This is a genomic window from Arthrobacter sp. LT660 (assembly GCF_056172845.1).
This window is the reverse complement of the sequence record NZ_CM149651.1, coordinates 1,314,218-1,543,570: the sequence shown is the minus strand read 5'-3', so window position 1 is coordinate 1,543,570 and position 229,353 is coordinate 1,314,218. Positions and strand designations below refer to the sequence as shown.

The window sequence follows — 229,353 nt, the reverse complement described above, 5'->3', positions numbered from 1 at the left end:
GGTCCCGGCCGCGATGAACCGCCCGTCGGGGTTCGGAAAGTGAGCGCCGATTCGGACAGCGGCTGGTGCATCCGGGAGATGACCGCCGAGGACGTCCCCGCGGTCTACGCCCTGGAGGCGGCGCTGTTCCCGCGGGACGCCTGGCCCGAACGGATGTTCCGCGAGGAGCTGGCGCAGGCCGACACCCGGCGCTACTGGGTGGTCGAGGACGGCGGGAGCATCGTCGCCTACTGCGGCATGATGTGTGTGCTGCCGCTGGCCGACGTGCAGACCATCGCCGTCGTTCCCGGGCACGAGGGCCGGGGCATCGGCTCCGCCCTGCTGACCGGCCTGATCGGGGAGGCGCGCGGGCGTGGGGCCCGGGACGTCATGTTGGAGGTCCGGGCCGACAACCCGCGCGCGCAGGCGCTGTACGTGCGGTTCGGGTTCGAGCCGATCCACGTGCGCAGGGGCTACTACCCCGGCGGAACCGACGCCGTGATCATGCGCCTGATGCTGCAGCCGGGCCCGCGCTAGGGGTTATCCGCACAACAGCCGACGACAGAAACGACGTGCACATGTTGCGCAACCAACGACCGGCGGCGGTCCTCGCGGCACTCTCACTCGCGTTCGCCGCGGCACTGGGTGCGGCGCCCGCGGCAGTGGCCGCGCCCGCCGTCGTGCCCTATTCCGCCGCTACGGCCCCGCTGGCCGTGCCCGCCGCGAAGAAGGCGGCGCCGCGCAATCCCGCCCGGGCCGACGTGCTGGTCAACAAGTCCCACCCGCTGGTGCCCCGGACCTATGTCCCGCGCCTGGTCACGGTCAAGGGCGTGGCCGGCGTCCCCGTGAAACTGCAGCCCGGCGCGGCCGCCGCCTACGCGAAGATGGCCGCCGGAGCCCGGAAGGGCGGCGTGGTGCTGCGGGCGACCTCGAGCTACCGCTCGTACAAGACCCAGGCCACGCTGATGGCCAACTACACGCGCTGGTACGGCGCGGCGTACGCCAAACGCGTGGTCGCCCCGGCGGGCACCTCCGAACACCAGACCGGGCTCGCCGTCGACGTCTCCACCGCGGCGGGCGCGGGCGGCTGGATGGCCCGGAACGCCTACCGCTACGGGTACATCCTGCGCTACCCGCCGGGCCGGGGCGCGGTCACCGGGTACGGGTACGAGCCCTGGCACTACCGCTACGTCGGCACCGCGATCGCTTCCTCCATGCGCGGGAGCGGGACGCCGACGCTCGAGCACCACCTTGGCGCCGTGGCCCAGGCGTCCGCCGCGAGGGCGGGTACGAAGACCACCACCGCGAACCTCAACCTGCGCGCTGGCGCCGGGACCGGCCACCGCATCCTGGCGACGGTGCCGAAGGGCAAGACGGTCGCCACCACGGGCAAGCGCAGCGGGTCCTGGCACCAGGTGAAGTACGGCGCCCGAACGGGATGGATGTCCGGGACGTACCTCAGGTAGCGGGGGCGCCGGGGGCGGCGAACGCGCGTGCGGCGCGCAGGACCAGTTCCAGCTCGAACCGCGCCCGCGGGTCCTCCAGGTCGTCGCCGAAGAGCTCGCGCAGCTGCGCCACCCGGTAGCCGACCGTCTGCGCGTGGATACCCAGCTCCGCGGCGACCGGCGCGCGCTGCCCCCAGTGCCGCAGCCAGCTCAGGAGGGTCTCCTCCAGCCGCTCGCGCTGGGCCGGGCGCAGCGACTCCAGCGGCGCCAGCCGGTGGGCGGCCAACTCGTCGACGGCGAGCGGCTCGGCGCCGAGGACGATCCGCGAGAGGTGCTCGTCCGCCCACAGCGGGAGGTCGTCCGCGCGTTCGTCGGCGGGCAGCGCGGCGGCGGCCAGCACCGCCAATCGCAGCGACCCGCCCGCCCGCTCCCAACCCCCGGCCGGCCCGACAACGGCCTCCCGGCCGCTCAGCGTTCCGGCCAGCGCGTTCCGCTCGGTGGCGCCGGACGGCGCGGGCAGCACGACGACGGAGTCGGTCTCGCGTTCGACGACCAGGGCGCGCGACCCCAGCCGCAGCCGCAGCCCCGCCGTGTTGCCGAGCGGCAGCGTCACCACGCACAGGCGTTGGGGGAGCACCCAGTCGGCCATCGCCGCGGCCTGCCGCAGCGAGCCCTCGTCCGTCCGGCCGAGCAGCAGGAGCTGGACCAGGTCCGTGCGGCGCCGCTCCAGTTCCCCCGCGCGCTCGGACTGCTCGAACGCGTAGGCCTCCACGCTGACCGCCGAGAGCTCGTCGATGTACGCGAGGACCGATTCGCCCAGGTTCACCACCACCTCGGACCCCAGCCCCATGTCCATGGAGACCTTCGACAGCTCGCGGAACGTCACGCGCGCCCCGGAACGGTAGGCGCCCAGCAGTGCGTCCATGCTGCGGCCCTGGCGGAACTCGCCGCTGCCCAGGCCCGCCACCAGCTCGCGTGTCTCCGCCGACAGCGCCGGTCCCGAGGTGCCGGGGAGGTCGAGGAACCGGTCCAGCGCGCCGGCGACGCCGCGGCGCAGGCCCCGGCCGAATCGACCCTCGATGGGGCGCGCGTAGGCGGGGACCAGCTGCGGCACGGCGTTGATGATCGCCTCGACGACATGCGGGAGGTGCGGCCGCAGGGCCTCGCCGACCTCGCGGGGGACCGCGAGCCACGGCGGATCGGTGTGCTGCCCCGAAGGGTCGGTGGGAGCGACCTCTGACATGCGAAGACTCGCGTTCTTTAGTGCGTGGAGACAGTTTCCTGCCGCCAATCGTATGCCTTGCATGGAGAAATGTTGCCCTGGTCGCCATAGACTGGTGTCATGATTCGGCTCCGTTCGCTGGCACAGGCCGCATCCGTACTGACCCACCCGCTGACCGCGGAGGATGTCCTCTCGCTGTTCGATCCGGTGTTCTCCCACCGGCAACTCCGGGGCGTGGTCACGTCCGTGGTGCGCGAGAACGCCAACTCCACCACCATCCATTTCCGCCCGGGACGCGGCTGGAAGGCGCACGCCGCCGGCCAGTGGGCGCGCATCGGCGTCGAACTGGACGGGGTGCGCCACTGGCGCTCCTACTCCCTCAGCGCGGCCGCCGGCCAGGACCCCGCGATCACCGTGACCGACGTCGGCTCCGTCTCCGGCACGCTGGTCCGCGAAACCAAGCCCGGGGACGTCCTGTTCCTCGCGCCTCCGCAGGGCGACTTCACGCTCCCCGAGCACCCGCGCCCGCTGCTGATGCTCACGGCCGGCAGCGGCATCACCCCGGTGATGTCCATGATCCGCACGCTGGTCCCGCGAAGGCCCGACGCCGACGTCGTGCTGGTGCACTCGGCCCGCAGCTCCGCGGACAGCCTGTTCCTCGAGGAGCTGCGCGAGCTCGCCGACCAGTTCCCCAACCTGCGCGTCGTGGAGCACTTCACGTCCGAGTCCGGGCGGCTGAACCTCGCCGACGCCGCCGCGGTCGACGCCGTGTGCCCCGACTGGCGCGAGCGCGCCGCCTACGCCTGCGGCCCGACGGGGTTCCTGGACGACGCCGAGAAGCTCTGGTCCGAGTCCATGGGCGTCGAGGGCGGCGCCGAGGACCTGATCATCGAGCGCTTCACCACCGACCTCGCCGGCGGCGAGGGCGAGGAGGGCGGCCTCGTGACGTTCGAGACGTCCGACCGCGAGATCGAGGCGCCCGGCGACGAACCCCTGCTCGACGTCGGCGAGGACGCCGGGGTCCTCATGCCCAGCGGGTGCCGCATGGGCATCTGCCACAGCTGCCTCACCCCCCTGCGCGCCGGCAAGGTCCGCGACCTGCGCACCGGCGAAGTCCACGGCGAACCCGGCCAACTGATCCAAACGTGTGTCTCGGCTGCCGCCGGACCCGTCAACCTCGACCTCTAGTCAACCTCGACCTCTAAGGAGAGAACCGATGACGACAACGACCACCAGGCCCACCGAGGCGGACGACACCAAGTCGTACGCCCCGGAAACCACCGTCCGCAAGCGCAAGCCCGGAATCCTCCCCGAAACCGGCTCCCCGGCGGTCCGACCGCCGTCGGCCGCGCACCTCTCCGACGAGCAGGTGGCGGAGCTGTGCCGGGAGCTGGACGCGATCAAGGACGACGTGCTGGCCAAGCGCGGGTCCGCGGACGCCGCCTACATCCGACGCGTCATCAAGGTGCAGCGCACCCTGGAGATCGCCGGCCGCGCGGCCCTGATCGGCGCCGGGCGCAACAAGTACGCCTGGGTCGCCGGGACCGCGATGCTCTCCGCGTCGAAGATCATCGAGAACATGGAGATCGGGCACAACATCCTGCACGGCCAGTGGGACTGGATGCGCGACCCGGACATCCACTCCACCACCTGGCAGTGGGACTTCATGACGCCGGCCCGCTCGTGGCAGCACACCCACAACGACCAGCACCACCGGTGGACCAACGTCCTGGGCAAGGACAAGGACGTGGGCTACAACCTGCTGCGCATGGACCCGGACCAGCAGTGGAAGCCGGTCAACGTCCTGAACCCGGTGTTCAACGCGATCCTGGCGCCGGTGTTCGACTGGGGCATCGCCCTGTACGACCTGGAGATCACCGAGCTCAAGGCGGGGGAGAAGTCCAAGGAGGACTTCATCCGCGACCTGAAGGCGTTCGGCAAGTCCGCCATGAACCAGGTGACCAAGGACTTCCTGGCCACCCCGGCGCTGGGCATGCTCAGCGGATCGGGCAAGCAGGCGCTGATGGGCACGCTGGTGGCCACCGCCACCCGCAACATCTGGGCGCACGCCGTCATCTTCTGCGGGCACTTCCCCGAGGGGGCCGAGACGTTCTCCGAGGAGATGGTCGACGGCGAGACGCGCGGCGACTGGTACGTGCGGCAGATGATCGGGTCCTCCAACATCTCCGGGTCCAAGCTGATGCACTTCATGACCGGCAACCTGTCCCACCAGGTGGAGCACCACCTGTTCCCGGACCTGCCGTCCAACCGCTACGCCGAGGTGGCCCCGAAGGTCAGGGAAATCTGCCGCCGCTACGGCCTCCCGTACAACACGGGCCCGCTCTACAAGCAGGTCGGCTCGGCCTGGGCCAAGGTCTTCCGCCTGGCCCTGCCGTAGCCCCGTAGCGCCGTAGCCCCGTAATCTCGACGAACGCAGATGCCCACCCCCCGCGTTTCGACGAAGGTAGATGTCCGTTTTCCTCGGAATCCGGGCATCTACCTTTGTCGAAACGGGAGGGGCGGGCATCTGGCGTCGTCGAAACGAAGGCACCGCAAACCCGGCGCCTCGCCCAGACCCTAAACTGGACAGCATGACTCCCTCCGCCGCGCCGCTGGTCCTCGGCATCGAATCCTCCTGCGACGAGACCGGCGTCGGAATCGTCCGCGGCACGGAGCTGCTGGCCAACGCCGTCAGCTCCTCGATGGACGAACACGTCCGCTTCGGCGGGGTCATCCCCGAAATCGCCTCGCGGGCGCACCTGGACGCCATGGTCCCCACGCTCCGCGCCGCGCTGGACACCGCGGGGGTCACCCTGGACGAGGTCGACGCGCTCGCCGTCACCTCCGGCCCGGGGCTCTCCGGCGCCCTCATGGTCGGCGTCGCCGCCGCGAAGGCGCTCTCCCTCGCCACCGGCAAGCCTCTCTACGCGATCAACCACCTCGTGGCCCACGTCGGCGTCGGGGTGCTCGACGGCGGCGCGCTGCCTTCCAGCCTCGGCGCGCTGCTGGTCTCCGGCGGCCACACGGAGATCCTCAAGGTTGATTCGCTGGCCACCGACGTCGTCCTGCTCGGGGCGACGATCGACGACGCCGCCGGCGAGGCGTACGACAAGGTGGCCCGGCTGCTCGGCCTCGGCTACCCGGGCGGGCCGGCCATCGACGCGATCGCCAGGCAGGGCGACCCGAAGGCGATCCGTTTCCCGCGCGGGCTGACGCTGCCCAAGTTCACCGGCACCGCGGAGATCCCCGGCAGGCACCGCTACGACTTCTCCTTCTCCGGGCTCAAGACCGCGGTCGCCCGCTGCGTGGAGCAGTACGAGGCGCGCGGCGAGCAGCCCCCGGTGGCGGACATCGCGGCGTCGTTCCAGGAGGCCGTCGTCGACGTCGTCACGTCCAAGGCCGTGCTGGCCTGCCGCGAACACGGGCTGGAGAACCTGCTGCTCGGCGGGGGGGTGGCGGCCAATACGCGGCTGCGCGAGCTGCTCGCGGCCCGGTGCGCGTCCGCCGGCATCTCCCTGCGCATCCCGAAGCCGAGCCTCTGCACGGACAACGGTGCCATGGTCGCGGCGCTGGCCGCGCAGCTGGTGATGGCCGGCGTCGCCCCGTCAGGGATCGCGTTCGGCACCGACTCCGGTCAGCCCGTCGGCGCGATTTCGCTGTAGGCCGCCATGGAATCCACCCTGTTGATGAGCGCGCTGCTGGGCCTCGGCATGGCCGGGCTGTACTTCGGCATCTGGGCGTACGACGGCATCTGGCGCTCGTGGGCCGGATCCGCCTGGGGGCGCCACTGCCCGCACCTCGGCATCGGGATCCTCTGGGCCGGGGCGGGCCTGACGATGGCGTCCTTCGCGTTCGCGATGGACGAGCTGTTCGAGTCGCCCGGAACCGCGCGCGCGGCCTTCGCCGTCTGCGCGGTCGGGGGTTCCGGCGTCGTGCTGGTTTCCGTGGTCCTCGGGCTGACCAGGTTCCCGCGCTTCATGGTCCCGGCGTGGCTGCGGGCGTACCTGGACGGGAAGTGACATCCGGCGCCGTTTCGCCGAAGCCAACCCCCGCTCCCTCCCGTTTCGACGAAGGCAGATGTCCCTTTTCGGGCCGAAACGAGCATCTGCCTTCGTCGAAACGAGGGGGGAGGGCATCTGGCTTGGGCGAAAGCGGGGCGGGTCAGGCGATGTGCATCCGCGCGACGTTGTCCGCGACGACGGCGCGCAGGTCGCCGTCGTGCGCCTTCGCCACCCGCCGCTGCCACTGGTAGCCGGCACCGCCGCGGATGATCCGCTCGACGTCCACCAGCTCGTCGGAGCAGCCCAGCTTCTTCGCGACCGGCTCCAGCCGGTTGAGCTCCCGCTCCAGGTGCTCGGTGACCAGCATCTCGTCCCCCGCGGCGTTGAGGATGATGATGGCGTCCAGCCCGTAGCGGGCCGCGCGCCACTTGTTCTCCACGCGGTACCACGGCGGCATGACCGGGATGGTCCCGCCGTTGTCCAAGGTGGTGGACATGTCATCCACTAGACATTGCGTCAGGGCGGCGATCGCGCCGATGTCCTGCAGCGAGGACAAGCCGTCGGCGATGCGCATCTCCACGGTCCCGAACCGCGGCACCGGGCGGATGTCCCAGCGGATCTCGGTGATGTCGTCGATGACGCCGGTGTGGACCATGTCCCGCACGTACCCCTCGAAGCCCTCCCACGTCTCGAAGTGGTAGGGGAGCCCGGCGGTCGGCAGCTGCTGGAACATGAGGGCGCGCTGCGAGGCGTACCCGGTGTCCTCGCCGCCCCAGAACGGGCTCGACGCCGACAACGCCTGGAAGTGCGGCTGGTAGTTGACCAGGCCGTCGACGATCGGCAGCGCCTTGTCCCGGCGGTCCAGCCCCACGTGGACGTGCACCCCGTAGATGACCATCTGCTGGCCCCACCACTGCGTGCGGTCGATCAGCTTCGCGTAGCGCTCCTTGTTGGTCACCGGCTGCAGCTTCGGCGGCGCGAACGGGTGCGACCCGGCGCAGTACAGGTCCACGCCCATGGGGTCGGTGACGTCGCGGATGGCCTTGATGTTCGTGTGGAGCTGCCTCTTCGCCTCGTCGACCGTGTCGCAGACCCCGGTGACGATCTCCACCGTGTTCAGCAGGAGCTCCTGCTTGATGTGCGGATGCTCCTCGTCCTCGTCGAGTTCGCCGTGGAGGGTGTGGACCCCGAGCAGCACCTCCTGCGCGACCGAACGCAGGTCGCCGGTCTCGCTGTCCACGAGCGCGATCTCCCATTCGACGCCGAGGGTGGACTGCCGGGACTCGGCGAAATCGATCTGCATCCAGGCTCCTGAAAATCGTGCGGGTGGGACGGCTGACAGTCTATCGGCACCGGTACCCTTGGACCCGTGGCCCTGCGCATGAGAACCCTGACCGTGACGGTACTCACCGCCACCCTCGCCCTGGCGGCGTGCACCCCGACGCCGGCGCCGCCCTCGGGCACGACGCCGGGTGCGCCGGGCGCGGGCGGCGACGTACCGGCGTCGTCCTCCAGTGCGCCGGAGCCCGAACGCACGTCCTGGGGGCCGCTGGCGTCCGACGTCGAGGCGGCCGCCGACGCCGTCGCAGCCATGGGCACCGCGGAGAAGGCGGGGCAGGTGCTCGTTGACCACTACACCGGGACCGATCCCGCCGCCGAGCTGGCCAAGGTCGACGAGCTGCACCTGGGCGGCGTGATCGTGATGGGCGACAACGTGCCGCTGGCCGCGGGCGGAAACGCGGGCGGCGCCGCGGCCGGCGAGGGCGCCGCCGGCGGAGCGAGCGGAGTCGACACCGAGGCCCTGGCGGCGACGACCGCGAGGTTCCAAGAGACGCTCGGCTCCGGCCGCGACTGGCCCGGCATCGTCGCCGTCGACCAGGAGGGCGGGGCCGTGGCGCGCGTCAAGGCGCCGCTGACCGAATGGCCCGCGCCGATGGCGTACGGCGCGGCGGACGACGCCGGACTGACCGCCCGGGCGCACGAGGCCATGGCCACCGAACTCGCCGCGCTGGGATTCACGATCGACTTCGCGCCCGACGCCGACGTGACGCTCGGCCCCGCCGACCCGGTGATCGGGGCGCGATCGTTCTCCTCGGATCCGGAGTTCGTCGGCGAGCACGCCGCGGCGGGGATCGAGGGCATGCTCGACGCCGGGGTGCTGCCGTCCGCGAAACACTTCCCCGGGCACGGCTCGGTGACCACGGATTCCCACGTGGGGCTGCCCGTGCAGGACGCCTCCCTGGAGGAGCTGCGGACGCGGGACTGGGCGCCGTTCTCCCGGACGATCGAGGCGGGGGCGCCGATGGTGATGGTGGGGCACATCGCCGTCGAGGCGCTGGAGCCCGGCGTCCCGTCGTCGCTCTCCTCCGCGACGTACGACGCGCTGCGGGACCTCGGATTCGAGGGCGTGGCCGTGACCGACGCGCTGAACATGGGCGCGGTGGAGCAGTCCGCGCCGGGCGGCGGGGCGGCGGTGGACGCGCTGGCGGCCGGTGCCGACCTGCTGCTGATGCCGACGTCGGTCGAAGAGGCCCACGCGGCGGTGGTCGCGGCGGTGGACTCCGGAGAGGTGCCCGCGGAGCGGCTGGACGAGGCGGCGACGCGGGTCGTGGCGATGATGATGTGGCAGGGGCGGCTGGCGTCCGAGCTGGACGACGGCGGACGGTCGCTGTCCGCGGCGGACCCGGCGTCCTCCGGGGAGGGCGCGGGGGTCGAGCTGGGTGCGGAGCTGGCCCGGGCGTCCGTGACCGTGGTGGACGGGGAGTGTTCCGGGGCGCTGGTCGGGGCCGGAATCCGGATCGCCGGCGGGACCGCGGAGGACCGCGCGCGGCTTGCGGAGGCCGCGGGGAAGGCCGGGTTGGCCGTGGGATCGGGGGAACTCGTGACGCTGCTGGGCGGATCCCACGGGGCCGGCGCGGGCGACGTGGTGGTGTCCCTGGATGCGCCGTGGGGGCTGGCGGGGTCCGCCGCGGGGACGAAGATCGCGCTCTACGGGCGGACGGCGGAATCCTTTGGGGCCCTGGTGGCGGTGCTGAAGGGCGAATCCGGGGCTCCGGGGCGGCTCCCGGTCGCGGTAGGGGAGTACCCGGCCGGAACGGGCTGCTAAGGCCCCCTCTCCCTCCCTCTCGTTTCGACGAAGGTAGATGTCCATTTCGGGGCCGAAACCGACATCTACCTCCGTCGAAACGGAGGGGTGCGACATCTGGTTTCGTCGAAAATGGGGAGGGCGGCGGCGGTGTCCGAGGGCGCCCCCCCGTGGGTGCGACGGCGGGTGGCGCGGCCCCGGCGTCGTGCCTGTGGATATCGCCTGCGGCGATTCGCCCTTTTAGGCACCATGGGGTCATGGAGAATCCGGACCCCGCGAAACCCCCGCCCGAGCCGCCGGGCATATTCGTGTTCGCGGACGGCCTCGCGCGGGGGATGACGCCGGGGAAGCTGCGCTCGTCCCGGTTCGAGGCGCCGACGCGAGGGCTGCGGCAGGTGCCCGACAACGGGGAGCCGCGGCTCGACGTCCTACGCGCATACATGCGGCTGGACCGCGGGACGTACCTCAGCCACCGGAGCGCCGCGCAGGCCTGGGGCATGTGGGCGCCGGACCGGGACGGCGTGTTTCCGATCCACGTCACGCGCGTCAGGGGCAGGGGTGGGCACGCGCGGCGGCCGAACGTCGTCGGACACGTGGCGCCGCTGCTGGAACGCGACCGGCGCGTGGTGGAGCGGATCGCGCTGACGTCGCCCGCCTGGACGTGGGCGGATCTGGCCGGGACGGGGCTGAGCCTGGGTGACCTGGTGGCCGCGGGCGACTCGCTGCTCCAACCCGAGGACGGGCCGCCGCGGCCGGACGATGTCCTCGGAACGCACCCGCTCGCCACGCTGGCCGAGATCGACGACGTCCTCGACCGCCGTTGCTCCGTCCCCGGCGTGCGGCTGGCGCGCGAGGCCCGCGAGCTGCTGCGGCCCGGTTTCTATTCGCCGATGGAGTCGCGGCTGCGGGGGATGCTGGTCGCGGAGGGCATCGGGGACCTGGAGGTCAACGTCCGGCTCGAGTTCCCGGACGGGTGGTCCGTGGTGCCGGATCTGGTGATCCGGTGGGCGCGCATCGCGATCGAGTACGACGGCGAGCACCACCGCCTGGACCGGAAGCAGTACGAGCACGACATCGACCGCGACGCCGGGCTGCGCGATCGCGGATGGAAGGTGCTGAAGGTGACGAAGACCGTGTTCACGCCCGCGGGCAGGGACAAGTTCCTCGGCCGGCTGCGACGCGAACTGCTGCTGGCCGAGGACGCCTGACGCGGGCCAGCACGGATTTCGACGGAGGTAGATGCCCCGTTCATCCGTTTCGACGAGGGCAGATGTCGGATTCGCGCCCGAAACCGACATCTGCCTTCGTCGAAACGGGGAGGGAGGGCGCGCCGGTCCGGACTACGCTGGAGCCATGCCCATCTTGAACAAGGACATGACCCTCTGCATCTCGCTGTCCGCGCGCCCGAGCAACAACGGCACCCGGTTCCACAACCACCTCTACGGGCAGCTCGACCTCAACTGGATCTACAAGTCCTTCGCCCCGACCGACCTCGCCCAGGCCATCGCCGGCGTGCGCGGCCTCGGCATCCGCGGCTGCGCCGTCTCCATGCCCTACAAGGAGGAGGTCATCGCGCTCGTCGACAAGGTGGCCCCGTCTGCCGCCGCGATCGACTCGGTCAACACCATCGTGAACGACGACGGCGTCCTCACCGCCCACAACACCGACTACTCCGCCGTCGCGGCGCTCCTGGCGAGCCACGCCGTCGACCCGTCCTCGACCGTCGCGCTGCGCGGCGCGGGCGGCATGGCCAAGGCAACCGCCGCCGCCCTGCGCGACGCCGGATTCACACGCGTCACGATCGTCGCCCGCAACGAGGAAGCGGGCCGCGCGCTCGCCGGCCTGTACGGATTCGAGTGGGCCGCCAAGCACGACGGCGCCACGGACGTCCTCGTCAACGTCACCCCGATCGGCATGGCCGGAGGGGACGAGGAGACGCAGCTTTCGTTCACCGAGGAGCAGGTGGAGGCGGCCCACACGGTGTTCGACGTCGTCGCGGTCCCCGCCGAGACGCCCCTAATCCAGGCGGCGCGCCTCCTGGGCAAGAACGTCATCACCGGCGCCGAGGTCATGACGCTGCAGGCGCTGGAGCAGTTTGTCCTCTACACGGGCATCACCCCGACGCGCGAGCAGGTCGCCGCCGCCGAGGGGTTCATGCGCGCCGGGTAGTCCGGCCGCCGAGGAAGGGAAACGCGCCATGAGGCTGACGCTGATGCAATTCGTGACGTTGGACGGCGTCTCGCAGGGGCCCGGCGCCCCCGACGAGGACACCAGCGGCGGCTTCGGGCGGGGCGGATGGTTCGTGCCGTTCCTCGACGAGCGCTTCATCCAGCTGGCCGCGGCGTGGCTCGGGGAGGCCGACGGGCTCCTCCTCGGGCGCCGCACCTACGAGAACTTCGCGCGCGACTGGCCGCAGATGGACGATCCGGACGACCCCTTCGGACCGAGGATGAACAGCCTGCCGAAGTACGTCGCGTCGCACACCCTGAAATCCGCCGACTGGAGTCCTTCGACCCTTCTGGACGGCGACGTCGTCGCGCAGGTCGCCGCGCTCAAGAGGCAGCACGGGCGGGAACTGCAGATCCACGGCAGCGCGACGCTGGCCCAGTCGCTGCTCGCCGCCGGTCTGATCGACTTGGTCCGGCTGGTGGTCGCCCCGGTGGTCGTCGGCACGGGCCGGAGGCTGTTCCCGGAGGGCGGCGCGCCCGCGGGGTTCCAACTGGTCGGGTCCGAGTCCACACCGGCCGGACTCTCCATCCACACCCTCGAGGCCGCCGGCACGCCCACGTTCGGCACCTACGAGGGGCAGCACCCCCCGGCGAACGACGCCGCAGCCTAACCCCGCCGGCCGGAGCCTGCCCCCGCCTGCCCCGCCCATTTTCGGCGTTCCGCCCAATTTCGCCGCCCCGCCCAATTTCGACGAAGCCAGATGCTCCCGCCTCCCGTTTCGACGAAGGTAGATGCTCGGATTCGGCCCAAAAGCAGCATCTACCTTCGTCGAAACGCAAGGGGGGGCGAAACGGGGGAGGCGAGGGGGTTAGGCCGGGGCTACCTCTATGGCCACTCGGGTGTCGCCGATCCGGGTCAGGACCAGCGTCGCCTTCTTCTTCGCCGACTTGCCCGCGCCCGCCAGCAGCACCTTGCGGAGCTCCTCCGGGGTCATGTCCAGCCCGCGCTTCTTGATGTCCAGCACGCCGATCCCCTCCGCCTTCGCCCACGTCCGCAGGGCCTTGACGTTGTAGGGCCGCACGTTCAGCACCCGGTAGGGCCGCGCGAACGGCGTCCGAACCAGCGTCGGCGCGCAGAAGTACGCGATGTGCGGGTCCACCAGATGCCCGCCCACGGTCGCCAGTGCCTCCGCCACCAACCCGGCGCGGATGACCGCCCCGTCCGGCTCGTACAGGAACCCCGCCACGTCCCCGACCGGGACCTCGCCGCGGAGGGAGGCGCCGGCGTCGTACTCCACGGCGCTGGTCAGTTCGTCGGAGGTGCCGTCCGGGCCGACCACCAGGGCCGCGCGCCGCACGCCGGGCCGGGCCAGCGGGCCGAACCACAGCGCGGCCTCGGTGACGTCGCCGTCGACGGACACCCACTGCGCCTCGCACCCGGCGGGCAGCGACTCGTGCGGGATGCCCGGCCCGAGCTTCACGCCGACGGCCAGCCCGCGACCCGCCAGCGTTTCGACGAAGGACAACGGCGGGCTGAACGCCTCCGGGTCGAAGATCCGCGAGGTCCCGGAGCTCGACGTCGTGCGGCGCGCCGGGTCGAGCCAGACGCCGTCGAACCCGTCGAGGGCGAACCCGGTCGCGTCCGCGTTGACCACGCGCGCGTTCCGCCACGGCATGAGGTTCACCATCGCCGCGGCCGCGGTGGTCTCGTCCAGCTCGACGGCTGTGACCTCCAGGTCCAGCGCGGCCATCGCCATCGCGTCCGACCCCAGCCCGCACCCCAAATCCGCCACCCGGGCGACGCCGGCGCGCACGTAGCGGCGGGCGTGCATCGCGGCGACGTTCAGGCGCGTCGCCTGCTCCAGTCCGGCGCGGGTGAAGATCATGTGCGCGGCGAACGGCCCGAGCTTGGCCGCGGCGCGGGCGCGCATCCGGGCCTGGTGCACGACGGCGGCGACCAACTCCGCGGGGTGCCCGTCCTTGCGCAGGCGCAGGTTGAGCTCCAGCGCCGCGCGGTCCGTGGCCGCGGCGTCCGGGCTAAGCGAATTGAGCAGGCCGAAGCCCTCCGGGGACAGCACGGGCGCGAGGTTTTCCACGGCGGGGGAGGGGGAAGCCATGGGACAACCCTAGTTGCCCGCGCCCAGTGGACCGGGCCGCGCGGTACCGTGGAACCGTGCCGAAGAACGAGGAACCCAACCCCGCACCCCCCGCGCCCGCCGCACCCGAAGCCGGCTTCCTGTCCCGCTTTCCCGAGGCGGTCGACGCGGCCCGCGCCACGGACGACGCCGGTGCGCCGCCGCTTGGCCGCGCGGGGCTGGCCTACCGGATCCTGCTGTACGCGGGAATGGCGGTCGGCGTGGTCGCCGCGCTCGCCCTGATCGCGTCCGTGGTGCTGCAGGCCCTGCTCGCCGGCAGCTACATCCAGGCGGGCGGGGACTACTTCGGGTCCGGGATCGACGGCCGCGCCGCCCGCGAGCTGCTCGGTGTTCCGCTGGGTGGCTTCATCGCCGCCGTCGTGCTGTCCCTGGCCGCCATCTGCATCGGCGCGCTCGGCGTCTTCCGCGCCAAGGCCCAGCCCGTCCAGCGCAGCGAGCGCGACCAGGCCGCGTAGGGCGGCCTCCTGCGTCGTACGTTTTGGCACTCGCCTTGACCGAGTGCCAGCCACCTCATAGAGTCTTCATTAGCACTCGAAACCGTCGGGTGCTAAAGCCCGAGGTACTTGCCAGCTGGCACCGCGACGACGGTTGGCGCATGTCCAACGGCCCTTCAACCATTGGCACTTACGCAAAGGAGAGATCCGCATGTCGGTCTCCATCAAGCCTCTCGAGGATCGCATCGTTGTTCAGCCGCTCGAGGCCGAACAGACCACGGCTTCCGGCCTGGTCATCCCTGACACCGCGAAGGAAAAGCCCCAGGAGGGCAAGGTTGTCGCAGTGGGCCCCGGCCGCGTCGACGACAACGGCAACCGCGTTCCCGTCGACGTCGCCGAGGGCGACATCGTCATCTACTCGAAGTACGGCGGCACCGAGGTCAAGTTCGGCGGCCAGGAGTACCTGGTGCTCTCGGCACGCGACGTGCTGGCCATCGTCGTCAAGTAGTTTTCCCGTGTGAAGCCCCGGCCCAGGCCGGGGCTTTACGCAATCCCAAGGAGCAGCAGCATGGCTAAACAACTTATTTTCAACGACGACGCACGCAAGGCGCTCGAGGCCGGCATCGACAAGCTCGCCAACACCGTCCGCGTCACGCTCGGCCCGCGCGGCCGCAACGTGGTCCTGGCCAAGGCCTGGGGCGCGCCGACCATCACGAACGACGGCGTCACGATCGCCCGCGAGGTCGAACTCGAGGACGCGTACGAGAACCTCGGCGCACAGCTCGCCAAGGAGGTCGCGACCAAGACCAACGACGTCGCCGGCGACGGAACCACCACCGCCACCGTGCTCGCGCAGGCCCTCGTCAAGGAAGGCCTGCGCAACGTCGCGGCCGGCGCCGCGCCGGGCGAGATCAAGCGCGGCATCGAGACCGCCGTCGAGGCCGTGGCCACGCGCCTGGCCGAGATCGCCCGCCCGGTCGAGGGCCAGGACGTCGCCAACGTCGCCGCCATCTCCGCGCAGAGCGACGAGATCGGCGACCTGCTCGCCGAGGCGTTCGGCAAGGTCGGCGCCGAGGGCGTCATCACCATCGAGGAATCCAACACGACGACGACCGAGCTGGTCCTCACCGAGGGCATGCAGTTCGACAAGGGATACCTGTCCCCGCACTTCGTCACCGACCCGGAGCGCCAGGAGGCCGTCCTCGAGGACGCGCTGATCCTGGTCAACTCCGGCAAGATCTCCACCGTGGCCGAGTTCCTGCCGCTGCTGGAGAAGGCGCTGCAGGCCGGCAAGCCGCTGTTCGTCATCGCCGAGGACATCGAGGGCGAGGCCCTGTCCACGCTGGTCGTCAACAAGCTGCGCGGCACGCTCAGCGTCGTCGCCGTCAAGGCGCCGGGCTTCGGCGACCGCCGCAAGGCCATGCTGCAGGACATCGCGATCCTCACCGGCGCGCAGGTCGTGTCCCCCGACCTGGGCCTGAAGCTGGACCAGGTCGGCCTGGAGGTCCTGGGTTCCGCCCGCCGGATCACCATCACCAAGGACCTGACCACCATCGTGGACGGCTCCGGCTCCCACGAGGACGTCGCGGACCGCGTCTCCCAGCTGAAGGCCGAGCTCACCCGCACGGACTCCGACTGGGACAAGGAGAAGCTGCAGGAGCGCCTCGCGAAGCTCTCCGGCGGCATCGGCGTCATCAAGGTCGGCGCGGCCACCGAGGTCGAGCTCAAGGAGCGCAAGCACCGCATCGAGGACGCCGTCTCCGCGACGCGCGCCGCGATGGAGGAGGGCATTGTCGCCGGCGGCGGCTCCGCCCTCGTCGACGCGCTCTCCGTGCTGGACACCGACCCCGCGGTGGTGGCGCTCGAGGGCGACGCCGCGGCGGCCGTCGGCATCGTCCGCCGCGCCCTGGTCCAGCCGCTGCGCTGGATCGCCCAGAACGCCGGGCACGACGGCTACGTGGTGGCCTCCAAGGTCGCCACCTCGCCGGTCAACCACGGCTTCAACGCCAAGACCGGCGTCTACGAGGACCTGCTCGCCGCGGGCATCATCGACCCGGTCAAGGTCACGCGCTCCGCGCTGCGCAACGCGGCGTCGATCGCCGCCCTGGTCCTGACGACGGAGACCCTGGTCGCCGAGAAGCAGGCCGACGAGGACGAGCACGCGGGCCACGGACACTAGTCCAAAGCACCAACCGCCCCCTGCCAGGGGGCCGGGCCGCCCACGGCGGCCGCACGACGGCGCCGGATCCCTTCGGGGGTCCGGCGCCGTCGTCGTTTGCCCGCCCGAACGCCATCCGCCGTCCCCGCCGGAACGCCGTCCCCGCTCCCGCCAGATCACCGTTCGGTAACGCTGCTGGTAGGATGGAGGGTTGAGGGTGGCTGACCGCGCCACCCCGCACGACGCCAGAGGCGTCCGCGCGACCTCACCGCGACCGTCCACACAGTCCACCGAAGGGACGCCGCCAGCGATGGCCCTAGACCTGAACACCCGCCAGGGGAGGCCCGGCGCCGCCAGCAAGCCCGCCTACCGCCCCGAGGTGCAGGGACTGCGCGCCTTCGCCGTCCTCATGGTGGTCGTCTACCACGTGTGGCTGGGCCGCGTCTCCGGCGGCGTGGACGTTTTCCTGCTGATCTCTGCTTTCCTGCTCACAGCCTCGTTCACCCACAAGGTGGAATCCGGGAAGCCGCTGAAACTGGTGTCCTACTGGCTCCAGCGGTTCCGCGGGCTGCTGCCGGCCGCCGTCGTGGTGTTGCTGGCGATCCTCGCCGCGACCGCCTCGCTGCTGCCGCGCACCCGCTGGCACGACGTCTTCACGCAGACCTGGTCCAGCCTGTTCTACACGCAGAACTGGACGCTCGCCCGCGAGTCGGTGGACTACTATGCCGCGAACCACGCGACGGCCAGCCCGCTGCAGCACTTCTGGTCGCTGTCCATCCAGGGCCAGGTGTTCATCCTCTGGCCGCTGATCCTCGCCGCCTGCGCGCTGGCCTGGCGCGCCCTGCGCGGACGCTTCCCGCGCCTGGGGTACCGCGCTCTGGTGGGCGCCGCGTTCGGCGTTGTGTTCGCCGTGTCCCTGGCGTACTCCGTCCACGCGACCGCCACCAACCAGGCGTACGCCTACTTCGACACCCGCGCCCGCCTGTGGGAGTTCGCGCTCGGCTCGCTGCTGGTGCTGGCCGTCCCGTACGCCGCGAAGCTCTCCGTCCGGATCCGCGTGGTGCTGGGCTGGGTGGGCCTGGCCGCCATGCTCTCCTGCGGCCTGATCCTGCAGGTGCAGGCGCAGTTCCCCGGCTACATCGCCCTCTGGCCCACGCTGGCCGCGGCCGCGATCATCGCCGCCGGCGACACCCGGACCCCGGCGTCCGACGGCGGGGCGCCGGCCGATGCCGACCGTCGCCGCGGCGTCGACCGACTCCTGGCCGCCAAGCCGCTGGTGGCCCTCGGCGGCATCTCCTACGCGCTGTACCTGTGGCACTGGCCGATCCTGGTGATCTTCCTGACCGTGCGGGAACTGCACAACCCGGGGATCCTCGGCGGCCTGGCCGTGATCGGGCTCTCCCTCGCCCTGGCGTGGGCCACCACCCGCGTCGTCGAGACCCCGTTCCACGCCTGGCACTGGCCCACCCAACGCCGCCGCCGCCTGAGCCTGGTGCTGGCCGTGATGGTCGGCATCGTCGCCATGCCGCTGAGCGGCTGGGAGTCGCGGGTCGCCGCGTTCGAGACGGCCGCGAAGCAGCAGGCCCCCGCGGACAACCCGGGCGCCCAGGCGCTGGCGCCGGACTTCGAGTACGACGGCGACCCGGCCGCCGTCGTGCGCCCCCTCGCCAGCGACGCCGGCGCCGAATGGGCCAACTACGGCGGCGACTGCACGGGCGACTACCGGCTCACGGACCCGCGCACGGAGTTCTGCCAGATCGGCGGGGACCCGGCCACCGCGCAGAAGACCGTGATGGTGGTCGGCGATTCGCACGCGCAGCACTGGACGTCCGCGCTGTCCGTCGCCGCGGAGAAGAACGACTGGGCCTGGGTGCTGGTCACCCAGCCCGGCTGCCGCTTCGGCGGCCCGACCGACGAGCGCTCGGCCGAGTGCAACGGGTTCAGCGAGGCGGCCACGCAGTACGCCGTGGACCACCGGCCCGACGCCGTCGTGACCCTCGGGACGCTGACCGCCTTCACCGAGGGCGAGGACACCGAGACCCGCGGCGACGAGGAGCGGATCGTCCCCGCCTACGAGGAGGGGATCCGCCCGTTCCTGGAGGCCGGAATCGACGTCGTGGCCCTGCGCGACACCCCGCGCTACCCCTTCAACGTGCCCGAATGCGTGGACCGCAAGGGGGCCGACTCCACGGAGTGCTCCGCGCCGACCGAGGAGATCGTTGCACCGGTCTCGCCGCTGGAGGAGCTGGAGCGCCGGATGGCCCCGGAGACCGCGCGGCCGGGCTCGGGGAAGCTGGGGTTCATGGACATGACCGACCAGCTCTGCGTCGACGGGACGTGCCGCCCGGTGATCGGCAACGTCCTGGCGTACATGGACGGCTCCCACCTCACCCGGACGTACGTGGAGACGACCGCGCCGGTGTTCGAGCGGCGCCTGAAGGATTCGCTCGGCTGGTAGGGCGGTTGCCGGCCCTGTTCCCTTGGACACATCCGGCGTGAGGAATGGGGAACGGCACGCTCGCGTTCTAGGATGTAGGAAATCCCCCGTCGGCTCGCGAAAGGCTCCCCATGTCCGAGTTCAATCCCTTCGCCCTCGAAGGCCTCACGTACGACGACGTCCTGCTGCTCCCCGGCCCGACGGACGTCATCCCCTCCGAGGCGGACACCGCGACCCGCTTCACGAAGCGCATCACGCTGAACATCCCCCTGGCCTCCGCCGCCATGGACACCGTCACCGAGGCCTCGATGGCGATCGCGTTGGCCCGGCAGGGTGGAATCGGGATCATCCACCGCAACCTCTCGATCGACGACCAGGCCAAGCAGGTGGACCAGGTCAAGCGCAGCGAGTCCGGCATGATCACCGACCCGGTGACCGTGGGCCCCGACGCCACGCTGCAGGAACTCGACGACCTCTGCTTCCACTACCGCGTCTCGGGCCTGCCCGTGGTCGACGGCGGGAAGAAGCTGCTGGGCATCATCACCAACCGCGACACCCGCTTCATCCCGCGCGAGCGGTTCATGACCACCAAGGTCTACGAGGCGATGACGGCGATGCCGTTGGTCACCGCGCGCGTCGGCGTGCCGCGCGAGGAGGTCATCGCGCTGCTGAGCAAGCACCGCATCGAAAAGCTCCCGCTGGTCGACGACCACGACATCCTGCAGGGCCTGATCACGGTCAAGGACTTCGACAAGGCCGAGCAGTACCCGATCGCCACCAAGGACGACGAGGGCCGCCTGCGCGTCGGCGCCGCCGTCGGCTTCTTCGGCGAGGGCTACGACCGCGCGATGGCGCTCATCGACGCGGGCGTGGACGTGCTGGTCGTCGACACGGCCAACGGCCACAGCCAGGGCGTGTTGGACATGATCGCGCGCCTGAAGAAGGACCCCGCGGCCGCGCACGTCGACGTCGTCGGCGGCCAGGCCGCGACCCGCGAGGGCGCGCAGGCGCTGATCGACGCCGGTGCCGACGCCATCAAGGTCGGCGTGGGACCGGGTTCCATCTGCACCACCCGCATCGTCGCCGGCGTGGGCGTGCCGCAGGTCACCGCCATCTACGAATCCGCCAAGGCCGCCATCCCGGCCGGCGTGCCGCTGATCGCCGACGGCGGCCTGCAGCACTCGGGCGACATCGGCAAGGCGCTGGTCGCCGGCGCCGACTCCGTGATGCTGGGCTCGCTGCTGGCGGGCACGGCGGAGTCCCCGGGCGACCTGGTGTTCATGAACGGCAAGCAGTTCAAGGCATACCGCGGCATGGGCTCCCTCGGCGCCATGCAGACGCGCGGCAAGAACACGTCCTACTCCAAGGACCGCTACTTCCAGGCCGACGTCCCCACCGACGAGAAGCTGATCCCCGAGGGCATCGAGGGCCAGGTCCCGTACCGCGGACCCCTCTCCGCGGTGGCCCACCAGCTGGTCGGCGGGCTGCGCCAGACCATGTTCTACGTCGGCGGGCACACCATCGGCGAGCTCAAGGCGAAGGGCAAGTTCGTGCGCATCACGGCGGCCGGGCTCAAGGAGTCCCACCCGCACGACATCATGATGACGGTCGAGGCCCCCAACTACCGCTCCCGCTAGCCCCCTCCCCGCCCCGCGAAGTGGACATTACCCCGGTTAACAAACCCGGGTAATGTCCACTTCGCGGGGTTTTTGGGGCGGGGCTACTGGTCCTTATCCGGGTGGTGCGGAGCGGCGGCGTGCTGCTCGGCGAGGAGGTACTCCTCGACGGCGCGCTCCGGCACCCGGTATGACCTCCCGAAGCGCACCGCGGGCAGCTCGCCCGCGTGCACCAGGCGGTACACGGTCATCTTCGACACGCGCATCGCGTCCGCGACTTCCGCCACGGTCAGGTAATGGGCATTCTCGAACTTCTGCAACTCGACCATTTGGTCCCCAATCAAAGATTCCAATCGTCCCCACGATGGAGCGAGAACCACGCCAGCAACCTCTGGCTACTGCAGCACCGCTAATCGCAAGGTAACCACAAACGGTAGCCGGGGGCCATAGTTGTTTCCGCGCGGCCCCGCACGTGTCGCGGTCACGGATCGGCCACAAGTCCATCGAATGGATATGCTCAACGGATGCTTCACGACGGCGGCGCCCGCCGGCCCGTTTACGGGCCGCGACGTAGACTGTTTCCCGTGCCCGGCGACGCCCGCCGCCCGCCCCGCGGCAGCCGCTCCGGCCCGCCCACCCCGCGACAGAAAAGACCCCGATGTCCCAGCCAAAACAGCTGAAGAAACTCGCCCGCGACCGCATGGAACGCACGGGGGAGACCTACACGCTGGCACGCAAGAACATCCTGGCGGGCAAGCCGGAGCGCGGGGGCGGACCGGACGCCGCGCCCGGCGCCGGAAGTGCCGCAGACGCCGCCAACCGCACCGCAGACCCTTCGGACGAGGCGGAACTGCCCGAATACCCGGCCCCCGCCGGAGTCGTGCAGTACGACGCCGGCCTCTGGCACCGCGTGCTGACCCAGGCCGGCGTGACGCATCCGCTGACCGGCATGCCGCTGAGCGAGGCGCTGCTGGCCGGGCTCGCCGGCGGCATCGGCTTCATGGTCTTCGCGTTCGAGTACGAGGAGACGACGACGGCGACCGTCGTCACCCGCTCCCACCCCGAGCCCTACGTGGCCAGCCTGCTGGCGCGCTGCGGCGCGCGCGTCCGCGAACAGACCACCAGCAGCGCCAAGGTGGCCCAGGCGAACCTGGACGCCGCGCTGGACGAGGGCCGCGCCGCCGTCGTGCGCGTGTCCGAGTCCCTGCTGCCGTTCGCCCTCGTCGCCGGCGCCGAGGAGGACGAGTCGGTCGACGTCGTGGTGGTCGGCGAGCACGACGACGGCAGCTACCTGATCGACGACGGCGACGGCGAGCTCCAGCTCATCTCGCCCTCCGACCTGGCCGCCGCGCGCGGCCGCCGGAAGAAGGACCGCCGCTGGCTGGCGTGGGTGCCCGAGCCCGCCGTTCCGGACGCGTCGGTGCTGGGCGCGAATGCCGCCGAGGCCATCGCGGCGACCGCCGCGCGGCTCCTCGGGGAGTCCGAACTGGTCGGGATCCCCGTCCACTTCGCCAAGAACTTCGGCGTCGCCGGCATGCGCACGTGGGTCGAGAAGCTGCGGGACACCCGGACGCGGAAGGGCTGGCCGGCCCTGTTCGCGGATCCGGACCGCCTCTACTCCGGCCTCGCGCAGGTGAAGGACTTCCTGGAATCCCCGCGCTACGGGGGTGCCGGGGGACTGCGGGCGCAGTACGCCGACTTCCTGGACGAGGCCGCCCGGCTGCCCGTGGCGTCCGAGGTCGCCGGACTCGCCGCGGCAGCCGAGGCCTACCGCGCGCTCGCCCCGCGATGGACGGAACTGGCGGACGCCGTGGACCCGGAGGTGGACCCCGAGGGGCGCGCCGCGCACTTCGCCGGGCTCGCGGACCTGCTGGAGGCCATCGCCGACGCCGAGGAGGCGGCCGCCCGGCTGCTCCGCCCGGCGGAGTAGCCGGGCGGAGTAGCCCGGCGGAGTAGCCGGGCGGCCGGCGGCCCCACAGCCCGTCCCCGGGCAGGGCCGCAGCCCGTCCCGGCGCCAAGCCGTCGGGGGTGCGCTGATAGGCTTGCCCGGTGACTTACGAGATTGAAATCGGCCGCGGCAAGCGCGGGGCGCGTGCCTATTCGCTGGACGACGTGGCCATTGCCCCCAACCGCCGCACCCGGGACCCGCAGGACGTTTCCGTGGGCTGGCAGATCGACGCCTACCAGTTCGCGACCCCGATCCTCGGGGCGCCGATGGACTCGGTGATGAGTCCGGAGACGGCCATCGCCCTGGGGCGGCTCGGCGGCCTCGGGGTGCTGAACCTCGAGGGCCTCTGGACCCGCTACGAGGACCCGGCCCCGGTGCTCGCGGAGATCATCGACATCAAGGACGACACCCCGCTGGGCAAGAACGTCAGCCCGGCCGTCACGAAACGCCTGCAGGAGCTCTACGAGGCGCCCATCCAGCCCGAGCTCATCACGTCCCGGCTCGCGGAGATCCGCGACGCCGGCGTCACCGTGGCCGGCGCCCTGACGCCGCAGCGTACGCAGGAGCACTACAAGACGGTGGTCGCCGCCGGCGTCGACATCTTCGTCATCCGCGGCACCACGGTCTCCGCCGAGCACGTCTCGCAGAACCAGGAGCCGCTGAACCTCAAGCAGTTCATCTACGAGCTCGACGTCCCCGTGATCGTCGGCGGAGCCGCCGGCTACACCCCGGCGCTGCACCTGATGCGCACCGGAGCGGCCGGCGTCCTCGTGGGCTTCGGCGGGGGAGCCAGCGGCACCACCCGCCGCGCGCTGGGCATCCACGCGCCGATGGCCACCGCCATCTCCGACGTCGCCGCGGCCCGCCGCGACTACCTCGACGAGTCCGGCGGACGCTACGTCCACGTCATCGCCGACGGCGGCCTGGGCAGCAGCGGCGATATCGTCAAGGCGATCGCCATGGGCGCGGACGCCGTCATGCTCGGCAGTGCGCTGGCCCGCGCGGCCGAGTCGCCGGGCAACGGCTGGCACTGGGGCGGGGAGGCGCACCACCCCACGGACCCGCGCGGGGACCGCGTCCACGTGGGCACCGTCGGGCCGATGGAACAGGTCCTCTTCGGTCCGTCGCACCACACCAACGGCACCTCGAACCTGATCGGCGCCCTGCGCCGCTCGATGGCGACCACGGGGTACTCCGACCTCAAGGAATTCCAGCGCGTCGACGTCGTCATCTCGCCCTACCAGGTGGGTTGAGGATGCGGGCGGACGCTTCGGAGGACCGTGGACACGTCCTCGCCACGACCGGCGGGGCGCTGAGCCCCGGGTTCCGCGAGGAGTCGCTCGACGCGATGCGAGCCACCGCGTCCCCGGGCGAGCCGGAGTTGGACCTGCTGATCGTCGGCGGCGGAATCGTCGGCACCGGCGCGGCGCTCGACGCCGCCACGCGCGGGCTGCGCGTCGGGATCGTCGAGGCGCGCGACTGGGCGGCCGGCACGTCCTCGCGCTCGTCCAAGCTGATCCACGGCGGCCTGCGCTACCTGGAGATGCTGGACTTCGCCCTGGTCCGCGAGGCGCTGCAGGAGCGCGGGCTGCTGATCGACAGGATCGCCCCGCACCTGGTCCGGCCCGTGCCGTTCCTCTACCCGCTGACCAAGCGTTTCGTCGAGCGCCCGTACGTCGGCGCCGGCATCGCGATGTACGACGCCATGTCCCTCGCCTCCGGGCACAGCCGCGGTGTCCCCTTCCACAAGCACCTCTCGCGCCGGGGCACGCTCCGCAGCGCGCCCAGCCTTCGGGACGACGCGTTCGTCGGTTCCATCCGCTACTACGACGCGCAGGTCGACGACGCGAGGCTGGTGGTCGACGTCGTCCGCACCGCCGCGAAGTACGGGGCGCTGGCCGCCAACCGGGTGAAGGTCGTGGACTTCGTCCGCGCCGGCGAGCGGGTGGTCGGGGCCCGCATGGAGGACCAGGAGACCGGCGAGGTGTTCGAGGTCCGCGCCAAGCAGGTGGTCAACGCCACCGGCGTCTGGACCGACGAGACACAGGCCATGGTCACGGACCGTGGGCAGCTGAAGGTGCGCGCGTCCAAGGGCATCCACTTGGTGGTCCCGCGGGACCGGTTCCAGTCGACGGTCGGGATGATCCTGCGCACGGAGAAGTCCGTGCTGTTCGTGATTCCGTGGGGCCGGCACTGGATCATCGGGACCACGGACACGGAGTGGACCCTGGACAAGGCCCACCCGGCGGCGTCCAGCAAGGACATCGACTACATCCTCGAGCACGTGAACAAGGTGCTCAAGCGCCCTCTGACGCGCGAGGACGTCGAGGGCGTTTACGCCGGCCTGCGTCCGCTGCTCGCGGGGGAAAACGACTCGACGGCGAAGCTCAGCCGCGAACACGTCGTGGCGCACCCGGTCCCGGGGCTCGTCGTGGTGGCCGGCGGAAAGTACACCACCTACCGCGTGATGGCACGCGATGCGGTCGACGAGGCCGTGCGCGCCATGGACGAGGGTGTTCCGGCGTCGTGCACCGAGACCATCCCGCTGCTCGGCGCCGAGGGCTACCAGGCCTCGTGGAACGCGCGGCACCGGATGGCGCGGGCCGCCGGCGTGCACGTGGCCCGCGTGGAGCACCTGCTGGGCCGCTACGGATCGCTCACCCGGGACATCCTGGCGCTGATCAGCGAGCGTCCCGAGCTGGCCGAGCCGCTGCCCGACGCCGACGACTACGTGGCCGCCGAGGTGGTCTACGCGACCACGCACGAGGGCGCCCGGCACATCCACGACGTCCTGACCCGGCGCACCCGCATCTCCATAGAGGCGTGGGACCGCGGCGTTTCGGCGGCCCCGGAGGTGGCGCGGCTGATGGCGCCGCTGCTGGGATGGAGCGACGCGCAGGTCGAGCGCGAGGTGCGGCACTACGTCGCGCGTGTCGAGGCCGAGCGCGCAAGCCAGGAGGAGCCGGACGACGTTTCGGCAGACAAGACACGAATGAATGTGGAAGACATTGTCCCAGTCAGAGATTAGCCACCTCGGGGAGCTGACGACGCCGGAACTGGTCGTTCTGGACCTCGACGTCCCGGACCGCCGGGCCGCCGTCGACGTGCTCGCCCGCAAGATGTACGACGCCGGCCGGATCGGCGACCTCGACGGTTTCCTGAGTCAGGTCGGGAGCCGCGAGCACCAGTTGGCCACGGGCCTGCCCGGCGGGATCGGGATGCCGCATGCCCGCACGGAGCACACGGACCGCGTGAGCATCGCCGTGGGCGTGACGGCCTTCGGGCACTCGCTGGACTTCGGAGCGTCCGACGGCCCGGCGACCGTGGTGCTGTTGCTCGCGACCCCGGCGACGAGCTATTCGCTGCACCTCGGCGTCCTCGCGACGCTGGCGCGCAGCCTGTCCCGGCAGACGTTCCGCGAGTCGCTCCGCCGGGCCTACGACCCGGAGGTCATCGCGGAGCTCATCAACTCGACGGTCGACTTCTCCGATCTCTGAGCCGGCGGGCCGCGGGGGCGTTGCCGGGATCGGGATCGGCGGAACGAACCGAAGGCCGAAATGGTTCCATTCGTTGTTCTACAAGCAATCGAAGTAGTGTTAAACGGTGCTGAAAACCGCCCTTAAACCACAGTGGATCCTCGCGTTGGCGGGGGCGATCCTTGTGGCGTCGGGGTTCGTCTGGCTGAGCCAGTGGCAATTCGACCGCTCCCGGGAGGCCGCCCCGCCGCCGGCGAGCCAGACCGAAACGGCCGTGCCGCTGACCGAACACTTCCGCCCCGGCGTCGACATGCTCGCGGCCGACGCGGACCAGATCGTCACCGCCTCCGGGGAGTTCCTGCCCGGGAAACAGGTGCTGGTCGCGGACCGTATCCACGCGGGGGAAACGGGCTACTGGGTGGTCGCCGCGTTCGCAGTCGACGGCGCCGAAGACGATGCCACCATCCCCGTCGTGCGGGGGTGGCAGCCCGACGCCACCGAAGCCCCGGCCGTGCCCGAGGGCGAGGTCGAACTCGCCGGACGCCTGCTGCCCACCGAATCGCCCATCGACGGGCCGACGCAGGGGCCCGGCCTGGGCTCGCTCTCGGTGGCCCAGCTGATCAACCTTTGGGACGTTCCGTCCTACAGCGGTTTCGTCGTGGCCTTCGAGGCGCTCGACGACGCCGGGGACGACGTCGGCGCCGCGGCCTCCGGTCTCGCGGAGGTGGAGATTGGGCCGCAGCCGCAGGAGCGGGAAATCAACTGGCTCAACATCTTCTACGGCATCGAATGGGTGGTCTTCGCCGGTTTCGCCGTGTTCCTCTGGTGGAGGCTGGTCGCCGACGATTACCGCCGCGAACAGGAGGACCTGGCCGACGCGGCGGAAGCCGAAGCGGAGGCAGAGGCACAAGCCGCCGCCGCGCAAGCCCCCGCCGATCACGAGAGCAGCCCGCAAGCCCCCGGTGCGAACTCCACCGGCACCCAACCCACCGGCACCCAACCCGCCGACACCGAGAGCAAGGACCAGAAGTGAGCAACGAGCCCGCATCCGCCCGAGCGTCGAAGCGCCGATTCGCCGGCACGCCGTCGCAAATCCGCAGCGCGGCCTCCTTCTACAAGGTCCTGGCGTACGCAACCGGCGTGATGCTGCTCTTCGTCGTCGTGGAGATGGTGGCCAAGTACGGCTTCGGCGCGGAGATCGTCGCCGGCGGCACGCTCGCCGACGGGACGGACAACACCCTGGGGCTGTTGCCCGACGGTTCCTTCGAGGGCGGCGTCAACCTGTCCAAGGTGGTGCTGATCGTCCACGGCTGGATGTATGTGGTGTATCTCATTGCGGACTTCCGCCTCTGGTCCCTGATGCGCTGGCCGTTCACCCGCTTCATCACCATCGCGCTGGGCGGAGTGGTGCCGCTGCTGTCCTTCTTCATGGAAAAGCGCGTGCACGGCGAGGTGGAGCGCGAACTCGCGAACCACCCGGAGGCCGCCAGGCGCTACTGAGGCGCACGGCCCGGCGCCCGCCGTCGACTAAGCTGGACTCCGTGACCAACGCAGCCCCCACCCCAGAGCACAAGCCGGTTCTGGTCGTCGACTACGGTGCCCAGTACGCGCAGCTGATTGCCCGCCGCGTACGCGAGGCCAACGTGTATTCGGAGATCGTCCCGCACACCTTCACCACCGAGCAGATCATGGCCAAGAACCCGGCGGCCATCATCCTCTCCGGCGGCCCGGCCAGCGTCTACGCGGAGAACGCGCCGTTCGTCGGACCCGACCTGTTCGAGGCCGGCGTCCCCGTCCTGGGGATCTGCTACGGATTCCAGGCGATGGCGAACGCCCTCGGCGGCAAGGTCGCGCAGACCGGCCTGCGAGAATACGGCGCGACCGACGCCACCGCCGTGCTGGAGAAGCCCGAATCGATCCTCAAGGGCCTGCCCGGCATCCAGAACGTGTGGATGAGCCACGGGGACTCCGTGCAGGAGGCCCCGGAGGGCTTCGAGGTCCTCGCGACCACGGCCGGAGCGCCCGTCGCGGCGTTCGCCAACGAGGACAAGCGCCTCTACGGCGTCCAGTGGCACCCCGAGGTCAAGCACTCCGTGTACGGCCAGCGCGTGCTGGAGAACTTCCTGTTCAACGGCGCCGGCCTGGAGCCGGACTGGACCACGGGCAACATCCTCGAAGAGCAGGTCGACCGGATCCGCGAGCAGGTCGGCACCGGCCGCGCCATCTGCGGCCTGTCCGGTGGGGTCGACTCCGCCGTCGCGGCCGCGCTGGTCCAGCGCGCCATCGGCGACCAGCTCACCTGCGTTTTCGTCAACCACGGGTTGCTGCGCGAGGGCGAGGCCGAGCAGGTGGAACGAGACTTCGTCGCCGCGACCGGCGCCAAGCTCTACATCGCCGACGAGCGCGAGCGCTTCCTGACCGCCCTGGCGGACGTCACCGACCCGGAGACGAAGCGCAAGATCATCGGGCGCGAGTTCATCCGCGCTTTCGAGGCCGCCGAGGCCGCGATCATGGCCGAGGCCGCCGACTCCGGAGAGCCCGTGCGCTTCCTGGTGCAGGGAACGCTGTACCCGGACGTCGTGGAGTCCGGCGGCGGAGAGGGTGCCGCGAACATCAAGAGCCACCACAACGTGGGCGGACTGCCGGAGGACCTGCAGTTCGAGCTCGTTGAGCCGTTGCGCGCGCTGTTCAAGGACGAGGTCCGGTCGGTGGGGGCGCAGCTCGGCCTGCCGGCGGAGATCGTCCAGCGACAGCCGTTCCCCGGACCCGGCCTGGGCATCCGCATCATCGGCGCGGTCAACGAGGAGCGCCTCGAGCTGCTCCGCAAGGCCGACGCCATCGCCCGCGCGGAGCTGACCGCGGCCGGACTGGACCAGGAGGTCTGGCAGATGCCGGTCGTGCTTCTGGCCGACGTCCGCTCCGTGGGCGTCCAGGGCGACGGCCGGACCTACGGCCACCCGATCGTGCTGCGGCCCGTCTCCTCCGAGGACGCGATGACGGCGGACTGGTCGCGGCTGCCGTACGACCTGCTGGCGCGGATCTCCAACCGCATCACCAACGAGGTCGACGGCGTGAACCGCGTGGTCCTGGACGTGACCAGCAAGCCGCCAGGCACCATCGAATGGGAGTAGGCGCCGCGCGCGGACTGCCGCGGCGACGCTGAACGGGGAGGAGGGGCCTTGGCGCCCCTCCTTTCCGCATTCAGCGCCGTTGGACAGTGTTTCGGTCAACGAACGGCGCGGGCGAGTCCAGTAGTTTAGAGGGAGCCCCGCGTGCCCGACCGCGCGCGGGAGTGTCACGGCCCTGCGCCGACGGACAGCGGCACGGCGCGACGGCGCCGAACGGACCGCACGACGGCGGCGCAACAGCAAGGAAGGCGGGTGTTCCGGTGGTAGGGACTCAGGAGAGCGGGGCGGCGTTGGCCGGCTGGCTGGAGAAGCTGGGCCCCGGTGCCGGGACGGATACCCTGCTGCGGTTCGCCGGGTCGGGGTCCAACAGCATCGACCTCACCCACGCGCACCCCTCCGGTCTCGCGCAGTTCCTGGCCGGCCGCCGCACGCGCCTGTCCATGCTGCTGCGGGACGCGGACACCTACACTTCGGGGCGCCGCACCGCCCGTGCCCTGCGCGCCAAGATCCAGGAACTCTCCGAGGACCGCGGCATCGACGTCGGCTACCTCGCCTCGGGAATCGCCACCTGGCGGGCCACGCAGGACGGCCGCAGCGAACAGTTCAGCGCGCCGATCATGCTGGGGCGCGTGGCTCTGACCCTCCGCGAGGGCCAAGACGACCACGAGGTCCAGCTCTTGGGGCGCGCACAGGTCAACCCGGCGCTGGTCCGCTACTTCTCCGAGACCCACGGGCTGGAGATCGACGCCGCGGCGCTGAGCGGCGCCGCGTACATGACCGCCCGGTTCGACCCGCGCCAGGCCATGGACACGCTGCGCGAGCAGGTGGCGGACATTCCCGGAACCGTGATCGAACACCGGTTGCTCGTCTCCACGTTCGCCGACCTGGCGGACCCCGCGGATCCCGCGCGGCTCGACCCGGAACACCCCGTGATCGCCCGTCTGCTGGCCGCCGACGCGGGGGAGGACGTCGTCGTTCCCGAGCCCCAGGTCACGGTGCTCAGCAGCGACGAGCGCGACCCGGCCGACGAGATCCTGGTGCTGGATGCCGACGCCAGCCAGCAGGAGGCCCTCGACCTCGTGGAGGCAGGGGAGTCCGTCGTGGTGTCCAGCCCTCCCGGAACCGGACAGACGCAGACCGCCATCAACGCGGCCGCCATCCTCGCCGGGCAGGGCAAGCGCATCCTCGTCGTGGCCGAGCGCCAGGCCACGGCGCTGGGATTCGCCGAGCGCCTCGAGGAGCTGGAGCTGGGCAGCCTGGCCCTGCGCATGTCGCCGGAGACCGGCCCCGAGGAGCTGCGCGTGCAGATCACCCGCGCCATCCTGCGCAACGAGCGGGCCACCCAGCCGCAGCTCGAAAAGCTGCACAAGACGCTGACCAGCCACCGCCACGCGCTGCTGGACCACGTCCGTTCGCTGCACAACGTGCGCAGCCGGTGGGGATGCTCGCCCTACCAGGCCATGCAGGAGCTCGCGCGGCTCACCTCGCTCGAGCCGGCCCCGGCCACAACGGTCCGGCTCAAGCGCAGCGTCTTGGACAGCATCACCAGCCGGCACGAGACGGCGGCCAAGCTGCGCCGCGCGGCCGAGGTCGGCAGCTTCAGCCGGGCCGTCACCGATAGCCCCTGGTACGGGGCGCGGCTGCGCAACCGCAAGGAGACGGCCCAGGCCCTCGAACTCGCGACCAGCCTCGCGTCCGACCTTCCCCGGCTGCGCGAGAACATGCTCAAGGTCGCGGCCCACTCGGAAATCAAGCTCGGCACCACGTTCGTCGAATGGGGAGAGCAGCTCGAGCTCCTGGTCGCCGTCCGCGGTAGCCTCGACAAGTTCGAGGCCGACATCTTCGACCGGTCGGTCGAGGACCTCATCAGCGCCACCGCGCCGTCGTCGTGGCGCCGCGAGCGGGGCATCGAGATGAGTTCGATGACGCGTTCCAGGCTCCGTCGCGTCGCCAAGGAGTACGTCCGGCCCGGCGTCCACATCGCGGACCTCCACGAATCGCTCGTGGACGTCCAGCGCCAGCGCGGCATGTGGACCCGCTACGCCACCAGCCAGCGCCATCCGCTGGTTCCCACGGGCCTGCTCGAGCTGAACGCCGCCTACCGCGACGCGGACGCCAGGCTTGGCAAGCTCGTGGACGCGCTCGCCCGCACGGACCACAAGGACGCGCTGCAGCGTCTGCCCGTCGACACGCTCGTGGGACGGCTGGCCCGGCTCGTCGAGGACCGCGGCGCGCTCGAGGTCCTTCCCGAGCGCACGCTTCTCCAGGAGCAGCTGCGGGAGCAGGGACTCGCGGACCTGCTGGCCGACCTGGCCGAGCGCGAGGTCGCGGCCGAGGACGTCGCGGCCGAATTGGACCTGGCGTGGTGGCAGTCCGCACTGGAGGCGATGATCAGCGGTGACGAATACCTCGCGATGGCCGACGGCGCCAAGCTGCGCCGGCTCGAGGCGGAGTACCGGCTGGCCGACAACACCCACATCGGCTCCGGCGCCGGCCGTTTGCGGTGGCTGATGACCCAGCGCTGGAAGGCGGCTCTCGCGGACCACCGCGCGGCGTCCCGCGAGCTGCGGACCATCCTCAAGGACGGGGAACCGACCATGGAGGCGCTCTCCCGCCTCGGCGTCCCGCTCGTCAATTCGCTGGTGCCCATCTGGATCGGCTCGCCGCTGCTGATCCCCGCGGCGGTGCCGTCCGACGTCGAATTCGACGCCGTCATCCTGCTCGACTCCGATTCGCTGTCGCTGCGCGGGGCGATCGGATCCATCAGCCGCTCCAGGCAGGTGGTCGCGTTCGGCGACGCCATGCTCGGTTCGCCGCGGAGCTTCCACGTCTCCGTCGATCCGACCGCGTCCAACCGCGAGCCCGCCGAGCCCGTGAGCACCTTCGGCGCCCTGTCCACGGTGTTGCCCGTGCGCCGGCTCGACACCGTCTACCGCGGGGTCGACGAGGGCCTCACCGAGGCGCTCGGGCAGGCGTACTACGACGGGAACCTGCGTCGGCTTCCCGCGGCACGCGCCATGGCCGGCGGCACTCCGTCGCTGTCCGTCGACTACGTCGAGGACGGCATGGGCATGCCCGGCCCGTCGGGCGAAGCGGTGGAGACGACCGTCGCCGAGGTCAACCGCGTCGTGGACCTCGTCTTCGGGCACATCCGCCGCCGGCCGAACCGTTCGCTGGCCGTGATCGCCGCCAACCAGCGGCACGCCGCGCGGATCGCCGAGGCGATCGCGCTGCAGCTGCCCAACTACCCTTGGGCGGCCGACTTCTTCAAGCGGTCCACCGAGCGCTTCCAGGTCTCGTCCGTGGAGCGCGCCCACGGACTGGTCCGCGATGCGGTCATCTTCGCCCTCGGGTTCGGACGCACCCCGCACGGCAAGGCGGTACACGACTTCGGCGCGCTGTCCGGGGAGCGGGGAGACGAGTTCTTCGTCACCGGCGTCACCCGGTCCCGCGACCTGCTCCACCTGGTCACTTCCGTGCGGCCGGAGGACCTGGACGAAACCCGCCTCAACGGCGGCGCGAAGCGCTTCGTGGAACTCGTGGGCAGGGTCCTGTCCGGGCATTCGGGCGTTCGGAACGAGGGGGGAGAGCTCGAGGATCCGCTGGTGGCGGACCTCATGTCCCGCCTGGCCGAGCGCGGGGGCATCGTCAAGCCGCGCTACCGGGGCGTGTTGGACCTCGCCGTTCAGTCGCCGGATGCCGACGGCAAGGGGGAGCCGCCGCTCGCGGTGATTTCCGACGGAACCGAGGACTACCGCCGGATGACGGTGCGGGCCCGCAGCCGTTTGCGGCCGCAGCTGCTCGAATCCATGGGATGGCGTTACGTGCCGTTGTGGACGATAGACGTCTTCAGCGACCCGGCGTCGATCGCCGACACGCTGGCGGATCAAGTCGGCTTGGAGCCGGCGGACCACCACACCGAGGCGGGGGAGAACCACGTGTCCGACGACGAAAGCCGGCCTTCCCAGGCGGCCGACCAGGATCCGACCGACGACGCCCCGACGAGGGGACGCCGTTCCGGCGACAGCGTGATACCGCGGTTGGCAGCTGAGGACGACCCCCGTTCCTGGGGCGACAGCGTGGAGGACCGGGACAGCTGGCTGCGCGAACAGCGGCCGCCGCACTGGAACTAGCTCCCGGCACCGGTTCACGGCGACCCCACCATCAGGAGGAAGATCCGGCCGCGGCTGGCCGCGCCGGCGAGCTCGGCGGAGTCCTCCTGGGGTGCGGCGACGACGACCATGCCCCGCGACGCGCCGGATCCGGGCCAGGCTCCGGAGTCGTCCCCGGTGGGGACCCACAGCACGGGGACGGAGCGGGCGATCACCCGCGACTCGACGGGTTGTTCGTACCCGTTTCCCTCACTGAGGACCACATCGACGAGCTGGCCCGGACGCAGTAGCCCCACGGTGTCCGGATCCGCCGGGCGGATCGGGACCGCCACGGTCCCTGGCGCGGTCCCCGTCAGCAGCCCCGGTCCCACCAACGACGCCGCCGGGACCGGCGATCCGGCGGCCAGCGGCACGGCCAATTGGCTCCCGGACACCTCCGCGATGCTGGTGCCGGCGTCCGGCGGCACGGCTCCGGACGCCAGCTCACGCAGCTCCAGGGCGTCCGATCCCAGCACGGAACCGGCGGGCAGGTCGCGGCTCGCGACCACCACGTCGACGACGGGCGAATGCGCGGGAGCCAGCGCGGAAAGCGCCGCCGCGACCGACAGCGCGGCGAGGCAGGCAGCCATCGGACGCCGGTAGAGAGCCAGCAGTTCGCGCCAGGAGCGACGGTAGCCGGTTCCGTTCCGGCCCGGGGCGGAACGTGCTGCCGGGCTCTGTAACGCGAAGGGGATCCTCATGGATCCAGTAGGCCACGGACCAACGCAAAGGGCCGCCCGCGATCCGAAGACTGTGGACGGCCCGGCCCCCACGGGGCGAAGACTGGTGCTGTGCGGGGCGGGTGCCCGCGCGGGGGAAGCGCTAGACCGAGGCGCCGGAAGTGGCGGCGGCGGGCACGGCGGGTGCCGGCTTGGAGGCCTCGGACGCGCCCTTGGTGTCGCCGGTTCCGGATGCCGCGGGTGCCGTCGCGGTGGATCCGCTGCGTGAATCCGTGCGGTAGAAACCCGATCCCTTGAACACGACGCCCACGCTGTTGAACTTCTTGCGCAGGGTCCCGGCGCACTCGGGGCAGGACGAGAGGGAATCGTCGGTGAAGGACTGGACGATCTCGAACGCGTGGGTGCAGTCCTTGCAGGCGTAGGCGTAGGTCGGCATGGGTTTCCTTCCGGTGTGGCGGGGTCGGGGATGGTCCGTGGCCGGAACCGCCGCCGCCCGCGGGCTGGCAGTCGAATCCCCAGACTGCCAATTCTACATCACCGAGCGGCGTCGTCCCCGAACCACGTGATGCCGGAGGGGGTCAGCACGGCGTCCACCCTGCGGTCCAGGGCGTTGTAGACGAAGGAGTCCGCGGGCAGGAACTCGTGTTCGTAGACCATCGAGAGCAGCAGCGGACGCGGGGTGAATTCGTCCAATGACGCAATGAAACGGTCGTAGTAGCCGCCGCCCTGGCCGAGCCGCGCGCCCGTGGTGTCGATTGCCTGGGCGGGCACCAGCACGACGTCGACGCCGGCCATCACGTCGCTCCCGTGCCGGTCCCCCATGGGTTCGGCGATAGGCGCCACGGCGCTGCGGCTGGTGGCTATGCCCGGGTGCCAGTCGGTCCAGCTCAGCCGCCTGCCGGGTTCGCAGATGGGCACGAGGATGCGGTATCCCTGAGCGTGGAGGGCGTCCATGAGCCTTCCCGTGGGTGGCTCCGCCCCGTAGGACAGCACACACGTGAGCGTGCGGCGGGGCGCCTTGGCATCCAGCCACGGGAGCAGGTGTGCCTGCATCGCATCCGCTTGGGCCTGGCGCGCCTCGGGCGTCAACGCGCGGCGAAGTGCCCGGTACCGTTCGCGGGCCGTCTCCTTGTTCAGTGTGTCCACCAAGCCATCCTAGGGAGATGGACACGGATAAGCTTCCCCCATGGACTACGGCGCGCGGTTTTGGCCGGTCACCCTGCAAAGCGGTGACCTGTTGTTGCGTCCGCTGCGCCACCGCGACCGACGCGCATGGACCGATCTGCGCCGGGACAACGCCGAGTGGCTCCGCGCGTGGGAAGCGACCCAGCCCAACCCCGGCGGCCGGATGCCGACGTTCCGCGAGATGGTCTCCTCGCTGAACCGCCAGGCGCGCTCGGCGCAGTCGTTGCCCTGGGTGATCGCCGTCAGGGAACCGCCCGTCCGCGAACCTGTCATGGCCGGGCAGTTGACGGTTGCCGGCATCATGTGGGGCTCGGCGATGACGGCGTCGCTGGGATACTGGGTGGACCAGGCCCGCGCCGGGCAGGGGCTCGTTCCCACGGCCGTGGCCCTCGCCGGCGACCACTGCTTCGGCACCCTCGGGTTGCACCGCCTGGAGATCAACATCCGTCCGGAGAACTCCGCCAGTCTTCGGGTGGTGGAGAAGCTCGGGTTCCGCGACGAGGGCATCCGGCGGAACTACCTGCATATTGACGGCCGCTGGGCCGACCACAGGACGTTCGCGCTCACGTCCGAGGAGGTCCCCGGGGGACTGATGAAGCGCTGGCTCGAGACGCGCTGAAACGATCCGCCGCGGCGCGCCGGGGAACGAATCGCCGCAGATCAGCGGACACACCGCGCCCAATGCCGGTCCTGCGTGTCGCGTGCCAGTAGCGTCGAACCTGTGGACGTCCAAGTCGAGAGCTCTGCGGTCCTGGTGGCCATGGTTGGAGTGATGCTCGCGTTCGTCGTCCCGGGTCTTTTGCGTCGGGGCAAGGACGCGCCCCGCAGTGCCCGCCCAGTCCGCAACGACAGTCCACGGAGGAAAACGATGGCAACACGAGCACCCCAGGCCGCCGCGCCGCGCACTCCGCTGCGGATCCGCACTGGCCCCGCCGCCGTCGCCGCCGCGGGTGCGCTTGCCGCCGTCGTACTGGTCGTCGGGGGAGCGCTGGCGCCCTTCGGCGTCGTCTCCGCGATGGTGCCCCTCCTTGCTGCCTTGGTGCTCGTCGCGAGTTTCGCGGGCCTGCGCGTGCTCGCGGTGGCCGGCCGTCGTCGCCGGGCCCTGGCCCGCATGGAGGCCGCCTTCGCGGAAGCCATGCAGGCCCCACGCACCGAATCCAACGCGCCCCGCCGCGAAACGAAGCTCTTCGACGCGCAGCCCGCGCAGCAGGTCGAGCCCGCTTCGCTGACGGTCCACGAACTGCGGGCGGCGGCGCGCCGCGTGGCGGCGGACGCAGGCCCCCGGTCCGTGAAACCGCCGACCTGGGATCCCGTGGAGGTCCCGAAGCCCACCTACGTCGACGCGGCCAAGGCCGAGCGCCCGGCGCCGGCAGCGTTGCCGCAGCCCGAGGAGAAGAAGGCCACGGGCGTCACGAGCATCCTTCAGGACACGCGGGTGCTCGCCGCCGCGGAGGCCCGGGACGCCGCGCCGGACGGCGTCGTCACCGGACCGGGGGAGCGCACCGGCGCGGCCCGCGGAAGCGTCGCGGAAAGCGTCCCGTTGGACACTGGCCGCATCAACCTCGACGCCGTCCTGCAGCGCCGCCGCGCCTAGTTCCGCGACGTGTCCGCGACGTCCGGATGGCCCGAGGAGCTCCACGTGGGCTTTCTCGAAGCCCACGCCGCCGAACTGATCGAGGCGGCCACCGGCACCGAAGTGGCCCGGCCGCCCCGGCAACTCCAGCTCCAGCACCGTCCGGGCGCCGGGGTCAGCGCCCTCTACGAACTACCCGCCGCCGCGGGCTTCATCGGCATGACCACCGAAACCATGCCCGCGACGGAGGGCACGGTCCGCGTCGAGATCCCGGCGGACGCCGCGCCCAGTTCGAGCGGCAAGCCGGTGACCGGACCCTTGGTGGTCTCCATGTGGCGGCATCCCCACGACCCGAAACTGCCCGGACTGAGGTCCGCCACCGTGGAGCAGGAGGTGTGGCGGATCTGGGGCCGGGACGATACGCTGCGCCGGCTCGAGACCGTCACCTACCGCCCGCTGCGCCGGGCGGTGGTCCGCGCCGAATTCGCCACGGCCGCACCCGTCGTCCACACCCGCCGCCTGTACCTGAAGGTCATGCGCGCCGGGCTGGCCGAGGGCCTGCACCGGCGCCACCGCGTGCTGCACGACGCCGGACTGCCGGTGCCGCGCCCCGTTGGCGAGCCAGTGGACGACGTCGTTGCCCTCGCCGAGGTCACGGGGGACCCAATGTCGAAACTGATTCTGCAGGACGGCGCCACCTCCCTGGCCCCGGGCGACCTGTTGGAGCTCCTGGACCGGCTCCCGGAAGAGGCATTGGGCTTCCCCCGCAGACCCGCGTGGTCGGACCGGCTGGGTCGCTACGCATCGGCGGCGGCCGTGGCGCTACCCGAGCACGGGGAGCGCATCGGACGTCTGGAACGGCACCTCGCTCGGTTGCTGGGCTCAACGGACCGCGGGCCCGTTGTGCCCACGCACGGCGATTTCTACGAGGCCAACCTCCTCATGGAAGGCAACCGGATTTCGGCGCTCCTGGATGTGGACGGGGTGGGCCCCGGACACCGCGTCGACGACCTGGCATGTCTGCTGGGACACCTCGGTGTCCTGCCTGCGGTGGACATTCGCTACACGCGGATAACGGAGGCCCTCGACCACTTTGGTGGGGCGTTCGCCGCCCACGTGGACCCGGGAGCCCTCTGGGCCCGGTCCGCCGCCGTGGCGGTGTCGCTGGTCGCCGGGGCACGGACTGCCGGCGCCTCCGGCTGGAACCGCCAGGCGCTGGCGCGGCTGGTCGCGGCCGAGGAGCTCGCAGACCGGGCAAACTGAGTCGAACCCGTAGATGAGGGTTTTCTCATGTGTTTCTCCTCTGCCTCTCATCAGGCGTGCGCACACTGGGGTGGAAGGCAAACACCGGACCCGGTCACACGGTCCCCGCATGAGGAGCAACGACAATGATGAATCACAGATTCTGGACCATCACCGGGTCCCTCGGCGTCGTTGCCGTCGGCGCCGGAGCGGCTGTCGCAGACAACCACGTCTTCGACGACTCGTCCGATCGCGGAACCGGCATCCACTCGACGGCGGCAACCCAGGGCGCCCGCACGGCCGTAGCGCCGGAGCCGGCCGTTGCCAGCGTCAGCCCATCCGCCATCAACGACGACAACTTCACGCAGCGCGGCCTCTCCGCCGCTTCCACGGACACCTCGGGTTCGGCCAACACCTCCGGTTCGGCGAACACGTCGGGCTCTGCGAATACCTCGGGTTCGGCCGATACGTCGGGTTCCCCCAACACGGCGGCCACGCCGCCGACGCCCCCCACCCCGCCGACACCCGCTTCCGCCCCGTCGCCCGTGTCGGCGGCAACCCCCGCCACGCCGCCGACCCCGATGTCGCCGGCGTCTCCCGCCTCGCCGGTTTCGCCGGCGTCCCCCGTCAGCCCGGTGAGTGCGGCATCTGCCGACTAGCCTCCTGACGGTACCCCCAAGCGATGGCGTTGCCGGCCCCCCACGGCAACGCCATCGTTCTGTGTTTTGATGCCTTGCCAGTCTCTGTCGGCATAGTCGCCGTCGTCGTGCGCGGTGCGCTCGCGGAGGCCAGCGCACGCGAACAGCCCAGCGTTCCGGCCGTCTACCCGTCGCGCGACAGCCTGTAGCCCATGCCGCGGACGGTCTCGAAGCGGTGGGCACCCAGCTTGTTGCGCAGGTAGCGCACGTAGACGTCCACGACATTCGATGACGGATCGAAGTCGTAGCCCCAGACGCGCGAGAGCAATTGCTCCCGGCTGAGCACCTGGCCGGGGTTGCGCAGGAACGCCTCGGCCAGCGCGAATTCGCGGGCGGAGAGGTCGATTCCGTGTCCACCCACGGTGGCCCGGCGTGAGCGGAGGTCCAGGGAGAGGCCGTTGTGTTCGATGACCTCCTGGTGCGCGCCGTTCGCCTCCGGGCGCAGCCGCAGCCGGACACGCGCCAGCAGTTCCTCGAAGCGGAAGGGCTTGGCCATGTAGTCGTCCGCCCCGTTTTCCAGGCCCTCGACGGTGTGCTCGATTCCGGACCGCGCGGTGAGGATGATGACCGGCACGTCGTTCTTTCCTTGGCGCAGCGACCGCAGGACCTCGAATCCGTCCATGTCCGGCAGGCCGAGGTCGAGGACGACCAGTTCGAAGTCGCCGGTTTGGGCCAGATGGAGGCCGGCGGTTCCGCTGGCCGTCACCGTTGGCAGGAAGCCCGCGGAGCGCAGCCCCTTGGAGACGAACGCGCTGATGCGTTCTTCGTCCTCAATAATCAGGATCTGGCTCATGCGTTCCCCTTTCTTCCGGCGGGGGCACGAAGCCCCGCAACGGTAGGTCCAAGTAGAAGGTCGATCCAACGTCCGGTGTGGACTGCACGCGCACGTCTCCCCGGTGGCCGGCGGCGATGGCACGCACGATTGTCAGCCCGAGCCCGGATCCCTCCGCGCGGCTGCCGTTGCTGCCCCGGGCGAACCGGCTGAAGATCTCTTCGCGGTCCTCCGGCCGGATGCCCACGCCCTCGTCGCGCACCCAGAGGCGCAGGTGGTCGTCCAACAGCGTGGAACCGAGCGCCACCGTGGATCCCGGCGCGGAAAACTTCACCGCGTTCTGGCACAACTGGAGCATGGCCTGGGTGATGCGCCGCGGATCCAGCTCCAACGAGCCGTGCGCGCGCCGTTCGATGATCCAGTGGCGGTCCCCCAGCGCGCGTGCCTTGTCCAGCACGTCGTCGAGGAGGTGGTCCAGCTCCACCGCCACGGGCGCCACGAAGTCGGCCCTGTCGGACTTGGCCAGCGTGACGAGGTCGTCCACGAGCAGCGTCATGCGGTCGAGCTCGTCGAGGGCAACGGCGCGCGTCTGGGTCACGTCGTCGAGGTCCGTGTTGTCCTGCAGCTCGAGGTGGCCCTGGATGATCGTGATGGGGGTGCGCAATTCGTGCCCGACGTCGTCCAGCAGCTGGCGCTGCGAGCGCAGCGCGAGCTGGAGCCGGTCCAGCATGTTGTTGAACGTGCGCGACAGGTCGGCGAGATCGTCGGTGCCGGCGACCGCCAGCCGCTCGTCGAGATCGTGTTCGGTGATCTTGTCCGCGGTCCGCCTCAGGTCGCGCAGTGGCCGCAGCAACCGGGAAACCAGCACCCCGCCGAGCAGGGCCGCCAGGAGGAGTGACCCCAACCCGGCGGCGAAGAAGACGGCGTACGTCTGGTTGAGTTCCTTCAGGGCCGCGGTGGAGTCGTAGGCGAGCACGAACAGCATGGGCTGCTGGTCCGACGCGAGTTGGACCGGGACCACCACCAACCGGTAGGTGGTCGAGCCGGTCTCGAAGTTGCGCAGCACCACTCGCTCCGGAGGGCCCTCGGCGACGAGGGCCCTGACCAGATCGCCGTCCTGCTCCAGGCGCAGCTCGACCGACTCGGGCGCCTGCCACCGCACCCCGCCCGGCTCCAGGGCCATGAGGCCCTCGTTCGTGGAGGGCAGCGTGCGCTGCATGGCCACGTAGACGAGCGACTCCGCCGATGAGAACGGCCGTCCGGTCTCCAGATCCACGCCGCCCTCGGCCAGGACGCGGAATTCCCGAACCGAACGGGTGAGCGAGTCGTCGATCCGGTCGGCCACCTGACCGCGCTGCACGCCGTATGACGTCGTCCCGGCGACCAGCAGCGTGAGCAGCGCCAGCAGCACCATCGAGGTGAGGATGCGCGCACCGACGGAGCCGTGGCCGCGGAGCCAGTCGAGCCGGCGCCCGTCCTCCATCAGCCGTCGTCCCGGTCGTCCCGGTCGTCCCGGTCGTCGTCATCGTCGTCGTCCGATTCGTCGTCGGGGCGGTCCCCGCCGTGGTCGTCGTATTCGACGGGCGGGGCGGGCGCCACGGGCTGCGGCGAACGGGTCGCCGAGCGGCTCGGACGCGGGGACGCGGACGACGACGGCGCCGCGGACGGCCTGGTCGACGACGGCGTGGCGGACGACGTCGGCGCGGAAGACGGTGTGGAGGACGGGGACGCGGACGACGACGGCGCGGTGGGGCCGGGCGCACCGCTTCCGGCGGGAGTCGTGGACGTCAGTCCGGGGCCCAGATCCACCGGCTGCGGCGCGCCCAGGGCGACGCCGAGCATCGCGCCGATGGTGAGCAGCGAGGCGGCTACGGCCGCCACGAGGAGCGGCCGGATGGTCCGGGGAAGCATGGGATCCATTATCCGCGAACCACATGAGACGGGAATGAGAAGACCGCGCCCATGCCCGCCACCGGATCCACGCTAGTCCCCGTGTGGCCCGGGAGCGCCGGGCCCACGATCCGGCGGCGGAGTCTCCGGTTCCCCGTCCGACGGCGGAGCCTCCGGTTCGTCATCCGACGACGGCGCGCCCGGGTCGTCCGCTCCGTCGGCGTTCTGGAGGGCCTCCTCAGCGAGATGCCTGGCTTCTTCGGCCTGGGCCGGCAGCCCTTGCGCCGCCAGGACATCCGCGAGACCACGCTGCGCCGCGTAGAAGTGGGCGACGCTGTCCCGGTGCTCCGAGGCGATCAACCTGTAGAGCGGCACCGCTTCGTCGCCGCGGTCGGTCTCCGCAAGAACGTGGGCCGCGAACAGTTCGGCGTTGCCGCCGGCGTCGTCGTCCTTGGCCGCGCGGAAGAGATCCGCCGCCTCGAGCGCGCCGGCCACGGCCTCCGGACCGTGGCCGAGGGCCCACAGGCTGCGTGCGCGGGTGTCGCGGAAGTCCGCGGAGTGCCATTCGGCGTCGTGTTCGTCTGCGAGGCGGATCGCCTCGTCCAGCACGGTCAGGCCCGCGGCGTCGCCGGCCTCGCACATGGCGTGTCCGAGCGCGTGGAGGGACTGCGGCAGGACGCCCGGATCCGTCTGGCCGGACCGCCGGGAGAGCGAGACGGAACGCTCGAAGTAGGGCAGCGGCAAGCCGGGGTCCTCGCCGCCGGAGACCAGGGTCCCGGCCGCGAGCAGCGCGCGCGCCGCGTCGCCGGGGAGGTCCTGCTCCTCGAAGAGCCGCGCCGCCCGCTCCCACGCCGCGAGCGCCTCGTCCAGGCGTTCCTGGTGGCGGAGGCAGTGGCCGAGCGACATCAGCGTCCGCGCCTGGTCGGAATGGTCGCCGACCTGTTCGAGGGAGGCGGCCAGGTGCTCCAGCACCTCTTCGGCCAGCAGGAATTCCTCGGCCTCCAAGAGCTGGTTGCCGAGCGCCAGGCGAACCGCCCAGGTCTCGCCGAACTCCCCGCGCTCCGCCTGTTCGACGGCGATGCGCCACGCGGTCACGGCGGAATCCTGGTCCATGGACAGCGACGACAGGTTGGCGACCAACGCGGCGGCCGAGACGGCGCCGCGGCGCACCCCCGCGCCGGCGTAGAGCTCCAGCGCGCGCACGGCGCAGCCCTCCGCCTCCAGCGGTTGGTCGAGGTCGGCGTTGGCGGCGGCCTTGACCATCCACACCGCCGCGCGCATCGCCTTGTTGACCGGTAGCTCCAGCAACCGGTCCGCCTTCAGGAGCGCGTCCTGGGGGCGGCCGGCCTTGGCGTAGCCGTGCGCGAGGTAGAGCAGGGCGCCCGCTTCGCTTTCGCTGCGGCCGCCCTCGCGGTATGCGGCCGCACAGGCCTCCAGGTCGTCCATGGCCGACTCCTCGCCGGCCTCGTAGCGGCAGACCGCCAGCGGCAACCGCACGTCCGCGAGGACGGACTCCGGTGCGCCGGAGGCGGCGTGGGTGGCGAGGGCTGCCTCGAGCACCGGTGCCTCCTCGGGGCGCGGCTCGCGGAAGAGGAGCGGGCCGAGGTGCTCCTCGAGGTCCGCCTGGTGGGGGCGCCCGAGCGCGCGCAGCAGTGAGACGCGGGCGGCGGCGGCCTCCGCGGCCGCGTCCTCCTCGCCGGAGAGGTGGCGGACGGAGGCGGCGACTCCCCACAGGGAGAGTGTGGTCTCCGGATCCGAAACGTCCCCGGCCGTTAGATCCCCGGCCGTCGGGTCACCGGCCACCACCGCCCCGGAGTCCCCGCCCGCGGAGGGTCCGCCGCCGCAGAGCGCCAGACCGGCCTCGGCGGCGCGGACGGCGCCGTCGTGGTCCTCGCCGTAGGCACGCTCGTAGGCGAGCTCCAGCCATCCCTGGGCGTCGGTGGGGGATGCGAGGGGGTTGGGCTGTGGTTCCGTCAGTATGCCGCGCAAACGCTCGGCCAGGGCTGACAATCGAGGCGCCTCCTTATGGGTCGCCGGGTGCGGCGTGACTGGTTCCAGCCTAATGCCTGCCTCCGTCAACTAGCTTGCCGAGCAGGGGTTGCGCCCGGTAGGGAATGTGTTCGCTCAACGCCAGGGAGGTTTCGGTGCGGATGACCCCGCGCATGCGCAGGATCGCCCGCAGAACGGCCTGCAGGTTGTGCGTGTCGCGCGCGGCGACCCGGCACCAGATGTCGCCGCGGCCGGAGATCTCGTGGACCTCGAGCACCTGTTCGTGCCGGCGCAGGGACGCGATGACGCCGTCGAGCTCCCGGTGCGAGACCTCGATGGTGATGAACGCCAGCACGTCGAAGCCCAGGGCCTGCAGGTCGACGTCGCGTCCGCCGTTGCGGACCAGCCCCGCGCGGTCCAGCCGCCGCAGCCGGGACTGCACGGTGTTGCGTGCCACGCCCAGCGACTCCGCCAGCTCGCCGATCTGCGCGCGGGGGTTCTCCAAGAGAGCCAGAAGCAGGCGGATCTCCAGGTCGTCGAGGTTGGCCATTTTGTGTCCCGTCCGGTCACATGGGAGGTGAATGTTGATAATGGTGATCAATTCTGCACCATGAAGGGCATCACCATGCGCGTTGCGGTCCCACACTGGTTGCATCATGACTGTTATCAACGAATTGCGCATGCGCGCAGCCGGGGACGTCGCCGCCAGGAACGGCTGGGACGCCTCGGTGCGCACCCGCCTGATCCTGACCGGAACCGTCATGACGCTCCTGCTGGTCGGGGCGAACCTGGCCACGCCGCTCTACCCGTTGCTCCAGGAGCGCCTCTCCCTGGGACCGTTCGCCGTCACGATCGCCTTTTCCGCCTACGTCCTGGCCCTGATCGCCGGGCTGGTCCTCTACGGGCACTGGTCGGACCACATCGGCCGCCGCGCCGCGCTGGTCGTGGCCGTCTGTGTGGGCCTCGCGGGGGGACTGGTCTTCGCCTTCGCGCCGTCGCTGCCCGTGCTCGTGGCCGGACGCGCGCTCCATGGCGCCGCGATCGCGCTCGCCACCGGCGCCAGCAGCGCGGCGCTGCGCGAGCTCCTGCCGCTGCACCCGGAGTGGGCCAGCCGCTTCACCCTGCTGGCCTCCGCCGGGGGAGTCGCCGCGGGGCCGGTCGCCGGCGGACTGCTCAGCGGGCTTCCGGCACCGACGTCCACCCCGTTCCTCGTGCACGGCGCCCTGCTCGCCGCGGTGCTGGTCCCGCTGTGGGTCCTGCGCGCCCGTCCCGCGCTCGCCCCCGCACCGGGACGCCGGGCGCCCCGCGCGCTGCGGCCGCGCCGGCTCCGGCTCGGCGGGGAGGCGCTGCCGCAGTTCCGGACGGCGGCCGCCGTCGGCTTCCTCAGCTTCGCCCTGTTCGGCTTCGGGCTGTCCCTCGCGCCGACGTATTTCACGCAGGTGTTCGCCATCGAATCCCGCGTGCTGACCGGCGCCCTCGCGGCCCTGACCCTCGGGGCCTCGGCGCTGAGCCAGCTGTTCGGCCGGGCCCGCCGCCGGCTGCTGCCCGGCGCGCTCACCGTGATGGCGGCCGGGGTCGTGCTGGTTGCCGTCGCGGGGCACGTGCGCAGCCTGGAACTCCTGGTCGCCGCCAGCATCCTGGCCGGGCTGGCGCAGGGCTCCGCGTTCCGTTCCGCGTTCAACGACGTGACCGCGGCCGTCGCACCCGCCCAGCACGCGCAGGTGGTCAGCACGGTCTATGTGGTCACGTACCTGGGCAGCGCCGTGCCGGTGCTCGGACTGGGACTGGCCGCCGCCGCCTTCGGGTTGCCGATGGCGGTCAACGCCTTCGCCGCGTGCTGCGCGGCCGCCTGCCTGGCGGTCGCGGCCGCCACGCTGGCCCCGCGGATCAGGGCCGGAGCGGTCCCGTCTGCCCCTTGACGTGGTTGAACACCAGCGTCGTTTCCGTGTGTCCCACGGCCGGGTCCGTCGCGAGGTTGTCCAGCACCCAGTCGCGCAGCGCGTCCGTGGAAGCGACCGCCACGTGGAGCAGGTAGTCCGTCCCGCCCGAGACGTGGAACATCGAGAGCACCTCGGGCAGGCCGGGGACCCGTCCGGTGAACCGGTCGATCTCCACGCGGTCGTGGACGCGCAGCTTCACGGCGATCAGGGCCTGGACGCCGCGCCCCACGGCGGGTAGCGAAAGCTCGGCGTGGTAGCCGAGGATGACGCCGCGCTCCACCAGCTGCCGCGTGCGCAGCAGGGCGGTCGACGGCGCGATGCCCACGCGCTCGGCCAGCGCCGCGTTGCTGATCCGCGCGTCGGCCAGCAGCTCCGCGATGATGCGCCGGTCGACGTCGTCGAGCGCTGCGGGGGCCGGGTTCTGCGGTGCGGCGGGCATGGGAACATTCCACCACAGTCCGCGCCGCGCCGCTCCCCGTCGGCGGGGCCTGACAGTAGGCTGGTTCAATGAGCAGCCCCGAGCCGGCCCGGCACCGCGGATTCGACACGCGGCTGGCCGCATACTGCGTGGTGGTTCGGGAGGGCAGGATCCTGCTGGCCCTCTGGGACATGCGCGCGAGCGCCCCGGACTTCCTCCCGCGCTGGACCCTGCCGGGCGGGGGAATGGAACTCGGCGAGGCGATCGAGGACGCCGCCGTGCGCGAGGTCGCGGAGGAGACCGGCTACGACGTCCGGCTGAGCGGCCTGCTCGGGGTCGACTCCGGGCACGTCCCCCCGGAACTGCGGCTGCATGGGGCGGCGCGTCCGCTGCAGACCGTCGCCGTCGTCTACGGCGCGGAGATCGTCGGCGGCGTCCTCGCCAACGAATCGGACGGCACCACCACCGAGGCCGCCTGGTTCGACCTCGCCGATGTGGCCCGGCTAGAACGCACCACCCGCGTGGACCACGCGCTGGGACTCTTCCACGCCAAACAGCAGGAGGGCGCCGTATGATCCGGTTCCGCGAGATCGAAAAGCGGTACGACGGCGGTGCGCCCGCCGTCAGCGGGCTGAACCTCGACGTCCCCGCCGGGAAGGTCACCGTTTTCGTCGGCCCGTCCGGTTGCGGCAAGACCACGTCGCTGCGGATGATCAACCGCATGGTGGACCCGACGTCCGGACGGATCGAGGTGGACGGGCGCGACGTCTCCGGCGTTCCTCCCCACGAGCTGCGGCGCTCCATGGGCTACGTCATGCAGCAGGGCGGGCTGATGCCGCACCGCACCGTGGCGGACAACGTGGGGACCGTGCCGCGGCTCAACGGGGCGTCCAAGTCGGCCGCCCGGGCGGCGGCGGGGGAGCTGCTGGAGCGCGTCGGGCTGGATCCCGGGCTGGCGTCGCGGTACCCGGGACAGCTCTCCGGCGGGCAGCAGCAGCGGGTCGGGGTGGCCCGCGCGCTCGCCGCCGACCCGCCGATCCTGCTGATGGACGAGCCGTTCAGCGCCGTGGATCCCGTGGTGCGCGGCGAGCTGCAGAACGAGCTGCTGCGGCTCCAGTCCGAGCTCTCCAAGACCATTGTCTTCGTCACGCACGACATCGACGAGGCCGTCCTGCTCGGGGACCGGGTGGCGGTGTTCGGCACCGGGGGAGTGCTCCACCAGTTCGCGCCGCCGCCGGAGCTCCTCACGGCCCCGGCGAACGACTTCGTCGCCCGCTTCGTCGGGCGGGACCGCGGGTTCCGCGCCCTGTCCTTCCTCGACGCGGCCGGCGTCGAGCTGCGCCCGCTGGACAAGTACGACGCCGGCGCGCTCGCCGGCGCGCTGCGGTTTCCGGCGGCGGGTTCGCTGCGGTCGGCGCTGGACGCCGCGCTCGCCTCGCCCGGGCGGATCGCGGTCGCGACCGACGCGGACGGCCGGGACGCCGGGGTGGCCCGCGCGTCCGACGTCGTCGCGGCGATCGAACGGGGCGATTCCCGGCAGCCGGCGCGGGACGGGGCGGCCGCGATCACGGCGGACCGGGCCACGGCGGAACCGGGTTCCCGTGGAATGGCTTAGCCGCAACCTGGACCGGGTGTTCGAACTCGCCGGTTCGCACCTGGTCCAGTCCATCCTGCCGCTGTTGCTCGCCACGCTGATCTCGATTCCGCTGGCCCGGGCCGTGCGCGCCAACGGAACGCGCCGGCGTCGTGCGGTGCGCGGGACGGTGATCCAGCTCAGCGCCCTGCTCTACACGATCCCGTCGCTGGCGCTGTTCGTCGCGCTGCCCGCCGTGCTGGGCACGCAGATCCTGGACCCGGCCAACGTGATCGTCGCGCTGACCATGTACGCGGTGGCGCTGCTGGTGCGCAGCGCGGCCGACGCGCTGGAGTCCGTGGACCCGGCCATCCTGCGCGCCGCGGACGCCATGGGATACCGGCCGCTGCGGCGCTTCTTCGCCGTGGACCTCCCGCTGTCCCTGCCGGTGATGTTCCCCGCGCTGCGCGTGGTCTCCGTCAGCAACATCTCCCTGGTCAGCGTCGGCGCGCTGATCGGGATCGAGAACCTCGGAACGCTGTTCATGGACGGGCTGCGCCGCGACTTCCCCTTCGAGATCATGGTCGGCATCGTCGCGACGCTCCTCCTCGCGCTGGCCATGGACCTCGCGCTGGTCGGCCTGCAGCGCCTGACGACGCCGTGGACGCGGCCGTCGGTGCCCGTGGCGGTCGCCGCCGTCGTTGTTCCGGCCCACATCGGGGACGCACCGTGACGGCCGCGCGGCTCGCGGCCGGACCCGTGGACCAGTTCGCCGAGTGGCTCTCCCGCCCGGGGACGCTGTCCGGGCCGGGCGGCATCTGGGACCGGACCGTCGAGCACCTGGCCTACACGGGCCTCACGCTGGCGATCTCCCTGGCGATCGCCGTGCCGATCGGCTTCTACGTGGGGCACACGGGCAGGGGACGGGTCGTCGTCGTCGCCGCCGCCGGCATGCTGCGCGCGCTGCCGACCCTCGGCATGGTCACGCTGTTCATCCTGCTCTCCGGGACGCTCGGGGTGATGCCGCCGATCTGGGCGCTGGTGCTGCTGGCGGTGCCGCCGCTCCTAGCGGGAACGGCCGCGGGAATCGGCGCGGTGCCCCGGCAGGTGGTGGACGGCGCGCGCGCCGTGGGGATGACCGAGACACAGGTGCTTTTCGGCGTCGAGGTGCCCAACGCCCTGCCCGTGCTGATGGGCGCGCTGCGCCTGGCGGTGCTGCAGATCGTGGCGACCGTCGCCGTCGTCGCGGTCATCAACCTCGGGGGACTGGGCCGCTTTCTTATGGACGGCATCGCCGTGAGGGACTACGGTCAGGTTCTCGGCGGCGCCCTAGTCATCGCCGTCTTGGCTATTGTTGTTGATGCGGTGCTGGCGGTGGTTCAGAAGTTCGCCGTCTCGCCGGGCCTTGCCACCCATTCCGGAGGAAAACCATGAACCGCAAGACCCCCAGTCCCACCCCCCGCTCCCGCACGCGACTGGCCCTGTCCGTCGCCGCCGGGCTGGCGGCCACGCTGGCCCTCGCGTCCTGCGGCGGCGGCGACCCGCTGGCCGACGACGAGCCGCAGGCCACCGCGTCCGGCGTCGACCGGCCGTTGGTGATCGGGTCCGCTGACTTCCCCGAGAGCCAGATCATCGCCGAGCTCTACGCCGGGGCGCTCAACGCCGCGGACATCGAGGCCACGACGACGCCCGGCATCGGCGCCCGCGAGGCGTACGTCGAGGCCGTCAAGGACGGCTCCGCGGACGTCGTCCCGGACTACTCCGGCAACCTGCTGCTGTTCTTCGACGCCGAGGCCACCGCCGTCTCCGCGGGGGACATCCGCACCGCGCTGGACGAGGCGCTCCCGGAGGGGCTCGGCGTGCTCGAGGCGTCCTCGGCCGAGGACAAGGACTCGCTGGTCGTCACGTCCGCCACGGCCACCGAGTACTCGCTCACGAGCATCGAGGACCTGGCGGAGGTCTGCGACGAGCTGGTCTTCGGCGCGCCCCCGGAGTTCAAGACCCGCGCCTACGGACTGCCCGGGCTGGAAGAGAAGTACGGCTGCACGCCGAAGTCGTTCGAGCCGATCGCCGACGGCGGGGGCCCGCTGACCATCAAGGCGCTCATCAGCGACCAGGTGCAGGTCGCGGACGTGTTCACCACCAGCCCGTCCATCGCGGACAACTCGCTGGTGGTGCTGGAGGACCCGAAGGACAACTTCATCGCCCAGCAGGTGCTGCCGCTGGTGAACACCGAGGTGGTCGACGAGGCCGCGGCCGAGCAGCTGAACCGCGTCTCCGCGGAGCTGACCACGGAGGACCTGATCGACCTCAACCGCTCCGTCTCCGGCGACGCCAAGCTGGAGCCGGCCGAGGCCGCCGCCGAATGGCTGCAGGAAAAGGGCTTCACCGAGTAGCAAGGCGGGCCCGTCGCGCGGGCCGGCCGGGCGCGGCCCGGCTGCGCGGCACCCGGCGGGGGCGCCGCCGTCGAATGCCTTCGGGCGCGGCGGCGGCGCCCCGCGTTGTTTTGCTCACAATTCCGTGCCCCGTCGCGACGCTGTGAGAAGCTTGGCAAATGCCAGAATTCAAGCAGTCGTCCAAGCTCCACAACGTCCTCTATGACATCCGTGGACCACTGCTTGAGCACGCCCAGCGCATGGAGGCCGAGGGGCACCGCATCCTGAAGCTGAACATCGGTAACCCGGCGCCGTTCGGTTTCGAGGCGCCGGACGCCATCCTGGTGGACATCATCCGGAACCTCCCCACCGCCCAGGGCTACAGCGACTCCCGCGGGATTTTCTCCGCCCGGACGGCCGTCTCGCAGTACTACCAGACGCGCGGTATCCAGACCATCGGCGTGGACGACATCTACCTCGGCAACGGCGTGTCCGAACTGATCACGCTCAGCCTCAACGCCCTGTTGAACAACGGCGACGAGATCCTGATCCCCGCGCCCGACTACCCGCTCTGGACCGCGTCGGTCTCGCTGGCCGGCGGAACCCCCGTGCACTACCTCAACGTGGAGGAGGAGGGGTGGCTGCCGGACTTGGAGGACATCGCGGCCAAGATCACCCCGCGCACCAAGGGCATGGTCATCATCAACCCGAACAACCCCACCGGGGCCGTCTACCCCAGTCACATCCTCGACGGGATGCTGGAGCTGGCACGCAAACACAACCTGGTGGTGTTCTCCGACGAGATCTACGAAAAGATCCTGTACGGCGACGCCGTTCACCTCAACACCGCCTCCCTCGCGGACGACGTCCTGATCCTGACGTTCTCCGGCCTGTCCAAGGCGTACCGCGTCTGCGGATTCCGCGCCGGGTGGATGGCCATCTCCGGGCCCAAGCACCTGGCCAGCGACTACATCGAGGGCATCAACCTGCTCACGAACATGCGGCTCTGCGCGAACGTCCCGGCGCAGCACGCCATCCAGACCGCACTCGGCGGCTACCAGTCGATCGACGACCTGATCCTGCCCGGCGGACGCCTGAAGGAGCAGACGGACACGGCGCACCGGCTGCTCAACGAGATCCCCGGCGTCAGCTGCCAGCCGGCCCGCGGCGCCCTATACCTGTTCCCGAAGCTCGACCCCGAGGCCTACCGCATCCGCGACGACGAGCAGTTCGCGCTGGAACTCCTCAAGCAGCAGAAGATCCTCGTCTCCCACGGCCGCGCGTTCAACTGGGTCGCGCCGGACCACTTCCGGCTGGTCACCCTGCCAAACGTCCGCGACATCGAGGAAGCGGTGGGCCGGATCGCCACCTACCTGGAGGATATCCGCGTCTGACTACCTCCCGCACTGCGGGCCGGCGGTGGCATAGTGGGCGCATGGGCGACAAAAAGCGGGACAAGGGCAAAAGCAGAAACAAGGGCGGGAAGGGTTCGAAGCCCACGGTCGTGGAGGACGCGGCCGCCGCTGACGGGCCGGGAGTCGACTTCGCGGTGGCACCGTCCCAGACGCTGCGGGCCGGCCCCGACGTCCGCCTGGCGGACATCGACCCCCGGTCCACGCCCGGCTACCCGGGCGACAAGGACGACGGCGTCGCGGCCCTCGCGCGGGCCGACGGCGAGCTCAGCGAGCTCCAGGAGCGTTTCTTCGCGGCCTCCCGTGGAGGGCAGAAAACGGGCGGTGTCCTGCTGATCCTGCAGGCGATGGACACCGCCGGCAAGGGCGGAATCGTCCGGCACGTGATCGGTGCGGTGGATCCGCAGGGGGTGGCGCACCGGGCGTTCAAGGCCCCCACGGAGGAGGAGAAGTCCCACGACTTCCTCTGGCGGATCGAGCGCGAACTGCCCGAGGCGGGGATCATCGGCGTGTTCGACCGGTCGCACTACGAGGACGTCCTGATCCACCGGGTGCGCGCGCTTTCGCCGGCGGAGGAGATCGAGCGGCGCTACGGGGCCATCCGCCAGTTCGAGGCGCGCGTCGCCGCGTCCGGCACCCGGCTGATCAAGGTCATGTTGCACATTTCGAAGGAAGAGCAGCACGGGCGCCTGTCCGAGCGGCTGGAGCGTCCGGACAAGTACTGGAAGTTCAATCCGGGCGACATCGACGAGCGGGAGCTGTGGGACAGCTACATGGATGCCTACGAGACCGCGATCCGGCGCACGGACTCCGACGAGGCGCCCTGGTTCGTGGTCCCCGCGGACCGGAAGTGGTACGCGCGCATCGCCGTGCAGCAGCTGGTGATCGACGCACTCAAGGACATGGGTCCGCAGTGGCCGCCGGCCGACTTCGACATCGAGGAGCAGAAGCGGCGCCTCGCCGAGTCGGGAAGCTGACCCCACGCACCTTCCGCCCCGCGGGCTACCGCCACTGTTCTCCGTCCGGCTGCCCGTCGGAAGCTTTCCGGGCAGCCTCCAGGCGCTGCCGCGCGCCCTCCAGCCACGCCTCGCACCGGGCGGCGAGCGCCTCGCCGCGCTCCCACAGGGTGAGCGATTGCTCCAGGCTCGCGCCTCCGGCTTCCAGCTGGGCGACGACGGCGACGAGCTCCTCGCGTGCCTGCTCGTAGCTCAGCTCGGCGATGTCCGCGTTGGTCTGGGTCTCAGGCATGGGAGGTCCCTTCGGTGGTGGTGTCCTCGGTCGTGGTGTGCGCGTTGGACGCGTTCTCGAGTACGACGGCGGCAAGCCGGCCGCTAGCGACCCGCACCGTGAGTTCGGTGCCGGCCGGAGCGTCGGCGGGATCCCGGACGACGGCGCCGCCGGGGCGTTGGACCACCGCGTAGCCGCGGTCCAGGGTCTGTTGCGGCGAGAGGGCCCGGACCTGAGCGCGCAGGTGCGTGACGGCGTCGAATCCCCGGGCGAGCGCGGAGCGCATCGATTGGAGCGACCGGACGCGCAGGCGGTCCACGTCCTCCGCGCGCACGTCCACCATGCCCGCGGGATGGGCCATGACGGGACGGGTGCGCAGCGATTCGATCCGGTGGGACTCGCGTTCGACGAACTGGTGGACGGCCCGGTCCAGCCGGACACGGGCCTGTTCGATCCGCTGGCGCTCCTCCCCGACCTCGGGAACGATCCGCTTGGCCGCGTCCGTGGGGGTGGAGGCGCGAACGTCCGCGACGTCGTCGAGGAGGGGGCGGTCGGCCTCGTGCCCGATGGCGCTGACCACGGGCGTGGTGGCGGCGGAGACGGCGCGGACCAGCTCCTCGGCACTGAACGGCAACAGGTCCTCGAGCGCGCCCCCGCCGCGGGCGATGACGATGACGTCCACCGTCTCCATCGCGTCGAGTTCACGCAGCGCGGCAACGACCTCGCGGACGGCATTGACGCCCTGGACCGCGGTGTTGCGGATCTCGAACTCGACGCCGGGCCAGCGCAGGGACGCGTTGCGCACCACGTCCTTTTCCGCATCAGAATTTCGGCCGGTGATCAGCCCCACACGGTGCGGCAGGACCGGAAGCGGCAGCTTCCGCGAGGCGTCGAAGAGCCCCTCCGCGCCCAGGGACTGGCGCAGGCGCTCCAGCCGGGCCAACAGGTCCCCGAGGCCGACGGGACGCAGATCCGACGCCGTCATGGAGAGCCGGCCGGTCTTCAGGTAGAGGTTGGGGCGGACACGGGCCACCACGCGGGCTCCGACTTCCGGCCGCGAGTCGAGGTTCCGCATCACGGGCGCCCACACGTTGACGGACAGGGAGTATTCGACGTCCACGTCCCGCATGGTCAGGTAGGCGTGCCCGTTGCGGAGGTTGGCCTCGAGGAGCTGGCCCTCGATCCAGACGTCGGGGGAGCGCTCGATGTGCGCCTTGAGCTTTTCCGAGAAGACGCGGAGCGGCCAGGGGGAGTCGGGGGAGGTTTCCGCGGCGGTCGCGGGCAGCGACGAAACGTCCGCGCGTTGCTCGTCCACGGTGGTCCTTCCCGTTGCTCGTTTCGGTCCGGTCCGGAGCGGTCCGACCCCTCAATCAATATCAGTAAGGTGGGACAAAATGGGCCAGCCACTCCCCGGCGGCCCGGGAGGGGCCCGGATGAGGACGTTCTTGGCTGTGCCGTTGATCCTGTTGGCTGCCGCGCTCGCGTGCCTCGCCATCGCCGGTTCGTACCTGGAGCGACTGGCCGAGACGCCGGAGCAGGCCCGGGCGGTGGCCGGCCCGCTGTCCGGCGACCCAGCCTTCCTCGAGGCGCTGGCTCCGCGGCTCGCGGCGGTAATCACCGATCGGTTGCCCGATGAGGTCGCCATCCCCGACGCGCTGGAGCCCGTTATCGAGCAGGCGGCGGTCCAGGCACTCGACACGATCGTCACGGATCCCGGATTCGAGGCCGCGTGGCTGAAGACCATCGACCTCACCAGGGAGGACTACGTCGCGCAGCTCCGCGCGGTCCATGCGGGGGAAGCGGAGAACGCGGGCGTGGGGCTGGACATCGGCCCGGTGGCCGCACTCGGATACGCCAAGCTGACCGAATCGGCCGGCTCGATCGGCCTCGGTGGGATGGTGGAGGGCCTCCGGCCGGAGGCGTCCGTGGTGTTCGATCTCGGCGTTCCGCCCGACGGGCACCCGATCCAGGGGCCCCTTGCCGCCGCCGTCGCGCAGGCAGGGCTGTGGATCTGGGGCGCGGCAGGATCCGGCGTCGCCACGCTGCTCGCGCTCGCCGTCGCCGGCCGGGGCCGTTGGATGGTTCTGGCGCTCGGCGGGGCGGTCCTGGCCGTGGCGGGCTTTGCCGCGCGAGTGGCGGCCGGGGACCTGGCCACCGGTGCCGCGGCGCCCGGAGGTTCGGGCGCGACGCTGGAGGCCATCGTGACGGACACCCTCGTGTCCGGCCTCGAAGGCCAGCTGGTCCCGGTCGCGACGGGGACGCTGGCGGGCGGCGCGGCCGTGATGGTTGTCTCCCTTGTGGCCCATGCCCTGAGCCGCCGCCGTTAGACCGGCTAGAATTGGCCCCATGCCTACCACCGCCATCGCTCCGGTCTCCGTGCCCATGCCGCAGGTCCCACGCCGGCGGCGCAGCCCCGAGGACGTCGCGGCCGCGGCTCCGGTCGAGGGACCCAAGCGCGTCCTGCTTGCCGCCCCCCGCGGCTACTGCGCCGGCGTCGACCGGGCCGTCATCGCCGTGGAGAAGGCGCTGGAGCACTACGGGCCGCCGGTCTACGTCCGCAAGCAGATTGTGCACAACCTGCACGTCGTGACGACGCTCGAGGAGCGCGGGGCGATCTTCGTGGAGGAGACCGACGAGGTCCCCGAGGGCGCGCTGGTGATCTTCTCCGCGCACGGCGTCAGCCCCGCCGTCGTGCAGTCCGCGGACGACCGCAACCTCCGCACCATCGACGCGACCTGCCCGCTGGTGACCAAGGTCCACCGCGAGGCCGTGCGGTTCGCGAAGGACGACTACGAGATCCTGCTGATCGGCCACGAAGGCCACGAAGAGGTTGAAGGCACCTACGGCGAGGCGCCCGAGCACACGCAGATCGTCAACAACCCCGAGGAAGCGGCGACCATCGAGGTCCGCGACCCGGACAGGCTGATCTGGCTTTCGCAGACCACGCTGTCCGTGGACGAGACCATGGAAACCGTCCGCATTCTCCGGGGCCGCTTCCCGAACCTGCAGGATCCGCCCAGCGACGACATCTGCTACGCGACATCCAACCGACAGGTGGCCATCAAGAAGATCGCCCCGGATGCCGATCTCGTCCTCGTGGTGGGATCCTCGAACTCGTCGAACTCCGTGCGGCTTGTCGAGGTGGCGCTGGAGTACGGCGCCCAGGCGGCGTACCGGGTGGACTACGCGAACGAGATCGACGAAACCTGGTTCGAGGGCGTCTCGACGGTCGGCGTGACCTCCGGGGCCTCCGTGCCCGAGGTGCTGGTGCGCGACGTTCTGCACCTGCTGTCCGAATACGGCTTCGGCCCGGCCGAGGAAATCGTGACGGCCGAGGAGGACATCCTGTTCTCACTGCCGAAGGAGTTGCGCGCCAAGCTCAAGGAGGCCGGCGACGGCTCCGTGGGACTCGGCGGCCGCGGAGCGCGACCGGCGAACTAGCGTCCGCCGCGCCGGGCCCGCGACGCTAGCCAGCCGCGCGGGTATCCCGACCTTGTCCGGAGCTCGCGTTTTCCTCCGACTGCCGCTCGTCGAGCAGCTCGGTCGCGCTGAGCACCCGTGGTGTCGCCTCCAGCGGAACGGCCTCGAGCGTTGTTCTGGTGGCCGGGTCCGAGCCCAGCCCCGGATCGAGTTCCTGAATCCGCCGCGCGGACGGCAGCACACGGGACTCCAGCGCGCCGACGAACGAGTTGTACTTCTCCACGCTGGACTTCAGGGAATTGCCCAACCGCGTCACGTGCCCGCCCATGGTGCCGAGCCGTTCGTAGAGCTCCCGGGACTGTTCGAAGAGCGCCTTGGCGTTCTCCGTCAGCAATTCCTGCCGCCAGGCGAACGCCAGCCCCTTGAGGATGGATAGGAGCGTGGCGGGCGAGGCCAGCGCGACGTTCTTGGAGAACGCGTAGTCCATCAGTCCGGCGTCGGCGGACAGGGCCGCGGCCAGGAACGACTCGGCCGGCAGGAAGCAGACCACAAGCTCGGGGCTGCCGGGCACGGATTCCCAGTACTTTTTCGAGCCCAGTGCGTCCACATGTGCGCGTAGCGCCTTGGCGTGGGCGACGAGTAGTTCGGTCTGGCGGGAGCGCAGGGACGGATCCGCGTCCGTGTCCAGCTCCTGGGCCTGCAGGTAGGCCGCCAGCGGAACCTTCGAATCCACGGCGACGGACTTGCCGCCCGGCAGTGACACGACGAGGTCGGGCCGTTGGCCGGTGTGGGTGGTGGTCTGTTCCGAGAAATCCACGTGGTTGAGCATGCCGGCGGCCTCGACCACCCGCCGCAGCTGAACCTCGCCCCACGTGCCGCGCGCCGCGTTGTTGCGCAGCGCGCCCGCCAGCGAAGCGGTTGTGCGCAGCAAGGCGGCATCCTGTTCGGCGGCCATCGCCAACTGCTGGCTGAGCTGCCCGAACTGCTCGACGCGGTCCCGTTCCAGGATCGAAACCTGTGTCTGCACCTGGTGGAGCTTTTCCGCGACCGGGGCCAGCGCCTGGAGCACGGACTGGTCCCGGCGGCCGCGCTCGCGGTCCTCGTCCACGCGTCCCTGGAGCATGTGTTTCTCCGCTTGGACCGCCGCGAGGGCCGTGGTCGCGTCGCCCAGGCGCCGCGCCGCGTCGTCGTTCTCCTGGCGAAGGCCCGCGAGCGTGCCCCTGATACCGAACCACCACAGGGCGGCGGCGCCCGCGAGCGCCCCGACGATCAGGGTGAGACCTGCCACTATCCAGCCGATTGCGTCCATGTCTCCACTGTGCCAGCCGCCACCGACGGAATGGGGCAGGTAGACTCTTCTCCCGTGGCTCTTACTATTGGAATCGTCGGACTGCCCAATGTCGGCAAGTCAACCATGTTCAACGCACTGACCCGCGCGCAGGTTCTGGCGGCGAACTACCCGTTCGCGACCATCGAACCCAATGTCGGCGTCGTGCCCCTGCCCGACTCGAGGCTGAAGGTGCTGGCCGGGATCTTCTCCTCCGACCGCATCCTGCCCGCGACCGTGTCCTTCGTCGACATCGCGGGCATCGTCAAGGGCGCCTCCGAGGGCGAGGGCCTGGGGAACAAGTTCCTGGCGAACATCCGCGAGGCGGACGCCATCTGCCAGGTGACCCGCGTTTTCGAGGACTCCGACGTGGTCCACGTCGACGGCGAGGTGAATCCGGCGTCGGACATCGAGACCATCGCCACCGAGCTGATCCTGGCCGACCTGCAGACCATCGAGAACCAGCTTCCGCGCCTGGACAAGGAACTCCGCGCCAAGAAGATCGAGGCGTCGTTCATCGAAACGGTCAAGTCCGCGCAGAGGGTGCTCGAAGAGGGGACAACACTTTTCGCCGGCGCCGCCGCCGCGAAGGTCGATCTCGAGGAGCTCGCGCCGCTGCAGCTCATGACCACCAAGCCGTTCATCTACGTCTTCAACACCGACGAGGCCGGGCTGGCCGACGAGGAAATGAAGGCCAAGCTCTCCGCCCTCGTCGCGCCGGCCGAGGCGATCTTCCTGGACGCGCAGTTCGAGTCCGAGCTCGCCGAGCTGACCGAGGAGGAGGCCGCCGAGATGCTCGAGGACGCCGGCTACCAGGAGTCGGGCCTGGACAAGCTGGCCCGCGTCGGCTTCGAGACGCTCGGGCTGCAGACCTACCTGACGGCCGGCCCCAAGGAAACGCGCGCGTGGACCATCCACAAGGGCGACACCGCACCGCAGGCCGCCGGCGTCATCCACACCGACTTCCAGCGAGGCTTCATCAAGGCCGAGGTCATCGGCTTCGACGATCTTGTTGCCGCCGGATCCGTTGCCGCCGCGAAGTCCGCGGGCAAGGCCCGGATCGAGGGCAAGGAATACGTGATGAAGGACGGCGACGTCGTGGAGTTCCGTTTCAACGTCTAGTTTTTCGTCTTGAGAAATGGCGCAATTCGAAAGGGTTGCGCCATTTCTGCATTCAGGCGCTCTCCCACTTCGGATGTCCCCTCAAGGCTGCTGCTAATGTTGGCGGGCGTGGGGAGAATACGACGATTCTGCCTTGCCGCCGCGCTGCTCGTGATTATGTCGGTGACGGGGTGCTCCACCGGCACGGCCTGCCCTGCCATCGGCTGGATCAATACAGTGGGCATTCACCTCAACGGGAACATGGGCGATGTAGCAGCTGTCGAGTTGTGTGCGTACGGCGAGTGCGCCTCGTCGGCTCCTATGCAGCCGGAATCTGAGAAGCCGTTGCAGGTCTTGACGCCGGGAGAACTGACTGCCGTCCCACCGACCCACCATGCCGTTGCCTCGCCATTCTCCATTTCTCGTGTCGATGAAAGGAACTGGCAAGCCTCGGTTGCGATGACGACGCCGGAAAGGGCCACGCTTCGTGTGTTGTCCTCAACAGGCCAAGTGCTCGTCGAACGGGACGTCGCACTCGAATGGCGGCGTGTCGGCGGAAGTGGGCAATGCGGGGGCCCTGGCGAAGCCGGGCCTGTCAACCTCGACATCCCGTCCTGATACGGTGCGAATGTCGTGCCGCATTTGTACCGCCGTGCCGGTTCAGCTCCTCGAGTACATCTATCGCACCGGGTGCTGCCCAGATGCGGTCGCGCTTGCGTCCGGTGATCTCCGTGATCACTCCGGCACCCGTCAACTGTTCGATAACACTGTATAACGTCTGGCGTTATTGACGCGATGCGTTATAGACTGGTCGAGTGATCAGATCGTTCGGCAGCAGAGATACCGAACGGTTGTGGCGTCGTGAGCGCGTACGGTCGCTGGATCCCCGGATCCAGCGGGTTGCGCTGCGGAAGCTTCGCCAGGTCGGCTCGGCTGAGGCGCTCGACGAACTTCGAGTGCCGCCTGGTAACAGGCTCGAGCAGTTGAAGGGCGATCGGTCCGGCCAGCACAGCATCAGAATCAACGACCAGTGGCGAATCTGTTTCGTATGGACCGACGCTGGCCCCGAGGAGGTCGAGATCGTTGACTACCATTGAGATGAACGACAAGCTCGCGCCGATCCACCCGGGCGAGGTCCTCATGGAGGATTTCCTTGAGGGGTTCAGCATCACGCAGAACAAGCTCGCAGTTTCGATCGGTGTTCCGCCGCGTCGCATCAATGAGATCGTGCACGGAAAGCGCGCGATCTCTGCGGATACCGCGCTGCGCCTTGGCAAGTATTTCGGTACAACTGCGCAGTTCTGGCTCAACCTTCAGGCACACTATGATCTCGACGTCGCAGAGGATCGCGTGTCGGAGCAGATCGACGCCATTACACCCCTGAAAGTCGCGTGAGGAAACGCTCGTTGAGTCGAATGCGCGATGTGGTGGGGTCCCACCTTAACGTGTGGCGGACACGGCTTTGGCGGCAAGCGGTACGGGCCGACAGTACGGAGGCTGGCTGCTGGCGCGCGGCGCGGGCGCCAAGCGCTGCGTAGAGCTGGACCGGCGACCTGCACCGGGTCCGTGGCGGCGGACGAACTCACTCGGGCGGCCCGGGCACCTGAGCCTGAGCAACGTGCCGCACTGATCGAGGACCTGTGTGCGACGCTGGAACTAGCTGCGGCTCACCCGTCTGCCGAGGCGGAGTTCGACTGGGAGGTCGACGCGGAACCTGCCAAGGAAGGGCTCACCCGTCGGCCGAGGATCGCCGGCCATCGACGAACCGCGTGAAGAGGTCCTTGACAGGTCCTTGACTATGCGCGGGAAATGGTGGCGCTATGTTGCTGATCGGTGGTGCCGCATCTTCTCGAAACGATGTGGCATGTGTCAGAGTGAAGACCGGTCCGCGTGGGGCCGGGATCGAGTCGATGCTGATGCAGCGCGGAGCACCTGTCAGTGTAGCGGCGTTTATCGGTCGCGCCCGTGAGCGTGCCAAGTTGGCGGAATTGCTCGCGGAGACCCGTGTAGTGACGTTGACCGGTTCGGGTGGTTGCGGAAAGACGCGGCTGGCAATGGTCGTCAGCGGAGATGTAGCGGCACGCTTTGCCGACGGGGTCCGTTGGGTCGACCTGCAGGCCGTGAGCGAACCCGGCCGGGTGGCACCGGCCGTCGCCGAGGCGGTGGGCGTTCGCGAACGGCCCGGGCAGGCACTGACGGACACGCTCGTCGAACAGCTCCAGGAACAACACCTGCTCCTGGTGCTGGATAACTGCGAGCATCTGGTTCAGGGGTGCTCGGAGCTGGTCGGCAACCTTTTGGCGGCGTGTCCGCAGGTGCACCTGTTGGCAACCAGCCGTGTGCCGCTGCTCGTCGATGGTGAGGCGTCCTTCGAGGTGGCTCCGCTGCCGGGTGTTAGCGGCCATGAAAAACTGCCCATAGGCGGCCACGGAACTGCCCACTGACGGCCATGGAAACTGCCCGTTGGTGGCCGTGAGATCTGCCCACTTCTTTGACGTAGCCCTGCTGCTTAAGCGGCGGGAGCCTCTTCCCGGGGTTTGATAACGGTGTCTAGTCGCACCAAAGTCGCCCGGGAAGAGGCCCTAATGAAGTTTGACGGAGAAATCATGGAAATACTTGCTGCGTATGATCTGACGGGTTCGTTGCGCGCCGCCGCGGAACTCACCGGCTGCTCGCACCACACGGTCGCCCGGCACGTCGCTGCCCGGGACGCCGGTCAGCCGATCGCCGAGCCGGCCTACCGGGGCCGGGTCACTGATGCGTTCCTGCCCAAGATCGAGGAATGGATCGAGGCTTCCAAGGGCAAGATCCGAGCCGATAAAGCCCACGAGAAACTCCGTGCCCTCGGTTACGAGGGTTCGGAACGCTCGACCCGCCGGGCAGTCGCGCAGGTCCGCGCCGCCTGGCGGCTCGGCCACGTCCGGGTGCACCGCCCCTGGGTGACCGAACCTGGTCAGTGGATCCAGTACGATTTCGGCGACGGCCCAGTGATCGAGGGCAAGAAGACCGTGTTGTTCGTGGCATGGCTGGCGTGGTCCCGGTTCCGGGTCGTGATCGTCCTGCGGGACCGGACGGCGCCGAGTGTGTTCGCGGCGCTGGACCGCACGTTCCGTGTCGTGGGCGGCGCCCCAACCTACGTCCTCACCGACAACGAGAAAGCGGTCACCGTTTCCCACGTCGCCGGGGTCCCTGTCCGTAACCAGCAGACGGTCGAGTTCGCCCGCCATTACGGCGTGACGGTCCTGACCTGCCAGCCGGCTGATCCCGCGTCCAAGGGCGGCGTGGAGTCCTCGGTGAAACTCGCCAAGGCCGACATCGTGCCCAAGGACACCAACCTGCGCCCCGAATACGCTTCCTTCGCCGAGATCGAGGCGGCGTGCCAGGGCTTCATGGATGAGGTCAACCACCGTGAGCACCGCGCTACCCGCCGAAAACCCGCCGCGATGCTGACCGAGGAAGCGCCACGGTTGCACCGCATCCCGGACACCGCGCACACGGTCGCGTTCGGCCTCTCCCGGTCCGTCCCGGAGAACACGCCGATGGTCACCTTCGAGAACGGTCAGTACTCCGTCCCGGCGTATCTGCTCGGCGCGGGGGTGTTCGTCCGATCCCACGGCGCCGGACCCGATGAACAGGTCATCGTCGTCCACCACGGCAGCCAGGGCCCGGTGGAAGTCGCCCGGCACCGGCGCGCCCGGCCCGGCAGCCCGGCGATCAACGACGCCCACTTCCCGGACCACCGGCCCAGGATCCCTGGCGACTACACAGCGAAGGCCCGGACGGCCGCGGAGGCGGAGTTCCTCGCGATCGGGGACGGCGCCCGGACCTGGCTGCTCGAGGCCGCAGCCGCCGGGACGGCACGGATGAACGTGAAGATGGCCGAAGCCGTCGCCCTGGCCAAGATCGCCGGGCAGTCCGAAGTCGATCACGCGTTGGGAACCGCGGCCATCCATGGCCGCTTCGCGAACAAGGACCTCACCTCGATCCTGAACGCAGCGGGTTCACGCACCACCACCCATGCCGCCAGGGAAACCCAGTCCCTCACCCAAGGCACCGCAGGGTGGGCAGCCATCGGCCAGCCACCCGCAACCGCCGAGGCCGCCGCCGTTCTGGAGGAAAGCGCATGAGTCCGGTCCCGGTCACCGCACCGGCCTTGCCGGCGGAGCTGGAGGCGCTGATGCGGCAGCTGAAGATGCCCCACGCGCGGGCTTTGGCGCCGGAGCTGATCGCGACTGCCCGCGCCCAGCGCTGGGAACCGGCCGAGGTCGTCAAGGCCCTGTTCGTCGAGGAAGTCGCCGGTCGATCCCGCTCCATGCTTGCCGCCAGGCGCAAGGCCGCGGGCTTCCCGACCGGGAAAACCTTCGACACCTGGGACCCCGCCGCATCCTCGATCCCCACGCCGACGCAGCAGGCGCTGCGGACGCTGGAATGGATCGGAAGGAAGGAGAACGTCGTGATCTGCGGCCCCTCCGGCACGGGCAAGACATTCTTCCTCGAAGCCCTCGGGCAGCAGGCCGTCGAAGCCGGACTGCGGGTCGCTTGGTTCCGCCTCGAGGACCTCGGCGCTCTCATGCGCGCCCACCGTTCCGATGACAGCGTCACCAAAGTCGTCGCCCGGATCCTGCGCGCAGATCTGGTGGTGGTCGATGACATAGGCCTCTTGCCGGTCGGCGTTGACGCGGCGGAGGGACTCTACCGTCTCGTCGACGCCGCTTATGAGAAACGGTCTATCGCGGTGTCCTCAAACTTGCATCCTGCCGGCTTTGACGAGCTCATGCCTAAAACCCTGGCAACGGCAACCGTGGACCGGCTGCTGCACCACGCCCACGTCTGCCAGACATCAGGAGATTCAATCCGACTCAGCCAGGCCTTGGCCGGAAAAGGAGTCACGCCAATGAACTAAACCCCGACCCCAACATGGCCAACGCCACCGAACATCAGGTGGGCAGATCTGGTGGCCATGAGTGGGCAGTTTTCATGGCCACCAGCGGGCATTTCTGCTGGCCGCCCATGGGCACAAACTATTGGCCATTGACAGGCCTTCGACCCGACGCTGATCGGCCGGCCGGTGATCGTCCTGTCCAACAACGACGGCTGCGCCGTCGCCCGGTCGGACGAAGCCAAGGCCCTAGGCATCGAAATGGGCGCCCCCTGGTTCAAGCTCGCCCCCACCGCCGAACGTGGCACCTAGCGCTTGGTGGTAGCGGTAGTCCGTCGAGTTGGTAGCACGTTTCCGGGTACACGGTAGCGCTGGCGGTTGATGTACTGCTCTGCTGTGAAGGGACAACGCATTCGGCGTTGTCGTTTCATTGTTAAGGGCGGGTTCATGGTGGACTATCGGAAAATATTGGGGCTGTTGCTGGAGGGGCGGAGTTACCGCGAAGTCGTCGAGATCGCGGGGTGCTCGCATCGCGACGTGGCCCGGGTTCGGCAGGAGATCCAGGGCCGGGGTGTCACTTCGGTGGGTGCGATCACCGACACTGAGCTCGCGAAGTGGTTCCCCGACGGGCGCCGGAAGGTATCAGAGGAGTACGTCCAGCCCGACCTGTCGCAGGTGCTGGCGTCGATGAAACAGAACCGGCACTTCACTCTGCTGTTGGCTTGGCGCCGTTACGTCGATACCAAGGACGCGGGCAAGAAGTACGGGTATTCGCAGTTCTGCGCCCTGTTCACCGATTATCTCCGCACCCACGATTTGGTGGCGGTGCTCCGGCACGAGCCGGGCCGGGCGATGCTGGTGGACTGGGCCGGCGACACGATGGACGTCGTTGACACGATCACCGGCGAGGTGGTCAGGGCGGTGTTGTTCGTTGCTGTGCTGCCTTTCTCGGGCGTGATCTTCTGCCGCGCCTACGCGGATATGAAGTCCCCGGCCTGGCTCGACGCTCACGTTCAGGCGTTCACGTTCTTCGGCGGCGTTCCGCAGATCGTCGTTCCGGACAACCCGACGACCTCGACCCACCAAGTCCACAAGGGTGACGCGGAGCGGGTTGTGAATACTCGGTATCAGCAGCTCGCCGACCATTACCAGTGCGCGATCGTTCCGGCACGCGTTAAGCGCCCGCGTGACAAGGCCGCAGCCGAGAACGCGGTGAACGTCGTGAACAAGCGCGTCATCGGTTACCTCGACGACGATGTCTTCACGACCGTGGCCGAGTTGAATGCTGCGATCGAGGAGCGGGTGCGGGAGATCAACCACGACATCCGCCGCGCTGACGATACGACCAGGTGGGAGAGGTTCGACACCGAGGAACGGGAGTTCCTCGAGCCGTTGCCGGACGCTGCGTTCGAAGACGTCTCCTGGAAGGAACTGAAGGCCGGCCGTAATTACCACGTCACCGCCGAAACGCAGCGGTATTCGGTGCCGTTCGCTTTGGCGGGGAAGCTGTTGCGGGTGAGGCTGACCTCGTCCCGGGTGACGGTCTTCGATGGGCACGAGATGCTCTGCGAACACCCGCGGTTGACCGGCCGAAAGGGCCAGTACTCGACCCTGCCCGGCCATGTCCCGCCGCAGCACCGCAATATCGATGGGCTGTGGTCCAGGCGGTGGTTCACCGATCGGGCGCGCAGCGTCGGGCCGGCAACCGTCACGGTGATCGAGCAGATTCTCGACGGCCAGGTGATTGAGGCGCAGGGCTACCTGTCCTGCCAGAACGTCCTGGACGGGCTCGGCAAAAACAACCGGGAACGGCTGGAGGCGGCCTGCCAGGAACTCGTGAACCGCAGCGCCCATCCGACCTACTCGACACTGAAACGTCTGATGGCGGCGATCGACAGCGACGCGAAGAAGCCTCGGCCGCAGGTCCCGGCGGCCTCGACACGCAAACGCGTCAGCACCGTCGTTTTCCGCGACACCATGCCAGACGTCTATGTTCGCGATGCCTCCCACTATGCACGCGACGAGGAGGGGAAGTGATGTTCACCAGCATCGATTATGACAAGTTCCGGGCCCTGCGCGTGACCCACGTCGCGACCCGGCTGGAAGAGCTCATCCAAGACGAAGGCAACGACACCCTCACCCCCGAGCAGCTGTTCCTAACCGCCGTCGACGACGCCCTTGAGTCCCGGCGCATCAACAAGGTCGACAAACTCATCCGCCAGGCCGCCTTCCCGATCCCGGGCGCGACCGTCGCCGAGGTCGACTACCGCGACGGGCGCGGCATCACCCCCATTCGGATGCGACGCTATGCCGCCCACGACTGGCGCTCCGACGCGACGAACCTGCTCATCATCTCGCCCACCGGCGGCGGGAAAACCTACCTCGCCTGCGCGCTGGCCATCGGCGCCTGCCAGAGCGAACACTCGGTTCTCTACTTCCGGATGGACGACCTCGCCCGTCGGCTCGTCATCGCACGCGGCGACGGCATCGCCCACCAGAAACTGCTGAACGAGCTCTCCAACATCGACCTGCTGATCATCGACGACTTCCTCACCGTCGGCATCGACAGCGACGCCGCCAGCGACCTGTTCGCGATCCTCGCGAACCGCGAACACCGGCTGCCGACGATGATCGCCTCGCAGACCGGGCCGGCGCATTGGATCGCCGAACTGCCCGATCGGGTCGCGGCGGACTCGATCGTGAACCGCCTCGCCAACAACGCCCGGATCATCAACCTCGGCCAGATCGATATGCGAAGGCACCAAAACGACCAGGCCCGCGCCCACCAGGACTACTGGGAATAACACCGGAGCGGCCCGGGTACACAGCGCCCGGGCCGCTACCACCTCGCCAGAACCGCGCTACCGACTAAATGGACTACCGCTACCAGCAAGCGCTACTCGCCAAACGCATGGGGCTGGTCGCCAAATCCAGCAACTATGAGCTCTACGGGGACCTTTCCGCCCGAACCATGCAACTGCTGGGCCGGCACTCGGCCTGGGTCGAGGTCTACAGCATTGACGAGGCATTCCTGGGCGTCCGCGGGACCCTGCCGGAACTGCGAGCCCTGGCCCGACGGATGAAGCAGGATGTGATGGACCACCTTGGACTGCCGGTTTGCGTGGGGATCGCCATGCTTACCGGTACAGCCGAGTATTCGTTAGTGGCCTATTGGACCCGATCCATTCGGGTTCCGTCGTGGAATATGAATTTCGTTTTCAGGACTCGTCGGCACAGTCCTTCCGTGACCGGAAGGGAACCTTGAGTGGGACAGTCCAACCCGAGCCGGGGTTTCATCAGAGAAAGCTGCATCTGGCCCAAGCAATTCCAGAATTACTCGGGATCCCAGTCAGGGGAATCATTGGGCTCGCTGAAAAAATGATTCGTCTCCGTTGCCGAGTACCAACGTATATGCATTGGAGCCATGGCATCCAATAGTTCTGGCAGAGTTCGGTAGTAGAACTCATCTTCCTCGAACGGCACAGGCTTTTGACGCTCGTTGCGCCTAATAATTGCCACCCAATATTCTTCAATCCCCACGGATAGGTCAGCACAGGAAAGCCACAAATCCGACTCGGTTCTCGCCGGATCTTGGGTCAGCATTCCCATGGAATCAACAACAACGAGGTAGCCCGAATAGTCGCCGCTGGTTACCTCGCCCAGATACTCCGCCTGCCCACGCCTGAGGTTTTCAGGTGTTGGACCTCGCATGTCCGCTGACTGATTGGACTCTTCAATTTCCTGCAACCGCCGAATATAGGCTCGTTCCAGCTCTACTGACTTCTCTTTGTTCTTCCTTCCCCACATGCGCTGACCTTTCCCGAGGAGGCTTGTTGCTTACATTAATAGACTCATTTTCCGAAGCCCTATGGGAACCCTCTGCGGGTCGGTTTCCCCGACCGCAAGTGGAATGAGTCTGGCTACAAGAGTTACGGCCAAGGTTCCAGCTATATCTTCAAGGTATCTGTGGTCAAGAACCTAGGTCAGGTAGTTATTTTTCAGCATCTCGGAATGTTCAAAACCGACGATCCCAGTCGTTAGTCCGATGTGTTCCGGCTATTCGCAGGACCCACCGGGAGCGCATCCGCTGCCAGAGCCACTGCTCGCGCCGTCAGGAGTGAGCAGGCCAATCGTGAGGTACATTGTCGCACCAGCTAAGACTGCGATGCCGAATATCAGAAGGACTCGGCTCCATCGACCACCGCCAGATATTCCGGCACCTCCGATAATTGCTAAGGCGGCACCAATCGCCATCGGATAGTAGGGCCCGAAAATTGAACCGAAGAGTCCGAGCAGCAGGCCGATGACCGCGCCCAGCACCACGACTACGATGCTCGGCGCTGCAGCGTTCCGAGATTGCCCTTCGAGTGCAGTCATATAGTCATTATGCACGGCGTGGGTTCTAGGCAGTAGAGCTTGGTTGTCCGATACTCCCGCCGACGATATGGCCTGCTTTTTGCGCTAAACGCCGCATCACCAAACACCAAGGTCTGCGCTGCGCAGGGTTTCACAGGGGAACGGCTACCGGGACACCGGAGGGAATGGCTGGGAGACCATGGGGAAGGGCGATCCCGCCGTGAACTTATTTCGCGGTAGTGGACACTACTAGATATGAACCAGTTACCGGGCAACGATCAGGACCTTTGGGACCGATGTGCAGCAGGCAACGCCAATGCCTTCGGGACGTTGTTCGATCGGCACGCCGATGCACTGTTCAAGTTCTGCTTGAGCGCCTGCGGGTCATGGCATGATGCCGAGGAACTGGTCTCAATCGCTTTTATGGAAGCGTGGCGAAAACGGGGAACGATCAGGCTGGAGCACGACTCCCTACTGCCGTGGCTGATCGGGGTCGCCGCCAAGTCCAACCTCAATCGTGCACGTACGGCAAAACGCTATCGAGCCCTTATTGAAAGACTGCCGCACGGCGAGGAAACCACGGCATTCGAACCGCAGGTTGCCGAGGTGCTGGATGCACAAGCCCTCTCAGGCAAGCTTCTCGACGGGGCGGGACTAAGCGCGACCGAACGAGCCGTGGCAGTCCTGTGCCTGATGTTCGATTTCACATACATCGATGCGGCCCGCGCACTAGGCACACCCGTGGGGACCATTCGATCACGGCTCAACCGCGCACGAAAGAAGCTGAAAGCCTTTTCCGAGCCAAACCCCGAACATTCGTTGAAACTCTCTCCAGAAACGAGTCGGCCATGAATCCCGAAGAACCGCGTTTCTCAGCGGCACGTCGCACCCAAGTGCGCTCAGTGTTGGTCAATGAAATTTCTCAGGCACAAGGCAGGCCCCGGCGTCACCGGAAACCCCTCATCCTGGCTTCTGCCGGCGCGTTGGTGTTCGCGGCAACCGGATCGGCGTACTACATCGCCACCAAGCCCGTTGAAGACAAACGCGAAATCCGCTGCTACTACAACGCGGACCTCAAGGCTTCGCAGTTCGTGATCAGCGAAGACGAGGGCGATCCCGGCTATCAACTGGGTCCCTACATGGGAGCGGGATATGAGGCCAAGCCCGGCGAATCCGATCAGGTCGAAGACGGGGTCGCCCTGTGTTCCAAGTACTGGGATATGGGGATGATGAACCCCGAAGGCATAACCAGCCATCTAGTTCCCAAGGATTTCAAGCAGCCGGCTCCCGCTCAGCCGGAAAACGCTATCAGTAAAGACGAGAACGGGCAGATCTACACACCTGCCAACGAAAGCGGGCTGGGCCCAGGTCATTATGTACCGGAGCTGGCTTCTTGCGTCGTTGAGAATGCGGTGGCGGTTATCCCTGGCGACAAGAACGTCTGCGCAAGGCTCCAGATACCTTCCCTCGAAAACTAGGAACCCAGGGAACAGGAATCGAGGCCCCTGCCGCGGTGCCATTTTCCTCTAATAGCCACTGCACAGAGTGCCCGAAGTCCTCTGCCCTGCGCTAGGGCGTCCGTAAGCCGAACCCTCACCTGGACAGCGCCCTGCAACTCGAACTTGCTCGCCGCTCTGGCGCAGTGCAGGGTTGGTGTGGCGGAGGGGCCGGTCAGCTGCAAAGCCGCCAATTCACTTATGTCCTCTAGAGAAGCGGTCCCTAATCGATTGCCACCAAGGGTGGCCGGGGTCGCCTTTGCCGTCGAGGACGTCGAAGATGAAGAAGCCCTTCTCAGCAAACCACGCGAGGTCTTCTGCCGGCCGTGTAATTTCCCCTTCCCACCCAGGGACACCCACGTTCGCGGATTCCAGGTTCAGCTCGCAAGCTCGTCTATTGGCTTGGTCAAGCACTCTGGAGTCGGTGACCCCAGCGTTGCCTTCCGATACGTCCCAGAGGCGGTGCAGGATCGCGTAGCGCCCTGCCTTGTTGGTGGGTAGATCTGCAGGCGCAACAGGCTCGTAGTAGTACCCTTCGGTCATCTTCTAGACCCCTTCCGTACTTTTGAATCAAAACCTGCGTGGCCTGAGCCTACGGCACATTCAAACCCGATACGGGTTCGGCCCGAAATCACACAGTCGGGTCCGCGGGAAGAATGACAAATGGGCTCATCCCGGCACATGGTTCGGTCTGGCCACGGTGGCGGTTTTAGCTTGAGTCGCGGTCACCTTGAAGCCGGATCATCATGCGGGTAAGCCGCGAGGGTGGTCTTGAAGGGGAAGCGGGCCACGGGTGGGCTTCGATGATGTGCTGCACCGAATCCATGGCAGCGTCGTATTCGGCAGCGGGGAATTCCAGCTTGGGCGGGAACCAGGTGAGGGGATCATCGTTTCCCTCCGGTATCACCAGGTCCTCGCGGCCCAGGATTTCCGCTGCAATGGCGTCTCCTGCCCAATGAGGTCCATGCCAGATAATGCGATCATCGGTGCGCGCCAGCCAGACGGCGAAGGTTCCGCACAGGATGTCCGCATCGTAGGGGCACACCGTAAGTTCCAGCTCACCAGGTGTCAGCTCCGTGGTCGCCCCGCGCAGCTCTGGATCCCGGTAGCCTGCCAGCCACTCGTCCACCGAGGATTGGGGAAAGCGATGCGCGAAGGGCGATATGCCTACGTTTCGTTTCTTGTTGACGATTGCCGGGACGGGGGTGCCGTCCACGACAAGTTCCACCGTCTCCTCAACCGTGTTCCACCGGGCAGTGATGGAAGAAAGCGCGTCTTTGTGGAGTTCGGGCATGCGTTCAGTATTCCAGTGCCCGAGTGGTTTAAAGGCGGCTTTGGCCAATTCTTCTATTCAAGGCCTCCGATTCCGGGTTCACGCGTCTTCCCAAAGCAACCCGGACGGGCATTTCTTGGCCACCGAAACAGTCGCGTCGTCCCGTAAGGGGTCTGTCCGGATTGGCAATCCGGACAGTTCCGTATGGGGGTGGGCTTGCGGAACGCACCCCGCACTGACCTGTGACTTAAGAAATTCCGGGATTCACAGGAAAGTCGACCGTCCCGCAAGACCTGTCCGGTGATCCGAACCGGTGACGGGGCGTGAAACGGAACGCTGTAGCGGGTGGCTGGACACCAGGCTGGGGATGTCTGGAATTTGGCATGGAAGCCTAGATAGGTCCTGTCGTGAGGCGTACGCGGGGGTAGTCGGTCCAGTCGTGGCCGCTGTGGGCGCTCCAGCGTTCCGCGGCATAGACGGAGATGCCCAAGAGTTCAGCCAAGACCGAGGGCGGAAGGTCGCGGGCGAGGCTCATGAGTGCAACGTTCCTGGCGGCGCGAAGGCTGATGCCTCTGCGCGCGAGTGGTCCCCTGATCGTCGCGGTCGTGAGGTGGCGGCCTGCTCGCCGACCCTTGAAGATCCAGATGTTGCTCTCCCGGCCCGAGGTGGTTCCGGAGTCCAGAAGCCGCCGTAGCAACGCGCCCAATGCTGAGGGAAGCTTGATCGGTTCGGTTCCCAGCGAGAGATAGATCGTGTCGCCCTCCAACGTGACGGCATCGCGTCGAAGCGAGACGACGCGGGTCAGAGCCGTTCCGTAGATGATGGCAAGCAGCCCGCCGACGCGCACCTCCAACCGAAGGTCCTCGGAGGTGAGCAGATCCTTTGCCCAGGCCCATCGTTCGTCCTCGGTAGCACCCGAGGTTCCCAAGCTGCTTTTCAGGTATTCGCTGCGCAGGCGCGTCAATCCCTGGGCGCCCGCCCAACGGATGAACGGCGTGAGTTGTTTGCCGGCCCTGCCGCGTGTTGCCACATAGTCGTCGAAGGTGCGCTGGGGCACGGTGCCCAGATCGAGACCGCGGTCATTGAGCGTGTCGAGCAGATTACAGACCGCGATCAGGTGGGCCTTGGATTGCCTGTGGCGGAGGCTTTCGTCCGTGGTGCCTAGATGCGCGGCATCGACAAACCGCGGATTGACGATCCACGCGGCATATTGCTTGAGAAGCGATCGGTTGGCTAGGTTGGGCAGGGCGGCGAAGTATTCCTCTTCCCACACTTCGAGCCGAATGCGGTCGAAATTTTCGGTGGGGACGACCCCGGATTCCATGAGCAGGGCGGCGAGATACCCGGTCGCACCCCCTGCTCGGTGTCCGGCTATCGCGCGCAGCGAGATGGGGGCGTGGCCGGTGGCCATGTCGTGGACGACGCGCGCCATCGGGCTGCGTCGGATCCAACTGATCACCGCGTCGGCGTTCTCCGGGTTCCTGAGCAGGTAGTGCTCAAGGGCCGTCAGCTGGGGATGAGTGGTGCCCTCGTCATCGGAGATGAGAATTCGAAGAAGCCGAGGTGCAACGCAAATGGTGCAGTAGTTTCCTTGGAGTGGTCGTTGGTCGTTGCCGCATCCGGCACATTGGCCCAGGTCGAATTGGTTCGCGCAGTGAGGGCAGACGGGTCCCTCTTGGCGGAGGTAGGGGGCGATGCGGTATTCCCCGCAGCGGGAGCAAGTGCGGGGGCGTTTGCGCAGCGACTGGTAGCAACGCATGCACAGTGGTGTGTCTTCCTTCCGTGTCATGGTGGGGCGGATTTCTCCGCAATGGGAGCATGCCGTGGAGGGGGAGGTATAGCATCCCTTGCAGACCGGCCCGGAGGCGCTTCGGACGACGGCGGTTCCGGGTCTTGCGCAGATGCTGCAGATTTCCCGGCTGCGGGGATCACGTCGCCAACAGGGCGCGCAATAGGGTTTGCCATCGATCATTCGGTGTCCGCCGCGGCGCACCTGATGGCAGGAGGTGCAATCCGGGGTGGTGGCGGGACGGTTGCACGATCCGCATCGCTTCCCTCCCTGGCCGTCCCGGTGTGGAAGGTTCTTGGCCAGCCCGCAGGAGGAACAGCGGGGCAGCTGGATGTTTTCGTAGCCTCGCGCGCGCAGGTCCTTGATCAGGCGGTACGCCGTCGGGGAGGCATCCGAGCGGCCCGAGGTGAGCAGGTCGGGTTTTAATGCCAGTTCGCGGGCGAAGCGGGTGCGGGCCTTCGCCCCGCCCGCCAGGAGAGCAGCCGAGGCAATGACCGAATCGGGCAACTCCGGCGCCTCTTTCCTGCACGCGTGGACAATCTGGGCAAGGGCCACGTCGGGGTCCACCGGCAGCGAATTCATGCGCCCTGCGGGGCCTGTGGCGGGCGGTGGATCCTGGCAGGCTTCGGCCGCAGGTTTCCGATGGAACCACGGGTCGGTTCACCGGAGACGGCAACGGATTTCTCCTCCACGACGCGGACCTCGATCAGGTCCGAGACCGTGCAGTTCAGCGCGGCACACACCGCGCCGATGAAGCTCAGGTTCGCCCGCTCGGGTGTCTGGGTCACGAGCCTGAACACCTGTTCGCGGGAGAGGCTGACGCCGTACTCCTCGAGCAGGGGGATCAACTCGGTGGTCTTGAAGAGCCCTTGGTCCGCCATGATGCGGCGCAAGTTCCAGGTGGTCTCAACATGTTTGGTCATGTCAGCTCCAGGGTGTTGAAGCGGCCCAAGGCGTCCGCCAGGATTCGGTTCTTGTAGTCGCCGCTGACGGAGGTGTAGATGGCCGTCGTTGAGGAGTGCTGGTGGCCGACCTGCTCTTGGACGAATCGATCGGCATAGCCGTATTCGATCAGATGCGTGACATAGGAATGGCGTAGGCAGTGCAGCGTCAGGGCGGGGTCGAGGCCGGCTTCGCGCCGCAGGGCGGTGAACCGCCGGTCAATGTACTCCAGGGAGACACGGGTTTTCCGTTCGGTGGGCCAGAGCGCCGGCAGGTCGCCGGGTGAGAACAGTGCCCTGCCTTCGTCGACCCATTGCCTCATGCCGTCTATCCACCATGACAGTTCCGGGACGAGCAAGACGGTCCGGCGTTTCGGCACGCTTCCCTTGCTCGCCTTGCCCCATCGAACATGCATGGCGGCGTACCGTTCCCACTCGGGGACACGGGCATTGCGGTGAAGGTCGTGGAGGTCCAGGCCCCGAAGTTCGGCCCGTCGCAGTCCGAAGGCATAGGCGGTCTTGAACATCTGAGCGTCCCGCAGTGCTGCCAGCGCGCCCTTCCGTCCTTCACGGATCGAGGATTCAACCCGTGAATCCGCATAGTCGAACAATGTCTGTATCTCATCGAATGTCAGTGCCCGCCGTGCCGGGCGCCCTTCGTAGTCCGCCACGTGTTTCGTCGTGTTCCATGGCAGGCAGATCTGGGAGGGCGTGTTCCCGAATTGGGACTCGCAGATCTCCACCCAGTCATAGTCGGGGCTGATCAGGTAGTTGCAGAAAACCTGCAGGATCCCTTGCCGTTGCCTGATGGTCGAAAGCGCAAGTCTCTTGGAACGCATGGAGCTGGTGTATTCTTCCAGGTCGGAGGCTTGCCACTGCCACGGGTAGGTCCCTGCATACTCGCCGAAGTTCCTGACGGTGGAGGTTCGGCTTTCAATGGTGGCGTCGGCCAGGCTTCGGCTTCGTTGCTGTTGCTCCCAGGAACCGAGCATGGATTCGTAGACCGCTTCATCTGGATGAAGGGCCGCGGTCCCGGAATCGAGGGATAGCACGTTCCGGAGGTTGCTGACGTCCAAGAATTGTTGCATCTAATCGATGACTGTATGAATAGATGCAACAACTGTCAATGGCCAATTCAACAGGTCAATGGTTAGGCTGAAGTCCCCGGCGCTGCTTCCCGAGCTCTTGGGCTATTGGCTACGGGTGAATACGTATCCAGTTGCATTTTATGCAACAGTCCATGCTTAAAGACCCTAGCCAAGCTGGCCAACAAGGCCGCCAAGAAGAATGCCCACCTGGGTGGGGTCTGCGTGTGGGATGCCGTCACCCGGGAAGACAGAGAACAACTCCTGGGCCGGCTGCCGACGGTGGAAATCTGGGGCATCGGCCCCCGCCTGGCCAAGCGCCTGATGGGCCTAGGGATCCGGACCATGAAAGACCTCCGCGACGCCGACGCGGTGATGCTGCGCAACCGCTTCTCCATTGTCATAATGCGCACCATCCTCGAGCTTCGAGGAACCCCCTGTATTCCTCTGGAGGAAGAGCACGAAATCAAGGGTCAGCTGATATTCAGCCGCTCCTTCTCCACTCCCATCACCGACACGCACAGCATGGAGCAGGTGTTGGGGATATACGCGCAGCAGGCCTCCGCACGCCTGCACAAGCACCAGCGGCAGGCCAAGGTGCTCACCGCCTGGGCGATGACCAGCTACTACAACACCAACGACTCCCACCAGCCTTCGGTGACGGTCGCACTTCCGGGCCCGACCGCAGACCCGCTGCTGCTGACGCGCGCGGCCAAGGCGTTGCTTCCCAAGATCCTGGATGGGGTGAAGTATGCCCGGGCAGGAATCGTGGTGACCGATATCCGACCTACCGGCGCCCAAGAGACTTTCGAGCCGTTCGTGAACCCCCACGAGGCCAAGGAAATTGGACCCCTGATCCAGAAGATCAAGCAGCGCCACGGAGTGAACGCGGTCGGGCTCGGCCTGGCGGGAATGAAAGCCGGCCCCGAATGGACGATGCGCCGGGACATGATGTCACCGCGTTACACCACCCACTGGGACGAACTGCTGACCGTCTACGCCAGCTGATTCAACTCCATTGAATCCTTGCTGCCGGCCCTGGGCTGTCATCGGCTAGGAGAATAATGGAGTGCGTCTTTTACCCACGCACTTATTTGAGTGAATGAGTAATGCATCATCTACTCCCCGCGGAATGGCGGGGGTTTGAGGGAGTCCTGGGTACTCGCTCGCTCGCACCCAGGAAACGGGCGTCCGCTGCGCGGCCGACTCTTGACCTGATTCCCCTCCGGTGAATCAGGTGCCGGCCTGGCGGCCGTCCCCTTTTTTTGGTTGCTGTCCTTCGGAGTTTATGGCCCGACACCAAGGGCACAAGCCCCATCGCAAGCTCCGGGGCCAGCACGACCAATTCTTTGTCCGGCGCTTCGCTTATTTCCGGACAAACAAGTGGTCGAGCTGCCCTACGGGTTGATGCTCCTTGGTGCTCGGTCCGCTCATTGCATATCGCCAGCAACCAAAAAAACGCGGGGGAGAGACAAAGCGCGGGGCTGGTTCCGCGATCCCCCTCACCTACAGATTGAGAAAAACAACCATGGGCCACTTGAACATTACCCACACCCACGAAGCCGGAACTCTGATAGAAGGAACCGCCAAGGGCGACGGAACCGCCGAAGTCCTCAAAGCCAACGGCTGGCGTTGGGGACGTAGCATCGCCAGCTGGTTTGTCCCCATGAGCCGCGACCGGATGCCCAAGTTTTACAAGATCGAGGGCACGGCAACCGCGCTCAGGGCGGCAGGGTTTGCTGTTGAAACGGATATCGACGAAACGACCCGTTCAACGGCCGAAGTTGAAACGGCAAAGATCGAACGTCAAGCACAACGCGTCGAAGCACTGGAGGCCAAAGCCCAGCGCAAGAGCACCACAGCCGACGAGGCCGAGCGTCGCGCCCGTGCGGCAGGCGACGCCCTACCCTGGGGAGGCGAGCCAATCAAGATCGGCCACCACAGCGAGAACCGCCACCGCAACGCCATCGACAAGGCACACCGCGCCATGGGTGCATCGGTCGCCGCCGACCGTGACGCCACCGAAGCGGCCGAACGCGCCGCGACGGCAGCCCACACGACCGGCGCACGCTACAGCGTGCAAACCGTCGCGAACCGCATCAAGAAGCTGGAAGCCGACACCCGAGGAACCCAGCGCAACATCGACGGCCGCCGTGAGTGGATCAAGGACGAGGCCGGCCGGGACATGCTCAGCAACGAACCCATCGGCGCCACCGGCGCATACCGTGAGCGCCTGCTCACGCGGTTAGTTGAACAAAACGATCAGCTCACCTACTGGAAGCAGGTCCGCGCCGAACAGATCGTCACGGGCAAGGCCACCAACTACAGCCGAGAAAACATCAACAAGGGCGACTACGTGCGTTACCGGTTCGGATGGGTCGAAGTGGTGCGAGCCAACGCCAAAACGGTATCGGTCAAAACTGAATACACCTGGACGGACAAAATCGAATATGAGGCATTGACCGACCACAGGACAGCTGCCGAATACGCAGAGGCTCTGGCGGCCACCAGCTAGCTATAAGGAAATGGGGGAGGGGGACACCGTGTGGGTGTGCCCCCCCCTTTTCGTGGTGGTGCGGACGGCCTCCGCCGCCAGCTCCCCCGGCCGCCGACGCTGCGCGATGGACAGAGCGCGCTGAATATCGTCTTTTACTCACTCACTCGTTTGAGTGAATGAGTAATGCATCATCTACTCCGTGCGGGATTCCGGGGGTTTGAGGGCCCCTGGGTACTCGCTCGCTCGCACCCAGGAACCGGACGTCCCGCTGGCGCGGTGCGGCTGTTGACCTGATTCCCCTTCGGTGAATCAGGTGCCGGCCTGGCGGCCGTCCCCTTTTTTTGGTTGCTGTCCTTCGGAGTTTATGGCCCGACACCAAGGGCACAAGCCCCATCGCAAGCTCCGGGGCCAGCACGACCAATTCTTTGTCCGGCGCTTCGCTTATTTCCGGACAAACAAGTGGTCGAGCTGCCCTACGGGTTGATGCTCCTTGGTGCTCGGTCCGCTCATTGCATATCGCCAGCAACCAAAAAAACGCGGGGGAGAGACAAAGCGCGGGGCTGGTTCCGCGATCCCCCTCACCTACAGAACGAGGAAAACAACCATGAACAACATCAAAGCAACCACCATGGCCGAAGTCACGGCAGTCGCCATTCACGGAATCGGCTTCATCCCTACTTCGTCATTGGTTCTCATGCTGATGAATGAGAACGGACTGGTGGCCACCCTGCGAGTAGACGCCAGCCCCGAAGCCCCGGCCGAGGGATGGGCACAGCAGATCACCACGTACGTTCACCGCGTGAGTGATGCAAACGGCGTCATCCTGTTGAGCTTCGAGAACGAAAAGGCCATGACCATCCCGCAGTTCCGTGCATTGGGCGACACCTTGGCTCACGCGGGATGCCCCATCAAGAACTCGGTGCTCGTCACCGATGGATGGGTCATGGACTACGACGGAGATTCAACCGACGCCGTGAAATTCTCCACCGTGGCAGAATCCAACGCGGCACTAGCCTTGATGTTCAGCACCAACAAGGCCGCCAAGATGGCCGCAGACATTCCATCCTGCACCATGCCGGCAAGCATCAACGACCTGCACAAATTCATCAACGACGCCCAAAACATGAGCTTCGAGGACGAAGAAACCCGCAACCTTGTACGCGGCACGCTCACCGACATGGTGGACCGTTACCGCAAAAATGGAAAGGTCACCCCCGCTCACGCCGCATGGTTGGCAGGAACGTGCACCAACAAGAGCGTGCGCGATCTAATGTTCGCATCACTTGCCACCACCAGCGACGACACCGAAACGATTAGCGCCGTACTGCTGGGGGAAACCCCACCGGAAGATTTGGAATTCTTCCAAGCCGGTGCCGATGCACTCTACACCGCGCTGGAATTCATCCCCGAAGCCAGCCGCACCGACCTACTAGCCGGAATCGGATGGACACGCTGGATCGACGGGAAGGGAAGCGAGGCCATGAAATTCCTGGGCCTCGCACTTGAATCCAACCCCGAGCACCGCCTCACCACCCTGCTGATCAAAATGATCAACACCGGCAACCTCCCGACGTCGGCCAGCACCAAGCACTAACCAAACCACCAGCTAGGTGGGGCGACGTTCCAAAACGTCGCCCCACCTAGCTACACTCACACCCAAAAGGGAGTCCACACATGAGCACCGACCTGACTTTTACCCACCACCCCACGCAGGTCCGCGACGAATCACCATGGGAGCCGCGGCTACAGATTTCGGCGGCGGCCTCCTCCGCAAGCTCCCCCGGCCGCCGCCCCAGGGCGCTGCGCGCCCCGGACACCCCGGCACGGGGGAACCGCGATCATTTCACCCACCAAAACGTGTCTTACGTACTCATGCGCTTTTACCCCGGCGACGAGCCGGCCCAAGCTGTACCGCACCACCGGGCGACCGCAGAGATCCCCACAACCAACGGAAGCCTGATTCTTCCGGTCGAAGTCACCGCCCAAACCACGCGCCTGGTGCACATCGCATGGATCGACGACACCGGGGAACTGATAGGCACATGGTGTCCCACCACCATGATCACCCCTGTGCTCCGCCCGGAGAGTCCATAACCATGGGCACCATGGACCCCGACGAGTACCAGGAACTACTCGATGGGCGGGACGAAGTGGATAACGTCCCTGTCGGTATGACCCGGTACCAGGCACAGAAATGTGCCGCCATCATCATGGCCGGCCTTGCCGGCCACACCAGCTACGCCGAAGCCGCCGCCACAGTGGCCCAGTACCTCCAGGCCATCGCCTTAGACGCGTTGCCAGGAAACACCCACCGCACGGCCCCGACCTCCGACCAGCTCTGGCAGCTCCTCGATGACCTGCCGTGGCCAGCACCCGGCCAGCCAGCCAAGCAACCTGACTAACATGGGCCGTTCCCGGGGCGCCGACGATCACGCGCATCGCGTGGATCAGTGACTTGCCTGTCCTGCTTGCAGCGTCAGGGTTGCTCGTTACCTCGCCATCCTCGTGCGCGACACCCAAGCCACAATCGGTCGCCCCGGGACTCGGCGCAGCGGCGGTGACGTCCGCTGTATCGGGCGGATTCCAGCAAGTTCCGGCACGGCTGGCGGGGCCGCGCCGAACCGGCCACACCCGGTCCGCATACCCAGGGTTGGACACCCAGACTAAAAGTAGTAATAATAGTAACGCAACTATTATTCCTACCTCAGAGGAGTTCTCCATGGAGCAGCACCCGACATCATCACCATCTCCGGTGCAGCGCGCCGCCGACGCCAGCGCTGAGATGGACGCCGCCGGGGTGAAAGTCACCGTCTCGGCCGTCCGCGCCCGCGCCGGGGTCTCCATGGAAGCGGCCCGTCTCGGTGTCGAGCAATGGCGTACCCAGTCCCGGCAGCCCGAGATCCCAATGCCCGACACCGTCCAACGGATCTTCGCCAGCGCCTGGGCCACCGCCGTCACCGACGCCGATGCCCGCTACCAATCGGACCGCGACGCCGCCCGGGAACTGGTCGCCGCGGCCGCGGCGGAGGCCCAAGAGGCCGGGAAGTTGGTGGACACCGAGGCGGCGCGCGCCACCGCCGCGGAGGAAGTGGTGGCCAAGCTGCGGGACCAACTCACCGAAGAAGCCGCCCGGCATCAGGGGGAGCGCCGGTTGGCGGCCGAAGCCCTGGAAGCCGAGCAGGCCCGCACCCAGGAGGCCCGGGAGGCCCTGGCCGAGGCCCGCGGGGCATTGGCCGTCCTGCAGGAACATGCCGCGCTGTACTGGAACAAAACCGACACACCAAAGAACCAGGGCACCGCGAAGCAGGAGGAAGACATGGGAGGTCGATGAGGCTGGATTTCCCTGGTTGAAGGACGGATGCATCCGCCCCCGGATTTCCCGGTCTTGGATCGGCATTGAAGGAACAGTGATCACACCCCTGGTGGCGGGTGGACCCCTGCTCCCTGGTGCTGGCTCCCTGGTGTGTCATTGCCGTGACATGCCCCTACTTGCCTTGACTTGCCTTGACGGTGGGTGGCATGGTGGGAGGAAGGGAAAAGAGGTAAGCATCATGAGTGATGTCATTGATCGTCCGCACGGCGGGGCGTCCACCGCCGAGCAATGGCGCGAGCGCGTGCTTGATGGCGTCGGGCGCCGGCTAGAGCAAATGGTGGCCTCCCACGAGGTCACAGATTTTTCCGGCGAGGCCGAGCGTGCCACCGTCAACGCGATGGCCGATGCCGTCCTGGTGGCCAACAGGATCAATGACCGCCTCGGCGCCTTTTACACGACCGACCGCGTGCGCAAGGTCCTGGGTGGTGTCTCGCGCCAGGCCGTGAGCGAACGCGTGAAAAATGGCCGCCTCTTGCGGGTCACCACTGCCGACGGGGTCATCCTCTTCCCGGCCTTCCAGTTCGCCCATGGTTCGGTGGTGCCGGGCCTGCAGAAGCTGCTTAAGGTGCTTCTAGGCACCGGCGTGGACGGCTGGACCGTCGCCTACTGGCTCACTGCCCGCCTGGCCCAACTGGGGGAGACGACTGCACTGGATGTCCTGGCCTCGGGCGATGCCGATCGGATCGCCGAACTTCAGAAGCTTGCGGCCGATGACGCCGCCGGCTGGCACGCTGCCGCATGAGCCGGGCATCAACTACGCTGCGTGCCCCGAACCCTGCCAAGGACTACACGGGATTCCCCGCCTACCACCACCGTGCGCGCGTGCACCGCTACCGCGCGCACGGCCTGCACAACCCGTGGTACTTCTCCAACAGTGCGGGCCGCTTCAACCTGGAAGCACCGAAGGGCACACTGAATTCCGCCTCCACCGAGGAAGTCGCCGTGCGTGAGTTCCTCGGCCTGGCCATGGTGGGGGACCCTGCGATCCCTGCCTCCATGATTGCCGACCGGTGGATCTCCCAGCTGGAAATCCCTGGCATCAGGGCCGCTGATTTCACCGCCGGTGCGGCAGCGGCGTTTGGGATCGTTCCGGGTGACGTCACCGCCCCCATGGATGACGGCTACGTGTTGACACGTGCCTGGGCCGCGGCCATGGACGCAGCCGGCTTCGAGGGGATCCAATCGCGTTCCCGCTTCGGTGCGGGCACGAACCCCACCTGCCTCTACATCTTTGGCCCGGCAGGCGAAAAGACCCTGGGAAGCGCCACCGCGAAAGTCACGATGCGTTCGGTGATCGAAACGATGCCCGGATACACCATCGATCGCATCCCCACCTCCGATGTGCTCGTCGTGGACCCCTAGAACCATCCCGGGCACACCCGCCGTACCAGGCTTCCACCACCGGCGGTGCCACACCCCGAACGGGGTGAATGCCTTGTCAGCGGGTCCCGTTCCGCGAATCCTGCAACAGGATCATTTCGGTATGGCATTTGTGCTGTTATCGGCGATTGGGGTACCACAGTTGAAATTGCGGGGGAGGGGAAGCCCCTACTCTATAGGTGCATCCCGGCCGCCGCCCTGGTGCTCCGCGCCGTCACACCCCGGCACGGGCGAACCCTGACAGATTCACTCGCCAATGCATGGCGTACGACGTCCCAGACAGAGTTTTGCGCCGCCGATGCTGATCAAAGCAGGAGAAAAGCATTCAGTTGAAAATGCACGCAGATCTAAGTCCAAAGTACTTGGGAATAGTCCTGGCGTCGGCCTCCTATATTGTTTGAGTAACAGGGGAGAGGACTCTAGTGACTAGTACCGCGGAATTTGTTAAAGCACTCAATGAGACGTTGGCGGGGGGTGATTCAACGGAGCATTCACACAGACCCGCCTTGAAGGCGTGGATAGAGTCCTTTAAGGTAGGAATCACCGCGACCAATGAGCCGAAAAAATCTAGCTCGAATGCCCCCGACTTCGACATAAAGACGAAGCGAAAGCACGGCTGGCTTTCCCTTGGAAAGATTGAAGCCAAGGACATTGGCATCTCACCAGGCCTAGCCCAAATCGAAGCTGACTCCGAACGAGAACGTCCTCGATCCGAGAACGGCAAACAACTTAAGCGATATCGGCTCGCGTTTGGAAACCTCTTGTTCACTGACCAAGTGGAGTTTCGCTGGTATCAGGGTGGAGATCTGAAACTTACGGCGAAGCTGGGAGGGAGGATCAAAGGGGAGATCGTCCCAGCGGAAAATGGCCCCGAAGAATGCGAATCCATCGTTAGAGCGTTCCTAGCAACAGAACCGCAGAAAGTCGGATCTGCTCGCGCATTGGCAGAACGGTTGGCCGCCTTGGCAGCCATTATCAATGATGTACTGCGCCAATCACTGGCATCTGGAACCGCATCGGATCATACGGTGGGACTAAAGAACGCTTTCCGAGACACTCTCGTTCCGGACCTTTCAGACCCCGGCTTCGCGGACATGTTGGCACAGACCATCGCGTACGGGCTATTTGCGGCACGCGTACAGCATGCCGGCGATGAAACATTCACACGTCAAGCGGCGGCAAGATACATACCTAAGACCAATCCATTTCTGCGTGGGCTCTTCGGACACGTTACGGGTGCCTCACTTGATGACGAGCCCTACGCGGGTGTTGTAGACGATTTGGCACAACTCCTAAATGACGCGGACATGAACAAGATTCTTAGGAACTTTGGACAAGATCGTCGCGATCCCATCGTCCATTTCTACGAAACTTTCTTGAAAGCCTACGATCCCGATCTGCGGGATATACGAGGGGTCTACTACACTCCGTTGCCTGTCGTCGATTTTATCGTCGCTTCGGTAGATCAAGTCCTCAAACAAGATTTCGGCCTGAAGGATGGCATTTCCGATACCACCCGCACCAATTCAGACGGTGAGCACAAAGTCCTCCTCTTAGATCCGGCAACAGGAACAGGAACCTTCCTGTATGCAACGGTGGCCCGCATTCGTCAGACCTTCATAGACAAGAAGAAGACCGCGCTGTGGGGACAATATGTGTCAGAGCACCTGCTACCCCGCCTTTTTGGGTTTGAACTCATGGTGGCCCCATACGCAATAGCTCATCTGAAACTTGCTTTACAGCTGGCTGGAAAGGACCTCCCAGAAGAACAACGCCAAGAGATCGCGTACGACTTTGAAAAAGATGAACGCATCGGCGTCTACCTAACGAACGCGCTGGATCCTGGTGAAGCACATTCAACTCTCGATCTCGGAAAATTCATTTCTGATGAGGCGAATGCGGCCTCGGGGGTCAAAACAGACAAACCAATTATGGTGGTTTTCGGCAACCCTCCGTATCAAGGGCAGTCTGCGAACGAATCTACACGCCGGATTTTCTCGCGCAAGGTAAAGGGGCGCGACCAATACCGAACTGTCAAGACGGCAATCGGGGAGCTTTTGGATGACTATTACTCAGTGGACGGAAAGCCAATGGGTGAGATCAATCCGAAATGGTTGCAGGATGACTACGTGAAGTTTATCCGTTCGGGCCAAGCACGGATAGAAGGAACAGGGCAAGGAGTCCTCGCTTACGTAACTAACCATACCTATCTCGATGCGCCTACATTTCGGGGAATGCGCCAAAGTCTGTTGCAAACCTTTAACGATATCTACGTATTGGATCTCCACGGCTCTACCCGACGACGCGAAGTGCACCCACAAGGGGGGACGGATGACAACGTCTTTGACCAAATTCAGCAAGGCGTATGTGTCACTATTTTCGTCAAGAGAATGGGCGAAACGGGCCCGGCCACAGTCCATTATTCCGACCTCTGGGGATCGAGACTAGAAAAGTACGAGTGGCTCGACTCCCACACGGTCAACGACGTTGAGTGGGAGGAGGTGGTACCAGCTAGTCCTTTTTACACATTCCGGCCGGAAGATGCAGATATTAGAGAAGAGTGGGGTACCGCGGTATCACTGAACCGTCCCTGATTTGATGCCGTTGTCTTTCGAGAGAAAGATAGCAACCATGCCCAAGAAATACCCAGCCGAAGCCCGTGACCGCGCCGTACGTATGGTCATTGACCGGCTCTCCGAATACCCCTCCGTGTTTGCAGCGTGCAAGGCCCTGGCCCCGAAGCTCGACGTCGGTCCCGAATCATTGCGTCGCTGGGTGCTCCAAGCCCAAGTCGATACCGGCGTGAAGGACGGACCAACGACCACCGAACTTGATGAGCTCAAGGCGTTGCGGGCGGAAAATCGGGATCTGAAGGAAGCGAACGAGATCCTGAAAGCGGCATCGATTTTCTTCGCGAGGGAACTCGACCCTCGCCGCCGCTAGTATGCCGATTCGTTGACGAGCAGCGGGCCGAAGGTCATGCGGTCGAGTCGATCTGCACTGTCCTGCGAGAGCAGGGCGTGCAGGTCGCCGCACGAACCTACCGGGCCTGGAAAACACGGTTGCCGGCTCTGCGCGCCGTTGAAGATGCGAAGGTCATTGACACGTTACGCAGCCTCAAGGATCAAGACAGCAAGGGAAGGCCGAGGCCGGAAATCCTTTACGGTCGTCGGAAAATGACAGCCTGGCTGCGCCGCAACGGCTTCCCCGAGGTCTCTAAACACACCGTGGACCGACTCATGCGTGACGAGGGTATGAATGGCTTGATCCGGGGCCGTAAGATCCGCACGACCATCCCTGGCAAGGACGGCAAACGTGCTGGAGACCTGCTGAATCGGAACTTCAGTGCCAGTGCCCCCAACCGTATTTGGGTCACGGATTTCACGTACGTGCCGGTGTATTCCGGATTCGTATACGTGGCGTTGGTGATTGACCTGTATTCGCGGGCCATCGTCGGGTGGGAAACCTCCACCGTCAAGGACACTGCGTTCGTGGAGCAGTGCCTGAAAATGGCGCTGTGGCGCCGAAAACACAGCAATAGGCCAGTTGACAAGGGGCTTCTCCACCATAGTGATGCGGGAAGCCAATACACCTCGATCCGGTACACCGACACCTTGGAAATTGAGGGGCTGATTCCTTCGATCGGCAGCGTCGGCGACGCTTACGATAATGCCGCCGCGGAGACCGTGATGGGCTTGTTCAAGAACGAGGCCGTGGCCAAAGGTTCCCCCTTCCGCCATGGTGCATTGAAGACCGAATCCGACGTCGTAGAGGTCGTCTTCGACTGGGTCTTTTGGTACAACAATGACCGCTTGCATTCCTCGCTGGATCACCAAACTCCAGAGGAATTTGAGCGAGCCTACTATGATGAAATGACAGGCTCGTTACCCGACGCTGCCGCACACAAGACGGCGGCATGATTTCCGGGACGGTTCATACTACCTGCGGAATCCGCCTCGTCGCACAAGCTACGGACATACGTTTCATGGGCGGCATTCAGGCGCATCAAATCGGTAAACCGCTCACCAACTATCGGAGGAGCGAACTCCGCGGGCGTACCTTTTTGAACGTGGGCTAGCCCCTTTAGGGACCGCATGTATGCGGTCATTGCAGCTAGTTCTTCACTCGTCTTCTGCCCCTGGACCGTGGCCAATGCCGCCGTCCATGCTTTCCACGCGAAATATGCCAGAACGAATGTCCCTACAGCGGTTGCTAACCCCGAAACGACGGCCCAATCCGTTGCTCTGGGAGGGCAGCTGTTGAGCCATCCGAAGATGGCACCCACCGCAACCAGAAACAAGAAGAGTGCAGCCCAGACCAAGCGCTTTTCATTAGCTGTTAATCGTTTCCATGTTTTCATTTATCTGCCCCATTGGTTTTGCCAGCGTCACTGCATCTCATATTGTTCGTTTCACAATGCGGTACACCGTGCTGCGGGCGACCCCGAAGAGTTCGGCGATTTCGGCGCTGGTGTGCTTGCCGCCGTGGTGGAGGGCGACGAGGTGTTTTTCCTGGGCGGGGGAGAGCTTGGGTTGCTTGCCGCGGAGCCGGCCCTTGGCCTTGGCGATCTGCATCCCTTCGCGAGTGCGGGCACGGATGAGGTCGGATTCGAATTCCGCGACCATCGCCAAGACATTGAACAGCAGCCGGCCCACGGGGTCGGTGGGGTCGTGCACGTTGCCGCCGAGGCTCAGCTTGATGTTGCGCTTGGTGAGGTCCTCGACGATGTCCCGGGCGTCGGGCAGGGAGCGGGCGAGGCGGTCGAGCTTGGTGACCACCAGGGTGTCCCCGGCCCGGCACGCCGCCAAGGCTTGGTTCAGTCCGGGGCGTTCGCGGTTCCGTCCCGTGAGCCCGTGGTCGACATAGACCAGATCCTCGGGCACGCCGAGTGACTTGAGGCCTGCCTGCTGCGATGCGAGGTCTTGTTGATTGGTGGAGACGCGGGCGTACCCGACCAGGTGTGTTGACATGGAATCAGTGTAGCGTTTAGGCCACCTTCACCGGGCTTTATTGCGGGCGGACTATACGCGAATCCGGTTCCCTTGAGTTTTCACTGTTTTTGAGGACGGGATTTTTTGGGTCCGGGGTGTCGCGGTGGGGGATCGGCTTATGCGGTACCGAAACCACCGGGAGAGTCGGATCCGATCACCGGACGGAGCCGGCCCCCGGTCCCCTGCACGAGCACCTCGTGCAGGGGACCGCACCTCCCCGCCCAGCAAAGCGGGAAGGGATCCGAGGGGTGGGGGTTGGTACCCGGCTCGTACGGCGGCCGCCATGGCGCGGAGCACCCGGCACAGGCCGGGGTATTCCGGGCCCATCCGCATCGTGCTGACCGCGCTCGAATTGCCAGCATGCCGCGAGCGTGCGGTAGGCCAGCTGCTGCGTCGCGGCCACCAGCGGCCAGATGTTCTCCGCGGCCGCACACTGAGCGGCGGAGCCGTCGGCTGCCCCGCCGATGAGCGCGTTGATGCCCAACATCAGGATGGTCCGGTCTTTAAGGTGCCGGGACAGCACGATGGCCAGCGCGGCCGGGGCATACAGGCACAGCAGGGCCAGGCCCCCGAGCAGGGGTGAGGTGATGCTTCGCGCCAGGGCTGGCCCCCACGACAGATACAGACCGCCCAACGCCCAGATCGCCCCGACAACCGGCATGCCGATCGCCATCGCGCCGCGGGCGGGGATCCCTGAGGACCCCCGGCCCGCACGAAGGAGTCACCGCTTGACGTTGAGGACCCGCAGGTTGGTGTAGGCGAGAAGTCCGAGGATGGACCCCTCGACACCCACTCCGGATTGTTTGATGCCACCGAAGGGGATCGACGCCGTCACCACCGGATGCTGGTTGATCCAGACCGAGCCTGCTTCGAGGCGTTCGGCCACTTCCATGGCGCCATCGGGGTCGGAGGTCCAGACCGAAGCGCCGAGCCCATAGTCGGTGTTGTTCGCCCTCGTAATGGCATCATCCAGGTCATGGTACGTGAGGATCGGCAGGATCGGACCGAACGGTTCCTCATCAACTAGAGGGTTTCCCTCGGAAAGACCTCGGACCAGGGTCGTCGGGAACCAGTAGCCGGGACCTTCCGGCACCTCGCCCTGGAAGAAGACATCACCACCGCCGTCGCGGGCGGCCTGGGCCAAGCGAGTCACTTGTGTCAGCTGCGCGGCATTCTGCAGCGGCCCGGCGTGCACGCCCTCCTTGTCGCCCGGACCCACGACTACCTTGGCTGCTTCGCGTGCCAACACCTCGCAGTAGGCGTCCAACTTGCTTTCGGGTACATACAGGCGTTTGAGCGCTGCGCAGACTTGGCCGGAGTTAGAGAAGGCGGCCCAGAAGAGGTCCGGGCCAATGACTTCGGGGTCGGCGTCCTCGAGCACGATGCCGGCGTCATTTCCGCCTAGCTCGAGCGTCACACGCTTGAGAGTACCGGCGGCGGCCGCCATGATCGCCTTGCCCGTCGGGATTGAACCCGTGAACGAGATCTTGTGGATGCCCGGATGCGTGGTGAACGCCCGGCCGAGTTCGTCGTCGCCGGCAAGTACCTGCAGGACTCCTGCCGGCAGCACCTCCTGCAACAATTCGCCCAGGCGCAGGGTGGCCACGGGGGCGTAGGGCGAGGGCTTGAGGATGACCGTGTTGCCGGCGGCAAGCGCCGGGACAAGCTTGAACATCGCGGACAGGAACGGGTAGTTCCACACGGTGATGCCGCCGACAACACCAATGGGCTCGTGGCGCAGTTCCACACGCCCGCCTTCATCATCGCGCAGGACCTCGGGTTCCAGGGTCAGTGAGCCGAACACTGCGATCTGGCGCAGTGATGCCATGATTTCGCCGCGCGCATTGCCCAGGGGCTTGCCCTGCTCCCGCATGACCAGCTCGGCGAGTTCATCGATGTTGGCCTTGACCACTTCTTCGATCTTGCGCAGCGCATCCTGGCGTTCGGCCAGCGGCACCTGGCGCCAGGAGGCAAAGGCCTTGGTCGCGGCGGCAACGGCCTCGTCAAGCTGTGCCGTGGTCGCGCTGGGTACCTCCATGAACGGCTCCGCGGTCGACGGGTCAATCACCACAATGCTCTGGATGGATGACTGGGTCTTGCCGTCGATTGTCAGCTGCGGAATGGCTTGGTCGGTGGTCGTGGTGGTCATGATGAACCTTTCTGGCGTTCGGCTGGTGATGGGGACGGAACAGCGGCATAACTGGGATCGACACCGAACAGGGACTTGAAGGCCTCCGGGGAAAGACCCTTCGGTGGGCCGACGTCATGATCAGGTTTCTCGACCTTCGCACGGGCTGAAGGACGGGACGCCAGTTTGGCAGACCAACGCTTGACATTGGGGAACTGCGCGATATCGACTCTTTGGCCTTTGAGCACCCTCGTCCACGGGAAGCAGATGAGATCGGCGATGGTGAGCTGCTCTCCGACGAGGAACTCGCGGTCCTCGAGCCTGGCGTCGAGGACCGCGCAGCAACGCTCGGTCTCGGTGACGTAGCGCAGCGAGGCGTATTCGTCGATGATTCCGGCTGATGGGGCGTACTGCACGAAGTGGGCGGCGTTCCCGCCGGCAGGGCCCTGGTTGGCGACCTGCCAGTAGACCCAGCAGATCGCTTCCCACCTTTCGCGGGAATCGGTAGGCAACAGCCGACCGGACTTCTCCGCGAGATATTGCATGATGGCCCCGGACTCGAACAAGGCCATGGGCATTTCCCCGGGACCGTTGCGGTCGATGATGGCCGGGATCTTGTTGTTGGGGTTGATGGCGGCGTACTCGGGGGTGAACTGGTCGCCTTTCTTCACATCGATCCAGTGCACGGTGTACGGCAGGTCGAGCTCCTCAAGGAGCATGTGGATCTTGCGCCCGTTCGGCGTCAGATCGTAATACAAGTCGATCATGGTCATCTCACCGGCTCAGATGGCGTAACGATCACGCATGCGCGTGTTGTACGCCGTGAGGTTCTTCTTGGTCCGGGCGTAATTGCGTCCGTCCCAATCGAAGCTGACATCGGTGGTATGGCGCAGCGCCGCATAGAGCGTGGCGTCGTATGAGGACGGTTCGTCGCCCAAGAGATAAGACCGGCCCTCCAGGTGGGCGTCGAATCCGTCGATGTCGGCCTTGAAGCGTTCGAGGACCAGATCATCGGGCAGCAGCCCGGTGCCCTGCTTGACCTGTTCTTCGGCGATCTTCTGGCGGTATTGTTCCAGGAATCCGGCAAGTTCAGGGGTCACGTTGACGCCGGGGGCCAGGATCGGGACGTAGTCTTTCTCGAAAACTTCCTTGTAGCGCCAGCGCGACTGCAGGATGTTGACAAAGTAGAAGTGCTCTTCGATCTGGCGTTGGAAGGCCAGCCCGATCGCGTGCTGTGCCGGGGTCAGGCCAGAGTCGAGCTTGTCACCGTATTTTTCTTTCAGGTAGGTGACGATCCGCGAGGAATCGTTCAGCTCGGTACCGTCCTCATCGATGATGCGAGGCAGTTTGGCGGTGGGTGAGTCCTGTCCGAGGGTCATCAGGTCCTGCTCCACCATGGTGTAGGTCTGATTGGTCATCGTGAGGTAGTTCGCAATCTTGGTCACGAAAGGACTGATGCAGGGCAGGTCCCAAGCGGGGATGAAGCGGTAGAGGGTAATCATGGTGCAGACTCCTTGGATGGTGTTCTGTTCGTGACAATTCGAAGTTTGGCGTGCACGTTTCAGGATGGACGGTAAATCACCAGGGCAGGATATCGCCGTTGCCGTGTTGGAATTGTCCAGCGTTTTCGAGCGCCAGTCCGCTGAGCACCGAGATGATTCCGGCGGCCGCAACCTCGGGAGTCGAAAGGATGGCGGCAGCCTTTTCCTTGTCCTCGGCCTCCATGACGTCCAGCAGGTTGGTATTGACCATGCCCGGGTGCAGCGCCTGGACCGCGATGCCGCGCTTGCCTAGGTCGATGGAGAGGTTGCGGGCAACCATGTTGGCTGCGGCCTTTGAAATGCGGTAGGCGTAGTCGCCTCCGCTCGAGTTGTCGTTCATGGAGCCCACCCGACTGGTGAAGATGCCAACCTTGCTGCCCTCCGAGAGGCGGTCCCGGAGGGCTCGAACCACACGCAGCGGGCCGAGGGTATTGATCTCGAACTGGCGGCGGACGTCGTCGTAGTCCACGGTATCTATGGTGTCTAGGAACATCACTCCGGCGACGTTGACGAGCCACTCGAGTTGCATGCCATCATTGCGCACGCGCTTGGCCAGACGGTCCACCGCATCCTGGGAGGTGACGTCCATGTTTGGCTCGACAGCAATTCCGAGCGCTGCGAGATCGGCTCCGTCACCCATCGTTGCCGCGAGGACATCATCCCCTCGTTCATGCAGGATGGTGGCAATCGCGTGGGCGATGCCCCGGTCGGCTCCGATAACTAGCTTGGTCCCCATGTTCATGCTCCTTCGGTGACGAGGATGGATTCATTTTCTGAGGCCGCAGGTTCGGTGGATTCCTGGCCCACAGTTCCCTCGACGATGAGCCGGTTGATCATCGTCCGGTCCAGGCCGATCGACTCCAGGACTTCGACCGAGTGCTCTCCCAGTCGCGGTGCGCCCCGGGGCGGAGCGACGGGAGTCGAGGAGAATTGCGCGGCAGTCCGCGCCTGGCGCAGTCGGCCGGCCACGGGGTGTTTTGTCTCGATGATTGAGCCAGAGGCCTGGACCTGCGGGTGGTCAATCACTTCGAAGCGGCGCAGAGCCGGAGCGCATGGAACGTCGTGGTCCGTCAGGAGGGTCAGCCATTCTTCCGCAGTGCGCTCGAGCAGGATTTTCTGGATCTCGACCAGGCGCTCGTTGACATTGGCGTCACGTTTGGCCGGTGTGTTGAATCGATCGTCGTCAAGCAGGTCGGGGCGCTCGGCCGCCATGCAGAAGGCTTCCCATTCCCGGTTGCTCATCGTGGAGACGGTGATATATCCATCAGCCGTCTCGTAGATCAGATCGATGAAGCTGGCGGCCTTCTCCGGCGTCACCGGGCGGTCAACGAAGGTATAGGCGTTCATGTCACTGGCCCACATGAACGAAAGCACACTGTCGAGCATCGAGAGCCGGATATGCTGCCCTTCACCGGTTTGGGATCGCCCCACGAGAGCGGCACAGACCGCCTGCGCCCCCATCACCGCGGTGAGCTTATCGGGCAGCACGGTTCGGATCAACCGAGGGCGGTCCTCGTCGGATCCGGCCTGGATCGAAGTGAGGCCCGATACGGCCTGAACGATCGGGTCGTAGGCCCGCCGGTTGGCATAGGGGCCGTCCTCGCCGAATCCGCTAATGGACAGGTAGACGAGTCTCGGATTGATCTTGCGCAGGTCCTCATAAGAGATCCCAAGGCGTTCGACGACTCCTGGCCGGAAGTTCTGCACCAGAACGTCGGACTCCGCCACCAGCTTGTACAGGACCTCCAGCCCGTCGGGGCTTTTCAGATTAAGTGTCAGCGAACGCTTGGAACGATTGACGTTGAGGAACATCGAAGCAAGGCCTCCCACACGGTTCGGGAGGGACCGCACATGGTCTCCCGTCTTGGGTGGTTCAACCTTGATGACGTCTGCGCCCTGGTCTCCGAGCAGGTCCGCGGCCCAAGGGCCCGACAGCATGGCGGAGAGATCTACGACTTTGATTCCTTGGAGTGGACCGCTCATTGTTACCTCACTGGAGTGTCATTGAAAAGTGATCTAGATTACATCAACCACCGTACCGAGATTTATCTTAGTAGTCAATTACTTTTTGCTAAACAACACGTTGGGTCGGGGCCAGGGGCTTGGATCTATCGGCGCAATGAAAGTCAGGCGGGTTCCGCTGCCGACCGGAGCCAAAAAAACATTGGGGCCGGACGCAGTGGTCACTGCGTCCGGCCCCAGAAGGCTTCAAGAGCTCTTTTTCACGTCTCTAGACGCTCGTCTCATCGAGGGGTTCGAAGGAGAGCAGGAGCTTTCGCAACAGTCGCTGAAGCTCTTCCTGCTCCTCGGCCTTGAGTGCGAAGGCCAAGGTCTCCGAGTCCCGGCGCATGATGTCGACGAACACTGCGTCTAATAGCTTGATGCCTTCCTCGGTGAGTTGGACATCGACACGGCGGCGATCAGCCGTGTCGACATGGCGGGTGACGAGGCCGGCCCGCTCGAGCTTCTCCAGCCGTTGGGAAACGCCACCGGAGGTTATCAGTGAGTGCCGTGTCAGGTCCCCGGCTGAGCGGCGGAACGGCTTTCCGGACCGCCTGAGCATACTGAGGATGTCGACCGTCCCGCGGTCGGCGTCCCACTCGGACAGGTATCCGTTGCGACGCCGCTCTAGGTGGCGCGATACACGCCAAATCCGTGAGACGATCCCCATGGATCCGACGTCTATGTCCGGCCGCTCACGAAGCCAGTTAGCGATGACCCGATCGACACCATCCTCGGTTCCCGCAGTTGCCTCATCTTGCTCTTGGCTAAGCCTGGCCGGATACTTTTTCATACCACTAAGAATCTCACACCCTAAGCCTTATCGGGCCGAAGGTGCTTTCGCGCGCGAGGAGTGGTACTTGCTGGCGAAGAAAATCAACGGGTTCCCCTCGGTACTGCCACAGGCCGTCACCCGCGCCGGAAGCAACACATGGTCATTTATCGTGATCGATTCGGTTACCTCGCATTCGAACCAGGCGAGGGTTTGCCCCAACGTTGGCACCCGCTCACGAGTCAGGAACTGCGGCGGTTCACGCCGGTCTCGGTTGCCGGCAAAGTGCTGCGACCAGTGTTGCTGTCCTTCGGAAAGGATGCTTGCTCCATACCGTCCAGTTTCCTGAATGATCTCCAACGCCCGTCCGGGCCGCAAGGAGACCATCACCGTCGGAGGCTCCAGGCTAATCGATCCGAAGCTGTTGACCGTGACACCGTGAATTTGGCCGGCGTCGTCCTCTGCACTAATGACGGCCACACCCGTGGCGAAGAATGAGACGTGGCTACGGAAGTCCATATCCGTCATTTGTGCTGCCTCCGGGATGGTCAATTCTTGCTGTTTCATGATGCGTTCTCCAATCCGCAGAACGTGCCGATTCGTTCCGGAGAAGAGAAGATATCCCACTGCCGGTCCGGGTAGTTGAAGTTGTCGGTGAAGGTGTCCGCCAGTCCGCGGTCGGCGTTCAATGCACCAATGAAGGCGCCAAACTCGGCAGGGAAAGTTTCCAAGGAGTTCAACATGAAATTGGTCCACTTGGTGGCCGAGTGGAGTCGGTGGTTGCGCCGCGCGTCCACATGCTCGACGAATCGGGCATCGAAAACACTGCTGGCGACGATCTCCTCGCCGAGCACCTGTGCGGCGTGGGCTGCGGCATTGGCGCCCTGGCCAAGCAGCGGATCGACGGTGGCTTGGACATCCCCGAGGGCCAACGCGATGGTGCCGCCTTCCAAGGTGACAGAGGACTGGCGTACGGCCGGGGTGACGCCTCCCTGCAAGATGTCCATCGGCCCGTTGGCGAGGTCGAACTCATCCAGGTTGATGCGTTCGTAGCAGGTGGGGTAGTGCTTCTTGAGCTTCTCCAGCAGTAGGGCCTTGAACGCAGCCGGGTCGTCGTCGTATCTGGTATGGGCGAGGATCTCTAAGTCGCCGCCAGGGATGTTTTCCATGACGAGTGCGTTCTGCAGGCCATTGAAGGTCAGCGTCGGGATCTCGATCATTTCCCCGGCACCGGGCGAGAAATACATGGTGACCGAGCGACTTTCGAGCTGCTCGATTCCCTTGTAGAGGCCAACGCAGAGCTGGCGCAGTGGCTTGTCATGCGGTGAGAGTTCCGGGATCTTGGGGAACATGTCCCCGGTGCCCTTGCCCGTGCAGACAACAAGGAGATCGAATTCCTTGGCCAGTTCGGGGTAGTCGGCCTTGGCGATGCTGCGGTTTTCGATGCGACCGCCGCGCTCGGCGAAGTCGTTCATGAGCTGGGGCAGGTACATGCGGTAGTCCACGGCGCGGCTCGGTGCGTGCAGATCACCGTAGAAACGCATCGGTTCCGGGGTGCCGATGTAGTAGTGGTGACCGAAGTACCCCACCTCCTTGGAATCCCAATGGTTCACTCCTAGGGCTTCCTCGCGGGCAATGGTGACCGCGAAATGGGCGACGGTGTTAGGCAATCGCATGGAGGCGTAGTCTTCCGGCTTGCGGTCCGCGAACATGGTGACGTCGATGTCGTGCTGGCGCAGATAGAGGCCGAGGTGGAGACCTGCTGTCCCCGCTCCAATAATTCCGATCTTCTTGCTCATCATGACTCCTTTATGGCCTCGCTCGACCTGGCGAATGATCATGAAACACCTGGCAGCGGATGCTGAGGTGTTTTGTTGCTGCACAGTCGGCTGCGACCCTTCCGGGGAGATGCGAAGACTGCTTCAAATTAACATAGCGCTAAGAAGCTTATTTGTCACCTACTTTTTATGCCCTGGGTCACATGTCCTGGTTTCCTTGGATCTTCGACCGGGCAAATCAAAGGACCCCGGCACATTGCTGATCCAGGGGTCAGGGCGCGTAAATACCTTGGCACGACGCGGGATTGTGGAGAGTTCCGTAGGCCAAATCGGGGATTTATGGATGCTCCATGATCGAGGACAGGGGTCCCCGACCAGCGCGCTTGGACAAAGGGCCTCCGGCTGGGCCGGTGCGGTCGTTGCCGGTGAATGGAGTCCGATGCGCGAAGGCCAGCGCGGCGGCGTCCCCATGCGCTGGAATTGAGCAGAACTGCAATCAGGCAGAACTGGAATCGAGCATAAGGGGGCCTGCCGCTACCGACCGCTCAGGCCACGGTGGATACAAAAATCGCTACGGCGCTTGCCGGGGGTCGCTGGCAACCACGACTCACCGGGGAAACATGTGACCCGCGCTTGTCACGCGGGTGACCGCACGCGACTTCCTCGTCCTTGCCCTGCGGCGAACGCCCGGCCTTGACCGGCCGCCGGAGGGGGTGTGGATGGCACGTCAGCATCCCCGCCTGTGCCCGAGCGGGGGCCCCAGGGCACGGAGAGAGTGAGATGCCATCCGTTCAGCACGACACGCAGACGCCACACGAGTGCCCGGAGGCGTTTGTCCGGGCGCGGGGCAATGTCGTTAAGCTGGGGTGCGGGTGCCGAGACCTTCATGGTGGGCGATTGCGGGCAAGCGTGGCGGTCAATGTTCCGGGTCGTGGCACGGTACTGGGGGATCGCGCGCTTGACCATTTCGGGCCGGGTGCGTATTCGGTGGACTGGCATCGGCTCGTCCAGGATCGGTGCCCCGATGTGCCCGCCCCAGTCGATCGTTGCCGCCCCTAAACCGCGCAGACATGCCGCCCTTCATATACCGCTTCGCCTGTCAGCCGCACGGAACCGCGGCTATAGGCGGTCCGCCAATCGGCGGGCCGCGAGCTGCACGGCCTCCCACACGGTCGCGAATGGCGGGGCGTAGGACAAGTCCATGCGGGCCAAGTCGTCAACGAGCATTCCGCCCCATAGTGCGGCCGCCACGGTGTCGATCCGCTTTCCTGCGCCCTTTCCGCCGACGATCTGTGCGCCGAGAAGCCGCCGGGTTCCGCGTTCGGCCACGATCCTTGTGGAAATGCGTGTGGATTCGGGCATGTACCCGCTGGCGGTGCGACCGTCGGTGGTCAAGGACACCGCTTCGATGCCCGCGGCGGAGGCTTCCGCGCTGCCCAGGCCGGTGCGCGAGATCTCAAGGTAGGTCTGCGCGTGGGTGTACCGGGTGATCGCAGTACCCAGCACCCCGTCGAAACTCAGGCCACCTCCGAAGAGGTTGGCGCCCACAGTCCGTCCCATTTTGTTTGCGTGCGTTCCCAGCGGCAAGAAGCCCCATGAGTCGCTGACCCGATGACGCACTTCGCAGCAGTCACCGGCGGCCCACACCTGGGGCGCCAGTGAACCGTCGGCGTTGGCCTGCAAGCCGCCCGAGGTCCCGATCGGTAGGCCCGCACCGGAGAGGAATCCGGTGGCGGGGGCGACCCCGATGGCCGAAACGACCAAGTTGCACGGGTAGAGATTGCCATCGCTGGCTCTCACTCCGGTGACCCAGTCCGCCTCGTTCACCGCCAGGGACTCGACCGCCACGCCGCGCACCACTTTGACGCCAGAGTCGGTCAGAGCGCTCTCGATGCGTTCGCTCATGTCGGGGTCGAGGCTGCTCATCACGCGAGAGCGGGCGAGCAATGTGACGTCGAAGCCCCGTCTTTGTGCCGCCTCCACCATTTCCAAGCCGATATAGCCGGCTCCGACCACGACCATCGATCCGTGGTGGTCCGCGGTCCCCGGGAAGCGCCGGGCCAACCGTTGGATCCATTCCTCGCCGTCGACCAAGGTTTTCACGGGTGCCACCCCGCCGTACAGGCTGCCATCTGGGTGATGCATCCAGTTGGCGGACACGGGGCTGGCGCCCGTGGCGATCACCAAGTCGTCGTACCCGATGCTCCCGGCCGCCCCGCCCGGTCCGGTGAAGGTGACTGTGCGCCGCTCAACGTTTAGGCCGGTGGCAGTTATCCCGGTCTTCAGGTCGACACCCATTTCGCGGTGCCGTGCCGGGGTGCGGGCGATTAGTTCCTCGGAGCTGTCAACTTCGCCGGAGATCCAGTAGGGAAGCCCGCACGCTGAATACGAGGTGTGCCCGGATTTCTCCAGTGCCACCACATGGATTTCTTCCCCCGTCGTCTTGGCGGAGCGGATGGCCTGATGGGCGGCACTCATGCCTGCGGCGTCCGCCCCCAGGACCAGGATGCGACGTGCGGCCCCCATCAGGTGCCCGCCACCAGTTGGGCCGGGCAGCGGGATTCAACCCATGCCATGAGGTCCCCCGCCAGGTCGGTGCCGCTGAGGGCATCGATTTCACGGATTCCCGTGGGGCTGGTGACGTTGACTTCCGTGAGCAGGTCACCGATCACGTCGATCCCCACAAAATGCAGTCCGTGTTCGCGCAGGTGGGGGGCCAGCTGCTCGCAGATCCGCCGATCCGCCTCGGTGACGGTGTCGGACACGGTGCCGGCACCTGTGGCCATGTTGCAGCGGAAGTCTCCACCTTGGGCCACACGGCGGACCGAACCGACCGGCACGCCGTCGAACACGATGACCCGTCGGTCTCCCTCGGTGGCGGCGTTAATCCACTTCTGGACCACGACCTGCACCGTTCCGCGCTCGGTCGCACCCTCGATGATCGACTGGAGGTTGACGTCATTCGGGTCCAGGACCAGCACCCCGCGTCCGGCCATGGCGTCGGTCGGTTTCAGTACCGCCTTGCCCCAGCCGTGCACGTAGCGGACGATGTCCTCGGCGTCGGCGGAGATCATGGTTTCCGGGCCGAGTTGCGGGACGCGCAGGCCGAACAGTTTTTCGTTCGCGTTGCGCAGGCCTGCGGGATCGTTGACCATGAGCGTCTTGCGCTGGTCAACGAGATCGAGAATAAAGGTCGCGCGCAGGTAATTTGCGTCCACCGGTGGGTCGGTGCGCATGAAGATTGCGTCGAACTCATCCAGGCGCTGCGGGCGGCGTTCCCCGACGGTGTACCACTGCTGGGCGGCAACCCATCTGCCGTTCTCCAGCTCGGCCGGGACGAGGGCAACTTCCCGGCATGTCGCGTGGGCGGCGGCATCCACGATAGCCAGCTCGCGCACCGTGGTGACGCTCACGCCGTGACCGCGACGCTGGGCAGCCTCCATGATGGCCACGCTGGTGTCGTGGCCCGGTCGCAGGCCCGCCAGCTCGTCGATAATCAAGAGGACCCGCAAGGACCTGCCGGAATATTCTTCGGACACAACTGAAGAGGGGATGATGGCCATGACGGTCCTTCCATGCAGACCCGCAGCACGGGGAGATGAGTACTTGGAAACTTTGGTGCTGCTCTTGAAACTTGTGATCTAGCTCATGCTAGTGTCTAAGAAATCAACGTAGTTCTAATTTTCTTAGTAGTCAACTATTTTGCGAAGGGTTCCCCCCCATGCCTTATCACCGCCGAAACGTGACGGTTTCCCAGTTGCTCGAGATCAGCGCGTCCATGTTCAGGCCCACGGGTGAGGACCTCTTTGGCATCGAATGCGAGTGGCCGGTCACCGACGAACTCGACCAGCGCGCGCGCGCCGACATGGACCGGCTCGCTGCTGTTTCGCAAGATCCACTGCCTGCGGGCGGGCGCATCACCATTGAACCCGGCGGGCAGATCGAGCTCTCCTCCTTTCCTGCCTCCTGCGTGAGCAATGCAATCGACGCAACCGCCATGGACGCCGGCATACTGCACAACCGGCTGCGGTCCGTAGGCTTGCACCGCCACGAGACGGCTTTGGACGCGGCCCGCCCGCCACAGCGGGTATTGGTGCACCCGCGCTACGCGGCCATGCAGGAGTTCTTCGACTCCGAGGGGCCCGCGGGCCGCTGGATGATGTGCAATACCGCTTCCGTCCAGATCAACGTGAGCAATGACAATGTGGAGCCGCTGGCACGTTGGGAGATCCTGAACCGAATCGCCCCGGCACTGCTGGCAGCCTTCGCCAACTCACGCGGAGTGGATGCCAGCGGCACGCAGTGGGCGTCCCTGCGTCAAGGCATTTGGAACCGGATCGACCCAGGGCGCACCCGGCCGGTGGACCTGGGCAAACCGGCCGCTGAAGCCTGGCTGCAATACGCCCTGGACGCCAACGTCCTCTATGTGCTTGACGAAGGATCCAACGGAGCCAGCGGAACGGGGATCCTGCCCGGTATGACCTTCGGGCACTGGATGCGCTACGGCTCGGCCTTTGGATGGCCCACCGTGGAGGACTTCCGCTATCACCTCACGACCCTGTTCCCACCCATCCGGCCGCGCGGCTGGATGGAGGTGCGGGTCCTTGACGGTCTGCCGACACGCTGGATCACCGCCGCGACTGTCGCGGTGGCAGTCGCCAGCCAAACCCACGTCATGCAGGAACTACGCGAAAACGTGCCGGATGTTTCACACCTCTACAACGAGGCAGCCCAACAGGGCTTGAAGCACCCCACCCTCTTGCTGGCGGCACGTTCGATCATGGACATCCTGGTGCGCAACGTGCGCAGCGTCAGCGACCGGACTGAGCACACCGATGCCTTGGTTGATTTTGCCGAGAGGTACACCTCGCGCGGCCGGTGCCCCGGCGACGAGAATTGGCATGAACTTCCCATAGCACTTTCAGGGTCAAATCAGCGCCCGGCGGGTGCCGGAGGCCGGGGAAACACCCGTGCGGGGGCTGGCCATCGGCGATGAACCCCTAGGCGAGCAGATCGTGATGTGGAGGAATTTCATCGGCAGGACGCACGAGGAAATTCTGGCCTACCGTGCGCCTGGAAGGCGGAAATCGGTGCCGAGCCGGCGGACCCGCCCGTCGAAGGGACCTATTCCGACGGCGCGCCCTACCCGCGCTTTGGACCCTATCCCGAGGGATGCCGGCCCCCTTGCCGGATCCCGTGCTGCCCAACGTCCAGCTGCGCCCACGCGGCTGACCCCCAACCCAGGAGGAACCATGGACCAAGAACCAACCATCACCGTGCGTGCGAACACCGAGCGCCGCCGCTACGAACTCGTGGACGGCGACCGGGTCATCGGCAAGGCGCACTGGCTGGCCTTTGAAGCGGCCCCGCACTCCGAGCTCATCTTCTTCCACACGACCGTCAACGAGGATTACGGCGGACAGGGGCTGGCCGCTAGGCTTGCCCGGTTCGCCCTGGAGGACACTATCGCTGCCGGGGTGTCCGTGGTGAGCGTGTGCACGTATTTCGCCTCTTACGTCCGCAAGCACCCGGAGTTTTTGGAGCACACCGCGCCGATCCGCCCGGAACACCTGGCCGCCGTCGATGCAGCGGCCCAGTAGGCCCGACCCTAGGACCCCCGCCGGAACCGGCGTCATGGCAGCCGGCGCTTCACCGCCGCGCAGCGGAGGCTACCGGGATGCCGTCCTTGCGACGTGAGCGGCTCCGCCTGTCCACAAGAAGCGGGTGACGGGGTTGCCAGACTGACCCGGCCCTGGCGGGCCTCGGGTGGTTTCCGGCGGGTTCGCCCGATCCCTGGGAGCAACGGGCTTCGTGCGCTTTTGCGTCTCTACCGTTAGGGTATGTCCTCGGCCTGCGCGGGGGCCCGGTGTTCGAGCGCCACATCGCTGATTGTGAGGTTGCGCTCCAGTTCGCAGCGGAACCATGTTGGCGTGATTTCACCGCCGATGTCGGTGCAGTAGCCGTAGAGCGGGCCCCCGGGGTCACGGTGGTCGGCCCCGCCCTTTAACAACGATGCCCTCAAATAGGAGCCCATTCACATGCGTGCAGCCGATGAACGATTCTGGGCCAAGGTCATCAAAGGTCCGCGTCCGGAGGACTGCTGGTTTTGGGTCGGAGCGATCAGTGATGATGGCTACGGCCGGTTCACCTTGAACCAGGACGGACACACCAGGGCGGTACGCCCACACCGCTACGCCTACTATCTGGCGACCGGTGTCTGGCTCGAGGATATGCCCTCGTTGATGCATGACTGCGACGAACCAACCTGCGTACATGCCACCGACAATTCCAGTTCGCATTTGATGATCGGGAATCACCGGGAGAACATGCTCGATCGGAGCCGGAAGCGGCGCCACAGCAACGGAACGGGATTGCGCTATTGGGGCGTTGGCCGTGCCGCCCAGGCAGAGCGGTCACGCCGCTTGCGTGACGAATTGCTGGCCAACGGGTGGAACCAAGAACGGATCGCGGCAATACGTTTCAACCACGACCCGGACACCCCCACCCTGTTTTAGGCCTCGACGGTTTCGGAATTCGTAGCGGCGGAATCAGGGACCGGAAGATACTTCTTCAACGTCGCGGAGCTGATACCCAGACGCGCTGCGACCGCACTCTTAGACTCGCCCGTTTCGATCATCTGGGTGATGACCCGACCGGATTCCTTGCGCGCTGCTTCGGCGTCGGCCTTGCCCTGGGCAATGAGTCTCTGCGCCTTTTCCTGCGCTGCCGTCTCGGTGTCGTTGGCCGCCTCATCGAGTTCAATGAACTTCGCGGCGAGTTCGATCAGTTCTTCGTGGCGTGCGGTGAAGTCGGCTGCCTTCTGGCGCGCCTTCTCCCGTGCCGCAACCTGCTGTGCTGATTTGCGTTGCGCTGCCATGTCATCCCTCTTTTCGTGAAACCTAACGGTCAGTGAAAACGACCCCGCGCAGGGCGCGGGCGTGCCATCTTCGACGGCGGGGCGGACCGTTCTTCACCCGGACTATTTTGTGACGTCTTGTCCACAGGTGCACGGCAAAAGATAAACCCCAAGGTCTTTTCCCGCACACATGTGGACAACCCACCACCTGCGCTTCTACACAATCGAAATGAACGGTGGATAACGAAGTGCATGTTACCCACCGCCCATTCTCATGTGCAGAACCGCATCAAAAACTTGATGGCCCGATCATAGCGCGAATCCTGCTGTTTTTCATCGTACCTCGAATCAGGAATCCCCCTAATATCTGTCACACCTTTTGCATCATCGATAAATTAGGGGGTCCGAGCTAAGATGACTGCATGATGACCCTCCACAAGCTCAGCGCTGGGGACGGGTATCAGTACTACACCAAGGAGGTCGCCAGCGCGGACGAATACCGCGCCGCCGACCGCCAGCTTGGCGATTACTACACCGCGGACGGAAACCCGCCAGGCCAATGGGGCGGCGCCGGTATCTCGCATCTTGGTGTTGAAGGTGTTGTGACCGAGGCACAGATGGCAGCGCTATTCGGTGAGGGCCTCCACCCCAATGCGGAAGCCATGTTGGCCACCGACCCGAAGGCCGATGTTCGTTTGGGACAGCGCTACAAGCGCTTCAAGCAGGGCGATAATGTTCTTTCGGCGCGCATCAAGATCGCCATGGGCGACTTCGAACGCTTGGAAAAGGGCGCACCGGGGCCTGATGATCGCCGTCTGATACGGTCCCGCGTGGGTGCCGTCTACTTCCGTGAGATCAACGCCAGAAACCCCAAGGACAAGGAAGAGTTGGGCAGGTTCATCACCGCCCAGACGAAGCCTGCATCACAGGCCGTGGCAGGTTATGACCTCGTGTTTGCCCCCGCAAAATCCGCCTCCGTGCTGTGGGCCGTGGGTGGCGACGAAGCCCGTAAGGCCATCGAGGCCGCCCACCACGAAGCCATTGAAGAGGCCATGGCATTCCTTGAATCCGAGGCCGTTTACACCCGGCGCGGGCGAAACGGGGTTCGCCAGGAAGAGGTTGACGGCGGCTTGGTTTACACGAAATTCCGCCACTATGACTCGCGCAACGGGGACCCACAGCTGCATGACCACGTGGTGGTCTCCAACAAGGTTATGGGCAAGGACGGCAAGTGGTCATCCCTCGATGGACAACCGTTGCATCAGTACGGGGTCGCCGTGTCGGAGTTCTACAATCGCCGGGTCATGGAGAAGATCACCGAGTCCTTAGGTCTGGGTTTGGTGGAACGTCAGGTCGCTGGCAAGCGTCCGATCATGGAGATTGCCGGGGTCGATATTGCGGCCATTGAGGCGGCTTCCTCGCGGCGCACGGCGATCAAGCCGGCGCTTGATGAACTGGTGGAGAAGTTCACCGAGGAGCACGGTTATGCTCCCAACAGCAAGCAGATGATCGACCTGGCCCAGCAGGCAACGCTAAGCACGCGGCCGGTGAAGAAGGAAGCCCGACAGCTCTCCGTCTTGGTGGAGGAATGGACCCGGGACCTGGGCAAGGTTCAGGGTGTGACCGTGGGGCCGAAGGCCTTGATCGTGGCCAGGGAACACCGCTTCGAGGCACGGATCAAGGCCGAGCAAGAGAACCCGGGGTGGATGGTCACCACCGCCGATGAGATCGATCCGGAGCAGGCAGCCCAGCATGTGATCAATGTGCTGGAGCGTTCCCGAGGCTCCTGGGGAGAGCACCACATCGATGCCGAAACCCGCCGCCTGCTCGGTTCCCGGTTCGGGGATGTGACCATCCCGGCGCACCTTCTGGAGCAGGTCAAGGCCCGCGCCATCGATCAGTATTCATTGCTGCTAACCCCCGGAGAACGGGCACCCTTGGTGGACTCGTTGACCCGCTTGGATGGGTCCTCCAAGTACGCCAAGGCGCACCGTGAGGTATACACGTCTGCCGGTGTCCTGCACAGCGAAGACCGCTTGCTGGAGGCAGCACAGAAGCAGGTAATCCCAGCCGCGACAGGTGAAGCCTTTGAGCGCGCCCTGGCCATGCAGGGCAAGACGTTCGACGCCGGACAGTTGGCCATGGCACGTGAATTCGCGTGCTCGGACAAGCTGCTGCGGGTGGGTGTCGGCCCGGCAGGTGCAGGCAAGACCACCGCGTTGCGGTTGGCAGCCGACACCATCACCGAGGCCGGCGGCAAGGTCATCGGCTTAGCCCCGACCGCTGCGGCGGCCGCGGTGATGTCCGGCGAACTCGGAGCCGCGGCAACCACCATTGATTCCTTTGTCATGGCACACCGGAGCGGATCGGCTGATGCGATCATCCCCGCGCCCGGGGACGTGATCGTGATCGACGAAGCCGGAATGGTCGGCACCGGGCTCTTCGCCCAGGCGGTGACCATTGCCGAGCAACACGGGGCCGTGGTCCGTGCGCTGGGTGATGACCAACAGCTCTCCGCCGTGGGGTCCGGTGGTGCGCTGCGCCTGATCCGCAACGAGGCCGGGGCCGTGCACCTGGAGGATCTGCACCGCTTCCGCAACCCGGACGGGACCGCGAACGAGGAAGAAGCAGCGGCAACCCTGGCACTGCGCGAACCACCGAGCATCGGGGACGATGACCCGTGGACGTTCTACCGCAAAAACGGCCGCATCGTTGGCGGGGACGTGGAAACCATGACGGCCGCGGTGTTCGAGGCCTGGCAGAAAGACACCAACGCCGGAAAAAATTCGGTGATGATGGCCTTCGACAACACCACCGTGACCGAGCTGAACGCCCGCGCCCAGTCGTACCGCCTGGCCACCGGGCAGATCAGCGAAGGCACCGGCGCCACCCTGCGCGACGGGCTCACCGCCCACGTCGGGGACGTGGTGGTAACCCGAAAGAACAACCGCCGCATGTCCCTGAACCAGGGCAAAGACTTCGTGAAAAACAACGACGTGTGGACCGTGACCGGCGTCCATACGGACGGCAGCCTCTCGGTGAAGCACCGTGACCACGCAGGGGCCACCACCCTCCCGGGTGCCTACGTGCAGGAATCAACCATGCTGGGCTACGCCTCAACGATCCACCGCACCCAGGGCATGACGTCTGACACCACCCACGCGATGCTTTCCTCCGGGCTCACCCGATCCCTGGCCTACGTAGCCGCCTCCCGCGGCCGGGAATCCAACCACCTCTACGGGGCCTTGGCGGAGGACGAAACACTCGACGGGCTGCTGGAAGCCGTGGCAGCGAACCACGACACCAACCTCACCGCGCACGAGCTCGCGGCCGCCGCCCGCGCCCAGGCGCGTTCGATCCCGCAGAAGTCGGCTGCGTATATCGATATCGATGAGCAAGCCAACATGGAACGGATGAAGACCCTGGCCCGCCGCTGTCTGGGCGACGGGGACGCGCAGGCACTCGTTGAGGAACCCGCCTGGGAAGCGTTGGCTCGGACCATGGTCACCGCCGAAAAGGCCGGGGTCAACGTCTCAGACGCGCTGGCCAACGCATACGCCGAACGGGATTTCGACGATGCCCAGGACAGCTGCGCCGTGATGGTCTGGCGGCTCGAAGCAGAGACCGCCGGCACCCTGGATCTGGCAGGCGGTGAACGGCCCCTGGCCAACGTGTCCGATGACCACCTGGCCACCTTGGCCCAGCGGGCGGCCGAGCACAAGATCCGCGCCGGCAAGATCCTGGCCCAGGACCCCGGCAACACAGGAAACATTGGCGACGCCGGACAGAAGCCCTGGACCCAGCGCCTCTACGGGCACCTGACCGACAATGCCCTGGAGGCACGGATCAAGGCCGCGGCCGATGCCCGCGACCGCCAGATCCCTTCGGATCCCGACAACCAATCCGTGGCCCTGTCCTGGCAGCTGTGGAAGCTGATCAGTGAGAAGCAGGTCCGCGAGCAACTGCCCGAGGCAGCCTTGCTGCGCGAGACGCTACAGCGCGGCGGCACCGACCGCGACGACCAAGCCGGCCACATCGTGGAGAGGATCGAGCGCGAACAACTCATCCGCCAACGCCTCCTGCCCGAACGTCCGGCCCCTCTCATCCCGGACGGGTTGCCCGACTGGGTGGCCCCCGCCGATGCCGCCGCGCACTGGGACACCCCGGGCCTGTGGAGGCAGGAACTTTTGGCACGCCGTGCGGAAATGGTGCCCCAGTTCAACCGGCTCGGCTCCGAACTCGCCGCCGAGCCACCGGCCTGGGCCCAAGCTCTGGGTCCGGTGCCCTCCGACACGCAACGCCAGGAGCAGTGGCGTCAGCTGGCCGCCGAAGTCGCCGTGTATCGCCAGACCTACCGCATCCCCGTCACCGAGGCAACAGCGATCCCGGCCGATCACCGGGACAAGGAACTAGGTGCCGATTTGAACGAGAGGATCACCGCCATGCACAAGTACACGCAGCAGACCGCTCGGGAACCACTCTCGGGTGACGATGCACGGTTGATGCACGAGGCGGCCGAGGTGGAGACCCGGCTGCTGGAGGAACAAGCACCGGCCGAACAGGTCATCGACCACCTGCGGACCGAACGTGCCCAGGATTCCACCCTGACGGCCGAACAGGCCCGAGCCGAACGCATTGCCGAACTCTCCCGCCGCCTCAAGGCCTCGCGGCAAGCCCCGGTCGAGAAGTCCCAGGCCTACCAGGAAGCCGTGGAGGCCATCAGGAAGGCACGCCAGGCCGACGGCCCGGCGCGCAAGTTAGATGGGCAGGAACAGGAACCGGTGAACCAGGCAACGGAGACCCGCCGCAAGCTGCGCGCCTACCAAGAAGCGGCCGAACGGAAACGGCAGCAGCGAAGCGACACGGACGACGGGCCGACGCAAGGGGATGACCGAGGCCCCCGCTACAGCCGCTAGACAAGGTTCTTGATCTCCTGGCGAGGGGAATTGCGCAGCGAGTTTCCCGAACTCTGCCACGCCACGCAGGCCGGCTCGGGATACACAGCCCATGTCCCGGCCAGTCAACAGGAACGAAAAAGAGACCGGGACAAGGGGATGAAAATTTAGTAGTGGAGCAACTATTTAGCTACTCCACTAAAAATTTCTTGACGGGGTGGTTAGGAAGCAGCCGGGAAAAGCTGCTGGATGATCCCGCTTGCCGCAGCCGAAGATGCTGAATTTGTAGCGGCCGTGAGCACCCCACGGAGGGTTGCGAGTGCTCCTTTGAGCTTGCTCGGATTCGGATCATCTTTAATGATCTCCTGGAGAACATCGGAGCTTGCCTGTTTAGCGATTTCCCGCTCATCACCATCAAAGCTGCTCTCGTTTTGAATCAGTTCTAGAGCTAGTTTTACCGCCTTGGCTAATTCGTTAAACTCCGGAGGGACGGATTTCCCTTGATCGATGCTTCCCCCATGAGTGGCGATTGTGACATGGCTTCCGCCTGAAACAACGATGGCGTAATCACCGTAAGTAGTTTGAGGAGATTTCGTAACGTCTGGCATTTCAGATGCCTGATCGCTGATTGCGGCTTTGATATGGCTCATCCCTGAAGGCATCTGCCCCCCGGCTTGGTTGATTTTTACATTCGTTACCCAGACTTCTCGAGTCCCTCCGCGAGGGTCTCCCATTTCAATCCTGTCGCCTCGATAGATAGGCACATTGACATCAAAGAACGCTGCCTCTGATTGCACCTGAGATTCAGCTTCGAAGCGCTCATCAGTTTCTCCCTCTACAGGGTGGATGACAGTCACCTTCTGGGTGCCGAAGCTTTTTCGCATCTGAGTAATGAACGTACCGTCATAGCCGGGAAGGGGTGTCATCTTGCTCCTGGATCCTAATGATTATCTGAAAGTTGCTAGATACTCTGGTTCTTCAACAAGCATGTCACGGGCGGTCAGGGATTCAATGATGCTTCCAGTCAACGTGTAAAAGGGAAACCTCCTACTACTGCTTGGGGGGATGTTAGCGGCCATGAAAAACTGCCCATAGGCGGCCACGGAACTGCCCACTGACGGCCATGGAAACTGCCCGTTGGTGGCCGTGAGATCTGCCCACTTCTTTGACGTAGCCCTGCTGCTTAAGCGGCGGGAGCCTCTTCCCGGGGTTTGATAACGGTGTCTAGTCGCACCAAAGTCGCCCGGGAAGAGGCCCTAATGAAGTTTGACGGAGAAATCATGGAAATACTTGCTGCGTATGATCTGACGGGTTCGTTGCGCGCCGCCGCGGAACTCACCGGCTGCTCGCACCACACGGTCGCCCGGCACGTCGCTGCCCGGGACGCCGGTCAGCCGATCGCCGAGCCGGCCTACCGGGGCCGGGTCACTGATGCGTTCCTGCCCAAGATCGAGGAATGGATCGAGGCTTCCAAGGGCAAGATCCGAGCCGATAAAGCCCACGAGAAACTCCGTGCCCTCGGTTACGAGGGTTCGGAACGCTCGACCCGCCGGGCAGTCGCGCAGGTCCGCGCCGCCTGGCGGCTCGGCCACGTCCGGGTGCACCGCCCCTGGGTGACCGAACCTGGTCAGTGGATCCAGTACGATTTCGGCGACGGCCCAGTGATCGAGGGCAAGAAGACCGTGTTGTTCGTGGCATGGCTGGCGTGGTCCCGGTTCCGGGTCGTGATCGTCCTGCGGGACCGGACGGCGCCGAGTGTGTTCGCGGCGCTGGACCGCACGTTCCGTGTCGTGGGCGGCGCCCCAACCTACGTCCTCACCGACAACGAGAAAGCGGTCACCGTTTCCCACGTCGCCGGGGTCCCTGTCCGTAACCAGCAGACGGTCGAGTTCGCCCGCCATTACGGCGTGACGGTCCTGACCTGCCAGCCGGCTGATCCCGCGTCCAAGGGCGGCGTGGAGTCCTCGGTGAAACTCGCCAAGGCCGACATCGTGCCCAAGGACACCAACCTGCGCCCCGAATACGCTTCCTTCGCCGAGATCGAGGCGGCGTGCCAGGGCTTCATGGATGAGGTCAACCACCGTGAGCACCGCGCTACCCGCCGAAAACCCGCCGCGATGCTGACCGAGGAAGCGCCACGGTTGCACCGCATCCCGGACACCGCGCACACGGTCGCGTTCGGCCTCTCCCGGTCCGTCCCGGAGAACACGCCGATGGTCACCTTCGAGAACGGTCAGTACTCCGTCCCGGCGTATCTGCTCGGCGCGGGGGTGTTCGTCCGATCCCACGGCGCCGGACCCGATGAACAGGTCATCGTCGTCCACCACGGCAGCCAGGGCCCGGTGGAAGTCGCCCGGCACCGGCGCGCCCGGCCCGGCAGCCCGGCGATCAACGACGCCCACTTCCCGGACCACCGGCCCAGGATCCCTGGCGACTACACAGCGAAGGCCCGGACGGCCGCGGAGGCGGAGTTCCTCGCGATCGGGGACGGCGCCCGGACCTGGCTGCTCGAGGCCGCAGCCGCCGGGACGGCACGGATGAACGTGAAGATGGCCGAAGCCGTCGCCCTGGCCAAGATCGCCGGGCAGTCCGAAGTCGATCACGCGTTGGGAACCGCGGCCATCCATGGCCGCTTCGCGAACAAGGACCTCACCTCGATCCTGAACGCAGCGGGTTCACGCACCACCACCCATGCCGCCAGGGAAACCCAGTCCCTCACCCAAGGCACCGCAGGGTGGGCAGCCATCGGCCAGCCACCCGCAACCGCCGAGGCCGCCGCCGTTCTGGAGGAAAGCGCATGAGTCCGGTCCCGGTCACCGCACCGGCCTTGCCGGCGGAGCTGGAGGCGCTGATGCGGCAGCTGAAGATGCCCCACGCGCGGGCTTTGGCGCCGGAGCTGATCGCGACTGCCCGCGCCCAGCGCTGGGAACCGGCCGAGGTCGTCAAGGCCCTGTTCGTCGAGGAAGTCGCCGGTCGATCCCGCTCCATGCTTGCCGCCAGGCGCAAGGCCGCGGGCTTCCCGACCGGGAAAACCTTCGACACCTGGGACCCCGCCGCATCCTCGATCCCCACGCCGACGCAGCAGGCGCTGCGGACGCTGGAATGGATCGGAAGGAAGGAGAACGTCGTGATCTGCGGCCCCTCCGGCACGGGCAAGACATTCTTCCTCGAAGCCCTCGGGCAGCAGGCCGTCGAAGCCGGACTGCGGGTCGCTTGGTTCCGCCTCGAGGACCTCGGCGCTCTCATGCGCGCCCACCGTTCCGATGACAGCGTCACCAAAGTCGTCGCCCGGATCCTGCGCGCAGATCTGGTGGTGGTCGATGACATAGGCCTCTTGCCGGTCGGCGTTGACGCGGCGGAGGGACTCTACCGTCTCGTCGACGCCGCTTATGAGAAACGGTCTATCGCGGTGTCCTCAAACTTGCATCCTGCCGGCTTTGACGAGCTCATGCCTAAAACCCTGGCAACGGCAACCGTGGACCGGCTGCTGCACCACGCCCACGTCTGCCAGACATCAGGAGATTCAATCCGACTCAGCCAGGCCTTGGCCGGAAAAGGAGTCACGCCAATGAACTAAACCCCGACCCCAACATGGCCAACGCCACCGAACATCAGGTGGGCAGATCTGGTGGCCATGAGTGGGCAGTTTTCATGGCCACCAGCGGGCATTTCTGCTGGCCGCCCATGGGCACAAACTATTGGCCATTGACACACCGATTCTGAACGCACCATTGCCTACGATCCCGAGAACCGGCCCGAGGTTGCTGGCCTTCTCTCAACAGCGGCGATCGTGCTCAGCCGAACTCCGGAGGACATCGCCGCCGAGATCGGAAGTGCTGGTGCGGGCGCGTTGAAGGAGTTCACGATCGAGGCGGTGAACGAGTTCTTGCGGGAACACCGAGCACGCCGCGCTGCCCTCACGTACGCCGACGCTGCAACGGCGCTCCGCGAGGGCAACGCCCGTGCCCAATCGATCGCACAGAGCACTCTCGACGAGGTACGAGCGGTGATGGGGATGCTGTACTGAACCGGCCGCGCCTCGAATCTGCTCGCCGTCCTCGGTGAGTCCCCGACCGGGCGCATGTGTCTCGTAACCTCCCTGTCGCATAACCCATGGGTTTCGCGAACCGGTTAGATGGTCGGTTCCACTGCCCCTACGCGCATGGGGTGTGTTACCGCCGCCGCATGGAGACGACACCTGAGGCGTCTAGGCAAGCGCGGTTGGTGTCAAAGGGGTCCGCGCTGGCCGTTGCGGCACTCTTGGCACCACTCCCAGTCTTCATATTTCTGGTGAAGTGGAGCGTTTAGTGCTGGGGCATACCGGACGGATGGATCATCCTGGTTAGCTTCATCTGCCTTCCGCTGTACATCAGCTATGTAGCTTTCGTCGCGCTGAGGATGCGCAAGTGGTCCGACGATAGCGACGTAGATCGCGTCTGGTGGATGGACGGTATGCCCTGTTCGAGCGCCTCCGCCACCCCGCTCCAGACGAACCGGGGTACGTGAAGCTACCGTCAGCTGGCGGGCGGGCAAGACGAGAGGACGCTCCCCGGGGACTAGTCGAGTCAGTGCGGCCGGTGAGATATCTCTAGATTCATGGGTTTCGCGAGCTTGTTTCCAGTGCAACGCGCAGGGGTACTGGCACTGCTTTCGATCCAGAGACGCCTCAGAGTCGCAAGCCCGCCGCGATCACGTCATCGATCCCGCGATGACGGAACGACTCCCATACCTGGATGCCATCCTGTGCCTCGACGGGTTGGGAGCCCCGTACGGCGATCACGCGGAGACCCGCGCCTCGCGCGCTCTGCACCCCAACGGTGGAGTCTTCTATTGCCACGGATTGCGAGCCAGAGACGCGTAAGTTGCGGAGAGCTGTCCGGTAGGCCTCTGGGTCGGGTTTTGGACGGGTGACCATATCTGCCGTCGTTACGTCGGCGAAGTATGGGTGAGGTAGCTGTTCGAGGACGGTGGCTGCGGTGCGCGAGGGGGACATCGTGACGAGTCCTTGGCAAACGCCCGCACGCTGCAGGGTCTCCAGCAGGTCGAGCGCCCCCGGGCGCCACAAGACTCCGTCGCGACGATTGAGATCCTCCATTCGTTCCGCCAGCAGTTTCACGACCACACGGCGTTCACTACGAGCTCCACGCTCACGGAGGAGATCCGCAAGACCAGGAATGGAGATGCCCGAGATCTCTGCCGGTTCAGGATCCCAGGGATGCGCTCCAAGCTCGCGCGAGAGCTGGGCGCACGCGTGCGCCCAGCTCGCCTCGCTGTCGATGAGCGTGCCATCGAGATCCCACAGGACGGCGCCGCCCCTACTCGGCATGAGCACCGTCGCGTGGCAATCGGGCACCCGTCTCGGCGTCGAACAGCAGAATGTCCGATGCGTTGAAGCCAATCGATACGGACTCGCCGCGATGAACCGAGACGCCGCGATCCGTGCGAACCGCGGCGGGGACGCCATCCACCGTGATTTCAAGGACCTGCGTCTCCCCCTCGAAGATCACTGTATGGACGAGGCCGGTCGCTCGGTAATCTGCGGCCTCTCGGAGGCGAAGACGCTCCGGCCGCACTCCGACCAGGACGCTGCGGGAGGCGGGCGGTGAGGCGATCACACCGAAGACGGTGCGATACCCCCCGTCCCTGCGCTCTCCGTCGAAGAGGTTCATGGGTGGCGACCCGATGAAACCAGCGACGAATGACGTCGCGGGATCGTGGTAGATCTCTTCCGGAGTACCTATCTGCTCGATTCGACCCGCGCGGATGACAGCAATGCGATCGGCCAGCGCCATCGCGTCGCTCTGATCATGGGTGACGTGGATGGACGTCGCACCGGTCGCGCGCATCAGATCGGCGATTTCCTGGCGCAGCGCGACGTGGAGCTGGGCGTCAAGTCCCGAGAGCGGCTCGTCGAGCAGAACGACGCGCGCGTTGCGCGCGAGCGCCCGCGCGAGTGCAACACGCTGACGCTGTCCGCCGGACATCTGTCGCGGCTTCCGGGACAGCAGCTCTCCAATACCCATGCGCCGCGCCAGGTCGATTGCCCGCGCCCGTGCCTCTTCGCGGGTGAGGCGCAGGCCGTGTCGCAGGCCGAGCGTGATGTTCTCAAGCGCACTGAGATGGGGATAAAGCGCGAAGTGTTGGAAGACGATCGCGACGTCTCTTCTGTGGGGAGGCAAGTCTTGCTGCGGTGTGCCCCCGATGACGACTTCTCCGGTGTCCAGCGAATCGAGCCCCGCAACGATCCTCAAGAGGGTCGACTTCCCCGAGCCGGAAGGGCCGAGGACGACAAGCGATTCGCCCGCGGCGACGTCCAGATGGATATCGCCGATGGCGGTGACGTCGCCGAAACGCTTAGACAGATGCCGGAGGGATACTTCAGCAGACATGACGGAGCTTCTTCCCTGGCTAGTTCGACAGTGCGTCGATGCGGCTGACGGTTTCGGGAACGATCTCTTTGGAAGGCTGAGCCTGGTCGATCATCCCCTGCACCATGTCCTGCAAGTATTGATTCGTGCGCGCGAGGCTCTCTCCGGGCCAACCGCCTCCGGCAACAGGAACTCCCTCATAGCGCCATGCGTATCCGAGCGGTCCCTGTGCTTCCGCCAGCTCCAGCAGCTCGGTCTTCGCGGCGACATCCACAGGGATATAGCTGTTTGCTTTCGAGCTCTCCACGATGACCGTGGGGTCCAACATCGCGCCGATGAGCTCTCCGGCGTATGCCGAGCGGCACTCATCGTCGGACAGGGTCATCCACCCGTTACCCCCAGCGGGGAGCACAGCACTTCCGCCATCGGGGATCGGCATGTCGGAAATGGTCCACTCGAAGGAGTCGCCGACGGCGGCGTCCACGGTGGCCCCCACGGCGGGTGTGCCGAAGAAGTAGGCAGCTTCTCCACGGGAGAAGACTGAGATCGAGTCCTGCCAGCTCACAGGGTCTTGAAGCTTCTCTGCACCGATGGTTTCGTAGATCTTCAGCGCCTCGTAACCCTCCTCGTTGTCAAAGCCAGCGGTGCCATCCTCGTTTGCGTACTCGGCCCCGCCGCTGCCGACGAAAGCCTGCACGAACCACCAGGCAATGTTGTCGCGAGGAATCTGGATCGGCGTCGTCACATCTGTCTTCTCTTGGACCTGCCGAGCGCCGTCGAGCACCTCAGAATGCGTGGTCGGGAGCTCGGAGACGCCCGCAGATTCCGTGAGCGTCGTGTTCGTATAAAGCACAGGAACAGAGATCTGGAAGGGTGCGACGTAAGTTTTCCCGTTGAGCGTGCCGACATCCAGGTAGTCGTCGATGTAGGTGTCTCTTAGCGAGGACCGGTCGATTTCGCGAGGGCTGTATTTCTCGACCCAGAATCGGAGTTGATCGAGCCCTAGCATGATGACGTCCGGGCGGGATCCCGCAGCGATATCTGCGACGATTTGCTGAGTGAGCTCGTCATAGCTCGTTCCCTCGGGAGCGGCCTTGAGGTCAACTGTGAGGCCGGGGTACGTCTCCTCCATCGACTTCTTGCCGAGCTCAGCCGCGGCTTGGCCCTGGTTGGCGTACTGAGCGGTGATGGTGACGCCGTCCGGTGAGCATTCCCCGATGTCAGCCTGCGTCGCAGGCGCAGCTTCTTCCGCGGGAGCGGAACACCCGGAGAGCAGGAGCACGGAGCTGATGAGGCCGGCGCCCAATGCGCTCATTCGTGTGATGCGTGAGTGGGACATGATTTCGCCTTCGTAGATAGGAAGTGGGATTGAGGAGGTGAAACTGTGGAGTCGGGTTGACTGTCATCACCCGGGCAGTTCGCCACCGGCGATGCCCGTGACGAACTTGCGTTGAGCGACGATGAACAGCACCACGATGGGGAGGGTGACGAGCATGGCTGCGGCAGCGAGCTCGCCGTACGCGGTGCCGGTCTCCGCCTGCTGGAAGATCGAAAGAGCCAGCGGCGGTGTGTACAGCGAAGGGTCGCGGGCGACTAGTAGCGGCCACAAATAGTCGTTCCAGTGCGTGAAGACGGACAAAACTGCGAACGCGGCGATCGTCGGCATCGACGACGGGACGACGACGTGCACGAGCGTGCGGAGGGTGCCGAGGCCGTCCGCCTTCGCGGCCTCAAGGAGCGAGTCGGGAATCGTGATCATGTGCTGACGGAGCATAAAGATCCCGATCGCGCTGGTCATGAACGGGAGCACCAAGGCCGCAAAGGTATTCGCAAGTCCGATGGAGCCGATGCCCAGGTACAACGGCAGCGCTGTAGCCTGCGTCGGCACCAGAAGACACGCGAGGATGACAGCGAAGGCTGCGTCGCGACCTCGGAATCGGAGCTTTGCGAACGCATAGCCCGCGGGGATCACGGTGATGATCTGGATGATCAGGATGCTGCCCGTGACCAGCGCTCCGTTGAGCATTGCGTGGCCGAGATCCGCACTCTCCCACGCTCGTGCGTAGTTGCCCCAGTCCAAAGAACTCGGCAGGAGCTGGATACCGTCGAGTACTGCTTCGTCAGCCGGAGACAGCGACAAGCGAAGCATCCACAGCACTGGGAAAACCGAGATCGTGATGGCAACGAGAGCCAGCAGCCACCGAAGAGAATGGGACAGGGAGCGGCGGAGCGAGATTTTGGTGGTCATACGGTTTCCTTATCTCCAGTAAATGCCCGTCGCCGAATCACTCCGATGAGAACCAGGACGACAAGGAGCATTGATGCGAGCGCCGCCGCCTGGCCGAGGTCGAAGTAGACGAACCCAAGCCGCCAGGTCATCGTGAGCACCGTCTCGGTGGAACCGAGCGGGCCACCTTCCGTCATGACGTTGATGGTGTCGAACACCTGGACCGACTGCAGGACGGCCATAACCGTCGCGAACACGGTCATGGGGCGCAGCAGGGGAAGGGTGACCCGTCGGAACTTCGCCCACGAGCCCAGTCCGTCGGCGGCGGCGGCCTCGTGCAACGCCGTTGGAATACTTGTTAGGCCGGCGAGATAGAAGATCATCACGAAGGATGTCAGGCGCCAGATGCCCACCAGAGCCACAGTGAACAGCGCCGTCGAGGTATCGCCGAGGAAGTTGACGGGTCCGATGCCGACGACGGCGAAGACCTCGTTGACGAAGCCTCCTCTCGACGCGAAGATCCAGCGGAAGACGACGGCCATCGCGACCATATTGGTGGCGAAGGGGAGAAAGAGCAGAACTTGGAGCGCGGGTCGACCTCGAGTAAACGAGTGCGCAAGCATGGCGGTGCCGAGTCCGAGCACGAGGCTGGGAACAATGGTGAGGACTGAGTAGACGACCGTGTTCCACAGTGCCTGCTGTACCGCAGGGTCGGTGAGGATCGCCGTGTAGTTCGCGATACCGGCCCAGGTCCATACGGTGCGGTCGCCGAGATCGATGCGGAAGAGGCTGCCGACGAGCGCAAGCACGCCCGGCAAGAGCACGAACAATCCGATGAGTGCGAGCGCGGGTGCTACGAGCACCCAACCGATACTCCGGTGCTTCACGACTCCTCCCCCTGCACGATTGCGCTCGGGTAGGCGCAGAGTGTGCCGTCGGCGTGGAGCACGACGGTCGTATCCTCGAAGCGCTGCACGGAGACGAGGATTGGGATGCCGGTGGCGAACCGTGAGCGCAGGGCGCCATCACCGAGATCGAGGGTGATGATGTCACCGTCGAGGGCTGGGAGGATGACCTGCTTGTCCAAGATCGTCGGCGCCGCGAAGAGCGGATGAGGAGTGCGCCTGTACGTGAGTAGGCAGGCATTACTTCGAGCCGCGACCTCTGCGTGCCAGCGTGTCTCGCCGCTCGCCGCGTCTCTGAGATAGACGCTGCCTCCCGCGTCGGAGAACAGAACTCCTTCCAGCGTCCAGTACGGCGGCGTCGGGTTCCACGGAATCGAGCTCGCTTGGAACCAGCTCACCGCGTCGTTGTTCGTGGGACGTCGGAACACTCCAGTGATCCCGGTCGCAATCAGATCACCCGTAGCAGGTTCGATGAGCGGCGTGCGGATCGGGAGGGGGGACGAACCGCGCAACGATTCGAGGAGATCTGTGTTGCTCTCCGCAAGTCGGTCCCCGAACGTTTCGCCCGTCTCCGGATCCAGGAGGACAGGGACTCGCGGCTCAGGGAATCCGCTCCAGACGATGAGAGCCGACGCGTCGTCGGCTGCCCGTCGCTCCCAGAAGACGGGCGCGGCGAGGAGGGCGAAGATCTGGTACGGCGCTATGTCCCGTCGCTCCCAGATCGTGTGTCCGTCGTCGATGTCGAGCGCGCGCAAGGTGGAGTGATCGCCCACGAGGACGAGATTCTCGTGAATTGCTGGCGGAGTGAACCCGAAGAGCCTGAGTGGGTCGGGGGTGTGCTTCCGCCATAGCTGTCGCCCCGTGGAGATTTCGAACGCCGCTGTCGTTCCGGATACCGATGTGCACAGGACCGTGCCGCTCGCGCCGTGCACCACGGGGGCCGAACGCACGGGAGCATCAAGGTCGGCGTGCCAGAGCAGCCCGCCCGTCGCGGCGTCGACCGCGAAGAGACCCCCCGAAGCGTGGTCGTCATCGGCGAGGGGAAGAACGATGACGCCCTTGGCGATCGCGAAAGGGGCACGCTGGCCGGGCGTCCCGACGCTCCGGCGCCAGCGCGCCGCTTCGGCCGCGGCTGGGAGGAGTACCGCGGGGGTCTGGGCAGGATCCGGATCGGTAGGGAGCGTCTCGACGCCGATCGTTACGCCGTCCCACGTGATAAGGCGGTAGGTCGCCGGAGAAAGATCGACGCCACCGAAGAGCGCAGGTGGAGTGTTGACGTGCAGCGTGTCCGCAGTACGTACGACCCGCGACGTATGGCGATGCCCCGAGAATGTAGCGATGGGGGGCCTCGGGAGCCCAGAGAGAATCGAGGAGCCTGGCTGATCATGCGACAGTAGGATCCAGGGAATGTCCTCGTCGAGTGCTTCGAGGTCGGCCCTCAGCCAGGCATTCTGCTGTTCGTGATCCCGGCCGAGCTCGTGCGTGAACCAGTCGATGGCGACGACGTGCAGTGCGGGAAGATCGTACGAATACCACCGCGGGCCGAGAAATGCTTCGTAGTGGCGCGGTTCTCCGGAGTGGATTGCGTAGCCGTTGCGGCTGACGACATCGCTCGTCTGTTCCGTCATGTGATCGTGGTTGCCGGGAATTACATGCACGGGGATTGGTGTGTCGAAAATTGCTTCGCGGAACTCGCGGTATTGCTCGCGGAGGCCGTGGTCGGTCAGGTCACCGGTGATGATCGCGGAATGCAGGTCCGGTTGGTCTTCGACGATCTTGGTCAGCAATGTAGACAAACGTTCACCCGTGCCAAGTTCCGCGGGCTGCGGATAGTTGCCGCCATCACCGATGTGCGTGTCCGTGAGATGAGCGAAGCGAAGCGGAAGCGTTACTGGGGACGCCTGCAGGGTGAAGGTCACCTCGGATTCGCGACCGTCGAAGTACCATTGGTTGCATCGCCAACCCACCGGACGCACCACAAACACGAAACGCGCGTCCGTCTCCAGCTGGAACCTCCCGTCGGCCGCAGTATGCACGACGGTGTTCCCGTCGCTTACCCGGATGTCCGCCAGCGGGTTGCCGTCGGTGTCGGTGACCTGTCCGTTCACGATCTTCGCTCTCTGTCTATGGGGCTCGAGCCGGATCAGATCCGGTGGGAGTTGACGAGTTTCTCGGCCTCGTCACGCCGTTCCGTCGCGCCGCTGACTCGGATCGTGAGCACGCTGTAGATGGCATCGAGAAGTGAGAGATGCACGATTCTGCTGGTCATCGCCTCCACTCGATGCCGCGTCTCCGAGCTCCCCGCGACGATCAGCGCGTGTGCGATCTCTGTGAGCGGGGATGTGAGGAAGCTCGTGATGCCGATGACTTTCGCTCCTGAATTGGCAGCGGTGCGCGCCGCCTCGAGCGTCGTTTTCGTCGATCCCGTGTGGCTGATGACAAAGCAGACGTCGCGCTCATCAAGGCCCTGGACGGCGACGTGTTGGGCGATGAAGTCGGGGGTGAACGTCGCGTCGAGTCCGAGGGCCGTAAGTCGATAGGCTGCGTCTGAGGCAAGCGGAGCGGACGTGCCCACTGCTACGAACCGAATGCGTCGGGCCGATGCTAGGGCGTCGACGATGGTCGTCACGTCGCTGAGGTCGATGTGAGTGGCGGTTGCTTCCAGTGCGTCCGCGCTTTCACGCAGAGTCCCCCGCACAGTGCTCATGAGTGGATCCTCTGCATCGGTCGGGCCCGGGCTATCGGGCGGGGTTTCGCGCGAGAGTAGGAGCTTGAACTCTTGGAAGCCATGCAGACCGAACCTCTGGCAGAACCGCACAACTGACCCGACCGACGTTCCAGATATCTGGGCGAACTCCGTCACGGAGCTCGTCATGACGACACGCGGATCGGCGTGGATCGAGCGCGCAACTCGCTTCTCCGATTCGGAGAACGATGCACTTGCAAGGCGGATCTGCTCGAGCAGAGGTTGTCCGTCGCCGCGCCAAAGGCGTGAGGATGAAAGATCGGTTCTGGTCACGTCGCCCATATTAGGAGGACCAGATGTCGCATCGGTGGCGTCCGACCAAACCGTGGATGAACACTCCACGCCAAAACTGTGATGGAAATTTCATCCAGTGCGACGCGTCAACCGCCGCTTTCCGGGTGCTTCTCGCCTCCCCAGCTTTCCTGCACCACACCCCCGAATGTCCGGGATCCAAGGCATGACGGACATCGACATGCGTTGACAATCAAAAGCTTTTCGAGACACGCGAAGCCTCCCTCGAGCCTCAGGAACTAACGGTGGAATTCCGGGTCACATTTGTCTTGGAAACATGTCTCACCGCGAAGTGTCTTTGCGTCGACGTTTCTAGCTATTTCCAAGGCAGAATGGAGCCGTGAGACATCTTGGATATACGCGGGTCAGCACCAGAAGCCAAGACGCAAAGTTGCAGGTTGAGGCTCTGGTCAAATCGGGCGTGCAGGAGCGGGACATTTTTGCCGACGTCACCTCGGGCAGTCGGACCGCGATCTCACGCCCCGGGATGAAGAAGCTCCTCGAGCACGCCCAGCCCGGCGACACCGTCGTCGTGTGGCGAGTCGATCGCCTCGGAAGATCCTTGATCGATGTGCTGAACACGGTGAAGCTGCTCCGAGGGCGTGACATACAGGTGAAGAGCATCTCGGATGGGATTGACCCGTCGACGACGTCGGGCCGGCTGATGCTGAACATGCTTGCCACCTTGGCCGAGTATGAACGCGAGCTGATCACCGAGCGTGTGAACGCAGGAATCACAGCCGCTCGAAATGGGGGCACCAAGTTTGGTCGGCCTTTGTCCGATCCTGTGGTTGTAGCGGACAAACTCAAGCTCGTCTCCGAGGCCCGGGCGAAGGGCCGCACCGCGGAGGATGCGGCAAAGCTCGTCGGGTGGAGCCGAGCCACTTTGTACCGGCATCAGCAAGCCTCTGCGGCCCGCGAGAGCACCACCGTGTAGGTGACTCGTGGATGCGGCCGAGCGGTGGCGTGTTCTTCGGCTGCATGTCGAAGACCAGATCCCGCTCGCCGTCCTCGCTCGGGAAACAGGGATCTCCGCTCGGACTCTGCAGCGTTGGAACCAGCTCTATCGAGCAGGCGGCGTCGCATCCCTCGACCCTCATGCGCGTATGGACAAAGGTGTCCGCCGAACCTCAGCAGAGACGGTCGCGTTCATCGAACAGCTGGCACTCACTCGGCCGCGCCCGAGTGTCGCCACGCTGCATCGTCTCGCCGTCACTGATGCGCAGGCGCGTGAGCTGCGGGCTCCGAGCTATGCGACCGTGCGGCAGATCGTCCAGGCCCTCGATCCGGCTCTTGTCACTTTGGCGCTGGAGGGGCCGGCCTCGTACCGAGACAAGCACGAGCTCGTCTTCCGGCGCCGTGCTGAACACCCGAACCAAACTTGGCAGTCCGACCACACTGAACTCGACATCCTCATCGTCGGCGCTGACGGTAAACCTGACCGGCCGTGGCTGACGACCGTGATGGACGACTACTCCCGTGCGATCTGCGGGTTCATGGTGTTCAGCGGTGCACCCTCAGCTATCAACACAGCCCTCGCCCTCCGGCAGGCGATCTGGCGGAAGACCGACCCCGCGTGGGCGATGTGCGGCATCCCCGACATCCTGCACGTCGACCACGGCTCCGACTTCATCAGCCACCACCTCGAACGAACCGCGATCGCCCTGCATGTCAGGATCATCCACTCAACCGTCGGCAGGCCTCAGGGGCGCGGCAAGATCGAGAGGTTCTTCGGCACGATCAACACGGAACTCCTGAGCGCACTACCTGGCTACCTTGGACCCGGCAGTCGGGCACCTACGCCTGTCCTCGACCTTGCCGGTCTCGATCGTGCTATCGGCCAGTTTATTGGCACCTACAACGACCGGCCCCATAGTGAGCTGGGGATCTCGCCGCGGGACGCTTGGGTTGCAGACGGATGGCTGCCACGGATGCCCGACAGCTTCCAAGAGCTCGACGGACTTCTCCTCACTGTTCCGAAGAACCGAGTCGTGCAACGCGACGGTATCCACTTCCAAGGCCAGCGCTACCTCGCCCCCACTCTTGCCCCGTTCGTCGGCCACACCATCACGATCCGGTACGACCCCCGCGACATCTCCGAGATCCGGGTCTATGACCGGGACACGTTCATCTGTACCGCTATCGATGAAGCCCACCCCAACCTGCGCCTCAGTCTTCGCGACATCGAAACGGCTCGCCGCGCCCGTCGCAAGCAGCTGCGGCGAGCCATCAACGACCGCATCCCGACCGTTGCCACCCGTGAGGAACCTCGCATCCCCGAACCCACAAAGCGGCGGCCGAAGCTGCGCACCTACGAAGAGGACGAGTGATGAACCAAGCATTTATCGTCACCAAAGAACACCGACGTTTCACCGAGTTCGCCAACGCCGTGCGGAAAGAGAAGACCATCGGGATCTGCCACGGCGCTGCAGGCGTGGGAAAGACCAACTCCGCTCGTCGGTACGCGAATTGGGACGCGCTCGAGGCGTACATCAACGAGTGGGGTCCGCGTGGGGAGCACGACGCGAAGCACTACGCCCTCGCGAACCGATTTCGAACGGTCTTCTACACGCCAGAAGTCCTCTGCCGACCAAAGGACCTCATGAGGGCTCTGTTGCAAAGATTGGCGGCAGTCAGAGGTAGGCTGTCGCTCTGCGCCGATCAGGCGGCTGCTGCGAAATGGTGGTTGAGCATGCCCATGGCCTCCGTCAGCGCCGAGGGCCCAATGCCAAAAGCTCTCTCCACAAGGCGCACCTCGCCCCTGATGCCGGGCTGCAGGCACCAGGGGCGAGCCTGTCCTTTGCGCAGGGCTCGCATGACTTCGAATCCCTTGATCGTGGCATAGGCCGTGGGGATCGATTTGAAACCGCGCACCGGCTTGATCAGTATCTTGAGCTTTCCGTGATCGGCCTCGATCACGTTATTGAGATACTTCACCTGCCGGTGGGCCGTCTCCCGGTCCAGCTTTCCTTCGCGCTTCAATTCGGTGATCGCTGCACCATAGCTCGGCGCTTTGTCGGTATTGAGCGTGGCAGGCTTTTCCCAGTGCTTCAGGCCTCGCAGGGCCTTGCCCAGGAACCGCTTCGCTGCCTTGGCGCTGCGGGTCGGCGACAGGTAGAAATCGATCGTGTCGCCCCGCTTGTCGACTGCCCGGTACAGGTAGGTCCACTTGCCCCGCACCTTGACGTAGGTTTCATCCAGGCGCCAGCTCGGATCAAAGCCACGCCGCCAGAACCAGCGCAGCCGCTTCTCCATCTCCGGGGCGTAGCACTGGACCCAGCGATAGATCGTCGTATGGTCGACCGAAATGCCGCGTTCCGCCAGCATTTCCTCAAGGTCGCGATAGCTGATCGGATAGCGACAATACCAGCGCACCGCCCACAGGATCACATCACCCTGGAAATGGCGCCACTTGAAATCCGTCATCGTTCCGTCCGTCCAATCTCCGCCAAGCATGCTCAAGCTTCACGATTTTTGCAACAGAGCCGATCTGCCCACTTCCTTTTCGGAACCCCGCCCGGTTATGCGGCGGGAGCCTCTTCCCGGGGTTTGATTGCGGTGTCTAGACGCACCAAAGTCACCCAGGAAGAGGTCCTGTAATGAAGTTAGACGGAGAAGTCATGGAAATACTTGAGGCATACGATCTGACTGGATCGTTGCGCGCGACCGCGGAGCTGACCGGTTGCTCGCACCACACCGTTGCGCGGCATGTTGCCGCTCGCGATGCCGGGAGACCGATCGCCGAGCCGGCGTTCCGGGGCCGGGTCACGGACCCGTTCCTGCCTAAGATCGAGGAATGGGTCGAGAAGTCTCTGGGCAAGATCCGGGCTGATAAGGCTCACGACAGGCTCGTCGCGCTGGGCTATGAGGGCTCTGAACGCTCGACCCGCCGGGCGGTCGCGCAGGTCCGCGCCGCTTACCGGCTCGGCCACGTCCGGGTGCACCGCCCCTGGATAACGGAGCCGGGGATGTGGTTACAGTACGACTTTGGCGACGGCCCGGTGATCGACGGGAAGAAGACGGTGTTGTTCGTGGCGTGGTTGGCGTGGTGTCGGTTCCGGATCGTCATTCCGCTGCGGGACCGGACCGCGCCGAGCGTGTTCGCGGCGTTGGATCGCACGTTTAGGACCGCTGGCGGCGCCCCGACCTATGTGCTGACCGACAACGAGAAAACGGTCACCGTGTCGCACATCGCCGGGGTCCCGGTGCGGAACCAGCAGACGGTGGACTTCGCCCGCCACTACGGGGTGACAGTGTTGACCTGTCAGCCGGCGGATCCGGCGTCCAAGGGCGGGGTGGAGTCCTCGGTGAAGCTCGCCAAGGCCGACATCGTCCCCAAGGACACGAACCTGTTACCCGAGTACGCCTCGTTCGCCGAGGTGGAAGCGGCGTGCGACGCGTTCATGGACCACGTCAACAACCGGGAACACCGCGCCACCCGGCGGAAGCCCGCGGCGATGCTCGAGGAAGAACAGCTCCGGCTGCACCGGGTCCCCGACACCGCGCACACGGTCGCGTTCGGGCTCTCGCGCAGCGTCCCGGACAACACCCCGATGGTCACGTTCGAGAATGGCCAGTACTCCGTCCCCGCTCACCTGCTCGGCGGCCGCGTGTTCGTCCGCTCCCACGGTGTCGGCACCGACGAGCAGGTCATCGTCGTGCACGTCGGCTCCGACGGCCCCGTCGAAGTCGCGCGGCATAACCGGGCCCGGCCGGGCAGTCCCGCGATCGATGACGCGCACTTCCCCGACCATCGGGAGAAGGTCCCGGGCGATTACACGATCAAGGCCAGGAGCGCCGCGGAGGCCGAGTTCCTCGGCATCGGCGCCGGCGCTCACGCCTGGCTGCTGGAAGCGGCCGCGGTGGGCACGGCGCGGATGAACGTGAAGATGGCCGAAGCGGTCGCGGTGGCGAAGATCAGCGGCACAGCCCAGGTCGACGCTGCGTTGGGTGAGGCGGCCACCTACGGGCGGTTCGCGACCGGTGACCTCGCGTCGATCCTCAACGCGGCCGTCTCCAAGGGCAAGGCGCACCGAGCCGATGAGAAAGCGTCGCTGGCGCAGGGCACCGCCGGCTGGGCGGCGATCGGGCAGCCCGTCACGCCCGGGGTCGACCTTGCCGTCACGGATGATCTGGAGGAGAGCGCGTGAGCGTCACCCAGGCTGCCGCGCCCGTCCTCCCCGCTGACCTCGAAGCGTTGATGCGGCAGTTAAAGATGCCCTACGCTCGCGCGTTGGCGCCGGAGCTGATCGCGACCGCGAAGTCCCAGCGGTGGGAACCGGCCGAGGTCATCAAGGCCCTCTTCGTCGAGGAGGTCACCGGCCGGGCCCGGTCCATGCTCGCCACGAGGCGCAAGGCCGCCGGGTTCCCGACCGGGAAGACCTTCGACACCTGGGACGAGTCCGCGTCCTCGATCCCGGTCCCGACGCAACAGGCACTGCGGACCCTGGAATGGATCGGCCGGAAGGAGAACGTCGTCGTCTGCGGGCCATCGGGCACGGGGAAGACGTTCTTCCTCGAGGCCCTCGGGCAACAGGTTGTCGAGGCCGGGATGCGGGTCGCGTGGTTCCGGCTCGAGGATCTCGGCGCGTTGGTCCGCGCGCACCGCTCCGATGACTCCGTCAGCCGGGTCGTGGCCCGGATCCTCCGCGCGGATCTGATCGTCGTCGATGACATCGGGCTACTCGAAGTCGGTGCGGACGCCGCCGAGGGCCTCTATCGACTCGTCGATGCCGCCTACGAGAAACGTTCCATCGCGGTGTCCTCGAACCTGCACCCCGCTGGGTTCGACGAACTCATGCCCAAGACCCTCGCGACGGCGACCGTCGACCGGCTGTTGCACCACGCGCACGTCTGCCAGACATCGGGCGACTCCATCCGGCTGACCCAGGCCCTCGCCGGGAAAGGAGTCACCGCGATGAACTAAACGACGACGCCCTCGACATGGCCAACGCCACCAACACCCTGGTGGGCAGATCTGTTGGCCATGAGTGGGCAGTTTCCGTGGCCACCAGCGGGCATTTCTGCTGGCCGCCCACGGGCAGTTCCTATTGGCCATTGACACCCGCTAGTGGGCGAGGCGATGATCTCTCTCGTGGCAGGCTCCGGAGAGACGCGGTTCCAGCTCGAAGCGACGATGAGCCGGTTCATCCATCTCGCGGTGCTGGATGCTCTGTGCTCGGCGCTCGCGGCGGAAGACCCCGGTCGGACGCGACGTGGTTCGGAGTTGTCGGCCAAGGCGAAGCAGATCCACGGGGTGTAATCGCGGTGCGGGCCAACGGATTCCCCGCATGACAGAAGCGGCGCAACCCGAAGGTTGCGCCGCTTCTGTCATGCGGGATGCGTGGGGCCTCAGGGTAAGACGGCGGTCGGCTCTGACAGTGCTTTGAGGCTGATGTCGCTGAGGACGCCGTAGTGGTCGCTCGCGGTGGGGTACTCCGCGAACACCACCTTGCTGTTCGTGATCACACTCTCCACGAGTCCGTGATTCTCGGTCGACCCGGCGAAGACGTAGTCGATACGGCGGTGGTGCGGTTCCTGCACCAAGTAGTTCGGGACGATGCCCTGGCCGTCGACGACGCTGCGTGCGACCCACGGGCTGTCCGTGGTCCAGGTGTAGCCGGGAGTGCCGTCGCCCGCGATGGCGAAGGTGTCGCGGAACGCGGCACTGCGGCCGTTGACCGCGGACTTCCCTGTGTAGAAGCGGATGCAGTCCTGGTCGGGCGCCGCGTCGAAGTCGCCGGCGAGGATGGTCGGCGCGACCTGGCGGCGGCGCTCTTCGAGCTCTGTCACGAATAGCGCCTGCTCGACGCGGGCTGCCTCATCGGTGAACTTCCAGCTCGGACGTGCGCCGAGGAAGAGCATGTCGACGCCGATGGGGAGCGGGAGCACCATCTCCCAGACGTGCGGTCCGTTCGCTGCCGGGAGCGTGTGGATGTCGACGCTCTTCGGCTCCCACCGTGTGCCGACGGCGGTGCCCCAGGGGAGCCAACCGATCTCGCGGTAGTCCGAGGCGTGGTGCCAGTGCAGGGGGGAGCTGTCCTTAACGATCTGGTAGGCGTCACGCTCCGGGGTGCGCAGGACCTCCTGCAGGAAGACGATGTCGGCGTCGTGCTCCTCGAGGCCCTGGAGCAGGAGTGCGTCGCGTTCGGCGCGATCACGCGGGTCCATCCAGATGTTCAGGGTGAGCACGCGGAGATTCATGGTGTCGGTCATGCTTCCACGCTAACCATCATCCGTGAACGAAGTTCCACATCGAAGTGAACAGTGGAAGTTGCGTCAATCCTCCGCATGCAGGTCGGCCTGCACGTCGAGTTCCACACGGTCAGCGCGGAAGCGCGCGAGGCTGTACTGCAGCGGCGTCCCATCCGGAAGCGTGTCGAGCGAACGGACGACGAGGACCGTCGACCCGGGAGGGAGGCCGAGATCCGTGTTTTCCGCGCCTGTCGCGACTCGAGCGCTGACGCGGCTCCAGGAGCGGACGTAGTCGTCGACGCCGACGGCCCTCAGGGCGCGGGTCACCGAACCGGTGGAGGCGAGCTGTGTCTCGAATCCTGGGACCAGGCCGGGCGCCATCCACGCTGTTGAGCGGGCGATGGTGCTTCCTCGGAGATCGGTCGCCGCGTCGACGCGCAGGGCCCCTCCCGCGCCGAGCCGAAGTCGCTCGCGAGCGTCGTCCGGAACCTCGCGCACCAGCTCTGCGGCAAGGAGTCTCCGCGTGGAGACATCGTGGTCGCCGATGCTCTCACTGAGCCTGGTGCGCAGGCGGATCCGGTGGACGAGGACGGTGTGAGGCACGACGAACGTGCCGACGCCTTGTCTCGTCACGATCAGCTCTTCGCCGGCGAGGGTCGACAGCGCCTGGCGCACGGTATTGCGGTTCACGCCGAAACGTGCGGCCATCTCGGCCTCAGTTGGCAGTCGAGCGTCCGGTGACAGGGTGCCGTCGAGGATCTCGCTGCGCAGCTGATCGGCGATCAGGCGCCACGTCGCGTATCCGGTCGAAGAGCGGTGAGAGATGGTCATCGTCTCCGTACATTACCGTCCGCATCGCTCGCTTCCGATCCGTACCACTGACATTCATGTTTCGGACATCTACTGGTCATCTAGAAAACTAGACAACATTGCGGTGTCGCTTCTAGGCTCGAATCATCCAGAAACCTGGACAACCAAGGAGGCAGTAGTGACGAGTCCAACTGATCACGTCGCGGAGCGACAGAGGTGGATGCGAGTACTCGCACTCGCTAGCACCTCTCAGCTCTCCGATGCCTGGGCGGCCCAGCCGATCACACCGAAGGTGGACACGGTCCGCGGGCCGGAGGCGGGGCTCGTCATGGTGCGCGGCCGTGCCGGCGCCGGCGGGGACCGATTCAACCTCGGCGAAGCCACTGTCGTCCGCGCGACTCTCCGCGTGCACGGAGCGCCGCTCGAGCACGAGCGAGTCGGCACGTCCTACGCGCTGGGAACCGACGTCGACCACGCGTGGTTCGCTGCCGCCTTCGACGGACTCCTCCAGGACGCAGGGCAGCGAGAGCGAGTCCTTGCCGACGTCATCACCCCGCTGGCTCAGGCGCAGCGGCGCGAAGACGACGCGCGGGCGGCCGACGCGCGCAGCACCAAGGTCGACTTCTTCACCGTCGCAAGGGAGCACGCATGATCACCTCATCGGAGAGCGGCACGGCCGCCCCTGCCCCGGGCTTCGCTGACCCGACCCGCGAGGCGCAGAGCGTTTTCCGGGCGATCCTCGACGCGCTGGCTCACCCGGGCCAGCGATACTCCATCCAAGGCCCGGCCAAGGCGCCTGCCTCTCTGGGCCCGGGCCTGGCGGCCGTCGCGATGACGATCCTGGACGAGCAGTCTCCGGTCGCCCTCCATGAGGCGCTCGCTCACGACGCTTCCGCAGTGCACTACTTGTCGTTCCACACGGGTGCACGTCTCGCCACCTCCATCGGTGCCGCTGACTTCGTCTTCGCCACCCCGGACTCCTTCCCGGACCTGGAGGCGCTCGCTCACGGAAGCGACGAAGCGCCCCATCGCTCGGCGACCATCATCCTCGACGCTCGCGCCCGCGGGGAGGGTGATCGGTTCACGGGCGTGGGCCCGGGTATTGACGGCATCGTCGAGATCGATGCTCCATGGGTGCCCACGGGATTCGCAGACGTCTGGGCGAAGAACGCGTCGCTCTTCCCCCGCGGTGTCGACCTGCTGGTCGTCGATGACAACTCGGTTGTCGCTCTTCCCCGCACCACGCGGCTTATCGCCGCATCCATCCCTGGATCGGAGGCCTGATGTACGTCGCAGTCAAGGGCGGGGAGAAGGCCATCGCCAACGCTCACGCTCTCCTCGCCAAAGAGGGCCGTGGCAGTCACGACATTCCTCGCATCACCAAGGACGCTGTCGCCGGCCAGCTGCCCGTGCTGGTATCGCGGGTGATGACGGAGGGGTCGCTGTACGACCCGTCCCTCGCCGCCCGCGCGATCATCCAGTGCCAGGGCGACGTCGTCGAGGCCGTCACTCTGGTCCGCTCCTATCGCACCACCCTTCCTCGGTTCGGCTACTCGGAGCCCGTCGACACGGCGGCACTCACCCCTCAACGACGGGTGTCAGCAACGTTCAAGGACATCCCCGGTGGACAGCAGCTCGGTGCCACCTTCGACTACACGCATCGGCTCTTCGCTGAGCCGGGAACCGCGGGACCCGCGCTGGGAGATGAGCAGCACACGCCGATGCCCAGGGTCTCCGACCTGCTGGGCGCCGACGCCCTGCTGGAACCGGACCACCCGGCCGACTGGAACGACCCCGAGCCCGCCGACCTCACTCGCGAGCCGACGGTCTACCCGATGAGCCGCGCCGAGCGCCTGCAGGGGCTGGCGCGCGGCGATGAAGGGTTCCTTCTCGCTCTCGGATACTCCACTCAGCGCGGATTCGGCAACACCCACCCGTTCGCGGGCGAGATCCGGGTCGGAGAAGTCGAACTCGAGTTCGACGCACCGGAGCTCGGATTCCCCGTGCCGCTCGGCCGGGTGGAGATGACCGAATGTCAGATGATCGGCTCTGTTGCAAAGATTGGCGGCAGTCAGAGGTAGGCTGTCGCTCTGCGCCGATCAGGCGGCTGCTGCGAAATGGTGGTTGAGCATGCCCATGGCCTCCGTCAGCGCCGAGGGCCCAATGCCAAAAGCTCTCTCCACAAGGCGCACCTCGCCCCTGATGCCGGGCTGCAGGCACCAGGGGCGAGCCTGTCCTTTGCGCAGGGCTCGCATGACTTCGAATCCCTTGATCGTGGCATAGGCCGTGGGGATCGATTTGAAACCGCGCACCGGCTTGATCAGTATCTTGAGCTTTCCGTGATCGGCCTCGATCACGTTATTGAGATACTTCACCTGCCGGTGGGCCGTCTCCCGGTCCAGCTTTCCTTCGCGCTTCAATTCGGTGATCGCTGCACCATAGCTCGGCGCTTTGTCGGTATTGAGCGTGGCAGGCTTTTCCCAGTGCTTCAGGCCTCGCAGGGCCTTGCCCAGGAACCGCTTCGCTGCCTTGGCGCTGCGGGTCGGCGACAGGTAGAAATCGATCGTGTCGCCCCGCTTGTCGACTGCCCGGTACAGGTAGGTCCACTTGCCCCGCACCTTGACGTAGGTTTCATCCAGGCGCCAGCTCGGATCAAAGCCACGCCGCCAGAACCAGCGCAGCCGCTTCTCCATCTCCGGGGCGTAGCACTGGACCCAGCGATAGATCGTCGTATGGTCGACCGAAATGCCGCGTTCCGCCAGCATTTCCTCAAGGTCGCGATAGCTGATCGGATAGCGACAATACCAGCGCACCGCCCACAGGATCACATCACCCTGGAAATGGCGCCACTTGAAATCCGTCATCGTTCCGTCCGTCCAATCTCCGCCAAGCATGCTCAAGCTTCACGATTTTTGCAACAGAGCCGATCTGCCCACTTCCTTTTCGGAACCCCGCCCGGTTATGCGGCGGGAGCCTCTTCCCGGGGTTTGATTGCGGTGTCTAGACGCACCAAAGTCACCCAGGAAGAGGTCCTGTAATGAAGTTAGACGGAGAAGTCATGGAAATACTTGAGGCATACGATCTGACTGGATCGTTGCGCGCGACCGCGGAGCTGACCGGTTGCTCGCACCACACCGTTGCGCGGCATGTTGCCGCTCGCGATGCCGGGAGACCGATCGCCGAGCCGGCGTTCCGGGGCCGGGTCACGGACCCGTTCCTGCCTAAGATCGAGGAATGGGTCGAGAAGTCTCTGGGCAAGATCCGGGCTGATAAGGCTCACGACAGGCTCGTCGCGCTGGGCTATGAGGGCTCTGAACGCTCGACCCGCCGGGCGGTCGCGCAGGTCCGCGCCGCTTACCGGCTCGGCCACGTCCGGGTGCACCGCCCCTGGATAACGGAGCCGGGGATGTGGTTACAGTACGACTTTGGCGACGGCCCGGTGATCGACGGGAAGAAGACGGTGTTGTTCGTGGCGTGGTTGGCGTGGTGTCGGTTCCGGATCGTCATTCCGCTGCGGGACCGGACCGCGCCGAGCGTGTTCGCGGCGTTGGATCGCACGTTTAGGACCGCTGGCGGCGCCCCGACCTATGTGCTGACCGACAACGAGAAAACGGTCACCGTGTCGCACATCGCCGGGGTCCCGGTGCGGAACCAGCAGACGGTGGACTTCGCCCGCCACTACGGGGTGACAGTGTTGACCTGTCAGCCGGCGGATCCGGCGTCCAAGGGCGGGGTGGAGTCCTCGGTGAAGCTCGCCAAGGCCGACATCGTCCCCAAGGACACGAACCTGTTACCCGAGTACGCCTCGTTCGCCGAGGTGGAAGCGGCGTGCGACGCGTTCATGGACCACGTCAACAACCGGGAACACCGCGCCACCCGGCGGAAGCCCGCGGCGATGCTCGAGGAAGAACAGCTCCGGCTGCACCGGGTCCCCGACACCGCGCACACGGTCGCGTTCGGGCTCTCGCGCAGCGTCCCGGACAACACCCCGATGGTCACGTTCGAGAATGGCCAGTACTCCGTCCCCGCTCACCTGCTCGGCGGCCGCGTGTTCGTCCGCTCCCACGGTGTCGGCACCGACGAGCAGGTCATCGTCGTGCACGTCGGCTCCGACGGCCCCGTCGAAGTCGCGCGGCATAACCGGGCCCGGCCGGGCAGTCCCGCGATCGATGACGCGCACTTCCCCGACCATCGGGAGAAGGTCCCGGGCGATTACACGATCAAGGCCAGGAGCGCCGCGGAGGCCGAGTTCCTCGGCATCGGCGCCGGCGCTCACGCCTGGCTGCTGGAAGCGGCCGCGGTGGGCACGGCGCGGATGAACGTGAAGATGGCCGAAGCGGTCGCGGTGGCGAAGATCAGCGGCACAGCCCAGGTCGACGCTGCGTTGGGTGAGGCGGCCACCTACGGGCGGTTCGCGACCGGTGACCTCGCGTCGATCCTCAACGCGGCCGTCTCCAAGGGCAAGGCGCACCGAGCCGATGAGAAAGCGTCGCTGGCGCAGGGCACCGCCGGCTGGGCGGCGATCGGGCAGCCCGTCACGCCCGGGGTCGACCTTGCCGTCACGGATGATCTGGAGGAGAGCGCGTGAGCGTCACCCAGGCTGCCGCGCCCGTCCTCCCCGCTGACCTCGAAGCGTTGATGCGGCAGTTAAAGATGCCCTACGCTCGCGCGTTGGCGCCGGAGCTGATCGCGACCGCGAAGTCCCAGCGGTGGGAACCGGCCGAGGTCATCAAGGCCCTCTTCGTCGAGGAGGTCACCGGCCGGGCCCGGTCCATGCTCGCCACGAGGCGCAAGGCCGCCGGGTTCCCGACCGGGAAGACCTTCGACACCTGGGACGAGTCCGCGTCCTCGATCCCGGTCCCGACGCAACAGGCACTGCGGACCCTGGAATGGATCGGCCGGAAGGAGAACGTCGTCGTCTGCGGGCCATCGGGCACGGGGAAGACGTTCTTCCTCGAGGCCCTCGGGCAACAGGTTGTCGAGGCCGGGATGCGGGTCGCGTGGTTCCGGCTCGAGGATCTCGGCGCGTTGGTCCGCGCGCACCGCTCCGATGACTCCGTCAGCCGGGTCGTGGCCCGGATCCTCCGCGCGGATCTGATCGTCGTCGATGACATCGGGCTACTCGAAGTCGGTGCGGACGCCGCCGAGGGCCTCTATCGACTCGTCGATGCCGCCTACGAGAAACGTTCCATCGCGGTGTCCTCGAACCTGCACCCCGCTGGGTTCGACGAACTCATGCCCAAGACCCTCGCGACGGCGACCGTCGACCGGCTGTTGCACCACGCGCACGTCTGCCAGACATCGGGCGACTCCATCCGGCTGACCCAGGCCCTCGCCGGGAAAGGAGTCACCGCGATGAACTAAACGACGACGCCCTCGACATGGCCAACGCCACCAACACCCTGGTGGGCAGATCTGTTGGCCATGAGTGGGCAGTTTCCGTGGCCACCAGCGGGCATTTCTGCTGGCCGCCCACGGGCAGTTCCTATTGGCCATTGACAGCCGGTGCCTGCCCCGGATGCCCGCTCAGGCTCCATGGTTGCCTCCGCGGAAGCGGCGCGGCTGTTCGAGGTGCGAGCCAGGCAAGTGGACGTGGACTTTCGGATCGATGATGGCAATGCTCGTGCGGTGGCCGAGATCTGCCGACATCTGGATGGGGTCCCGTTGGCGATCGAACTGGCAGCGGCGCGCGTGCGGGTGCTCACACCAAGCCAGATTGCGGCAGGGTTGTCTGACCGGTTCGGGCTGCTGACCAGCGGGTTGCGAGGAGCCCCGGCTCGGCAGCGAACGCTGGAGGCGTCACTGGACTGGAGCTACGACCTGCTCGACGACGTTCAGCGGCTGGCACTGGCGCGGCTGTCGGTGTTCGCCGGATCGTTCGAACTCGATGCCGCCGAGGCGGTCGTTAGCGGGGAAGGGATCGGCAACAGCGACGTGCTGGATCTGGTCACGGGTCTGGTCGAACAATCACTCCTGCAGGTCGTCGAGCGCCAGGGCAGAGCCCGCTACCGGCTGCTGGAGACGATCCGCTTCTACGCCCGTCAGCGGCTGTCGGAGCTTGACGACGACGATCGCGTGCGTGGCCGCCATCTGGCGTTTCAGCTTGAGCTGGCAGCGCGAGCGCAGACGGGTCTCGCCAGCGGACAGCCTGAGCCCTGGGTTGCGCGGCTCACGGCCGATCAAGACGACCTACGTGCAGCAATAGACCGTGCGGTCGACTCTCGCGATTTGTCGGCGCTCGTAGGTCTCACCGAGCCGATCTACAGGTTTTGGTTCGATCGCGCCGGGTCCACCGACGTGTACCACCGGCTGCACGATGCAGTTACCGGCGCAACCGCAAGTGAAGACGAGCGAGTGCGTGGGCTCACGACGGCTGCGCTCCTGGCGGTGGCCGGCGGTAGGCCGCATGACGCCCATCGATCAGCGAGCATGGCCGTCGATGCGGCAAATGCCGCGAACGCGGACATATCGCTGGCGCTGGCGCTGAGCGTCCGTGCGCAGGCAGGGTCCGTTTCCGGGCTGTCGACCAACGAGCAGATTTTCGCCGACGTGGCAGGCGCGATCGAGCACGCCGAACGGTGCGGTGATCCGCCGGCCCTGACATCCGCCCTGACGATGGGTGGCTGGACGTTGTTGCACAGCGCGGCGATCAATGCCGCGCAGCGCCCACTTGAGCGGGCCATCGATGTCTGCGACATCACGGGGTACCGGTTTCATCTGCCCGCAGCCCACGCGGTCCTCGGGCTGTGGCCGGTGTTTTCCGGGGAGCTGGACCGGGCACGCCGGCATGCCCGTCGTTGCCGGGAGGTCGCCGGCGAAGTTGGACGACCCGCGTGGGAGGCGATCGGGCTCGCGGGCCTGGGCGCGGCAGACATTCTCCATGGTGACCACGGACTGGCCCGGGACTGGCTGTCCCAGGCACAGGAGGTCCTGCGGCGACCCACCCAGGAAGGGAACCTGTATCGCGACGAGTTCCTCCGTCCGTGGCTCGCGCTGTCCGCCTATGCAGCGGGCGATCTGGAAGGTGCGCATGCCACCGCTGAGACGATCGTGCGGATCGCCCGTGGTTGGGGCAGCCGCTGGAACGAATCCCTCGGCGAATGGCTTCTCGCCCTGGTCGAGCTTGCCCGGGACGACTACGAGCGGGCGCGCCCACATCTGGAGGCCTGCCGGGCGCTGTCGACCGACCCGCGCCTCCCGTTCCCGCTGGGTCGGTCGTTGCTCGGTCTCGCGGAGATGGCCACGAAGGACGGGGACTTCGCCGAGGCATGGGAGCTTGCCCATGACGGGCTGGAAATCCTCAACGACTACGGTGACCGGGTCGGGACCGCCGGGACGCTGGAGCAGATCGCCGGCCTGGCGGCCACCCTCGGTGAGCCAGCATGGGCGCTGCGCCTGCTCGCGGCATCCGAACGGTTTCACACCGAGTCTGGCATCGTCCGCTTTTCGGCGGGGGCGGTCTGCTTCGGTCGCGCCCGCGACGCTGCGCACGCAGCGCTGGAGCCCGCCGACGCGACTGCCTGCTGGGATGCCGGTGGCGCGCTGTCATTGGCCGACGCTGTCTCCTACGCGCGCCGCGGGCGGGGTGAGCGCCAACGCCCGAAGATCGGTTGGGCGTCACTGACTCCCATCGAATGCGACGTCGTACGCCTGGTCGCGGACGGCCACGCAAACGCCGAGATCGGCCGCCGCCTGTTCATCTCGGTCAACACGGTCAAGAAGCACCTGTCCCACGTTTATGAAAAGGTGGAGGTTGAAGGACGCGCCGATCTCGCCGCGCAGGTCGCCCGCCGGGGCTTATAGCACCCCGGCGCGCGCCGCCGGTGGACTCGGCACTCGGTCAGCGCCGGAATGTGGCGAGCCGTTCCATCCGGGTGGCACCGACCTGGTCGAGCAGCGCGTTGACACCCGGATGATCCGTCGGCGTCAGCAAGAAGATACCCTCGATGTTCTGAACCGAGTTGATCTCGTCGGACAGCCCCTTCTTCTGCATCTGCGCAAAGTGGGTAATCAGGGCGTCGCCGTCGGCCCATTCCTCGTCGAAGTACACCGTGCCACTCTCGCGATCGGCGTAGCAATCGACGCGCACGGCCCCCGGTGTCTGTCGGATATGGTCCTCCCACTTCCTGACGACGCCGAGGTATTCGTCGTCGTTGGAGATCTTGCATTGGACGAGCAGTCCAATGGCCATGGCCGGTTCCCTTCGTTGGTCTCGATGCTACGCGGGAGAGACCGCATGTCATCGGTAGAAATGCCGATCTTGGCGCAGGCCCCTCGGCACTCCTACCGATGGCCCGCGAGCTCCTCGTTGTAGTAAAGCGGTGACGGCCGCCCGGTTCGCAACGTCCAACTTGGCGAAGATGTGGCTGAGGTGGCTGGCAACCGTCTTCTCGCTGATGTGCAACTGGTGGGCGACGGCCCGGTTGCCCAGGCCGGCAGCCACCTTGCGCACGACTTCGATCTCCCGTTCGCTCAGTGGGCTCCGTGCCCGTCGGTCTCCGGTGAGCCCGGCGAGGTCGTCCTTCGCGCCGATGGCCTCGAACACCTTGCGCGCACACGTCCGTTCCGGCTCGGCACGAGCCGGCCAGCCGATAGTTCTGTTCGGCTCCCGGAGGGTCGCCGCGCAAGCGCAGGATCTCGCCTCGCTGGTAGTGCGCGTCGCCGAGGAAGAAGTGGATCCGTCCCTCCGACAGCCTCGCGCACGCACGATCGATGTCTTGAAGGGCCTCGCACCGCAAACCCAACATGCGGTGGATCCGTGACCGGTGCACGAGGCAGACTTCGGTGTAGGTCTCCAGGGCGCCCTGCTCCTGCAGCTCACCCGCACCCAGTTCGGACGAAGGCCCCTGCCCCTGCCCCTGCCCCTGCCCCTGCCCCTGTCGCTCCCGGTCCGGGTTCCATTGAATCATGCAGCCATCCACGCCTGGCGGTAACGTGGTACCCACCCTCTTGCCGGAACGTAGCCGGGCGGGTGACGTTTTCCTACGTCTCCGGGGTGATCGTTGGATGCATAGCCGCAGAAACGCACAACAGGCCAGGAGGCACCCCATGAGCAACCAACGCACCCACTACGTGACCACGACCGACGGAGTCACCATCGGCGGCACTGTGCACGGTCAGGGACCTGCCCTGGTGTTCCTGCAGGGGATCATCGGGGACTCCGACCTCGACTGGGACGCCACGATCGGACACCTCACCGACCGATTCACCTGCCATCTGCCGAGCATGCGGGGTCGGGGCCTCAGCGGCGATCACTTCGACCTTGGATTGGATCGCCTCGTTGCCGACTTCGTCACCTACGTCGAGAGCATCGGGGAACCGACGGGCCTGGTGGGCTGGTCCGGCGGTGGCGCCTGGGCGCTCTACGTCGCTGCGCAGTCAGATGCGGTGTACGCCGTCGCACCCTTTGAGCCGGGGATGCTGTACCTGTTGGACGAGCCGGAGCAGGCTGCCTTGGGCGGCGCACTCGCGCGGACGGGCGAACTGGCCGCCGAGGGCAAGCTGCCCGAGGCTTCTCGAGCGTTCGCCGAATGGCCCTTCAACGAGGAGGAAGTCGATGCCGCCCAGACCGCCGGCTACTTCGCCGCCGCAGGGCGCTACGTCCCAAACATGCTTAAGGTCATCCAGCAGGCGGTCCAGTCCCCGCCCGCCGGTGACCCTGCTGCACCGCTCGGCGCGATCTCGGTGCCGGTGACGGTCCTCCTGGGAGCGGAGTCCAAACCCTTCTTCACCGTAAGCGCACAACACGTGGTTGACCACGTCCAGGACGCCCGGATCCAGGAGATCCCCGGTGCCGGGCACGCCGCCCCGCTGACGCACCCCGAGGCACTTGCCGAGGCACTCATCGGATTCTTCTCGCGAACCCGGCAGGACGCGTAAATCAGGGATCCCGGCATCCTGCCCCGCCGGGTACCGGGCGAGCCCGTCGAAATGAGTCGAGCGAACACCGATCCCACAGCGCTACATCCATCATGGCCCAGGTGCATTTCGGGCGCGTTTCCGGGTGGAAACTGCGAACTGCCCACAGCCCCGGCCAGCCGAACAATTGAGAGTGGTCCCCATGCGCGAACGTCACATCACGGTGCAACGTCACATGTCTGCGTCCACGGAGTCCGTATGGGCCCTGTACGCCGACTACCCGAATCTCGCGAGCCATTGGAGTGGACTCAGGGCGTCGAGGGCCATCGGGGACCTGACCAGCGGTGTGGGCGCTCGCCGCCGCGTCGAGCTGAAGCCGATCGGCAGCCTGGACGAAACCGTCACGACCTGGGAGCAGGGAAGCAGGATCGACACACGGAACCAGCCCAGCGCGTCGGTGCCATTCAAGCAGGCCTTCTCCGCGCTTACGCTCGAGCCCGACGACAACGGGACCTTGGCCATGTTCGATTATCGATATGTACCCAGGGGCGGCCCAATCGGCCGAGTCACCGGCCCATTGTTGGACAAGATGCTGACAGCCACCTTCACGGACATGCTGGCCGCCACCGAGGAGGCCGCACTCGGGAACGGGTAGCCGGTGAGCAGGACCCATCGACCCGCGTTCGCGGCGGTGCGCCGCGCGATCAGTCCCTTCCGAGTCTCGGCACGCGTCCCGTGGTTGAAAATATCCGCAATGCCCAGGTGCGAACACGCCGAACGAGCCATCGCCGGATCACGTTGTGGTGCGGACGTAGACCTCGGGACACCACTGACTCACGCGGTTGAGGCGGCCGAGTTCTGGTCCGGTACGACCAGAGCGTCTCGGGGTCATCGACCGCGATGCCACGGAATTCTCGGGTTTCACCTCGGGGTTCTGGACCTGATCGCCGTGGATCTACATCTGCTCGGTGTTGCCAGTACCCGCTGCGAAGCTGCGCACGCCCGACAAGCGTTTGCCGCCTGCTAGTCGGGAACTCGACGTCGGCCATGTCGAGGAGCAGTAAGCATGCACGGGCCGGGCTTGCCGGAAACCTGCAGATCCCGAAACGTTGATCGGCGATGGAACGTCGTCGAATTTAGATTCAATGTCTAATTGAGTTCCGGTTCAACGTCTGCGATCCGAGTTCGTGTGGTCTGCAACCCTCCCGGCGACAGCCCAAGGAGTAAAGCTCCAAATTAGAGTGCGTAGAGCTGTGTGGTATTCAGGTTGGCTTGTTCGCGCAGGTACAGGCGATGGGAGAGGCAACGGCTCCTAGCTTTAGCGAGTCCAATCCATATGACGAGCAGCTTGCGGCCGCGAAGATCAGGCGGCAGTATGAGACGAACGCCGAGTTGAGCACGGACAGCGACGCCCTCTTTCAGCAGCGCGCGGTCGCCGAATGGTTCGAGGCGCAGAAGCCCGAACGCGGCAACACCTACCGGGTCGCGAGGGAACTGTTAGGCGAGGCACCGGATCCCGGTTATGAACGAACCCGGGTTCTCCTGATATGCCACTCCGTGAGGGAGGTGATCAATCGCCTGCCTACCGCAGTGATGCTCGGTCGCGGAAGCCTTGATCGTAGTGCCGTAGCGAACCACAGGGACTCATCGGAACTGGTGCGTAGTCTTCCGAAGCTCCGCGTCGAGTACCCGGAAATGGACTTGTCGCAGGAGGTTGAAAATGTTCCAGTCCCGCGCGACCTTGCGCTCGCTTTCAACTGCCTCATCGATGCCTCGGTGAACGAGGATCAGCGGCGCCTGAGCGATCTAGCCGCGTTTCTGACCACGATGCCAATCGCGAGCATCCCGCCGTGCGCGAGCGGCGCAGCTTGAGTAAGCGCTCCGACCGCTAACTGTTTCGTGTGGCATTGTCACCCCGAAACGGACGAGCTGATCCTGGTCGCGAGCGGCGAGCTCACGATCCTGTTGCGTGGTGGCAACGTCGTCCTCGGCCCTGGTCACTTGTATGTCGTTCCGTGGGGTACCGAGCACTGCCCGATGGTGGACGGTGAGGTGCACGCGGTCCTTCTCGAACCGAGGGGACGATGAGTACGGTGAGGTGCACGCGGTCCTTCTCGAACCGAGGGGACGATGAGTACGGTGACGCCAGTGGGGAGATGACGGCGGACCTGCGAGAATTTGCGTAGGAAGCCGGTCAAAGACGTGTGGCCCAAGGCTGATAACTGCCGGAACTAGGTGGCATTGAGGTTCGCACCCTAACGTCCGACTGCCTAATTCGCGGACTCTTGAGTACAACTTGTACAAGTTGTACTATGGTTCATGACTTCCGTGACCTTGTCCCAGTTCCGTAACCAGCAAAGTGACTACATTGCTGCGGCCCAGCGTGAACCGGTTGAGATCACCTCGCGCGGGGTCGGGCGTCGTGCCGTCGTCGTCTCGCCCGAGTTCTTCGATCGTGCGCTACAGGCGCTGGAGGACCAGGCTGACATCCATGGTGCCGCGGAGGCCCGCACCGACATGGAGCGGGTCTCCCACGAGGAGCTCGTGCGTGAGCTTGGCTTCTGATCCGGTTCGGTGCCGTATTCGATCAGTTATGTCCCCTCAGTAGCGAAGACCATCCGGAAACTCGACAAGCCCACGGCCCGGCGATTGCTTGATGCGATCGGGGGACTCGCCAGCGACCCGCGCCCTCCTGGTTGCATTCAACTCAAGGGAGGCGACGGCGAATTCCGTATTCGCGTCGGCGACTACCGAATCGTCTACGATGTCCAAGATGATGAGCTGGTCGTCCTGGTGCTGCGGGTCGGCCATCGCCGAGAGGTGTACCGGTGAGATGGTGTCGGCTGTCGGGCAGGGAAGGGAGTTTTTTTGACGTGCTTGTGGAAACCGAACCAGCACACGGGTCTATGGCCACCTGCCAATGGCGTTAGACCCGGCGTCCAGTAGGGTTAGCTCGCACAGCGAGCGGGACATTCATAGGTTATTTAGGTGCTGAACGTGGTGGAGTTCCGCTTCAACGTCTGATCGACAGCGTCTTAACCACACTGCGCACACGCCAACGAGTGTGCCGGGGCCGGTGGCCCGGGCACCCTCGTTTTTGCCCGCGCTAGTTCTTGGTGACGGCTCCGATGGTGTTGGTCGACGGCCTGGTGAACCAGACGGAGGCGCTTTCCTTGCCAGCACCGTCAGGATCGGGCCGAACAACGACGCCGAGCGCGTCCTCCAGCCCACCGTCCTGCGGCGCGTCCTTACCCGCCGCGGTCATCACGCCGTCCGGGGTGATGTTGACGACGTTGCCGCCTTCGGCCCGCGTGAACCACATGCTGCCGTCGTCGTCCGCCTTGATGTCCTGTGGCCCGGACGGATCCCCGCTGTTGAACAACTGAACGGCGAGGGCGAGCGGGTCGACATACCCCACGTCGTCGCCGAACCGGCTGGTGAACCAGACCTTGCCGTCGGAACCGACCCCCCACATGGCCTGCCCGGCCGCCGGCGACCGTCGGCGTGGCCATGCCGACCGAACCAGTGTCCGGATCGAAGCTGCCGATCGCGTTTCCGTCGTCGGCGACGTACCAGACGGTACCGTTCTCGTCGACGGCCAATTCTCCGGTCACGTTGGATACAGGGCACTCCGCGAAGTGTCCGGCCAGGACGTGGTAACGCCATAGCGCCCCGCTGCCCGACCCCCACAGCTCGTTGCCGTGGCGGACGATGCCGGTTCCGCAATTGGTCGTGAGCTGGTTGCCGTCGGCTCCGTCGACGATATCGATGGGGGCACAGCCGCAGGTGAAGGGAAACATCGGTGATGTCGCCTCTCGGCGTGATGCGTCCGATGTGGTTCGTCTCCTCGAACGTCTCCGAGTTGAACTCCGTCGCGCCTTCCGTGAACCACACATTGCCGTCCGGCCCCGGGTGATGCCATGAGGGGCGCTGTTCCGAAGATGTGACGACATGGCTACCGCCCCCTGTACTGACGCCCCCATGGGTGATGTGCGTCACCTCACTCCCGCATGACCTCCTTGTCGTCAATAGGAAGTCAAGTCTTGACCTGTCGTGAGCGGAAGGTCAGTACTCGCCTTTGATGACGAGGTACGAACCACGGTGACCCCGGCCAGCTTCGACTTCTGGCGCGCGAACTTGAAGCGCGACGCCAACTCCTCGGGAATCTCCATGCCCTCGGACAGCTTGAATCCGACTGCCCGAATTCGGTGGCCGCGGGGGGAGGGGATTCGGCGACGATGTCGCGTTCCTCCTCGAGGATGCGATGTACCCATGCGACGACGTGGGAAACGTCGGACGCGCGGCTGACCGTGAAGTCGTGCGGGGCCGTCCAGCGGGCGCGGCGACGCGTAGGCGGTAGGCATAGTCTGACCTCCATGGAGACTGCCAAGGACACGTTGCACAGGTACCTGCAGAGCCAGCGCGATGCCCTGATCTGGAAGCTCGATGGGCTGGGGGAGCGGGAGATGCGCGGGCCCGCGACCTCCACGGGGACCAATCTGCTCGGGCTTGTCAAGCATCTCGGCGCGGTCGAGTTCGGCTACTTCGGCGAGGTGTTTGGACGCCCCGTCCCCGAAACCATCCACTGGGTCGGCGACGCCGCCGAGGACAACGCCGACATGTGGGCAACGGCGGAGGAGGCCTCGGCGGACATCGTCGCCTTCTACCGCCGTGCTTGGGCCTTCGCCGACGAGACCATCAACGATGTGGATCTCGAACACGTCGGGCACGTGCCGTGGTGGGGCGAGCGGGGCGCGGTCACGCTGCACACGGTGCTGATCCACATGATCGCCGAGACCGCGCGCCATGCCGGGCACGCCGACGTCGTGCGCGAATCCCTGGACGGCGCCGCTGGCCTGCGCGACGGCGTCAGCAATCTCCCGGAGCAAGGGGCCGGTTGGTGGGCGCGCTACCGAGCGCGACTCGAGACCGTCGCGACGGACGCCGATAATAGTGGATCGGCGGCTCGCCCATCGAAGCCGTGACACGCCCGATCGGTTCCACAATTTTTACTATTTTCGGCCAAATGCTTCCCCGCCCGGGGGGAACTAATTGGTAAAACCCAATGTGAAGCAAATCCTTGATTTCCCGGGGATCCGCGCCAGTCCGCGGCTGCAGAGGGGTGAAAGTGACGCGACGGGCCAAAAGTTGCGACTCCATAACATCGCATTCTGAAACGAGATTTTTATATCCAAAACCGCGGGGCCGGTCTAAAGTTTCTGCTTGTGAGACGCGCCACGTTTAGCGGGGACGTCGGGGGCAAGTGCAGAGCTTGGCTTGAAAACACACCTAAAAACAAGGAGGCGGAATGCGTTTGAAGCGTATTTCCAAGGCTGTTGCCGTAGGCGCCGCCCTCGGGCTGGTTCTCAGTGCGTGTGCACCAGGCGGCGAGGGCAACACGGACGCGTCGCCCTCGAGCGAATCGACCGGCAAATTCACCGTTGAGCCGACCAACACCGGTCTGGCGGATCTCGGTGACATCGAGACCAAGGACGGATCGATCAGTTACTCGGTTGGTGCGGAGGACTTCATCAGCTACAACGGGTTGACGCCGGAAAGCTACAGCACGTACAACTCGGCCGTTGTCGACCGCATGCTCGTGGGCTTCTCCTACTTCGGCACCGATGGCGCGATCTACCCGAACGAGGACCTCGGCACCTACGAGGTGGTCAGCGAAGATCCCATGACCGTCAAGTACACGATCAACCCGGAGGCCAAATGGTCCGACGGGACGGACATCACCGTGGCCGATGCGGTGCTCGCGTGGGCCACGCAGAACGTCAACCTGGCCAAGGGGGATACCCCGCTCTTCAACTCCGTCTCCCAGGACCTGGGCGACACGGTACCGAAGGGGCCCGAGGGTGATCCGATGGGCAAGGAATTCACCCTCACCTACGCGAACCCGGAGCCGGACTACGCGATCAAGGTCCTGATGGCACAGCCGGCACACGTCGTTGCCGAACAGGGTGGACTCTCGGTCGAGGAATTCGTCGAAGCCGCCCGCGCAGGCGATTCGGCCAAGCTGGAAAAGGCGGCCGAATTCTGGAACACGGGTTGGACCACCAGCCCCGGAACCCTGCCGGACGAGGAACTCATCCCGGTCAACGGCCCCTACAAGCTGTCTTCGTGGGAGCCCGGCCAGTCGGTGACACTTGTCGCCAACGAGAACTACTACGGCACCCCGGCGGCAACCAAGGAACTGGTGATTCGGTTCACCGCGCCGGACACCATGGTCCAGGCCCTGCAGAACGGCGACATCGACGTCATTGAACCGCAGGCAACGGTGGACACGCTGGCCCAGTTGGAGGGACTGGGGGAGGAAAACGTCCAGGTCCACACCGGTGACTCGCTGACGTGGGAGCACCTCGACTTCAACTTCGGTGACGGTGCGCTCTTCGCCGACAACCTGGAACTGCGCAAGGCCTTCGCCATGTGTGTTCCTCGCCAGCAGATCGTCGACAACCTCATCAAACCGCTGAACCCCGAGGCCGAGGTTATGAACGCCCGCGAGGTGTTCACTTTCCAGGAGAAGTACGACGAGATCGTCGGGGAGGCCTATTCGGGCCAGTACGACGAAGTCGACATCGAAGGTGCCAAGGCCATCGTCGATGAGGAGGGCGCCACCGGCAAGAAGGTCCGGATCGGCTACTCCTCTCCCAACCCGCGCCGTACAGAGCAGGTCGCCATGATCAAGTCCTCATGCGACCAGGCCGGCTTTGAGATCGTCGACGGCGGAGACGCCAAGTTCTTCGCACCCGGCGGAAGTCTGGAGCGCGGTGACTTCGAAGTGGCACTCTTCGCCTGGGCAGGTTCCGGCCAGATCACCTCGGGCCAGAACATCTACGCCACGGGCAAGCCGCAGAACTACGGTCAGTACTCCAACGAGGAAGTCGACGCCGCCTGGCAGCGTCTGGCGACCTCGCTGGACACCGAGGTTCACCTAGAGGAGACCAAGAACATCGAGAAGCTGCTCTGGGATGACCTGTTTGGCATCCCCGTGTTCGCTCACCCGGGTCTTGGAGCATCCGCTGCGGACGTCTTGAACGTCCGTGACACCGCCGCTCAGGGTGGGATTGTCTGGAACGCGGAACAGTGGGTTCGCGCCGAGTAACTCTCTAACGGCAACAGCGCACTCGTGGGGTCTGGCGCAACCAGCGTCAGGCCCCACCTGCACGCCGCCCACAGGCGCCGTGCACCCGGGTTAGGAAAGGTAGTTTCTTGCAGTGTTGAGATTCATTCTGCGAAGGCTCGCCGCGTCGATAGGGATCCTGTTCGCGGCCTCGCTTTTGCTCTATGTCCTAGTGGTAAACTCCGGCGACCCACTCGCTGAGCTCAGGGAAAGCAACGCGGAAAACCGCGAGAACCTGATGCGGCAACGCAGCGAATTCATGAACCTCGACCAGCCGTGGTATCAGCGGTACTGGACCTGGCTCGTCGGCGTCGGCCAATGTTTCAAGCTGGAGTGCGACCTCGGAACCAACCGGCAGGGCATCGAAGTTGTCGATCTGCTCGCGCTTGCGGCCGGGTCGACCCTGCGGCTGGTCCTGCTGGCGACAGTGCTCGCGGCGGTGCTTGGGATCGCCATCGGCGTGCTGACCGCGGTGCGTCAGTATTCCGGTTTGGATTACGGCGTCACGTTTCTCACATTTCTCTTCTTCTCCCTGCCCGTGTTCTGGGCCGCCGTGCTTCTCAAGGAGTACATGGCCATCGGCTACAACGACTGGATCAGGGAACCTCAATTCAGCGTTCCCCAGATCGTGGTGATTGCGGTGGTGGTCGGCTTCCTGATGCAGGTCTTCCTAGCGGGAAACCGGACCCGGCGGATTGTCACTTTCCTGGTCTCCGCGGGTTTCGTCGCCCTCGTCATTCCCTACCTGACGTGGTTGAACTTCTTCCGGTTTCCGCAGCTGGGATTCGGTGCGGTCATGTTGCTCACGCTCGGCGTGGCACTGTCCGGTACGGCAATGAGCGTCGGACTGCGGAACACGAAAGTCCTCTATCCCGCACTGGCCACTGCTGCGCTGGGCGCGATCCTCTACTTCGTGACCTTCGGCCTCCTGGAGGAACCGAATGTGTGGATCCTCGCGGGAGGCGGCGCCCTTGCTGTCGCTCTTCCGGCCTTGCTGGGTCACTTCATGGGGGGATGGCTCCGGACACAGGCCATCGGCGTCAGCGTGGCCACCGGGCTGGTGGCTGCTACCTTCACGACGGTGGATCACATTTTCCGGGCATGGCCCGGATTCCTCGCCATCAAGCCCCGGCCGATCGCAACGATCGGTTCGCAGACCCCGAACTTCGCCGGGACGTTCTGGGAGGACTTCCTGGACAAGGGCGCACAGCTGCTGCTTCCCACCATCCTCCTAGCCATCATTTCCCTCGCCAGCTACAGCAGGTACACGAGATCCTCGATGCTAGAGGTCGGCCAGCAGGACTACATCCGAACGGCACGCTCGAAGGGGCTCTCCGAGCGAACGGTGATCTTTCGCCATGCGTTCCGCAACGCCATGATCCCCATCGCCACCATCGCCGCGTTCGACTTCGCGGGCCTGATCGGCGGCGCTGTGATCACCGAGTCGGTCTTCGGGTGGAAGGGTATGGGCGAACTTTTCCGCACGGGTCTCACCCAGGTGGATCCGGCGCCAGTCATGGCCTTCTTCCTTGTGACTGGTACGGCGGCGGTGTTGTTCAACATGCTCGCCGACATCTTCTACGCAATCTTGGATCCGAGGATCAGGGTATGAGTATCGAAACTGCAGAAACCACGACGAGGAAGGCAACGGCATGACGGTCAACAAGGAGCCAACCGACGTCGACATCGTTTCCCTTGCCGACGCCGAGGACGCGGCACTGCTGCGCAAGACCGACGTTTCCCTGAGCCAGGGGCAGTTGGTTCGGCGCCGATTCCTTGCCCACAAGGCAGCAATGGTTTCAGCGGTGACCTTGGTCTTCATCGCCATCATGGCGTTCACGTCCATCGGTTTCGGCGGCGTTCCGGGTTGGTGGGACAAAAGCTACATCCTCGCCGGCACGGTGGTCGATGGCGGGCGTCCCACCCTCTCCCTGGTCCCCTCAATACTTGGGGGAGACGGCATCCGCTGGGGCGAAAACCCCTTCGGGCAGGACAGCACCGGCAAGGACTATTTCGCCCTGGTCATGCGTGGAACGCAGCAATCGATCATCATCGCCATCATCGTCGGAATCGTTGCCACCGTGATAGGCGCTCTGGTGGGAGCGGTCGCCGGGTACTTCCGTGGATGGGTCGATTCGATTCTCATGCGCATCACCGATCTCTTTATCGTCATTCCGTTGCTGGTGTTGGCCGCCGTTCTCGGCCAGTTCGCCAGCCGTTCCGGCAATTCCACCGTCACGCTGGCCCTGGTGCTCGGCTTGGTCACGTGGACGGGACTCGCGCGTTTGGTGCGGGGAGAGGTCCTGTCGCTCAGGGAGAGGGAGTTTGTCGCGGCTGCCCAAGCCATGGGTGCGAAGACCGGCCGCATCATCATCAGACACCTTTTGCCGAACACGATCGGCGTGATCGTCGTGAACGCCACCTTCGCCATCGCCGGAGCCATCCTGTTGGAAACCGCCCTCAGCTACCTCGGGTTCGGCGTCAAGGCACCCGATTCGTCGCTGGGTTTGCTCATCAGCCAATACCAGAACGCCTTCACCAACCGGCCCTGGCTCTTCTGGTGGCCCGGCATGATCATCCTGGCCATCGCCCTCAGCGTGAACTTCCTCGGCGACGGGCTGCGCGATGCGTTCGACCCAAGGCAAACCAAGTCCGTTCGGCGGCAAAAGAAGGGAGCGGTCAAGAAATGAGCGCCTCAACCGACGTACGCCTGGACCAGGCGCCCGTCCTCAGTTTCAAAGACCTGAACGTCGTCTTCGAGACGGAATTCGCGGATGTCCATGCAGTCAAGGGGCTGTCGCTGGAAGTACGTCCCGGCGAGGTGGTGGCGCTTGTCGGCGAATCGGGTTCGGGCAAGTCCGTCACATCGACGGCCGCCATGGGCCTGCTGCCCGGCAACGCTCGGATCACGGGCATGGCCGAGGTCGGGGGCGTGAACGTTGTTGGCATGGATCAGAACAAGATCCGCAAGCTGCGTGCCACGGACATCGCCATGGTCTTCCAGGAGCCCATGACCGCGTTGAACCCCGTCTTGACTATCGAGCGCCAGCTGACCGAGGCGCTGGAACTCCACGGCCTTGCCTACGGCAAGGAAGCCGCGCAGCGGGCACTCGAACTGCTCAAGCTCGTGGGAATCCCGAACGCCGAGAAGCGGATCCGCCAGTACCCGCACCAGTTCTCGGGCGGGCAGCGGCAACGCATCGTCATCGCCATGGCCATATCCTGCGGGCCAAAGGTCATCATTGCCGACGAGCCCACCACGGCACTGGACGTGACCGTGCAGGCGGAAATCCTCGACTTGTTGCGTGACCTCAAGGACAAGCTGGATACCGGCATCCTCCTCATCACGCACAACATGGGTGTCGTCGCCGACCTGGCCGACCGCGTCGCTGTCATGTTCCGGGGCGAGTTGGTCGAGACTGGAACCGTCTCGGACGTGCTGAACCGCCCGCAGCACCCCTATACGCAGAAGCTTCTCGAGTCCGTTCCCCGCCTCAGCCATGTTGACGTACTCGCCGGTGACGAAGCGCTTCACGCCCTCCCCCCGGCTCCGGAGCGCCGGCTGGTGCTCGAGGCGAAAGACCTGGTCCTCGAGTACGACATGCGTGGAAAGCAGTTCCGTGCCGTCGACGGCGTGTCCTTCGAACTCGCTTCCAACGAGATCCTGGGGATCGTCGGCGAGTCCGGTTCGGGCAAATCGACGGTTGCCAAGGCCGTGCTGGGACTCATCCCCGTCGCAGCCGGTAAACTGGCCGTCAAGGGAGTCGACCTCGCGAAGATCTCGACCAGGGAAGCCAGGCAAGTGCGCTCGAAGATCGGCGTGGTCTTTCAGGATCCCGCCGCGTCGCTCAACCCCCGTTTCCCCATTGGCGATTGCATCACCGAACCGATGGTTATCCACAAGGCGGGAGACAGGAAAGCGCGATTGGCTCGGGCGTACGAGCTCTTGGACGCGGTCCGCCTCCCGAGGTCAGTGATCAACAGATACCCGCACGAACTGTCGGGCGGGCAACGGCAGCGGATCTCGATCGCGAGGGCGCTGACACTGGATCCCGAACTCCTGATCGCAGACGAGCCGACATCCGCCCTGGACGTCTCCGTGCAGGCCGCCGTTCTGGAAATGCTGGCGGAACTTCAGCAGCGCTACGAGTTCGCGTGCCTTTTCGTCAGCCACGACCTTGCCGTCGTGGACATGCTCTCGCACTCCGTCGTCGTGATGAAGGACGGAAAGACCGTCGAGATGGGGCGCACGAAGGATGTGCTGCACCATCCGCAGGCGGACTACACGAGACGCCTGCTGGCGGCCGCTCCCGTGCCCGAACCGGGGGAGCAGCGCGAACGGCGCGACGCCCGGCATGCGCTCATCCGGCTCGATGAGGACGTCGCCTAACCAGCTACCCCCCCCGGCTGCCGAATCTGGGCCTCCACCGCAAGCGGGTCGCACGTGGCATCGGACAAATGTGCCGCTGAATCCGGCGCCGCGCCATGGCGGCGCGCCCTCTGGTTTGGGTTGATTTTTCCCAGCGGTTAGAATGGTTGATTGGGTCAGCCGTGGCCCCACCGCACTGACCCCAAACCCCAAATGAAGCGAGCCTGAGAACGCATGTCAGATTTCACCTCGGCAAACAACACCGCACGTCGCGACGACCTGCGCAACGTAGCCATCGTCGCCCACGTCGACCATGGCAAGACCACGCTGGTGGATGCCATGCTGGGGCAGACGGGCGCCTTCTCGTCCCACGGAGAGACCGAAGACCGCGTCATGGACTCCGGCGAGCTGGAGCGCGAAAAGGGCATCACCATCCTCGCGAAGAACACCACGGTGTTCTACCAGGGCCCGTCGGCCCAGGGCAAGGACGTCACCATCAGCGTCATCGACACCCCGGGCCACGCCGACTTCGGTGGCGAGGTCGAGCGCGGCCTGTCCATGGTCGACGGCGTCGTCCTCCTCGTCGACGCGTCCGAGGGTCCGCTGCCACAGACCCGCTTCGTGCTGCGCAAGGCGCTCACGGCCAAGCTGCCCGTCATCCTGGTCGTCAACAAGACCGACCGCCCCGACGCGCGCATCGACGGGGTCGTCTCCGACTCCATGGACCTGCTGCTCGGCCTGGCCTCCGACCTCTCCGACGAGGTGCCGGACCTGGACCTGGACTCCGTGCTGAATGTCCCCGTGGTGTACGCCTCCGGCAAGGCCGGCCGCGCGTCCACCAACAAGCCCGAGGACGGGACGCTGCCGGACTCCGAGGACCTCGAGCCGCTGTTCGCCGCCATCATGGAGCACGTGCCGGCGCCGTCCTACAACCCGGAGGAAGTCCTCCAGGCGCACGTCACCAACCTTGACGCGTCCCCGTTCCTGGGCCGCCTCGCACTCCTGCGTATTTTCAACGGCACCCTCCGCAAGGGCCAGCAGGTCGCTTGGGCCCGCCAGGACGGCCAGCTCAAGACGGTCAAGATCACCGAACTGCTGGCCACCAAGGGCCTGACCCGCGTTCCGGCCGAATCGGCCGGACCCGGCGAGATCGTCGCCGTCGCCGGCATCGAGGACATCATGATCGGCGAGACGCTCACCGACCTCGACAACCCGAAGCCGCTCCCGCTGATCACCGTGGACGATCCCGCGATCTCCATGACCATCGGCATCAACACGTCCCCGCTGGCCGGCCGCGTCAAGGGCGCCAAGGTCACCGCCCGACAGGTCAAGGACCGCCTCGACAAGGAGCTCGTCGGCAACGTCTCGCTCAAGGTCCTCCCGACCGAGCGTCCCGACGCCTGGGAGGTCCAGGGCCGTGGCGAACTCGCGCTCGCCATCCTGGTGGAGCAGATGCGCCGCGAGGGCTTCGAGCTCACCGTCGGCAAGCCGCAGGTCGTCACCAAGACCGTCGACGGCAAGCTGCACGAGCCGATGGAGCACATGACCATCGACGTGCCCGAGGAATACCTCGGCGCCGTCACGCAGCTGCTGGCCGCTCGCAAGGGCCGCATGACCAACATGTCCAACCACGGCACCGGCTGGGTCCGCATGGAGTTCATCGTCCCGGCCCGCGGCCTGATCGGTTTCCGCACCCGGTTCCTGACGGACACCCGCGGCGCCGGCATCGCCGCCTCGATCGCGGAGGGCTACGAGCCGTGGGCCGGTGACATCGAGTACCGCACCAACGGTTCGATGATCGCCGACCGGGCCGGCGTAGTCACCCCGTTCGCCATGATCAACCTGCAGGAGCGCGGCTCGTTCTTCGTCCAGCCGACCTCCGAGGTCTACGAGGGCATGATCGTCGGCGAGAACTCGCGCGCCGACGACATGGACGTGAACATCACGAAGGAAAAGAAGCTCACCAACATGCGCGCGGCCTCCTCGGACTCCTTCGAGAACCTCACCCCGCCGCGCCAGCTGACGCTGGAGGAGTCGCTCGAGTTCGCCCGCGAGGACGAGTGCGTGGAGGTCACTCCGGAGGCCATCCGGATCCGCAAGCTGATCCTGAACGTGAGCGAGCGCCAGAAGTCGCAGCGCGCACGTGCCCGCTCCTAGCGAGGCACGCACGGGTTCCCTGGCGACCGCCACAGCCGTCATCGCCGCCCTGGTGGCGGGCGGGCTGGCGGCGGTCGTCGGGACCCTCCTGCACGCGCAATTGCACTACGCCGGCGACACGCCCCTTCCGTGGGGTGCGCTGCTGGCGCTTGTCTTCGCGGGGAGTCTGTTCACGGCCGCCGGTATCTACGCCGAACGTGTCTGGGCCGCGGCCCTGGCCGGCATCGCGGCCTACGCGCTGGTCGCGTGGGTGTCCCTGGACGAGCGGAATCGGCTCATCCTCTCGTGGGCCAACCACGAGGCGCTCCCGGGCCCGGCCCTTGCCGGAGTCGTGTGGATGTACGGCATCGTCGCGGCGACCGTCCTCGCACTGCTGGTCTGCGCCCGGGCCATGAGCAAACACTAGCCCCCCAACCAGCACCCCCACCCCCCGAAGTGGACATTACCTACCGGAATAACCGGCGGTAATGTCCACTTCGGGGGGGGTGCGTTTTTTGAGGGGGCGGGAGCGCTAATTCGCGGTCTGGTCCAGGTGGTGCGCAAGGAACAGGGAAGTGGCCACGCCGTCATCGCCGACGGTGCGCAGGGCGTAGTCGGAGACGATCTCGCGGATGCGATCCAGCATCTCGCGCTGGTCTTCCTCGGTGAGTTTCAGCCCGACGCGTAGCACCTGGATTTCGTTGGGAGAGAGGCCGTCGATCTCCTGCAGGAACGTCTCCACCAGCACGGGGGCCGCGTCCGGGAGCTTGGTGCCCCAGGACATTCGCGTGCTGCGGTAGGGGACTTCCTTGGCCCCGCGGTTGCCGCGGCGGGCGGCCTCGGCCTCGAGGAATCCGGTGGCCAGCAGCGTTCGAACATGGTGCAGCGAGGTGGCCGGATTGATGTCCAGCAGATCGGCGATTTCCTTGTTGGTCCTAGATTTATGCAGGCAAAGGCGTAGGATTCGTAGCCTGATGGGGGAACTCAGGGCCCGTGCTCGTGCTTGCAGCTCCTCGTCGGTTGCCATATGTTCAGCATACGGTAAATATCCGCACTGATTGACTTCCTCAAATCGCATAGCAAGGTTCGTATGACCTCCTCTAGGCACCAGTCTCAGCCGGCGCCGGATGGGACGGGGGGATCCGCTGGGGGCGGTCCCACCGACTTTCACGAAGCTGTGAGCCAACCGGTGAAGCCCCTTCTGCGTGATGGCAACTTCCTGGTTTTCTGGCTCGGGCAGACGCTCAGCCAGCTCGGGGCCCAGCTCGGCGCCGTCGCCTTGCCCGTCCTGGCGGTGTCCCTCCTGCATGCCACCGAGTGGGAAGTGGGCGTGCTCAACGCCGCCAACACCGCCGCGTTCCTCCTCGTGGGACTGCCGGTCGGGGCGTGGGTGGACCGATGGTTCAAGCGCCGCATCATGATCCGGGCGGACCTGGCCCGCGTGGTGGCCATGCTTGCCATCCCGGCGCTGTGGTTCTCCGGCGTGATGGAGATGTGGCACCTCTGGGTGATCGCGGCGGCCATCGGCGTGGCCAACGTGTTCTTCGACGTGTCCTACCAGTCCTACATTCCGGCGCTGGTGGCGCGCGACCAGATCTCCGAGGCGAACGCCAAGCTGGAGACCACGGGGCAGGTGTCGCGGCTGGCCGGGCCGGCGCTCGGGGGAGGGCTGCTGGTCGTCATCTCGGCGCCGGTGCTCTTCATCGGCGAAGCGATCGGTTATCTGATCTCGGCGCTGTGCCTCTGGCGGGTGCGCGACAACGAAAAACCCGCCCCGGAGACGGCGACCCGCAACCTGGCCGACGAAATCCGGGAGGGACTGGCGTACGTGGTGCGCCATCCGCTGATCGGCAGGATCGCCCTGACGACCGCGATCACGAACTTCTTCAGCACCATCGTTTTCACGCTCCTTCCGATCCTGGTCCTGCGCACCCTCGGACTCGACACCGTGCAGCTCGGCCTGATCTACTCCGTGGGCGCCGTGGGCGGGCTGATCGCGGCCTCGGTGACCCCGCAGGTGGCGAAGTGGATCGGCGAGGGAACGTCCCTGCCCGTCAGCTGCCTCCTCACAGCGGTCGGGATGGCGGGCTTCCCGCTGTCCACGATGGTCGAGGGCAAGGTCGCCGCCTTCCTCGTCCTTGCGGCGTCGATGTTCGTGCTCACGGTCGGGGTGCTGATCTACAACATCATCCAGGTGAGCATGCGCCAGCGCATCTGCCCGCCCCGCCTGCTGGGGAGGATGAACGCATCGATCCGCTTCCTGGTCTGGGGCGTCATGCCGTTCGCGGCGCTGCTCGCGGGGGTTCTCGGCGAATGGACGGGCCTCGTCACGGCCCTGTGGGTCGGCGTGGTCGGCTGCGCCGCGGCCGTCCTGCCGTTGCTCTTCTCGCCGCTGCCGCGCATGCGCACCCTGCCCGAATCGGTCGAGCGCGACGCCCGCGGCCCGGACGGCCGCAGCTAGGACGCCGGCTACGCGCGGGGGCGCCGTCGTTCGGGGGCAGGGGGGACGAGCTTGGCGTGCGTGACAGCGCTGCGCGGCACCGGCACGTCGCCGGACCTGGTCCGCACGACGACGGCGTCGCCTGCCGTCTCGCCCGCGGCGTCGGCTTCGGTGGCCGCCGCGCGCACCCCGACGAACGTTCCCAGGGCGTCGCTCGACATCGCGCCGCGGGGGCCTTCGAGGCGGTAGCGTACGACGATCCGGTCGCCGGGGGAAAGTGTGTCGAAGAAGTCGATCGGCATGACCCGATCGTAGCGGTCCGTGACGACACCTGAGAGCGGGCGGGCGCACGGGCGTACTAAGCTGGGGGTACGTGGTCGAACGCTGACCGCCGCACCGGAACATCCCACTCCATAGGAAGGCCTCGGGTACCGTGACCTACATCATCGCCCAGCCGTGCGTCGACGTTAAGGACAAGGCCTGCATCGAGGAGTGTCCCGTCGACTGCATCTACGAGGGCGAGCGCTCGCTGTACATCCACCCGGACGAGTGCGTCGACTGCGGTGCGTGCGAGCCGGTGTGCCCCGTCGAGGCCATCTACTACGAGGACGACACCCCAGAGCAGTGGGCGGAGTACTACAAGGCCAACGTCGAGTTCTTCGACGAGATCGGATCGCCCGGCGGCGCCGCCAAGCTCGGCAACACGGGCACCGACCACCCGATCATTTCCGTCCTTCCGCCGCAGAACCAGGGCTAGCGGCGGTCGCCGCGCACCGGAGATGCTGAAGCTCCCCGACTACCCCTGGGATTCGCTCGCCCCGTACCTGGCTACGGCCGCACGGCACGACGGCGGAGCGGTCAACCTCTCGATCGGCACGCCGGTGGACCCGACCCCGCGCATCGTCCAGGACGCGCTGCGCGCCGCCGCCGACGCCCCCGGCTACCCGACGACCCACGGCACCGAGTCGCTGCGGCGCGCGATCTCCGACTGGTACGCGCGACGCCGCGGCACGCCCGGGATCGACCCGGCGAACATCATGCCCACAGTCGGATCCAAGGAACTGGTGGCGTGGTTGCCTCTGCTGCTCGGCGTTGGCCCGGGAGACGTCGTCGTGCGTCCCGAGGTCGCGTACCCGACGTACGACATCGGCGCCAGGCTCGCCGGCGCCGAGGCGGTCGCCGCGGACCGACTGTCCGACCTCCCCGCCGACGTCCGGGCGCGCGTGCGCCTGGTGTGGGTGAACTCGCCCGGCAACCCGACCGGAATCGTCCGCGATGTCGACGAACTGGCCGAACTGGTGCGCGACGCCCGATCGCTGGGCGCCGTCGTCGCCTCCGACGAGTGCTACGCGGAGCTGGGCTGGGACCGTTGGGAGGCCGGTGTTCCCGGTGTCCTGGACCCGCGCGTCAGCGGCGGGGACCATTCGTCCCTGCTTTCCGTCTATTCGCTCTCCAAGCAGTCCAATGTCGCGGGATACCGCGCCGCGTTCGTTGCGGGCGCCCCCGAGCTGATGCCAACGCTGATCAACAACCGCAAGCACGCCGGCATGATCGTGCCGCACCCCGTCCAGGAGGCCATGCGCGTGGCCCTGGGCGACGACGCGCACGTGGCCGCGCAGAAGGACCTCTACCGCGGACGCCGAGAGCGCCTGATCCCGGCTTTGGGCGCGTTCGGGCTGCGGATCGAGCACTCGGAGGCCGGGCTGTACCTGTGGGCCACGGCGGGCGAGGACACGTGGGACACGGTCGGACGCCTTGCCGACCTGGGAATCGTGGTGGGCCCGGGCAGCTTCTACGGCACGGCCGGCGAAGGTTACGTTCGGGTGGCGCTCACGGCCGCCGACGAGCGCATCGATGCCGCCGTCCATCGCCTGCATGCGGGCTAGCGTGGCCGAAACGTGACCGCCGGATTAGTTGTCGGCGCCGGGTTGCCGGTAGCGTGAGCCGTGATTAATGCCCTTTGGAACCATCTGTACTCCGGTGAGGAAAAGCCATGACGGATCAGAATTCTGCCCGCTTAGCGTTTGCGGGTGCGGAGCTCGAGCTCCCTGTTGTCCCCGCCGTTGAGGGCAACAATGGCTTCGACGTTGCGAAGCTCCTCAAGTCGACCGGCGCCGTCACGTACGACCCCGGCTTCATGAACACCGCGGCCACGAAGTCCGCCATCACCTACATCGACGGTGACGCCGGCATCCTGCGCTACCGCGGCTACCCGATCGAGCAGCTGGCCCAGAAGTCCACCTTCCTGGAGACCTCCTACCTGCTCATCTACGGGAACCTTCCCTCGAATACGGAGCTGGAGGAGTTCGACCAGAAGATCCGCCGCCACACGCTCCTGCATGAAGAGCTCAAGGGCTTCTTCGGCGGTTTCCCGCGCGACGCGCACCCGATGCCGGTGCTCTCCTCGGCCGTGTCCGCCCTGTCCACCTGGTATCAGGACTCGCTGGATCCGTTCAACGAGGAGCAGGTGGAGCTCTCCACCATCCGCCTGCTCGCGAAGATGCCCGTCATCGCGGCCTACGCGCACAAGAAGTCGATCGGCCAGGCGCTGCTCTACCCGGACAACTCCATGAACCTCGTGGAGAACTTCATGCGCCTGAGCTTCGGCCTCGCCGCCGAGCCGTACGACCTCGACCCAGATCTGGTGAAGGCGCTGGACCAGCTCCTGATCCTCCACGCGGACCACGAACAGAACTGTTCGACGTCCACCGTCCGACTGGTCGGCTCCTCCAACGCGAACATGTTCGCGTCCGTCTCCGCCGGCATCAACGCCCTGTTCGGCCCGGCCCACGGCGGCGCCAACGAGGCCGTGCTGAAGATGCTGCGCCAGATCCAGGCCGACGGCATCAAGCCCGAGGACTACATGGAGAAGGTCAAGAACAAGGAGGACGGCGTCCGGCTCATGGGCTTCGGACACCGCGTCTACAAGAACTACGACCCGCGCGCCAAGATCATCAAGGCGACGGCCCACGACATCCTGGGCAAGCTTGGCGGCAACGACGAGCTTCTGGACATCGCGATGCGGCTCGAGGAGCGCGCGCTGGCGGACGACTACTTCATCGAGCGCAAGCTGTACCCGAACGTCGACTTCTACACGGGCCTGATCTACAAGGCCATGGGCTTCCCGGAGAAGATGTTCACGGTGCTGTTCGCGATCGGCCGCCTGCCGGGTTGGATCGCGCAGTGGCGCGAGATGATCCAGGATCCGCAGCTGAAGATCGGCCGTCCGCGCCAGCTCTACATCGGCGAGGGCGAGCGCACCTACCCGGGCAACTAGCGCGGCGGAACAACGAACGACGGCGGCGGCCGGCTCCCAGCGGGCCGGCCGCCGCCGTCGTCGTTGGCGTTCAGGGGCAAAACGCGGTTTTCGGTGCCCGCGGGGCCAAACGGGTTTACTCTGGTGGGGGAAACCTTCACGAGGAAGGCCGTGGATGTACGAACGATCCGGTGACGGTTGGCGGGTGTCCGCGGACACGCACGAACAGGTCCTCCTTGCCCTGTACTTCCGCGACCTGGCGGGGATCCCCCATGCCGATCAGCCGATGCTCTGTCCGTTGTCGCCCCCGGTGCGTCCCGTCGCCGCGCCCGAGGTGCCCCGGCACGGGGCCGCGGAGTTGCGGCAGGAGTGGCAGCAGTGGTGGCGCCGGTTGCTGCGGCACGATCTCCAGGAGCACGATGGCGGTCCCGCTGGACACCCGCGCCCGGGACTGGACGCCCTGCTGGATCCGCCGCGCTTTCCGGCGTTCGACGACTCGCCGACCCTGCAGCGGCTGATGCGCGCCCACTACGGCGCCGCGTTCAGCTGGGTGGAGGCGCGGCTTCTGGAATACGGAGAGGTCTCCCGTGAGCACACGGCCTCCGGGCGCAGGGCCGCGCTGGAGCGGTTGGTCCAGGACCGCGAACTCGAATCGGACCTCCCGGCCGCCTCGATCAGCCTCAACCTGGTCGAGCTGCCGCTGGCCGAGCCCCGCGCGTGGTTCGTGGAGCCGCGGACCGTGATCATGAGCCAGGAACTGCCGCGGCACGAGGAACTGTTCCGCAGCTACCTCCAGCCGATCGTCGGCATGCTGCAGCCCTGAGCCCTGAGCGCGCCCGGCTATCCCTCGCCCTCGGCGGCGGCGACGGTGACGACGACGCGGCCATCCGTGGTGGACGCCGGAACCCAGCCATCCTCGGCGCGGTTCCAGAGAAGTCCCGCGTGTCCCACGGACGTGGTTTGCTGCGCCGCGGCGTTGGCCACCGCCCACTGGGCAACGGCCCACCCCCGCGTGCCACGCGCCTCGAAGGCTACGGTGCGGCCCTCGACGGTGGCGGAGAGGCCGCCGAACGCGGCCTCCGCGGCATCGGCCACCTCCTGCGGGTCTCCGGACGCCGTCGCCTTGCGCAGCACGCAGTTCAGGGCGGCGGGGGACTGGCCGGTGAGCGCCGACGCGTAGGCGCGCCCTTCCGGCTCGTGGTCGGCATAGGCATCCGGGTAGGCGCTTCGCTGGACCTTCTGGGCGGCCTCGGTCACCGGCATGTCCACGTAGTCGAACGTGTCCAGCTCCTCGTAGAACCGGTTCGCGGCGTAGAGCGGATCCATGACCTGCGCCTGCGTCCCCCAGCCCTGCGACGGGCGCTGCTGGAAGAGGCCGCGCGAATCGGGGCCGGCGGTGTCGCCGTAGTCGATGTTGCGCAGCTTGGATTCCTGGACCCCGGTGGCGATCGCGATCGTCGCCGCCCGGGCGGGCATCCCGCGCCGGACGGAGACCGCGGCGATCAGCGCCGCGTTGCCCGCCTGTTCCGGATCCAGCTCGTGCCGGTCGGAACCGACGACGGCGTCGCAGCGCTCGCGCACCAGCGTCTGCTCGTCCTCGAGGTACGCGTAGGCCATGTAGATTCCGCCCCCGACGACGGCGACGCCGAGCAGGAGCGCCATCACCGACCGGGCGCGCCGTCGCCTGCGGTGCGCCAGCTGTCCGGACCTCCCGCGGCGGGACGGCGTCCGGCCGCGTTCCGCCCCGAGGGCTAGAACCCGGCGGTGGGGGTCAGTTGGCATGCAGCGCCGAGTTCAGCTCCACCGTCTGTCCCTGGCGGGGGAGGGCCTCGACGGCGCCGGAGGACGAGTTGCGGCGGAAGAGCAGGTTCGGCACGCCGGAGAGCTCCAGCGCCTTGACCGTCCGGTCCCCGAGCTGGACGCGCGTTCCCGCGGTGACGTACAGGCCGGCCTCCACGACGCAGTCGTCGCCGATGGAGATGCCGACGCCGGAGTTCGCGCCCAGCAGGACGCGCTGTCCGATCACGATGCGTTCCTTGCCGCCGCCGGAGAGCGTCCCCATGATCGAGGCGCCGCCGCCGACGTCGGAGCCGTCGCCGACGACCACGGAGGCCGAGATGCGGCCCTCGACCATCGAGGAGCCGAGCGTTCCGGCGTTGAAGTTCACGAAGCCCTCGTGCATCACCGTGGTCCCGGCTGCGAGGTGCGCTCCCAGGCGGACGCGGTCGGCGTCTGCGATGCGGACCCCCGCCGGCAGGACGTAGTCGACCATGCGGGGGAACTTGTCCACGCCGTACACGGAGACGGCGCCGCGGCGGCGGAGCTTCAGGCGGGTGGTCTCGAACCCGTCGACCGAACACGGCCCGAAGTTCGTCCAGACGACGTTTGAGAGCAGGCCGAACACGCCGTCGAGGTTCTGTTCGTTCGGGGCGACGAGGCGGTGCGAGAGCAGGTGGAGGCGGAGCCAGGCGTCGACGGCGTCGGCCGGTGCGACGTCGAGGTCGGCCTCGATCTCCACCACTTCCTGTGTGGTTCCGCGGTCGGCGTCGTCTGCCACGACCGCGGCCAGTTCGCCGGAGACCTGGGGAGCGCGTTCGAGCGGGCCGAGGGAGGGGGCCGGGAACCACACGTCCAGGACCGAACCGTCCGCCGCGCGGGTGGCGAGGCCGTATCCGGACGCGACGCGAACGGTGGAGTCGGCGGGGTTTTGGACAAGACCGGGCTGGGCATCTGCGGAAGTCATGCCTCCATGTTAGCCGCGGTGGCGGGGTTACGCTGGACGGGTGACTTCAGCCCAGCACGCGCGCCCGCGCACACCGCAGCCTGCCGCCCTCGACCCGCGCGGCGACGTCGCCGCCCTGACGGCGGCCCTGATCGACGTCGAATCCGTCTCCGGGAACGAGCGCGCCGTCGCCGATCTCGTCGAGTACGCGCTCCGGGACCTGGCGCACCTGGAGGTCCACCGTGACGGCGACGCGATCGTCGCCCGCACTCGCCTGGGCCTGCCCGAGCGCGTCGTGTTGGCCGGGCACCTGGACACCGTGCCGCTGCCCACCACCGGGGGCGCCCGCGGGACGGTCCCCTCCGCCTGGGACGGCGAGACGTTGTTCGGGCGCGGCGCGACGGACATGAAGGGAGGCGTCGCCGTCCAGCTGGCGCTGGCCGCGGGCCTCGCCGCACCCAACCGGGACGTGACGTACGTGTTCTACGACCATGAGGAAGTCGAGGGCAGCAAGTCCGGTCTGGGGCGGCTGGTGCGCAACAGCCCGGAGCTGCTGGAGGCCGACTTCGCGATCCTGCTGGAGCCCACGAACGGCACCGTCGAGGGCGGCTGCAACGGAACGTCCCGCTTCCGCGTGACCACCCGGGGCGTCGCCGCGCATTCGGCCCGCGCGTGGATGGGTCGGAACGCCATCCACGGCGCGGCGGACATTCTGGCCCGGCTGGCCGGGCACGAGCCGGCGACCGTGGACGTCGACGGGCTTCAGTACCGGGAATCGCTGAACGCCGTCCGGATCTCCGGAGGCATCGCCGGCAACGTGATCCCGGACCACTGCGAGGTGGAGATCAACTACCGGTTCGCGCCGGACAAGGGCATCGATGAGGCCGAGACCTACGTGCGCCGGCTGATGGACGGCTTCGACGTGGTGCGGACCGACGCCGCGCCCGGTGCCCGTCCGGGACTGAGCCACCCGGCGGCGGCCTCGTTCGTGGAGGCCGTGGGAGCAGTGCCCCTGCCCAAGTACGGCTGGACGGACGTGGCTCGCTTCTCGGAACTGGGCATCCCGGCCGTGAACTTCGGCCCGGGCGATGCGCTGCTGGCCCACACGGACAACGAGCACGTGGAGGCGGACGCGGTCCGCGAATGCCTGGCCGCGCTGACGCGCTGGCTGACCGCCTGACGCAGGACGCCTGACGCAGGACGCCTGACACGCAAGCGGCGCCGCCACCCCGTGATGGTTACGTGTGTGGCGGCGCCGCTGCCTCGTTGGCCCGAACGCGGAACGTCCGGTCTATTTCTTGTCCCTCGGGTCATCCGGGTCCTTCGGCGCGGTCGCCGCGCCGGCGGCCGGTGGGAGGCCCGCCGGAACGCCGACGGGTTCTTCGGCCTTTGACTTGACCTTGCCGGGCCCCCGGCTGCTGAGCCGGCTGGAGACGAACTCCGCCAGGCGCGAAAGCGAGAAGTTGATGAGGATGAAGATGGCCGCCACCACTATCAGCGCTTGCAGGACGTTGCCGTTCGGGGACGAGTACGTGCGACCGAAGAACAGCAGCTCGTTGAAGCTGATGATGTAGCCCAGCGCGGAGTCCTTCAGGATCACGACGAACTGCCCGATCAGGGCCGGCAGCATCGCGATCAGGGCCTGCGGGATCTCGATCAGGCGCAACGACTGCTGCCGGGTGAGCCCGATCGCGATGCCCGCCTCGCGCTGGCCCTTGGGCAGGTTGTGCACGCCGGACCGGACGAGTTCGGCCACCACGGATCCGTTGTAGAAGACCAGTGCGGCGACCACGGCCCACAGCGCGCTGTCGTTGGAGATCTGCAGGGTGCGGGCGAAGAAGACGTTGAAGAAGACGATCATCAGCAGCACCGGCACCGCGCGGAAGAACTCCACGACCACGGAGCTGATCCCGTTGATCAGCTTGTTGTGCGAGAGCCGGCCCATGCCGAAGATCAGGCCGAACACCACGGATCCGACGATGCCCAGCGCGGCGGCCTTGAGGGTGTTGACGAGGCCGGGCAGCAGGTAGTTGGTCCAGGTGCTTGCCTCCAGGAAGTCGTCCCACTGCGAGGCCTGCATCTGGTTCTTCGCGGCGAGGCCGGCGATGATCCACCAGAGGAGACCAGCGATGACGGCCACGCCAACGATGTTGATGGCGAGGATGGTCCGGCGGGACTTGGGCCCGGGTGCGTCGAAGATTACCGATGCGCTCATCGGGACACCGCCAGTTTCTTGGAGAGCCAGGTGGTCAGGAGTCCGACGGGGATCACGATGATCACGAACCCGGCGGCGAAGGTGAGGAAGATCGGGATGACGATGTCGGACCGGAACTCGATCATCGTCTTCATGACGGATGACGCCTCGATGGCAACGGAACCGACTGCGGCCACCGTGGAGTTCTTGATCAGGGCGATCAGCACGTTGCCCAGCGGCACGATGGCGCCCCGGAACGCCTGCGGAAGGATCACGAGGCGGGCCGCCGGCATGAATCCGAGCCCGATGGCGCGGGCGGCCTCGGCCTGCCCGAGCGGGACGGTGTTCACGCCGGACCTGATGGCCTCGCAGACGAATGCCGCGTGGTAGACCGCGAGTCCCATGACAGCCAGACGGAAGAAGTTCTCCTGGAAGCCGCCGCCCAGACTGACGCCCAGCTGGCCGTTGAGGGCAAGAACGCCAAACAGGATGATGATGGTCAGCGGCGTGTTGCGGATGATGTTGACGTAGGAGGTGCCGATGGCGCGGAAGCTGGGGACCGGCGAGATCCGCATCATGGCCAGGAAGGTCCCCAGAACGAGCGATCCGATGGCGGCCCAGAAAGTCAGCTTGATGTTGACCCAGAACGCGGCCGGGATGTCGTATTCCGTGAAGATCGATAGGTAGTTGTCCACTGCCTGCCTCTATACTTGGTGGCCGCGCGGACGCGGCCCAGTGGGAAAGCGGTCCCCGGCGGGACGGCTCCATCACTGGAGCCGTCCCGCCGGGTGTGGCTCGTCGGCTAGGCGCAGGGTGCGGGCGTCGGCGGGTTGAGCTCCGCGTTCGGCTCGTAGCCCGTGCCCTCGGTGTTGGTCTCGAGCGCCGTCTTCCAATCGCCGGAGTCGACCATCTTGGTGATGGCCTCGTTGATGGCCTCGCACTGGTCGGATCCCTTGGGCAGTCCGACGCCGTAGTTCTCCTCCGAGAACGGCTGGCCCAGAACCTTGAACTTGCCCTGGTAGGCCGGCTGCGCAGCCAGGCCGGCCAGGATGATGTCGTCGGTGGTGACGGCGTCGATGGTGCCGCCGGACATCTGTGTGGTGCACTCGGCGTAGCCCGGGAGCTCCTGCAGGTTCACGTCCGTGGCCAGGGTGTCCTTGACCTTCTGCGCGGACGTGGAACCGGTGACGGAACACAGGTTCTTGCCGTTGAGGTCCTCCGGGGACGTGATGTCGGAGTCGACGCTGATCAACAGGTCCTGGCCGGCGACGAAATACGGTCCCGCGAAGTCGACGACCTCCTTGCGCGTGTCGGTGATGGAATACGTCGCGAAGATCATGTCGACCTGGTTGTTCTGCAGCATGGTCTCGCGGTTCGCGGACGGAGCCGAGACGAATTCGATCTGGTCCTCGGCATAGCCGAGTTCGTTGGCCACGTACTTGGCGACGTCGACGTCGAAACCCTTGTAGGTGTCGCCGTCCTTGAAGCCGAGACCGGGCTGGTCGAACTTGATGCCGATCTTGATCGAGTCCTCGGACTCGCCGGCGTCGCCACCGCCGCCGCAGGCGGAAAGGGTCAGTGCCGCCACGGCCGTGACGGCGGCGAGCGCGATGCGGTTCTTGCGCATGTCATTCTCCTTGGTATGTGGCCGCCCTGTGGGGCGGCCGCGAGTGGTGGTGCTAGTGGGTGATCAGTTTGCCGAGGAAGTCCTTGGCACGGTCGGTGCTGGGGTTCGTGAAGAAATCGTGGGGAGTCGACTGCTCCACGATCTGGCCGTCGGCCATGAAAACCACGCGGTCCGCGGCCTTCCGGGCGAAGCCCATCTCGTGGGTCACCACGATCATGGTCATGCCCTCCTTCGCCAGGCCCACCATGGTGTCCAGCACCTCCTGGATCATCTCCGGGTCCAAGGCGGAGGTGGGCTCGTCGAACAGCATGACCTTGGGGCGCATGGCGAGCGCGCGGGCGATGGCCACGCGCTGCTGCTGGCCGCCGGAAAGCTGGGCGGGGAGCTTGTCCTTCTGGTTGGCGACCCCGACCCGCTCGAGCAGCTCCATGGCTAGCTTGTTGGCGTCCGCCTTCTTCATGCCCTTGACCTGGATCGGGCCGAGCGTCACGTTTTCCAGGATGGACTTGTGGGCGAACAGGTTGAAGGACTGGAAGACCATCCCCACGTCCGCCCGCAGGCCAGCCAGCTGCTTGCCCTCTTCGGGAAGCAGCTTGCCGTCGATGTAGATTTCGCCGTCGTCGATCGTCTCCAAGCGGTTGATGGCACGGCACAGTGTCGACTTGCCGGAACCGGACGGCCCCAGCACCACCACCACTTCGCCCTTGGCCACCTCGAGCTCGATGTTCTGCAGAACGTGAAGCGGCCCATAGTGCTTGTTGACCTTCGCCAAGCGGACGACCGGTCCGGTCGCCGTGGCGTTGCCGGTCTGGGGATCAGTGCTCATAGGGACGAGACTAGCGGATGTAAGGCGCGCCACAATGTACCCGCGGGCACTTCGGGCCGGATCGTCGCGGAATCTTTATTTTGCCGAGTCACCCCGGGATTGACCGGGCCTGTTCGGAACCCGGACCGGGCGTGCTCGCTATAGGGTGGAAACATGTCCAGCAGCAACTCCTCCGGCCCGGCCTTCGACCCCCTGCCGTACCCGGCACGACGCAAGGGATCCGTGGTTCTGCGGCACCAACAAGCCCAGACCCAGCAGGCGGACGCCCAACTGCTGGATTCCCCCAAGGGGATCGACTTCACCCACACCGATCCGTGGCGCGTGCTGCGGATCCAAAGCGAATTCGTCGAGGGGTTCGGCACCCTCTCCGAGCTTGGCCCGGCCGTCAGCGTGTTCGGATCCGCCCGCACGGAACGGAACTCCGAACGGTATCTCCTGGCCGAACGGATCGGCTCGCTGTTGGTGGAGGCCGGCTACGCCGTGATCACCGGCGGCGGGCCGGGGACCATGGAGGCCGCCAACAAGGGCGCGATCGAGATGGACGGCACCTCGGTGGGGCTGGGCATCGAGCTGCCCTTCGAAACCGGCCTCAACGAGTTCGTCGACCTGGGCATCAACTTCCGGTATTTTTTCGCGCGGAAAACCATGTTTGTCAAGTACTCGCAGGGATTCATCGTCCTCCCCGGTGGCTTCGGCACGCTGGACGAGCTCTTCGAGGCCCTGACGCTGGTTCAGACGGAGAAGGTGACGAGCTTTCCCATCGTCCTGGTTGGCACGGAGTATTGGGAACCGCTGGTGGCCTGGCTGCGCGCAACCGTCGCGGGCGAGGGCGCGATCTCCGAGCGGGACCTGGACCTGATCCGGATGACCGACGACCCGGAGGTGGCGGTGCGCCTGATCGCGTCCCACGACTCCCAGGGGCGCGCGGACCCCGCGGGCCGCGCGGACTAGGGCCGGCCATGGAGTTCGTGCTGGTCTTCGTGGCCGTGGTGGTGGCGGGCCTCGCCGTGCTCCTCGCGGTCGGCGGCCGGCGCGGGGGGCGTGCGCCCGGCCCCGCGCCCTTCTCCGATGGAGAGCTCCTCGGCCTGGCCGAGCCCCTGCCCAACCTTCCGCCGGTGCTCCTTCCCGAGCGTCCGACGGCGGTGGACGTCGCCCGGGTGCGTTTCGGCGTCGGGTTGCGGGGGTACCGATGTGAACAGGTCGACGCGGTGCTCGAGGCACTGGCGGACGAAATCACGCGGCTCGAAACTGAGCTCGGCGACGCGCGGCGCGGGCCTGTGATTAGCACCACGAACCAATCTCCGGAATAATATGAAATGCAGGTTGAACGCCTTTCCGCTCCGGCGGATGCGTTCGACGTTCGAGCGGCGGGGCCAGGGGGTTCCGTGACACCTAGGAAGGAACACAGCGCCAATGGCTGCGATGAAACCGCGTACCGGGGATGGCCCCATGGAGGTCACGAAGGAAGGCCGTAGCCTGATCATGCGAGTGCCGATCGACGGCGGTGGGCGCCTTGTGGTGGAGCTCAACGGCGCCGAGGCGGCCGAGCTGAAGGAGTGCCTCGTCGGCGTCACGGAATAAGACCCCTCGGGATGCCTCGACCCGATGCGCCACCGACGCGTCGGATTCACGCGAAAGGGTTCGGACGGCCGCCGCCGTCCGAACCCTTTCGCATCACCCGCACTATGGGTGGACGTTCGGTTCCGACTACGCGGTCTTGACCGCCAGCAGCAGGCCGCTGCCCGTCGGCACCATCGATGTCACCAGGTCTTCGCGCTCGCGCAGGAAGCGCCCCATCTGGCGCGCCGCGACCGTGGTCGGTTGGCGCACGGCCGGTTGCGGGACGCGGTCCGCATCGAGGGCGTCATGGACCATGAGCATGCCCCCGCGGCGCAGGAGGCGCACGCCGTGATCCACGTAGTCGGCCAGGTGCGTCTTGTCGGCGTCGATGAAGACGAGGTCGTAGGCGGCGTCGGTCAACCGGGGCAGGACGTCGCGCGCGCGGCCGCAGATGGTGCGGGTGCGGTTCGGGGCGACGCCGGCGTCGAGATACGCCTCGCGCGCCGCATTGAGGTGGTCGACGTCGATGTCGATGGTCGTGAAGACGGACTGGCGGTCCAGGCCGCGCAGGAGGCTGACCCCGGATACCCCGACGCCGGAACCGATCTCCACCGCGGTCCGCGCCTTGGAGGCGGCGGCGAGCACCGTGAGCAGCGCCGCGGTGCCGGACCCCACGGGCCAGACCCCGAGTTCGTGTCCGCGCTCGCGGGCTCGCGTGACGACCTCGTCCTCGACCGGCAAGGCCTCGGTGTAGGACCAGCTGCTCTGCTTGTCGGAGCTCATGGCGGGGAAGTTCCTTCGGTGTGCTGGGGGAGTGGGGGCCGGACGGCCGATTCCATCCTAGCGCCAGCCATTCCCCAGCAATCTCACAGCCTCTTCGGCCAGAATGGATACGTGAACGCAACACCATCGAACCGCGCAACCGGCCTGGCCCCCGAACCCGAAGAGACCGTGGTTCCGGGTTGGGACGAAATCGTCGAGGTCCATTCGCCCCGGGTCTACCGCTTGGCGTACCGACTGACGGGCAACAGGTTCGACGCCGAGGACCTCACCCAGGAGACGTTCGTCCGGGTGTTCCGTTCGCTGCACAATTTCACGCCGGGCACGGTCGGCGGGTGGCTGCACCGCATCACCACCAACCTCTTCCTGGACCAGGCGAGGCGCCGGAACCGCATCCGCTTCGATTCCCTGGGCGAGGACGCGGAGAACCGCGTCGAGGGCAAGGACCCCGGACCGGAGCGGAGCTTCGAGCACAACAACCTGGACATCGACGTCCAGGCGGCACTCGACGGGTTGCCGCCGGACTTCCGCGCCGCCGTCGTCCTGTGCGACCTCGAGGGACTTTCCTACGAGGAGGTGGCCGCGGCGTTGGGCGTCAAGCTGGGAACGGTCCGTTCGCGCATCCACCGAGGACGTACGCTCCTGCGCGAGAAGCTCGCCCACCGCAACCCCTCCCGGACCGCGGCGAGCGGCATGGTCTTGCCGAAGGTGGGTCCCGCCGTCTCGGAGGCGCACTAGGTGATGCACCGACAGGAGCGCTGGCTCGACGCCTACATCGACGGCGACCTGTCCGCCGAGCGCGTCGTCGCCCTCGAGGAGCACGTGCGCACGTGCTCGGATTGCCGCACCAGCCTGGCCGACCGCCAGCGACTGCTCGGGCGGCTGCGCGCCTTCTCATCGGCGCCTCACTCGGGTCCGACGCCCGATCAGGCGCTGCTGGACCGGCTCTGCCAGCCCCATTCCGCGGCGGCGGATTCCGACTGGGCGGCGTTCATCGACGCCTACAGCGAGGGCTCCCGGTTGCGCCGCGTGGCCCCGGCCCTCGCCTCCGTCGCCGCCATGGTCCTGGTCGTGGGGGTGCTCGGTGCCGCGTGGCTGCTGGGCGGCACGGACCGCTCAAACCCCGCCGCGGACGTGGTGTCCGCAGCCTGGACCGGAGACAGCACCGAGCTGACCGGCGGCGACATCGAACGCCTCCGTGGTGCCGGATGGAACTGTCCCGAATTCACCGACATGGGTTTGGCGCTCGTCGGCGCGAAAGGCCAACGGGTCGACGGGGCCGCGCGGCTGGTCCTCGACTTCTCCGGCGCGGCGGGCGACGTTCGTGTGGTCGAGAGCGGCAAGTCCCTGATGCCGTCGCTCATCGGCGGACCGGACGGCAACAGCCAGTCGGCCGCGCCGACGGAGGCCGGGAGCACTCAGCGGCCGGAAACGCGGCTGGTTGCCGGCGAACAGGTCTCCCTGCGGACCGCGCAGGATCCAGGTACTCCGCACCGGGCGACGGTGGAGATGGACGCGACCCGGTACGAAGTCGAATCCACGCTCGGGGAGCAGGTGACCGTGGCCGTGCTCAGGCGGATCGTCGTCAGCGAGCACTCCAAGTTGGCCCCCGACGGCGTGCGGGAAGCCGAGGGCTGGGAGCGCATCGGCCGCGGCATGGCACGGCTCATGGTCCTGGACACCGGCCGGTGACGCGTGGCTCGCCGTGCGGCACCGCGGAAAATACGGTGTTGCACCGCCTAGCGGGTAATCTCTAAGCGTGTTCGGAATTAATGGTGGCGAGTTCCTCATCCTCGCGGTGCTTGCGGTCCTCGTGCTGGGCCCCGACAAACTTCCCGAATACGCCGCACAACTTGCCCGGCTGGTGAAGGAAGTCCGCCGGATGGCCACGGGTGCCAAGGAACAGCTGCGCGAGGAGGTCGGCGACGAGATCGCCGACATCGATTGGCGCAAGCTGGACCCGCGGCAGTACGACCCGCGCAAGATCATCAAGGACGCGTTGCTAGACGATTTCGACGACGCCGTCTCGGCCGCCAGGGAAGCGCCCGCCAAGGCGATTTCGCCGTCGGGCCCCACGACGCCGAAGCGTTCGGCTGAACCGCCGCTGACCGACGGCGAAGCGGCTCCCTTCGATTCCGAGGCGACCTAGGCGTTCGCCTTCGACAGGGTGAATATCCCATAGCGCATCGCGCCGGTGCGGTAGGCCAGAATCAGGCGGGGGATGGATAGCATGAAGATGCGATTGCGTGCGCCCAGGGCGAGGCGACGGGTCTCTCGATCGACGGCCAAGGCCTTCCCCAGTCGAAGGGCGCAGATTGTCCAGGTGCGTCCGACGCGGCGGCTCACGTCCTCATAGCCGTCGATCGAAAAGCCCGCCGCCCTTGCCATCGACTCATACTCCTCGCGCGTGCCCATCGAGGGCAGGCGCCCTTCGCGGCAAATTGGCTCGAGCAGGTGGCGAACCTTCCAACCGCTGGCTCCTGTCTCTGCGAGCCACGCGCAGACGACGAGGCGGCCCCCGGGCGACAGCACGCGATGCGCCTCGGCGAAAAACGCCGGCTTGTCGACCATGTGCTCGCTCGACTCGATGGCCCATGCGGCATCGGCCGAGCCATCGGGCAGCCCGTTGGCGAGCCAGTCGCGGAGATGGATGTCCACGTCGGATGCGGGACGTGCGGCGGCGTAGTGGGCCTGCTCGGTGGATAGCGTGAAGCCGGTAACGCGAACCGAGCGTGTCGCCGCGAGCCGCCTCGCGGTGGAGCCGTAGCCGCAGCCGATGTCGACACACGCTTCTCCGGGCATAAGACCCAGCCGGTCGCCCACCGTGTCGACCAGCGCCTCGACGGCCTCGGCGGGCGTCTCGCGACCCGTCGCCCAGAACCCGTGATGGACATGCTCGCCCCACACGCGACGATAAACCGGATCGAGTTCGTCGTAGTGGTCGGCGACCGCCACTGCGGTCTGGGGAATGTCGGGGACAATCACGCCGTCACACTACAACGCCGATCCATGCGATCAGAAGGTCTCCGCCCCAAGAACGTCCTGGCGCCGGCGGCGCCTAGGCGAGGCTGACGCCGAGCGGCTTGCCGGCGAGTCCCCGGGGTTTGCGCGCCAGCGTTCCGGCGATCCTCGCGATCTCGCGCGACGCGGCCGCATCCGGGGTGGACAGCACCAGCGGGACGCCCGAGTCCCCGCCCTCGCGTAGTCGGGGATCCAGCGGGACTCCTCCGAGGAGCGGCACGTCCGCGTCCAGCGTTTGCGACAGGCGGCGGGCCAACAACTCGCCGCCCCCGGAGCCGAAGGGCTCCATGCGGCTGCCGTCCGGCAGTTCCAGCCAGGACATGTTCTCCACGACGCCGAGAACCTCTTGGCCGGTCTGCTTCGCCACGGCCCCGGCGCGTTCGGCCACCTCGGCGGCGGCGGACTGCGGCGTGGTGACCACCAGCAGCCCGGATCCCGGGAGCAGCTGCGCGACGGAGATGGCGATGTCGCCCGTGCCCGGCGGAAGATCCAGCAGCAGCACGTCGAGGTCGCCGAAGTGCACGTCGGTCAGGAACTGCTCGAGCGCTCGGTGCAGCATCGGACCGCGCCACACCACCGGCTGGTTGCCCTCCACGAACATGCCGATGGAGATGACCTTCACGCCGTGCGCGACCGGAGGAAGGATCAGCTCGTCCACCCGCGTCGGCGGCTGCGTGATGCCCATGAGCGAGGGGACGGAGAAGCCGTGCACGTCGGCGTCGATGATGCCCACGCGCAGACCGTCCGCGGCCATGGCGCACGCCAGGTTGACCGTGAGGCTGGACTTGCCGACTCCGCCCTTGCCGCTGGCGACGGCGATGACGCGCGTCAGCGAGCCGGGAGAGCTGAAGGGAACCGCACGGACCTTGAGCCCCTCCTTGAGCTCGGCCCGCTGCCCGGGCGTCATCACGCCGACGTGGACGGCGACCGAGCCGACGCCGTCGACCCCCGAGGCCGCGGCCGTGACGTCGTCGACGATGGAGTTCCGCAGCGGACAGGCGGCGATGGTGAGCAGGACGCGCACGCGGGCGGCACCGTCGTCGTCGACCTCGACGGAGTCGACCATCCCGAGCTCCGTGATGGGGCGGCGCAGTTCCGGGTCCTGGACCCCGGACAGGGCGGCCAGGACGGCGTCGGTCCTCGCGGTGTTCTCTCCCACGGGCTCAACCACCCCGCTTCGGGTCGATGCGGGGAAGCTGGGTCGTGGCGTCGGAGACCCGCTCCTTCTTCTTCTTGGGCGACTTGCCGCGCAGGCGGATCTCCTCGCCGTCGTTGGATTCCAGCAGGTCCTCGAGCGCGGAGCGCAGCTCGCTGCGGACGTAGTCGCGGGTGGCGACGTCGCGCAGGGCGATGCGCAGCGCGGCGAGTTCGCGCGTGAGGTATTCGGTGTCGTGCAGGTTCCGCTCGGCGCGCTGGCGGTCCTCGGTCACGGAGACCTTGTCGCGGTCGTCCTGGCGGTTCTGGGCCAGTAGCAACAGCGGCGCCGCGTAGGAGGCCTGCAGCGAGAGCATGAGCGTCAGCGCCGTGAAACCAATGGCCGCGTCGTCGAACCGCAGGGTCGACGGCCCCCACGTGTTCCAGGCGAGCCAGAATACGCAGAAGACCGACATGTAGAGCAGGAAGGTCGGCGTCCCCATGAAGCGGGCGAAACCCTCGGTGGCGCTGCCGAACGCGTCCGGGTTGGGCGACAGGCGCGGCCAGAAGCGGTCCCTCGCCGGAAGCGGCGTGTCGAGGCCGGTGGTCGGATTGTTCTTCTCAGCCATGGGCGCTTTCCCCCTTCGGTTCCTTGTCGTCGTGCGTTCGCCAGTCGTCCGGCAGCAGATGGTCGAGGACGTCGTCCACGGTCACGGCCCCGACCAGGCGGCCGGCGGTGTTGACGACGGGTAGCGACGTGAGGTTGTAGGCCGCCAGCATGCGGGCCACTTCGCTGATGCCGGCGAAGTCGTGCACCGGTTCCAGATCGGTGTCCAGGATGTTGCCCAGCGGCTCCGGCGGCGGGCAGCGCAGCAGGGCCTGGACGTGCACGACGCCGAGGTAGCGGCCGGTAGGAGTCTCGGAGGGGGGCCTGCAGACGAAGACGGACGACGCCAGTGCGGGGCTGAGCTCCTCCCGCCGGACGTAGGCGAGGGCCTCGGCGACGGTGGCTTCCGGGGGCAGGATGATGGGCACCGTGGTCATCATCGACCCGGCCGTGTTCTCCTCGTACTCGAGCAGGCGGCGTACGTCCTTCGCCTCCTCGGGTTTCATCAGGCCCAGGAGCGCCTCCTGTTGTTCCTCGGACAGTTCGGCGAGGAGATCGGCGGCGTCGTCGGGATCCATCTCCTCCAGGACGTCCGCTGCCCGCTCCATGTCCAGCGAGGAGAGGATCTGGACCTGCTCGTCGTCGGGGAGTTCCTGCAGCACGTCGGCGAGCCTGTCGTCCTGCAATTCGGTGGCGACCTCGACGCGGCGCTTGTCGTTCATCTCGTGGAGCGCCTCGGCGAAGTCCGCGGGCTTGAGCTCCTCGTGCGCGGCGACGAACTGGGCGGCGGCCTGCGGTTCCTCCAGGTCGCCGTGCACGACCTCGCTGCGCGGGACGAGCAGCCGCTCCCCGCGGGCCAGGCGGCGCAGGGCGCGGAAGCCGCCGGCCTCGCCGCGCCGGACGTAGTAGTCGGAAATGATCCAGTCCCCGTGCCGCTGGAGCTCCAGGCCGATGTCCTCGACGACGCCGTTGCTCGAGCCGTCCTTGAACGTCACCTTGCGGTCGAACAGCTCGGCGGCGGCCAGGCGCTCCGCGCCGCGTTGCTGGAAGCGGCGGAGGTTGACCAGTCCGGAGCAGATGATCTGGCTGGATTCGATGGCGTGCACCCGCGTCATCGGGACGAAGACGCGCTTCTTTCCGGGCACCTCGACGACGAGGCCGACGCACTGCGCGGGTTTCGACGGTCCGTGGTCGAGCACGACGACATCCCGCAGCCGGCCCAGGCGGTCGCCCAAGGGGTCGAAGACGTCGAGGCCGAGCAGGCGGGCAATAAAGACCTTGTTCAGGGAGCTGCTCACCTCCTTAGGCTACTGCCTGGGGGTCGGCCGGACGTCGAGGCCCGCCCTCCGGTTCACCCGCAGCGATAACCGTCCCGGCGGACGCGCGAGCGGGGCAGAATGAAGGCATGTCTTTTCCCTTTGGCTCGAAACAGTCCGATCCGACCCTGCTGGGCCTTCCGCGCGGCGAGGTCCTCGGGCGCTACCAGTCCTACCTCGACGCCCAAAAGGTTGTGGACTACCTCGCGGACAACGACTTTCCCGTGGCCAACGTGAGCATCATCGGGAACGACCTGAAGTCCGTGGAGCGCGTGACGGCGAAGCTGAGCTACCCCAAGGTCGCCCTCGCCGGCGCGGCGCAGGGCGCCATGTTCGGCATTTTCGTCGGGCTGCTGTTGAGCATCTTCACGCCGTCCGGAGGGATGGCCCAGATCGTCTCCTCCGTCGGACTCGGCATGGCAATTTGGATGATCGTCGGCGTCGTCGGCTACTCGTTCCGCAAGGGAAAGCGCGACTTCGCGTCCTCCAGCCAGGTCATGGCGGGCTATTACGACGTCGTTGTCGGCTTCGAGCACTCGGCCGCGGCCCGGCAACTGGCCGCCAAGCTGCCGATGAGCGCGGGCGAGGCCCAACGACCGGCCTCCGCCTGGGGCCAGGGCAACGGCTCGGCCAAGCCGTCCCGTCCCGCCGAGCCCGCGGCGCACCGGCCGCAGGACGGAGCCGCCGGGACCCCGGCTTCCGCCGGGGCGCAGGGCGCGACCGGCGCACAGCGTCCGGGAACGGGGGACCTGCCCGACGGGCGGCCGCAGTACGGCGTCCGCGTCGACCCGGCGGAAACGCGGCAGTCTGAATCCCCGCAGCCGGAGACCCCGGAGGCGGAAGCCCCTCGGCCGGACTCGCCGGAACGCCCCGAGCGCCCCGACGAAAACCGCTAGCGGGGCCCTCCGGCGACGATGCCCGCCATCCAGGATTCGACGTCGTCGGGGGTGCGCGGCAGGGCCGCGCTGAGGTTCTCGACGCCGTCGGCGGTGACCAGGACGTCGTCCTCGAGGCGCACGCCGATCCCGCGGTATTCCTCCGGAACGGCCAGGTCCTCGTTCTTGAAATAGAGCCCGGGCTCGATCGTGAAGACCATGCCCTCCTCGAGGATTCCGTTCAGGTACAGCTCCCGCTTGGCCTGCGCGCAGTCGTGGACGTCGAGTCCCAGGTGGTGGCTGGTCCCGTGCGGCATCCACCGCCGATGGTGCTGGCCCTCGTCGGACAGCGCCTCCGCCAGCGGCACCGGCAGCAGGCCCCACTGCGACAGCCGTTCCGCGAGCACCTCGATGGCCGCGGTGTGCACGTCGCGGAACCTGACACCGGGACGGGCGACCGCGAACGCGGCATCGGCGGCATCGAGCACGGCCTGGTAGATCTTGCGTTGGATCTCGGAGTACTTGCCGTTGACCGGCAGCGTGCGGGTGATGTCGGCCGTGTACAGCGAGTCCGCCTCGACGCCGGCGTCGAGCAGGAGCAGATCCCCGGTGTCGACCCGCCCGTTGTTGCGGATCCAATGCAGGATCGTGGCGTTGTTGCCCGCCGCGGCGATCGTGTCGTACCCCAGGTCGTTGCCCTCCTCGCGCGCCCGGGCGAAGAACGCGCCCTCGACGACTCGTTCGCCGCGGGCGTGGGTGATGGCGCGGGGCAGCTCCTTGACCACCTCGTGGAAGCCGTTGACGGTGGCCTCCACCGCGATGCGCATCTGCGCGATTTCCCATTCGTCCTTGACGAGCCGCAGCTCGGACAGGGCCTCGGACAGTTCGCCGTCGAGGCGGTCGGAGACCTCCAGGTCCACGCCGGTGTTGATGCGTGAGGTATCTACGAGGGCATCGCAGTTCAGGTCGACGTCGCGCACCAAACGGATGCGCATGCCACCGAACTCCACGGCGCCGGCGTCCTTGGTCACCGCGACCTCCAATTCGCCGAGGTCGGCGGTCGGGATGGCCAGTCGCGCCGCGAGGTCCCCGAGGGTGGGGCGGGAACCGATCCAGAATTCGCCCGAGCGCGCGTTGGAGTAGAACTCCTCGGTGTCGCGGCCGGCGGGCGGACGGAAGTACAGCGTGGCGGTGTGGTTGCCGCCGTCGTCCCCGGCGCCGTCGTCCGTGGGCTCCATGACCAGCACGGCCTCCGGCTCGTGGTCGATTCCGAGCCCCGTGAGGTGCGCGAAGCCGGAGTGCGGGCGGAAGCGGTAGTCCGTGTCGTTCGAGCGGACCTTCAGCGGCCCGGCCGGCAGGACCAGACGCTCGCCCGGGAAGCGGGCGGACAGCGCGCGGCGCCGGCGCGCGGCGTAGGGGGCGACGACGTCGGGCCCCGGCTTCACTGCCGTGTCCGGCGCCCACTGGGAGGCCATGAACTCCTTGAAGGCGTCTGAACTCGGTCGCTGGGAACGGTTGTTCACGCGTTCGCCGAGGGGCTGGTTGCTGCCGGGGGCGTCGTTAGATTCGGTCATCACCCCTCCATCGTCTCAAAGCCCGTCTCATCCACCAAGGCGCCCGGCTAGGCTTGGGCCATGCTGATCGACCTCCACACGCATTCGAATGTCTCGGACGGCACGGAACCGCCGGCCGGCGTCATGGCGGCGGCGGCCGCCGCCGGCGTCGATGTGGTGGCGCTGACCGACCACGACCAGACCAGCGGCTGGGCCGAGGCGGCCGAGGAGGCCGCCCGCCTCGGGATGGGTCTGGTTCCGGGCATGGAGGTCTCGTGCAAGACCCGCGAGGGCGTGAGCGTCCACCTGCTCAGCTACCTGCACGATCCGGAACACGCGGGTCTCGCGGAGGAGATCGACAAGGCTCGCGACGCCCGCCTGCACCGCGCCCGTCGCATGGTCGCGCTGTTGTCGGAGGACTTCCCGGTGGACTGGGACCTGGTCAACCGCCATCGGGCGCCCGGAGCCACGATCGGGCGCCCGCACATCGCCGATGCGCTCGTCGCGGCCGGCGTCGCGGCGGATCGTTCCGAGGCCTTCGCCACCGTGTTGACCTCCCATTCGCGTTACTACGTGGGGCACTACGCGGTGGATCCGGTCACGGCCGTGCGGCTGGTCCGCGACGCCGGTGGAGTACCGGTGTTCGCCCACCCGGTCGCCTCGGCGCGCGGCCGCGTGGTCGACGAGTCCGTCTTCGACGACCTGATCGCCGCGGGGCTGATGGGCGTGGAGATCGACCACCGGGACAACCCCGAGGATGGGAGGGCGTTCCTGCGTTCGCTGGCCGCGCGACACGACCTGATCGTCACGGGATCCAGTGACTACCACGGCACCGGAAAGCCCAACAGGCTGGGGGAAAACGGCACGACGCCACAGATGCTTGCGAGGATCCTCGAGGCCGGCACGGGCTCGATGCCGATTGGCGTCTCCGGCCTTTAGCGGGTGGCCTGCGACGCCTCACCAGGGGGCCCTCAGGGGAGCGCCCCCCCGATTCCTGTTAGTATCAAGTGTTCGGTGTTGCCCTGAGCAACTACTCGTAGAGCCCGGTTCCGAGTGGATCCAGGCCAACATCGGCTTCCACTGCAGGTTGCAAGACAGCCTCTGCCCTAGACGTGGACTAGGCCCGCGGACCGCGGGTTCCACGTGCTTGCCGCGCTGTGCGCGGCCCGATTGGTCCGGTGTACGTGCCGGGTGGAAAGCGCGCCTTTAATGCGTCCCACACCGGATGCGGTTCGCCCTCACGGCGGCCAGGTAGTCGAGCCCTGACAGGCCGGCGCGCTCGCACGGGGGAGTGTTGCCGGTGGCTTCCCCCACTTGAGAGGAGAATTATGTCACCGGATGGCAACAGCCCAGCGCTGATGTCCGGCTGGATCATCATCGCCCTGCTGGTGGTGTTCTACGGAGGCACGTTCGTGATGAGCGTGGTGATCGGCAAGAAGAAGGAAAACGCCGACGGCTACATGACCGCGGGAAACAAGATCGGCTTCGGCATCTCCGCGGCCAGCATGACCGCAACCTGGATCTGGGCCGCATCGATGTACGCGTCGGCGACCTCGGGATACACGTACGGCATTTCCGGCCCGGTCCACTACGGGCTCTGGGGCGCGTTGATGATCCTGTTCATCTACCCGTTCGGCAAGCGGATCCGCCAGGTGGCGCCGAAGGCGCACACGCTTGCCGAGGTCATGTACGCGCGCCACGGCCGTTCCAGCCAGCTGATGCTGGCCGGCTCCAACATCCTCGGCTCCGTCATCAGTCTGACCTCCAACCTCATCGCGGGCGGCGCGCTGGTCGCGCTGCTGTCGCCGTTCAGCTTCCAGCAGGGCATTCTCGCCATCGCGGCCGGTGTGCTTCTCTACACGCTCTGGTCCGGTTTCCGAGCGTCCGTGCTCACCGATTTCGCCCAGGTCATGGCGATGCTCGGCGCGGTGGTCATCATCATCCCCGTGGTGTTCTTCGCCGCCGGCGGTTCCGCGATGTTCGAGGCCGGTGCGGCCAACCTCACACCGCAGCAGGGCAACTTCTTCTCCTCCGAGGCCTTCATGAACCAGGGCGCGCCGTATATCGCGGCCGTGCTGGCCTACGCGATCGGCAACCAGACCATCGCGCAGCGGCTCTTCTCCGTCCGCGAGGACCTGATCAAGCCCACGTTCGTCACCGCGACCATCGGCTACGGAGCCACCATCATCGGCGTCGGGATGCTCGGCGTCATGGCGCTGTACCTGGGCGTCGAACCGCTCAACGGCGACACGAACAACCTGATCCCGCAGATGGCGGCCACCTACCTCGGCCCCGTCCTGCTGTGCCTGTTCTTCGTCATGATCATCGGCGCGCTGTCCTCCACGGCGGACTCCGACCTGGCGGCCCTGTCTTCGATCGCGATGGCAGACCTCTACGGACAGGCCAAGGGCAAGGCCAACGCCAACCCGAAGACGATGCTGATGGTGGGCCGCCTCACCATGGTCCTCGCGACCGGCACCGCGTTGTACTTCGCCAGCGGGCAGATGAACATCCTGGACCTGCTGGTCTTCGTCGGCGCGCTCTGGGGCTGCCTCGTCTTCCCGGTGCTGGCCAGTTTCTACTGGAACAAGGTCACGAACGCGGCCTTCACCGTAGGCGTCCTCGCCGCGATGGTCGTGTTCCTGCCGGTTCGGTTCGGCTGGATCACGATGGACGGCGTCGTCGGCTACGCGGTCGACGTCCTGTCCATCGTGGGCATCGGCGTGGTGATCGGGCTGATGGCCTTCGGGTTCTTCGGCACCCGGATCGCCCGGATCGCGGGAGCGGCGTCGGCCGCCGTCGCGGCTCCGTTCGCGTTCGGCACGCTGCACGAGTACGCCGTGCTGAGCGGCTCGTTGGTGGCGTACGCCGTCTCCACGCTGGTCTGCTACTTCATGTCGGTCCGGTCCAAGCGCGAGTTCGACTTCGACTCGATCAAGGACACGGTCGGCAACTTCGACACCCCGGAAGCCGCCACCGTCGGCGCGCCGGCAACCACCAAGTAGGGAGACCCGTGGAAACGTTTTTCTTGACCCTGTACGTCCTTATCTGGCCGGTCGTCGTGGCGGGCACGCTGTTCGTGATTGCCCGGGCCTTCTTCCGGGAATGGGCCCAGGCCCGCCGCGACGGTCGAAACCTGATCTAGCGCGCAGGCGGTTGCCGGGCGGGCCGGGTGACACCGCGTCCGTCCCGGCATCGCCCGGCAGCCGCGTCCGTCCGGGCCCGGCAAGCGACATTTCGCCCCCAGGCCTCGATGAACTCCGTCTCATTTGCTTGGTACTACGTACCGTAGGGTGCGCAGGGACACATTGCCTCCCAGGGACGCCGTCGAGGATGGAGGACCATGAACATCGAGCAGGCCGCCAACCACAGCGAGCTGACCCCCTTGCCCTTCCTCCAGCGTTCGGCGGAGGTCTACCCGGACAAGCCCGCGGTCATTCACGGAAGCCTGACGTGGACCTACCGGAGGTTCGCAGAGGAGGTCCAGCGCACCGCGAAGGCGTTGGCCGCGCGGATCGACACGGGGGACACGGTTGCCTATCTTGCCCCGAACATTCCTGAACTCCTGGTGGCACACTACGCGGTGCCGCTGGCTGGCGGCGTGCTCCTGGCGCTGAACACGCGCCTCTCCCGCCGCGAGTTGGAGGACATCCTGGGGCACGCCGAGGTCTGCGAGCGGCAGGACGGTTGGGACGCACCGGCCGACGGGGAGATGCGCGACGTACCGGCGGACGGACGCACCATGGGGGAGATCGTCCTGCGCGGAAACAACGTCATGATCGGTTATTTCAAGGACCCGGAGGCGACGGCGCGCGCTTTCGCCGGCGGCTGGTTCCACACCGGCGACCTGGGGTCATGCACCCCGACGGCTACCTACAGGTTCGCGACCGGGCCAAGGACATCGTCATCAGCAGCGGGGTCCCGGATGAAGAGCACTTGTCGGACGCGTTGCCGCGGACGTCAACGGGCAAGGTCCAAAAGCACGTGCTGCGCGCGGATGCGGTAGAGCGGCGGACTATTCGGCGCCGACGACGGCCGCGCGTGGAATCCGTTTCCGCATGACCTCGATCGCCTCGGCGTTGGCGTCGACGCACACGAACCGCCGGCCCAGTGCCGAGGCAACGGCGCCGGTGGTGCCGGACCCGGCGAAGAAGTCCAGGACCCAGTCGCCGGGGCGGCTGCTGGCTGCGACGATCCGGCGCAGGATGCCCTCGGGCTTCTGCGTCGGATAGCCGGTCTTTTCCTTGCCGGTGGGGGAGACGATCGTGTGCCACCAGACGTCCGTGGGCAGTTTCCCGCGGGCTACTTTTTCGGGGGTCACCAGCCCGGGGGCCATGTAGGGCTCCCGGTCCACCTCGGCGGAGTCGAAGTGGTAGGCTGCCGGGTCCTTGACGTAGACGAGGATGTTGTCGTGCTTGGCGGGCCAGCGGCTCTTCGCCCGCGCGCCGTAGTCGTAGGCCCAGACGATCTCGTTCAGGAACGAGTCCCGACCGAAGATCGCGTCGAGCATGACCTTGGCGTAGTGCACCTCGCGGTAGTCCAGGTGCACGTACAGGGTGCCGTCGTCGGCCAGCAGCCTCCAGGCCTCGCGCAGCCGCGGCTCCAGGAACGACCAGTAGTCCGCGAACGCGTCGTCGTAGCTGCTCAGTGCCCCGCGCACGGTGGAGTAGCTGGCACCCTTGAACCCGAGCCTGTCGCCGGTGCCCGGCTCGGCCCGCACCATCTTCGTCTGCTGCCGGCTCTGCTTGCGGCCGGTGTTGAACGGCGGGTCCACATAGATGAGCGTGAACGCGCCGTCGGGCAGGGCGGGCAGGTAGTCGGCGTTCTCGGCATGGACCACGAGGTCGGGGCCGTCGGGCGTCCAGACGGTCGCGCCGGGCTCGCGGGCGAAAGCCCCGACCGTGTGGTCGGGGCCTCCGGTGTCGACGCGGTGGGGATCCATTCCCGCTATTCGGACTCGGTGCGGTCCACGGCCTCGCCGTTGCGGCGGCGCGTGCGCGAACGACGCCGGCGCGTCGGCTCGACGGCATCGGACGCGGGGTTGACTTCGACGGCGGGGCCGGTGGCTCGGACCGCATCCGCGTCTTCGGCGCGGCGGCCGCGGCCTTCGCCGGTCGCCTCCTTGTTCGGGCGGTCCGCGCGGCCGTGGCTGTGTCCGTGGCGGCCACCGGATCCGCGCTCGGCGCGGTCTCCGCGGCCCTCGCGACCACGTCCACCGCGGTCCCCGCGTGAGTCGCGGTCCCCGCGTCCTCCCCGGGCGTCGCGGTCGCCCCGGACCGCCGGCTTCTTGCCGGTCTCCCCGAGATCCTCGAGCTTCTCGCCGGACAGTCCCTCGAGCACGCGCTTGTTGCGCGGCAGGCGGCCCTTGGTCCCGGCGGGAATGTGCAGATCCTCGTACAGGTGCGGCGAGGACGAGTAGGTCTCCACCGGCTCGGGCTGGTCGAGGCCGAGCGCCTTGTTGATCAGACCCCAGCGCGGGACGTCCTCCCAGTCCACGAACGTGACGGCGGTGCCCTTGTTTCCCGCGCGGCCGGTGCGGCCCACGCGGTGGAGGTAGGTCTTCTCGTCCTCGGGGCACTGCAGGTTGATGACGTGGGTGACGTCGTCGACGTCGATGCCGCGGGCGGCCACGTCGGTGGCGACGAGTACGTCGACCTTGTTGTTGCGGAACGCGCGCAGGGCCTGCTCGCGCGCGCCCTGCCCGAGGTCTCCGTGGATGGAACCGGCGGCGAAGCCGCGGTCCATCAGTTCCTCGCTGAGCTTGGCGGCCGACCGCTTGGTCTTGGTGAAGATGATCGTGCGTCCGCGGCCCTCGGACTGCAGGATGCGGGAGACGACCTCGTCCTTGTCCAACTGGTGAGCCCGGTAGATGACCTGGCGGATGTCCTTCTTGGTGATGCCGTCGTCCTCGGGATCCGCGGCGCGGATGTGCGTGGGGTGGCTCATGTAGCGGCGGGCCATGGCGACGACCGGGCCGGGCATCGTGGCGGAGAAGAGCATTGTCTGACGGACCGACGGCGTCGCGCCCAGCAGGGTCTCGACGTCGGGCAGGAACCCGAGGTCCAACATCTCGTCGGCCTCGTCCAGCACCACGACGCGCACGTTCTTCAGGTTCAGGTGCTTCTGCTTGAACAGGTCGATCAGGCGCCCCGGGGTGCCGACGACGATCTCGACGCCGGACTGCAGCTGCTCGATCTGCGGCTCGTACGCGCGGCCGCCGTAGATCGTTGCGATGCGCGCGTTGCGCTGCGTGGATGCCTTGGCGATGTCCGCGGCGACCTGCACGGCGAGTTCGCGCGTCGGGGCGACGATGAGTGCCTGCGGGGCGCCCGGAACCGGGAGCTGGTCGTAGCCGGCGTCGTCCGGACCCACCACGCGCTGCAGCGCGGGGATGCCGAAGCCGAACGTCTTGCCGGTGCCCGTCTTGGCCTGGCCTATGATGTCGTGGCCGCCGAGGGCGATCGGCAGGGTCATGGACTGGATGGGGAAGGGATGCAGGATCCCAGCGGCGGCGAGCGAGTCCACGATGTCCTGGCGGACTCCGAAGTCGGCGAACGTCTGCTCGGGGATCTCGTGGGGGACCTCGTCGGTCGCGAGTACTTCCTCGACCTCCATCTCCTCGGCGCCGCCGTCGGCCGTCAAATGCTGTTCATTGCTCAATTGGTTCTCAGTTCTTTAAGGCACCGGCCACGGGCGTGCTCGACGTGCACCGCCGTTGTGGGCGGGACGGAGTCCACCGCGAAAGCGGCGCATCCAGCGGAGCCGATCGCGGGCTTGCAAGCGCGGTGTTCGCGCCGGGGTGCAGGTTCGCTGGGAATCGCTGCCAAGAAAATGCGTATGGGTACGACCGGGCATCCTTGTCTACGCGACCCAGTCTAGCGCGCCGCGGCAAAACCCCGGGGCAGTGACGGTAGCCGGCCCCGCCGCGCCTAGACTGGTGGGGAACCACGGGAGCCCGCCAACGGGCTGAGAGGGCACTGCCGGGCACACTCCGGCACCGGTGCCGACCGCTTAACCTGATCCGGATCATGCCGGCGGAGGGAGGGAACGCCGCGATGCGCTGCGTAGTTGTCGGTGCGGGAATCATCGGATTGTCGATCGCCTGGGAGTTGACCCGCCGCGGCGCCGAGGTGGTCGTCCTCGACCCCGCGCCGGCGTCGGGCGCCACCCGCGCCGCCGCCGGGATGCTGGCGGCCGTTAGCGAATTCCATTACCAGGAGCTCGATCTCCTGAACCTGTCCGTACCCGCGGCGCGGCGTTGGCCGGGATGGGCGGCCGAGTTGTCCGACGCCTCCGGGGTGGAGCCCGGCTTCGTGGCCCGCGGGACAATCGCCGTGGCGGCCGATTCCGCCGACCGCGAGACGCTGGCGGACCTTCGGCGGGCACAGTCGGCGGCCGGGATGGACGTCGAGGAACTCACCGTGCGCGGTGCCCGCACGGCCGAACCCATGCTTTCCCCGCGGCTCGCTGGCGCGTTTGTGGCGCAGTCGGACGGCCAGACGGATCCCCGGCGCACGGCGGCTGCCCTGCGCGAGGCGCTGGCGCGATCACCGGGCGCGCGGTTTCTGTCCGGCACGGCGCTGCGCTGCGTGGCCGGAGCCAATCCGGCCGTGGAGTACGACGGCGGTCGGCTCGCCTGCGACGAAATCGTCCTGGCCGCCGGACTGGGCCTGCGCGGCGCGGGGCGCGGAGCGGCCCCGGGCGCGGAAGCGAACGGAACGTGGGCCGGACCGTTGCTGGAGGGCCTGCCGACGACGCTGCGCCTGCCGGTGCGCCCCGTGTACGGCGACGTGCTGCGGCTGGGCACGCCCCACGGCGGTCCCCGATTGGCCGGCACGACGATCCGCGGGCTGGTGGGAGGCCACGGCGTGTACGTCGTCCCCCGCGACTCCGGCGAGGTGGTCGTCGGCGCCACCGAGCGGGAGGACGGCCGGGCGGCGGTCAGCGCCGGGGGAGTCCAGCGACTCCTCCGCGACGCGCTCCGGTTGGTTCCGGTCCTCGGGGAGTTCGACCTCGTGGAATCCATTGCCCGCGCGCGCCCCGGGACGCCGGACAACCTGCCGCTGCTGGGCCGGGCCGCTCCCGGACTGGTGGTCGCCACCGGCTTCCACCGCCACGGCGTTCTCCTGAGTCCGCAGGCGGCGGCCGTCGTCGCGGAACTCGTGGGTGGGCAACGCGCCGAGGACCCGCCGGGAGGCTCCGGCGTCGGGCCGTCAGGCCCTGGGCCAACCCGCCCCGCCGCTTTTGACCCCGCACCATTCGACCCCGCACCATTCGACCCTTGGAGGTTCTCGTGACTACCACCCGACCCGCACCCGCACCCGTCACCGTCAACGGTTCGCCGGTTACGGATGCCCCCGAAAACGTCCTCGTTCTCGTGGCCAGGCACACCGGGCGCGCCCTGCTGCCCGACGGGCATCCAGAGGACGGCGGAAAGCTGGGCCTCGCGGTGGCGCTCAACGGCACCGTGGTGCCGCGGTCCATGTGGGGATCGACGCCGCTGGCCGCGGGCGACCGCGCAGAACTGCTTTCGGCGGTGCAGGGTGGATAGCGCGGTCACCGGGGTCACCACACCCGCCGCCCCGGACACCGACGCCCTGACGATCGACGGCGTGGGGCTGGGTTCGCGGCTCATCACCGGCACGGGAGGCGCGCCGAGCCAGGTGGTGCTCGAGGACGCGCTCGTCGCATCGGGAACGGAGCTCACCACGGTGGCGATGCGCCGGCACCAGGCCGCCGCCGGGGAATCCATCTATTCGATGCTGCTCCGCCTCGGCATCAGGGTGCTCCCGAACACCGCCGGATGCCACACCGCCGGAGAGGCCATCCTCACCGCCGAGCTTGCGCGCGAGGCGCTGGATACGAACTGGATCAAGTTGGAGGTCGTGGCCGACGACGAGACCCTCCTACCGGACGCCGTCGAGCTCCTGGACGCGGCCGAACGGCTGGTGGCGCGCGGCTTCACGGTGTTCGCGTACACCAACGACGACCCGGCCACCGCCCTGCGTTTGGAGGACGTCGGCTGCGCCGCCGTCATGCCGCTGGGCGCACCGATCGGCACCGGACTCGGCATCCTGAATCCCCACAACATCGAGTTCATCGCCTCCCGCGCGAACGTGCCGGTGGTGCTCGACGCCGGCGTGGGCACTGCGTCTGACGCCGCGCTGGCCATGGAGCTCGGCTGCGACGCCGTGTTGCTGGCCACCGCGGTGACCCGAGCGCAGGATCCCGCACGGATGGCCGCGGCGTTCCGCCACGCGGTGGTGGCCGGGCGGCTGGCACGCGGGGCGGGTCGAATCCCCAAGCGGCGGCTGGCCCAGGCGTCGTCGTCGCTGGAGGGCCGCGGCGACTTCGGCTAGCTGGTCCGGAATCCGTGGGAGGCCGTTCCCCGTTCGACTTGGCGAATGGGGGGGCTACGCCGTGGCCGTTTGCGACAGGCCGGGGACGATGCGGAAAACGACGGATCGGCTTTCGACGTCTGCCTCCACGAGTTCGGCGACCACGTGCTCGCCGGCGGGGGCGTCTCCCTCGTATCGGGCGGTGATGGCCGGTTCCGCCACCAGAAGCGTCCCCGAGGGGGCCTTGCCATTCGCGGGGGTCTTGCCCGATTGGTGAGGTGCCGGTCCGGTGACGGTCACGGCGTCGAATCTTTCGCCGATGCGCCCGTGCAACAGGGCGGCCTCGACCGCGTTGAGGGCCTCGCGTTCCGCCTGGCCGGCGGTCCTGTTGGAGGCGTTCATCAAATCCGGTAGCAGCGGGAGCGTCGCGCGGATCCCGGGCGGAACGTCGGCCCCGCGCACCAGGTGTTCGCAGACAACCAGGACGAACCGATCGACCAGCCGGCGAAGGGGAGCGGTCGTGTGGGCGTAGGGCGCGGCGATGGCCGCCTGATCCGTCTCGGCGGGAGCTTCGCCGTCGAAGGCCGTGTATCCCGCGCCGCGGAACAGGGACGTGGCCGCGTGCATCACGGCCATCTGCCGTGGGTCCGAGACGTCCAAGCTGCGCAGGAAGTCTCCGTAGTGCACCCCATCCGCCCACTCGGATCCAAGGGCGGCCGCCTGGCGCCGGAAGATCTTCTCGCTGCCTGTTTCCGGTGCCGGCATGGTGCGCAGGATGCCGACACCGCCGTCGAGCATGATCCGGGCGGCTTCCATCCCGGTCATCAGGGAAATCTGCGCATTCCAGTCCTCAACGGGAAGCGGCGCCCGAGCGGTCAGGCGGTAGCCGCCGTAGTCGACCTCGACGTCCTGTTCCGGCAGACGCAGGCTCGCCCCGCCGCGCTGGTGCTCCAGATCGATGCGTTTCAGACCCACCTCGCACAAAAGCGACAGGGAGTGGCTCGCGGTTCCGGCGTCGATGGATTCCTGTACCTCCGAGTAAGCGAGCTTCTCCCGGCTCTCGACCGCGGCCCTGACCAAGGACGTCTGCACCACGTTGCCATCCGCATCGAGCGAAAAGGTCCAGACGTAGGCGCCGCGGCGCTGGCCCGGTAGCAGGCTCCCGGCGTCCTCGCTGATGACCTCCGGGTGGAGGGCGATGCGGCGATGCGGCAGGTAGAGGGTTTGTCCGCGGCGGCGCGTCTCGGCGTCGAGGTCACCGTCTTCGGGGACGAAGGTGGGGACATCGGCGATGGCGTAGCGCACCGTGTACCCGTCGCCCTCGCGTTCGATGTGCACCGCCTGGTCGAGGTCGGTCGAGGTCGGCGGGTCGATGGTGACGAAGCCGATGTGCGTCATGTCCTCGTCGGGCAGTGCGTATTCCTCGACGACGCGCACCGCCTCCGCGGTCACCTCCGGCGGGAAACCGCCGGGCAAACCGAGTTCATCCTCGAGCGCGGACATCGCAGCCGCGAGGACGGTGTTGCGGGCACTGGTGCTGAGATTCATCTGCTGGTACGCCACAGCCACAGCCTACCCACACACGGCACAGATGCGCCCGGAAGGTAGGGTTGGGCCATGACCGAGAAGCCCCTGACCGCACTGGACGAGGCCACCCGCGAGCGTTTCGACGCGGCCCTCTATGGGCTCATGGCCTACCGCGAATTAACGGCCTTCGAACGACTCTCCTCGGACGCCCGCTTTTCCCCGACGCTCGCCGATCGACACGCGCTCGCGCAGCTTGCCGTCGCGGAATTCGGGCACCACGAGTTGGTCCGCGAATACGTCGAATCACGTGGCCAGGATCTTGAGCGGTCCATGGAACCGTTCGTCGCGTCAATTGATGCCCTGCATGACCGTACGCGGCCCGCGGACTGGTTCGAGTCCCTGATGAAGGCGTATGTCATCGACTCCGTGTCCGGAGATTTCTACCAAGCCATCGCCATGTCCCTCGACGACGAGGCCAGGGTGCTGGTGGCGGAGGTACAGTCCACGGACACGCAGACGAAGTGGTTGCGCGAGAGGCTCCATGGTGCGCTTTCGGAGGACCCGCGGCTGGCTTCGAGACTGGCCCTCTGGGGACGGAGACTCGTCGGGGAGGCCCTGACCCAGGCGCGTCGAATAGGAGACGAACACGACTTCTGGCGGAACCTGCTGTCCCTCTCGGAGGGTGAGGAACGCGAGGCGGGGATCAATCGGCTTTTCGCCAAGCTCGTGGAAAACCATTCCCGGCGGATGAGCGATCTGGGGTTGACGGCCTAGCCGCCGGCGCCGAACACCTTAATCAAAAGCTGCCCGACAGGCCGCCCCGTGTGGGGCGCTGGTTCGGGCAGCTTTCGTTTGTCGGCGGTGAGCGACTCGGCGGACCACCCTACAGTGACTAGTGGGCGAAGCCCACGCGGCGCGGTTCGTCGGCGCCGATCTCGACATAGCCGATGGAAGCGGCGGGAATGATCACCACACGCCCCTTCACGTCGGTCAACTGCAACTCGTCTCCGGCGTGAAGTGCCTTGGTCACCTGCTCCGAGACCTTGTCCGGAGAGTCCGCGGACTCGACAACGACTTCACGGGCGACGTTCTGGATTCCGATGCGCACGTCCATGTGGCGGCTCCTTCTCTGGCGGGGCGATATTCAAGCTGTCAGCTACGAATCTACTTCAGGACTCCTTGGGAAACCGACCGATTCCGCGCCAAGCTAAACGAGAGACGAGTTCCGAGGCGTCGTCCAGGTTGACGTCGTCCTCCAACTCCAACCAGTAGCGCGCCGACACCTGCGCCATCCCAGACATGCCCCGCCCGAGAAGGAGCGCCTGTGCCCGCGGCAGCTTCGTGTCTTCCGCGATGACGTCGGCGATGGCCGATGCGAACCGGGCGTTGAAGTCCTCGAGCCGCTTGCTGACTTCCGGGTCGTTCATGAGGTCGGATTCGAAGACCATGCGGTGCGCTTGGCTGTCGTGGGCGATGAACTCGAAGTAGGCCTTTATGGTAGCCTGGACGCGCAGCTTGTTGTCCGTGGTCGAAGAGATCGCCGCCAGCATGCGTTCGGTGAGGTCCGCGAGATGCGCTTCGAGCAACGCGAGGTACAGTTCGCGCTTGCCCGGAAAGTGTTGATAGAGAACCGGTTTGCTCACCATGGCAACATCTGCGATCTCGTCCATCGAGGCACCGTGGTAGCCGTTCGATACGAAGACCTGGTGGGCTGCGCGCAGAAGCTGTCGACGGCGCTGCTCACGGGGCATGCGTTGGGTCTTCGACGCCCGATCCGGGGTGCTGTCCACATCCTGCCTTTCCATGGAGCCGCAGCCAACGTAGGGCCGGCTGAGTTACGTCATTCTATGCCCGGGTAAACTCGTTATGCCCACCAGAAAGCCTAACTTCGCGGTATTTCCCGAGCTCTCGGTAACAGTGGGTCACCGAGGCGCCGCAGTGTGCGGCTAGCAGGGCAAAATGCCGTGCTTGAGGTCATACGGGAACTACTGACTTAGGGTTGTTGCATGGAAACCGAACGTAGGGGTCCCGGAGTCCCGCTTGTCGACCTTGCACCGGAACTCACCGCGGCGGAACTACGCCGTTACTCGAGGCACCTCATCATTCCCGAGGTGGGGATGGATGGACAGCGTCGCCTGAAGCAGGCACGGATATTGGTGGTAGGTGCCGGTGGACTTGGCTCGCCCGCCCTGCTCTACTTTGCGGCAGCCGGCATCGGCACGCTGGGGATCGTGGACGACGACACGGTCGACGAGTCGAACCTCCAGCGGCAGGTCATTCACGGCGTTTCCGACCTCGGCAAGTCCAAGGCCGAGTCCGCACGAGATTCGATTCACGACCTCAATCCGCATGTGTCCGTAGTCCTCCACCAGGAACGCCTCGACGCCGGAAACGCCCTGGAGATTTTTGCGGGCTACGACTTGGTCCTGGATGGAACGGACAATTTCGCGACACGCTATCTGGTCAACGACGCGGCGGCGATCGTAGGGATCCCCTACATCTGGGGCTCGATCCTGCGTTTCGACGGCCAAGTCAGCGTCTTCTGGAACGGCCATGGCCCCACCTACCGCGACCTCTATCCGGAGGCGCCGCCCGCCGGCACCGTCCCCTCCTGTGCGGAGGGGGGTGTGTTCGGCGTGCTGTGCGCACAGATCGGATCCGTCATGGTGGCCGAGGCGATCAAACTGGTCACCGGTATGGGAGACCCCCTTTTGGGTCGGGTACTGATCCTGGATTCCCTCGCCATGACGTGGCAGGAGATCCGGCTGAAGCCCGATCCCGAGACGGTGCAGCCCGCGGCCCTGCTGGACGACTATCCCGCATTCTGCGGGATGCCGACGCAGGGCGCCGATTCGGAGCTTCCCACGGTGGGGGCGAAGGAACTCCAGGCCATGCTGGCCGCCAGGGCGGAGGGGCGGTCCGACTTCCGACTCATCGACGTGCGGGAACCGGGCGAGGCCGACATCGTGGCCATCGATGGTGCCGAGCTGGCTCCCCGAGGCCAAATACTCGGCGGCGACATCGATCTTCCGCGCGACGTGCCGCTGGTGCTGCACTGCAAATCAGGTGGCCGTTCCGGTGAAGTGCTGGCTTATCTCCTCGAACGCGGCTACCCGGACGCAAGGCATCTGGCCGGCGGTATCCTGGCCTGGGTTGAGGACGTGGAGCCCGGCAAGCCCGTCTACTGAGCAAGCCCGTGTGCCGTACAAGCCCGCGTGCGCAGAGTTGGTGTGCTCGGCCCCCTCGTCCTGAGGGAACCGGCCTACTCAGGAGTGCAGGCGCCCTTAGCCGGCGTCGCGGACGGAACCGCCAGCGGCAGACTCTGAAATCGGGCAGGTGTCGGCGTCGGTCGCCGCGGAAGTCCCCGGATGGGCCGAGCCGCGCCGGCCGACGGACTGCCCGCCAATGCTGATGCCGAAGAGGGTCTCCAGTGCGGACTCGACCTCCGCCTGCCGACCCTCGGAAGCGAGCTCGCGGGCGCGGACGGTGGGGGCGTGCAGCAGTTGGCGCATCATGCGACGCATGGCGAACTCGACTTCCTCCGCTGCGGCGGTGCAGCCGTGTTGGGCGCGGACCTTCTCCACCTCGGTCTCCAGAACGCGCTGGGTGTGGCGCCGCAGTGCCACGATGGCGGCGTCCGCGGACCGCTCCATCTGTTCGTTCACGAAACTCTCGGCGGCCGAACTGACAATCGTCCGGGCCTCGCGCAAAGCCTGCGCCTGCTCGGCGGGAGCCGCCATCCGCACCGACTCGAGCGTGATCAGGTCGACGTTCTCCAGCTCTTCGACGGACTGGTCGAAGTCGCGGGTCAGCGCCAGGTCGATGGCAACCAGCTGGCGGTCGCCGCGTTCGAGGCCAGCGAGATCGGAAGCGGTGATTCGCTGCCCGCCGCCGCTGCAGCCGATCAGGACGTCGGCCGCCTCAAGGGCACTGCCCAGTGAAGCTTCGTCCAGGGCCGTGCCGCCGCGCGTCGCGACAAACGATTCGGCTCGACCGGAGGCGGAATAAACCGAAATATCGGTGGCGCCGCGTTCCTTCAGCAGTGCCATGGTGGCGCCGGCGTAGGCGCCGGTTCCGAACACGACGATCGACTTGGACGACCAGTTGGCATCCGTGGCGATGTCCGTGGCCAGGTCCAGGGCGACCGAGACGATGGAAAGGCCGCGACCGCCCAAAGCGGTCCGTGTGCCGACGTCCTTGGCGGTGCGGGACGCCGTTTGGAAGAGTCGCACGAGTGGGCCCGAAGCGGTTCCGCCCTGCTGGGCCTCGATCAGCGCGCGGCGAACCTGGCCCGCGATCTCGCGTTCGCCCGTCACCGCCGAGTCGAGTCCGGCGCCCACGGCGAAGAGGTGGTCGACGGCGTCCTGCCCCGTCTTGGTCGACAGCGCCGCGGAGACATGTTGCTCGGCCAGGCCAGAGGCGTCCGCGATCTGCGAAATGATGGCTGCCCGGGCGGCCTCGACGTCCTGGTCGGAGGTCGCCTCGCAATAGACCTCGTAGCGGTTGCACGTGGAGAGGACCACCGCTCCGGACAAGGGCGTGGTTCCATCGAGCACGGCGGAGGCGACCCCGGAGGCCGCGGCACTCAGCCGGGCGACGGTCTCGAGGTCGATGTCCGAGTGGGAGGCGACGAGCGATAGGTAAACCACAGTGGATCCATCCTACCGCCAGAGCAGGGGGTATTCTCCGCCGGATTACGGCATGTGTTCGTGTCTTATCCCACCTTCCGGGCCTTTCCGCGGCGGGGGATTAGCGGTTACGACACCACCTTGGCAGAATCATCACCATGACGTTGAGCGCAAGCCACCCGCTGAAGGATGGCCGAACTGCCGGATCCCCCCTGATCACCGCCTACCGAGGCGGGGAGCCGAGTCGCCGTCCCGTGTGGTTCATGCGCCAGGCGGGCCGATCCCTGCCGGAGTACCGTTCGCTGCGCGAGGGGATTCCGATGCTGGAGTCGTGCCTGAGGCCCGAGCTGGCGTCGGAGATCACCCTGCAGCCCGTGAGGCGCCACGACGTCGACGCCGCGATCTTCTTCTCCGACATCGTGATCCCCCTGAAGCTCGCCGGCGTCGAGGTGGACATCGTTCCGGGCGTCGGGCCAGTGCTCGCGAAGCCCGTGCGGACCGCCGCGGACGTGGCGGCCCTGCCGCGGCTCGACGACGCCGCCCTGGATCCGATTCGCGAGGCCGTCGCGCTGACGGTGGAACAGCTGGGGTCCACCCCGCTGATCGGCTTCGCCGGTGCGCCGTTCACGCTGGCCGCGTACATGGTGGAGGGCCGCCCGTCGCGCGACCACTTGGGCCCGCGCACCATGATGCACGCCGACCCTGAAACCTGGCGGGCGCTCGCGGAATGGGCCGCCGACGCTTCGGGCGAGTTCCTCCGCGCCCAGCTGGAGGCCGGCGCCAGCGCCGGCCAGCTCTTCGACTCCTGGGCCGGCAGCCTGGGACTGGCCGACTACGAGCGGCACGTCGCGTCGTCGTCGTCCCGGGCCCTGGACCACGTCCGCGACCTGGGCGCACCGCTGGTCCATTTCGGGACCGGCACCTCCGAACTTCTCCCCGCCATGCGCGACGTCGGCGTGGACGTCGTCGGCGTCGACTACCGGCTCCCGCTGGACGAGGCCAACCGCCGGCTCGGCGGCACGGTCCCGCTGCAGGGCAACATCGATCCCGCGTTGCTTCCCGCGCCGTGGGAGGTCCTCGAGGAACATGTGCGCGGCGTCCTTGCCGCGGGGGAGTCCGCGCCCGGCCACGTGGTGAACCTGGGACACGGAGTCCCGCCGGAAACCGACCCGGACGTCCTCACACGGGTCGTCGAACTGGTGCACTCCGTAGCCCCGACCGCGAAGGCCTAGCAGGAAAGAGAAGCCGAGATGCCACACCGGAACGCACGCCAGACACACCCCGCCGCCGACCAGGGCGCGCCCGTGCCCGTTCCGGTGCGGGCCGTCGTCGTCGGCGGGGGTGTGGCCGGACTGGTGGCAGCGCGGGAACTCGCGATCTCGGGGCACGAGGTGGAGGTGTTCGAGGCGTCGCCCGCGTTCGGCGGCTGCGTCGCGCCCCATACCGTCGCCGGGCTCCTGCTCGACGCCGGGGCGGAATCCTTCGCCACCCGCAACACCGCCGTCGCGGACTTGATGGCCGAACTCGGACTCGTCGGCGACATCGCCGTGCCGCGCCCCGGAGGCGCCTGGTTGTACTTCGATCGGGACGGCGGCCGCGGCGGCACCGCCCTGCCGATGCCGCAGACCGGCATCCTCGGCATCCCCGGTGACCCCGGGGCGGACGACGTCAAACGCGCCATCGGTGCGGCGGCGGCGCTGCGGGCCACGACCGACCTCGCCATGCCCGTCTCGCGCCACGTGGCCCAGGGGCCGCTCAGCATCGGGGAACTGGTCCGCTCCCGCATGGGCCGGGCCGTGTTGGACACGCTGGTGGCGCCGGTCGTCTCGGGGGTCCACTCCGCGGACCCGGACACGCTCGACGTCGACACGGTCGCCCCCGGGTTGCGCGCCGCCGTCGTCAAGCACGGTTCGCTGGCCCGGGCGGTGTCCTCGATGCGTGCCGCGGCGCCCGCGGGATCGGCCGTCGCCGGGTTGAAGGGGGGCATGCACCGCCTCGTGGCCGCGCTGGTCCAGGACCTGCGCGAGCGCGGCGCAACCCTGCACGTGGGCACGTCCGCCACGGGCATCGAAAGCACGACGGCGGGGCCCGCACCGTTCGCGCGCCCGTGGGCCGTCGCGGTGCGCGGCCCCGGCGCCGCGGCGGCGCACACGGTCGACGCCGACCGGGTTGTCGTCGCCACCACGGGACCGGCCGCCGTCGACCTGCTCGCGGGCCTGCGTCCCGAACTCGGGCGGCACCGTCCCGAAGCGGGCGCGGGCGTCTCCCTGGTCACCCTGGTCGTGGACAAGCCCGAACTCGACGACGCTCCGCGCGGGACCGGGATGCTGGTCGCCCCGGGCGCCGCAAACGTCGGCGCGAAGGCCATCACCCATGCGTCCGCCAAGTGGGGATGGCTCGGCGAGGAGGCGGGCCCCGGCACGCACGTGCTCCGGCTTTCCTACGGCCGCGTCTCCGAGGCGACGTCGCGGATCTCCGACGCAGCCGACGGGGAGCTGCGCCACACGGCAGTGCTCGACGCCGGCCGGCTGCTGGGCGTGGACCTCCAGGACACCGACGTCCTCGGGTGGGACGTGGTCCGCTACGTCGGCGCGCTGCCCTTCGCGACCACGGGCCACCGGGACCGCGCGGAGGAGTTCCGGCGGGACCTCGCGCCCCTGGACGGCATCGACGTCGTCGGCGCGTGGCTTTCCGGAACCGGACTCGCGGCCGTCGTCGCCGACACCCGCACCCGCATCGGCATCACCGCCAGCTGACCCCCTGAACACAGCATGCCCCACGCAGAGAAACACGTAGAGAAAGAGGCCACCATGAGCGAGAACCCCTACAGCAGTCCCGTGCTTGCCGACCGCGAGCGCGAGGGCGACACGCTGCACTTCACCCTCTGGACCGTGTTCAAGCGCGACTCCGACCTCGACCGGTCCGAGGGCGTCGCGGCCTTCGACGCGCTCGTCGCCGAGCTCGCCGCGGACGGCGTGACGATGCGCGGGGCCTACGACGTCTCCGGCATGCGCGACGACGCCGACGTCATGGTGTGGTTGCACGGCCCCGCCGCCGAGACCCTGCAGGAGGCCGTGCGCAAGATCCGGCGCAGCTTCCTGTTCGCCGAGACGTCCATCGCGTGGTCGTCCATGGGCGTGCACCGCGAGGCCGAGTTCGCCAAGGACCACTCGCCGGCGTTCGCGCGCGGCAAGGAGCCGAGCACGTGGATGACGGTCTACCCGTTCGTGCGCTCCTACGACTGGTACCTGCTGGACCCCAAGGACCGCGGAAAGATGCTTCGAGACCACGGCGTGCTCGGCCGCCAGTTCCCGCAGGTCCTCGCCAACACGGTCGCCTCGTTCGCCCTGAACGACTTCGAGTGGATGATCTGCCTCGAGGCGCCGGAACTGATCGACCTGGTGGACATGATGCGGCACCTCCGGTACTCCGAGGCGCGCCTCCACGTGCGCGACGAGCTCCCGTTCTACACCGGCCGCCGCGTCGACACCGCCGGGATCGCCGAGGTGCTCCGGTGACCGGCCGGCTGATCTTCGATCCCCGCGAGGGATACGACGCAGACGGGCGCATGGCCCCCAAGCCGTACGACGCCGTCCTGCTCGCCTCGTTCGGCGGCCCCGAGGGCCAGGACGATGTGATTCCGTTCCTGCGCAACGTCACCCGCGGGCGGGGCATCCCGGACGAGCGCTTGGAGGAGGTGGCCACCCACTACCGCGCCAACGGCGGCATCAGCCCCATCAACGCGCAGAACCGCGCACTGAAGGCGGCCATCGAGGCGGAGTTCGAGGCCCGCGGGATCGCCCTGCCCGTCTACTGGGGCAACCGCAACTGGGCGCCGTACATCCCGGACACGCTCCGCGAGATGCACGACGCCGGCCACCAGCGGGTGCTCATGTTCAGCACCAGCGCCTACTCGTCCTATTCCAGCTGCCGGCAGTACCGCGAGGACCTCGGCGTCGCCCTGCGCGAGACCGGCCTCGAGGGTCGGATGGAGGTGGACAAGGTCCGCCAGTACTTCGACCACCCGGGCTTTGTCGAGCCGTTCGTCGAAGGCGTCGCGGCCGGCCTGGCCGACGTGCGCGCCGGCCTCGCTCAGGCGGGGGAGGACGGCGCCGGGGTGCGCATCGTCTTCGTCACCCACTCCATCCCGACGTCCGACGCCGAGGCGGCCGGCCCGCGCGACGTGGCCGCAGCGCTGGAAACGGACGTCTACTCGGCCCAGCACCTGGCCGTGGGGCGCGCCATCCTGGACCGCGTTCCGGAGTCCGCCGGCCTGGAGACGTCGCTGGTGTTCCAGTCGCGCTCCGGGGGGCCGCACGTGCCGTGGCTCGAGCCGGACATCAACGACGCCTTGTCCGAATACGCCGCCGCGGGCACCCGCGGGGTGCTGGTGGTCCCGATCGGGTTCGTCAGCGACCACATGGAGGTCCTGTGGGACCTGGACACGGAGGCCAAGGAAACCTGCGCCGAGCTCGGCCTGGTCTTCCACCGCGTGCCTACCCCAGGCACCCACCGCAAGTACGTCGAGGGCATCGTGGACATGGTCTCGGAGCGCCTCCTCGGCACCAACGGCAAGGCGCTGCTCGACGGCCGGGCGTCGGAGGCCGAACTGGGCCCGTGGTACGACGTCTGCCGGCCGAACTGCTGTTCCAAGACCATGCGGGACGGAACGGTGAAGCCGACCATCGCGGCCGTCGACTCCGAGGTGGGGGTGCCGCGCCCGTGACCGGATTCGTGGTGGGCACCCGCGGAAGCGCGCTTGCCGTGACCCAAACGACGACGGTCGCGGAGCACCTCGCCGCCGCCGGCGCCCCGGACTACAAGATCGTGCGCATCAAGACGGAGGGCGACGTGACCGCCGGGCCGCTGTCCCAACTGGGTGGCACCGGGGTCTTCGCCGCCGCACTGCGCATGGCGCTCCTCAACGGGGAGTGCGACGTCGCCATCCACTCCCTCAAGGACCTGCCCAGCAAGCAGCCGGAGGGACTGGTCATCGCCGCCATCCCCGAACGCGTCGACGTGCGCGACGCCCTCTGCGCGCGCGACGGGCTCACGCTCGCGGAGCTGCCCGAAGGCTCCAGCATCGGCACCGGGTCCCCGCGGCGGGCCGCGCAACTGCGCGGGGCACGCCCGGACCTGGTGGTCGTCGACATCCGCGGGAACGTCGGCACGCGCCTCGGCAGGATCGCCGGGTCGCCGGCCCCGGCGAACGACGGCGGCGTGGGGCACGGCAGGCACGGCGACCTCGACGCCGTCGTGCTCGCCGCCGCCGGACTGCGGCGCCTGGGCCTGGAGGGCCACGTCACCGAGTTCATGGATCCCTCGATCATGCTGCCGGCGCCGGGACAGGGCGCGCTCGCCGTCGAGTGCCGGCCCGAAACCGTCGTCGACGGAAACCTCGCGGACGCGCTCGCCGGGATCGACCACGCGACGTCGCGGCTGGGCGTCACCGCCGAGCGCGGACTGTTGGCGCGGCTCGAGGCCGGCTGCAGCGCCCCGATCGGCGCGCTGGCGCACCTCGACGGGGAGGCGCTGGTGCTGGAGGCGGCCGTCTGCAGCACCGACGGCTCCCGCATGCTGCGGCGCGCCCTGTCCACCGCGGACCTCAGCCTCGACGGCGCGGAGGCGCTCGGGCGCGACCTCGCCGACGAGCTCCTGGGCCTGGGCGCCGCCGAACTCGCGGACCTGGGCTGAGCATGGTCGGCGGCGGCGTCCTCGCCGGCCGGACCGCGGCGGTGCTCCGCGCGCCCGGCCGGGCCGGCGGCATCGTCGCGGAACTGCGGTCCCGCGGCGCATCGGCCGTTCTCTGCCCGCTGATCGACTTCGAACTGCCAGCCGACACGGTGGCCCTGGACGACTCGGTCCGCGCGCTCCTGGGCGGGGAATTCACGTGGATGGTGTTGACCAGCCGCACCACGGTGGCAGCGCTGCTGCACCGTTGCCGGGCGCTGGGACTGTCGCTGTCCGTGCCGGCGCACACGCGGATCGCCGTGGTGGGCGACGCGACCCGCCGGGCCGCCGAGGACGCCGGTCTGCGCGTGGACCTCGTGCCCGACGCCGACCATTCGGCCGAGGGCATTCTCGAGGCGTGGCCCTCCGGGACGGGCGGCGTGGCCTATCTGCCGCAGGCGGACATCGCCGCCCCGACGCTGGTCGACGGCCTCGGGGCCCACGGTTGGCGAACCCGACCGGTCACGGCCTACCGGACGGTCGACGCGCCGGCCGATCCGACCCGGCGGCTCGCGGACGAGGCGGCGCCCGATCGCGACGGAGCGGTCGGAAGCGACACGGCGACCCCGAATGCCGCCGCCCCGCCGGACGGCCCGGCCGCCGTTGTTCTGGATCCCGGGCGGCTGGCCGAACTGTTGTCCGGGGCCCCGGAATCCGGCCTCGGAGCGGTGTTCCTGACCTCGCCCAGCATCGCGCGGCGGTTCCGCACACTGGTCCCCGCGCCGAACGGATCGGTCGCCGTCGTCGCGATCGGCCGCAGCACCGCGGCCGAGGCGCACCGGCTGGGCCTGCCGGTCTCGGCCACCGCCGAACTGCCCACTCCGGTGGGACTGTGCGACGCTTGGGAGGGTGCCCTGCGCGGCTTCGTGCCCGCGATGGACTGCGCACCCGCCCCCGTTCCCCAGCCCGCCCCGATCCCACCGAAGAAGGAGCCGATGTGAGCTTTCCCCATCGCCGACCGCGCCGCCTGCGCACCACCCCGGCGCTGCGCCGGCTCGTCGCGGAGACCAGCCTGTCCGCCGGGCAGCTGATCCTGCCCGCGTTCATCCGCGAGGGCATCGCCGATCCGAATCCGATCTCGTCCATGCCCGGCGTCGTGCAGCACACCACCGAAACCCTCAAGCGCGCCGCCGCCGAAGCGGTGGAGCTGGGGCTGGGCGGCATCATGCTCTTCGGCATCCCCGAAACCCGCGACGCCACGGGCAGCGCGGGACTGGACCCCGACGGCGTGCTCAACAGGGCCATCCGCGACGTGCGCGCCGAGGTCGGCGACGAGCTGGTGGTGATGGGCGACGTCTGCCTGGACGAGTTCACCGACCACGGGCACTGCGGTGTGCTCGACGTCCGCGGGCGGGTGGACAACGACGCGACACTGGAGATCTACGCCGAGATGGCGGTCGCGCAGGCCGAGGCGGGGGCGCACGTTTTGGGCCCCTCCGGGATGATGGACGGCCAGGTCGCCGTCATCCGGCAGGCGCTCGATGCCGCCGGCCACCAGGACACCGCCGTCCTGGCCTACGCCGCGAAGTACGCCTCCGCGTTCTACGGCCCGTTCCGCGAGGCCGTCGATTCGCAGTTGACGGGGGACCGGCGGACCTACCAGATGGATGCCGCCAATCGGCGCGAGGCCATCATCGAGGTGGAACTGGACCTGGCCGAGGGAGCGGACATGGTGATGGTGAAGCCGGCCATGAGCTACCTGGACATCCTGGCCGACGTCGCGGCGATGTCGCCCGTGCCGGTGTCCGCCTACCAGATCTCCGGTGAGTACGCGATGATCGAGGCCGCCGCGGCGAACGGCTGGATCGACCGCCGCGCCGCCATCACCGAATCCGTCCTCGGCATCCGCCGGGCCGGCGCGGACACCGTTTTGACCTACTGGGCCGCGGAACTCGCGGGCTGGCTGAAAGAAGGAAAGTAGACCATGGCCTCCTCAGAGGAACTCTTCGACCGCGCACGGCACCTGATGCCGGGCGGAGTGAACTCGCCTGTCCGCGCCTTCGGCTCCGTCGGCGGGACGCCGCGCTTCATGGTGGACGCGCACGGACCGCACCTCACGGACGCGGACGGACGGCGCTATGTGGACCTGGTCTGCTCGTGGGGCCCGGCCCTGCTGGGGCACGCCCACCCCGAGGTTCTCGCCGCCGTGCACGCCGCGGTCGACCACGGGCTTTCCTTCGGGGCCTCGACGCCCGACGAAGGGCGGCTCGCCGAACTCGTCATGGAACGCGTCCCCGGCGTGGAGCGCATCCGCATGGTCTCCACCGGCACGGAGGCGACCATGACGGCCGTTCGCCTGGCTCGCGGATTCACGGGGCGGGACCTGATCGTCAAGTTCGCCGGCTGCTACCACGGGCACCTCGACGGCCTGCTGGCGGCCGCCGGTTCCGGTTTGGCAACGCTGGCGCTGCCCGGGTCCGCCGGGGTCACGGCGGCCACGGCCGCAGAGACGCTGGTCCTGCCCTACAACGACCCCGCCGCCGTCGAGGCGGCCTTCGCGGAGCACGGCGAGCGGATCGCCGCGGTCATCACCGAGGCCGCGCCCGCGAACATGGGGGTGGTCGCGCCGGCGGACGGCTTCAACGCGTTCCTTTCCCGCACGACGGCGGCGCACGGCGCCCTGCTGATCCTGGACGAGGTGCTGACCGGATTCCGCACGGGCTACTCCGGCTACTGGGGCCTCACGGGCCGTGACGAGGGCTGGACGCCGGACCTCTTCACGTTCGGCAAGGTCATCGGCGGCGGCCTGCCGACCGCGGCGCTCGGCGGCCGCGCCGAAGTCATGGAGCACCTGGCCCCCACCGGCCCGGTGTACCAGGCGGGGACCCTGTCCGGGAACCCGGTCGCCATGGCCGCCGGCGTCGCCACGCTGACCCACGCGACCCACGCCGTGTACGAGCAGATCGACGCGGCCAGCCTCGAGCTTTCCTCCGCGGTCTCCTCCGCCCTGGAGGCCGAGGGCGTGGACCACTCGGTCCAGCGGGCCGGGAACCTGTTCTCCATCGCCTTCGGGACCTCGGCGACCGGCGTCCACAACTACGCGCAGGCTCAGGCCCAGGAGGCCTTCCGCTACGCGCCGTTCTTCCATTCCATGCTGGAGTCCGGCGTCTACCTGCCGCCGAGCGTTTTCGAGGCGTGGTTCCTGTCCTCGGCACACGACGACGCTGCGATGAGCCAGATCCTCGAGGCCCTGCCGGACGCCGCGCGGGCCGCCGCGGGGGCCACGGCACACTAGCGGGCCGACTTAGACGACCTTCGACAGCCTGTCGTAAGGCGTCGAGGGGAAGACCAGCTCGGTGAACGTCACCAGCCCTCCGTCTACGTAGACCTCCACGACGCTCGCGTCGACGACGATCTCCAGTTGCACATCGCCGTCCACGTCCGGCAGGGGCGCCCGGTCGACGGAGGCATACCGCGGGTGGAAGGAGGTGTCGCCGGCGCGGGTGCGGTCGCACAGCACCTGCCCCGCCGCCGCGTCCACCGTGATGCGCAGTTCCTCTCCGGTGTCCGCGCCGCCGTCGAGTACGAACGTCGACGAGCCGGGGCCGGTACGGGGTGCGCTTGCCGTGAAGACGAGGACTCCGGGGAGCGCCGCCGGACCGTCGCCCGTGCGGTGTCGCCGGGCGTCGGGGGGCAGGACGGGCCGCTGTTTCAGGCGGTGGCCGTCCCGGCCGGACCGGACGAGCCCGAGTTCCCTCACGAGGGACATCGACGAGCGCCACGGGTACGTCGGGGTGTCTGCCGCGTATTCCCAGTTGCTGGCCCATCCCACCATCAGGCGACGGCCGTCCGGCGCGTTGGAGAACGAGACGGCGGCGTAGTAGTCGCGGCCGTAGTCCAGCCAGTCGTAGTCCGCGAGGTCCTCGGAGGCGCTGAGTCGTTCGGCCGTGAAACGCCGGCCGTCGAAATCGCCGACGAAGTACTGGGTTCCCGAACCACCGGCAATGGAGCCGGGATTGAGGCTCACGATCAGTACCCACCGGGTGTCGCCGGTCGCGTCCACGCGAAGCGGGAAGAGGTCCGGGCATTCCCAGACCCCGCCCGTCGCGTGTGCCGGACCGAAGGACGAGGCCTTGAGCCACGTCTTCAGATCGGCAGAGGTGTAGACGGCGACTCGGTGGTCGGTTGCCTCGACGACGACCATGACCCAATGGCCTGCCTCGCCTCCGTACCAGAACACCTTCGGGTCGCGGAACTCGGAGGATCCGATGTCCAGCACCGGGTTTCCCGAATACCTGGCCCAGGTGGCGCCGTCGTCGACGCTGAACGCCAACGCCTGGGCCTGCCGCATCGATCCGTCCCGCTGCGTCGTGGCGCTGGTGTAGACCGCCACCAGGGCCGTCTCGCCGGGGCGGGCGAACCCCGCCGTGTTCCGGTGGTCCACCACCGCGCTGCCGGAGAACACCATCTCGTCTTCCGTGCTCTCGATGGCCACCGCGTGTTCCGTCCACGTCACCAGATCCGTGGACGTCGCATGGCCCCAGGAGATGTTCCCCCACACGTTGCCGTGCGGGTTGTTCTGGAAGAAGAGATGGTACGTACCGTCGTGGTGGACGAGCCCGTTCGGATCGTTGAGCCACGTGTCGCGTGCGCTGAAATGGGCGCTGGGGCGCCACTGGTCCGGCGCGGTCTGGGGCCTGCCGACGGCGAGGCGCATGTCAGTCAAAAGTTACTCCTGAATCGAGGCGGGAAGGCTGCGGGGGAACGGGTGTCATTCGCCACCGGCTGCAAAGCGGTCGTAAGCCGTCTGGTAAACGCCGGTGATCCCTTCGATGCCGAGCTGGTCGAGCTGCTGGAGGTAGGTATCCCAATCGGATTCCACGGTGTCCTTGACGACCCACGAGGCGAACTTCTCCAGCACGAGGGTGTTGATGTCTGCCTGGGGGAAGGAAACCTGGTCCAGTTCCTCGTTGGAAAGCATCACCGGCGGGTAGGCCTCGTTGGCGCGGTGCGGCTCGTAGAAGTCCCTCACCAGATCCTGCCGCTCCTTGGCTCGCGGTTCCGGGGCAACGACGGTCTCGAAGTCCTCCGCCGTGGTGATCTTCGGGCCTCCGGGGGCCACACGCTGGCGGCGTTCGCCCTCGGATTCTCCGGCCGCAGCGGGTATTTGGACCAGAACGCCGTCCGCGTCCTCCTTGAGGGTGACTCCAATCGGACCCCAGTTCGCCTGGGCGGACATTGCCGGTTCGAAGAGGCGGTCCGCCCAGCGCATCGTCGCGGCGGGGTACTCGTTGGCGCGCGTGATCGCCATGGCACCGCGGCTGATCTCCTGGTTGTTGGACACGCTGGCCATCCGTTCGCCGTCGACGCCTTCGAGGACGCCCACGAGCTCGTAGTCCCCGAGCCGGTCCTCACCCACCATTTCCTTGGCCTCCCACCAGAAGAACGAACCGAGGATCGGGGTGTTCGACTTTCCCTTGGAAAGGTAGGCGACATCGTCCTGCGAGAAGGACTCCGGATCGATCAGGCCATCGGCGTACCAATCGCCGAGTTCGTCCACGGCCTTCTTGTAGCCTTCGGTGTTCGCCGTGAATTCGACGGTGCCGTCCCGAACGATGCGGTGGTCGTTGTTTTCCGGCTGGCCACCAAGGGCGGCCACCAGATCGTGTGGGTTGGCCGCGAACGAATCCGTGCGGAACGACAGGGGGATCTCATCGGCCTTGCCGTTGCCGTTGGGGTCCTTTTCCTTGAAGGCGCGCAGCGCGTCCCGGTACTCGGAGATGGTCTTGGGCATGTCCAGGCCCAGCTCGTCGAGCCAGGCCCGATTGATGTAGAGGAAGTTGGGGTGGGAGAGGATCCTCAATTCCTCGACCGACGGAAGGGTGTAGATGTGGCCGTCCGAGGCGGTGATGGCCGCACGGATGTCGGGTCGCTCCTCGAGGATGCCTGAAAGCGTGGGCGCGTGTTCGGCGATGAGTTCCTCCAATGGCAGCAGGGTCCCGTTGCTGCCGTTGGTCACGACCTCGGCATCCGTGAGACCGGTGTTGAAGAGGACGTCCGGCAGGGCATCGCTCGCCAGCATCAGGTTCTTCTTCTCCGCGTAGACCTGATCGGTGAGGTTTTCCCAATCAATGGCGATGTTGGTGTCTTTTTCCCACTGCTGGACAAGCTCCATTTCGGAGTAGTCGGGGGAGAGCGCGGATTTGGTGCCGCCGAACGTCAGACTCAGGGTTTCGTCGACGATGGGCAGGCCCTCGGCGTTGAAACCGTATTTCTCCGAGCTGTCTTCTACGGATGTCCCGCCGCCGGATCCGCAGGCGGTGAGCGCGAGACCAGTCGCGAGCGTCAGGGCGGTGAGGGTCAGGTGCCGATGTGAGCGCATGGGTGCTTCCTTTGTTCGGTGGTGGTGGGGGCGTAGGGGGGCTGTTAGCTTTTGACGGCGCCGAGCATGGCGCCCTTGGTGAAGTGCTTCTGCATGAAGGGCAGGATGATCAGCAGCGGGAGCGTGGAAACGACGATCATGCCGTACTTGATCAATTCGCCGAGCCGTTGCGCCGCGGCATATGAGTCCAGCGCTCCGGCCCCGCCGGCCGAGGAGACCTCCGACTGGATGAGGACGTTGCGCAGCACGAGCTGGAGCGGGTATTTCTCTTCGCTGTCCAGGAAGATCAGGGCGTCGAAGAACGCATTCCAATTCGCGACCAGGTGGATCATGATCATCAGGAAAATGAGCGGCTTGGACAGCGGCAGGACGACGCTGAAGAAGAACCGGAAGTCGCTCGCTCCGTCCATCTGGGCGGCGTCACGCAGTTCGCCCGGGACGTTGTTCTCAAAGAAGGCGCGGGCAATGATCAGGTTCCAGACTCCCACCGCTCCGGGAAGGACCACGGCCCACATGGTGTCCAGCATCCCGAGGTCGCGGACCACCAGATAACGGGCGATCAGGCCGCCGTCGATGAACATGGTGATGATGAACATCAGCAGCAGCGGAGTCCGGCCGTACAGGTCTTTCCTGGAGAGCGCGTACGCCGCGCACAGGATCATAGCGACGCTGACGACGGTTCCGACCACGGTGTAGAGGACGGAGTTGGCGAAGCCGCGCAGGATGCTGTCGTCGGAGATGATCCGCAGGTAGCCCTCGAGCGTGAAGCCCCGCGGCACCAGCCAGACATTGCCGTTGAGGATCTCGGAAGGTTCGCTCACCGACGCGATGACGATGAAGTACATCGGGTAGATGATGGCAACGATCGCGGTCACGAGCAGGCCGATGGAGAAGAAGTTGAATACCGGATCGGACCAGCGGCCCACGGTGCCACGTGCGCGGCTTGTCCGGCGTCGTTCCTGGGGCTGCTTCGGGTCGGCCGGAGCGGCGGGGGAACGGGGAATTGTTTCGGTCATGGCTTCCTCTCTCACCACAGGCTCGACTGGTTGGCGCGGCGCGCGATCCAGTTGAAGATCAGCAACAGCAACAGGTTGATCAGTGAATTGAAGAGGCCGATGGCGGCGGAGTAACTGAACTGCGCCTGTTGGAGCCCGGCCTTGTAGACGTAGGTCTGGATGACCTCCGATGTCTGGAGGTTCAGGTCCGTCTGCATGAGCAGGACCTTTTCGAACCCGAGGTTGAATAGGTTGCCGATGGCCAGGATGAAGAGGATTGTCACGACGGGCAGGATGCCGGGGATGTCGATATGCCAGATCCGTTGCCACTTGTTGGCCCCGTCAACTCGCGCGGCCTCGTGGAGCGCGGGGTCGATCGCCGTGAGCGCGGCCAGGTAGACGATCATCGAGAACCCGGCGTTCTGCCAAATGTCGGAACCGATGTAGAGCGGCCTGAACCACTCGGGCATGCCCATGAAGAACACCGGTTGGCCGTTGAACAGCTCGATCGCGTTGTTCACGATTCCGGAACGGGGCGAGAAGAGGAGGTGGATCATGCCGACGATCACGACGACCGATATGAACGAGGGTGCGTACAGGACGGTCTGCGTGAACTTCTTGAACCGTTCGCTCTGCAACTGATTGACGATGAGGGCCAGGACGATCGGGACCGGAAAAGCGATGAGCAGGCCCAACGCGTTGACGCTCAGGGTGTTCGCGATCAGCCGTTCGAACTGGAAAGAACCCACGAACCGGATGAAGTGGTCGAGCCCGACCCACTGACTGCCGGCAAAGCCGTCGGCAGGGTTGTAATTGCGGAACGCGATCTGCGCGCCGTACATAGGCCAGTACTTGAAGACGAGTACATAGATCGCCGCCGGCAGTAGTAATACGTATAACTGCCAAGAGCGAAGGGCCCTGTTCAGGGGCGACGTGGTGCGCCTGCGGGGTGTTTGGCCAGCCTGTTTGAGGGCAGTGTCAACGGTCTGTGGCCTATTCATGGGGGGCCTTTGCGGTGCGTTGGGCGGGGGCAGCGACCGAGGAGCGCTCGACCAGTCTGCCGTGGACGGGGATCTGTTTCGTGGTGTCCGCAGGGGACAAGAGGAGGTCGATGGCGTGTCGCGCCATGTCCTCGAACGGCAGCTCGACGGTGGTCAGGCCTGGATCGAGGTGCGGAGCCGTCGTCTCTTGGTTGTCGAAGCCGACGATCGAACAGTCGTCGGGGATGCGCAGTCCACGAGCTTCGAGTGCACGGTAGGCACCCCAGGCGGTGCGGTCGTTTCCGCAGAAGATCGCGGTCGGCGGGTCGTCGAGGCCAACGAGGGCCGCGCCGTGCTCCAAGCCATCCTCGACCGTTCCGTATCCGGGGCGCACCAGCGAAGCGTCGAAGGCAATGCCGGCTTCGGCCAAGGCGGCCCGGTATCCCGCAAGCCGGCCGATACCTGCGGGCAGGTTGCTGTCCGGCTGCTGGATGTTGATCATGCCGATGCGCTGGTGTCCGGATTCGATCAGGTGGGATGTCGCACGGAACCCGCCGTGGCGCTCGTCGGGGAAGACGCTGCTGTGCGTTCCGTCGATGTCGAAGGCGTTCAGGACGACGACTGGGATCCCGGAGAGCGCGGCCGGAACCTCGACATGGCGGTGATACATGGTCGCGTAAATGACCCCGCGCACCCGGTATGACTGCATCATCTCGATCGCTGCCGTCTCTAGTTCCAGGGAGCCGAACGTCTCGACGCTGAGGATGACGTTTTCCGACTCCCAGGCACGCATCTGCGCCCCCTTGAGCAGGCCGCCCGAGAACGGCGCACTGGCGACCTCATCGGAGATGAAACCGATCATCCCGGATTCCCCGCTCCTCAGGGACTTTGCGAAGGCATTCGTTCGGTATCCGAGTTCGTCCACTGCCTTGTGGACCCGTTCCTGGGTGGCTTGGGCGACCCGACCGCCGCCGGCCTTGTTCAGGACGAGGGACACCGTCGCCTGGGACACGCCCGCCCGCTCGGCGACTTGCCACATCGTCGGCAACTGCTTTTTGGCGACCACGGATTGTTCCTTTCGAGTGCAGGCGAGGCGGTGGGGGATTTGGGGGGAGCGCTGGTTATTCGTATAACTAGATAGACAATAAAGCCCGTTCGAGAATGTGTCAACCATCACAAGCGAGAAGGGGTGCGTCCGTCGCCTTGGCCCCGCATCGGCGGGTTTGCCCGTACAGGGGGCGGTCGATGTGAGGGCCATGCCGGTGCCGGATGCGGAAGAGGGGCGTTGGCCGGAAGCCAACACCCCTCTGCTCTTAGCACGCGATAGCTAGTGGGCTACGCCGGCGGGCGCGTCCTAGAACGCGGGGATGACATCGCCGTCCGGCCACGTCTCCTCGATGTAGCCGGCGACCTCCTCGCTGTGGAGCAGCTCGTCCAGCTTGGTGATTGCCGCGGTCTCCTCGCCTGCGCGCCAGGCGAGGAAGTTGGCGTACGGGTTCTCCTCGACGGACTCGACGGCCAGGGCGTCGGCGCTCTTCAGGCCTGCCTGCAGGATGAAGTTGCCGTTGATCATGGCGATGTCGAACGACGGGTCCTGCTTGAAGACCTGGACGGCCTGCTCCGGCGGAACCTCGGAGAACTTGAGCCTCTTGGGGTTCTGCTCGTCGGATAGCGTCAGGACCGCCGAATCGTCTTCGATGCCGGACAGCAGGCCCGCGGCCTCGAGCACCTTCAGGGCGCGCAGCTGGTTAGCCGGGTCGTTGGTCAAAACGACCTTGGCGCCTTCCGGGACCTTTGCGGCGTCGTCGTACTTGTCCGAGAACGCGGCGAACGGCTCGATGTGGACACCTTCGCCGTGCTCGAACTCGTATCCCTTGGTCTCGACCTGATCCTCGAACCAGGGGAGGTGCTGGTAGTAGTTGGCGTCAAGGCTGCCCTCGTCCAGCGCGGTGTTCGGGGTCTGGAAGTCGTCGATCTCCTGGATTTCCAGGTCGATGCCAGCTTCCTCCGCCAGGTTCTCGTCGATAAACTCGAGCACCCGGGCGTGGGGAACGGGGCTGGCGCCGACCTTGATGACGGTCGGGTTCGCCGGATCCAGGGTCGCGTCTGCGCTGGGCGTGGTGCTGCTGCCGCCACCGCAGGCCGCGAGGGCGAACAACGTGGCAGTGCCGGTGAGGGCAAGTGCGATTTTCGTACGCATGGTCTGCGTTCCTTATCTTGTGGGCCGGGCCGCCGAAACGGCTCCGGAGGTGTTCGCAGCTGGCGGCTACCGGCTGCGTTCCGCCGCCCGGGGCGGGGAAGAATGTGGGTGTCGGTCAGCGGTGGTCGACGCGCCGGGCGATCAGGTCGCCGACGATCTGGATGAGCTGCACCAGGACGACCATCACCACGAGGATGACGATCATGACCGCGTACTCGAAGCGCTGGAATCCGTAGTTGTACGCCAGTCGCCCGAGCCCGTCGCCGCCGACGAGACCCGCCATGGCCGAGTAGCCAACGAGCGTGACGAGCGTGGTGGTGAGGGACGCGACCAGCCCGGGCATGGCCTCGGGTACCAGCACCTTGCGGACCACTTGCAGCTTCGTCGATCCCATGACCAGGGAGGCATCGACCTTGCCGGTGTTGACGTCGCGCAGCGAAGTCTCGACGAGCCGGGCAAAGAACGGGATGGTCCCGATGGTCAGCGGAACGGAAGCGGAGATGGGCCCCAGGGAGCTGCCGGTGATGAGTACCGAAAGCGGGATCAGCGAGAGCATCAGGATGGCAAACGGGATCGAGCGGGTGATGTTCACGACGATGCCGGACAGGAAGAAGCTCAGCCAACGGATCGGAGTCAGGCCGCCCTGGGAGGTCGCGTGCAGGACGATTCCGAGCGGCAATCCGATCAGGACGGTGAAGAATCCGGAGATGCCCACCATCTGCAGGGTCTCGAGGGTGGCCTCGGGGATGGCCCGGGTGATGGCCGGGTTGGTGGAGAGTTCGCTGAAGAAATCCACGTCTAGGCCTCCTTCGAGGACACGGCGATGCCGCTGGTTTTGAGGTGGTCGGTGATGGCGGCGATGTCGCTTCCGGCCGGAAGGTGGATCCGCAGGTGGGCGAACTGGGCCCCGCCGAGCGATTCGACCGAACCGGCCAGGACGTTCACGTCTGTGTCGAACCGTCGGGCGATTCCGGAGATGACCGGTTCCACGGCCTGGTCGCCGGAGTAGAGAAGTTCGAGGACCGTGCCCGCCGGGAGGTCCTCGGGGATTTCGCCCGGTAGCGGCAGGAGCGCCTCCGAGAGGCGGCCGTCCAGCCGGGAGACGACCTCGGTCAGGTTGCCGTGCTCCACGATGCGCCCGGTCTCCAGGAGCGAGACGGAGTCACACGCCCGCTTCACCACGTGCATCTCGTGCGTGATGATCAGGACCGTAAGTTGGAGGCGGTCGCGGACCGCCTTGATGAGATCGAGGATCTCGTCCGTGGTGCGGGGGTCCAGCGCGGACGTCGGCTCGTCGCACAGGAGCACGTCCGGATCCGTTGCCAGCGCGCGGGCGATGCCCACGCGCTGTTTCTGGCCCCCGGAGAGCTGCGACGGGTACGCATCGGCGAACTTGTCCAGGCCCACGAGCTTCAGGAGTTCGGCGACACGCTCCTCCACCCGCTTGCGCGGCGTTCCCACAAGCTCCAGCGGGAAGGCGACGTTCTGGGCCGTCGTCCGCGAGTCCATAAGGTTGGCGTGCTGGAAGACCATTCCGATCCGGCGTCGGGCCGATCGCAGGTCGCTGTCGCCGACGTTGGAGAGTTCCTTGCCGTCGATGGCCACCGAGCCTGACGTGGGACGGTCCAGCAGCGTCAGACACCGGACGAGCGTGGATTTGCCGGCGCCGGAGTGGCCGATGATGCCGTGGACCGAGCCCTTGGGGACGCTGAGCGTGACGCCATCGAGGGCGACGACGTCCCGATCCCCTTGGCGGTACACCTTGCGCAGGTCGGTGACTGTGATCAAGTGAAACCTCTAGAGCTGGGGGCGAAAAACCTTACCCCATATTCAACCACCGCCGAATAAACGGTCCCTAAACTGCGTCACATTCCAGTATCGTCGACGAAATAGGCCTGAACGAACAAATTCGTCGAACGCCACCCCGCATTTTAGGGGGATGCGCCGAACGACAGCCTGTGACGTGAGTGCCGCGGGGAGTCGAATGTTGCGGCGCTACCCAGTGTTCTAGGACACAGTCGCTACCGGGGCGGCCACCTTGCGCAGTGGCCAGGACCCGTCGACCTCGGCGTCGGGATCCTTGCGGCGGAAGTACTCCTGGAGGCTGGCGGCCTGATGAGCGGCCCAACCAACCTGTGCGTCATGGAGCTCCGTCGGATCCATCTGGAGCTGCGGGTACTTCAGCGCCTGGGCGTGCGCAACGGCGACCGTTGCGGCGGCGTCGGCGACAGACGTGTGGGCGTTGCGCAGTGGAATGCCATAGAACTCGCACACCGCGGTCAGCGTCCGCTTGCCGCGCCGGTACTTGTCGACGTGTTTGTCGATGACGAACGGATCGACGACGGGACCGGGCTCGACCGGCTCCACGCCATGGCGGGCGCACTCGCGGGCCAGGACGGTGAAGTCGTAGCTGGCGTTGAAGGCAAGAACGGGCATGGTCTGGAAGAGGTCGCGCAGGTGCGCGGCGATCTCGACGGTCGCCTGCGCCGCGTCCATGCCCTCGGCGGCGGCACGGTCCGTGGTCACACCGTGGATCGCCGAGGCTTCCTCGGGAATCGGCACCCCGGGGTCGACGAGCCACTCGCGGTGGTTGACGATCTCCTGGCGTCCGTTCACAACCACGACGGACGCAGTGACGATGCGCGCCTGAAGCGGGTCGCGGCCCGTGGTTTCTAGATCGAACGCGGCCCGGGGAAGTTCATGCCAGTTACTCATGCTCACCACGCTACCGTCGGGCCCCGACGGGTTGGCGCATGCCGGACGGCGTGTGGATAAGTGATCCGCGGCGCACCCTAGGCTGGGGAGATGCAGAACGACTATGTCGAGGCGGTCCTCGAACTGGCCTGCCTGGTCGCGCGCGGGAGCGTCGTCAGTTACGGGGATGTCGCCGAGCTTCTCGGAGCGGGCGGACCGCGGCAGGTGGGATCCGCGATGTCCCGCGGCGCGGAGCACGGACCGGGGCCAGTCCCCTGGTGGAGGGTGGTCCGCGCCGACGGGACCCTGCCGCAAGGACTGGCCGTGGAGGCGGAGGCCCGGTGGGCCGAGGAGGGCACACCCAGACGCGGCGGACGCGTGGCGATGGGGGAGGCCCGATGGCGTCCCTCCGAATCGGACTTCGAGGCCATCGACACGTTGGCCGGACGCCTGCGTGCGCCGGAACCAAAGTGTCGGGACCCCCTGATCTAATGTTCCGGGTGACCCAACAACAAGCCCCGGCATCCGACGTCGTCCGTCCCTCGGGATCGGAATTGGTGCCCAGCGAGCAGCAGGCGCGCATCGAGGACCTGCGGTCCGGGCACGGAACCGTGCTCATCCTGGGGGCGCCCGGAACCGGCAAGACGACCGCGCTGCTCGACGCCATTGCTTGTCGCCTGCGGGACGGGCTCCCCCCGGAGGCGCTTTTGGTGGTGGCCCCCTCCCGTGCGGCGGCGGCCGGCCTTCGCAGCGGGCTCGCGGCTCGCACGGACCGGACATTTTCCGAACCGGCCGTCAGGACCTGGGCGGCCTACGCGTTCGACCTCATCCGGCGTGCGCGGCTGCAGGGCTACCTCCCGCACGTCGAACGGCCGCCCCGGCTGTTGTCGGGGCCCGAACAGGACACGCTCATCGGCCAGTTGCTGGCCGGCCACGAGACGGGGCTGACGCATGGCCCGGCTTGGCCGGAGTCGTTGGGCGAGGCCGTGGCCACCCGGGGCTTCCGCCAAGAGATCCGCGAACTTTTCGACCGGCTCTCCGAACACGGGCTGGAGGCCGGCGACCTCCAGGACCTCGGTCGGACCTGCGGCAAGCCGGAATGGACGGCCGCCGCATCCCTGTATCAGGAATACCGGGACCTGCTGGACTTGGGCAGCGCCGAGGCGTTCGATCCGGCCGGACTGATCACCGCGGCCGCGGACCTCCTTTACGCCAACCCCGGCCTGCTGGCGGACGAACGCAAGAGGCTGGGGCTCGTGGCGGTGGATGACCTTCAGGAGGCCAACCCGGCCCAACACCGGTTGCTCTCCGCGTTGTGCTCGGGTTCGGACCTTCTCGCCTTCGCGGCGCCCGACAACGCTGTACAGGGTTTCCGCGGTGCGCGCCCGGACCTCCTGTCGAGGTTCGATTCCCTCTACGGATCGGCCGAGCGGCCCGCCGTGGTGATCGAACTGACGCGGTCTTTCCGGATGGCGCCCGCGGTCGCCCGTTCGTGGGAGCGCATCGCGCGCCGCGTACCGGTCGCGGCCGGCGCCGCCGGAAGGCGCCTCGACGGCCCGGAGGATGTCAACGGAACCGCCCGTGCAGGCAACGTGGAAGTGCAACTGGTCGAATCTCCCATCCACGAGCTCCGGCTCGTCGCACAGCGGATCCTCGAGGAGCACCTCATGGATGGCCGTCCCCTTCAGGACATGGCCGTCGTCGTGCGCAACGGAGGCCAGGTGCGGACGGTGGCCCGGCACCTGGCACACCAGGGAATCGCCGTGTCCGTGCCCGCGGCGGACGTCGCGCTGCGCGACGAGCCGGCCGTGCGTCCCCTGCTCGACCTGCTTCGGTTGGCCCTCGCGTTGGAGGCATGCAGTGAAGAGAACCCCGATGCGGACGGCGAAGCCGGGCCGGGGGATCCGGGCACGCCGGAACTGCCCGGCGCCGCGGAGATCGAAACCCTCCTGACCTCGCGGTATGGGCAATCGAACGCCCTCGACGTCCGCCGGCTGCGTCAGGCGCTGCGACGCGAGGAACGGCTGTCCGGAGGCACACGCGGCAGCAGCGAACTGCTGACCGGAATGTTCCAGGATCTGCCGCTGCTCGGCACGCTCGGCCGCGAGGGTCGCGGCGCCCGGCGGCTTGGCGGCATGCTGACGGCCGCCCGCGCCGAGGTTTCGCGGCCGGAGGCCAACGCGGAGACCGCGTTGTGGGCGTTGTGGGACAGCTCCGGCATGGCGGCGAAATGGAGCGAGGCCGCGCTGGCGGGGGGATCAGCGGGGGCGCGCGCCGACGCGGACCTGGATGCCGTGTTGGCGCTGTTCCAGGCGGCGGAACGCTTTGTGGACCAGCTGCCGGGCTCGACCGTCGGCCAGTTCGTGGACCACGTCCTCGGTCAGGAGCTGCCGATGGATTCCCTGGCCGGCCGCGGTGGAACGGGTCCCGCTGTGGAGGTCCTCACGCCAGCCGCGGCCGTAGGGAGGGAATGGGACCTGGTCGTCGTCCCCGGCCTGCAGGAGGGCATCTGGCCAAACACGCGGCTCCGCGGCGAGCTGCTCGGCAGCGGCGCCCTCGGCGACGTCGTCGAACATGGCACGCGCGCCCTCGCGGAACGCGATGCGGCGTCGAGGTTGCGGGCCGTGCGGGCCGACGAATTGCGCACTTTTGCCGCGGCATGCTCCCGGGCCAGGGATTCCCTGGTCTGCATCGCCGTCGAATCCGAGGACCACCAGCCGTCCGGGTTCCTGGACCTGGTGCTGCCCTGGGAGGACCGGGAGCGTCCGCGGCCCTTGACCCAGGTGCCCCGGCCCCGGACGCTGGCCGCACTAGTGGCCATGCTGCGGCAGCGAGCCGAGGACGGCGGCCGCAACCCGGCCGAGCAGGCCGACGCCGCCGCCGTCCTGGCACGGCTGGCGACCAGCGAACGGGCCGTACGTGGTGCGGCCCCGGAATCCTGGTGGGGTTTGCTGCCCCCGACGACGGACGCACCCGTTGCCCCCGCCGGCCACGCGGTCCGCGTATCACCCTCTCGGGTGGAAACGGCCCTTGAGTCGCCCCTGAACTGGTTTGTGCAGGCGGCGGGGGGCGAGGCGGCCACGGACTTCGCACGAAGCTTGGGCACGCTGGTGCATGCCATCGCCGAAGACCACCCCGACGCCACCGGGGACCAGTACCGGGAAGAGCTCGACCGCCGCTGGCCGGAACTGGACCTTCCCGAGAACTGGGAAACATCCCGCGATAGGGAGCGCGCCGAAGCGATGCTGCGCAAACTCGCGCAGTACGGGTTGCTGATGCGTCAGGGTGGCCGCCGCCTGGTGGGGCGCGAGGTTGACTTCGACGTCGAAGTGACGGCCGATGGCCGTACCGCAAGGCTGCGGGGGGTGATCGACCGCCTGGAGGTGGACGAATCCGGACGACCCTATGTCGTGGACCTGAAGACCGGGAAGTCCCAACCCGCCGCCAAGGACGTGGACCGCAACGCCCAGTTGGGCAGCTACCAGGCGGCCGTGCTCGCCGGGGCGCTCGGAGACAAACTGCCGTCGCGTCCCTCGGGGGCGGCCCTGGTGCAGCTGGGCACCGCGACGAAGTCGCCACGCGAGCAGGCGCAGCCACCGGTCGGGACGGAGGACTGGGCGACGCCCATGGTCCTCGAGGCCGCCGGGCTGATGGGGGCCGCCGACTTTCTGGCCCGGCACGACCCGGGAAAGGGGAGGGCCGGCTCGTGCAGGCTTCCCGGCGTTTGCCCGCTATGCACCGAAGGAAGGCAGGTCACCGAACCGTGAGCAACCCCATCGCCCACACGCCGGAAGAGCTGGCCGATCTGCTCGGCCAGCACCAGCCGACGCCTGAACAGTCCCGGATCATCAGTTCCCCCCTGGCGCCGATGCTGGTTATCGCCGGCGCGGGATCGGGCAAAACGGCCACGATGGCAGACCGCGTCGTCTGGCTGGTGGCCAACGGGCTGGTAGCCGCCGATGAGATTCTCGGGGTCACCTTCACACGCAAGGCCGCCGGTGAGCTGGCCCAGCGCATCCGGCAACAGCTGGCCACCCTGGCCGCGAGCGGCTTGGTCCCGTCGTCGGACGATCGGGGAGAGGCCCCGTTGGAGCCAACCGTCTCGACCTACCACTCCTATGCGAACACCCTCGTTCAGGACCACGGACTGCGCATCGGCGTCGAGAGCGACACAACGCTGCTCGGTGGAGCGCAGGCCTGGCAACTGGCGGCGACGGTCGTAGAGGAGTACAACGGCACCCACGGTCACCTCATTGCCTCGAAATCCACGCTCATCGACGCCGTGGTGACGTTCGCCGGGGAATGCGCCGAACACCTGGTGGAGCGTGCCGACGCCCGCGGGCACTTGGACGGCCTCATCGCGCAGTTGGAGACCCTTCCGTATCGCGAGGGGAAACAGGCCGCGAGATCCCAGAAGGGAACCGAGCTTCTCAACAAGTTGCGGACCCGCGCGACGGTCGCAGAGCTGGCAGCCCGGTACGCCGAGGCGAAACAGCTGCGCGGCGTGCTGGACTACGGGGACCTCGTTGCCCTGGCCGCGCGGATCGCACGCAACGTGCCAGCCGCCGGAGAGGCGGAGCGCCAACGCTACAAGGTGGTGCTGCTCGACGAATTCCAGGACACGTCCCATGCACAGATGGTCCTCTTCGCCAATCTCTTCCGCGGCGGACACGCCATTACCGCCGTCGGAGACCCGAACCAATCGATCTACGGGTTCCGCGGCGCGTCGGCCGGCCAACTCTTTCGTTTTCCGCAGGAATTCCCCGAGGTCTTGGCCGACGGCTCCCGGAAGCCGTCGGACGTCGCCTTCCTGACGACCGCCTGGCGGAACTCCGTCAACGTCCTCCAGGCGGCGAACGCAGTCTCCGCCGCCCTGAACAAGGCCGACCCGAACCGGGCCGCGGGGCGGATCGAGGTCCCACCGCTGGTGGCCAGCCCGTTCGCCGGTCCCGGTCGCGTCGAGCTCCGCCGCCACGCCACGAGCGGGGACGAGGCGAAGCACCTTGCCAGAAGGTTGCTCACGGAACACCACGACTTCCGCTCCGCACACGGCCGCGCTCCCACCATGGCGGTGCTCTGCCGCACACGCGGACAGTTGGCCGGGATTGCGGATGCGCTGGTGGAGCAGAGCATCCCGTACGAAATCGTCGGACTCGGAGGCCTCCTCGGGATGCCGGAGGTCACGGATCTGGTCGCGACCCTGCGCGTTCTCGTGGACCCCTCGCGTTCGGATGCGCTCGTGCGGCTGCTGGCCGGGGCGCGCTGGCGTATTGGACCTGCCGACCTGATGGCGTTCGCCGACTGGTCCCGATTCCTCGCCCGTCGCCGCGAGGCCGCCATCCGCAACCGGCGTCCGCTCGACGTGGAGTCGCCCGACGAAGTCGGGGACGCGAACCGCGCCGAGGCGCGGGCGGAACTGTCGGAGGCGGCGAGTCTCGTGGAGGCGCTGGACTGGCTGCCCCAACCCGGTTGGACGAGCCAGGACGGACGATCGCTGACCGATGCGGCCCATGAACGCCTGACCCGGCTACAGCACGAGATCCGGCATCTGCGGACCTTTGTGGACGACGATCTGCCCACCCTGCTCCATGAGATCGAGCACGCCCTCCAACTGGATATCGAAGTGGCCGCAAAGCCCGGCGTCGGCATCCATGCGGCGCGGCGGCACCTGGATGCCTTCGCCGATGTCGCAGCCGGGTATTCGGACTCCGCATTGCGCACCGACCTCGCGGGATTCTTGGCCTGGCTCGACGCCGCCGCGGCCAAGGAAGGCGGACTGGAGGTCGTTCAGCAGGAGGCCACGGAGGAGGCCGTGCAACTCCTGACGATCCACGCGTCCAAGGGCCTCGAATGGGATGTCGTAGCGGTAACTGGACTGAACGAGGGCGTCTTCCCCTCGGCGCGCGATTCCCGATGGACATCGGGGGACAGCGCGTTGCCTTGGCCGCTGCGCGGGGACCGGCACGACCTCCCGCAGTGGGACACCGATCAGCCCAGTCTGTTCGAGGCACTCGAAGCCGAGCAGGAGTTCCGATCACGGGTGATCGGCCATGGCGAGGCCGAGGAGCGGCGGCTGGCGTACGTTGCGCTGACGCGTGCCCGTGACCTCCTGCTCTGTTCGGCGACCGTGTGGACCGGAACGCGCTCCAGGCCCACCCGGCCGTCCATGTTCTTCAACGACTTGCTGCCTTTGACGGACGGGCCGACGCCGTCGGCCTCTTGTGGACACTGGGTCGGGGACGACGACGCGCCGGCTGAGAACCCGTTCCGCGAGGAACCGGTGCAGGCGGTATGGCCCTACGATCCGCTCGAAGGCCCCATAAGGATCCGCGGCTCCGTGGAGGAGCCGGTGCGTGCGGGCCGTCGGCGGGCGATGGAGGCCGCGGCCGCGGCCGTCCGCTCAGCCATGGACGAGCTCTCGGCCGGCGACTCCGGAGAATCGGCGGCCATTGACGCGCAGCAGGCGATCCAAACAGACGTGGGCCGGGCTTGGGCCGACGAGGCCTCCCTGCTACTAGCCGTCCACGAGGGTGGGTTGGAGCAGCCGAACAATGCCGCCGTTCCGCGGCACGTGCGGGCGTCGCTGTTCGTGGAAATCGCCACCGATACGGATGCCGTGCTCCGCCAAATGCGCCGTCCCGTGCCCCGCCGGCCCGGTATCGCAGCCCGCAAGGGCACGGCGTTCCACGCCTGGGTCGAGGAGCACTACGGGACCACCGGCATGCTGGACCTCGGGGAATTCCCGGGTTCGGCGGACGCGTACGTCGAGGACATGTACGGACTCGACGACATGAAGGCGGCTTTCCTCGCCTCCGAATGGGCCGAGCGGCAACCGGCCTTCGTGGAGGTGCCGTTGGAGACGCCCGTGGGACCGGTGACGGTGCGCGGCAGGATCGACGCGGTGTTCAGCGAGCGGCGGTCCGATGGGACCACGCTCTGGACGCTCGTCGACTGGAAGACCGGGCGGGTGCCCTCCGGCCGTGAAATAGCGATCAAATCCCTGCAGCTGGCTGTGTACCGACTCGGGTGGGCTCGGTTGCAGAACATCGACGTCGAACAGGTCCAAGCTGCCTTCTACTACGTCGGGGAGGGGCGGACTGTTCGTCCACACGACCTCGCCGACGAAGCCGCACTGGTGCGACTGATTTCCGACGCGTTGGGGACTACTGCCGGTCCGCCTCCCTCTGATCCACGATGATCACGGGGATGGCCGACGTGGGGATCTCCGAGGCGGACAGGTCCTTGGTGTCGGTTGCCTCGGTTGCCTCGGTGGTTTCGGATTCGGTGGTTGCATCCGCTTCAGCAGTGGGATCGGCGTCGGGAACGGAAACGGGTGCGACGTTAGGGGTCGGCGGCACGTTGCCGACGCGGGGACTCACCGTGCGCTCCGGGCGCGAGATAATCACGGCGTCGTCCAGGTCGTCCAGGTCGTCCAGGTCGTCCACGGCATCCGCGTTGACGGCGGGGTCCGAGCCGTCTGCGGCGTGCCCTTCATCGGTACCTGCGCCGGCGGCATCGGCATCGGCGTTTCCGTCGACTTCCGCGGGCGAAGCAGCATCGGCCCGGGGCGGCTCGACGATGCTGATGGGCTGTCCGCCGTATTCGGCCACGTCCTCATCCAGTTCGCGCAGCATCTCCTCCGCCTCGACGATGCGCTCGGGGTCCTCGCTCGCAATGCCCTTGGCAAGCCACTGTGCGAGCGCGAATTCGGCCGCCAGAGCGGCGCGGCGCATCAGATGCGGGTCGGCGCGCTCCCCCCGCACGGCCACATAGGCCTCGAGCACCGCATCCGCGAACGACTGTTCGTGGGCGGCGGCCAGCCATGCCAAATCGTCGGCCGGATCCCCGATCCGCAGGTCGGTCCAGCCGGTCACCGTAGTGACTTTGCCGTCCTCCAGAAGCAGGTTCTCCTCGTGGAGGTCGCCATGGACGACAGTTGGGTTGAAGCGCCACAGGGCGACGTCTTCCAAGGCGTGTTCCCATCGGCGCAGCAGACGCGCCGGGATGCGCCCGGTCGTCGCCGCCTGGTCCAGCTCGTTGAGCCGGCGTTGGCGGAATTCGTTCGCCGTGTAGATGGGGAGGTCGGCGCGGTCCACGACTTCCTCCGGCAATCCGTGGATGGCGGCGAGGGCGCGGCCGATGTCCTCCGCGGTTCGGCCGCCGGCGGCTATCAGGTCCTCGAGGGACAGGGCAGAACCGGGAAGATGGTTGTAGACGAATGTCCTGAGTGCCCCTTGGCGGACCGTGCCCGCGACGGACGGCAGGCGGAACGGCAACTCCGCCCGGATGCCCGGGGTGAAGGACCGCAACGCCGTGAGTTCGGTCTCCAACCGCATGCTCGCCTCGTCGTGGCGCGGGGAGCGCACCCGCCAACGGTTCTGCTGGGCGTCGACGATGACGGCCGAGTCGAAATCGTGCGCATCATCCGCCACGGCGGCGACGCCAACCGGCGTCAGCCCCGGGACGGCGGCGGTCGCGATGGCGGCAAGTTCCATGGGAGAGCGTTTCACGTCTCCCACCGTATGCGCAGGAGCGGCCGAGCGGTGCCGTGGAACGGCGGCGAGTCGCGGGAAGGAGCATCGTTCCACAGGATGCGGACCGGTGTGCGGACCGCCTGCCCGTGTCAGTACGGTAGGTACATGACTTTTCGCCAAGCCGACTCCGTCGACAGCGCCACGGTACCCGCACGGGCCGCCGGCGTCGTGGACGCCGGAGCATTTCCACCGCTGGGCGAACTGCCCTTGACCCGCGGAACCGTGGACCGCGGCTGCGAGCGGCGCGCTGACGAGGAATGGCTACCGGGTCTGCTGGAGGATCCGCGCACCCGCGTCCTGCGGCTGGTCGGCGGCAAGGCCCCCGTCGGAGAAGGTGCCCTGCTTCTGGGTGGTCCGGAGGCCGCCGCCGAAGCCGAACTCGTCGTTTACCTCGGCCGTGTGTCCGGCGAGGAAGTCGTGTTGGCCGTCCTGCCCGAGATTCCGGAACGGGCCGGAGGCGGAACGGAATGGCAGGGTCTGCGCGACGTCGCCGCGGGGCTGGCCGCGCACGAGGGCGCGCTGTTCGTCGAGGCGTTGGCGATCGCCAATTGGCATGCCAATCACCGGCACTGCCCGCGCTGCGGCGCGGCGACAGGCGTCGTGCAAAGCGGTTGGGTGCGGAAGTGCCCGCAGGACGGTTCCCTGCACTTCCCGCGCACTGATCCCGCCATCATCGTGGCCATCACCGACGAACTGGACCGCCTGTTGCTGGGCGCCAACGCGCAGTGGGGAGGGCAACGGTTTTCGACCCTCGCCGGATTCGTCGAGCCGGGCGAAACGCTCGAGGCCGCCGTGGTACGCGAGGTCGCCGAGGAGGCGGGTGTGTCGGTGCACTCGCCGCGCTATGTCGGTTCCCAGCCGTGGCCGTTCCCCGCGTCGCTGATGTGCGGCTTCACCGCCAAGTCGGCATCCACCGCCACGGTCCCCGACGGCGAGGAGATCGTCGCGCTGCGTTGGTTCACGCGGGAGGAGCTCGCCCGCGAGGTGGAGGAGGGCGCGATTACGGTGCCCTCGGGAGTGTCCATCGCCAGCGCGCTCGTCGAGCAGTGGTACGGCGCGCCACTTCCCGAACCGCGCCGTCTGGAGAACTAGGAGCCATGCCCACCACCCTCGAAGAGAAGATCCTGGGCGGACTCGACGACGAGCAGCGGGAGGTCGCCACCACGCTCGGCGGTCCTCTCTGCGTGCTCGCCGGCGCCGGAACCGGCAAGACCCGCGCCATCACGCACCGGATCGCCTATGGAGTCCACTCCGGTGTCTACAAGCCGAACCAGGTCTTGGCGGTGACCTTCACCGCGCGCGCCGCCAGCGAAATGCGCACCCGACTGCGGGACCTCGAGGCCGGCGGTGTCCAGGCCCGGACGTTCCACGCGGCCGCCCTGCGCCAGCTCCAGTACTTCTGGCCCCAGGCCATCGGAGGCCAGCTGCCCGCGATCGTCGACCACAAGGCGCAGCTGGTCGCGGAGGCGGCCCGGCGCCTGCGGATCAGCACGGATCGGGCCGCCATCCGCGACCTCGCCGCGGAGATCGAGTGGGCCAAGGTCTCCATGCACACGCCGGAGGGCTACACCGCCGCGGCCGCCTCCCGCGTGCCGCCCGCCGGTCTGGACCTCACCACGGTCTCGCGGCTCTTCCAGTCCTACGAGGACGTGAAGACCGACCGGAACATGATCGACTTCGAGGACGTCCTACTGCTGACGGTCGGGATTCTGGACGAGGACCCCAAGGTGGGCGCCGCGGTCCGCGAACAGTACCGCCACTTCGTGGTCGACGAGTACCAGGACGTTTCTCCGCTGCAACAGCGTCTCCTGGACCTTTGGCTCGGCGGGCGCGAGGAGCTGTGCGTCGTCGGCGACTCCAGCCAGACCATCTACTCCTTCACCGGCGCCACGCCGGCGCACCTGCTGGATTTCACCCTGCGCTATCCCGAGGCGCCCGTGGTCAAGCTCGTCCGCGACTACCGGTCCACCCCTCAGGTGGTCCACCTCGCCAACCGGTTGCTGGCCGGACGGCGCCTGGAGCCGGGGGTGCCCGCCGGGACGGCGACGTGGCCCGAGCCCTTGGAGCTCATGGCGCAAAGGGAAACCGGCCCCGATCCGGAATTCATCGAATGCAGCGACGACGAGGCGGAGGCGGCCCACGTCGCCCAGCGGATCCGCGCGCTCGTCGAATCGGGTGTGCAGGCCGCGCAGATCGCGGTCTTGTTCCGCACCAACGGGCAGTCGGAGGCGTACGAACAGGCCCTCGCCTCGGCCGGCATCGGCTACCAGCTGCGCGGCGGTGAGCGGTTCTTCCAACGCCGCGAGGTGCGCGACGCCATCCTGCAGCTTCGGGCGGCCTCCCGCACCCCAACGGACGACGCCGTCCCCCAGCTGTGCAGAGACGTCCTGGCCTCGCTCGGCTACTCCAGCGAGGCTCCGGCCGGCGGCGGGGCGGTCCGCGAACGCTGGGAATCCCTGAATGCGCTCGTCGCGCTCGCCGGGGAACTGGCCACCGCACGCGCGGGGCGTGAGACACCTTTTACGCTGACCGAATTCGTGACCGAACTCGACGAGCGTGCGGCCACCCAGCACGCGCCGACGGTCCAGGGAGTCACCCTCGCCTCGTTGCACTCCGCCAAGGGGCTGGAATGGGACGCGGTGTTCCTGGTCGGGTTGAGCGAGGGGCTCATGCCGATCTCCTTCGCGGACGACCAGGCCGATTACGACGAGGAACGGCGCCTGCTCTACGTCGGAATCACCCGTGCGCGCATCCACTTGTCCCTGAGCTGGTCGCTCTCCCGGACCCCGGGCGGGCGGGCGGGCAGGCGTCCGTCGCGTTTCCTCGACGGGCTGCGGCCCGCGGCCGCCGGCAGGGCTGGACGGGAAGCGGCCCGCCCGGCCAGGCGCCGGAAGGCGGCCGGCCCGCCCACGTGCCGTGTCTGTGGGTCCATGCTGTCATCCGCCGCCGAACGCAAGCTCGGCCGTTGCGGCGGCTGCCCGCCGGGATACGACGAGGCCGTCTTCGATGGGCTCCGAGCTTGGCGCCTCAGGGTGTCCCAGGAGGCCGAGGTGCCGGCCTTCGTGGTGTTCACCGACGCCACGCTGATGGCGATCGCGGAGGCGATGCCGGAAAACGCGACCGGGCTCGCCAAGGTCGTCGGCGTGGGCGCCAGCAAGCTCGAACGCTACGGACAGGACGTATTGGACATCATCAACGCGGGCGCCGAATCCGCCTGAGACCGCTAGGCGGCGCGCGCTAGGCAGAGGCACCCGGGGCGCGCAACCACCGGCTCGTGCGTCGCCGCGCCGGTCCCGAGGTCCAGACACAACACCGATCCCGCGGCCGCCGGAACGTTGACGCCGTCCACAAGCATCAGGAGCTGCATCACGGCCATGCCCGCCGCCGCCGCCGCGATCGAGATCTCGGGCGACGTCGGTGAGACGGCGCATGCGGGGGCCACGGGCGCCGGCATCGTGTGGGACGGCGCGCAATCTAGGCAGGGCGTGAGACCCGGAATGACCAACGGACCCACCCGGGCACCTGCATCCGTGAACAGCACGCGCAGATGTGGAATCGGACTCTGCGCCAGATGGCCGGCGACATCCTCGCGCAACCAATCACGGGCGACGGCCACCGTGGCGTCCGCCTCTTGCGGCGTGCCCCCGAAGCGGGGGGCCCATTCCGGAAAGCGGGTGTGCGGCCAAGCGCGCGCCAGACTCCGCGACAGCGCCCGCGTGCGCGGCATGCCGAGGTCGGCCAATCGGAACGGGCCCGATCCCAGGTCCCCGGGATCGACGATTCCGGGGTCGCACAGCGCAACGGTGCCGACACCGGCGGCGGCCAGCAACGAAGCCACGGTCTGTCCGCAGCGGTCCAGCCCGTGAAGCCGAACCACGGCGCGGGCGCGGCGCTGCACGGACGAGCCTGCATGCCTTCCATAGGCCGCCGACCACTGGGCGATGTCCGGCGCCAGCGTCGACGCCCGCGTTCCAGGAAGCCGAAAGTCATCCTCCGGCACCAACACCGGAGTGAGCACCGCGAGCAACTCTTGCTCGCGTTCCGGCGCGAGCCCGGACGGCAGCCTGTCGGACGTCCCGGAATCTTTGGCAAAGCGGGCGATGAAAGCACGATCGGCATCGTCCAAACCGTCTATCCACAGCCCCCCGGCTCCGGAACCTATACAGACGGATCCGTCCGTTAGGCTGATGACCCGAAGTCCGGGATTGATTCTCATGTGAGCCTCCTCGCAAGGCGTGGATCGACGGTTTCGGGAGTGTCATCCTGACACGGGATTTCCCTCCGACCGGCGCTTTCCACAGCTTTTTGGGGGAGAGTCGCCCACAACATTCGAGTACGAAAGAGCGGAGTGACCATGCCGGCCTCGCCCAGGGAACGAGAGTTCACCGCACCCGACGGATTGCGCGTGCGCGTGGTGCGATCGGCCCGTCGGACGCGCACGGTTTCCGCCGCGTGGCGTGACGGAGCGGCCGTGGTGTCGGTCCCGGCCCGCCTCAGCGCCGCGCAGGAGGAGCAGTGGGTCCTCGACATGGTGGAACGTCTCCGCGACGGCCGCACGCGTCGGCGCAAGCGCGGTGCCAAAAGCGACGCCGAGCTCATGGACCGCGCCACCCGGTTGAGCGCGCGGTACCTCGCTGGCCGCGCGGAACCGGAATCCGTCCGATGGGTGTCGAACCAGCAGTCGCGCTGGGGATCGGCCACTCCCGAGGAGGGGAGCATCCGGCTGTCGAACCGCCTGATGGAGATGCCGGAGTGGGTCAGCGACTACGTCTTGGTGCACGAACTCGCACACCTCGCCGAACCGGGCGGGCACGGCCCCCGGTTCAAGGCACTCGAGGCAACCTATCCGCGGATGGCCGAGGCGAAGGCGTACCTTGAGGGCGTCACCTTCGCCCTTAATCGGCTCGGGGGCAACGAGTCCCCCGATGCGCCGGAATGGGACGCGCGAGAACCGGCGGCGGGGGAGTAGGGCGCCCTATGACTGTCCGGGCTTGTCGCCCGAGCCGTCCAGACCGGTTGTGTCGTCCCCACCTTCCGCGTCGCGGCCATCCTCGGTCTTGTCCGGGCCGTCGGTGTCGCCCGTTTCGGGGTCCGGAACGTCGTATCCGCCCGACAGCAGACGGTTGAGCGCCTCGTCCATTTCGCCGTCGGAAGCCTCGGCAAGGGCCCGGCGTTTGCCGAAACCCTCCGGGTCGTCGAGGTCCTCGGCCGTTGGCATCAGGTCCGGATGGGACCACACGTCCTCGCGACCCTCCTGCCCCCGGTCCTGAAGCAGCAGGGCCCACAGGCGGGCCGCGTCGCGCAGACGGCGCGGACGCAGTTCGAGACCCACGAGGGAGGCGAAAGCCTGCTCGGCCGGTCCCCCCGACGCCCGGCGCCGACGCACGGTCTCGCGCAGGGCGGCAGCCGACGGGAGGTTGGCGGCCGCCGTGGCGACAACCTCGTCCACCCAGCCCTCGATCAGGGCGAGGGCCGTTTCGAGCCGACCCAGCGCGGCGTCCTGGGCTCCGGTCCGCTGCGGCGTGAACAGCCCCTCGGTGACGGCTCCCTGAAGGGACTCGGGGTTGGACGGATCGATGTCGCGCACGGCCTCTTCGATACGGGACATATCGATGTGGATGCCCTTGGCATAGTCCTCGATGGCGCCCAGCACGTGGGCCTTAAGCCAGGGAGCGCGGAGGAAGAGCCGGGCGTGCGCCGACTCGCGTAGCGCCGCGAACAGGAGCACCTCCTGCTCGGGGATGTCGAGCCCATCGCCGAAGGCGGTGATGTTGGCGGGAACGAGCGACGGTGTTGACCCAGCCAACGGGAGTCCGATGTCGCTGGAACCGAGGACGTCCTTGGCCAGACCGCCCACCGCCGTACCCAACTGCATGCCGAACATGGCGCCACCCAGATTCTGGAACATGCCCTGCGCGTTGCCCAGCATGGGCTTGAGCTGTTCCGGAAGCTGGTCTCGCATCGCGGTGCTGAGCGCCTGCGCGACGCTGATGGCCACGGGTTCCGTCAGGGTCTTCCAGGTTGGCATGGTCTTGTCGATCCATTCGGCGCGCGTCAGGGCGGCGAACCCCGTCCCGCCGCTGGTGAAGGCGGTCGCCTGGTCCAGCCACAGGTCCGCCAGGCGTCCCGCATCGGCGACGGCTCCGGCGCGCGACGGGGTGACGCTGGGATCGGACCCCGCGGCGGCCTGCCGGGCGGAGTCCTGGGCCAGCTTCCAGTTCACCGGGCCGCCGTCCCCCGACGCCATGGCGCCCATCATCGACTGCACCTGGCGGAACATGGCGGAGAGCGCCTCGGGATCGTTGGGCGCGCCCATAGCGGCGCCGAATCCCGCGGGAAGGTTCTTCGGGTCGAAGCCCTCCGGACCGCCGCCGAAAAGACCGGCGAACATCTCCGCGAACGGATCCTTGCCGGAATCCTCCGGCTCATCGGAGTCGTCGGGACGGTTGTCTGGGGGTGTGTCAGCCATGGCTCAACGTTACCCCCGGCGCCCACGGCGTTCCCATGCGACGGGCCCCGGTTCGCTGACGGCAAAGCCGGAACATCGCAGGAGACCTTGTAGCCTTGGTGGGGCCGCTTCGGCCCAGCCGGACACGCCAGAGGGCACCGGCGGAAGGGAAACACCAGGTGACGGAAACGCAGCAGTTCCCGCCCGTGCGGAACGACGCCGTGGATCCGGGGCCGAGACGTCGGCTCAGGATGCATCGCACATTCATCGGGGCGACCAGCGCCGCCGTCGTGATCGGGTTGGCCGCGCTGGCCCTGCCCGCGCCGTATGTCGTGGAGTCGCCGGGGCCCGCCATCAACACCATCGGGGTCGTCGACGGGAAGCCGGTGATCAAGGTGGCCGGTCGGGAAACGTTCGAGCCCACGGGAAACCTCGATCTCACGACGGTCTACGTCCGGGGCGGGGCCGACCGGCGTCTGCCGCTCTTCCAGGTCCTCCAGGGATGGGCCGACCCCGAACAGGACATCTACCCCGAGGAGTCCGTCTACCCGCGCGGCGTGACCGGCGACGAGGTCAGTGACCAGAACGCGTCCCTGATGGACAACTCGCAGCAGACGTCCGTCGCGGCGGCACTGACCAGTCTGGGCATCGAGTACGGACAGACGCTGGCGGTGGCCGGAATGGCGACGGAAACCAATGCCGCGGTGCTGGCCGAAGGCGACCTGCTCAGGACAGTCAACGGCGAGCCCATCACCGACCTCGCGATGCTTCGCGGCTCGCTGCAAGACGCGGGCGACGCCCCGGTCCGGCTGGGCATCGAACGCGACGGCGGTGCGGAGACCGTGCGGGCGAGCACCACGGCCGGGGACGACGGCCAGCGGCAGCTCGGGGTGTTCCTGCAAACCGAATTCACGTTCCCCTTCGATGTCGACTTCACGCTCGCCAACGTCGGCGGCCCCAGCGCCGGAATGATGTTCTCGCTGGGTCTGGTGGACACGCTCACCGAGGGCGACCTCACCGGCGGACGACACGTCGCCGGCACCGGAACCATCACCCCGAACGGCGACGTCGGCCCCATCGGGGGAATCGCCCAGAAGCTGGTGGGCGCGAGGGAGGCCGGAGCCGAGGTGTTCCTTGCCCCCGCGGGGAACTGCGCGGAGGTCGACGGGCGAATTCCCGAGGGACTGAGCGTTATTAAGGTAGCGACCCTCGACGAGGCCAGATCGGCCCTCGAGGACATCGCGGCCGGCGACGATCCGGCGTCGCTGGCATCCTGCGGCGCCTGAACGTCACGATCGTCCATCGATGCCCGGCGGGCGGGCCTCCCGGTTCGCCGCGCCGACCGCATCAAGGCAGAATGATAGATAAACCGTCCCGAATTCGCGTGGGCGGCACATAGCCAGACCCCGATGATGAGGTTTTACAGTGACATTCGGTGCTGACAATCCGTTCGGCGGGCGCCCCCAAGGCCCCGGCGAGCCCAATGGTGGAGCACGACCACCGCAGGGACAACCGCGCAAGCCCTCCGCCCTGATGCCCACGATCGTGATCGTGGGCGCGGTCGTGGCCGTGTTCGTGTTCTTCGCGAACATCTACGCGGACGTCCTCTGGTACAACCAGTTGGGTTTCTCCGAGGTGTTCTGGAAGGAGAACCTGTCCAAGGCGGCCATCTTCGCGGTGTCGTTCGTCGTGATGGCCGCGGCGACTTGGATCAGCCTGATGCTCGCCCACCGTAGCCGGCCGGTCTACGCGCCCGATGCCCAGATGCGCGACAGCCTCCACCGGTACCAGTCGCAAATCGAACCCATCCGCCGCCTGGTGATGATCGGGGTCCCCGTCGTCATCGGCGCGTTCGCCGCCACTGCGGCCACCTCGCAGTGGCAAAAGGTGCTGCTGTTCTTCAACCAGGTTCCCTACGGCGAGGTCGACCCCAGGTTCGGGCTGGACCTTTCGTTCTACATGAACACGCTGCCGTTCCTCTCCTTCCTCGTCGGCTTCCTTGTCAGCGTGGTCCTCATCGCCGGCATCGCCGGCATCCTGACCCATTACCTGTATGGCGGCATCCGGGTCGAGGAGCGCGGAGGCGTCGTCGTCTCCCGCGCGGCACGCGTCCACGTCAGCATCGCGGCGGGCCTGTTCCTGCTGCTGCAGGCGGCGAACTACTGGCTGGACCGCTATGCGACCCTGGTTTCGCAGGACGGCCGCGCCGCGGGCGCCCTGTACACGGACGTCAACGCCGTGATCCCGACCAAGACCATTCTCGCGATCGCCGCCATTTTGGTGGCGCTGCTCTTCGTGGCGGGCGCCATCGCCGGACGCTGGAAGCTTCCAGTCGTCGGCGCGGCCATGCTCGTGGTAACCGCCGTGGTCGCCGGCGGGGTTTACCCGTTGATCGTCCAGCAGTACCAGGTGGTCCCGTCCGAGAAGACGCTGGAGCAGCAGTACATCCAGGACAACATCGACATGACCCGGTCGGCCTACGGCCTGGAGGACATCGACTCGATGCCCTACGACGCGACCACCGACACGGCGAAGAACGCGCTGGCCAAGGACAGCGCGACCACCGCGAACATCCGCCTGCTGGACCCGAACCTGATCTCCGACGCGTTCGCCCAGCTGCAGCAGTTCCGCACCTACTACAAGTTCGCTCCGACTCTCAACGTCGACCGCTACGAGGTCGACGGGAAGGTCGAGGACACGGTCATCGCAGTCCGCGAGGTGAACGTCGACCAGACGGACAGCTGGGTCAACCAACACATCACCTACACCCACGGCTACGGCGTGGTCGCCGCCTACGGGTCCAAGGTCGCCGCCGGCGGACGCCCGGACTTCATGCTGGAGGGCATCCCCACCGAGGGCGTTCTCGGCGACGACTCCACCTACCAGCCGCGGATCTACTTCGGCGAGTTCTCGCCCGAGTACTCCGTGGTCGGCGGCCCGGAGGGATGGGCACCGCGCGAGCTCGACCGTCCCCAGGGCGAAGACGGTGAGGACGGCGAGGGAGACGCGAAGACCACCTTCAGTGGCAACGGCGGTCCCAGCGTGGGGAACTTCTTCAACCGACTCGTTTACTCGCTGAAGTTTGGCTCCACCGACCTCATGCTTTCCGACGCCATCAACTCCGAGTCGCAGATCCTCTACGAGCGCTCTCCCAAGGAGCGCGTAGAGAAGGTCGCTCCGTACCTGACCGTCGATTCGAACGCCTACCCGGCGATCGTCGACGGCCGCGTGAAGTGGATCGTGGACGCCTACACCACCAACGACAGCTACCCCTACTCGACGGCACAGCAGCTGGAGTCGGCCGTCCGGGACTCGTTGACGGGGGAGAACCGCATCAACGCGCTCACCGGTCAGGTCAACTACATCCGCAACTCCGTGAAGGCGACCGTGGATGCCTACGATGGCTCGGTCGACCTGTACGCGTGGGAGCCGGACGAGCCCCTGCTGCAGGCCTGGCAGAAGGTGTTCCCGACGACGCTGAAGCCTTTCAGCGAGATGAGCGCGGACCTGATGGCGCACGTGCGCTACCCGGAGGACCTGTTCAAGGTGCAACGGGAACTCTTGGGCCAGTACCACGTCACCGACGCCGACGACTTCTACGAGTCCAACGATGCGTGGTCAGTCCCCAACGACCCCACGGCGCCCACCGCCGCGGTGAAGCAGCCCCCGTACTACCTGTCGCTGCGCATGCCCAACCAGGACGACGAGACGTTCTCGCTCACGTCGACGTTCATACCGGCCACCAGCGCCGGAAGCCAGCAGCGCAACGTGCTCTACGGCTTCTTGTCCGCCGAGGCGGACGCGGGCACCGAGGCGGGAGTGAAGTCGGAGGGCTACGGCACGCTGCGGCTGCTCGAGCTGCCCCGCAACACGGTGGTGCCCGGCCCCGGCCAGGCGCAGCAGAACTTCGACTCCAACACCGAGGTTTCGACCCAGTTGAACCTGCTTCGCCAGGGCGCTTCCGAGGTCATCAACGGCAACCTGCTCTCGCTGCCCGTCGGTGGCGGCATCCTGCACGTGCAGCCCGTCTACGTCCAATCGACCGGTCAGACGTCCTACCCGACACTGCGCAAGGTGCTGGTCTCCTTCGGCGATAAGGTCGGCTTCGCCGACACGCTCGCTGAGGCGCTCGACCAGCTCTTCGAGGGATCGTCCGGCGCAGTGACCAACGAGGGCGAGGGAGGCACCCCGGCCCCCGACGCCGAGGATCCGGATGCGGAGACGGCGTCCGCCGAGCAGCGGCTGAAGGACGCGCTGGCGGACGCGAACGCCGCCATCACCGCCGGACAGACCGCACTCGCCGAGGGCGACTTCGGCGCGTACGGTGCGGAGCAGACCAAGCTCCAGGAGGCCCTCCAGAGGGCGATCGACGCCGAGGCGACGATCACCGGCGAATCGGCCGTCCCGCCCGCAGAGGAAGGCGGCGCCGAGGACGCAGAACAGCCCTCCGATCCCGCCCCGGCCGAAGACAACGGCTAGCTCAATCGGGGCGCACCAACCCCGCCGGAGCCCGGCGGCCGGACCTTCGTCCGGCCGCCGGATGGCCCGATTTGTGGTTGGGCGGCAAAGATGCGAAGCTTGTGTCTTGCGGCGCGGGGTGGAGCAGTTCGGTAGCTCGCCGGGCTCATAACCCGGAGGTCACAGGTTCAAATCCTGTCCCCGCAACAAGGAGAAAGAACTAGGCCCCGGCCGGTGGAGACACCGGCCGGGGCCTTTTTGTCCGTGATGTGTCTTTGGGTTTCCCCTTGCGTCCCTTAACCCCGACGGGTGCCCGGCGGTGAGGCAGCCGTCACGTGGACCCGGTCGGGCCTAGTAGTCTGTCAGTTGAAATCCGCTGCCCGAGAGGAACCCACGTGACGTCCCCCGCCAACAAAACGGCCCGACCCGAACAGGCCGCTTGGGTGCGCTTCCTCCTGATCGCCGCCGGCGCCGTCGTGTTGCTGGCCGTTGTCGTACTCGTCTCGTGCTGGCTCGTAACGCTTGAGGGCGTGCAGCGGTTCCTGACCGCCTACCCGGGACACACCGAGCTGCCCGAGGGCACGCCGACGGGCCTGCCCGCCTGGCTGGGGTGGCAGCACTTCCTGAACGCCTTCTTCCTCGTGCTGATCATCCGCACGGGCTGGCTCGTGCGGACGACGACGCGGCCCCCGGCCAACTGGACCCGAAATAACAAGGGGCTCATCAAGACCAAGAACCCCCCGAAGAAGATCAGCATTGACCTGTGGTTCCACCTCACGCTCGATGCGCTGTGGGTGCTCAACGGCATCGTCTTCATCGTCCTGCTGTTCGCCACCGGGCACTGGGCCCGCATCGTCCCCACCGGGTGGGACATCGTGCCGAACGCGGCCTCCGCGGCGCTCCAGTACGCGTCGCTCAATTGGCCGTTGGAGAACGGGTGGGTCAACTACAACAGCCTCCAGCTGCTGACGTACTTCGCCACGGTCTTCATCGCCGCCCCACTGGCCATCGTCACCGGCCTGCGGATGTCGGAGGCCTGGCCCAAGAAGGCGGCCGTCAACAAGGCGTTCCCGATCGAAGCCGCCCGGGCCGTGCACTTCCCGGTCATGCTCTACTTCGTGTTCTTCATCGTCGTGCACGTGGCACTGGTGCTGGCCACGGGAGCCCTGCGGAACCTCAACCACATGTACGCCGCGCGCGACGACGGCGGGTGGACGGGATTCTGGATCTTCGCCGCCTCGCTCGTGGTGATGGTCGGGGCGTGGTTCCTGGCCAAGCCGGTTTTCCTCGCCCCGATC

At 67.1% G+C, this 229,353-nt stretch carries 210 protein-coding genes, 1 tRNA gene and 4 pseudogenes (2 of these 215 only partly in view); 132 read left to right on the top strand and 83 right to left on the bottom strand.

The window, feature by feature from the left end:
• The 3 genes in view from tsaB to AC0QSG_RS07065 are tightly spaced (at most 41 nt apart) and all read left to right on the top strand, a layout consistent with a single transcriptional unit that may run on beyond the window.
• Positions 1–43, top strand: the end of a protein-coding gene (gene tsaB / locus AC0QSG_RS07075) for a tRNA (adenosine(37)-N6)-threonylcarbamoyltransferase complex dimerization subunit type 1 TsaB (protein ID WP_475377097.1). 665 nt of this gene lie to the left of the window's left edge; the window shows 43 of its 708 coding nt (coding positions 666–708); the start codon falls outside the window, past its left edge; the stop codon is at positions 41–43.
• 35 nt (positions 44–78) lie between these two features.
• Positions 79–516, top strand: a complete 438-nt coding sequence (gene rimI, locus AC0QSG_RS07070) for a ribosomal protein S18-alanine N-acetyltransferase (RefSeq protein ID WP_475377288.1) — start codon at positions 79–81, stop codon at positions 514–516.
• 41 nt (positions 517–557) lie between these two features.
• A complete protein-coding gene (locus AC0QSG_RS07065; RefSeq protein ID WP_435726297.1) occupies positions 558–1,445 on the top strand; it encodes a D-alanyl-D-alanine carboxypeptidase family protein in 888 nt (295 codons plus the stop codon).
• Here the strand turns inward: AC0QSG_RS07065 and AC0QSG_RS07060 are convergent.
• The gene (locus tag AC0QSG_RS07060) at positions 1,438–2,667 is read right to left on the bottom strand and encodes a PucR family transcriptional regulator (RefSeq protein ID WP_475377096.1); all 1,230 of its coding nucleotides are present in this window, start codon (positions 2,665–2,667) and stop codon (positions 1,438–1,440) included. The genes AC0QSG_RS07065 and AC0QSG_RS07060 overlap by 8 nt on opposite strands.
• 99 nt (positions 2,668–2,766) lie before the next feature.
• Between AC0QSG_RS07060 and AC0QSG_RS07055 the strand changes: the two genes are divergently transcribed.
• The 4 genes from AC0QSG_RS07055 to AC0QSG_RS07040 all read left to right on the top strand — a co-directional run bounded on the left by AC0QSG_RS07055 (position 2,767) and on the right by AC0QSG_RS07040 (position 6,665).
• Positions 2,767–3,834: a ferredoxin reductase gene (locus tag AC0QSG_RS07055; RefSeq protein ID WP_435726300.1), complete on the top strand. Its 1,068-nt coding sequence runs from the start codon at positions 2,767–2,769 to the stop codon at positions 3,832–3,834.
• Between the two features lie 28 nt (positions 3,835–3,862).
• Positions 3,863–5,044 carry a fatty acid desaturase family protein gene (locus tag AC0QSG_RS07050; RefSeq protein WP_435726302.1) on the top strand — a complete coding sequence of 394 codons (1,182 nt, stop codon included), beginning with the start codon at positions 3,863–3,865 and terminating at the stop codon, positions 5,042–5,044.
• 193 nt (positions 5,045–5,237) lie between these two features.
• Positions 5,238–6,308, top strand: a complete 1,071-nt coding sequence (gene tsaD / locus AC0QSG_RS07045; protein WP_475377095.1) for a tRNA (adenosine(37)-N6)-threonylcarbamoyltransferase complex transferase subunit TsaD — start codon at positions 5,238–5,240, stop codon at positions 6,306–6,308.
• A 6-nt stretch (positions 6,309–6,314) separates the two neighbouring features.
• Complete coding sequence (locus AC0QSG_RS07040) at positions 6,315–6,665, top strand: hypothetical protein (protein WP_475377094.1); 351 nt, start codon at positions 6,315–6,317, stop codon at positions 6,663–6,665.
• A 142-nt stretch (positions 6,666–6,807) separates the two neighbouring features.
• On the opposite strand, the gene AC0QSG_RS07035 is transcribed toward AC0QSG_RS07040, so the two are convergent.
• Positions 6,808–7,950: a glutamate--cysteine ligase gene (locus AC0QSG_RS07035; RefSeq protein ID WP_435726306.1), complete on the bottom strand. Its 1,143-nt coding sequence runs from the start codon at positions 7,948–7,950 to the stop codon at positions 6,808–6,810.
• A gap of 78 nt (positions 7,951–8,028) precedes the next feature.
• On the opposite strand from AC0QSG_RS07035, the gene AC0QSG_RS07030 reads away from it, so the two are divergent.
• The 4 genes from AC0QSG_RS07030 to AC0QSG_RS07015 all read left to right on the top strand — a co-directional run bounded on the left by AC0QSG_RS07030 (position 8,029) and on the right by AC0QSG_RS07015 (position 12,571).
• Positions 8,029–9,753 (top strand): glycoside hydrolase family 3 protein, encoded by a 1,725-nt coding sequence (locus tag AC0QSG_RS07030; RefSeq protein WP_475377093.1) that lies wholly within the window; start codon positions 8,029–8,031, stop codon positions 9,751–9,753.
• 236 nt (positions 9,754–9,989) lie between these two features.
• On the top strand, positions 9,990–10,940 hold the full coding sequence (locus AC0QSG_RS07025) for an endonuclease domain-containing protein (protein WP_435726310.1): 951 nt from the start codon (positions 9,990–9,992) through the stop codon (positions 10,938–10,940).
• 145 nt (positions 10,941–11,085) lie between these two features.
• Positions 11,086–11,901, top strand: a complete 816-nt coding sequence (locus AC0QSG_RS07020; RefSeq protein WP_475377092.1) for a shikimate 5-dehydrogenase — start codon at positions 11,086–11,088, stop codon at positions 11,899–11,901.
• 28 nt (positions 11,902–11,929) lie between these two features.
• Positions 11,930–12,571, top strand: a complete 642-nt coding sequence (locus AC0QSG_RS07015) for a dihydrofolate reductase family protein (protein WP_475377091.1) — start codon at positions 11,930–11,932, stop codon at positions 12,569–12,571.
• 198 nt (positions 12,572–12,769) lie between these two features.
• On the opposite strand, the gene AC0QSG_RS07010 is transcribed toward AC0QSG_RS07015, so the two are convergent.
• The gene (locus AC0QSG_RS07010) at positions 12,770–14,017 is read right to left on the bottom strand and encodes a class I SAM-dependent methyltransferase (RefSeq protein WP_475377090.1); all 1,248 of its coding nucleotides are present in this window, start codon (positions 14,015–14,017) and stop codon (positions 12,770–12,772) included.
• A 56-nt stretch (positions 14,018–14,073) separates the two neighbouring features.
• Here AC0QSG_RS07010 and AC0QSG_RS07005 point away from each other — a divergent pair, with 56 nt between their 5' ends.
• The 5 genes from AC0QSG_RS07005 to guaB all read left to right on the top strand — a co-directional run bounded on the left by AC0QSG_RS07005 (position 14,074) and on the right by guaB (position 20,722).
• Positions 14,074–14,511 carry a hypothetical protein gene (locus tag AC0QSG_RS07005; protein ID WP_475377089.1) on the top strand — a complete coding sequence of 146 codons (438 nt, stop codon included), beginning with the start codon at positions 14,074–14,076 and terminating at the stop codon, positions 14,509–14,511.
• Between the two features lie 190 nt (positions 14,512–14,701).
• The gene (groES, locus tag AC0QSG_RS07000; RefSeq protein WP_435726318.1) at positions 14,702–14,998 is read left to right on the top strand and encodes a co-chaperone GroES; all 297 of its coding nucleotides are present in this window, start codon (positions 14,702–14,704) and stop codon (positions 14,996–14,998) included.
• A 60-nt stretch (positions 14,999–15,058) separates the two neighbouring features.
• Positions 15,059–16,669: a chaperonin GroEL gene (gene groL / locus AC0QSG_RS06995; protein ID WP_475377088.1), complete on the top strand. Its 1,611-nt coding sequence runs from the start codon at positions 15,059–15,061 to the stop codon at positions 16,667–16,669.
• Between the two features lie 289 nt (positions 16,670–16,958).
• On the top strand, positions 16,959–19,106 hold the full coding sequence (locus AC0QSG_RS06990) for an acyltransferase family protein (protein ID WP_475377087.1): 2,148 nt from the start codon (positions 16,959–16,961) through the stop codon (positions 19,104–19,106).
• A gap of 110 nt (positions 19,107–19,216) precedes the next feature.
• Complete coding sequence (gene guaB / locus AC0QSG_RS06985; RefSeq protein WP_435726323.1) at positions 19,217–20,722, top strand: IMP dehydrogenase; 1,506 nt, start codon at positions 19,217–19,219, stop codon at positions 20,720–20,722.
• Positions 20,723–20,805: 83 nt separating this feature from the next.
• Here guaB and AC0QSG_RS06980 read toward each other — a convergent pair whose 3' ends face one another.
• Entirely contained in the window at positions 20,806–21,030 is a 225-nt protein-coding gene (locus AC0QSG_RS06980) for a helix-turn-helix domain-containing protein (RefSeq protein WP_475377086.1), read from the bottom strand.
• Between the two features lie 329 nt (positions 21,031–21,359).
• Between AC0QSG_RS06980 and AC0QSG_RS06975 the strand changes: the two genes are divergently transcribed.
• From AC0QSG_RS06975 to AC0QSG_RS06940, 8 genes are all read left to right on the top strand, one after another.
• Positions 21,360–22,631, top strand: a complete 1,272-nt coding sequence (locus AC0QSG_RS06975; protein ID WP_475377085.1) for a BtrH N-terminal domain-containing protein — start codon at positions 21,360–21,362, stop codon at positions 22,629–22,631.
• Positions 22,632–22,750: 119 nt separating this feature from the next.
• Entirely contained in the window at positions 22,751–23,902 is a 1,152-nt protein-coding gene (locus tag AC0QSG_RS06970) for a GuaB3 family IMP dehydrogenase-related protein (RefSeq protein WP_435726328.1), read from the top strand.
• A 2-nt stretch (positions 23,903–23,904) separates the two neighbouring features.
• Positions 23,905–25,677, top strand: a complete 1,773-nt coding sequence (locus tag AC0QSG_RS06965; protein ID WP_475377084.1) for a glycerol-3-phosphate dehydrogenase/oxidase — start codon at positions 23,905–23,907, stop codon at positions 25,675–25,677.
• Positions 25,658–26,146, top strand: coding sequence for a PTS sugar transporter subunit IIA (locus AC0QSG_RS06960; RefSeq protein ID WP_475377083.1), 489 nt, complete (start codon positions 25,658–25,660; stop codon positions 26,144–26,146). The genes AC0QSG_RS06965 and AC0QSG_RS06960 overlap by 20 nt, the downstream gene beginning before the upstream one ends.
• A gap of 106 nt (positions 26,147–26,252) precedes the next feature.
• On the top strand, positions 26,253–27,158 hold the full coding sequence (locus tag AC0QSG_RS06955; protein WP_475377082.1) for an SURF1 family protein: 906 nt from the start codon (positions 26,253–26,255) through the stop codon (positions 27,156–27,158).
• Entirely contained in the window at positions 27,155–27,625 is a 471-nt protein-coding gene (locus tag AC0QSG_RS06950) for a DUF3817 domain-containing protein (RefSeq protein ID WP_435726334.1), read from the top strand. The genes AC0QSG_RS06955 and AC0QSG_RS06950 overlap by 4 nt, the downstream gene beginning before the upstream one ends.
• Before the next feature lie 41 nt (positions 27,626–27,666).
• Positions 27,667–29,256, top strand: coding sequence for a glutamine-hydrolyzing GMP synthase (guaA, locus tag AC0QSG_RS06945; RefSeq protein ID WP_475377081.1), 1,590 nt, complete (start codon positions 27,667–27,669; stop codon positions 29,254–29,256).
• A 257-nt stretch (positions 29,257–29,513) separates the two neighbouring features.
• Entirely contained in the window at positions 29,514–33,386 is a 3,873-nt protein-coding gene (locus AC0QSG_RS06940; RefSeq protein WP_475377080.1) for a DNA helicase, read from the top strand.
• 14 nt (positions 33,387–33,400) lie between these two features.
• Here AC0QSG_RS06940 and cpaB read toward each other — a convergent pair whose 3' ends face one another.
• The 3 genes from cpaB to AC0QSG_RS06925 form a co-directional block, all read right to left on the bottom strand.
• Positions 33,401–34,105, bottom strand: a complete 705-nt coding sequence (gene cpaB / locus AC0QSG_RS06935; RefSeq protein WP_475377079.1) for a Flp pilus assembly protein CpaB — start codon at positions 34,103–34,105, stop codon at positions 33,401–33,403.
• A gap of 121 nt (positions 34,106–34,226) precedes the next feature.
• Positions 34,227–34,520: an FmdB family zinc ribbon protein gene (locus tag AC0QSG_RS06930; protein WP_475377078.1), complete on the bottom strand. Its 294-nt coding sequence runs from the start codon at positions 34,518–34,520 to the stop codon at positions 34,227–34,229.
• 98 nt (positions 34,521–34,618) lie between these two features.
• Entirely contained in the window at positions 34,619–35,230 is a 612-nt protein-coding gene (locus tag AC0QSG_RS06925; RefSeq protein WP_475377077.1) for a 5-formyltetrahydrofolate cyclo-ligase, read from the bottom strand.
• A 40-nt stretch (positions 35,231–35,270) separates the two neighbouring features.
• Between AC0QSG_RS06925 and AC0QSG_RS06920 the strand changes: the two genes are divergently transcribed.
• From AC0QSG_RS06920 to AC0QSG_RS06905, 4 genes are all read left to right on the top strand, one after another.
• Complete coding sequence (locus tag AC0QSG_RS06920; RefSeq protein ID WP_475377076.1) at positions 35,271–35,888, top strand: GNAT family N-acetyltransferase; 618 nt, start codon at positions 35,271–35,273, stop codon at positions 35,886–35,888.
• Between the two features lie 249 nt (positions 35,889–36,137).
• A complete protein-coding gene (locus tag AC0QSG_RS06915; RefSeq protein WP_475377075.1) occupies positions 36,138–36,863 on the top strand; it encodes a hypothetical protein in 726 nt (241 codons plus the stop codon).
• Between the two features lie 45 nt (positions 36,864–36,908).
• Positions 36,909–38,105 carry an aminoglycoside phosphotransferase family protein gene (locus tag AC0QSG_RS06910; RefSeq protein ID WP_435726350.1) on the top strand — a complete coding sequence of 399 codons (1,197 nt, stop codon included), beginning with the start codon at positions 36,909–36,911 and terminating at the stop codon, positions 38,103–38,105.
• Between the two features lie 125 nt (positions 38,106–38,230).
• Positions 38,231–38,743: a hypothetical protein gene (locus tag AC0QSG_RS06905; protein WP_475377074.1), complete on the top strand. Its 513-nt coding sequence runs from the start codon at positions 38,231–38,233 to the stop codon at positions 38,741–38,743.
• 163 nt (positions 38,744–38,906) lie between these two features.
• Here AC0QSG_RS06905 and AC0QSG_RS06900 read toward each other — a convergent pair whose 3' ends face one another.
• From AC0QSG_RS06900 to AC0QSG_RS06880, 5 genes are all read right to left on the bottom strand, one after another.
• Complete coding sequence (locus tag AC0QSG_RS06900; protein WP_475377073.1) at positions 38,907–39,575, bottom strand: response regulator transcription factor; 669 nt, start codon at positions 39,573–39,575, stop codon at positions 38,907–38,909.
• Entirely contained in the window at positions 39,553–41,037 is a 1,485-nt protein-coding gene (locus tag AC0QSG_RS06895; protein ID WP_475377072.1) for a sensor histidine kinase, read from the bottom strand. The genes AC0QSG_RS06900 and AC0QSG_RS06895 overlap by 23 nt, the downstream gene beginning before the upstream one ends.
• Complete coding sequence (locus AC0QSG_RS06890) at positions 41,037–41,465, bottom strand: hypothetical protein (protein WP_475377071.1); 429 nt, start codon at positions 41,463–41,465, stop codon at positions 41,037–41,039. Before AC0QSG_RS06890 ends, AC0QSG_RS06895 begins: the two co-directional genes overlap by 1 nt.
• A 72-nt stretch (positions 41,466–41,537) precedes the next feature.
• Positions 41,538–43,454 (bottom strand): tetratricopeptide repeat protein, encoded by a 1,917-nt coding sequence (locus tag AC0QSG_RS06885; protein ID WP_475377070.1) that lies wholly within the window; start codon positions 43,452–43,454, stop codon positions 41,538–41,540.
• A gap of 49 nt (positions 43,455–43,503) precedes the next feature.
• Positions 43,504–43,983: an Lrp/AsnC family transcriptional regulator gene (locus AC0QSG_RS06880; protein WP_435726361.1), complete on the bottom strand. Its 480-nt coding sequence runs from the start codon at positions 43,981–43,983 to the stop codon at positions 43,504–43,506.
• Positions 43,984–44,089: 106 nt separating this feature from the next.
• Between AC0QSG_RS06880 and AC0QSG_RS06875 the strand changes: the two genes are divergently transcribed.
• Complete coding sequence (locus AC0QSG_RS06875) at positions 44,090–45,352, top strand: MFS transporter (protein ID WP_475377069.1); 1,263 nt, start codon at positions 44,090–44,092, stop codon at positions 45,350–45,352.
• On the opposite strand, the gene AC0QSG_RS06870 is transcribed toward AC0QSG_RS06875, so the two are convergent.
• Positions 45,321–45,812, bottom strand: coding sequence for an Lrp/AsnC family transcriptional regulator (locus AC0QSG_RS06870; protein WP_435726364.1), 492 nt, complete (start codon positions 45,810–45,812; stop codon positions 45,321–45,323). The two genes, AC0QSG_RS06875 and AC0QSG_RS06870, sit on opposite strands and share 32 nt — an antisense overlap.
• 68 nt (positions 45,813–45,880) lie before the next feature.
• Here AC0QSG_RS06870 and AC0QSG_RS06865 point away from each other — a divergent pair, with 68 nt between their 5' ends.
• The 7 genes from AC0QSG_RS06865 (at position 45,881) to AC0QSG_RS06835 (ending at position 52,128) form a co-directional block, all read left to right on the top strand.
• Positions 45,881–46,366: an NUDIX hydrolase gene (locus tag AC0QSG_RS06865; RefSeq protein WP_475377068.1), complete on the top strand. Its 486-nt coding sequence runs from the start codon at positions 45,881–45,883 to the stop codon at positions 46,364–46,366.
• Positions 46,363–47,406 (top strand): ABC transporter ATP-binding protein, encoded by a 1,044-nt coding sequence (locus tag AC0QSG_RS06860; RefSeq protein WP_435726368.1) that lies wholly within the window; start codon positions 46,363–46,365, stop codon positions 47,404–47,406. Before AC0QSG_RS06865 ends, AC0QSG_RS06860 begins: the two co-directional genes overlap by 4 nt.
• Complete coding sequence (locus AC0QSG_RS06855; protein ID WP_475377067.1) at positions 47,393–48,097, top strand: ABC transporter permease; 705 nt, start codon at positions 47,393–47,395, stop codon at positions 48,095–48,097. The genes AC0QSG_RS06860 and AC0QSG_RS06855 overlap by 14 nt, the downstream gene beginning before the upstream one ends.
• A gap of 26 nt (positions 48,098–48,123) precedes the next feature.
• Positions 48,124–48,798: an ABC transporter permease gene (locus AC0QSG_RS06850; RefSeq protein WP_475377287.1), complete on the top strand. Its 675-nt coding sequence runs from the start codon at positions 48,124–48,126 to the stop codon at positions 48,796–48,798.
• Entirely contained in the window at positions 48,795–49,760 is a 966-nt protein-coding gene (locus AC0QSG_RS06845; RefSeq protein ID WP_475377066.1) for an ABC transporter substrate-binding protein, read from the top strand. The genes AC0QSG_RS06850 and AC0QSG_RS06845 overlap by 4 nt, the downstream gene beginning before the upstream one ends.
• Positions 49,761–49,918: 158 nt before the next feature.
• Positions 49,919–51,133 carry a pyridoxal phosphate-dependent aminotransferase gene (locus AC0QSG_RS06840; protein ID WP_475377065.1) on the top strand — a complete coding sequence of 405 codons (1,215 nt, stop codon included), beginning with the start codon at positions 49,919–49,921 and terminating at the stop codon, positions 51,131–51,133.
• 41 nt (positions 51,134–51,174) lie between these two features.
• Complete coding sequence (locus AC0QSG_RS06835; RefSeq protein WP_475377064.1) at positions 51,175–52,128, top strand: PPK2 family polyphosphate kinase; 954 nt, start codon at positions 51,175–51,177, stop codon at positions 52,126–52,128.
• Between the two features lie 25 nt (positions 52,129–52,153).
• On the opposite strand, the gene AC0QSG_RS06830 is transcribed toward AC0QSG_RS06835, so the two are convergent.
• A complete protein-coding gene (locus tag AC0QSG_RS06830; RefSeq protein ID WP_475377063.1) occupies positions 52,154–52,399 on the bottom strand; it encodes an exodeoxyribonuclease VII small subunit in 246 nt (81 codons plus the stop codon).
• On the bottom strand, positions 52,392–53,693 hold the full coding sequence (gene xseA, locus AC0QSG_RS06825) for an exodeoxyribonuclease VII large subunit (protein WP_475377062.1): 1,302 nt from the start codon (positions 53,691–53,693) through the stop codon (positions 52,392–52,394). The genes AC0QSG_RS06830 and xseA overlap by 8 nt, the downstream gene beginning before the upstream one ends.
• A gap of 118 nt (positions 53,694–53,811) precedes the next feature.
• Here xseA and AC0QSG_RS06820 point away from each other — a divergent pair, with 118 nt between their 5' ends.
• Both AC0QSG_RS06820 and AC0QSG_RS06815 read left to right on the top strand, forming a co-directional pair.
• The gene (locus AC0QSG_RS06820) at positions 53,812–54,705 is read left to right on the top strand and encodes a hypothetical protein (RefSeq protein ID WP_475377061.1); all 894 of its coding nucleotides are present in this window, start codon (positions 53,812–53,814) and stop codon (positions 54,703–54,705) included.
• 19 nt (positions 54,706–54,724) lie between these two features.
• Entirely contained in the window at positions 54,725–55,819 is a 1,095-nt protein-coding gene (locus tag AC0QSG_RS06815; RefSeq protein WP_475377060.1) for a 4-hydroxy-3-methylbut-2-enyl diphosphate reductase, read from the top strand.
• A gap of 25 nt (positions 55,820–55,844) precedes the next feature.
• On the opposite strand, the gene AC0QSG_RS06810 is transcribed toward AC0QSG_RS06815, so the two are convergent.
• The gene (locus AC0QSG_RS06810) at positions 55,845–57,086 is read right to left on the bottom strand and encodes a DNA recombination protein RmuC (protein WP_475377059.1); all 1,242 of its coding nucleotides are present in this window, start codon (positions 57,084–57,086) and stop codon (positions 55,845–55,847) included.
• Between the two features lie 75 nt (positions 57,087–57,161).
• On the opposite strand from AC0QSG_RS06810, the gene ychF reads away from it, so the two are divergent.
• Positions 57,162–58,247, top strand: a complete 1,086-nt coding sequence (gene ychF, locus AC0QSG_RS06805; protein ID WP_475377058.1) for a redox-regulated ATPase YchF — start codon at positions 57,162–57,164, stop codon at positions 58,245–58,247.
• Here the strand turns inward: ychF and AC0QSG_RS06800 are convergent.
• Positions 58,244–58,447 (bottom strand): hypothetical protein, encoded by a 204-nt coding sequence (locus tag AC0QSG_RS06800; RefSeq protein WP_475377057.1) that lies wholly within the window; start codon positions 58,445–58,447, stop codon positions 58,244–58,246. The two genes, ychF and AC0QSG_RS06800, sit on opposite strands and share 4 nt — an antisense overlap.
• A 594-nt stretch (positions 58,448–59,041) precedes the next feature.
• Here AC0QSG_RS06800 and AC0QSG_RS06795 point away from each other — a divergent pair.
• From AC0QSG_RS06795 to AC0QSG_RS06755, 9 genes and pseudogenes are all read left to right on the top strand, one after another.
• Positions 59,042–59,323 (top strand): type II toxin-antitoxin system RelE/ParE family toxin, encoded by a 282-nt coding sequence (locus AC0QSG_RS06795; RefSeq protein WP_475377056.1) that lies wholly within the window; start codon positions 59,042–59,044, stop codon positions 59,321–59,323.
• 1 nt (position 59,324) lies between these two features.
• The gene (locus AC0QSG_RS06790) at positions 59,325–59,621 is read left to right on the top strand and encodes a HigA family addiction module antitoxin (protein WP_475377055.1); all 297 of its coding nucleotides are present in this window, start codon (positions 59,325–59,327) and stop codon (positions 59,619–59,621) included.
• A 425-nt stretch (positions 59,622–60,046) separates the two neighbouring features.
• Positions 60,047–60,670 carry an ATP-binding protein gene (locus tag AC0QSG_RS06785; protein WP_475377054.1) on the top strand — a complete coding sequence of 208 codons (624 nt, stop codon included), beginning with the start codon at positions 60,047–60,049 and terminating at the stop codon, positions 60,668–60,670.
• Between the two features lie 141 nt (positions 60,671–60,811).
• Positions 60,812–62,353 (top strand): IS21 family transposase, encoded by a 1,542-nt coding sequence (gene istA, locus AC0QSG_RS06780; protein WP_475377028.1) that lies wholly within the window; start codon positions 60,812–60,814, stop codon positions 62,351–62,353.
• Positions 62,350–63,129, top strand: a complete 780-nt coding sequence (istB, locus tag AC0QSG_RS06775; protein ID WP_435728490.1) for an IS21-like element helper ATPase IstB — start codon at positions 62,350–62,352, stop codon at positions 63,127–63,129. The genes istA (AC0QSG_RS06780) and istB (AC0QSG_RS06775) overlap by 4 nt, the downstream gene beginning before the upstream one ends.
• Positions 63,130–63,261: 132 nt before the next feature.
• A pseudogene (locus AC0QSG_RS06770) lies at positions 63,262–63,405 on the top strand (Y-family DNA polymerase); the annotation flags it as partial.
• Positions 63,406–63,552: 147 nt separating this feature from the next.
• Positions 63,553–65,142 carry an IS21 family transposase gene (gene istA, locus AC0QSG_RS06765; RefSeq protein WP_475375123.1) on the top strand — a complete coding sequence of 530 codons (1,590 nt, stop codon included), beginning with the start codon at positions 63,553–63,555 and terminating at the stop codon, positions 65,140–65,142.
• The gene (locus tag AC0QSG_RS06760) at positions 65,142–65,909 is read left to right on the top strand and encodes an ATP-binding protein (RefSeq protein WP_475375122.1); all 768 of its coding nucleotides are present in this window, start codon (positions 65,142–65,144) and stop codon (positions 65,907–65,909) included. The genes istA (AC0QSG_RS06765) and AC0QSG_RS06760 overlap by 1 nt, the downstream gene beginning before the upstream one ends.
• Before the next feature lie 89 nt (positions 65,910–65,998).
• A pseudogene (locus tag AC0QSG_RS06755) lies at positions 65,999–66,238 on the top strand (Y-family DNA polymerase); the annotation flags it as partial.
• A 200-nt stretch (positions 66,239–66,438) separates the two neighbouring features.
• Here AC0QSG_RS06755 and AC0QSG_RS06750 read toward each other — a convergent pair.
• Positions 66,439–66,912: a hypothetical protein gene (locus tag AC0QSG_RS06750; protein ID WP_302263499.1), complete on the bottom strand. Its 474-nt coding sequence runs from the start codon at positions 66,910–66,912 to the stop codon at positions 66,439–66,441.
• 804 nt (positions 66,913–67,716) lie between these two features.
• Between AC0QSG_RS06750 and AC0QSG_RS06745 the strand changes: the two genes are divergently transcribed.
• Together AC0QSG_RS06745 and AC0QSG_RS06740 are read left to right on the top strand one after the other, a co-directional pair.
• Positions 67,717–68,313 carry an RNA polymerase sigma factor gene (locus AC0QSG_RS06745; protein ID WP_302263500.1) on the top strand — a complete coding sequence of 199 codons (597 nt, stop codon included), beginning with the start codon at positions 67,717–67,719 and terminating at the stop codon, positions 68,311–68,313.
• The gene (locus AC0QSG_RS06740; RefSeq protein WP_302263501.1) at positions 68,310–68,939 is read left to right on the top strand and encodes a hypothetical protein; all 630 of its coding nucleotides are present in this window, start codon (positions 68,310–68,312) and stop codon (positions 68,937–68,939) included. The genes AC0QSG_RS06745 and AC0QSG_RS06740 overlap by 4 nt, the downstream gene beginning before the upstream one ends.
• A 213-nt stretch (positions 68,940–69,152) precedes the next feature.
• Here AC0QSG_RS06740 and AC0QSG_RS06735 read toward each other — a convergent pair whose 3' ends face one another.
• From AC0QSG_RS06735 to AC0QSG_RS06715, 5 genes are all read right to left on the bottom strand, one after another.
• A complete protein-coding gene (locus tag AC0QSG_RS06735; RefSeq protein WP_302263502.1) occupies positions 69,153–69,500 on the bottom strand; it encodes a hypothetical protein in 348 nt (115 codons plus the stop codon).
• Between the two features lie 166 nt (positions 69,501–69,666).
• Positions 69,667–70,251, bottom strand: coding sequence for a hypothetical protein (locus tag AC0QSG_RS06730; RefSeq protein ID WP_302263503.1), 585 nt, complete (start codon positions 70,249–70,251; stop codon positions 69,667–69,669).
• A gap of 370 nt (positions 70,252–70,621) precedes the next feature.
• Positions 70,622–72,601: a hypothetical protein gene (locus tag AC0QSG_RS06725; protein ID WP_302263504.1), complete on the bottom strand. Its 1,980-nt coding sequence runs from the start codon at positions 72,599–72,601 to the stop codon at positions 70,622–70,624.
• Positions 72,598–72,942, bottom strand: a complete 345-nt coding sequence (locus tag AC0QSG_RS06720) for a helix-turn-helix domain-containing protein (protein ID WP_302263505.1) — start codon at positions 72,940–72,942, stop codon at positions 72,598–72,600. The genes AC0QSG_RS06725 and AC0QSG_RS06720 overlap by 4 nt, the downstream gene beginning before the upstream one ends.
• Positions 72,939–74,048 (bottom strand): tyrosine-type recombinase/integrase, encoded by a 1,110-nt coding sequence (locus AC0QSG_RS06715; protein WP_302263506.1) that lies wholly within the window; start codon positions 74,046–74,048, stop codon positions 72,939–72,941. The genes AC0QSG_RS06720 and AC0QSG_RS06715 overlap by 4 nt, the downstream gene beginning before the upstream one ends.
• Positions 74,049–74,270: 222 nt before the next feature.
• Between AC0QSG_RS06715 and AC0QSG_RS06710 the strand changes: the two genes are divergently transcribed.
• From AC0QSG_RS06710 to AC0QSG_RS06665, 10 genes are all read left to right on the top strand, one after another.
• A complete protein-coding gene (locus AC0QSG_RS06710; protein WP_475377053.1) occupies positions 74,271–75,053 on the top strand; it encodes a DinB/UmuC family translesion DNA polymerase in 783 nt (260 codons plus the stop codon).
• A 520-nt stretch (positions 75,054–75,573) separates the two neighbouring features.
• The gene (locus tag AC0QSG_RS06705) at positions 75,574–76,560 is read left to right on the top strand and encodes a DUF3560 domain-containing protein (protein WP_475377052.1); all 987 of its coding nucleotides are present in this window, start codon (positions 75,574–75,576) and stop codon (positions 76,558–76,560) included.
• Positions 76,561–77,146: 586 nt separating this feature from the next.
• On the top strand, positions 77,147–78,136 hold the full coding sequence (locus AC0QSG_RS06700; protein WP_475377051.1) for a DUF4192 family protein: 990 nt from the start codon (positions 77,147–77,149) through the stop codon (positions 78,134–78,136).
• A gap of 80 nt (positions 78,137–78,216) precedes the next feature.
• A complete protein-coding gene (locus AC0QSG_RS06695; RefSeq protein WP_475377050.1) occupies positions 78,217–78,636 on the top strand; it encodes a hypothetical protein in 420 nt (139 codons plus the stop codon).
• Positions 78,637–78,638: 2 nt separating this feature from the next.
• Positions 78,639–78,944, top strand: coding sequence for a hypothetical protein (locus tag AC0QSG_RS06690; protein ID WP_475377049.1), 306 nt, complete (start codon positions 78,639–78,641; stop codon positions 78,942–78,944).
• A 317-nt stretch (positions 78,945–79,261) separates the two neighbouring features.
• Positions 79,262–79,873: a DNA-binding protein gene (locus AC0QSG_RS06685; RefSeq protein WP_475377048.1), complete on the top strand. Its 612-nt coding sequence runs from the start codon at positions 79,262–79,264 to the stop codon at positions 79,871–79,873.
• A 220-nt stretch (positions 79,874–80,093) separates the two neighbouring features.
• Positions 80,094–80,657 (top strand): hypothetical protein, encoded by a 564-nt coding sequence (locus AC0QSG_RS06680; RefSeq protein ID WP_475377047.1) that lies wholly within the window; start codon positions 80,094–80,096, stop codon positions 80,655–80,657.
• Complete coding sequence (locus tag AC0QSG_RS06675; RefSeq protein WP_475377046.1) at positions 80,654–81,277, top strand: RES domain-containing protein; 624 nt, start codon at positions 80,654–80,656, stop codon at positions 81,275–81,277. Before AC0QSG_RS06680 ends, AC0QSG_RS06675 begins: the two co-directional genes overlap by 4 nt.
• Before the next feature lie 440 nt (positions 81,278–81,717).
• On the top strand, positions 81,718–83,889 hold the full coding sequence (locus tag AC0QSG_RS06670) for an N-6 DNA methylase (RefSeq protein ID WP_475377045.1): 2,172 nt from the start codon (positions 81,718–81,720) through the stop codon (positions 83,887–83,889).
• Between the two features lie 37 nt (positions 83,890–83,926).
• A protein-coding gene (locus tag AC0QSG_RS06665; RefSeq protein WP_149621211.1) for an IS3 family transposase occupies positions 83,927–85,215 on the top strand; the annotation gives its coding sequence in 2 pieces (ribosomal slippage) (positions 83,927–84,200 and positions 84,200–85,215; 1,290 coding nt in all).
• Positions 85,216–85,692: 477 nt separating this feature from the next.
• On the opposite strand, the gene AC0QSG_RS06660 is transcribed toward AC0QSG_RS06665, so the two are convergent.
• From AC0QSG_RS06660 to gshB, 11 genes are all read right to left on the bottom strand, one after another.
• Entirely contained in the window at positions 85,693–86,265 is a 573-nt protein-coding gene (locus AC0QSG_RS06660) for a recombinase family protein (RefSeq protein ID WP_475377044.1), read from the bottom strand.
• A 742-nt stretch (positions 86,266–87,007) separates the two neighbouring features.
• Positions 87,008–88,435, bottom strand: a complete 1,428-nt coding sequence (locus AC0QSG_RS06655) for an aldehyde dehydrogenase family protein (RefSeq protein ID WP_475377043.1) — start codon at positions 88,433–88,435, stop codon at positions 87,008–87,010.
• Positions 88,432–89,187, bottom strand: a complete 756-nt coding sequence (locus AC0QSG_RS06650; protein WP_475377042.1) for a glutathione S-transferase family protein — start codon at positions 89,185–89,187, stop codon at positions 88,432–88,434. The genes AC0QSG_RS06655 and AC0QSG_RS06650 overlap by 4 nt, the downstream gene beginning before the upstream one ends.
• Positions 89,188–89,196: 9 nt before the next feature.
• Complete coding sequence (gene isoI / locus AC0QSG_RS06645) at positions 89,197–89,916, bottom strand: iIsoprene-epoxide--glutathione S-transferase (RefSeq protein ID WP_475377041.1); 720 nt, start codon at positions 89,914–89,916, stop codon at positions 89,197–89,199.
• Between the two features lie 76 nt (positions 89,917–89,992).
• Positions 89,993–90,697, bottom strand: a complete 705-nt coding sequence (isoH, locus tag AC0QSG_RS06640; protein ID WP_475377040.1) for a 1-hydroxy-2-glutathionyl-2-methyl-3-butene dehydrogenase — start codon at positions 90,695–90,697, stop codon at positions 89,993–89,995.
• Positions 90,694–91,893, bottom strand: a complete 1,200-nt coding sequence (locus AC0QSG_RS06635; RefSeq protein ID WP_475377286.1) for a CaiB/BaiF CoA transferase family protein — start codon at positions 91,891–91,893, stop codon at positions 90,694–90,696. Before AC0QSG_RS06635 ends, isoH begins: the two co-directional genes overlap by 4 nt.
• A 292-nt stretch (positions 91,894–92,185) precedes the next feature.
• A complete protein-coding gene (locus tag AC0QSG_RS06630; RefSeq protein ID WP_475377039.1) occupies positions 92,186–92,749 on the bottom strand; it encodes a MarR family winged helix-turn-helix transcriptional regulator in 564 nt (187 codons plus the stop codon).
• A gap of 27 nt (positions 92,750–92,776) precedes the next feature.
• Complete coding sequence (gene styB / locus AC0QSG_RS06625) at positions 92,777–93,295, bottom strand: styrene monooxygenase NADH-dependent flavin reductase subunit StyB (RefSeq protein ID WP_475377038.1); 519 nt, start codon at positions 93,293–93,295, stop codon at positions 92,777–92,779.
• Complete coding sequence (gene styA / locus AC0QSG_RS06620; protein WP_475377037.1) at positions 93,292–94,527, bottom strand: styrene monooxygenase subunit StyA; 1,236 nt, start codon at positions 94,525–94,527, stop codon at positions 93,292–93,294. Before styA ends, styB begins: the two co-directional genes overlap by 4 nt.
• Positions 94,528–95,625: 1,098 nt before the next feature.
• Positions 95,626–97,032, bottom strand: a complete 1,407-nt coding sequence (locus AC0QSG_RS06615; protein WP_475377036.1) for an FAD-dependent oxidoreductase — start codon at positions 97,030–97,032, stop codon at positions 95,626–95,628.
• A complete protein-coding gene (gshB, locus tag AC0QSG_RS06610) occupies positions 97,032–98,069 on the bottom strand; it encodes a glutathione synthase (RefSeq protein ID WP_475377035.1) in 1,038 nt (345 codons plus the stop codon). The genes AC0QSG_RS06615 and gshB overlap by 1 nt, the downstream gene beginning before the upstream one ends.
• 158 nt (positions 98,070–98,227) lie before the next feature.
• Here gshB and AC0QSG_RS06605 point away from each other — a divergent pair, with 158 nt between their 5' ends.
• The 3 genes from AC0QSG_RS06605 to AC0QSG_RS06595 all read left to right on the top strand — a co-directional run bounded on the left by AC0QSG_RS06605 (position 98,228) and on the right by AC0QSG_RS06595 (position 101,021).
• Positions 98,228–99,502, top strand: a complete 1,275-nt coding sequence (locus tag AC0QSG_RS06605; protein WP_475377034.1) for a glutamate-cysteine ligase family protein — start codon at positions 98,228–98,230, stop codon at positions 99,500–99,502.
• A 256-nt stretch (positions 99,503–99,758) separates the two neighbouring features.
• Complete coding sequence (locus AC0QSG_RS06600) at positions 99,759–100,106, top strand: GNAT family N-acetyltransferase (RefSeq protein ID WP_475377033.1); 348 nt, start codon at positions 99,759–99,761, stop codon at positions 100,104–100,106.
• A gap of 438 nt (positions 100,107–100,544) precedes the next feature.
• Positions 100,545–101,021 carry a hypothetical protein gene (locus AC0QSG_RS06595; RefSeq protein WP_475377032.1) on the top strand — a complete coding sequence of 159 codons (477 nt, stop codon included), beginning with the start codon at positions 100,545–100,547 and terminating at the stop codon, positions 101,019–101,021.
• On the opposite strand, the gene AC0QSG_RS06590 is transcribed toward AC0QSG_RS06595, so the two are convergent.
• Positions 101,018–101,383 (bottom strand): hypothetical protein, encoded by a 366-nt coding sequence (locus AC0QSG_RS06590; protein WP_475377031.1) that lies wholly within the window; start codon positions 101,381–101,383, stop codon positions 101,018–101,020. The genes AC0QSG_RS06595 and AC0QSG_RS06590 overlap by 4 nt on opposite strands.
• A gap of 401 nt (positions 101,384–101,784) precedes the next feature.
• Here AC0QSG_RS06590 and mobF point away from each other — a divergent pair, with 401 nt between their 5' ends.
• Positions 101,785–106,278 (top strand): MobF family relaxase, encoded by a 4,494-nt coding sequence (gene mobF / locus AC0QSG_RS06585; RefSeq protein WP_475377030.1) that lies wholly within the window; start codon positions 101,785–101,787, stop codon positions 106,276–106,278.
• A gap of 200 nt (positions 106,279–106,478) precedes the next feature.
• Here mobF and AC0QSG_RS06580 read toward each other — a convergent pair whose 3' ends face one another.
• Positions 106,479–107,183, bottom strand: a complete 705-nt coding sequence (locus AC0QSG_RS06580; protein WP_475377029.1) for a hypothetical protein — start codon at positions 107,181–107,183, stop codon at positions 106,479–106,481.
• 333 nt (positions 107,184–107,516) lie between these two features.
• Between AC0QSG_RS06580 and istA (AC0QSG_RS06575) the strand changes: the two genes are divergently transcribed.
• The 3 genes from istA (AC0QSG_RS06575) to AC0QSG_RS06565 all read left to right on the top strand — a co-directional run bounded on the left by istA (AC0QSG_RS06575) (position 107,517) and on the right by AC0QSG_RS06565 (position 110,284).
• Positions 107,517–109,058 (top strand): IS21 family transposase, encoded by a 1,542-nt coding sequence (istA, locus tag AC0QSG_RS06575; protein WP_475377028.1) that lies wholly within the window; start codon positions 107,517–107,519, stop codon positions 109,056–109,058.
• A complete protein-coding gene (gene istB / locus AC0QSG_RS06570) occupies positions 109,055–109,834 on the top strand; it encodes an IS21-like element helper ATPase IstB (protein ID WP_435728490.1) in 780 nt (259 codons plus the stop codon). Before istA (AC0QSG_RS06575) ends, istB (AC0QSG_RS06570) begins: the two co-directional genes overlap by 4 nt.
• A gap of 213 nt (positions 109,835–110,047) precedes the next feature.
• The gene (locus tag AC0QSG_RS06565; protein ID WP_475377027.1) at positions 110,048–110,284 is read left to right on the top strand and encodes a hypothetical protein; all 237 of its coding nucleotides are present in this window, start codon (positions 110,048–110,050) and stop codon (positions 110,282–110,284) included.
• A gap of 639 nt (positions 110,285–110,923) precedes the next feature.
• On the opposite strand, the gene AC0QSG_RS06560 is transcribed toward AC0QSG_RS06565, so the two are convergent.
• The 7 genes from AC0QSG_RS06560 to AC0QSG_RS06530 form a co-directional block, all read right to left on the bottom strand.
• Complete coding sequence (locus AC0QSG_RS06560) at positions 110,924–111,583, bottom strand: HAD family hydrolase (RefSeq protein ID WP_329864036.1); 660 nt, start codon at positions 111,581–111,583, stop codon at positions 110,924–110,926.
• Entirely contained in the window at positions 111,573–112,646 is a 1,074-nt protein-coding gene (locus AC0QSG_RS06555) for an ABC transporter ATP-binding protein (protein ID WP_069388519.1), read from the bottom strand. The genes AC0QSG_RS06560 and AC0QSG_RS06555 overlap by 11 nt, the downstream gene beginning before the upstream one ends.
• Before the next feature lie 19 nt (positions 112,647–112,665).
• A complete protein-coding gene (locus tag AC0QSG_RS06550) occupies positions 112,666–113,964 on the bottom strand; it encodes an ABC transporter substrate-binding protein (protein ID WP_217987208.1) in 1,299 nt (432 codons plus the stop codon).
• Positions 113,965–114,030: 66 nt separating this feature from the next.
• Entirely contained in the window at positions 114,031–114,873 is an 843-nt protein-coding gene (locus tag AC0QSG_RS06545; protein WP_069388521.1) for a carbohydrate ABC transporter permease, read from the bottom strand.
• The gene (locus tag AC0QSG_RS06540; RefSeq protein WP_217987209.1) at positions 114,870–115,715 is read right to left on the bottom strand and encodes a carbohydrate ABC transporter permease; all 846 of its coding nucleotides are present in this window, start codon (positions 115,713–115,715) and stop codon (positions 114,870–114,872) included. The genes AC0QSG_RS06545 and AC0QSG_RS06540 overlap by 4 nt, the downstream gene beginning before the upstream one ends.
• 20 nt (positions 115,716–115,735) lie before the next feature.
• Positions 115,736–117,865 carry an outer membrane protein assembly factor BamB family protein gene (locus AC0QSG_RS06535; RefSeq protein WP_069388522.1) on the bottom strand — a complete coding sequence of 710 codons (2,130 nt, stop codon included), beginning with the start codon at positions 117,863–117,865 and terminating at the stop codon, positions 115,736–115,738.
• A gap of 35 nt (positions 117,866–117,900) precedes the next feature.
• Complete coding sequence (locus AC0QSG_RS06530) at positions 117,901–118,776, bottom strand: SIS domain-containing protein (RefSeq protein WP_167492488.1); 876 nt, start codon at positions 118,774–118,776, stop codon at positions 117,901–117,903.
• A 358-nt stretch (positions 118,777–119,134) separates the two neighbouring features.
• On the opposite strand from AC0QSG_RS06530, the gene AC0QSG_RS06525 reads away from it, so the two are divergent.
• The 3 genes and pseudogenes from AC0QSG_RS06525 to AC0QSG_RS06515 form a co-directional block, all read left to right on the top strand.
• The gene (locus AC0QSG_RS06525; protein WP_329747760.1) at positions 119,135–119,731 is read left to right on the top strand and encodes a recombinase family protein; all 597 of its coding nucleotides are present in this window, start codon (positions 119,135–119,137) and stop codon (positions 119,729–119,731) included.
• Positions 119,732–119,738: 7 nt separating this feature from the next.
• Positions 119,739–121,124 (top strand): Mu transposase C-terminal domain-containing protein, encoded by a 1,386-nt coding sequence (locus AC0QSG_RS06520; protein WP_329747759.1) that lies wholly within the window; start codon positions 119,739–119,741, stop codon positions 121,122–121,124.
• Positions 121,124–121,369 (top strand): annotated as a pseudogene (locus tag AC0QSG_RS06515) (AAA family ATPase); the annotation flags it as partial. The gene AC0QSG_RS06520 and the pseudogene AC0QSG_RS06515, both read left to right, overlap by 1 nt.
• A gap of 86 nt (positions 121,370–121,455) precedes the next feature.
• Here AC0QSG_RS06515 and AC0QSG_RS06510 read toward each other — a convergent pair.
• A complete protein-coding gene (locus AC0QSG_RS06510; RefSeq protein ID WP_001389365.1) occupies positions 121,456–122,220 on the bottom strand; it encodes an IS6-like element IS6100 family transposase in 765 nt (254 codons plus the stop codon).
• 173 nt (positions 122,221–122,393) lie between these two features.
• Here AC0QSG_RS06510 and istA (AC0QSG_RS06505) point away from each other — a divergent pair, with 173 nt between their 5' ends.
• The 3 genes from istA (AC0QSG_RS06505) (at position 122,394) to AC0QSG_RS06495 (ending at position 125,056) form a co-directional block, all read left to right on the top strand.
• Positions 122,394–123,944, top strand: a complete 1,551-nt coding sequence (gene istA / locus AC0QSG_RS06505; protein ID WP_052166742.1) for an IS21 family transposase — start codon at positions 122,394–122,396, stop codon at positions 123,942–123,944.
• Complete coding sequence (gene istB, locus AC0QSG_RS06500) at positions 123,941–124,720, top strand: IS21-like element helper ATPase IstB (RefSeq protein ID WP_033105166.1); 780 nt, start codon at positions 123,941–123,943, stop codon at positions 124,718–124,720. The genes istA (AC0QSG_RS06505) and istB (AC0QSG_RS06500) overlap by 4 nt, the downstream gene beginning before the upstream one ends.
• A 168-nt stretch (positions 124,721–124,888) precedes the next feature.
• A complete protein-coding gene (locus tag AC0QSG_RS06495) occupies positions 124,889–125,056 on the top strand; it encodes a hypothetical protein (protein ID WP_335673570.1) in 168 nt (55 codons plus the stop codon).
• An 89-nt stretch (positions 125,057–125,145) separates the two neighbouring features.
• Here AC0QSG_RS06495 and AC0QSG_RS06490 read toward each other — a convergent pair whose 3' ends face one another.
• Together AC0QSG_RS06490 and phnF are read right to left on the bottom strand one after the other, a co-directional pair.
• The gene (locus AC0QSG_RS06490; protein ID WP_329864226.1) at positions 125,146–126,009 is read right to left on the bottom strand and encodes an endonuclease/exonuclease/phosphatase family protein; all 864 of its coding nucleotides are present in this window, start codon (positions 126,007–126,009) and stop codon (positions 125,146–125,148) included.
• 63 nt (positions 126,010–126,072) lie between these two features.
• A complete protein-coding gene (phnF, locus tag AC0QSG_RS06485; protein WP_071330049.1) occupies positions 126,073–126,819 on the bottom strand; it encodes a phosphonate metabolism transcriptional regulator PhnF in 747 nt (248 codons plus the stop codon).
• A gap of 157 nt (positions 126,820–126,976) precedes the next feature.
• Here phnF and phnG point away from each other — a divergent pair, with 157 nt between their 5' ends.
• Genes phnG through AC0QSG_RS06470 form a run of 3 tightly spaced genes read left to right on the top strand, consistent with a single transcriptional unit; the run spans position 126,977 to position 128,879 of the window.
• Positions 126,977–127,450, top strand: a complete 474-nt coding sequence (gene phnG, locus AC0QSG_RS06480; protein ID WP_256209493.1) for a phosphonate C-P lyase system protein PhnG — start codon at positions 126,977–126,979, stop codon at positions 127,448–127,450.
• Positions 127,447–128,082 carry a phosphonate C-P lyase system protein PhnH gene (gene phnH, locus AC0QSG_RS06475; RefSeq protein ID WP_071330051.1) on the top strand — a complete coding sequence of 212 codons (636 nt, stop codon included), beginning with the start codon at positions 127,447–127,449 and terminating at the stop codon, positions 128,080–128,082. The genes phnG and phnH overlap by 4 nt, the downstream gene beginning before the upstream one ends.
• Positions 128,082–128,879 (top strand): carbon-phosphorus lyase complex subunit PhnI, encoded by a 798-nt coding sequence (locus AC0QSG_RS06470; protein WP_329864222.1) that lies wholly within the window; start codon positions 128,082–128,084, stop codon positions 128,877–128,879. Before phnH ends, AC0QSG_RS06470 begins: the two co-directional genes overlap by 1 nt.
• 18 nt (positions 128,880–128,897) lie before the next feature.
• Here the strand turns inward: AC0QSG_RS06470 and AC0QSG_RS06465 are convergent, their stop codons facing one another.
• The gene (locus AC0QSG_RS06465; protein WP_001389365.1) at positions 128,898–129,662 is read right to left on the bottom strand and encodes an IS6-like element IS6100 family transposase; all 765 of its coding nucleotides are present in this window, start codon (positions 129,660–129,662) and stop codon (positions 128,898–128,900) included.
• Between the two features lie 173 nt (positions 129,663–129,835).
• On the opposite strand from AC0QSG_RS06465, the gene istA (AC0QSG_RS06460) reads away from it, so the two are divergent.
• The 3 genes from istA (AC0QSG_RS06460) (at position 129,836) to AC0QSG_RS06450 (ending at position 134,601) form a co-directional block, all read left to right on the top strand.
• Positions 129,836–131,386, top strand: a complete 1,551-nt coding sequence (istA, locus tag AC0QSG_RS06460; protein ID WP_052166742.1) for an IS21 family transposase — start codon at positions 129,836–129,838, stop codon at positions 131,384–131,386.
• Positions 131,383–132,162: an IS21-like element helper ATPase IstB gene (gene istB, locus AC0QSG_RS06455; protein ID WP_033105166.1), complete on the top strand. Its 780-nt coding sequence runs from the start codon at positions 131,383–131,385 to the stop codon at positions 132,160–132,162. The genes istA (AC0QSG_RS06460) and istB (AC0QSG_RS06455) overlap by 4 nt, the downstream gene beginning before the upstream one ends.
• Positions 132,163–132,333: 171 nt before the next feature.
• Positions 132,334–134,601: a LuxR C-terminal-related transcriptional regulator gene (locus tag AC0QSG_RS06450; protein ID WP_475377026.1), complete on the top strand. Its 2,268-nt coding sequence runs from the start codon at positions 132,334–132,336 to the stop codon at positions 134,599–134,601.
• Between the two features lie 37 nt (positions 134,602–134,638).
• Here the strand turns inward: AC0QSG_RS06450 and AC0QSG_RS06445 are convergent, their stop codons facing one another.
• Both AC0QSG_RS06445 and AC0QSG_RS06440 read right to left on the bottom strand, forming a co-directional pair.
• Positions 134,639–134,989 carry a putative quinol monooxygenase gene (locus AC0QSG_RS06445; protein ID WP_475377025.1) on the bottom strand — a complete coding sequence of 117 codons (351 nt, stop codon included), beginning with the start codon at positions 134,987–134,989 and terminating at the stop codon, positions 134,639–134,641.
• Positions 134,990–135,037: 48 nt separating this feature from the next.
• Positions 135,038–135,343: a response regulator transcription factor gene (locus tag AC0QSG_RS06440; RefSeq protein WP_475377024.1), complete on the bottom strand. Its 306-nt coding sequence runs from the start codon at positions 135,341–135,343 to the stop codon at positions 135,038–135,040.
• A 503-nt stretch (positions 135,344–135,846) separates the two neighbouring features.
• On the opposite strand from AC0QSG_RS06440, the gene AC0QSG_RS06435 reads away from it, so the two are divergent.
• From AC0QSG_RS06435 to AC0QSG_RS06410, 6 genes are all read left to right on the top strand, one after another.
• On the top strand, positions 135,847–136,677 hold the full coding sequence (locus AC0QSG_RS06435; protein WP_475377023.1) for an alpha/beta fold hydrolase: 831 nt from the start codon (positions 135,847–135,849) through the stop codon (positions 136,675–136,677).
• A gap of 181 nt (positions 136,678–136,858) precedes the next feature.
• Positions 136,859–137,311 (top strand): SRPBCC family protein, encoded by a 453-nt coding sequence (locus AC0QSG_RS06430; RefSeq protein ID WP_475377022.1) that lies wholly within the window; start codon positions 136,859–136,861, stop codon positions 137,309–137,311.
• A gap of 638 nt (positions 137,312–137,949) precedes the next feature.
• Positions 137,950–138,528 (top strand): hypothetical protein, encoded by a 579-nt coding sequence (locus AC0QSG_RS06425; RefSeq protein ID WP_475377021.1) that lies wholly within the window; start codon positions 137,950–137,952, stop codon positions 138,526–138,528.
• 27 nt (positions 138,529–138,555) lie between these two features.
• Complete coding sequence (locus AC0QSG_RS06420) at positions 138,556–138,744, top strand: cupin domain-containing protein (protein WP_475377020.1); 189 nt, start codon at positions 138,556–138,558, stop codon at positions 138,742–138,744.
• Between the two features lie 231 nt (positions 138,745–138,975).
• A complete protein-coding gene (locus AC0QSG_RS06415; RefSeq protein ID WP_475377019.1) occupies positions 138,976–139,221 on the top strand; it encodes a type II toxin-antitoxin system prevent-host-death family antitoxin in 246 nt (81 codons plus the stop codon).
• A gap of 9 nt (positions 139,222–139,230) precedes the next feature.
• The gene (locus AC0QSG_RS06410; RefSeq protein ID WP_435726388.1) at positions 139,231–139,488 is read left to right on the top strand and encodes a type II toxin-antitoxin system RelE family toxin; all 258 of its coding nucleotides are present in this window, start codon (positions 139,231–139,233) and stop codon (positions 139,486–139,488) included.
• A gap of 274 nt (positions 139,489–139,762) precedes the next feature.
• On the opposite strand, the gene AC0QSG_RS06405 is transcribed toward AC0QSG_RS06410, so the two are convergent.
• Both AC0QSG_RS06405 and AC0QSG_RS06400 read right to left on the bottom strand, forming a co-directional pair.
• Positions 139,763–140,131 carry an NHL repeat-containing protein gene (locus tag AC0QSG_RS06405; protein ID WP_475377018.1) on the bottom strand — a complete coding sequence of 123 codons (369 nt, stop codon included), beginning with the start codon at positions 140,129–140,131 and terminating at the stop codon, positions 139,763–139,765.
• Between the two features lie 590 nt (positions 140,132–140,721).
• Positions 140,722–140,977: pseudogene (locus AC0QSG_RS06400) on the bottom strand (phage tail protein); the annotation flags it as partial.
• A gap of 55 nt (positions 140,978–141,032) precedes the next feature.
• On the opposite strand from AC0QSG_RS06400, the gene AC0QSG_RS06395 reads away from it, so the two are divergent.
• The 7 genes from AC0QSG_RS06395 (at position 141,033) to AC0QSG_RS06365 (ending at position 150,717) form a co-directional block, all read left to right on the top strand.
• Positions 141,033–141,641: a DinB family protein gene (locus tag AC0QSG_RS06395; RefSeq protein WP_475377017.1), complete on the top strand. Its 609-nt coding sequence runs from the start codon at positions 141,033–141,035 to the stop codon at positions 141,639–141,641.
• Positions 141,642–141,964: 323 nt separating this feature from the next.
• Positions 141,965–143,767, top strand: coding sequence for an ABC transporter family substrate-binding protein (locus tag AC0QSG_RS06390; RefSeq protein ID WP_475377016.1), 1,803 nt, complete (start codon positions 141,965–141,967; stop codon positions 143,765–143,767).
• Between the two features lie 112 nt (positions 143,768–143,879).
• Complete coding sequence (locus AC0QSG_RS06385; RefSeq protein ID WP_475377015.1) at positions 143,880–145,397, top strand: ABC transporter permease; 1,518 nt, start codon at positions 143,880–143,882, stop codon at positions 145,395–145,397.
• Between the two features lie 40 nt (positions 145,398–145,437).
• Positions 145,438–146,475 (top strand): ABC transporter permease, encoded by a 1,038-nt coding sequence (locus AC0QSG_RS06380; RefSeq protein WP_475377014.1) that lies wholly within the window; start codon positions 145,438–145,440, stop codon positions 146,473–146,475.
• Entirely contained in the window at positions 146,472–148,175 is a 1,704-nt protein-coding gene (locus tag AC0QSG_RS06375) for an ABC transporter ATP-binding protein (RefSeq protein ID WP_475377013.1), read from the top strand. The genes AC0QSG_RS06380 and AC0QSG_RS06375 overlap by 4 nt, the downstream gene beginning before the upstream one ends.
• Positions 148,176–148,388: 213 nt before the next feature.
• Positions 148,389–150,311 carry a translational GTPase TypA gene (typA, locus tag AC0QSG_RS06370; RefSeq protein ID WP_435726403.1) on the top strand — a complete coding sequence of 641 codons (1,923 nt, stop codon included), beginning with the start codon at positions 148,389–148,391 and terminating at the stop codon, positions 150,309–150,311.
• Complete coding sequence (locus AC0QSG_RS06365; protein WP_475377012.1) at positions 150,298–150,717, top strand: hypothetical protein; 420 nt, start codon at positions 150,298–150,300, stop codon at positions 150,715–150,717. The genes typA and AC0QSG_RS06365 overlap by 14 nt, the downstream gene beginning before the upstream one ends.
• Positions 150,718–150,822: 105 nt before the next feature.
• Here the strand turns inward: AC0QSG_RS06365 and AC0QSG_RS06360 are convergent, their stop codons facing one another.
• On the bottom strand, positions 150,823–151,317 hold the full coding sequence (locus AC0QSG_RS06360) for an ArsR/SmtB family transcription factor (RefSeq protein ID WP_435726407.1): 495 nt from the start codon (positions 151,315–151,317) through the stop codon (positions 150,823–150,825).
• Between the two features lie 162 nt (positions 151,318–151,479).
• Between AC0QSG_RS06360 and AC0QSG_RS06355 the strand changes: the two genes are divergently transcribed.
• Complete coding sequence (locus AC0QSG_RS06355; RefSeq protein ID WP_475377011.1) at positions 151,480–152,751, top strand: MFS transporter; 1,272 nt, start codon at positions 151,480–151,482, stop codon at positions 152,749–152,751.
• Positions 152,752–152,759: 8 nt separating this feature from the next.
• On the opposite strand, the gene AC0QSG_RS06350 is transcribed toward AC0QSG_RS06355, so the two are convergent.
• Positions 152,760–153,032, bottom strand: a complete 273-nt coding sequence (locus AC0QSG_RS06350; protein ID WP_475377010.1) for a putative acetyltransferase — start codon at positions 153,030–153,032, stop codon at positions 152,760–152,762.
• Positions 153,033–153,163: 131 nt separating this feature from the next.
• On the opposite strand from AC0QSG_RS06350, the gene fdxA reads away from it, so the two are divergent.
• From fdxA to AC0QSG_RS06330, 4 genes are all read left to right on the top strand, one after another.
• Positions 153,164–153,487, top strand: a complete 324-nt coding sequence (gene fdxA / locus AC0QSG_RS06345; RefSeq protein WP_435726412.1) for a ferredoxin — start codon at positions 153,164–153,166, stop codon at positions 153,485–153,487.
• 22 nt (positions 153,488–153,509) lie between these two features.
• Positions 153,510–154,616 carry a succinyldiaminopimelate transaminase gene (dapC, locus tag AC0QSG_RS06340; RefSeq protein WP_475377009.1) on the top strand — a complete coding sequence of 369 codons (1,107 nt, stop codon included), beginning with the start codon at positions 153,510–153,512 and terminating at the stop codon, positions 154,614–154,616.
• A 107-nt stretch (positions 154,617–154,723) separates the two neighbouring features.
• On the top strand, positions 154,724–156,007 hold the full coding sequence (locus AC0QSG_RS06335; RefSeq protein ID WP_435726416.1) for a citrate synthase: 1,284 nt from the start codon (positions 154,724–154,726) through the stop codon (positions 156,005–156,007).
• 154 nt (positions 156,008–156,161) lie between these two features.
• On the top strand, positions 156,162–156,809 hold the full coding sequence (locus tag AC0QSG_RS06330; RefSeq protein ID WP_475377008.1) for a hypothetical protein: 648 nt from the start codon (positions 156,162–156,164) through the stop codon (positions 156,807–156,809).
• A 17-nt stretch (positions 156,810–156,826) separates the two neighbouring features.
• On the opposite strand, the gene AC0QSG_RS06325 is transcribed toward AC0QSG_RS06330, so the two are convergent.
• Positions 156,827–157,648: a hypothetical protein gene (locus tag AC0QSG_RS06325; RefSeq protein WP_475377285.1), complete on the bottom strand. Its 822-nt coding sequence runs from the start codon at positions 157,646–157,648 to the stop codon at positions 156,827–156,829.
• Between the two features lie 109 nt (positions 157,649–157,757).
• Positions 157,758–158,729, bottom strand: a complete 972-nt coding sequence (gene dapD, locus AC0QSG_RS06320; RefSeq protein WP_435726419.1) for a 2,3,4,5-tetrahydropyridine-2,6-dicarboxylate N-succinyltransferase — start codon at positions 158,727–158,729, stop codon at positions 157,758–157,760.
• 40 nt (positions 158,730–158,769) lie between these two features.
• On the opposite strand from dapD, the gene dapE reads away from it, so the two are divergent.
• On the top strand, positions 158,770–159,888 hold the full coding sequence (gene dapE / locus AC0QSG_RS06315) for a succinyl-diaminopimelate desuccinylase (protein ID WP_475377007.1): 1,119 nt from the start codon (positions 158,770–158,772) through the stop codon (positions 159,886–159,888).
• A gap of 111 nt (positions 159,889–159,999) precedes the next feature.
• Here dapE and AC0QSG_RS06310 read toward each other — a convergent pair whose 3' ends face one another.
• From AC0QSG_RS06310 to AC0QSG_RS06295, 4 genes are all read right to left on the bottom strand, one after another.
• Positions 160,000–160,923 carry an amino acid ABC transporter permease gene (locus AC0QSG_RS06310; RefSeq protein ID WP_475377006.1) on the bottom strand — a complete coding sequence of 308 codons (924 nt, stop codon included), beginning with the start codon at positions 160,921–160,923 and terminating at the stop codon, positions 160,000–160,002.
• Complete coding sequence (locus AC0QSG_RS06305; protein ID WP_435726423.1) at positions 160,920–161,597, bottom strand: amino acid ABC transporter permease; 678 nt, start codon at positions 161,595–161,597, stop codon at positions 160,920–160,922. The genes AC0QSG_RS06310 and AC0QSG_RS06305 overlap by 4 nt, the downstream gene beginning before the upstream one ends.
• 107 nt (positions 161,598–161,704) lie before the next feature.
• On the bottom strand, positions 161,705–162,529 hold the full coding sequence (locus tag AC0QSG_RS06300) for a glutamate ABC transporter substrate-binding protein (RefSeq protein WP_475377005.1): 825 nt from the start codon (positions 162,527–162,529) through the stop codon (positions 161,705–161,707).
• A 52-nt stretch (positions 162,530–162,581) separates the two neighbouring features.
• Positions 162,582–163,355 (bottom strand): amino acid ABC transporter ATP-binding protein, encoded by a 774-nt coding sequence (locus AC0QSG_RS06295; RefSeq protein ID WP_435726427.1) that lies wholly within the window; start codon positions 163,353–163,355, stop codon positions 162,582–162,584.
• A gap of 153 nt (positions 163,356–163,508) precedes the next feature.
• Here AC0QSG_RS06295 and AC0QSG_RS06290 point away from each other — a divergent pair, with 153 nt between their 5' ends.
• The 3 genes from AC0QSG_RS06290 to AC0QSG_RS06280 all read left to right on the top strand — a co-directional run bounded on the left by AC0QSG_RS06290 (position 163,509) and on the right by AC0QSG_RS06280 (position 164,936).
• Entirely contained in the window at positions 163,509–164,306 is a 798-nt protein-coding gene (locus tag AC0QSG_RS06290) for an LOG family protein (protein WP_475377004.1), read from the top strand.
• A gap of 8 nt (positions 164,307–164,314) precedes the next feature.
• The gene (locus AC0QSG_RS06285; RefSeq protein WP_475377003.1) at positions 164,315–164,665 is read left to right on the top strand and encodes a DivIVA domain-containing protein; all 351 of its coding nucleotides are present in this window, start codon (positions 164,315–164,317) and stop codon (positions 164,663–164,665) included.
• Between the two features lie 103 nt (positions 164,666–164,768).
• Positions 164,769–164,936 carry a DUF3117 domain-containing protein gene (locus AC0QSG_RS06280; RefSeq protein WP_435726431.1) on the top strand — a complete coding sequence of 56 codons (168 nt, stop codon included), beginning with the start codon at positions 164,769–164,771 and terminating at the stop codon, positions 164,934–164,936.
• Positions 164,937–165,062: 126 nt separating this feature from the next.
• On the opposite strand, the gene AC0QSG_RS06275 is transcribed toward AC0QSG_RS06280, so the two are convergent.
• The gene (locus tag AC0QSG_RS06275) at positions 165,063–165,698 is read right to left on the bottom strand and encodes an O-methyltransferase (RefSeq protein WP_435726432.1); all 636 of its coding nucleotides are present in this window, start codon (positions 165,696–165,698) and stop codon (positions 165,063–165,065) included.
• Between the two features lie 111 nt (positions 165,699–165,809).
• Here AC0QSG_RS06275 and sigE point away from each other — a divergent pair, with 111 nt between their 5' ends.
• The 3 genes from sigE (at position 165,810) to AC0QSG_RS06260 (ending at position 167,844) form a co-directional block, all read left to right on the top strand.
• The gene (gene sigE / locus AC0QSG_RS06270) at positions 165,810–166,433 is read left to right on the top strand and encodes an RNA polymerase sigma factor SigE (RefSeq protein ID WP_475377002.1); all 624 of its coding nucleotides are present in this window, start codon (positions 165,810–165,812) and stop codon (positions 166,431–166,433) included.
• A 3-nt stretch (positions 166,434–166,436) separates the two neighbouring features.
• A complete protein-coding gene (locus AC0QSG_RS06265) occupies positions 166,437–167,387 on the top strand; it encodes an anti-sigma factor family protein (protein ID WP_475377284.1) in 951 nt (316 codons plus the stop codon).
• A 67-nt stretch (positions 167,388–167,454) separates the two neighbouring features.
• Positions 167,455–167,844 carry a sec-independent translocase gene (locus tag AC0QSG_RS06260; RefSeq protein ID WP_475377001.1) on the top strand — a complete coding sequence of 130 codons (390 nt, stop codon included), beginning with the start codon at positions 167,455–167,457 and terminating at the stop codon, positions 167,842–167,844.
• Here the strand turns inward: AC0QSG_RS06260 and AC0QSG_RS06255 are convergent.
• From AC0QSG_RS06255 to AC0QSG_RS06240, 4 genes are all read right to left on the bottom strand, one after another.
• Positions 167,841–168,680: an SAM-dependent methyltransferase gene (locus AC0QSG_RS06255; RefSeq protein WP_475377000.1), complete on the bottom strand. Its 840-nt coding sequence runs from the start codon at positions 168,678–168,680 to the stop codon at positions 167,841–167,843. The genes AC0QSG_RS06260 and AC0QSG_RS06255 overlap by 4 nt on opposite strands.
• 73 nt (positions 168,681–168,753) lie before the next feature.
• Positions 168,754–169,875, bottom strand: coding sequence for an Mrp/NBP35 family ATP-binding protein (locus AC0QSG_RS06250; protein WP_475376999.1), 1,122 nt, complete (start codon positions 169,873–169,875; stop codon positions 168,754–168,756).
• A 4-nt stretch (positions 169,876–169,879) separates the two neighbouring features.
• On the bottom strand, positions 169,880–170,479 hold the full coding sequence (locus tag AC0QSG_RS06245; RefSeq protein WP_435726437.1) for a DUF1003 domain-containing protein: 600 nt from the start codon (positions 170,477–170,479) through the stop codon (positions 169,880–169,882).
• Positions 170,472–171,755, bottom strand: coding sequence for a magnesium transporter MgtE N-terminal domain-containing protein (locus AC0QSG_RS06240; RefSeq protein ID WP_435726438.1), 1,284 nt, complete (start codon positions 171,753–171,755; stop codon positions 170,472–170,474). The genes AC0QSG_RS06245 and AC0QSG_RS06240 overlap by 8 nt, the downstream gene beginning before the upstream one ends.
• Positions 171,756–171,862: 107 nt before the next feature.
• Between AC0QSG_RS06240 and AC0QSG_RS06235 the strand changes: the two genes are divergently transcribed.
• Positions 171,863–172,669 carry a YflT domain-containing protein gene (locus AC0QSG_RS06235; RefSeq protein WP_475376998.1) on the top strand — a complete coding sequence of 269 codons (807 nt, stop codon included), beginning with the start codon at positions 171,863–171,865 and terminating at the stop codon, positions 172,667–172,669.
• Here AC0QSG_RS06235 and AC0QSG_RS06230 read toward each other — a convergent pair.
• On the bottom strand, positions 172,666–174,222 hold the full coding sequence (locus tag AC0QSG_RS06230; RefSeq protein ID WP_435726440.1) for an aminopeptidase P family protein: 1,557 nt from the start codon (positions 174,220–174,222) through the stop codon (positions 172,666–172,668). The genes AC0QSG_RS06235 and AC0QSG_RS06230 overlap by 4 nt on opposite strands.
• A 60-nt stretch (positions 174,223–174,282) precedes the next feature.
• Here AC0QSG_RS06230 and AC0QSG_RS06225 point away from each other — a divergent pair, with 60 nt between their 5' ends.
• The 4 genes from AC0QSG_RS06225 (at position 174,283) to AC0QSG_RS06210 (ending at position 178,207) form a co-directional block, all read left to right on the top strand.
• Complete coding sequence (locus AC0QSG_RS06225) at positions 174,283–175,140, top strand: PHP domain-containing protein (protein ID WP_435726441.1); 858 nt, start codon at positions 174,283–174,285, stop codon at positions 175,138–175,140.
• Between the two features lie 389 nt (positions 175,141–175,529).
• Positions 175,530–177,206 (top strand): sodium:solute symporter family protein, encoded by a 1,677-nt coding sequence (locus AC0QSG_RS06220; RefSeq protein ID WP_475376997.1) that lies wholly within the window; start codon positions 175,530–175,532, stop codon positions 177,204–177,206.
• Between the two features lie 8 nt (positions 177,207–177,214).
• Positions 177,215–177,346, top strand: coding sequence for a putative transporter small subunit (locus AC0QSG_RS06215; RefSeq protein ID WP_435726443.1), 132 nt, complete (start codon positions 177,215–177,217; stop codon positions 177,344–177,346).
• 198 nt (positions 177,347–177,544) lie between these two features.
• Entirely contained in the window at positions 177,545–178,207 is a 663-nt protein-coding gene (locus tag AC0QSG_RS06210) for an AMP-binding protein (protein ID WP_475376996.1), read from the top strand.
• Between the two features lie 9 nt (positions 178,208–178,216).
• On the opposite strand, the gene AC0QSG_RS06205 is transcribed toward AC0QSG_RS06210, so the two are convergent.
• On the bottom strand, positions 178,217–179,143 hold the full coding sequence (locus AC0QSG_RS06205; protein ID WP_475376995.1) for a DNA-methyltransferase: 927 nt from the start codon (positions 179,141–179,143) through the stop codon (positions 178,217–178,219).
• Positions 179,144–179,148: 5 nt separating this feature from the next.
• Complete coding sequence (locus AC0QSG_RS06200; RefSeq protein ID WP_475377283.1) at positions 179,149–180,816, bottom strand: DEAD/DEAH box helicase; 1,668 nt, start codon at positions 180,814–180,816, stop codon at positions 179,149–179,151.
• Positions 180,817–181,256: 440 nt separating this feature from the next.
• On the opposite strand from AC0QSG_RS06200, the gene AC0QSG_RS06195 reads away from it, so the two are divergent.
• The 3 genes from AC0QSG_RS06195 to AC0QSG_RS06185 are packed head-to-tail and all read left to right on the top strand — an operon-like array spanning position 181,257 to position 183,560.
• Positions 181,257–182,498 (top strand): FAD-dependent oxidoreductase, encoded by a 1,242-nt coding sequence (locus tag AC0QSG_RS06195; RefSeq protein WP_475376994.1) that lies wholly within the window; start codon positions 181,257–181,259, stop codon positions 182,496–182,498.
• On the top strand, positions 182,495–182,752 hold the full coding sequence (gene thiS / locus AC0QSG_RS06190) for a sulfur carrier protein ThiS (RefSeq protein ID WP_475376993.1): 258 nt from the start codon (positions 182,495–182,497) through the stop codon (positions 182,750–182,752). Before AC0QSG_RS06195 ends, thiS begins: the two co-directional genes overlap by 4 nt.
• Positions 182,745–183,560, top strand: coding sequence for a thiazole synthase (locus tag AC0QSG_RS06185; RefSeq protein WP_475376992.1), 816 nt, complete (start codon positions 182,745–182,747; stop codon positions 183,558–183,560). Before thiS ends, AC0QSG_RS06185 begins: the two co-directional genes overlap by 8 nt.
• A gap of 54 nt (positions 183,561–183,614) precedes the next feature.
• Here the strand turns inward: AC0QSG_RS06185 and AC0QSG_RS06180 are convergent, their stop codons facing one another.
• Complete coding sequence (locus tag AC0QSG_RS06180; protein ID WP_475376991.1) at positions 183,615–185,102, bottom strand: RNB domain-containing ribonuclease; 1,488 nt, start codon at positions 185,100–185,102, stop codon at positions 183,615–183,617.
• A 54-nt stretch (positions 185,103–185,156) separates the two neighbouring features.
• Here AC0QSG_RS06180 and AC0QSG_RS06175 point away from each other — a divergent pair, with 54 nt between their 5' ends.
• A complete protein-coding gene (locus AC0QSG_RS06175; protein ID WP_475376990.1) occupies positions 185,157–185,840 on the top strand; it encodes a ferritin-like fold-containing protein in 684 nt (227 codons plus the stop codon).
• Between the two features lie 118 nt (positions 185,841–185,958).
• On the opposite strand, the gene AC0QSG_RS06170 is transcribed toward AC0QSG_RS06175, so the two are convergent.
• Both AC0QSG_RS06170 and AC0QSG_RS06165 read right to left on the bottom strand, forming a co-directional pair.
• Positions 185,959–186,180, bottom strand: coding sequence for a DUF3107 domain-containing protein (locus AC0QSG_RS06170; protein ID WP_475376989.1), 222 nt, complete (start codon positions 186,178–186,180; stop codon positions 185,959–185,961).
• 55 nt (positions 186,181–186,235) lie between these two features.
• Entirely contained in the window at positions 186,236–186,871 is a 636-nt protein-coding gene (locus AC0QSG_RS06165) for a TetR/AcrR family transcriptional regulator (protein WP_435726452.1), read from the bottom strand.
• Between the two features lie 201 nt (positions 186,872–187,072).
• Between AC0QSG_RS06165 and moeB the strand changes: the two genes are divergently transcribed.
• Positions 187,073–188,254, top strand: a complete 1,182-nt coding sequence (gene moeB / locus AC0QSG_RS06160; protein WP_475376988.1) for a molybdopterin-synthase adenylyltransferase MoeB — start codon at positions 187,073–187,075, stop codon at positions 188,252–188,254.
• A 96-nt stretch (positions 188,255–188,350) separates the two neighbouring features.
• Here moeB and AC0QSG_RS06155 read toward each other — a convergent pair whose 3' ends face one another.
• Positions 188,351–189,715 carry a glutamyl-tRNA reductase gene (locus AC0QSG_RS06155; RefSeq protein ID WP_475376987.1) on the bottom strand — a complete coding sequence of 455 codons (1,365 nt, stop codon included), beginning with the start codon at positions 189,713–189,715 and terminating at the stop codon, positions 188,351–188,353.
• 137 nt (positions 189,716–189,852) lie between these two features.
• Between AC0QSG_RS06155 and hemE the strand changes: the two genes are divergently transcribed.
• The 8 genes from hemE to hemL are packed head-to-tail and all read left to right on the top strand — an operon-like array spanning position 189,853 to position 198,659.
• Complete coding sequence (hemE, locus tag AC0QSG_RS06150) at positions 189,853–190,926, top strand: uroporphyrinogen decarboxylase (RefSeq protein ID WP_475376986.1); 1,074 nt, start codon at positions 189,853–189,855, stop codon at positions 190,924–190,926.
• An 18-nt stretch (positions 190,927–190,944) separates the two neighbouring features.
• A complete protein-coding gene (locus AC0QSG_RS06145; RefSeq protein ID WP_475376985.1) occupies positions 190,945–192,450 on the top strand; it encodes a protoporphyrinogen/coproporphyrinogen oxidase in 1,506 nt (501 codons plus the stop codon).
• A gap of 54 nt (positions 192,451–192,504) precedes the next feature.
• Positions 192,505–193,212: a hydrogen peroxide-dependent heme synthase gene (hemQ, locus tag AC0QSG_RS06140; RefSeq protein ID WP_475376984.1), complete on the top strand. Its 708-nt coding sequence runs from the start codon at positions 192,505–192,507 to the stop codon at positions 193,210–193,212.
• Positions 193,213–193,262: 50 nt separating this feature from the next.
• Positions 193,263–194,420, top strand: a complete 1,158-nt coding sequence (locus AC0QSG_RS06135; RefSeq protein WP_475377282.1) for a ferrochelatase — start codon at positions 193,263–193,265, stop codon at positions 194,418–194,420.
• Positions 194,417–195,388: a hydroxymethylbilane synthase gene (gene hemC, locus AC0QSG_RS06130; RefSeq protein ID WP_475376983.1), complete on the top strand. Its 972-nt coding sequence runs from the start codon at positions 194,417–194,419 to the stop codon at positions 195,386–195,388. The genes AC0QSG_RS06135 and hemC overlap by 4 nt, the downstream gene beginning before the upstream one ends.
• A 2-nt stretch (positions 195,389–195,390) precedes the next feature.
• Positions 195,391–196,365 carry a uroporphyrinogen-III synthase gene (locus tag AC0QSG_RS06125; protein WP_475376982.1) on the top strand — a complete coding sequence of 325 codons (975 nt, stop codon included), beginning with the start codon at positions 195,391–195,393 and terminating at the stop codon, positions 196,363–196,365.
• Positions 196,362–197,345 carry a porphobilinogen synthase gene (gene hemB, locus AC0QSG_RS06120; RefSeq protein WP_475376981.1) on the top strand — a complete coding sequence of 328 codons (984 nt, stop codon included), beginning with the start codon at positions 196,362–196,364 and terminating at the stop codon, positions 197,343–197,345. The genes AC0QSG_RS06125 and hemB overlap by 4 nt, the downstream gene beginning before the upstream one ends.
• Positions 197,346–197,348: 3 nt before the next feature.
• Entirely contained in the window at positions 197,349–198,659 is a 1,311-nt protein-coding gene (hemL, locus tag AC0QSG_RS06115) for a glutamate-1-semialdehyde 2,1-aminomutase (RefSeq protein WP_475376980.1), read from the top strand.
• 9 nt (positions 198,660–198,668) lie between these two features.
• Here hemL and AC0QSG_RS06110 read toward each other — a convergent pair whose 3' ends face one another.
• The 9 genes from AC0QSG_RS06110 to AC0QSG_RS06070 form a co-directional block, all read right to left on the bottom strand.
• Complete coding sequence (locus AC0QSG_RS06110; protein ID WP_475377281.1) at positions 198,669–200,081, bottom strand: glycoside hydrolase family 32 protein; 1,413 nt, start codon at positions 200,079–200,081, stop codon at positions 198,669–198,671.
• A gap of 54 nt (positions 200,082–200,135) precedes the next feature.
• A complete protein-coding gene (locus AC0QSG_RS06105; RefSeq protein WP_475376979.1) occupies positions 200,136–201,746 on the bottom strand; it encodes a type 2 periplasmic-binding domain-containing protein in 1,611 nt (536 codons plus the stop codon).
• A 44-nt stretch (positions 201,747–201,790) separates the two neighbouring features.
• Complete coding sequence (locus AC0QSG_RS06100; protein ID WP_475376978.1) at positions 201,791–202,762, bottom strand: carbohydrate ABC transporter permease; 972 nt, start codon at positions 202,760–202,762, stop codon at positions 201,791–201,793.
• Positions 202,763–202,773: 11 nt separating this feature from the next.
• Positions 202,774–203,583: an ABC transporter permease gene (locus AC0QSG_RS06095; protein ID WP_475376977.1), complete on the bottom strand. Its 810-nt coding sequence runs from the start codon at positions 203,581–203,583 to the stop codon at positions 202,774–202,776.
• A 151-nt stretch (positions 203,584–203,734) separates the two neighbouring features.
• Positions 203,735–204,787, bottom strand: a complete 1,053-nt coding sequence (locus AC0QSG_RS06090) for a LacI family DNA-binding transcriptional regulator (protein ID WP_475376976.1) — start codon at positions 204,785–204,787, stop codon at positions 203,735–203,737.
• A 288-nt stretch (positions 204,788–205,075) separates the two neighbouring features.
• Entirely contained in the window at positions 205,076–205,921 is an 846-nt protein-coding gene (locus AC0QSG_RS06085) for a MetQ/NlpA family ABC transporter substrate-binding protein (RefSeq protein WP_475376975.1), read from the bottom strand.
• A gap of 115 nt (positions 205,922–206,036) precedes the next feature.
• The gene (locus AC0QSG_RS06080) at positions 206,037–206,717 is read right to left on the bottom strand and encodes a methionine ABC transporter permease (RefSeq protein ID WP_435726467.1); all 681 of its coding nucleotides are present in this window, start codon (positions 206,715–206,717) and stop codon (positions 206,037–206,039) included.
• A gap of 2 nt (positions 206,718–206,719) precedes the next feature.
• The gene (locus AC0QSG_RS06075; protein WP_475376974.1) at positions 206,720–207,709 is read right to left on the bottom strand and encodes a methionine ABC transporter ATP-binding protein; all 990 of its coding nucleotides are present in this window, start codon (positions 207,707–207,709) and stop codon (positions 206,720–206,722) included.
• A 219-nt stretch (positions 207,710–207,928) separates the two neighbouring features.
• Positions 207,929–208,636, bottom strand: coding sequence for an exonuclease domain-containing protein (locus AC0QSG_RS06070; RefSeq protein ID WP_475376973.1), 708 nt, complete (start codon positions 208,634–208,636; stop codon positions 207,929–207,931).
• Positions 208,637–208,726: 90 nt separating this feature from the next.
• Here AC0QSG_RS06070 and AC0QSG_RS06065 point away from each other — a divergent pair, with 90 nt between their 5' ends.
• From AC0QSG_RS06065 to AC0QSG_RS06055, 3 genes are read left to right on the top strand one after another with little or no spacing between them, the layout of a single operon-like run.
• Entirely contained in the window at positions 208,727–209,107 is a 381-nt protein-coding gene (locus AC0QSG_RS06065) for an MGMT family protein (protein WP_475376972.1), read from the top strand.
• Entirely contained in the window at positions 209,107–212,382 is a 3,276-nt protein-coding gene (locus AC0QSG_RS06060) for an ATP-dependent helicase (protein ID WP_475376971.1), read from the top strand. The genes AC0QSG_RS06065 and AC0QSG_RS06060 overlap by 1 nt, the downstream gene beginning before the upstream one ends.
• Entirely contained in the window at positions 212,379–215,813 is a 3,435-nt protein-coding gene (locus tag AC0QSG_RS06055; protein WP_475376970.1) for an ATP-dependent helicase, read from the top strand. Before AC0QSG_RS06060 ends, AC0QSG_RS06055 begins: the two co-directional genes overlap by 4 nt.
• On the opposite strand, the gene AC0QSG_RS06050 is transcribed toward AC0QSG_RS06055, so the two are convergent.
• Positions 215,779–217,125, bottom strand: a complete 1,347-nt coding sequence (locus AC0QSG_RS06050; RefSeq protein ID WP_475376969.1) for a phosphotransferase — start codon at positions 217,123–217,125, stop codon at positions 215,779–215,781. The two genes, AC0QSG_RS06055 and AC0QSG_RS06050, sit on opposite strands and share 35 nt — an antisense overlap.
• 129 nt (positions 217,126–217,254) lie before the next feature.
• On the opposite strand from AC0QSG_RS06050, the gene nudC reads away from it, so the two are divergent.
• Together nudC and AC0QSG_RS06040 are read left to right on the top strand one after the other, a co-directional pair.
• Positions 217,255–218,241, top strand: coding sequence for an NAD(+) diphosphatase (nudC, locus tag AC0QSG_RS06045; protein WP_475376968.1), 987 nt, complete (start codon positions 217,255–217,257; stop codon positions 218,239–218,241).
• A 5-nt stretch (positions 218,242–218,246) separates the two neighbouring features.
• Positions 218,247–220,367, top strand: coding sequence for an ATP-dependent DNA helicase UvrD2 (locus tag AC0QSG_RS06040; RefSeq protein ID WP_475376967.1), 2,121 nt, complete (start codon positions 218,247–218,249; stop codon positions 220,365–220,367).
• Between the two features lie 5 nt (positions 220,368–220,372).
• On the opposite strand, the gene AC0QSG_RS06035 is transcribed toward AC0QSG_RS06040, so the two are convergent.
• The gene (locus tag AC0QSG_RS06035; protein WP_475376966.1) at positions 220,373–221,365 is read right to left on the bottom strand and encodes a ThiF family adenylyltransferase; all 993 of its coding nucleotides are present in this window, start codon (positions 221,363–221,365) and stop codon (positions 220,373–220,375) included.
• A 138-nt stretch (positions 221,366–221,503) separates the two neighbouring features.
• On the opposite strand from AC0QSG_RS06035, the gene AC0QSG_RS06030 reads away from it, so the two are divergent.
• A complete protein-coding gene (locus AC0QSG_RS06030) occupies positions 221,504–222,118 on the top strand; it encodes a M48 metallopeptidase family protein (protein ID WP_475376965.1) in 615 nt (204 codons plus the stop codon).
• Between the two features lie 6 nt (positions 222,119–222,124).
• On the opposite strand, the gene AC0QSG_RS06025 is transcribed toward AC0QSG_RS06030, so the two are convergent.
• Positions 222,125–223,618, bottom strand: a complete 1,494-nt coding sequence (locus tag AC0QSG_RS06025) for a zinc-dependent metalloprotease (RefSeq protein ID WP_475376964.1) — start codon at positions 223,616–223,618, stop codon at positions 222,125–222,127.
• Between the two features lie 158 nt (positions 223,619–223,776).
• On the opposite strand from AC0QSG_RS06025, the gene AC0QSG_RS06020 reads away from it, so the two are divergent.
• From AC0QSG_RS06020 to AC0QSG_RS06005, 4 genes are all read left to right on the top strand, one after another.
• Positions 223,777–224,883: a YlbL family protein gene (locus AC0QSG_RS06020; protein ID WP_475376963.1), complete on the top strand. Its 1,107-nt coding sequence runs from the start codon at positions 223,777–223,779 to the stop codon at positions 224,881–224,883.
• Positions 224,884–225,130: 247 nt separating this feature from the next.
• Entirely contained in the window at positions 225,131–228,076 is a 2,946-nt protein-coding gene (locus AC0QSG_RS06015; RefSeq protein WP_475376962.1) for a UPF0182 family membrane protein, read from the top strand.
• Between the two features lie 112 nt (positions 228,077–228,188).
• Positions 228,189–228,262: transfer RNA gene (locus tag AC0QSG_RS06010), tRNA-Met, on the top strand.
• A 236-nt stretch (positions 228,263–228,498) separates the two neighbouring features.
• Positions 228,499–229,353 carry the 5' portion of a cytochrome b/b6 domain-containing protein gene (locus AC0QSG_RS06005; RefSeq protein ID WP_475377280.1) on the top strand. 30 nt of this gene lie beyond the right edge of the window, so only the first 855 of its 885 coding nucleotides appear in the window; it begins with the start codon at positions 228,499–228,501; its stop codon lies off the right edge, out of view.

Coding starts and splice junctions, on each gene's coding strand:
- rimI (WP_475377288.1), top strand. CDS start 79: ATGACCGCCGAGGACGTCCCCGCGGTCTACGCCCTGGAGGCGGCGCTG.
- AC0QSG_RS07065 (WP_435726297.1), top strand. CDS start 558: ATGTTGCGCAACCAACGACCGGCGGCGGTCCTCGCGGCACTCTCACTC.
- AC0QSG_RS07060 (WP_475377096.1), bottom strand. CDS start 2,667: ATGTCAGAGGTCGCTCCCACCGACCCTTCGGGGCAGCACACCGATCCG.
- AC0QSG_RS07055 (WP_435726300.1), top strand. CDS start 2,767: ATGATTCGGCTCCGTTCGCTGGCACAGGCCGCATCCGTACTGACCCAC.
- AC0QSG_RS07050 (WP_435726302.1), top strand. CDS start 3,863: ATGACGACAACGACCACCAGGCCCACCGAGGCGGACGACACCAAGTCG.
- tsaD (WP_475377095.1), top strand. CDS start 5,238: ATGACTCCCTCCGCCGCGCCGCTGGTCCTCGGCATCGAATCCTCCTGC.
- AC0QSG_RS07040 (WP_475377094.1), top strand. CDS start 6,315: ATGGAATCCACCCTGTTGATGAGCGCGCTGCTGGGCCTCGGCATGGCC.
- AC0QSG_RS07035 (WP_435726306.1), bottom strand. CDS start 7,950: ATGCAGATCGATTTCGCCGAGTCCCGGCAGTCCACCCTCGGCGTCGAA.
- AC0QSG_RS07030 (WP_475377093.1), top strand. CDS start 8,029: ATGAGAACCCTGACCGTGACGGTACTCACCGCCACCCTCGCCCTGGCG.
- AC0QSG_RS07025 (WP_435726310.1), top strand. CDS start 9,990: ATGGAGAATCCGGACCCCGCGAAACCCCCGCCCGAGCCGCCGGGCATA.
- AC0QSG_RS07020 (WP_475377092.1), top strand. CDS start 11,086: ATGCCCATCTTGAACAAGGACATGACCCTCTGCATCTCGCTGTCCGCG.
- AC0QSG_RS07015 (WP_475377091.1), top strand. CDS start 11,930: ATGAGGCTGACGCTGATGCAATTCGTGACGTTGGACGGCGTCTCGCAG.
- AC0QSG_RS07010 (WP_475377090.1), bottom strand. CDS start 14,017: ATGGCTTCCCCCTCCCCCGCCGTGGAAAACCTCGCGCCCGTGCTGTCC.
- groES (WP_435726318.1), top strand. CDS start 14,702: ATGTCGGTCTCCATCAAGCCTCTCGAGGATCGCATCGTTGTTCAGCCG.
- groL (WP_475377088.1), top strand. CDS start 15,059: ATGGCTAAACAACTTATTTTCAACGACGACGCACGCAAGGCGCTCGAG.
- AC0QSG_RS06990 (WP_475377087.1), top strand. CDS start 16,959: ATGGCCCTAGACCTGAACACCCGCCAGGGGAGGCCCGGCGCCGCCAGC.
- guaB (WP_435726323.1), top strand. CDS start 19,217: ATGTCCGAGTTCAATCCCTTCGCCCTCGAAGGCCTCACGTACGACGAC.
- AC0QSG_RS06980 (WP_475377086.1), bottom strand. CDS start 21,030: ATGGTCGAGTTGCAGAAGTTCGAGAATGCCCATTACCTGACCGTGGCG.
- AC0QSG_RS06975 (WP_475377085.1), top strand. CDS start 21,360: ATGTCCCAGCCAAAACAGCTGAAGAAACTCGCCCGCGACCGCATGGAA.
- AC0QSG_RS06965 (WP_475377084.1), top strand. CDS start 23,905: ATGCGGGCGGACGCTTCGGAGGACCGTGGACACGTCCTCGCCACGACC.
- cpaB (WP_475377079.1), bottom strand. CDS start 34,105: ATGAGGATCCCCTTCGCGTTACAGAGCCCGGCAGCACGTTCCGCCCCG.
- AC0QSG_RS06930 (WP_475377078.1), bottom strand. CDS start 34,520: ATGCCGACCTACGCCTACGCCTGCAAGGACTGCACCCACGCGTTCGAG.
- AC0QSG_RS06920 (WP_475377076.1), top strand. CDS start 35,271: ATGGACTACGGCGCGCGGTTTTGGCCGGTCACCCTGCAAAGCGGTGAC.
- AC0QSG_RS06915 (WP_475377075.1), top strand. CDS start 36,138: ATGGCAACACGAGCACCCCAGGCCGCCGCGCCGCGCACTCCGCTGCGG.
- AC0QSG_RS06905 (WP_475377074.1), top strand. CDS start 38,231: ATGATGAATCACAGATTCTGGACCATCACCGGGTCCCTCGGCGTCGTT.
- AC0QSG_RS06900 (WP_475377073.1), bottom strand. CDS start 39,575: ATGAGCCAGATCCTGATTATTGAGGACGAAGAACGCATCAGCGCGTTC.
- AC0QSG_RS06895 (WP_475377072.1), bottom strand. CDS start 41,037: ATGGAGGACGGGCGCCGGCTCGACTGGCTCCGCGGCCACGGCTCCGTC.
- AC0QSG_RS06890 (WP_475377071.1), bottom strand. CDS start 41,465: ATGCTTCCCCGGACCATCCGGCCGCTCCTCGTGGCGGCCGTAGCCGCC.
- AC0QSG_RS06880 (WP_435726361.1), bottom strand. CDS start 43,983: ATGGCCAACCTCGACGACCTGGAGATCCGCCTGCTTCTGGCTCTCTTG.
- AC0QSG_RS06875 (WP_475377069.1), top strand. CDS start 44,090: ATGACTGTTATCAACGAATTGCGCATGCGCGCAGCCGGGGACGTCGCC.
- AC0QSG_RS06870 (WP_435726364.1), bottom strand. CDS start 45,812: ATGCCCGCCGCACCGCAGAACCCGGCCCCCGCAGCGCTCGACGACGTC.
- AC0QSG_RS06865 (WP_475377068.1), top strand. CDS start 45,881: ATGAGCAGCCCCGAGCCGGCCCGGCACCGCGGATTCGACACGCGGCTG.
- AC0QSG_RS06860 (WP_435726368.1), top strand. CDS start 46,363: ATGATCCGGTTCCGCGAGATCGAAAAGCGGTACGACGGCGGTGCGCCC.
- AC0QSG_RS06845 (WP_475377066.1), top strand. CDS start 48,795: ATGAACCGCAAGACCCCCAGTCCCACCCCCCGCTCCCGCACGCGACTG.
- AC0QSG_RS06840 (WP_475377065.1), top strand. CDS start 49,919: ATGCCAGAATTCAAGCAGTCGTCCAAGCTCCACAACGTCCTCTATGAC.
- AC0QSG_RS06835 (WP_475377064.1), top strand. CDS start 51,175: ATGGGCGACAAAAAGCGGGACAAGGGCAAAAGCAGAAACAAGGGCGGG.
- AC0QSG_RS06830 (WP_475377063.1), bottom strand. CDS start 52,399: ATGCCTGAGACCCAGACCAACGCGGACATCGCCGAGCTGAGCTACGAG.
- AC0QSG_RS06820 (WP_475377061.1), top strand. CDS start 53,812: ATGAGGACGTTCTTGGCTGTGCCGTTGATCCTGTTGGCTGCCGCGCTC.
- AC0QSG_RS06815 (WP_475377060.1), top strand. CDS start 54,725: ATGCCTACCACCGCCATCGCTCCGGTCTCCGTGCCCATGCCGCAGGTC.
- AC0QSG_RS06800 (WP_475377057.1), bottom strand. CDS start 58,447: ATGGCAGGGCAGGCCGTGCCGGTGGAGCACCCCGTCACCGACATAATC.
- AC0QSG_RS06790 (WP_475377055.1), top strand. CDS start 59,325: ATGAACGACAAGCTCGCGCCGATCCACCCGGGCGAGGTCCTCATGGAG.
- AC0QSG_RS06785 (WP_475377054.1), top strand. CDS start 60,047: ATGTTGCTGATCGGTGGTGCCGCATCTTCTCGAAACGATGTGGCATGT.
- istA (WP_475377028.1), top strand. CDS start 60,812: ATGAAGTTTGACGGAGAAATCATGGAAATACTTGCTGCGTATGATCTG.
- istB (WP_435728490.1), top strand. CDS start 62,350: ATGAGTCCGGTCCCGGTCACCGCACCGGCCTTGCCGGCGGAGCTGGAG.
- istA (WP_475375123.1), top strand. CDS start 63,553: ATGGTGGACTATCGGAAAATATTGGGGCTGTTGCTGGAGGGGCGGAGT.
- AC0QSG_RS06760 (WP_475375122.1), top strand. CDS start 65,142: ATGTTCACCAGCATCGATTATGACAAGTTCCGGGCCCTGCGCGTGACC.
- AC0QSG_RS06750 (WP_302263499.1), bottom strand. CDS start 66,912: ATGTGGGGAAGGAAGAACAAAGAGAAGTCAGTAGAGCTGGAACGAGCC.
- AC0QSG_RS06745 (WP_302263500.1), top strand. CDS start 67,717: ATGAACCAGTTACCGGGCAACGATCAGGACCTTTGGGACCGATGTGCA.
- AC0QSG_RS06740 (WP_302263501.1), top strand. CDS start 68,310: ATGAATCCCGAAGAACCGCGTTTCTCAGCGGCACGTCGCACCCAAGTG.
- AC0QSG_RS06735 (WP_302263502.1), bottom strand. CDS start 69,500: ATGACCGAAGGGTACTACTACGAGCCTGTTGCGCCTGCAGATCTACCC.
- AC0QSG_RS06730 (WP_302263503.1), bottom strand. CDS start 70,251: ATGCCCGAACTCCACAAAGACGCGCTTTCTTCCATCACTGCCCGGTGG.
- AC0QSG_RS06725 (WP_302263504.1), bottom strand. CDS start 72,601: ATGAATTCGCTGCCGGTGGACCCCGACGTGGCCCTTGCCCAGATTGTC.
- AC0QSG_RS06720 (WP_302263505.1), bottom strand. CDS start 72,942: ATGACCAAACATGTTGAGACCACCTGGAACTTGCGCCGCATCATGGCG.
- AC0QSG_RS06715 (WP_302263506.1), bottom strand. CDS start 74,048: ATGCAACAATTCTTGGACGTCAGCAACCTCCGGAACGTGCTATCCCTC.
- AC0QSG_RS06705 (WP_475377052.1), top strand. CDS start 75,574: ATGGGCCACTTGAACATTACCCACACCCACGAAGCCGGAACTCTGATA.
- AC0QSG_RS06700 (WP_475377051.1), top strand. CDS start 77,147: ATGAACAACATCAAAGCAACCACCATGGCCGAAGTCACGGCAGTCGCC.
- AC0QSG_RS06695 (WP_475377050.1), top strand. CDS start 78,217: ATGAGCACCGACCTGACTTTTACCCACCACCCCACGCAGGTCCGCGAC.
- AC0QSG_RS06690 (WP_475377049.1), top strand. CDS start 78,639: ATGGGCACCATGGACCCCGACGAGTACCAGGAACTACTCGATGGGCGG.
- AC0QSG_RS06685 (WP_475377048.1), top strand. CDS start 79,262: ATGGAGCAGCACCCGACATCATCACCATCTCCGGTGCAGCGCGCCGCC.
- AC0QSG_RS06680 (WP_475377047.1), top strand. CDS start 80,094: ATGAGTGATGTCATTGATCGTCCGCACGGCGGGGCGTCCACCGCCGAG.
- AC0QSG_RS06675 (WP_475377046.1), top strand. CDS start 80,654: ATGAGCCGGGCATCAACTACGCTGCGTGCCCCGAACCCTGCCAAGGAC.
- AC0QSG_RS06660 (WP_475377044.1), bottom strand. CDS start 86,265: ATGTCAACACACCTGGTCGGGTACGCCCGCGTCTCCACCAATCAACAA.
- AC0QSG_RS06655 (WP_475377043.1), bottom strand. CDS start 88,435: ATGACCACCACGACCACCGACCAAGCCATTCCGCAGCTGACAATCGAC.
- AC0QSG_RS06650 (WP_475377042.1), bottom strand. CDS start 89,187: ATGACCATGATCGACTTGTATTACGATCTGACGCCGAACGGGCGCAAG.
- isoI (WP_475377041.1), bottom strand. CDS start 89,916: ATGATTACCCTCTACCGCTTCATCCCCGCTTGGGACCTGCCCTGCATC.
- isoH (WP_475377040.1), bottom strand. CDS start 90,697: ATGAACATGGGGACCAAGCTAGTTATCGGAGCCGACCGGGGCATCGCC.
- AC0QSG_RS06635 (WP_475377286.1), bottom strand. CDS start 91,893: ATGCTGTCGGGCCCTTGGGCCGCGGACCTGCTCGGAGACCAGGGCGCA.
- AC0QSG_RS06630 (WP_475377039.1), bottom strand. CDS start 92,749: ATGAAAAAGTATCCGGCCAGGCTTAGCCAAGAGCAAGATGAGGCAACT.
- styB (WP_475377038.1), bottom strand. CDS start 93,295: ATGAAACAGCAAGAATTGACCATCCCGGAGGCAGCACAAATGACGGAT.
- styA (WP_475377037.1), bottom strand. CDS start 94,527: ATGAGCAAGAAGATCGGAATTATTGGAGCGGGGACAGCAGGTCTCCAC.
- AC0QSG_RS06615 (WP_475377036.1), bottom strand. CDS start 97,032: ATGGGGGCCGCACGTCGCATCCTGGTCCTGGGGGCGGACGCCGCAGGC.
- gshB (WP_475377035.1), bottom strand. CDS start 98,069: ATGGCCATCATCCCCTCTTCAGTTGTGTCCGAAGAATATTCCGGCAGG.
- AC0QSG_RS06605 (WP_475377034.1), top strand. CDS start 98,228: ATGCCTTATCACCGCCGAAACGTGACGGTTTCCCAGTTGCTCGAGATC.
- AC0QSG_RS06600 (WP_475377033.1), top strand. CDS start 99,759: ATGGACCAAGAACCAACCATCACCGTGCGTGCGAACACCGAGCGCCGC.
- AC0QSG_RS06595 (WP_475377032.1), top strand. CDS start 100,545: ATGCGTGCAGCCGATGAACGATTCTGGGCCAAGGTCATCAAAGGTCCG.
- AC0QSG_RS06590 (WP_475377031.1), bottom strand. CDS start 101,383: ATGGCAGCGCAACGCAAATCAGCACAGCAGGTTGCGGCACGGGAGAAG.
- mobF (WP_475377030.1), top strand. CDS start 101,785: ATGATGACCCTCCACAAGCTCAGCGCTGGGGACGGGTATCAGTACTAC.
- AC0QSG_RS06580 (WP_475377029.1), bottom strand. CDS start 107,183: ATGACACCCCTTCCCGGCTATGACGGTACGTTCATTACTCAGATGCGA.
- istA (WP_475377028.1), top strand. CDS start 107,517: ATGAAGTTTGACGGAGAAATCATGGAAATACTTGCTGCGTATGATCTG.
- istB (WP_435728490.1), top strand. CDS start 109,055: ATGAGTCCGGTCCCGGTCACCGCACCGGCCTTGCCGGCGGAGCTGGAG.
- AC0QSG_RS06560 (WP_329864036.1), bottom strand. CDS start 111,583: ATGCCGAGTAGGGGCGGCGCCGTCCTGTGGGATCTCGATGGCACGCTC.
- AC0QSG_RS06555 (WP_069388519.1), bottom strand. CDS start 112,646: ATGTCTGCTGAAGTATCCCTCCGGCATCTGTCTAAGCGTTTCGGCGAC.
- AC0QSG_RS06550 (WP_217987208.1), bottom strand. CDS start 113,964: ATGTCCCACTCACGCATCACACGAATGAGCGCATTGGGCGCCGGCCTC.
- AC0QSG_RS06545 (WP_069388521.1), bottom strand. CDS start 114,873: ATGACCACCAAAATCTCGCTCCGCCGCTCCCTGTCCCATTCTCTTCGG.
- AC0QSG_RS06510 (WP_001389365.1), bottom strand. CDS start 122,220: ATGACGGATTTCAAGTGGCGCCATTTCCAGGGTGATGTGATCCTGTGG.
- istA (WP_052166742.1), top strand. CDS start 122,394: ATGAAGTTAGACGGAGAAGTCATGGAAATACTTGAGGCATACGATCTG.
- AC0QSG_RS06490 (WP_329864226.1), bottom strand. CDS start 126,009: ATGACCGACACCATGAATCTCCGCGTGCTCACCCTGAACATCTGGATG.
- phnF (WP_071330049.1), bottom strand. CDS start 126,819: ATGACCATCTCTCACCGCTCTTCGACCGGATACGCGACGTGGCGCCTG.
- phnH (WP_071330051.1), top strand. CDS start 127,447: ATGATCACCTCATCGGAGAGCGGCACGGCCGCCCCTGCCCCGGGCTTC.
- AC0QSG_RS06470 (WP_329864222.1), top strand. CDS start 128,082: ATGTACGTCGCAGTCAAGGGCGGGGAGAAGGCCATCGCCAACGCTCAC.
- AC0QSG_RS06465 (WP_001389365.1), bottom strand. CDS start 129,662: ATGACGGATTTCAAGTGGCGCCATTTCCAGGGTGATGTGATCCTGTGG.
- istA (WP_052166742.1), top strand. CDS start 129,836: ATGAAGTTAGACGGAGAAGTCATGGAAATACTTGAGGCATACGATCTG.
- AC0QSG_RS06450 (WP_475377026.1), top strand. CDS start 132,334: ATGGTTGCCTCCGCGGAAGCGGCGCGGCTGTTCGAGGTGCGAGCCAGG.
- AC0QSG_RS06445 (WP_475377025.1), bottom strand. CDS start 134,989: ATGGCCATTGGACTGCTCGTCCAATGCAAGATCTCCAACGACGACGAA.
- AC0QSG_RS06435 (WP_475377023.1), top strand. CDS start 135,847: ATGAGCAACCAACGCACCCACTACGTGACCACGACCGACGGAGTCACC.
- AC0QSG_RS06430 (WP_475377022.1), top strand. CDS start 136,859: ATGCGCGAACGTCACATCACGGTGCAACGTCACATGTCTGCGTCCACG.
- AC0QSG_RS06425 (WP_475377021.1), top strand. CDS start 137,950: ATGGGAGAGGCAACGGCTCCTAGCTTTAGCGAGTCCAATCCATATGAC.
- AC0QSG_RS06415 (WP_475377019.1), top strand. CDS start 138,976: ATGACTTCCGTGACCTTGTCCCAGTTCCGTAACCAGCAAAGTGACTAC.
- AC0QSG_RS06405 (WP_475377018.1), bottom strand. CDS start 140,131: ATGTGGGGGGTCGGTTCCGACGGCAAGGTCTGGTTCACCAGCCGGTTC.
- AC0QSG_RS06395 (WP_475377017.1), top strand. CDS start 141,033: ATGGAGACTGCCAAGGACACGTTGCACAGGTACCTGCAGAGCCAGCGC.
- AC0QSG_RS06390 (WP_475377016.1), top strand. CDS start 141,965: ATGCGTTTGAAGCGTATTTCCAAGGCTGTTGCCGTAGGCGCCGCCCTC.
- AC0QSG_RS06380 (WP_475377014.1), top strand. CDS start 145,438: ATGACGGTCAACAAGGAGCCAACCGACGTCGACATCGTTTCCCTTGCC.
- AC0QSG_RS06375 (WP_475377013.1), top strand. CDS start 146,472: ATGAGCGCCTCAACCGACGTACGCCTGGACCAGGCGCCCGTCCTCAGT.
- typA (WP_435726403.1), top strand. CDS start 148,389: ATGTCAGATTTCACCTCGGCAAACAACACCGCACGTCGCGACGACCTG.
- AC0QSG_RS06360 (WP_435726407.1), bottom strand. CDS start 151,317: ATGGCAACCGACGAGGAGCTGCAAGCACGAGCACGGGCCCTGAGTTCC.
- AC0QSG_RS06350 (WP_475377010.1), bottom strand. CDS start 153,032: ATGCCGATCGACTTCTTCGACACACTTTCCCCCGGCGACCGGATCGTC.
- dapC (WP_475377009.1), top strand. CDS start 153,510: ATGCTGAAGCTCCCCGACTACCCCTGGGATTCGCTCGCCCCGTACCTG.
- AC0QSG_RS06335 (WP_435726416.1), top strand. CDS start 154,724: ATGACGGATCAGAATTCTGCCCGCTTAGCGTTTGCGGGTGCGGAGCTC.
- AC0QSG_RS06330 (WP_475377008.1), top strand. CDS start 156,162: ATGTACGAACGATCCGGTGACGGTTGGCGGGTGTCCGCGGACACGCAC.
- AC0QSG_RS06325 (WP_475377285.1), bottom strand. CDS start 157,648: ATGGCGCTCCTGCTCGGCGTCGCCGTCGTCGGGGGCGGAATCTACATG.
- dapD (WP_435726419.1), bottom strand. CDS start 158,729: ATGACTTCCGCAGATGCCCAGCCCGGTCTTGTCCAAAACCCCGCCGAC.
- AC0QSG_RS06310 (WP_475377006.1), bottom strand. CDS start 160,923: ATGAGCGCATCGGTAATCTTCGACGCACCCGGGCCCAAGTCCCGCCGG.
- AC0QSG_RS06300 (WP_475377005.1), bottom strand. CDS start 162,529: ATGCGCAAGAACCGCATCGCGCTCGCCGCCGTCACGGCCGTGGCGGCA.
- AC0QSG_RS06295 (WP_435726427.1), bottom strand. CDS start 163,355: ATGAGCACTGATCCCCAGACCGGCAACGCCACGGCGACCGGACCGGTC.
- AC0QSG_RS06290 (WP_475377004.1), top strand. CDS start 163,509: ATGTCCAGCAGCAACTCCTCCGGCCCGGCCTTCGACCCCCTGCCGTAC.
- AC0QSG_RS06285 (WP_475377003.1), top strand. CDS start 164,315: ATGGAGTTCGTGCTGGTCTTCGTGGCCGTGGTGGTGGCGGGCCTCGCC.
- AC0QSG_RS06280 (WP_435726431.1), top strand. CDS start 164,769: ATGGCTGCGATGAAACCGCGTACCGGGGATGGCCCCATGGAGGTCACG.
- AC0QSG_RS06275 (WP_435726432.1), bottom strand. CDS start 165,698: ATGAGCTCCGACAAGCAGAGCAGCTGGTCCTACACCGAGGCCTTGCCG.
- AC0QSG_RS06265 (WP_475377284.1), top strand. CDS start 166,437: ATGCACCGACAGGAGCGCTGGCTCGACGCCTACATCGACGGCGACCTG.
- AC0QSG_RS06245 (WP_435726437.1), bottom strand. CDS start 170,479: ATGGCTGAGAAGAACAATCCGACCACCGGCCTCGACACGCCGCTTCCG.
- AC0QSG_RS06235 (WP_475376998.1), top strand. CDS start 171,863: ATGTCTTTTCCCTTTGGCTCGAAACAGTCCGATCCGACCCTGCTGGGC.
- AC0QSG_RS06230 (WP_435726440.1), bottom strand. CDS start 174,222: ATGACCGAATCTAACGACGCCCCCGGCAGCAACCAGCCCCTCGGCGAA.
- AC0QSG_RS06225 (WP_435726441.1), top strand. CDS start 174,283: ATGCTGATCGACCTCCACACGCATTCGAATGTCTCGGACGGCACGGAA.
- AC0QSG_RS06220 (WP_475376997.1), top strand. CDS start 175,530: ATGTCACCGGATGGCAACAGCCCAGCGCTGATGTCCGGCTGGATCATC.
- AC0QSG_RS06210 (WP_475376996.1), top strand. CDS start 177,545: ATGAACATCGAGCAGGCCGCCAACCACAGCGAGCTGACCCCCTTGCCC.
- AC0QSG_RS06205 (WP_475376995.1), bottom strand. CDS start 179,143: ATGGATCCCCACCGCGTCGACACCGGAGGCCCCGACCACACGGTCGGG.
- AC0QSG_RS06200 (WP_475377283.1), bottom strand. CDS start 180,816: ATGGAGGTCGAGGAAGTACTCGCGACCGACGAGGTCCCCCACGAGATC.
- AC0QSG_RS06195 (WP_475376994.1), top strand. CDS start 181,257: ATGCGCTGCGTAGTTGTCGGTGCGGGAATCATCGGATTGTCGATCGCC.
- AC0QSG_RS06175 (WP_475376990.1), top strand. CDS start 185,157: ATGACCGAGAAGCCCCTGACCGCACTGGACGAGGCCACCCGCGAGCGT.
- AC0QSG_RS06170 (WP_475376989.1), bottom strand. CDS start 186,180: ATGGACGTGCGCATCGGAATCCAGAACGTCGCCCGTGAAGTCGTTGTC.
- AC0QSG_RS06165 (WP_435726452.1), bottom strand. CDS start 186,871: ATGGAAAGGCAGGATGTGGACAGCACCCCGGATCGGGCGTCGAAGACC.
- moeB (WP_475376988.1), top strand. CDS start 187,073: ATGGAAACCGAACGTAGGGGTCCCGGAGTCCCGCTTGTCGACCTTGCA.
- hemE (WP_475376986.1), top strand. CDS start 189,853: ATGACGTTGAGCGCAAGCCACCCGCTGAAGGATGGCCGAACTGCCGGA.
- AC0QSG_RS06145 (WP_475376985.1), top strand. CDS start 190,945: ATGCCACACCGGAACGCACGCCAGACACACCCCGCCGCCGACCAGGGC.
- hemQ (WP_475376984.1), top strand. CDS start 192,505: ATGAGCGAGAACCCCTACAGCAGTCCCGTGCTTGCCGACCGCGAGCGC.
- AC0QSG_RS06135 (WP_475377282.1), top strand. CDS start 193,263: ATGGCCCCCAAGCCGTACGACGCCGTCCTGCTCGCCTCGTTCGGCGGC.
- AC0QSG_RS06125 (WP_475376982.1), top strand. CDS start 195,391: ATGGTCGGCGGCGGCGTCCTCGCCGGCCGGACCGCGGCGGTGCTCCGC.
- hemL (WP_475376980.1), top strand. CDS start 197,349: ATGGCCTCCTCAGAGGAACTCTTCGACCGCGCACGGCACCTGATGCCG.
- AC0QSG_RS06110 (WP_475377281.1), bottom strand. CDS start 200,081: ATGCGCCTCGCCGTCGGCAGGCCCCAGACCGCGCCGGACCAGTGGCGC.
- AC0QSG_RS06105 (WP_475376979.1), bottom strand. CDS start 201,746: ATGCGCTCACATCGGCACCTGACCCTCACCGCCCTGACGCTCGCGACT.
- AC0QSG_RS06100 (WP_475376978.1), bottom strand. CDS start 202,762: ATGACCGAAACAATTCCCCGTTCCCCCGCCGCTCCGGCCGACCCGAAG.
- AC0QSG_RS06095 (WP_475376977.1), bottom strand. CDS start 203,583: ATGTACGGCGCGCAGATCGCGTTCCGCAATTACAACCCTGCCGACGGC.
- AC0QSG_RS06085 (WP_475376975.1), bottom strand. CDS start 205,921: ATGCGTACGAAAATCGCACTTGCCCTCACCGGCACTGCCACGTTGTTC.
- AC0QSG_RS06070 (WP_475376973.1), bottom strand. CDS start 208,636: ATGAGTAACTGGCATGAACTTCCCCGGGCCGCGTTCGATCTAGAAACC.
- AC0QSG_RS06065 (WP_475376972.1), top strand. CDS start 208,727: ATGCAGAACGACTATGTCGAGGCGGTCCTCGAACTGGCCTGCCTGGTC.
- AC0QSG_RS06060 (WP_475376971.1), top strand. CDS start 209,107: ATGTTCCGGGTGACCCAACAACAAGCCCCGGCATCCGACGTCGTCCGT.
- nudC (WP_475376968.1), top strand. CDS start 217,255: ATGACTTTTCGCCAAGCCGACTCCGTCGACAGCGCCACGGTACCCGCA.
- AC0QSG_RS06040 (WP_475376967.1), top strand. CDS start 218,247: ATGCCCACCACCCTCGAAGAGAAGATCCTGGGCGGACTCGACGACGAG.
- AC0QSG_RS06035 (WP_475376966.1), bottom strand. CDS start 221,365: ATGAGAATCAATCCCGGACTTCGGGTCATCAGCCTAACGGACGGATCC.
- AC0QSG_RS06030 (WP_475376965.1), top strand. CDS start 221,504: ATGCCGGCCTCGCCCAGGGAACGAGAGTTCACCGCACCCGACGGATTG.
- AC0QSG_RS06025 (WP_475376964.1), bottom strand. CDS start 223,618: ATGGCTGACACACCCCCAGACAACCGTCCCGACGACTCCGATGAGCCG.
- AC0QSG_RS06015 (WP_475376962.1), top strand. CDS start 225,131: ATGCCCACGATCGTGATCGTGGGCGCGGTCGTGGCCGTGTTCGTGTTC.